At 59.0% G+C, this 230,686-nt stretch carries 186 protein-coding genes, 5 tRNA genes, 1 other RNA gene and 11 pseudogenes (1 of these 203 cut by a window edge); 78 read left to right on the top strand and 125 right to left on the bottom strand.

Translation table 11 applies throughout. The features are described 5' to 3' along the window. Together WJM78_RS12320 and WJM78_RS12325 are read right to left on the bottom strand one after the other, a co-directional pair. On the bottom strand, nt 1–21 hold the 5' end (the start) of the coding sequence (locus tag WJM78_RS12320; protein ID WP_042037288.1) for a Mu-like prophage major head subunit gpT family protein. It extends 888 nt beyond the left edge of the window; only the first 21 of its 909 coding nucleotides appear in the window; its start codon is at nt 19–21; its stop codon lies beyond the left edge, outside the window. Nucleotides 22–101: 80 nt separating this feature from the next. Then, a complete protein-coding gene (locus tag WJM78_RS12325) occupies nt 102–1,310 on the bottom strand; it encodes a phage protease (protein WP_339009579.1) in 1,209 nt (402 codons plus the stop codon). A gap of 137 nt (nt 1,311–1,447) precedes the next feature. Between WJM78_RS12325 and WJM78_RS12330 the strand changes: the two genes are divergently transcribed. Together WJM78_RS12330 and WJM78_RS12335 are read left to right on the top strand one after the other, a co-directional pair. Beyond that, nucleotides 1,448–2,242 carry a hypothetical protein gene (locus tag WJM78_RS12330; protein WP_339009580.1) on the top strand — a complete coding sequence of 265 codons (795 nt, stop codon included), beginning with the start codon at nt 1,448–1,450 and terminating at the stop codon, nt 2,240–2,242. Between the two features lie 372 nt (nt 2,243–2,614). Then, a complete protein-coding gene (locus WJM78_RS12335) occupies nt 2,615–2,803 on the top strand; it encodes an HNH endonuclease (RefSeq protein ID WP_339009581.1) in 189 nt (62 codons plus the stop codon). A gap of 280 nt (nt 2,804–3,083) precedes the next feature. On the opposite strand, the gene WJM78_RS12340 is transcribed toward WJM78_RS12335, so the two are convergent. From WJM78_RS12340 to WJM78_RS12400, 13 genes are all read right to left on the bottom strand, one after another. Beyond that, on the bottom strand, nt 3,084–3,647 hold the full coding sequence (locus tag WJM78_RS12340) for a hypothetical protein (RefSeq protein WP_339009583.1): 564 nt from the start codon (nt 3,645–3,647) through the stop codon (nt 3,084–3,086). Nucleotides 3,648–3,794: 147 nt separating this feature from the next. Continuing rightward, on the bottom strand, nt 3,795–4,247 hold the full coding sequence (locus tag WJM78_RS12345) for a phage virion morphogenesis protein (RefSeq protein WP_339009585.1): 453 nt from the start codon (nt 4,245–4,247) through the stop codon (nt 3,795–3,797). Continuing rightward, complete coding sequence (locus tag WJM78_RS12350; protein WP_339009587.1) at nt 4,247–4,450, bottom strand: hypothetical protein; 204 nt, start codon at nt 4,448–4,450, stop codon at nt 4,247–4,249. The genes WJM78_RS12345 and WJM78_RS12350 overlap by 1 nt, the downstream gene beginning before the upstream one ends. Nucleotides 4,451–4,479: 29 nt before the next feature. Then, nucleotides 4,480–5,967: a phage minor head protein gene (locus tag WJM78_RS12355; protein WP_339009589.1), complete on the bottom strand. Its 1,488-nt coding sequence runs from the start codon at nt 5,965–5,967 to the stop codon at nt 4,480–4,482. Further along, nucleotides 5,967–7,550 carry a DUF935 domain-containing protein gene (locus WJM78_RS12360; RefSeq protein ID WP_339009591.1) on the bottom strand — a complete coding sequence of 528 codons (1,584 nt, stop codon included), beginning with the start codon at nt 7,548–7,550 and terminating at the stop codon, nt 5,967–5,969. Before WJM78_RS12360 ends, WJM78_RS12355 begins: the two co-directional genes overlap by 1 nt. Continuing rightward, complete coding sequence (locus tag WJM78_RS12365; RefSeq protein ID WP_339009593.1) at nt 7,550–9,121, bottom strand: hypothetical protein; 1,572 nt, start codon at nt 9,119–9,121, stop codon at nt 7,550–7,552. The genes WJM78_RS12360 and WJM78_RS12365 overlap by 1 nt, the downstream gene beginning before the upstream one ends. Beyond that, nucleotides 9,121–9,696, bottom strand: a complete 576-nt coding sequence (locus WJM78_RS12370) for a DUF3486 family protein (protein WP_339009595.1) — start codon at nt 9,694–9,696, stop codon at nt 9,121–9,123. The genes WJM78_RS12365 and WJM78_RS12370 overlap by 1 nt, the downstream gene beginning before the upstream one ends. 12 nt (nt 9,697–9,708) lie before the next feature. Next, on the bottom strand, nt 9,709–10,005 hold the full coding sequence (locus WJM78_RS12375; protein WP_339009596.1) for an ArsR family transcriptional regulator: 297 nt from the start codon (nt 10,003–10,005) through the stop codon (nt 9,709–9,711). Beyond that, nucleotides 10,002–10,316 carry a DUF2730 family protein gene (locus WJM78_RS12380; protein ID WP_052449363.1) on the bottom strand — a complete coding sequence of 105 codons (315 nt, stop codon included), beginning with the start codon at nt 10,314–10,316 and terminating at the stop codon, nt 10,002–10,004. Before WJM78_RS12380 ends, WJM78_RS12375 begins: the two co-directional genes overlap by 4 nt. Then, nucleotides 10,297–10,524 carry a TraR/DksA C4-type zinc finger protein gene (locus WJM78_RS12385; protein ID WP_042037298.1) on the bottom strand — a complete coding sequence of 76 codons (228 nt, stop codon included), beginning with the start codon at nt 10,522–10,524 and terminating at the stop codon, nt 10,297–10,299. Before WJM78_RS12385 ends, WJM78_RS12380 begins: the two co-directional genes overlap by 20 nt. A 32-nt stretch (nt 10,525–10,556) precedes the next feature. Continuing rightward, nucleotides 10,557–10,778: a hypothetical protein gene (locus tag WJM78_RS12390; protein WP_265461186.1), complete on the bottom strand. Its 222-nt coding sequence runs from the start codon at nt 10,776–10,778 to the stop codon at nt 10,557–10,559. Continuing rightward, a complete protein-coding gene (locus WJM78_RS12395) occupies nt 10,771–11,115 on the bottom strand; it encodes a hypothetical protein (RefSeq protein WP_339009601.1) in 345 nt (114 codons plus the stop codon). The genes WJM78_RS12390 and WJM78_RS12395 overlap by 8 nt, the downstream gene beginning before the upstream one ends. Next, nucleotides 11,112–11,696 (bottom strand): glycoside hydrolase family 108 protein, encoded by a 585-nt coding sequence (locus WJM78_RS12400; RefSeq protein WP_339009602.1) that lies wholly within the window; start codon nt 11,694–11,696, stop codon nt 11,112–11,114. The genes WJM78_RS12395 and WJM78_RS12400 overlap by 4 nt, the downstream gene beginning before the upstream one ends. A 180-nt stretch (nt 11,697–11,876) precedes the next feature. Between WJM78_RS12400 and WJM78_RS12405 the strand changes: the two genes are divergently transcribed. Next, nucleotides 11,877–13,007 (top strand): type VI secretion system PAAR protein, encoded by a 1,131-nt coding sequence (locus tag WJM78_RS12405; protein ID WP_339009603.1) that lies wholly within the window; start codon nt 11,877–11,879, stop codon nt 13,005–13,007. Between the two features lie 323 nt (nt 13,008–13,330). Here WJM78_RS12405 and WJM78_RS12410 read toward each other — a convergent pair whose 3' ends face one another. Then, on the bottom strand, nt 13,331–13,753 hold the full coding sequence (locus WJM78_RS12410; protein WP_339009604.1) for a Mor transcription activator family protein: 423 nt from the start codon (nt 13,751–13,753) through the stop codon (nt 13,331–13,333). 142 nt (nt 13,754–13,895) lie between these two features. On the opposite strand from WJM78_RS12410, the gene WJM78_RS12415 reads away from it, so the two are divergent. Both WJM78_RS12415 and WJM78_RS12420 read left to right on the top strand, forming a co-directional pair. Beyond that, nucleotides 13,896–14,273 (top strand): hypothetical protein, encoded by a 378-nt coding sequence (locus tag WJM78_RS12415; protein WP_339009605.1) that lies wholly within the window; start codon nt 13,896–13,898, stop codon nt 14,271–14,273. Between the two features lie 70 nt (nt 14,274–14,343). After that, complete coding sequence (locus WJM78_RS12420) at nt 14,344–15,135, top strand: TIR domain-containing protein (RefSeq protein WP_339009606.1); 792 nt, start codon at nt 14,344–14,346, stop codon at nt 15,133–15,135. On the opposite strand, the gene WJM78_RS12425 is transcribed toward WJM78_RS12420, so the two are convergent. From WJM78_RS12425 to WJM78_RS12480, 12 genes are all read right to left on the bottom strand, one after another. After that, nucleotides 15,132–15,590 (bottom strand): regulatory protein GemA, encoded by a 459-nt coding sequence (locus WJM78_RS12425; RefSeq protein ID WP_339015852.1) that lies wholly within the window; start codon nt 15,588–15,590, stop codon nt 15,132–15,134. The genes WJM78_RS12420 and WJM78_RS12425 overlap by 4 nt on opposite strands. After that, on the bottom strand, nt 15,590–15,856 hold the full coding sequence (locus WJM78_RS12430) for a hypothetical protein (protein WP_339009607.1): 267 nt from the start codon (nt 15,854–15,856) through the stop codon (nt 15,590–15,592). The genes WJM78_RS12425 and WJM78_RS12430 overlap by 1 nt, the downstream gene beginning before the upstream one ends. Further along, nucleotides 15,843–16,079: a hypothetical protein gene (locus tag WJM78_RS12435; protein WP_339009608.1), complete on the bottom strand. Its 237-nt coding sequence runs from the start codon at nt 16,077–16,079 to the stop codon at nt 15,843–15,845. Before WJM78_RS12435 ends, WJM78_RS12430 begins: the two co-directional genes overlap by 14 nt. A gap of 165 nt (nt 16,080–16,244) precedes the next feature. After that, nucleotides 16,245–16,418, bottom strand: a complete 174-nt coding sequence (locus tag WJM78_RS12440) for a hypothetical protein (protein ID WP_339009610.1) — start codon at nt 16,416–16,418, stop codon at nt 16,245–16,247. Between the two features lie 8 nt (nt 16,419–16,426). Next, nucleotides 16,427–16,496, bottom strand: an RNA gene (locus WJM78_RS12445) — hammerhead ribozyme type II. Between the two features lie 2 nt (nt 16,497–16,498). Continuing rightward, nucleotides 16,499–16,684, bottom strand: coding sequence for a hypothetical protein (locus tag WJM78_RS12450; protein WP_339009612.1), 186 nt, complete (start codon nt 16,682–16,684; stop codon nt 16,499–16,501). A gap of 26 nt (nt 16,685–16,710) precedes the next feature. Further along, nucleotides 16,711–17,331 (bottom strand): DUF3164 family protein, encoded by a 621-nt coding sequence (locus WJM78_RS12455; protein WP_339009614.1) that lies wholly within the window; start codon nt 17,329–17,331, stop codon nt 16,711–16,713. Between the two features lie 43 nt (nt 17,332–17,374). Next, on the bottom strand, nt 17,375–17,605 hold the full coding sequence (locus WJM78_RS12460; RefSeq protein ID WP_042037308.1) for a hypothetical protein: 231 nt from the start codon (nt 17,603–17,605) through the stop codon (nt 17,375–17,377). A gap of 48 nt (nt 17,606–17,653) precedes the next feature. After that, nucleotides 17,654–18,214, bottom strand: coding sequence for a helix-turn-helix transcriptional regulator (locus tag WJM78_RS12465; protein ID WP_339009616.1), 561 nt, complete (start codon nt 18,212–18,214; stop codon nt 17,654–17,656). Then, nucleotides 18,198–18,815 carry a hypothetical protein gene (locus WJM78_RS12470; protein ID WP_339009619.1) on the bottom strand — a complete coding sequence of 206 codons (618 nt, stop codon included), beginning with the start codon at nt 18,813–18,815 and terminating at the stop codon, nt 18,198–18,200. Before WJM78_RS12470 ends, WJM78_RS12465 begins: the two co-directional genes overlap by 17 nt. Nucleotides 18,816–18,860: 45 nt before the next feature. Beyond that, on the bottom strand, nt 18,861–19,583 hold the full coding sequence (locus WJM78_RS12475) for an AAA family ATPase (RefSeq protein WP_005353404.1): 723 nt from the start codon (nt 19,581–19,583) through the stop codon (nt 18,861–18,863). A gap of 42 nt (nt 19,584–19,625) precedes the next feature. Next, a complete protein-coding gene (locus WJM78_RS12480; protein ID WP_339009621.1) occupies nt 19,626–21,839 on the bottom strand; it encodes a DNA-binding protein in 2,214 nt (737 codons plus the stop codon). A 408-nt stretch (nt 21,840–22,247) separates the two neighbouring features. Here WJM78_RS12480 and WJM78_RS12485 point away from each other — a divergent pair, with 408 nt between their 5' ends. Beyond that, on the top strand, nt 22,248–22,994 hold the full coding sequence (locus WJM78_RS12485) for a helix-turn-helix transcriptional regulator (protein WP_339009624.1): 747 nt from the start codon (nt 22,248–22,250) through the stop codon (nt 22,992–22,994). 387 nt (nt 22,995–23,381) lie between these two features. Here WJM78_RS12485 and WJM78_RS12490 read toward each other — a convergent pair whose 3' ends face one another. Beyond that, nucleotides 23,382–24,278 carry a DMT family transporter gene (locus WJM78_RS12490; RefSeq protein ID WP_339009627.1) on the bottom strand — a complete coding sequence of 299 codons (897 nt, stop codon included), beginning with the start codon at nt 24,276–24,278 and terminating at the stop codon, nt 23,382–23,384. 112 nt (nt 24,279–24,390) lie between these two features. Between WJM78_RS12490 and rsxA the strand changes: the two genes are divergently transcribed. The 8 genes from rsxA (at nt 24,391) to gloA (ending at nt 32,022) form a co-directional block, all read left to right on the top strand. Next, nucleotides 24,391–24,972: an electron transport complex subunit RsxA gene (gene rsxA / locus WJM78_RS12495; protein WP_339009630.1), complete on the top strand. Its 582-nt coding sequence runs from the start codon at nt 24,391–24,393 to the stop codon at nt 24,970–24,972. A gap of 4 nt (nt 24,973–24,976) precedes the next feature. Then, nucleotides 24,977–25,540 (top strand): electron transport complex subunit RsxB, encoded by a 564-nt coding sequence (gene rsxB / locus WJM78_RS12500; RefSeq protein WP_042036721.1) that lies wholly within the window; start codon nt 24,977–24,979, stop codon nt 25,538–25,540. Nucleotides 25,541–25,554: 14 nt separating this feature from the next. After that, nucleotides 25,555–28,263, top strand: coding sequence for an electron transport complex subunit RsxC (gene rsxC / locus WJM78_RS12505; RefSeq protein ID WP_339009633.1), 2,709 nt, complete (start codon nt 25,555–25,557; stop codon nt 28,261–28,263). Nucleotides 28,264–28,266: 3 nt separating this feature from the next. After that, the gene (rsxD, locus tag WJM78_RS12510) at nt 28,267–29,319 is read left to right on the top strand and encodes an electron transport complex subunit RsxD (protein ID WP_042036714.1); all 1,053 of its coding nucleotides are present in this window, start codon (nt 28,267–28,269) and stop codon (nt 29,317–29,319) included. 123 nt (nt 29,320–29,442) lie between these two features. Then, the gene (rsxG, locus tag WJM78_RS12515) at nt 29,443–30,075 is read left to right on the top strand and encodes an electron transport complex subunit RsxG (protein WP_212513532.1); all 633 of its coding nucleotides are present in this window, start codon (nt 29,443–29,445) and stop codon (nt 30,073–30,075) included. 16 nt (nt 30,076–30,091) lie between these two features. After that, the gene (locus tag WJM78_RS12520; RefSeq protein WP_042036711.1) at nt 30,092–30,850 is read left to right on the top strand and encodes an electron transport complex subunit E; all 759 of its coding nucleotides are present in this window, start codon (nt 30,092–30,094) and stop codon (nt 30,848–30,850) included. 14 nt (nt 30,851–30,864) lie between these two features. Beyond that, the gene (gene nth / locus WJM78_RS12525) at nt 30,865–31,506 is read left to right on the top strand and encodes an endonuclease III (RefSeq protein ID WP_108535610.1); all 642 of its coding nucleotides are present in this window, start codon (nt 30,865–30,867) and stop codon (nt 31,504–31,506) included. Nucleotides 31,507–31,608: 102 nt separating this feature from the next. Further along, nucleotides 31,609–32,022 (top strand): lactoylglutathione lyase, encoded by a 414-nt coding sequence (gloA, locus tag WJM78_RS12530; protein ID WP_339009639.1) that lies wholly within the window; start codon nt 31,609–31,611, stop codon nt 32,020–32,022. Nucleotides 32,023–32,094: 72 nt separating this feature from the next. Here gloA and WJM78_RS12535 read toward each other — a convergent pair whose 3' ends face one another. Beyond that, the gene (locus WJM78_RS12535) at nt 32,095–32,970 is read right to left on the bottom strand and encodes a flagellar protein MotY (protein WP_181364610.1); all 876 of its coding nucleotides are present in this window, start codon (nt 32,968–32,970) and stop codon (nt 32,095–32,097) included. A gap of 452 nt (nt 32,971–33,422) precedes the next feature. Here WJM78_RS12535 and rnt point away from each other — a divergent pair, with 452 nt between their 5' ends. Then, nucleotides 33,423–34,088 (top strand): ribonuclease T, encoded by a 666-nt coding sequence (gene rnt / locus WJM78_RS12540; RefSeq protein ID WP_181364611.1) that lies wholly within the window; start codon nt 33,423–33,425, stop codon nt 34,086–34,088. Between the two features lie 262 nt (nt 34,089–34,350). Further along, the gene (locus WJM78_RS12545; RefSeq protein ID WP_042036704.1) at nt 34,351–35,673 is read left to right on the top strand and encodes a Na+/H+ antiporter family protein; all 1,323 of its coding nucleotides are present in this window, start codon (nt 34,351–34,353) and stop codon (nt 35,671–35,673) included. A gap of 356 nt (nt 35,674–36,029) precedes the next feature. On the opposite strand, the gene WJM78_RS12550 is transcribed toward WJM78_RS12545, so the two are convergent. From WJM78_RS12550 to WJM78_RS12565, 4 genes are all read right to left on the bottom strand, one after another. Next, complete coding sequence (locus tag WJM78_RS12550) at nt 36,030–37,910, bottom strand: DEAD/DEAH box helicase (RefSeq protein WP_108535614.1); 1,881 nt, start codon at nt 37,908–37,910, stop codon at nt 36,030–36,032. Nucleotides 37,911–38,091: 181 nt separating this feature from the next. Further along, a complete protein-coding gene (locus WJM78_RS12555; protein WP_287147767.1) occupies nt 38,092–38,553 on the bottom strand; it encodes a hotdog fold thioesterase in 462 nt (153 codons plus the stop codon). 120 nt (nt 38,554–38,673) lie between these two features. After that, on the bottom strand, nt 38,674–39,162 hold the full coding sequence (locus WJM78_RS12560) for a hypothetical protein (RefSeq protein ID WP_339009648.1): 489 nt from the start codon (nt 39,160–39,162) through the stop codon (nt 38,674–38,676). Further along, nucleotides 39,162–42,233 carry a D-2-hydroxyglutarate dehydrogenase YdiJ gene (locus tag WJM78_RS12565; protein WP_339009650.1) on the bottom strand — a complete coding sequence of 1,024 codons (3,072 nt, stop codon included), beginning with the start codon at nt 42,231–42,233 and terminating at the stop codon, nt 39,162–39,164. Before WJM78_RS12565 ends, WJM78_RS12560 begins: the two co-directional genes overlap by 1 nt. 168 nt (nt 42,234–42,401) lie before the next feature. Here WJM78_RS12565 and WJM78_RS12570 point away from each other — a divergent pair, with 168 nt between their 5' ends. From WJM78_RS12570 to WJM78_RS12580, 3 genes are all read left to right on the top strand, one after another. Beyond that, nucleotides 42,402–43,340, top strand: coding sequence for a cation diffusion facilitator family transporter (locus WJM78_RS12570; RefSeq protein WP_042036695.1), 939 nt, complete (start codon nt 42,402–42,404; stop codon nt 43,338–43,340). Between the two features lie 285 nt (nt 43,341–43,625). Continuing rightward, nucleotides 43,626–45,161, top strand: coding sequence for a TerC family protein (locus tag WJM78_RS12575; RefSeq protein WP_108536972.1), 1,536 nt, complete (start codon nt 43,626–43,628; stop codon nt 45,159–45,161). Nucleotides 45,162–45,370: 209 nt separating this feature from the next. Next, on the top strand, nt 45,371–46,480 hold the full coding sequence (locus WJM78_RS12580; protein ID WP_339009656.1) for an alkene reductase: 1,110 nt from the start codon (nt 45,371–45,373) through the stop codon (nt 46,478–46,480). Nucleotides 46,481–46,587: 107 nt separating this feature from the next. Here the strand turns inward: WJM78_RS12580 and WJM78_RS12585 are convergent, their stop codons facing one another. Beyond that, complete coding sequence (locus WJM78_RS12585; RefSeq protein WP_339009658.1) at nt 46,588–47,607, bottom strand: adenosine deaminase; 1,020 nt, start codon at nt 47,605–47,607, stop codon at nt 46,588–46,590. A gap of 216 nt (nt 47,608–47,823) precedes the next feature. Between WJM78_RS12585 and WJM78_RS12590 the strand changes: the two genes are divergently transcribed. The 5 genes from WJM78_RS12590 to WJM78_RS12610 all read left to right on the top strand — a co-directional run bounded on the left by WJM78_RS12590 (nt 47,824) and on the right by WJM78_RS12610 (nt 53,577). Further along, nucleotides 47,824–48,573 carry an HAD-IIA family hydrolase gene (locus WJM78_RS12590; RefSeq protein ID WP_042036688.1) on the top strand — a complete coding sequence of 250 codons (750 nt, stop codon included), beginning with the start codon at nt 47,824–47,826 and terminating at the stop codon, nt 48,571–48,573. A 54-nt stretch (nt 48,574–48,627) separates the two neighbouring features. Next, nucleotides 48,628–50,202, top strand: coding sequence for a cation:proton antiporter family protein (locus WJM78_RS12595; protein ID WP_339009660.1), 1,575 nt, complete (start codon nt 48,628–48,630; stop codon nt 50,200–50,202). A gap of 126 nt (nt 50,203–50,328) precedes the next feature. Then, nucleotides 50,329–50,697 carry a cupin domain-containing protein gene (locus WJM78_RS12600; protein ID WP_339009662.1) on the top strand — a complete coding sequence of 123 codons (369 nt, stop codon included), beginning with the start codon at nt 50,329–50,331 and terminating at the stop codon, nt 50,695–50,697. A gap of 192 nt (nt 50,698–50,889) precedes the next feature. Beyond that, nucleotides 50,890–52,554, top strand: coding sequence for an asparagine synthase B (gene asnB / locus WJM78_RS12605; RefSeq protein ID WP_339009664.1), 1,665 nt, complete (start codon nt 50,890–50,892; stop codon nt 52,552–52,554). A gap of 213 nt (nt 52,555–52,767) precedes the next feature. Further along, a complete protein-coding gene (locus WJM78_RS12610) occupies nt 52,768–53,577 on the top strand; it encodes an NYN domain-containing protein (RefSeq protein WP_212513542.1) in 810 nt (269 codons plus the stop codon). 57 nt (nt 53,578–53,634) lie between these two features. Here WJM78_RS12610 and WJM78_RS12615 read toward each other — a convergent pair whose 3' ends face one another. The 7 genes from WJM78_RS12615 to WJM78_RS12645 form a co-directional block, all read right to left on the bottom strand. Then, nucleotides 53,635–53,766, bottom strand: a complete 132-nt coding sequence (locus WJM78_RS12615; protein ID WP_265342293.1) for a hypothetical protein — start codon at nt 53,764–53,766, stop codon at nt 53,635–53,637. A 38-nt stretch (nt 53,767–53,804) separates the two neighbouring features. After that, nucleotides 53,805–54,443 (bottom strand): maleylacetoacetate isomerase, encoded by a 639-nt coding sequence (gene maiA, locus WJM78_RS12620; protein ID WP_339009668.1) that lies wholly within the window; start codon nt 54,441–54,443, stop codon nt 53,805–53,807. A gap of 73 nt (nt 54,444–54,516) precedes the next feature. Then, nucleotides 54,517–55,515: a fumarylacetoacetate hydrolase family protein gene (locus WJM78_RS12625; protein ID WP_339009670.1), complete on the bottom strand. Its 999-nt coding sequence runs from the start codon at nt 55,513–55,515 to the stop codon at nt 54,517–54,519. A gap of 8 nt (nt 55,516–55,523) precedes the next feature. Further along, nucleotides 55,524–56,681: a homogentisate 1,2-dioxygenase gene (locus WJM78_RS12630; RefSeq protein WP_042036680.1), complete on the bottom strand. Its 1,158-nt coding sequence runs from the start codon at nt 56,679–56,681 to the stop codon at nt 55,524–55,526. Nucleotides 56,682–56,731: 50 nt separating this feature from the next. Beyond that, the gene (gene hppD / locus WJM78_RS12635; RefSeq protein ID WP_042036679.1) at nt 56,732–57,829 is read right to left on the bottom strand and encodes a 4-hydroxyphenylpyruvate dioxygenase; all 1,098 of its coding nucleotides are present in this window, start codon (nt 57,827–57,829) and stop codon (nt 56,732–56,734) included. A gap of 261 nt (nt 57,830–58,090) precedes the next feature. Next, nucleotides 58,091–58,759, bottom strand: a complete 669-nt coding sequence (locus WJM78_RS12640) for an HAD family hydrolase (RefSeq protein ID WP_339009672.1) — start codon at nt 58,757–58,759, stop codon at nt 58,091–58,093. Beyond that, complete coding sequence (locus tag WJM78_RS12645) at nt 58,756–59,415, bottom strand: TIGR01621 family pseudouridine synthase (RefSeq protein ID WP_212513546.1); 660 nt, start codon at nt 59,413–59,415, stop codon at nt 58,756–58,758. The genes WJM78_RS12640 and WJM78_RS12645 overlap by 4 nt, the downstream gene beginning before the upstream one ends. A gap of 217 nt (nt 59,416–59,632) precedes the next feature. On the opposite strand from WJM78_RS12645, the pseudogene WJM78_RS12650 reads away from it, so the two are divergent. After that, nucleotides 59,633–60,047, top strand: a pseudogene (locus tag WJM78_RS12650) (ABC transporter substrate-binding protein); the annotation flags it as partial. A 134-nt stretch (nt 60,048–60,181) separates the two neighbouring features. On the opposite strand, the gene WJM78_RS12655 reads toward WJM78_RS12650, so the two are convergent. The 3 genes and pseudogenes from WJM78_RS12655 to WJM78_RS12665 form a co-directional block, all read right to left on the bottom strand. Beyond that, nucleotides 60,182–61,735 carry a PAS domain-containing methyl-accepting chemotaxis protein gene (locus WJM78_RS12655; RefSeq protein ID WP_339009675.1) on the bottom strand — a complete coding sequence of 518 codons (1,554 nt, stop codon included), beginning with the start codon at nt 61,733–61,735 and terminating at the stop codon, nt 60,182–60,184. A 156-nt stretch (nt 61,736–61,891) separates the two neighbouring features. Further along, nucleotides 61,892–62,313 (bottom strand): annotated as a pseudogene (locus WJM78_RS12660) (AcvB/VirJ family lysyl-phosphatidylglycerol hydrolase); the annotation flags it as partial. 214 nt (nt 62,314–62,527) lie between these two features. Further along, complete coding sequence (locus WJM78_RS12665) at nt 62,528–63,244, bottom strand: GntR family transcriptional regulator (RefSeq protein ID WP_339009678.1); 717 nt, start codon at nt 63,242–63,244, stop codon at nt 62,528–62,530. A 247-nt stretch (nt 63,245–63,491) separates the two neighbouring features. On the opposite strand from WJM78_RS12665, the gene mngA reads away from it, so the two are divergent. The 3 genes and pseudogenes from mngA to WJM78_RS22825 form a co-directional block, all read left to right on the top strand. Continuing rightward, nucleotides 63,492–65,438, top strand: a complete 1,947-nt coding sequence (gene mngA, locus WJM78_RS12670) for a PTS 2-O-a-mannosyl-D-glycerate transporter subunit IIABC (protein ID WP_339009681.1) — start codon at nt 63,492–63,494, stop codon at nt 65,436–65,438. Nucleotides 65,439–65,525: 87 nt separating this feature from the next. Next, complete coding sequence (gene mngB / locus WJM78_RS12675) at nt 65,526–68,180, top strand: mannosylglycerate hydrolase (RefSeq protein WP_339009683.1); 2,655 nt, start codon at nt 65,526–65,528, stop codon at nt 68,178–68,180. A 78-nt stretch (nt 68,181–68,258) separates the two neighbouring features. Beyond that, nucleotides 68,259–68,363: pseudogene (locus WJM78_RS22825) on the top strand (hypothetical protein); the annotation flags it as partial. A 326-nt stretch (nt 68,364–68,689) separates the two neighbouring features. Here WJM78_RS22825 and WJM78_RS12680 read toward each other — a convergent pair. Next, nucleotides 68,690–68,777, bottom strand: a tRNA-Ser gene (locus tag WJM78_RS12680). Nucleotides 68,778–68,961: 184 nt separating this feature from the next. Here WJM78_RS12680 and WJM78_RS12685 point away from each other — a divergent pair. The 3 genes from WJM78_RS12685 (at nt 68,962) to WJM78_RS12695 (ending at nt 72,476) form a co-directional block, all read left to right on the top strand. After that, nucleotides 68,962–69,618 carry a Bax inhibitor-1/YccA family protein gene (locus WJM78_RS12685; protein ID WP_042037891.1) on the top strand — a complete coding sequence of 219 codons (657 nt, stop codon included), beginning with the start codon at nt 68,962–68,964 and terminating at the stop codon, nt 69,616–69,618. A gap of 334 nt (nt 69,619–69,952) precedes the next feature. Then, nucleotides 69,953–72,106: a YccS family putative transporter gene (gene yccS, locus WJM78_RS12690; protein WP_339009689.1), complete on the top strand. Its 2,154-nt coding sequence runs from the start codon at nt 69,953–69,955 to the stop codon at nt 72,104–72,106. Nucleotides 72,107–72,131: 25 nt separating this feature from the next. Beyond that, nucleotides 72,132–72,476 carry a TusE/DsrC/DsvC family sulfur relay protein gene (locus tag WJM78_RS12695; RefSeq protein WP_042037888.1) on the top strand — a complete coding sequence of 115 codons (345 nt, stop codon included), beginning with the start codon at nt 72,132–72,134 and terminating at the stop codon, nt 72,474–72,476. A gap of 58 nt (nt 72,477–72,534) precedes the next feature. Here the strand turns inward: WJM78_RS12695 and dedD are convergent, their stop codons facing one another. The 7 genes from dedD to WJM78_RS12730 form a co-directional block, all read right to left on the bottom strand. Next, a complete protein-coding gene (dedD, locus tag WJM78_RS12700; protein WP_042037886.1) occupies nt 72,535–73,308 on the bottom strand; it encodes a cell division protein DedD in 774 nt (257 codons plus the stop codon). Nucleotides 73,309–73,407: 99 nt separating this feature from the next. After that, on the bottom strand, nt 73,408–74,667 hold the full coding sequence (folC, locus tag WJM78_RS12705; RefSeq protein ID WP_339009694.1) for a bifunctional tetrahydrofolate synthase/dihydrofolate synthase: 1,260 nt from the start codon (nt 74,665–74,667) through the stop codon (nt 73,408–73,410). Nucleotides 74,668–74,669: 2 nt separating this feature from the next. Beyond that, a complete protein-coding gene (accD, locus tag WJM78_RS12710) occupies nt 74,670–75,533 on the bottom strand; it encodes an acetyl-CoA carboxylase, carboxyltransferase subunit beta (RefSeq protein ID WP_042037884.1) in 864 nt (287 codons plus the stop codon). A 119-nt stretch (nt 75,534–75,652) separates the two neighbouring features. Next, nucleotides 75,653–76,462: a tRNA pseudouridine(38-40) synthase TruA gene (gene truA / locus WJM78_RS12715; RefSeq protein WP_108537559.1), complete on the bottom strand. Its 810-nt coding sequence runs from the start codon at nt 76,460–76,462 to the stop codon at nt 75,653–75,655. A 167-nt stretch (nt 76,463–76,629) separates the two neighbouring features. Next, nucleotides 76,630–78,768 (bottom strand): FimV/HubP family polar landmark protein, encoded by a 2,139-nt coding sequence (locus WJM78_RS12720; protein WP_339009699.1) that lies wholly within the window; start codon nt 78,766–78,768, stop codon nt 76,630–76,632. A gap of 270 nt (nt 78,769–79,038) precedes the next feature. Further along, a complete protein-coding gene (locus WJM78_RS12725) occupies nt 79,039–80,055 on the bottom strand; it encodes an aspartate-semialdehyde dehydrogenase (protein WP_042037878.1) in 1,017 nt (338 codons plus the stop codon). Between the two features lie 205 nt (nt 80,056–80,260). Beyond that, nucleotides 80,261–81,394, bottom strand: a complete 1,134-nt coding sequence (locus WJM78_RS12730) for a 4-phosphoerythronate dehydrogenase (RefSeq protein ID WP_339009703.1) — start codon at nt 81,392–81,394, stop codon at nt 80,261–80,263. A gap of 314 nt (nt 81,395–81,708) precedes the next feature. Here WJM78_RS12730 and WJM78_RS12735 point away from each other — a divergent pair, with 314 nt between their 5' ends. Further along, nucleotides 81,709–82,431 carry a phosphatase PAP2 family protein gene (locus WJM78_RS12735; protein WP_339009704.1) on the top strand — a complete coding sequence of 241 codons (723 nt, stop codon included), beginning with the start codon at nt 81,709–81,711 and terminating at the stop codon, nt 82,429–82,431. Between the two features lie 84 nt (nt 82,432–82,515). Here the strand turns inward: WJM78_RS12735 and WJM78_RS12740 are convergent, their stop codons facing one another. Then, the gene (locus WJM78_RS12740) at nt 82,516–83,346 is read right to left on the bottom strand and encodes a MetQ/NlpA family ABC transporter substrate-binding protein (protein ID WP_108537398.1); all 831 of its coding nucleotides are present in this window, start codon (nt 83,344–83,346) and stop codon (nt 82,516–82,518) included. A 581-nt stretch (nt 83,347–83,927) separates the two neighbouring features. Here WJM78_RS12740 and WJM78_RS12745 point away from each other — a divergent pair. Both WJM78_RS12745 and WJM78_RS12750 read left to right on the top strand, forming a co-directional pair. Further along, nucleotides 83,928–85,805 (top strand): S8 family serine peptidase, encoded by a 1,878-nt coding sequence (locus WJM78_RS12745; protein WP_339009705.1) that lies wholly within the window; start codon nt 83,928–83,930, stop codon nt 85,803–85,805. Nucleotides 85,806–85,823: 18 nt separating this feature from the next. After that, nucleotides 85,824–86,285, top strand: a complete 462-nt coding sequence (locus tag WJM78_RS12750; protein ID WP_287146306.1) for a serine protease chaperone — start codon at nt 85,824–85,826, stop codon at nt 86,283–86,285. 311 nt (nt 86,286–86,596) lie between these two features. Here WJM78_RS12750 and ppsA read toward each other — a convergent pair whose 3' ends face one another. Beyond that, nucleotides 86,597–88,975, bottom strand: a complete 2,379-nt coding sequence (gene ppsA, locus WJM78_RS12755; protein WP_339009706.1) for a phosphoenolpyruvate synthase — start codon at nt 88,973–88,975, stop codon at nt 86,597–86,599. A 320-nt stretch (nt 88,976–89,295) separates the two neighbouring features. Here ppsA and ppsR point away from each other — a divergent pair, with 320 nt between their 5' ends. Next, a complete protein-coding gene (gene ppsR / locus WJM78_RS12760; RefSeq protein WP_084204672.1) occupies nt 89,296–90,108 on the top strand; it encodes a posphoenolpyruvate synthetase regulatory kinase/phosphorylase PpsR in 813 nt (270 codons plus the stop codon). Between the two features lie 115 nt (nt 90,109–90,223). Here the strand turns inward: ppsR and WJM78_RS12765 are convergent, their stop codons facing one another. Beyond that, the gene (locus WJM78_RS12765; RefSeq protein WP_108537697.1) at nt 90,224–90,511 is read right to left on the bottom strand and encodes a hypothetical protein; all 288 of its coding nucleotides are present in this window, start codon (nt 90,509–90,511) and stop codon (nt 90,224–90,226) included. 369 nt (nt 90,512–90,880) lie between these two features. On the opposite strand from WJM78_RS12765, the gene WJM78_RS12770 reads away from it, so the two are divergent. Continuing rightward, a complete protein-coding gene (locus WJM78_RS12770) occupies nt 90,881–92,257 on the top strand; it encodes an amino acid permease (RefSeq protein WP_042037864.1) in 1,377 nt (458 codons plus the stop codon). Between the two features lie 9 nt (nt 92,258–92,266). Here the strand turns inward: WJM78_RS12770 and WJM78_RS12775 are convergent, their stop codons facing one another. The 10 genes from WJM78_RS12775 to WJM78_RS12820 all read right to left on the bottom strand — a co-directional run bounded on the left by WJM78_RS12775 (nt 92,267) and on the right by WJM78_RS12820 (nt 111,199). Beyond that, nucleotides 92,267–92,389 carry a hypothetical protein gene (locus WJM78_RS12775; RefSeq protein WP_280136038.1) on the bottom strand — a complete coding sequence of 41 codons (123 nt, stop codon included), beginning with the start codon at nt 92,387–92,389 and terminating at the stop codon, nt 92,267–92,269. A 144-nt stretch (nt 92,390–92,533) separates the two neighbouring features. Next, nucleotides 92,534–93,241, bottom strand: a complete 708-nt coding sequence (locus tag WJM78_RS12780; protein WP_042037863.1) for an SIMPL domain-containing protein — start codon at nt 93,239–93,241, stop codon at nt 92,534–92,536. 56 nt (nt 93,242–93,297) lie between these two features. Next, the gene (locus tag WJM78_RS12785) at nt 93,298–93,855 is read right to left on the bottom strand and encodes a hypothetical protein (RefSeq protein ID WP_287146303.1); all 558 of its coding nucleotides are present in this window, start codon (nt 93,853–93,855) and stop codon (nt 93,298–93,300) included. Nucleotides 93,856–93,941: 86 nt separating this feature from the next. Beyond that, the gene (locus tag WJM78_RS12790; protein WP_339009711.1) at nt 93,942–101,894 is read right to left on the bottom strand and encodes a retention module-containing protein; all 7,953 of its coding nucleotides are present in this window, start codon (nt 101,892–101,894) and stop codon (nt 93,942–93,944) included. Between the two features lie 268 nt (nt 101,895–102,162). Further along, nucleotides 102,163–104,088, bottom strand: a complete 1,926-nt coding sequence (locus WJM78_RS12795; RefSeq protein ID WP_339009713.1) for an EAL domain-containing protein — start codon at nt 104,086–104,088, stop codon at nt 102,163–102,165. Between the two features lie 3 nt (nt 104,089–104,091). Further along, on the bottom strand, nt 104,092–104,841 hold the full coding sequence (locus WJM78_RS12800; RefSeq protein ID WP_042035569.1) for a transglutaminase-like cysteine peptidase: 750 nt from the start codon (nt 104,839–104,841) through the stop codon (nt 104,092–104,094). Nucleotides 104,842–104,961: 120 nt separating this feature from the next. Beyond that, nucleotides 104,962–106,281: a TolC family outer membrane protein gene (locus WJM78_RS12805; RefSeq protein ID WP_042035568.1), complete on the bottom strand. Its 1,320-nt coding sequence runs from the start codon at nt 106,279–106,281 to the stop codon at nt 104,962–104,964. 35 nt (nt 106,282–106,316) lie between these two features. Next, nucleotides 106,317–107,735, bottom strand: coding sequence for an HlyD family type I secretion periplasmic adaptor subunit (locus tag WJM78_RS12810; protein ID WP_042035567.1), 1,419 nt, complete (start codon nt 107,733–107,735; stop codon nt 106,317–106,319). Further along, nucleotides 107,728–109,872, bottom strand: coding sequence for a type I secretion system permease/ATPase (locus tag WJM78_RS12815; RefSeq protein WP_042035565.1), 2,145 nt, complete (start codon nt 109,870–109,872; stop codon nt 107,728–107,730). The genes WJM78_RS12810 and WJM78_RS12815 overlap by 8 nt, the downstream gene beginning before the upstream one ends. A gap of 391 nt (nt 109,873–110,263) precedes the next feature. Beyond that, complete coding sequence (locus tag WJM78_RS12820) at nt 110,264–111,199, bottom strand: TIGR01212 family radical SAM protein (protein WP_339009720.1); 936 nt, start codon at nt 111,197–111,199, stop codon at nt 110,264–110,266. 600 nt (nt 111,200–111,799) lie between these two features. Between WJM78_RS12820 and gltB the strand changes: the two genes are divergently transcribed. Together gltB and WJM78_RS12830 are read left to right on the top strand one after the other, a co-directional pair. Then, nucleotides 111,800–116,257: a glutamate synthase large subunit gene (gene gltB / locus WJM78_RS12825; RefSeq protein ID WP_339009722.1), complete on the top strand. Its 4,458-nt coding sequence runs from the start codon at nt 111,800–111,802 to the stop codon at nt 116,255–116,257. 12 nt (nt 116,258–116,269) lie between these two features. Beyond that, nucleotides 116,270–117,685: an FAD-dependent oxidoreductase gene (locus tag WJM78_RS12830; protein ID WP_212513824.1), complete on the top strand. Its 1,416-nt coding sequence runs from the start codon at nt 116,270–116,272 to the stop codon at nt 117,683–117,685. Between the two features lie 389 nt (nt 117,686–118,074). Here the strand turns inward: WJM78_RS12830 and WJM78_RS12835 are convergent, their stop codons facing one another. From WJM78_RS12835 to soxR, 3 genes are all read right to left on the bottom strand, one after another. Continuing rightward, entirely contained in the window at nt 118,075–118,485 is a 411-nt protein-coding gene (locus WJM78_RS12835; protein WP_042035559.1) for a nuclear transport factor 2 family protein, read from the bottom strand. 11 nt (nt 118,486–118,496) lie between these two features. Beyond that, nucleotides 118,497–119,075 (bottom strand): O-methyltransferase, encoded by a 579-nt coding sequence (locus WJM78_RS12840; RefSeq protein WP_339009723.1) that lies wholly within the window; start codon nt 119,073–119,075, stop codon nt 118,497–118,499. Nucleotides 119,076–119,154: 79 nt separating this feature from the next. Then, nucleotides 119,155–119,619, bottom strand: coding sequence for a redox-sensitive transcriptional activator SoxR (soxR, locus tag WJM78_RS12845; protein WP_042035556.1), 465 nt, complete (start codon nt 119,617–119,619; stop codon nt 119,155–119,157). A 67-nt stretch (nt 119,620–119,686) separates the two neighbouring features. On the opposite strand from soxR, the gene WJM78_RS12850 reads away from it, so the two are divergent. Further along, a complete protein-coding gene (locus WJM78_RS12850) occupies nt 119,687–120,658 on the top strand; it encodes a questin oxidase family protein (RefSeq protein WP_339009724.1) in 972 nt (323 codons plus the stop codon). Between the two features lie 253 nt (nt 120,659–120,911). On the opposite strand, the gene WJM78_RS12855 is transcribed toward WJM78_RS12850, so the two are convergent. The 3 genes from WJM78_RS12855 to WJM78_RS12865 form a co-directional block, all read right to left on the bottom strand. Next, complete coding sequence (locus WJM78_RS12855) at nt 120,912–121,556, bottom strand: DUF2913 family protein (RefSeq protein ID WP_287146245.1); 645 nt, start codon at nt 121,554–121,556, stop codon at nt 120,912–120,914. Between the two features lie 137 nt (nt 121,557–121,693). Then, the gene (locus WJM78_RS12860; RefSeq protein ID WP_275931020.1) at nt 121,694–122,989 is read right to left on the bottom strand and encodes a DEAD/DEAH box helicase; all 1,296 of its coding nucleotides are present in this window, start codon (nt 122,987–122,989) and stop codon (nt 121,694–121,696) included. Nucleotides 122,990–123,293: 304 nt separating this feature from the next. After that, nucleotides 123,294–123,944 (bottom strand): DedA family protein, encoded by a 651-nt coding sequence (locus WJM78_RS12865; RefSeq protein WP_339009729.1) that lies wholly within the window; start codon nt 123,942–123,944, stop codon nt 123,294–123,296. A gap of 560 nt (nt 123,945–124,504) precedes the next feature. Here WJM78_RS12865 and WJM78_RS12870 point away from each other — a divergent pair. Next, entirely contained in the window at nt 124,505–125,398 is an 894-nt protein-coding gene (locus WJM78_RS12870; RefSeq protein WP_339009730.1) for an NERD domain-containing protein, read from the top strand. Between the two features lie 354 nt (nt 125,399–125,752). Here the strand turns inward: WJM78_RS12870 and WJM78_RS12875 are convergent, their stop codons facing one another. The 5 genes from WJM78_RS12875 to dapB form a co-directional block, all read right to left on the bottom strand. Continuing rightward, nucleotides 125,753–126,928, bottom strand: a complete 1,176-nt coding sequence (locus WJM78_RS12875; protein WP_339009732.1) for a DUF1615 domain-containing protein — start codon at nt 126,926–126,928, stop codon at nt 125,753–125,755. A gap of 232 nt (nt 126,929–127,160) precedes the next feature. Then, entirely contained in the window at nt 127,161–128,819 is a 1,659-nt protein-coding gene (gene leuA, locus WJM78_RS12880; protein ID WP_339009734.1) for a 2-isopropylmalate synthase, read from the bottom strand. Between the two features lie 548 nt (nt 128,820–129,367). Then, nucleotides 129,368–132,592, bottom strand: coding sequence for a carbamoyl-phosphate synthase large subunit (carB, locus tag WJM78_RS12885; RefSeq protein WP_339009736.1), 3,225 nt, complete (start codon nt 132,590–132,592; stop codon nt 129,368–129,370). A gap of 16 nt (nt 132,593–132,608) precedes the next feature. Further along, nucleotides 132,609–133,760 carry a glutamine-hydrolyzing carbamoyl-phosphate synthase small subunit gene (gene carA, locus WJM78_RS12890; protein WP_339009738.1) on the bottom strand — a complete coding sequence of 384 codons (1,152 nt, stop codon included), beginning with the start codon at nt 133,758–133,760 and terminating at the stop codon, nt 132,609–132,611. Nucleotides 133,761–134,430: 670 nt separating this feature from the next. Next, nucleotides 134,431–135,243, bottom strand: coding sequence for a 4-hydroxy-tetrahydrodipicolinate reductase (gene dapB, locus WJM78_RS12895; RefSeq protein WP_108536320.1), 813 nt, complete (start codon nt 135,241–135,243; stop codon nt 134,431–134,433). A gap of 242 nt (nt 135,244–135,485) precedes the next feature. On the opposite strand from dapB, the gene WJM78_RS12900 reads away from it, so the two are divergent. The 5 genes from WJM78_RS12900 (at nt 135,486) to serA (ending at nt 141,357) form a co-directional block, all read left to right on the top strand. After that, complete coding sequence (locus tag WJM78_RS12900; protein ID WP_339009741.1) at nt 135,486–136,454, top strand: alpha/beta fold hydrolase; 969 nt, start codon at nt 135,486–135,488, stop codon at nt 136,452–136,454. Between the two features lie 417 nt (nt 136,455–136,871). After that, nucleotides 136,872–138,206 carry a Na+/H+ antiporter NhaC family protein gene (locus WJM78_RS12905; RefSeq protein WP_339009744.1) on the top strand — a complete coding sequence of 445 codons (1,335 nt, stop codon included), beginning with the start codon at nt 136,872–136,874 and terminating at the stop codon, nt 138,204–138,206. A 157-nt stretch (nt 138,207–138,363) separates the two neighbouring features. After that, complete coding sequence (locus WJM78_RS12910) at nt 138,364–138,963, top strand: 5-formyltetrahydrofolate cyclo-ligase (protein ID WP_108537064.1); 600 nt, start codon at nt 138,364–138,366, stop codon at nt 138,961–138,963. Between the two features lie 240 nt (nt 138,964–139,203). Continuing rightward, on the top strand, nt 139,204–139,857 hold the full coding sequence (rpiA, locus tag WJM78_RS12915) for a ribose-5-phosphate isomerase RpiA (protein WP_108537063.1): 654 nt from the start codon (nt 139,204–139,206) through the stop codon (nt 139,855–139,857). A 267-nt stretch (nt 139,858–140,124) separates the two neighbouring features. Next, nucleotides 140,125–141,357, top strand: coding sequence for a phosphoglycerate dehydrogenase (serA, locus tag WJM78_RS12920; RefSeq protein ID WP_042035536.1), 1,233 nt, complete (start codon nt 140,125–140,127; stop codon nt 141,355–141,357). 94 nt (nt 141,358–141,451) lie between these two features. Here serA and WJM78_RS12925 read toward each other — a convergent pair whose 3' ends face one another. Then, nucleotides 141,452–141,832: a diacylglycerol kinase gene (locus tag WJM78_RS12925; protein ID WP_108537062.1), complete on the bottom strand. Its 381-nt coding sequence runs from the start codon at nt 141,830–141,832 to the stop codon at nt 141,452–141,454. 153 nt (nt 141,833–141,985) lie between these two features. Between WJM78_RS12925 and WJM78_RS12930 the strand changes: the two genes are divergently transcribed. Next, nucleotides 141,986–143,053 (top strand): 3-deoxy-7-phosphoheptulonate synthase, encoded by a 1,068-nt coding sequence (locus WJM78_RS12930; RefSeq protein ID WP_212513813.1) that lies wholly within the window; start codon nt 141,986–141,988, stop codon nt 143,051–143,053. A gap of 125 nt (nt 143,054–143,178) precedes the next feature. Here the strand turns inward: WJM78_RS12930 and WJM78_RS12935 are convergent, their stop codons facing one another. From WJM78_RS12935 to WJM78_RS12945, 3 genes and pseudogenes are all read right to left on the bottom strand, one after another. Further along, on the bottom strand, nt 143,179–143,973 hold the full coding sequence (locus WJM78_RS12935; RefSeq protein ID WP_339015854.1) for an ATP-binding cassette domain-containing protein: 795 nt from the start codon (nt 143,971–143,973) through the stop codon (nt 143,179–143,181). Continuing rightward, on the bottom strand, nt 143,960–144,967 hold the full coding sequence (btuC, locus tag WJM78_RS12940) for a vitamin B12 ABC transporter permease BtuC (protein WP_212513812.1): 1,008 nt from the start codon (nt 144,965–144,967) through the stop codon (nt 143,960–143,962). Before btuC ends, WJM78_RS12935 begins: the two co-directional genes overlap by 14 nt. Before the next feature lie 103 nt (nt 144,968–145,070). Continuing rightward, a pseudogene (locus tag WJM78_RS12945) lies at nt 145,071–145,193 on the bottom strand (ABC transporter substrate-binding protein); the annotation flags it as partial. A gap of 144 nt (nt 145,194–145,337) precedes the next feature. On the opposite strand from WJM78_RS12945, the gene WJM78_RS12950 reads away from it, so the two are divergent. From WJM78_RS12950 to WJM78_RS12965, 4 genes and pseudogenes are all read left to right on the top strand, one after another. Then, a complete protein-coding gene (locus WJM78_RS12950) occupies nt 145,338–145,694 on the top strand; it encodes a DMT family protein (protein WP_042035532.1) in 357 nt (118 codons plus the stop codon). A 58-nt stretch (nt 145,695–145,752) separates the two neighbouring features. After that, nucleotides 145,753–146,892, top strand: a complete 1,140-nt coding sequence (tapW, locus tag WJM78_RS12955; protein ID WP_042035531.1) for a type IVa pilus ATPase TapW — start codon at nt 145,753–145,755, stop codon at nt 146,890–146,892. 265 nt (nt 146,893–147,157) lie between these two features. After that, nucleotides 147,158–148,429 carry a glucose-1-phosphate adenylyltransferase gene (gene glgC / locus WJM78_RS12960; RefSeq protein ID WP_287147776.1) on the top strand — a complete coding sequence of 424 codons (1,272 nt, stop codon included), beginning with the start codon at nt 147,158–147,160 and terminating at the stop codon, nt 148,427–148,429. A gap of 83 nt (nt 148,430–148,512) precedes the next feature. Then, a pseudogene (locus WJM78_RS12965) lies at nt 148,513–148,653 on the top strand (WbuC family cupin fold metalloprotein); the annotation flags it as partial. A gap of 42 nt (nt 148,654–148,695) precedes the next feature. Here the strand turns inward: WJM78_RS12965 and WJM78_RS12970 are convergent. Then, nucleotides 148,696–148,827, bottom strand: a pseudogene (locus WJM78_RS12970) (IS5/IS1182 family transposase); the annotation flags it as partial. A gap of 270 nt (nt 148,828–149,097) precedes the next feature. Between WJM78_RS12970 and WJM78_RS12975 the strand changes: the two are divergent. Then, nucleotides 149,098–151,074, top strand: a complete 1,977-nt coding sequence (locus WJM78_RS12975) for a methyl-accepting chemotaxis protein (protein ID WP_042035529.1) — start codon at nt 149,098–149,100, stop codon at nt 151,072–151,074. A gap of 188 nt (nt 151,075–151,262) precedes the next feature. Further along, entirely contained in the window at nt 151,263–151,499 is a 237-nt protein-coding gene (locus tag WJM78_RS12980; protein WP_042035527.1) for a hypothetical protein, read from the top strand. Nucleotides 151,500–151,586: 87 nt separating this feature from the next. Here WJM78_RS12980 and WJM78_RS12985 read toward each other — a convergent pair. Beyond that, a pseudogene (locus WJM78_RS12985) lies at nt 151,587–152,488 on the bottom strand (LysR substrate-binding domain-containing protein). Nucleotides 152,489–152,585: 97 nt separating this feature from the next. Continuing rightward, nucleotides 152,586–152,714, bottom strand: a pseudogene (locus WJM78_RS12990) (IS630 family transposase); the annotation flags it as partial. Between the two features lie 352 nt (nt 152,715–153,066). Between WJM78_RS12990 and WJM78_RS12995 the strand changes: the two are divergent. Further along, a complete protein-coding gene (locus WJM78_RS12995; RefSeq protein ID WP_339009747.1) occupies nt 153,067–154,908 on the top strand; it encodes an RICIN domain-containing protein in 1,842 nt (613 codons plus the stop codon). A gap of 116 nt (nt 154,909–155,024) precedes the next feature. Here the strand turns inward: WJM78_RS12995 and WJM78_RS13000 are convergent. The 7 genes and pseudogenes from WJM78_RS13000 to WJM78_RS13030 all read right to left on the bottom strand — a co-directional run. Then, a pseudogene (locus WJM78_RS13000) lies at nt 155,025–155,342 on the bottom strand (IS4 family transposase); the annotation flags it as partial. A 129-nt stretch (nt 155,343–155,471) separates the two neighbouring features. Continuing rightward, nucleotides 155,472–160,700, bottom strand: a complete 5,229-nt coding sequence (locus WJM78_RS13005; RefSeq protein ID WP_339009749.1) for a putative Ig domain-containing protein — start codon at nt 160,698–160,700, stop codon at nt 155,472–155,474. 116 nt (nt 160,701–160,816) lie between these two features. Next, nucleotides 160,817–161,305 (bottom strand): GNAT family N-acetyltransferase, encoded by a 489-nt coding sequence (locus tag WJM78_RS13010; RefSeq protein WP_339009750.1) that lies wholly within the window; start codon nt 161,303–161,305, stop codon nt 160,817–160,819. A gap of 35 nt (nt 161,306–161,340) precedes the next feature. Further along, a complete protein-coding gene (locus tag WJM78_RS13015; protein WP_212512385.1) occupies nt 161,341–161,892 on the bottom strand; it encodes a phage tail protein in 552 nt (183 codons plus the stop codon). A 30-nt stretch (nt 161,893–161,922) separates the two neighbouring features. After that, a complete protein-coding gene (locus WJM78_RS13020; protein WP_339009751.1) occupies nt 161,923–162,495 on the bottom strand; it encodes a phage tail protein in 573 nt (190 codons plus the stop codon). A 35-nt stretch (nt 162,496–162,530) separates the two neighbouring features. Continuing rightward, on the bottom strand, nt 162,531–163,076 hold the full coding sequence (locus tag WJM78_RS13025; RefSeq protein ID WP_339009753.1) for a phage tail protein: 546 nt from the start codon (nt 163,074–163,076) through the stop codon (nt 162,531–162,533). Nucleotides 163,077–163,547: 471 nt separating this feature from the next. Further along, nucleotides 163,548–164,882: a metal-dependent hydrolase family protein gene (locus tag WJM78_RS13030; protein WP_339009755.1), complete on the bottom strand. Its 1,335-nt coding sequence runs from the start codon at nt 164,880–164,882 to the stop codon at nt 163,548–163,550. A 365-nt stretch (nt 164,883–165,247) separates the two neighbouring features. On the opposite strand from WJM78_RS13030, the pseudogene WJM78_RS13035 reads away from it, so the two are divergent. After that, nucleotides 165,248–165,850 (top strand): annotated as a pseudogene (locus WJM78_RS13035) (IS5 family transposase); the annotation flags it as partial. A gap of 431 nt (nt 165,851–166,281) precedes the next feature. Further along, complete coding sequence (locus WJM78_RS22830; protein ID WP_422388415.1) at nt 166,282–166,470, top strand: DUF4113 domain-containing protein; 189 nt, start codon at nt 166,282–166,284, stop codon at nt 166,468–166,470. A 1-nt stretch (nt 166,471) separates the two neighbouring features. On the opposite strand, the gene dsr1 is transcribed toward WJM78_RS22830, so the two are convergent. The 17 genes from dsr1 to WJM78_RS13125 form a co-directional block, all read right to left on the bottom strand. Beyond that, nucleotides 166,472–170,311, bottom strand: a complete 3,840-nt coding sequence (dsr1, locus tag WJM78_RS13045; RefSeq protein WP_339009757.1) for an anti-phage defense-associated sirtuin Dsr1 — start codon at nt 170,309–170,311, stop codon at nt 166,472–166,474. 737 nt (nt 170,312–171,048) lie between these two features. Continuing rightward, a complete protein-coding gene (locus tag WJM78_RS13050; RefSeq protein WP_339009758.1) occupies nt 171,049–171,543 on the bottom strand; it encodes a hypothetical protein in 495 nt (164 codons plus the stop codon). Between the two features lie 445 nt (nt 171,544–171,988). Next, complete coding sequence (locus tag WJM78_RS13055; RefSeq protein WP_339009760.1) at nt 171,989–174,790, bottom strand: DUF927 domain-containing protein; 2,802 nt, start codon at nt 174,788–174,790, stop codon at nt 171,989–171,991. Further along, nucleotides 174,787–175,041, bottom strand: coding sequence for a hypothetical protein (locus tag WJM78_RS13060; protein WP_339009761.1), 255 nt, complete (start codon nt 175,039–175,041; stop codon nt 174,787–174,789). The genes WJM78_RS13055 and WJM78_RS13060 overlap by 4 nt, the downstream gene beginning before the upstream one ends. 243 nt (nt 175,042–175,284) lie before the next feature. Beyond that, nucleotides 175,285–175,542, bottom strand: coding sequence for a hypothetical protein (locus tag WJM78_RS13065; protein WP_339009762.1), 258 nt, complete (start codon nt 175,540–175,542; stop codon nt 175,285–175,287). A 375-nt stretch (nt 175,543–175,917) separates the two neighbouring features. Then, a complete protein-coding gene (locus WJM78_RS13070) occupies nt 175,918–176,931 on the bottom strand; it encodes a site-specific integrase (RefSeq protein ID WP_339009764.1) in 1,014 nt (337 codons plus the stop codon). Nucleotides 176,932–177,043: 112 nt separating this feature from the next. Beyond that, a tRNA-Leu gene (locus WJM78_RS13075) sits at nt 177,044–177,130 on the bottom strand. Between the two features lie 41 nt (nt 177,131–177,171). Further along, nucleotides 177,172–177,245: transfer RNA gene (locus WJM78_RS13080), tRNA-Cys, on the bottom strand. A 35-nt stretch (nt 177,246–177,280) separates the two neighbouring features. Then, a tRNA-Gly gene (locus tag WJM78_RS13085) sits at nt 177,281–177,356 on the bottom strand. A 182-nt stretch (nt 177,357–177,538) separates the two neighbouring features. Next, nucleotides 177,539–178,093, bottom strand: coding sequence for a CDP-diacylglycerol--glycerol-3-phosphate 3-phosphatidyltransferase (pgsA, locus tag WJM78_RS13090; protein ID WP_042036538.1), 555 nt, complete (start codon nt 178,091–178,093; stop codon nt 177,539–177,541). A 242-nt stretch (nt 178,094–178,335) separates the two neighbouring features. Then, complete coding sequence (gene uvrC, locus WJM78_RS13095) at nt 178,336–180,189, bottom strand: excinuclease ABC subunit UvrC (protein ID WP_339009767.1); 1,854 nt, start codon at nt 180,187–180,189, stop codon at nt 178,336–178,338. A gap of 129 nt (nt 180,190–180,318) precedes the next feature. Beyond that, a complete protein-coding gene (gene uvrY / locus WJM78_RS13100; RefSeq protein WP_042036535.1) occupies nt 180,319–180,963 on the bottom strand; it encodes a UvrY/SirA/GacA family response regulator transcription factor in 645 nt (214 codons plus the stop codon). A 211-nt stretch (nt 180,964–181,174) separates the two neighbouring features. Next, nucleotides 181,175–181,954 carry a 3-deoxy-manno-octulosonate cytidylyltransferase gene (gene kdsB / locus WJM78_RS13105; RefSeq protein WP_339009768.1) on the bottom strand — a complete coding sequence of 260 codons (780 nt, stop codon included), beginning with the start codon at nt 181,952–181,954 and terminating at the stop codon, nt 181,175–181,177. Next, on the bottom strand, nt 181,951–182,139 hold the full coding sequence (locus WJM78_RS13110; protein ID WP_042036532.1) for a Trm112 family protein: 189 nt from the start codon (nt 182,137–182,139) through the stop codon (nt 181,951–181,953). Before WJM78_RS13110 ends, kdsB begins: the two co-directional genes overlap by 4 nt. Nucleotides 182,140–182,306: 167 nt before the next feature. Beyond that, nucleotides 182,307–183,302 (bottom strand): tetraacyldisaccharide 4'-kinase, encoded by a 996-nt coding sequence (gene lpxK, locus WJM78_RS13115; RefSeq protein ID WP_339009769.1) that lies wholly within the window; start codon nt 183,300–183,302, stop codon nt 182,307–182,309. Beyond that, complete coding sequence (gene msbA, locus WJM78_RS13120) at nt 183,302–185,071, bottom strand: lipid A ABC transporter ATP-binding protein/permease MsbA (protein ID WP_042036529.1); 1,770 nt, start codon at nt 185,069–185,071, stop codon at nt 183,302–183,304. Before msbA ends, lpxK begins: the two co-directional genes overlap by 1 nt. 191 nt (nt 185,072–185,262) lie before the next feature. After that, nucleotides 185,263–187,530, bottom strand: a complete 2,268-nt coding sequence (locus WJM78_RS13125) for a DNA internalization-related competence protein ComEC/Rec2 (RefSeq protein ID WP_339009771.1) — start codon at nt 187,528–187,530, stop codon at nt 185,263–185,265. Between the two features lie 27 nt (nt 187,531–187,557). Between WJM78_RS13125 and WJM78_RS13130 the strand changes: the two genes are divergently transcribed. The 3 genes from WJM78_RS13130 (at nt 187,558) to WJM78_RS13140 (ending at nt 188,827) form a co-directional block, all read left to right on the top strand. Continuing rightward, nucleotides 187,558–188,076, top strand: coding sequence for a DUF2062 domain-containing protein (locus WJM78_RS13130; protein WP_042036528.1), 519 nt, complete (start codon nt 187,558–187,560; stop codon nt 188,074–188,076). Continuing rightward, the gene (locus WJM78_RS13135; RefSeq protein WP_212514149.1) at nt 188,070–188,564 is read left to right on the top strand and encodes a DUF2062 domain-containing protein; all 495 of its coding nucleotides are present in this window, start codon (nt 188,070–188,072) and stop codon (nt 188,562–188,564) included. The genes WJM78_RS13130 and WJM78_RS13135 overlap by 7 nt, the downstream gene beginning before the upstream one ends. A 62-nt stretch (nt 188,565–188,626) precedes the next feature. Then, nucleotides 188,627–188,827 (top strand): hypothetical protein, encoded by a 201-nt coding sequence (locus tag WJM78_RS13140; RefSeq protein ID WP_339009774.1) that lies wholly within the window; start codon nt 188,627–188,629, stop codon nt 188,825–188,827. Nucleotides 188,828–188,838: 11 nt separating this feature from the next. On the opposite strand, the gene WJM78_RS13145 is transcribed toward WJM78_RS13140, so the two are convergent. The 3 genes from WJM78_RS13145 to WJM78_RS13155 form a co-directional block, all read right to left on the bottom strand. Next, nucleotides 188,839–190,029 carry an amino acid aminotransferase gene (locus WJM78_RS13145; protein WP_339009775.1) on the bottom strand — a complete coding sequence of 397 codons (1,191 nt, stop codon included), beginning with the start codon at nt 190,027–190,029 and terminating at the stop codon, nt 188,839–188,841. A 145-nt stretch (nt 190,030–190,174) separates the two neighbouring features. After that, the gene (locus WJM78_RS13150; RefSeq protein WP_339009776.1) at nt 190,175–191,116 is read right to left on the bottom strand and encodes a hypothetical protein; all 942 of its coding nucleotides are present in this window, start codon (nt 191,114–191,116) and stop codon (nt 190,175–190,177) included. A 222-nt stretch (nt 191,117–191,338) separates the two neighbouring features. Then, the gene (locus tag WJM78_RS13155) at nt 191,339–192,406 is read right to left on the bottom strand and encodes a porin (protein ID WP_339009777.1); all 1,068 of its coding nucleotides are present in this window, start codon (nt 192,404–192,406) and stop codon (nt 191,339–191,341) included. A 380-nt stretch (nt 192,407–192,786) separates the two neighbouring features. On the opposite strand from WJM78_RS13155, the gene dinG reads away from it, so the two are divergent. After that, the gene (gene dinG, locus WJM78_RS13160) at nt 192,787–194,859 is read left to right on the top strand and encodes an ATP-dependent DNA helicase DinG (protein ID WP_042036516.1); all 2,073 of its coding nucleotides are present in this window, start codon (nt 192,787–192,789) and stop codon (nt 194,857–194,859) included. Nucleotides 194,860–195,038: 179 nt separating this feature from the next. Further along, nucleotides 195,039–195,698 (top strand): DUF2057 domain-containing protein, encoded by a 660-nt coding sequence (locus tag WJM78_RS13165; protein WP_042036514.1) that lies wholly within the window; start codon nt 195,039–195,041, stop codon nt 195,696–195,698. A 249-nt stretch (nt 195,699–195,947) separates the two neighbouring features. Here the strand turns inward: WJM78_RS13165 and ylqF are convergent, their stop codons facing one another. Further along, nucleotides 195,948–196,898: a ribosome biogenesis GTPase YlqF gene (gene ylqF / locus WJM78_RS13170; RefSeq protein WP_212514143.1), complete on the bottom strand. Its 951-nt coding sequence runs from the start codon at nt 196,896–196,898 to the stop codon at nt 195,948–195,950. Between the two features lie 332 nt (nt 196,899–197,230). Here ylqF and WJM78_RS13175 point away from each other — a divergent pair, with 332 nt between their 5' ends. The 12 genes and pseudogenes from WJM78_RS13175 to WJM78_RS13230 all read left to right on the top strand — a co-directional run bounded on the left by WJM78_RS13175 (nt 197,231) and on the right by WJM78_RS13230 (nt 209,588). Continuing rightward, nucleotides 197,231–198,622 carry an alkaline phosphatase gene (locus tag WJM78_RS13175; protein ID WP_339009780.1) on the top strand — a complete coding sequence of 464 codons (1,392 nt, stop codon included), beginning with the start codon at nt 197,231–197,233 and terminating at the stop codon, nt 198,620–198,622. An 11-nt stretch (nt 198,623–198,633) separates the two neighbouring features. After that, nucleotides 198,634–200,019 (top strand): alkaline phosphatase, encoded by a 1,386-nt coding sequence (locus WJM78_RS13180; RefSeq protein WP_339009781.1) that lies wholly within the window; start codon nt 198,634–198,636, stop codon nt 200,017–200,019. Nucleotides 200,020–200,077: 58 nt separating this feature from the next. Next, nucleotides 200,078–200,761: a hypothetical protein gene (locus WJM78_RS13185; protein ID WP_042036631.1), complete on the top strand. Its 684-nt coding sequence runs from the start codon at nt 200,078–200,080 to the stop codon at nt 200,759–200,761. 76 nt (nt 200,762–200,837) lie between these two features. Further along, nucleotides 200,838–201,008: pseudogene (locus WJM78_RS13190) on the top strand (ABC transporter substrate-binding protein); the annotation flags it as partial. 264 nt (nt 201,009–201,272) lie between these two features. After that, nucleotides 201,273–201,668 carry a nucleoside diphosphate kinase regulator gene (gene rnk, locus WJM78_RS13195; RefSeq protein ID WP_108536168.1) on the top strand — a complete coding sequence of 132 codons (396 nt, stop codon included), beginning with the start codon at nt 201,273–201,275 and terminating at the stop codon, nt 201,666–201,668. A 194-nt stretch (nt 201,669–201,862) separates the two neighbouring features. Next, complete coding sequence (uhpA, locus tag WJM78_RS13200; protein WP_042036506.1) at nt 201,863–202,453, top strand: transcriptional regulator UhpA; 591 nt, start codon at nt 201,863–201,865, stop codon at nt 202,451–202,453. Then, nucleotides 202,450–203,970, top strand: coding sequence for a signal transduction histidine-protein kinase/phosphatase UhpB (gene uhpB, locus WJM78_RS13205; protein ID WP_042036504.1), 1,521 nt, complete (start codon nt 202,450–202,452; stop codon nt 203,968–203,970). Before uhpA ends, uhpB begins: the two co-directional genes overlap by 4 nt. A 27-nt stretch (nt 203,971–203,997) precedes the next feature. Beyond that, nucleotides 203,998–205,332, top strand: coding sequence for an MFS transporter (locus WJM78_RS13210; protein ID WP_042036503.1), 1,335 nt, complete (start codon nt 203,998–204,000; stop codon nt 205,330–205,332). Nucleotides 205,333–205,899: 567 nt separating this feature from the next. Next, nucleotides 205,900–206,688 (top strand): transporter substrate-binding domain-containing protein, encoded by a 789-nt coding sequence (locus WJM78_RS13215; RefSeq protein ID WP_042036502.1) that lies wholly within the window; start codon nt 205,900–205,902, stop codon nt 206,686–206,688. Nucleotides 206,689–206,782: 94 nt separating this feature from the next. Beyond that, nucleotides 206,783–207,742, top strand: coding sequence for an amino acid ABC transporter permease (locus tag WJM78_RS13220; RefSeq protein ID WP_339009786.1), 960 nt, complete (start codon nt 206,783–206,785; stop codon nt 207,740–207,742). After that, the gene (locus WJM78_RS13225; protein WP_042870747.1) at nt 207,726–208,469 is read left to right on the top strand and encodes an amino acid ABC transporter ATP-binding protein; all 744 of its coding nucleotides are present in this window, start codon (nt 207,726–207,728) and stop codon (nt 208,467–208,469) included. The genes WJM78_RS13220 and WJM78_RS13225 overlap by 17 nt, the downstream gene beginning before the upstream one ends. A 279-nt stretch (nt 208,470–208,748) precedes the next feature. Then, complete coding sequence (locus WJM78_RS13230) at nt 208,749–209,588, top strand: sterol desaturase family protein (protein ID WP_339009787.1); 840 nt, start codon at nt 208,749–208,751, stop codon at nt 209,586–209,588. Nucleotides 209,589–209,663: 75 nt separating this feature from the next. Here the strand turns inward: WJM78_RS13230 and WJM78_RS13235 are convergent, their stop codons facing one another. From WJM78_RS13235 to WJM78_RS13280, 10 genes are all read right to left on the bottom strand, one after another. Beyond that, nucleotides 209,664–211,064 carry a basic amino acid/polyamine antiporter gene (locus WJM78_RS13235; RefSeq protein ID WP_339009789.1) on the bottom strand — a complete coding sequence of 467 codons (1,401 nt, stop codon included), beginning with the start codon at nt 211,062–211,064 and terminating at the stop codon, nt 209,664–209,666. A 9-nt stretch (nt 211,065–211,073) separates the two neighbouring features. Then, a complete protein-coding gene (locus WJM78_RS13240) occupies nt 211,074–211,976 on the bottom strand; it encodes a homocysteine S-methyltransferase family protein (RefSeq protein WP_339015860.1) in 903 nt (300 codons plus the stop codon). A gap of 293 nt (nt 211,977–212,269) precedes the next feature. Continuing rightward, nucleotides 212,270–212,809, bottom strand: coding sequence for a hypothetical protein (locus WJM78_RS13245; protein WP_042036498.1), 540 nt, complete (start codon nt 212,807–212,809; stop codon nt 212,270–212,272). 18 nt (nt 212,810–212,827) lie between these two features. Then, a complete protein-coding gene (locus WJM78_RS13250) occupies nt 212,828–214,147 on the bottom strand; it encodes a hemolysin family protein (protein ID WP_042036496.1) in 1,320 nt (439 codons plus the stop codon). 192 nt (nt 214,148–214,339) lie between these two features. Further along, a complete protein-coding gene (phoU, locus tag WJM78_RS13255; RefSeq protein ID WP_042036494.1) occupies nt 214,340–215,050 on the bottom strand; it encodes a phosphate signaling complex protein PhoU in 711 nt (236 codons plus the stop codon). 275 nt (nt 215,051–215,325) lie between these two features. Next, nucleotides 215,326–216,144, bottom strand: coding sequence for a phosphate ABC transporter ATP-binding protein PstB (pstB, locus tag WJM78_RS13260; protein ID WP_042036492.1), 819 nt, complete (start codon nt 216,142–216,144; stop codon nt 215,326–215,328). Between the two features lie 225 nt (nt 216,145–216,369). Next, complete coding sequence (gene pstA / locus WJM78_RS13265; protein ID WP_042036489.1) at nt 216,370–218,019, bottom strand: phosphate ABC transporter permease PstA; 1,650 nt, start codon at nt 218,017–218,019, stop codon at nt 216,370–216,372. A 32-nt stretch (nt 218,020–218,051) separates the two neighbouring features. Next, complete coding sequence (locus WJM78_RS13270; RefSeq protein WP_339009795.1) at nt 218,052–220,289, bottom strand: phosphate ABC transporter permease; 2,238 nt, start codon at nt 220,287–220,289, stop codon at nt 218,052–218,054. Between the two features lie 204 nt (nt 220,290–220,493). After that, nucleotides 220,494–221,033, bottom strand: coding sequence for a tRNA adenosine(34) deaminase TadA (tadA, locus tag WJM78_RS13275; protein WP_339009797.1), 540 nt, complete (start codon nt 221,031–221,033; stop codon nt 220,494–220,496). After that, nucleotides 221,030–221,206, bottom strand: coding sequence for a hypothetical protein (locus WJM78_RS13280; RefSeq protein WP_422388416.1), 177 nt, complete (start codon nt 221,204–221,206; stop codon nt 221,030–221,032). The genes tadA and WJM78_RS13280 overlap by 4 nt, the downstream gene beginning before the upstream one ends. A 692-nt stretch (nt 221,207–221,898) precedes the next feature. Here WJM78_RS13280 and WJM78_RS13295 point away from each other — a divergent pair. From WJM78_RS13295 to aceA, 4 genes are all read left to right on the top strand, one after another. Next, nucleotides 221,899–221,975, top strand: a tRNA-Pro gene (locus WJM78_RS13295). Nucleotides 221,976–222,234: 259 nt separating this feature from the next. Continuing rightward, nucleotides 222,235–222,369, top strand: coding sequence for a hypothetical protein (locus WJM78_RS13300; RefSeq protein ID WP_258224831.1), 135 nt, complete (start codon nt 222,235–222,237; stop codon nt 222,367–222,369). 715 nt (nt 222,370–223,084) lie between these two features. Continuing rightward, nucleotides 223,085–224,692, top strand: a complete 1,608-nt coding sequence (aceB, locus tag WJM78_RS13305; RefSeq protein WP_339009802.1) for a malate synthase A — start codon at nt 223,085–223,087, stop codon at nt 224,690–224,692. A 73-nt stretch (nt 224,693–224,765) separates the two neighbouring features. Further along, complete coding sequence (gene aceA, locus WJM78_RS13310; protein WP_042036481.1) at nt 224,766–226,079, top strand: isocitrate lyase; 1,314 nt, start codon at nt 224,766–224,768, stop codon at nt 226,077–226,079. 100 nt (nt 226,080–226,179) lie between these two features. Here aceA and hda read toward each other — a convergent pair whose 3' ends face one another. The 3 genes from hda to upp all read right to left on the bottom strand — a co-directional run bounded on the left by hda (nt 226,180) and on the right by upp (nt 228,778). Continuing rightward, nucleotides 226,180–226,881 (bottom strand): DnaA inactivator Hda, encoded by a 702-nt coding sequence (gene hda, locus WJM78_RS13315; protein ID WP_016351307.1) that lies wholly within the window; start codon nt 226,879–226,881, stop codon nt 226,180–226,182. Between the two features lie 103 nt (nt 226,882–226,984). Next, on the bottom strand, nt 226,985–228,004 hold the full coding sequence (locus tag WJM78_RS13320; protein ID WP_339009805.1) for a DUF2066 domain-containing protein: 1,020 nt from the start codon (nt 228,002–228,004) through the stop codon (nt 226,985–226,987). Nucleotides 228,005–228,151: 147 nt separating this feature from the next. Then, nucleotides 228,152–228,778 carry a uracil phosphoribosyltransferase gene (gene upp, locus WJM78_RS13325; protein WP_212514474.1) on the bottom strand — a complete coding sequence of 209 codons (627 nt, stop codon included), beginning with the start codon at nt 228,776–228,778 and terminating at the stop codon, nt 228,152–228,154. A 175-nt stretch (nt 228,779–228,953) separates the two neighbouring features. On the opposite strand from upp, the gene purM reads away from it, so the two are divergent. Next, a complete protein-coding gene (gene purM, locus WJM78_RS13330) occupies nt 228,954–229,991 on the top strand; it encodes a phosphoribosylformylglycinamidine cyclo-ligase (protein WP_042036471.1) in 1,038 nt (345 codons plus the stop codon). 8 nt (nt 229,992–229,999) lie between these two features. Next, the gene (gene purN / locus WJM78_RS13335; protein ID WP_339009809.1) at nt 230,000–230,638 is read left to right on the top strand and encodes a phosphoribosylglycinamide formyltransferase; all 639 of its coding nucleotides are present in this window, start codon (nt 230,000–230,002) and stop codon (nt 230,636–230,638) included. Nucleotides 230,639–230,686: the final 48 nt, after the last annotated feature.

Raw genomic sequence — 230,686 nt, forward strand, 5'->3', positions numbered from 1 at the left:
CGCAGGTGTAATGATGGCCATAGCGGTGTTCCTTCTCTGGATAAACAGGTTGATCTGGCGGTCGCGTTCGTTCGATTACGCCGCCGCGCGGCTAATCGCACCTACCGGCCTTTTGCCTTGGCAAACTCTTCGTAACTGATACCGAGCTGGTCGGCTGCGTATTTGTCATCTGCCGAGAGCACCGCCTCTCCCTTCTTCTCTGGCAGGGTCACTTGGGTGGTCTGGCTGGCGGCCAGCGCGGCAATCGCCGGGCGCGGATCCAGCAGAGCCTTTAGCGCTGCCACCCCCTTCTGGGCGGCATAGGCGGTCAAATACTCCTCTTCTGCGGCCACCACCTTGCCCTGGGTGCGGGCATCTTTGATCAGGGTCGCGGCATCCGTGGTTTCGACCTTGGCGCTTAAGCTCGCCACCTGAGTCACCAGGGCGTTATAGGTTTCCACCGGCACATACTTGGCCAAGTCAATCTGGCCCCCCTGTTGCCCTGGCTGCGCCTTGAGGGCAGCCAGCGATGCCTTCTCGGCAGTGAGTGCCGCCTCCAGTTCCGGCGCCTTTTTGGCAATGGCCTGCAGGGTATCGAGGGCCGCCAGCGCAGCGGTACCCTGCTCGGCGGTAAACTGACCATCGGCCCCCGGCTGGATGCCGAGTTTGCCGAGCAGCGCGATCAAGTGCTCGTTCATGGATTTCTCCTTTTGTGCAACATGGGATGAGATGGCCAACTGGTCGGATTGATTGGTCTTGGGGGTTAAGGCACTGAGAGCTGCCAGTGCCTGCATGCCCACCACACCGGGATCATTGGTGATGGCAGTCATGCGCAGCTCCAGCGGGCGCCCGAGGGCGTCATAGGGGAAAACAGCTGACAGGAAGCGGTACTCTTTGGCCGCCACCAGCGCGGCGGCGCGATCGGTCCAGCGCGGCTTGATAAAGAGCCCCGCCCCTTCACGCCATTCAATTTCGTCGGCGTTGTACCAGCCGGCCGCAGGAGCTGGCTGGCCGTTCTGGTCCGTCTTGAGGGTCTGATGGTCGTAATCGATCAGGATGTCTTGCCCAAGGGCTTTGGCACGGGCAATCAGGGCAGCAGCGATCTGCCCGTCCAGTTGCCAGTGACCACTCGCCACATCGAACGGGCGGCCATCACGAGCCTTGAACGGCCCAACCGGCAGCAGCTGGTACCAGCCATCGCCTTGGGGGGTGAGCTGCGCATCGAGCACCGCCAGCCGCTCCCCGCTGACGGGGTTGGCTTGGAGGATGGCCACGAAGGGCGCTGAGTATGGGGTCTTGGATATGTTCATGCCGCCATAGTGCGGCGGCATGAGGGGGGATGGGGTTTATGGTGGGTTAGTATACATTTCACACCCCCCTAAAGAGCATAACCTATTGATATACACCTGTTTTTATGTGAACATTTTTATCAAATACAAATTAATATTTTCTGATTCTGGTACTTATTATGAACGAAAGTGAAAAATGTCGGTTATGCAAAAGCAAATCAAAATTACAAGTATCACATGCAATTGGCAATGCCATATTCAAAAGAATATCAAGAAAGAATTCGGGAAAAGCTATTTTATTATCCAGTGATATTCATGAAGAAAATAAATATAGCAGTGATAGTTGGGCTGAACCCATGCTGTGCAGTAATTGTGAGGCACTATTAAATGAGAATTATGAAAGATATGGCCTGGATGTATTAAGGGGTAAAACTGGGGAATGTAATAAAACAGAAGTAGGCATTAGATTTTCAGGATTAAACCTGCAAAGGATGAACATGTATTTTCTCTCTATACTATGGCGCATGGCCTGTTCAGGGCACCCAAATTACTCTAATGTATATATAGAGCCATCAATGAAGGAAGTATTACGTCAAGCCCTGATAAATAACTCAGAAATTCCAACATGCCAAATAACCGTAAAATTGACTAGGCTAATAGATAAAACTCCAGATGGAGGGTTTAGCTTATCTGTTTTAAAAGATATAATTCTTGCCCCATTAATAAGAAAAAGTTCAATTCGTTTCATTTACGAAGGTTTTGTAATAGAGTTTTTTATACCTGGATTAAAACGTTCGTTAAGCTCACAAGCAGGAGTTATCAGAAAACAACAAAAATATCTATTTGTTCCATTTATTAATTTTTCCGATATCCCAGAACTTTTTGAGGTGATGCTAGTAGCATATGGTAAGCAGATTGAAGGAAAAACAACTGTCCCTATGGGAAAAACAACAAGTAAAAATTCAAGGCATTGATTAATAATGGATTTTTTGTCAAAAAATTTCCTGATAACTACGGCCTATCAAAAATTAAACGATATAAATCTTATACCCTAAATTGTTCACTTAACATCTATCCCAAACCACGCTATCAATTGACTGCCGCAGTATCGTAAGGTCAGCGGCGTAAGGCTGATCCGGTTGTGCCGGTCAGTACCCGCTCTGAGCCTATACAGGTCGACGGGACTTCAACTTGAACCGAAGTCCGTCCGGCCATCATCCAATCGCTACCGTCACAGACTTCAATATCAATCTTATTGAGGTCACGACCATGAGTAACATCGCCAAACAACGCCACCAAGCTGCCGTTCGTCAATCCTTTCACTGCTTCTATTGCAGACTGCCGATGTGGGAAGCCACACCTGCCGCACTGATGCATCAATACAGCCTCACCCCAGCCGAAGCGCGGTATTGCAGTGCACGGGGGAACATCTGCAACCACGTAGCAACGGCGGCTCAAACCAGCCCGCCAATATCGTGGCCGCCTGTAGGCACTGCAACGGCACCCGCCACCCCCCCCAAGGTGCTATCCCCTGAGCAGTATCAGAAAAAAGTACGAACGCGGGTGGGTAAAGGGGCTGGTTTCCGAAAGGGATCACCAGCAAGGTCAAAGGGAACAAAACCAATGGTGTTTAAGGCTGTTTAACCGCGCCAATGGCTCACACCTTGCTATCAGGCTGACCATACGCCCTGGCGGGTGATACGAACGCAGTATGGCGCATCACAAGCGCGCAGCCCGTACAGGTCTCCATGGGGAACCAATTTAGTGTGCGATGCCTACCACATCGCACACATTATGCTTGCTTTGCCCAAGAGATTAAGACTCTGACAGCATATAAGATATTGAGTTACTACCAGCCTCAATAATCTCAATGGTTACACCATCCATCTTTAACATTTTATCTGCGGGGTTAAATTTAAACTCGGCAGTATTAGGTGGTAGTGCATATACATGCGCTTCTGGTTTTTGATATTGTGTTACAACTGTATTGCTATTTGTTGCACCAACAGCACTGTAATTATTTACATTGAGCGTTGAAAATGAATTAGTGTTTGCCACAACACTATTCCTACCATATCTGGTGAATACATTCTCATTGGATTGAATGTTTACATCTGTAAATCTCAAGACCGCCATACCGTCAGAGTCAAATCCCATAAAGCGCAACTCTGACATGCCTTCTTGTACTTTCCCACCATAGATATCAGCTTTGCCAAATACATTTGGCAAATCGCGCGTCTTGTTTACTGCATAGATTTGACCACCAACATAAACAGTCTGAGGTTGATGAAATACTTTTGAGTAATCTTTATAGTGCTGAATCTGAGCACAACCACCCAAACTCAATACACAGACAAACAAGAATAATATTTTTTGCATTACATTTTCGCCCCGTATTAATCAGAAATTAATAATGCAATAGTAGGGCAAGAATTAAAATCAAAAGTACGGACTCACATAAGCACAGTACAGGGGGGATTCAGCTTTGTTATGGCAGCAACACTAATGATAATTAAATGTATCAAATTAATTGTGCTGGCTCGACGCATCCAAATAAAGACTCAACATTTCCAATACGTTCTGTTTGTCCTCTTCCGACAACCCCAGATAGGGGCGCTCGGGCAGATTGATCTCCTCCCGACCGAATTGGTGGGCGGCGCCATACGCCAACGGGGTACCGAAGTAGAGGGTCTGGGGATCGGCCTGATAGTCGAGGGTGTCGCGCAGGTCGTCGTTCAGACGCAGCACCTCATCGGCATGACGGGGCTTGCGGGCGCGGTACTTGTCCGAGAGCGGGGCCCAGGGCTCCCCCTCCGGGCTCTCTTGGGCATCCCAGCGCTCCCGGTGCGACAGCAGCAACCCTTCCCCTATATCTGCCAGCGGCTCACTCAGGTCACCGGTGCGCTGATAGAGGCGGGCCAACAGCTCGTGAGCATCGGATACCCCGTGGTGGCTGATGGCGATAAAGCTACCCGCCATCAGATCTCATCCTCAAAGGTGGTCATATAGTGCAAGGCTTCGTCATCCGCATTCGCCATTGCGGCCTCCCAGAGATCCCCCATCAGGTCAGCCTCCGCATCACGGGCTTGCTCACACAAGGCATCCAGCGCCTTGGCTTGCGCAAGGGTAAAGGGGCCATCCTGTGCCAGCAGGGCGCTGGCTTGTTCCAGCAAGGTCATCATCTCGCTCCTTTTTTTTGATCTCAGGGCTACTAGCGGCCGCCTTTGGTAGTGGCAGCCGTGGCGTTGGCCAGCATGGCTTCCACCCGCTTGGCCAGTTCGGGAAAGTGCTCCAGCATGGATTCCCTCGCCAGCACCCAGGCGGCAAACGCCTCGGCAGCCATCTCTTTGCCATTGGTTCCGGCATATTCGGTAATCAGCCCGATACCGGTGAGATTAGGCTCCCCGGCCCAGAAGTGAACCTGATGGCCGAGCTCATGCAACCAGGTCGAGATCCGCTGGGCCGATTCCCCCAGTTTACCGCCTACATTGGCCGACACACTCCAGTGACGACGCAAGGTTTCGCCACTGGTACCTCTTGGCAGCCATTGGCGCGGACCGCTATTTGCGTGGGCATCATTCAGCACTTCGGTGGCCGCCGCTTGTACCGCCTGCATATTCACCGTCTTTAAAGTATCGCCCCCCTTTACCTTGATAACCAGATGATCCCAGCTGGTTGCGGTAAAGCCGTTGACCCTGCTGGCCCGTCGTGAATAGTAAAAAGATCGTACCAGATACGGATCTTTGCCCAGGTAATCAGCAATCGCCGGGGCAACCTTGAGCCCAGCGGCCCCTTTCCCCAACTCGGTCTGCTTGATAAACAGGCTTTTGACCGGATGCGCCTTGAGGAACGCCGCCAACGGTTCGCGCTGGGGGGCAGGCAACTTGGCCAGCAGATCACTCAAACCCTGTGCGGTGACGCCTTTAACGCTGGAGAAGGCGCTCTCCACTATCCGCTCTGGCAGCCGTTCGGCCAACACAGGCTTGGCTGCTTCGCGCTTGGCCACCGCCTTGGTCAAGTCTGCCGGGGTCTGGGGGCGATAATCAAAGCCGGGATCGATACCTCTGGGGATCTTGTGCAACTCCCCGGTGGCCTTATCCACCCACTCATATTCACCATCGTCCGGGGCCTTGCCCACCACCAAGCCACGCCGCTTGAGATCGGCTGCCGAGAGCAGGAACTTCTTGCACTTGCAGCCATAGCCATTGCTCGGGCTGTGCGTCTCCCACCAGGGGTGATCCACCGGCAGCACCAGGTTGTTCCACTTGAGGTGCAACTCCCTTGGGTGCTCGGTGTCCCCATGACGATAGAGCGCATAGGGGCGTTTGTGCTTGATACGCTGGATCTGCTCTTCACGCCCAGCGTTATAGCTTTGGCGCAGGTTGGTCTCGAAGATAATGCGGGAACGCCAGGAGGCGGGGCCGGTATGCTCCCAACCGTGACGGGCCACAATCTCCTTGAACGCCTTCTTAAATGCCCCGATGGATTGCCCTTCACTGATCGCCTTGTCTACCGCCCCGCGCAGGTCGGCCAGCAGATCTATCTTGGTCGCTCCCGCCACCATAAAGGCCCGGTTATGGGCATCGCGCCAGATATCCGTCCAGCGCTCGCTCGGCATGTCGAGCTTCTGGCGAAAGAAGGCGATCGCCTCGGCAAAGGGCAAGGAGCCATATCTGACAGGCGAAGAGCGAACCGGCATCAGCGCCCCTCCTCCATCTCCAGCATCCCGAGCAGCTCGCTGGCGGCGATGGCTTGCGCCATCAGCGCCCCCAGTTCGTCATGGCTGAGCTCAGGTTCCAGTGCCAACAAGCCATCCCGGATCTCTTCCAGGGTAGTGGCCTGCATCACCAGCGCCTGGACAGCATCGGTCATCCCCGCCAGCAGAGGAGCAGCCTCGGCCTGCAGCCGGGCCAACTGGGCATCGTTGTTATCTCCCTGCACAGCTTTATGTGCGGCCAGTGTCGCCAGCCCCTGACGGGGCAGCCGAGCCTTGAGTTCCGCCTCCCCTGCTGCCCCCCGGTTATCCTGAATGGCCAATACCTCTTCCTGAGCGGTGGGCACCGGGATCTGCAACTTGTCATAGACCCACTGGGTCGGGATCTTCATGCCGATAGAGACCAGAGTGCGCAGCGGCCCTGCCAGTTGCTGCATATCCTCTGGCTCGGTCACATCAAACTCCAACCGGGGGCTACGGCGCGGCCCCTGATAGCTCTTGCCGTTCAGGGCATAGAGGGGATAGACCAGATCGCGGGTCAGGGTGGCGGCGAGTTGTCGGAGATCTGCATCCCGTACCTCTTGGCGCACCTCGTTATGGACATTGCCCAGGGCATTGGTCGAGCTCTTGCCATCGGCCTGTGAGGTCAAGGTGCCACCCAAGATGGCCTTGCTCATGGATCGCTCGCACCACTCCATCATCACCACGAAGGGATCCGCCTGACTACTGACGGCGTTCTGGAACTCAATCTCCATCCCGCGCGGGATAATGCCCCCGGCGTTATGACCGATGGAGAGCACCGCCTGCAGCAGGGTGGCCTTCTCTTTCTCGGTCGCCCCTTCCGGGTATTTGCCCAGCCGCACCGGCAAGCCGTAGATCTCCAGAAACTCCGCGAGATCCCGCACGCTGTAGTTCTTGAACAGAAAGGGCCAGATCAGGGTACGGACAAGGCCGGTGCGCGCCAGATATCCCGATTTGGACTTGGCCTTGTGCAGCAGCCAGCCAAATGGATTGAGGGCAACCCCTTCGTGGCTGTTATCACGCAGCCGCAGCTGGTTGCGATCGTCCGGGTGGGTCTGGAACCAGGCGGTATCGCGCCAGATGATGCCCTTGGGGAGCTGCAACCCCTCCACCAGCTCCCAGCCGCAGAACTCCTGGGCACAAAACCCCTTGAGCACCGCATCGGTGGCGTCAAAGATGGCATCGTCGAACCAGGTAAAGTCCTCTACCAGCTCGCGGATCATCTCGCTGTCGCGCTTCTCCGCCGGGGTGGCGTTGCGGGGTGGCTCTATGGTCCAGCTCACCCCCAGCAGCGCGCGGCGACGTTTGCCGAGTTCACTCTGCAGGTGGGCGTCTTTCTCCTCCATGTCTTCGGCCAGTTCGCACTGGGCGATCAGGTTGCCCTGTTCTGCCTCCTTCAATGCGGCTGCCGCCCTGCTCGGGGTGAGCCCCACCGTGGGGTGTTCACTGTAGTGACGGCGTAACTGGGCCAGTGCTGCCGAGTTCTCGGTCTGCGGCTCTTTTTCAAGTCGCAGGGGATTGCCGTTGATATCGATGATCCTGCCCATTACCAGGCCCCTCTTTCGAACGAATGATGGTGATCGCCCCTTGATTCATCGCGCTTGTTGGGCAGCGGGGTAAACTCGATGGCGCCCCCCTCCATCCAGCTGGCCCGCACCGCCATGGCCAGGGCCACTGCAAAGTCACCATGGCGCTGTTGGCCCCCTTGGCCTGTGTTCTTGCCCTTGTCGATTTTGGGGATGCCGTTGATGACCTGGATTTTCCCCAAGTCATCCTGCACGTCTGCATGGCGCGGGATTGTCAGGTTGCCATCCTCAAACTCCGCCTTGAGCTTGGGCATCCACTCTCGGTACCAGGGGTCATTGAGCATCACGCACTCGATCATCCCAGCCCCCCAGCGCAAGCGGGCGGCCTCTGCCAGATAGCCGCCGTTACCGGTGGCATCGAACGCTGCCGCCGTGAAACGGTGCAGCCCAATCAGCAGGTAGAACAGGATCTGGCGCTGACTCTCATAGGGGGCGTTGATCAGCTCCACCACAAAAGGCACCCGTTTGCGCAAGTTGGTAGCGAGGGAAAGCGGCACGAACACCGACAAATCCCCCTTACGGGCGAAGTCTTCGCCCAGCACATGGCGGCAACTGCGGTCGAGCGCTTCCAGACAGGGTTTTAGGTTCTCCTCGCACCAGATATCCACTACCGCCTTGCGGGTCTCCTCGCTTTGCAGCTCGAAGTCCTTGGGCGCGGTAAAGCGCAGGATGGGAATATCCGGCTGCATGGCCCGCTCAATCAGCACCCGCTTGATATAGGCGCCGCTGCTCTGCTTGGGCACGCAGAAATACTCCTCCAGGGCGTCTTCTTCGGTGGCCGTGTCCTTGAGCAGGCCCGCCTTCCAGGCTTCCTCTGCCTCCGAGGTCCAGGGCGTGCCCTTGACCTGGCAGATGCGGCGATAGAGCCCCTGCCGGCAGGCGTCGTCCAGGGTGATGGTGTGGATGGAGTAGCGCTTCTTGCCGGCACGGCTGTCGTTGATGAGCTGGTTAAACAGGTTATCCACGCCGTTGTGGGTGCTGATGAGGCGCACCCTGGCGCCCCACATGGTCAGCGCCAGCGCCGCTTTCAGTACCTCGGCCAGCCGGTCGTGGAAAGCGGCCTCGTCGATGGTGACATTGCCCTGCATCCCCCGCAGGTTGCTGGGATTACTGGAAAGCGCCTGAACTTTGAAGCCGGAGGCGAAATAGACCACGAAGGTGAGGATGGCTTTATCCTCATCGTCGGTGAACACCTCCTCCTGGATCTCCCCGGCGGCCTTGTTGAACGCCTTGGCCCACATGGCCACGGCGTCGATAAATTCGCGGGCCATCTCCTTGTTGCTGCCCACATAAAAGTGATGACCACCGCCAGCCGCCTTTGCGCGAGAGGCCGTGAGCGTGGCATCGGCGGCCTCTGCCCAGGTGATGCCGGTACGGCGGCTCTTCTCGGCGATCTTGAGCGGGCTCTCGTCGGCGATCCAAATCTTCTGATAAGGCAGCAGCACCTCATCCGGGCTGTATTCGGTGCCGAGCTCCATGGCCAACTGCTGGGAACGGGCGATTGCGGTCTGCGCCATCGGGCTCTCGCTCATCAGGCAATCCCCAGTATTTCACGGCGAATGGCTGCGGCAGCTTCACCGCTCAACCCCGCCAGGGTGACGATCGCCTCTGTCTTGGCGGCCACCTCTTCGGCGAAGGCCTGGCGGATCTCCTTCTCCCGCTTGTGACTCTGCATGGCGGTGGATTCGAGCCGCTGGGCCGCCAGCATGGCGTTTTTCAGCATGTCGATATCCACCGCCTCCTCCGGGTTTTGCACCTGGGCCAGCATCGCCTTGAACAGCTGGGAGCGGCCCAGCTCCAGGATGAGCTTGGTGGTCTCCCCCATCGGCTTGTCACCAAGCTGGGAAGTCAGGGCCGCTGTAGTTTCGCGCAAATCCCGCAGGTGCTGGCCCACCTGCTCCACCTGGCTGGCGTGGCGACTGAGCCCTGACCGGGAGAGTTTGAGATCGTCCGGCAACCCGGCCTCTTCGATCAGACCATTTATCTCATCCAGAATGGCGGCCTGGCTGTTGCCCTTGTCCCGTAGCATGGCATTGAGGGCATCGCGGATAGGCTCGGGTAGCAGCCACACCTTGCTGGCGCGGCCACGGGTCGGTTTCTCAGCCATGGCTAGTCCTCCTCAATCTTCAGCTCGGGGCTTCTTGATGCCCGGCACCACTGCCCGGCCCTCTGCCACGTCCTGACCCCGGCCGGTGAGGTGAGCCACCTGCACCGTGGCCAGCCGCTCAATACGCACCAGCCCCTGCTCTTCCAGCCATGCCAGCAGCGTCTTCACCCGATCCCTTGTCACCCGGCCGGTACCCAGCTGATCGAGGCAGTCATTGAGGATCGACTCGTTGGCAGCGCCACCGATATCCAGCAGGGAGCGCAAGATCACCAGGCGCTGCTGGGAATCCAATATCGCTTGAATGCTCATGGCTTCTCCTTCTGTACCGCTGCGAGTTCATTCTCCAGCAGCATGTCGGCGAGGCGGCGGGCTTGGCGCAGCTCTGGCTTGACCTCTCGCAGCTCGCCGCGCAACTCGCTTATCTCCAGCTGCAGCTTGTGCAGCTCCCGCTCGCTCGGCAGATCGATCAGCGCCTGCTCCACCCTCTGCACCCGCGCCACCAGGGCGGTGAGATCTTCCCGTTTGGCGTAGGTCTTGGAGAGCAAGATGATCACCACCAGCCCCACCAAACTGGCCAGGGCATACAAGGGCCCCCAGTTCCTAACGATGAATTCCCACACGGACTGCCTCCTTGCGCTCATACAGGGTCTGGCACTCGATACAGCGCTCGGCACCCGGTTCTGCAACAAGGCGGGATGGTGGGATCGCGTCATCACAATCGCAACAGATGCCATCCCCCTGGGGCCTTGACCTTGTTTGATGGGATTGAATAAGGCGCCCGGTTCGCTCGGCGTCGAGCTGCTGGGCGCGGTCTATGAGGTCGCTCAAGATCGTCTCCTTGCGGGCCGGTTACTTGACGCTCATTTAACAATCTGGGTCGCTTTGAGACGGCCCCAGATAGCAACCAGACCACCGACTGCGCTGGCCAGATCCACAATAGTGGTGGCCAGACTGGCTTGGGTACCGACATCGACCGGCACACCGAACAGGCCGGCAATACCTGCGCCGACGGCAATCAGGCCACCGATCACGGTGCGGCTCTTAAACGCCGATTTTGCTTGGGGTAACAGAGAATCAGCCATGTTGAGGCTCCTTATGTGGGGGTTGGTACTGACAGGGGGAAAAACGGGCACGGGCCCGCAGGCGATCCAGCTCGGTGACCGAACGCCAGCACTTCTTTATTAACAGGAGCGCAAACAGGGATTGGCGGGTGGCGTGGTGGCTGTAAAGCGGGATCGTCTCCAGGTCTGCACTGGTGGTGCTCGAAGCGGCCAGATATGCCTTGAGGTGGGCGCGGCGCCCATCCTTGAAGCAGGCGAGATAACGGGGATTCTTGAGCTCGGGAATACCAAAACAGCCAGCGGCCTGGATCCCATGCAACGCCTGGCGGCGCTTGTTGATCAAGCTGGGTTTACTCATGCCACCTCCCCGAATCGGATCGAGAGCAGATAGCTTTGCAGGCGCAGCAAGCGGTTGACCCAACCCCAAGCATTGGCCCATTGACTCGGGTCTTTGCGCACTATGCCCAGCATGTAGCTGGCGCGGATCTCCAGTAATCCAAGCAGCAGGGCGCGGTCACCATCCCGACCGGTCTTGGCGGCCAGCACCCGCAAGGTTTGCGGGCCCAATACCCCATCGGCCAGGATGCCCAATGCCTGCTGTAGTTGGCGCACCGAACGGCCAGGGCCGTGGTGGACTGCCCCATCGAACAGCGCGATGGCAATCAGCGGGCAGACGCTATCGACCCGATCACAGCGGGCAGACAGCCAGTAGTTAGCACGATAGAAGGGCCCGGCATGGGCAGGTGTGAGGGCCGAGATAAGAATATCCGGCTGGCCATCCCGATCGAGGTCGGCCATGCCGTCTTTCTTGCCGTCGGCGGCATCGGCGATACCGTATTTGGTGTGGCCGCCCCGGTCGGCCGGGTGATTGACCTCGCCCCCTTCCACATCGGGACGAAGCAACCAGGCAAGCGCGGAAGAAAAAGTATCAGGCAACATAAAGGCCCCTCGACTAACTGCGTTATCCGCAGCGTACCGAGGGGCCTCTATGGCATGGGTTTATGGTGGCTTAAAGTCAATATATGACGCACACCGCATATCACCTGTAATTTGTGCCAGTTAAATATTATTCCCCAATAAATAGAATGGCTTTCTTTAAATTTTGGTGGGGCAAGCAAAGTGGGGAAAAAAGCAGCAACAATTGGTGATATTGGCACCGACCATGATGGATATCCACCAACAAAAATCATCACAGGATCGCCAGATGTATTGATTGACGGCAAGCCCGTGGCGCGAGTTTCAGACCAACTGGAGCCTCACACCAAACCCGGCAGCTCCCCCCACCCCCGCGCCATCGCATCCGGCTCATCGACAGTCTTCATCAATGGCCTTCCAATGGCAATTACGGGAGGGAGTATTGATTGTGGAGGAGTTATTATTGGTTCCAGTACAGTCGTGGTGGGTGATATGGCACCTGCGGCCAGGCGCATGAGCAGTCCAGCACCAACCGAACAGGCGGCAACCACAACCACAAAACCCAAAATTGCCCCCGTCCTCGACGATTGGAAGCCAATACCAGGGTACCGAGGTCTTATCTATCACACTAAGCGGCAAATGGATGATTACCAGGCGGATGACCTCCAAAGCGGTGATATGTCCATGGGCGATATCATGAAACTAGGGGAGATGTATAATTTCGCCTTCACCCCCGATGCGTTTGCTTACCCTCCGTCAGTGCACTTTGGTATTCTCCGTGCAGCTGTTCAGTTTGTCTCTATTGGTGAGTACGGCCCCATCATTGGGCAGCTCATCAATCATTTTGAAGGCTCCAGCGGGACAACCTATACCGACCCACTGTTAGACAAAGCTATGAAAACGCACGTAACGACTCAAACATTTACAAATCGTATCCAAACGCTCATTGGTGAACGTTTGACAGCAGGAGATGGAGCACTCAGCCCCGATGATCGTGAGCCCATACAGGCTGGCCTCAATAACTCAGTGTCATTGCCAAAATTTGACACGTTGGCAGACTGGGTGAATGGTCTTGGCATTGCCGTGCATGATGTCTATGCAGTCAAGGTTGAACTCACAGAGCTTGAGTACAAGGGGCGTGAGTTCCGTGGGATACTAACCTATCAAGTTCAAGATCACTTTGGTCTCGATGACCTTGATGTCAATGGTGGCAAGAGGTTCGAATACCTTGCCCCCTTCCGTTCCTGGTTCCTGTTACAACGATACAACAGATACGCTTACAAACCGTTCATTACAGAGATGAACTTTACAGCTGATATAAAAGGATCGTTCTGATGCCCCTTGCTGTGATCATATGGTACCTGCTGGCATATGTACTATTGGGATATATCGCCTTGAACAGTGGTTCACATGTATCAGATTCGTATGCGGGACTGGCGTTCGCCATTCCCATGATAGGTATTCCCATAACCTTAGTGATCACCGTGTGGGGCATAGGGGTTAACATAGCAAGAAAGCGATTTGGGGTTATGCTGGGTTACATGCTGGCCTGTACTGGGTTGTATGGCCTACTGCGGATAATCGTAGCTTGATGATGCCGTTAGAAGCCGGTTCATGTTTTGATAGAGAGGCAGTGTGCTTGTGCCCACTGCCCTACCTTAACCAAAAAGCTCCCCTTGTATCCGCTTTCTAGTTAACAGCCTCTGTTCAGCGACCACAGCATAAGTCTGCGGCACCGAGAGCCCATACTTGCGAGCAAGCTGGTCGATATTGCGGCCGTTAAACTCGTCCCAGATAGCCCTATCCCGCAGTGCAGCCTTGAGATGATCCCCGGTGGGGATGTAGTAGGCACGGCCACCCATATAGTGGGCCTGTACCAACGCCAACTTGCGGGCCTGAGCCTTGGCCTGTTCTGGCACCATTCCTCCTCTTGCCAGTTCGCAGGCGAGCACATCCACCAGCTCGCTCAGGGCTTTGGGCCATTTGGCCGTCAGCTCAGAGACAGGGATCTGGTCAAGGCGATCGACCAGTTGCCCCAGCGAGGCATGATCATCGGCAAAGAGATCCTGATTCTGTTCCATGACTCCCCCGGCAAAGCAGAAAAAGCGGTGCGCCAATTAGAACACTGGCCATTTTCTGCGCACATTAATTGGTGCGCAATGAGTCCCCCCCCCCCCCCCTCAGTGTCATCGCCAACAAGATTCAAGGAAAGGTCATAGCACTATGGGCCGACGTTACTATCGACGGAAAAACCAGTCACTTATCACCGACACCGCAAGCACTATGCTGATGAGTTCCTGGTGGGGGGCTCTGCTGCTGGGCCTGATCGGATGTGGGCTTTTTTACTGGCTACTACCTGCATGGATCATCAGCAAGATCCAAGAAATCCCACAGCTCACAACCGGTTTGGATATCCGTACTATGGCCTTCCAAGCTGTTGCGCGCAGACTCCATTGGTCTGAGTTCGTTGGAATGGCATTCCTATGGTTGGGTCTCTTGATTGTCTGTCTCAAGCTGATGGCAACGGAGCTGGAACCGAGCCAACACCATCCTGGCCTGCTTGGTTTTCTGGCTCGCTTGCTGGCGCGGTGGAGTGACTAGGATTCTGCTGGCCCCAGTTTCGCCCATCAGATAAAATCCCACTTCAATCAGCGGGTTAATGGGGTAAGCGATGAAGGTATTTTTGAGTTGGTCGGGGGAACGCAGTCGATTGGTGGCCACCTTATTGGATGAGTGGCTGCGTTGCGTATTACAGGCGATCCGCCCCTGGATCTCCACCAAGGATATTGACCGGGGTTCACTCTGGTTTAGCGAAATCCAAGACCAGTTGCAGGATGTGACAACCGGCATCATCTGTCTGACCCAAGAGAACAAAGAAAAGCCCTGGATACTCTTTGAGGCAGGTGCGCTAGCCAAAGGTCTCTCCAACTCTCGGGTCTGCACCCTGCTGATCGACCTGGAGCCCCACGATATTCGAGACCCCTTGGCTCAGTTCAACCATACCAAGCCAGACCGGGACGGAATTTATTCTCTTGTTCATACGTTAAATAATCGTCTGGGAGATAACCGCCTCGATCAGGCCATCCTAAACAAGGTATTAGATACTTACTGGGTGCAGTTTGCTGAAAGATTTGAAGCTATAATCGCCGACACCCCCGTTGTTGAAAAGCCTAAATCTCGACCAGAAAAAGACATTTTGGCAGAGATTCTTGAACATACTCGTTCACTTCAAACCCGTTTAAATACGCTTGAAAATGCCAAGATTAATCGCACGTCATCTAAAAATGATATTGAAATTAAAGATGTATCTATATTGATTTATGAAATGGCGAATAACGGAATGAGCACGACCGAAATTGCAGAAGAACTTAACATGTCAATATCTAGTGTTCGTACGTACTTAAAAAAGCACAGCATTATGTCTGCTGGTTCTGCACTTCGACACAATAAATTTGTAGACTAATTATTCTTACGACTATTCCACTTTTTTAGCGCCTCCAGCACTTTGACAGCCAGAGGCGCATCCAACCATCCTACCTCGGCCACCCCTACCCCACCGTTTAAACGGGCAGTCATCCGTTGTATCCAGTGGTTTAGTGCAGTTTCCGAGCCATCCCTGACGATGCCAAGGCGGGCCATCTCGCACCAAATGGCCCTGATCTTGGCAATTTCATTGACCCTGAGATGGCGACCGGCCGCTGGACTTAACCGTTTGTTGGCCTTAGGGCGGGCAGGCTTGGGCGTAAAGCCTGCCGCCTTGAAGGCGGCCAGCACCTGTTCCAGCTCCAGCTCACTCAACAGGGCGGCGCTGCGCTTGCCGGTATGGCTGGCCAACAGATCGCGGTAACACTCGTCATCAAGTGCCAACGCACGGCGCCCCACCTGTACCAACCGGATCAATCTGCTGCGCTTGTCCATCACCTATCCCCTCCCTGTTCTGCCTTGCTGTCATGGTGCAGCGCGGCCACTCTCAGCTGTTGATAGTGTTCATTGAGACACCCCCGACACCAGCTGGAGAGCCGGGTGGCATCGCTCGCCAAACCGAAAAACTCGGTATCCCATGGCCAGAACTCGCCGCAACGGGGGCAGCGCTGCTCCAGCCCCAGTTCGGTGATACAGGCCCGACCGCTTTGCAGGCGGCGAGCCAGAATATGAGGTGCCAGCAGGGGACTATAGATGGCCATGACTGACCTCCCCCATAACAACCCTATCCCGTTGCAACTCTGCCACCAGTTGCCAGCGCATCTGGCAGGCTTCTTGGGCCAGCGCATGAAAGCCACGAGCACGCGCCTCTCTATCAAACTGCTTGAGCTGTTTGCACACAACCCGTTTATCAGGGACTGCCTGTGCAATGGCTGCCGCGCTGAAAATCTTGGTAAGCCGAATATCCATCTCTGTTTTGGTCATCGCCGAGCTCCTTTATCGAGGCGGTGAACTCCTGGGCTGCGCTTTCACGTTTTCCATATCGGATTCCTCAGTTGGCCAAAAACAGGCCGGTGCACAGACCAGCAATGAAGGCCCCATAAACGGCAGCCATCACGTTGACCAGCAACCAGAAGGCGGCTTCGTGGTTCATACCGCCCCCAACTTGGCTTGTTCCCGGCCACTCCCCCCTGCATTCAGCTCAACATTCATCGCCGCCATCAATGCATGGTTCGCCTTCATTGCATTGGCTGAGTCATGGGCGTTACCCCGCTCAACCAGCGCAAACAACTTCTTGGTCTGCACTAACATTCGACTTTTCATCTGCTTCTCCCTAGCTGCTCATCAGTACCCGGCCACCACGCCGGGCAGACAGAGCGGCAGTGCCGCCCTGTTTCGCACCCTCATTGCTCAAACTTGAGCGGCATCACGCCCTGATACTCCTCTTCATTGAGAGGAGCGGGACCCAGCCCCAACGCCCAGAGCAGGGCGGCTTTGATACCATCCTCATAGGTGTCGTCGGGGTAGCAGGTGCCCTCGGTTTCGGTGATCTGCTCACAGAGCAACAGTTGTTCTTCGGCTTTTTCCACGTTGATTTCCATCGCACATACCTCTCTTACAACTTGGCCAGATCCAGGCTCATCTGGACGTAGCGCCCCTGGCCGTCCCGCTCGTAGAGCCGCAGATATTGACTGGTGCCGGTCACCTGAATGGCGTCGGCGATCGCCTGCATGGCCTGCTCCCAGTCGGCATCCTCGATATTGAGCTGACGCAGGGAGAGCACCTGGTTGACGTCGATATGACCCGCCTTGGAGACCCTAAACGCATGGTCAACCAGTGCCCGCAGCTTGGCGTCGGCACCATCGCTCCAGCGCGCGATGCACTGGTCGATCAGCGTCTTGGCTGCCTGGATCCGTTCATCAAATTTGCGGTGCTCCCCCACCGCCCGGATCAGCTTGTAACGACCGTCGAAACTAAGCAGGGTCACGTTGCCCTTGGTGCCGCCCCACGCCACCCCGTACTGCTCGGCCGAGAGATCTACAAAGTCAGCGATCTGCTGCATGGCGTTTATCTTGAACGCCGCCAGGCGGGAGCGTTCTTCACGGGCGGCAGCGATGATGGCCATCACCACCTCGTCGCGCAGCTTGTCAGCCGAGGCAATCAGGTTTTCCGGTACCCAGTGCCCCTGGGCGTTCTGACGCATCGGGGTCGAACTGCTGGTGTGTGCTTCTTGCATGACTCTCTCCTTGATTAATCCCGTTTTATTCCGGTGCTTGTCCTTACTGGCGCCAGTGCAGCAGGCAGCCACCAAAACGCACTAGGGCAACATCGCGCACCACACCCCCCAGGTACTCCCGCCCCCACACCGCCCGTTTAGTCATCACTTCGGGTAAGGGGCCGGTCACCGCCAACAAGGGGGTATGACACACCCGGCTGGTGCTCACCTTGCACCCGTTCGCCGTCAGCCAGATCTGCAACTGCTCGGCAGTTTTTTGTAGATTTCTGTTCATCCCGCTCTCCTTGTGATGCCCATCCCTGTGCCCACAGGGCCCGCTGGTTTACTGGTTATTCTTCTCGGCCCGGTCGAGCAGCCGGTTGTACTTGATCCCCATGATCTTGAGCTCCTCCGCCAGCAGATCGGTCAGGATGCGCAAGGACGAACTGGCATTCTCTCCATCGCTTTTTGCCTGTCTACGTAACCTGGAAAGAGTGGCCTCGGCGTCATATCTGGCGCTCCTGTCCATGCCTTTGTTGTGAGGCTCAACAGAGATGCGCATCGGCCGACGCAGTTGCTGCTCCTCACCCAGTTGGCTATGGGGACAACCGCTACGGCACGCCTTCCAGAGTTTGATATCCATCGGACTGCTGCCCACGTCACGAGGACCACGCCGCTGATGGGCGAGACACTGATGCACCGGTATTTCGCCCAGAATGGGGCACATCACCTTGCTACCCATCAGGGCCCCTTCCACCAGGGTTTGTACCCTTGCCATATCGCCGGGGTATTTTTCGTTGCAGACCTGGCTGATGGTGGTGCGAGAGATCCCCAGTTTCTCTGCCACCTGGGCCAGCGAACTGGCCGCCACTTCGGCCTGCAACACCTCAAGCCACGTGCCCATGTGGTGCCTCCTTCACATCAAACTGATAAAAATGCTGCTCGTTCTGATCCCAACATCCCCCCTGTTTTGCTCGCACCATAGGGGCAAAACGTCCGGTATCACGGATCAACTGGTAGCGGTTCTGATCCCCTTTCACCTTGAAGAGCTCTATCTTGTCCACCAGCCGGACATATCCAGCCCTAATCAAAAAGGTGGTGTAAGTGCTGGCGCCACTGTCATCGACTCCAGAGGTAATCGCGAGGTCACTCAGAGTGAAAAAACGGCTGATCTTCATGGTGTTCCACATCTTTTGCTGCACCGTCTTTCGATGAATACGGCGCTTTTTCCGATGCTTTGTCTGGCGATTCCCTGAGCCAAACTGCGGCACGTTAGATGGGTCAATCACCTGATAGCGGCTCCCGCGAAACGATATCCGCCGACCAAACGGCTTTTGATACACGCAGCGCAAATGGCTACTTGCCAGCCAACGGCGCACAATCAGATAGACATTTCCCAACTTGAGCTGGCTCCCCTCTACCAGCTCAAACAAGTCGAAAGAGTCCTGCTGACACATCCAGTGCCATGCTTCTTCTGCATTGCTATTTCTGATTTTTCCAACCACTGGAATCCCTCCCGTGCTTTGTTTTTATTGGCTGTAGCCTGACGGCTAGCGACTGCGGCGCACGTCATGGAGCAGTTCGCTGGCGTCCACATCCTCCAACCGGATAATCCGGGCATCAGAGGCCATGGCCATCTTCTCGATCTTGTCGAGGGCCGAGACGATGGTGCGCACCACGCCATTGGAACGCTTGCGAATGAGATCCAGCAGGGCATCGTCGATCTCCACGTCCACCTCCAGCATTTCGCTGGCTATCAGGGACACGTCTTCCAGATCGGCGGGTTTGAATTCAATCCACTGAGAGATACGGTTAAACAGCTGCTTGCGCTGGCTGATACGGCGGGCAATCTCTTCCATGCCCACCAGGATCAGGGGTTGTTCGGTGGCATCGTAGATATCGCGCAGGGTCTCCATGATGCGGGCATTGCCGACCACGTAATCGGCCTCATCCACGAAGATGGCCAGCTCTTCGGCGCGCACGGATTCAATGATGCTATCGACCTGGGCCCGCAAGTTGTGGCGCTGGGGAATGCCGATCTCTTTGGCAATCTGCTCCAGCAGGCTGGTCACAGTGTCGGCCTTGTAGCAGCGCACATAGATGCCGTTCACTTCGTCCTGGTTGAACAGCCACTCCACGGCGGTGGTCTTGCCAAAGCCGGAGGGGCCGTGGATTAGCCCGATACCCGGCACTATGCTGGAGCGGTTGAGCAAGTTGTCGAGCAGCTGCTCGGTCTTGATCATGTTTTTGACTTCAACGATCTTGTGTTTCATCGTGGTTTTGTCCTTTGTTTTTGGGTCTTTTCGGGCTAATCACTAACCTTTTGCCTGGGTGTGGCGGATCGCCCGAACTTCATCCAGATGGCGGTTAATCCGTTTCGCCATCAGCTTGTGGCTGTAGAGGTACCGGGTCAGCCACTCCCTCTCCCGCTCTGTCAACGGGGCATCCAACTCCTTCTCTGCCAAATGGATGGCCTGTTCGTACTCGGTCTTGAGCGCTCTGGACTCTTGCCCTGCCGTTGCTTGCTGGCGGGCGGCTTTCTCTTCTCGCCTGGCCTCAATGGCGGCAAGTTCTGCCGCGCTAAACTGAGCCAGCTCACCGGGGACGGCAATGCCCGAAAGTGCGGTCAGGGCCGGGTTATCGAGGGTGAGATCACCGCGTTGGAACTGGGCGATATCCCGCGCCTGGGAGACGAAGTGGCGCACCACATCCTGATGGAGCTGGTCGATGCCAAAGGTCTTGGCCACATTGCGCATCTCGCGGCGAAAACCGGCCAGTGCCTTGGCATCGGCACGCTTGGCGGCACGGAAGGCATCCGGGCTGACACCATTGCCCAGCAGGTCGATGTTCACGGCCTCGATCCGCTCGTTCCAGTCGCCTGTGCGATACAAGATGGCGCGGCCCACATCGCTGGGGTCGAGGAACACGCTGACCCGCTGGCTCTTCCAGTTATGCTCCAGCAGTTCTGGGGCCGTGTATTTGAGCCCACCGGCTTTGATGAAGCCTTTGGAGACGGTGGCCTCGCCGATGTGGTTAAGCAGCAGATCCAGCGCCGACTCATCGCCAATGGCCCGCCGCTGATAGCGGGCATGACCATATTTCTCGTTGGGGGTCATCCCCAGGGAGCCATGCTTGCGGTTGTGGTAGCGGGCATCGAGCCAGTTATCGAGCAAGCTCTGCAGCTCACAGGCCGTCATGGCCAGCTCGAAGATCTCCTTTTCGGCATCCGGTTTGCGTTTTTCTTCCAGACGCTGGGCAAAGCTCTTGCGTGCCTCGATCACCTGCCGATCGGCCACGCAGTGGCCGATATAGGAGGGCAGCAACTCGATAAGGCCGTGGCTCATGGTGCGAAAGAAGCGCTCTATGTGCGGTTTCTCCCATCCCGAATAGGCGTTGGAGCGGCTGACGTTCATGCCGAGCAGGGTGCAGATGGACATGACCCGCTGACTCACGTAGTCAGAGCCGTTATCGGTGCGCATCACGCCGTTATCGTTGAGGGTGCCCCACGCCAGCAGCGTCTTGCGCAGCAGCAGGCAGATCCCCTCGCTCGATGAGCTCTTGGCCACCAGCAGACGCACCCGACGGGTATACACGTCGATCACGGCGATGATGCTGTGACGGCCATCTACCAACATGGCGTCGACCGGGGTGCTGTCGAACTCCCACACGTCGTTGGGCTGGGCCATCCAGGGGTACATCTCCTCGATCGCGCTGCGGTATTTGTTGTTGTAGGCATCGGGGTTGGTGGCATAGGTAAAGGCCACCTTGTTGTCACTCAGCCATTTCGCCATCCAGCGGCGCAAGGAGGATTGGCTGGGGATATGCCATCCCAGCTGATTCATCTCGTTGTATTGGCTGGCAAGTTCGTGCAGGGCTCCCCACTTGTTGGCCAGATGGGGTTTGGCGGTAACCAGTGCGGTGAGAAACTGGGCCAGATCCGGGCTCTGCTCGACGGTCGATGGCCGCTCCCGCTGGTAGTTGCCCGCCAGGGCTGCGGGGCCTTCGTCCGCCAACGCACTTTGCCAGCGGCGCAGGGTGATCAGGCTGAATGGTTTTTGCCGGTCATAAACGTTCGCAGGGAGTGACAGGCTGCGGCCACGGTAAGCCTCAATAAACGCACGCCGACCCACCTCCCCTTGTTGGCAAGCGTGATAGGGTGCCAGGAAAATATCGGCGGCCTGCAGGATCAGCAGTCTGGCATCGACCTTCTGGCGAGCACCCTCCCCCAATGTCAGCAATTTGCGGCCTGCCTCCGGTTTGACCGGTACCTCACGCGCCAACAGCTTGGCCATGGCCTTGCCACCCGCCGCATGATCGGTCACGGCTTGACCTTGTGCGGCCACAGCTTGCTCTGCCAGGTAACGGCGGGTTTCGCTCGGCAGTGAGCTGATGTGGTACTCGGCCCCTTTGCCTTTCTCGCGTTTGCGGCTTTGCCACTCTTCACGCTCGGCCTTTTTGCGCACACCATCGGGGTAAGCGGGCATGCCGGCCAACCCGGCCAACGCTTGGGCGGTGTACCAAGTGCTCATTGGTCACCTCCCAGCAGATCGATCCCAAGCGACTCGGAGAGCAAGGCCATGATGGAGCGGCTTTCCCGACGCTTGGGGCTGACACCCTTGGCTGGGGCATAGTGTTTGATGCAGCGCTGTACGGCTCTGGGATGCAGCCCTTTGGCGCGGGCCCAAGCAGCTTGGGAATATCCACGTTTTATGAGCTCAGCCCTGATCCACTCTGGTGTTTTCCCTGACATACTCACCCCGTTTCGGTATCATCAAGTGTCGCGGCGCGCGTCTTCGCCATTCATAAATGAATGATTTTATGTCGCAATGCGTCACATATGAATGATTGATCACCCCAAAAAGATTGACAAGTCTTTTTGTGCGGAATTTTTTGTCTGTTGAATCACCAGCATTAGCTACTAGCCGAGAATTCCTTGTATGTCAGAGCGTTATGAAGAAAAGCCACAAGCAGTACAAAAAGACGGTGAGGTATCTTTTCTGACGGCTGGAATGGATACTCTGAGTGACCGTCTGGATGAGCTTCGCGGGAGTCTGAGTTACAAGGCATTCGCCAAACAGGCGGGGATGAGTGAATCGGGGATGCGTAAATACTTCCCTCCGTTCAATTCACTGCCCACCATCGACAAGGCGCTGCGCATCGCGCGGGTGTTCAATGTCAATCTGGAGTGGCTGGCCACCGGTCAGGGCCCGAAACATCCTGATGGAACGGCCGAGCAGATGGTGCAATGTGAGGAGTTTGATGAGGAGTACGCGCTGATCGATGGCTACCATGTCACCGTCAGTACCGGCCATGGTGCGTTTAATGATGATCACGAGGTTAAACGCAAGCTGGCCTTTCGCCGCAAGTGGCTCACGTTTCGCAAGTTAAACCCGGATAACCTGGTGGTGGTCTTCGCCAAAGGCGACAGCATGGAGCCCACCATCCACTCTGGTGACTCTATCCTGGTCGATATCAGCAAGAATCAGATCGAAGATGGATCCATCTTCGTGTTGCGCCTTGGCGAAGAGCTCTATGCCAAGCGCCTGCAGAAAAACTTCGATGGCGGGATCACCATCATCAGCGACAACCGCGATGATTACCCCCTGCAGGTCGTTCCAGCCAACCAGCTGGAGAACCTGGCCGTGATCGGCAAGGTAGTCTGGGCAGGACACGATTTTTTTTAACTGTGGGTGCTACAGACAGTCGCTTAAACCCGGATTTAAACTACTAGCTGTAACTCAAATGGAAAAAACAGGCGGCCAGCCTGTTTTTCATTTTCAGCAGATCCCAATCGGCCGAGCGTACCAATTTTTCATTTTGCGCTTAAACGGCTTGGTTTAACCGCATCACGCTACAAGCCCCACCATTCCTGAGTTTGTCCCACCATCTCCCACTTGTTTTCACCAGCTCCCGGTTTTTCATTCTTGGTGGTGGGTTACAAAATGAACAGATTCACGGCCCCGCACGGCCAAAACCGGGCTGACCCCGGGGCGCGGCTTTGCCGTGGTGGTGGACGAAGTGCGGCAACTGGCCGCCAAAAGCGCCAGCACGTCCCGGTAGCGCGGGACAGATCAGCTGTCGGCGATAACAGGCTCGCGTACCTTGCGCCGAGCAGGCAGTTGCCCAACAGCAATGCCCAGCAGAACGGCGCCACAGGCAAGCCACTGCAGCGACGTCAGGGTTTCACCGAGCAGCAGATAAGCCAGCAACAGGGTAAACACCGGGATGAGGTTCACATAGGCCGCCGCCAGCGTCACCTTGACCTGGGTCACCGACCAGTTGTAAAGCAAGTAGGCCCCGAGCGTCACAAAGGCACCGAGGAAGACGATGACCACCATGTCCTGCCAGGCCCAGGCCGTCGGCCAGGGCTCGCGGAAAGCCAAGGGGGCAAAGAAGAGGGTACCGATAAACGCCTGCAACGCGGTCAGGGTCAGCACGCTGTAACGACTGGAGAGCTTCTTGAATACCACGGCATAGATGGCGGCGCACAGCATGGCCCCCATCTCCAGGCTATTACCGAGCAGGGCGTTGGGGGCAAACTCGTCCACTCCGCTGCTCAGCCCCAGCAGGGCGATGCCGACGATGGCGATGGCAAACCCGAGCAACTGGCGGCGACTGACCCGCTCCCTGAGCAGCAAAAAGGCAACCAGGGCCACGATGAGCGGTAACATGGCACAAACCATGCCCGCCTGCCCGGCACTGGTGTAGCGCAGGGCATTCACCTCCAGCAGGAAATAGAGGCAGGGCTCCAGTCCCCCCATCAGGGCCAGCCAGCGCCAGTCCCCCTTTTGATAGGTGAAATTGCCCAGATAGCGGTAGCAAAGCAGCCAGCAGAGCGCGGCCACACTCATGCGCATGAACAGCACCTGACCGAAGCCCCAGATCCCCAACACGTGCTTGAGGGCGATAAAGGAGCTGGACCAGAGCAGCATTGCCAGGGTCAGGGTAAAAATGGGTAAAGGGCGCACATTTCCTCCATGAAATTGGCCATTTGAATAATAACCATGCGGCCTTGCGGTTGTTTAAGGAGACCTAAAATCAGATAATACCGCCGCCTTCAAACCGGATAACCCATCTCCCATGACTGAGTACCTGCTTTTATTGGTCAGTACTGTGCTGATTAACAACTTCGTGCTGGTGAAGTTTCTCGGCCTGTGTCCCTTTATGGGCGTCTCCGGCAAGCTGGAGACCGCCGTCGGCATGGGGCTGGCGACCACCTTCGTGATGACGCTGGCCAGCGCCAGTTCCTATCTGATGGAACACTATATCCTGATCCCGCTGAACATCGCCTACCTGCGCACCCTTGCTTTCATTCTTGTGATCGCCGTCGTAGTGCAGTTCACCGAGATGGTTATCCGCAAGAGCAGCCCGACCCTCTATCGCCTGCTTGGCATCTTCCTGCCGCTCATCACCACCAACTGTGCCGTGCTGGGCGTGGCGCTGCTGAGCATCAACGAGCGTCACAACTTCCTTCAGAGCATCATCTACGGGTTTGGCGCAGCTGCAGGCTTCTCGCTGGTACTGATACTGTTTGCCGCCATGCGTGAACGCTTGGTGGCAGCTGACGTTCCCACTCCGTTTCGCGGGGTGTCGATTGCCATGATCACCGCCGGCCTGATGTCGCTGGCCTTTATGGGCTTTGCCGGCCTAATCAAGATATAGCGCTATGACTCACATACTCTTTGCCGTTCTGGTGTTGGCTTTGCTGGCCCTGGCCTTCGGCATCATTCTGGGCTTTGCCGCCGTCAAGTTTCATGTAGAAGCCGATCCTATCGTCGATCAGCTCGATGCCCTGTTGCCACAGACCCAGTGCGGCCAGTGCGGCTACCCTGGCTGCAAACCTTATGCCGAGGCGCTGGCCAATGGCGATCAGATCAACAAGTGTGTGCCCGGTGGCGATGCCGCCATGCGCAAGATAGCGGATCTGATGGGGGTAGAACCCCAACCGCTGGGCAGTGCAGAGACCGCCATCCCGGTCAAGAAAGTCGCCTTCATCCATGAAGATCAATGCATTGGCTGCACCAAGTGCATCCAGGCCTGTCCGGTCGATGCCATCGTCGGTGCCACCAAGGCGATGCACACCGTCATCACCGACGAGTGCACCGGCTGCGATCTCTGTGTCGATCCCTGCCCGACCGACTGTATCGAGATGGTCCCGGTGCCGACCACGGTCGACAACTGGAAGTGGGATCTGGCCAAGGTCGCCATTCCGGTCAAGATAGTGGAATAAACAGCGGAGTAACCATGCAGCATCTGCTCGAACGCATCAAAGCCGGCACTCTGTGGGATTTTCACGGCGGCATTCACCCTCCCGAGAACAAGCACCAATCCAGCCTGACCCCGGTGGTGGACGCGGGTCTGCCGCCCCAGCTCATCATTCCGGTGCGCCAGCATGCAGGTCCGTCTGGCGATCTGCTGGTACAGGTCGGCGACAAGGTCAAAAAAGGTCAGCCGCTGACCCGCTACGACAAGGGGCGCATCGTGCCGGTGCACGCCTCCACCTCGGGCACCATCACGGCCATCGGCCACCACACGGTAGCGCACCCCTCCGGCCTCGATGATCTCTGCATCACGCTCACCCCGGATGGGGAAGATGCCTGGGGTGAGCGGCAGGGCCGCAGCGACTACTGGAATCTGGAGCGGGGCGAGCTGCTGGAACGCATCCAGCAGGCCGGCATTGCGGGCCTCGGCGGCGCCGTGTTCCCGACCCACAGCAAGCTGGACGGTCGCGGTCAGCTGACCGAGATCCTCATCGTCAACGGGCTGGAGTGCGAACCCTATATCAGCACCGACGATCGACTGATGCAGGAGTATGCCGACGAAATCATGGACGGCATCCGGGTGCTCAAGCATCTGCTCAAGCCCAAGCTGACCCTGATCGGGGTGGAAGACAACAAACCCGCCGCCATCGGCGAGCTGACCCGTCACGCCACCGATGAGGATGTGCTGGTCAAGACGGTGCCGACCAAGTACCCCTCGGGCGGTGCCAAGCAGACCATAGAGCTGCTTACCGGCCGTCAGGTACCCAAGGGAGGCCGGGCGGTGGACATGGGCATCATGGTACTCAACGTGGCCACCGTGTTCGCCATCAAGCGCGCCATCCTCGACGGCGAGCCGCTCATCTCCCGCATCGTCACCCTCACCGGTGATGCCTTCAAGAAGCCGGGCAACGCCTGGGTACTGCTGGGCACACCAGTACGCTGGCTGTTGCAGCGTTTCGAGCTGCAACCCGAGGCGGACCAGCGGGTCATCATGGGGGGCCCCATGATGGGTTTCACCCTGCCCCACGCCATGGTCCCCGTGGTCAAGGCCACCAACTGCCTGCTCTCCCCGACCCGGGCCGAGCTGCCGCCCGCCGGTCCCGAGCAAGCCTGCATCCGTTGCAGCGCCTGTGCCGATGCCTGCCCGGCCACTTTGCTGCCCCAGGAGCTCTATTGGTACAGCCGCGCCAAAGAATACGACAAGGCAGAAGCGCTCAGTCTGTTCGACTGTATCGAGTGCGGCGCTTGCGCCTGGGTCTGCCCGAGCGAGATCCCGCTGGTGCAGTACTACAAGATTGCCAAGGATGATATTCGCGAGGCGCGTGCCGAGGCAGAAAAAGCCGAGCGTGCCAAACAGCGTTTCGAGGCCAAGCAGGCCCGGTTCGAGCGGGAAAAAGCCGCCCGCGAGGCTCGTCACGCCGAGGCGGCAGCCCAGCGCCGCCAGGCCATGACAGCCGCAGGAGGCGAAGACCCGGTCGCAGCAGCCCTGGCCCGCATCAAGGCCAAGCAGGAGACGACCGCCAGCACAGCGGCTGAGCAGCCCGACAACAGCGCCATGATGGCCGCCCGCGAGGCACGCAAGCAGGAGGCCCTCGCCCGCCGCGCCGCCAAGGCGGCCAGCGGCGATGAGCCCGCCGTCATTGCGCCCACGCCAGAGGCGCAGGATCCGAAAAAAGCGGCCATCGCTGCAGCCTTGGCCCGTGCCAAGGCCAAGAAGGCGGCTCAAACCGCCCCTGACGAGGCAACCGCTGATACATCGGCCGCTGCGGCTGCCCCTGTCACAGAGGCGACACCCAGCGCCGAGGCCGATCCCAAGAAAGCAGCCATTGCCGCCGCCATCGCTCGCGCCAAAGCCAAGAAGGCCACGCACGCTGCGGATGAAAACATCGCCGCCGCGCCCGAGTCGATTGCGACCGAACCCGAGCGGGGACTCGACCCCGCACCGGCTCCGGCCGAGATCGACCCCAAAAAGGCAGCCATTGCCGCCGCCATCGCCCGCGCCAAGGCCAAGAAGGCCGCGCACGCTGCGGATGAAAACATCGCCGCCGCGCCCGAGCCGATTGCAACCGAACCCGAGCGGGGACTCGACCCCGCACCGGCTCCGGCCGAGGTCGACCCTAAAAAGGCAGCCATTGCCGCCGCCATCGCTCGCGCCAAGGCCAAGAAGGCCGCGCATGCTGCGGAGGAAAACATCGCCGCCGCGCACGAGCCGATTGCGACCGAACCCGAGCGAGGCCTCGACCCCGCACCGGCTCCGGCCGAGGTCGACCCTAAAAAGGCAGCCATTGCCGCCGCCATCGCTCGCGCCAAGGCCAAGAAGGCCGCGCACGCTGTGGAGGAAAACATCGCCGCTGCGCCCGAGTCGATTACGACCGAACCCGAGCAGGGCCTCGACCCCGCACCGGCTCCGGCCGAGGTCGATCCCAAGAAAGCAGCCATTGCCGCCGCCATCGCCCGGGCCAAGGCCAAGAAAGCGGCGCACGCTGCGGATGAAAACGTCGCCGGGCCTGACGCAGGTGTCGTCGCGGACGCGGATACCCGCCAGGCAACAGCACAGGTACAGGTCGTTACTGACGCCGATCCCAAGAAAGCGGCCATTGCCGCCGCCGTGGCCCGCGCCAAAGCCAGAAAGCTGGCTGCCGACGCCGCGCTGCAGGCATCCCCTTCTTCATCGACCGACAAGAGCCACTGATCCATGTTCAATATCGCGAGTGCGCCGTTTGCCCATAACCGCAAACAGACCCAAACCCTGATGTTGCTGGTGATCCTGGCTTGCCTGCCCGGCCTGCTGGCCCAGATCTGGTTCTTCGGCTGGGGTTCCCTTATCCAGATCCTGCTGGCGCTGGTCACAGCGCTGGGTGCAGAGGCATTGGTGCTCAAGTTGCGCCGCCGTCCCATCAAGCCCGCCCTGATGGATGGCAGCGCGGCGCTGACCGCTGTGCTGATCGGCCTCTCCCTGCCTCCCCTGCTGCCCTGGTGGATGCTGGTGCTCGGTACCGCCTTTGCCATCATCATCGCCAAGCACCTCTACGGCGGGCTGGGTCAAAACCTGTTCAACCCGGCCATGGTGGCCTATGTGCTGCTGCTGGTCTCCTTCCCGGTACAGATGACCAGCTGGCTGCCGCCGTCGGGCATAGCCGCCTATGGGATAGGCTTCGGCGATGCGGTGTCCGTCATCTTCACCGGCTTCAGCCTGGACGGCTACAGCATGGCGCAGCTCAAGCAAGGGGTGGATGGCCTCACCATGGCCACCCCGCTCGATACCTTGAAGACCGGGCTGACCCAGGGGCTCACCGCTGGCGAGGTGATGACCCACGCAGTGTTCGAGGGCTGGGGCGGTATCGGCTGGAGCTGGGTCAACCTCGGCTACCTGTTGGGCGGCCTGTTCCTGCTGCAACAAAAAGTCATCAACTGGCGCATTCCAGGAGCTATTCTGGGCTCCTTGCTGCTGGCGGCAACCCTGGGTTATCTGATGACGCCGGATGCCACCGCCACCCCCATGTTCCATCTGTTTAGCGGCGCCACCATGCTGGGGGCCTTCTTCATCGCCACCGATCCGGTGAGCGCCAGCACCACCCCTCGTGGACGTCTGGTCTACGGCGTGCTGATCGGCGTGCTGGTCTACCTCATCCGTCGCTTTGGCGGCTACCCGGACGCCTTCGCCTTCGCCGTGCTGCTGGCCAACCTCTGTGTACCGCTGATTGACAGCCTGACGCGCCCCAAGGTCTACGGAGCCCGCCGCAAATGAGTAACATCCTGCGGATAACCCACCTCTGCGTGGCCACGCCAAACGACCACCTGACACGCCTCAGGGGAGATGGAGCACGTCGTACATGACCCTGGCGCAAACCCCACTCTCAGGAAAGATCCAATGTTAAAGAGCATGCGCAAAAATGGCGTCACCCTGGCGCTGTTTGCCCTGGCCTGCACCGCCGTGGTGGTGCTGACCAACGAGCTGACCCGTGACCGGATCGCCCATCAGCAGCAGCTGGAGAAGCTGCGCACCCTTTCGGCCCTGTTGCCGGAGGGGAGCTATGACAATGATCTGGTGGCCAGTTGCAAGCAGGTGCAGAGCAAGAGGTATCTGGGCAGCGATCAGGCCATGCCGCTCTACATCGCGACCCTGCGGGGCGAGATCACCGGCTATGCGCTGGAAACCGTGGCCCCCGACGGCTACAGTGGGGCCATTCGTCTCATCGTCGGCACAGATGCCAAGGGTAACGTCAGTGCGGTACGGGTGCTGGCCCACAATGAGACACCGGGCCTTGGTGACAAGATAGAATTGAAGAAATCGAGCTGGATCAACAGCTTTTCTGACAAGTTCCTCAACCACGACAACGAGGCAAGCTGGGCGGTGAAGAAGGATGGCGGTGAATTCGATGCCTTCACCGGCGCCACCATCACCCCCCGCGCCGTGGTCAAGGCGGTGAAGAACCTGCTGCTGTTACAACAGGAGCACCCTGAATTGCTGCGGGATGCCCCCTCCTGTGACCCCACCCCATAACACCGGAGCACAAGCCATGGAACAAGTCGATGTGATTGACGGGCTGAGCCCGGTCAGCGAGGGCAATGGCCGTCGTGAAGAACTCAAGGAGCTGATGCTGCAAGGGCTGTGGAAAAACAACCCCTCCCTGGTGCAGGTGCTGGGGCTCTGCCCCACCCTGGCGGTCTCCTCCACCTTTACCAATGCGCTGGGGCTGGGATTGGCCACCATGGCGGTGCTGGTCAGCTCCAACCTCACCATCTCCCTGGTGCGCAACCTGGTGCCCAAGGATATCCGCATTCCCGTCTATGTGATGATCATCGCCGCCCTGGTGACCAGCGTGCAACTGTTGATGAACGCCTACACCTATGGCCTCTATCAGGCGCTCGGCATCTTCATCGCCCTGATCGTCACCAACTGCGTCATCATAGGCCGGGCCGAGGCGTATGCCTCCAAGAACCCACCCCTGCTGGCTACCCTCGACGGCTTCATGATGGGGCTGGGCTTTACGCTGGTGCTGCTGGTGCTGGGGGGGCTGCGGGAGATCATCGGCATGGGCACCCTGTTCGACGGTGCCGATCTGCTGCTGGGGGATTGGGCCAAGTCCTTGCGCATCGAACTGTTCCACGCCGACGCCAGCCTGCTGCTGGCGATCCTGCCTCCCGGCGGCTTCATCGGCCTGGGCCTGATGATCGCTGGCAAAAACGCCATCAACGACTGGCTGGGCCGCAAGCAGGCTGCCGACAAGGCACACGCCGACGTGCCGGCTGCGGTCACCCGCGCAACCCAGCTCTGAGACAAGAGAGATCCATGAACAACCAGAAACGCAGGCTGATCCTGGAACGGCTGCGGGACGACAATCCCCACCCCACCACAGAGCTCAACTTTCACTCGCCGTTCGAGCTGTTGATCGCCGTGCTGTTGTCGGCCCAGGCCACTGACGTGAGCGTCAACAAGGCCACCGACAAGCTCTATCCGGTGGCCAATACCCCGGCCGCCATGCTAGCGCTAGGGGTGGACGGGGTGAAGCAGTACATCAAGACCATTGGCCTGTTCAACACCAAGGCCGAGAACGTCATCAAGACCTGTGCCATCTTGCTGGAGCGTCATGGCGGCGAGGTACCGGAAAACCGCGAAGCGCTCGAAGCCCTGCCAGGGGTCGGTCGCAAGACGGCCAACGTGGTGCTCAACACCGCCTTTGGCTGGCCTACCATCGCCGTCGATACCCACATCTTTCGGGTGTCGAATCGCACCGGCTTCGCGGTGGGCAAGAACGTGGATCAGGTGGAAGAGAAGCTGCTGAAAGTGGTGCCCGCCGAGTTCAAGCTGGACGTTCACCATTGGCTGATCCTGCACGGCCGTTACACCTGTCTGGCTCGCAAACCACGCTGTGGTTCCTGTATCATCGAGGACCTTTGCGAGTACAAAGAAAAGGTCTACCCGGAGAGCTGAACACACGGTCCTGCACACCATGCGGCCACATCAGTCGATCCGGGTTCTCCCTTCTTCTATCGAATATCAGTACAACGTAAATCCTATCTGGAGAGCCAAGTCATGAGAATCCTGCATACGATGTTACGCGTCGGCGATCTGCAACGCTCCATCGACTTCTACACCCGAGTACTGGGGATGACACTGTTGCGCAAGAGCGAGAACAGCGAATACAAGTACACGCTGGCCTTCGTCGGTTACGGCGACGAGAAGGATGAGTCCGTCATCGAACTCACCTACAACTGGGGCGTGAGCGAATATGAGCTGGGGTCGGCCTACGGCCATATTGCGCTGGAAGCAGACGACATCTATGGCACCTGCGATGCGCTGCGTGCCGCCGGCGCCAAGATCACCCGCGAGCCGGGCCCGGTCAAGGGCGGCAAAACCGTCATTGCCTTCGTGGAAGATCCGGATGGTTACAAAATTGAACTGATCGCCAAGAAAGACACAGGCACAGGCCTGGGTGACAGCCTCTAAGGCATCGCCAGGACAAGATCCCCATAAAAAAGAGCGCCACAGCGCTCTTTTTCATTGAAGGGTCACCGCCCATCAGATGGCGCCATTGCGCCCCATGTTGATCACCACACGCCGGTTCTTGGCGCGGCCACCTTCGGTTTCGTTAGAGGCGACGTGCCGCTTCTCGCCATGCCCCTCTACCGAGATCTTGCCGGGTTCGATACCCAGATCCACGAACACCTTCTTGATGGCATCGGCCCGCTTCTCGGAGAGTTTCTGGTTCGGCCAGCGACCGCCATAGCTGTCGCTGTAGGCGTCGATCACCACTACATCGATACTCTTGTCGACCTTCACATACTCACCGATCATCGCCAACCGGCGTTTGGAGGCCAGCGACAGCTCGTCGCTGTTCTTGTCATAGGTGAGCACGCTGAAGGCGATGTCATTGAAACTGTATGGCAGCAGGCTGTTCAGGCAATCCACGAACGCCTGATACTTGACCCGGAAGTTGACCGAGGAGAGCGACACCCGCACCGGTCGATTCTGGCGATACCAATCGCGATACTGGAAGGTCGGCATGCGCCCCCCCTCAAGCTCGTCCAGCATGGTCCAGGCGGTCTGCCCCTCCACCAGGCCATCGAACTGCTGGTAGAAGCGCAGCTGGCTCACTTCCCGTCCGGCGATGCCGGGTCGCCAGACTGGTGGCATGATCCCCAGACTGACCGTCTGGGTCCGGGCCTGCTGGCGCAGCCCCTTGAGTTCAAAATCCAGATTGATCCGGCGGCTGGCCCGGCTGACGAAGGCTCCCGTACCCCAGTTGGGAATGGGGTGTTCGAGGCGGCACTCCACTTGCGTGTCCGAGGTCAGGCGCCAGACGGATTGATCCAGGCCGGCACCAAACTCGGTAACGCCCGCCTGTAACTGCATACTCACGGATATGCTGACCAACCCTAACATCCAAGCGTTCAACTGCCTGCCCTCCACACGATCTCACGTTAGGTATCGGCAAGGACAAAACAAGCTTTAGGGCAAACCACTCAGTGAGGGGCAGAACGCGCCATCAACTTGAAACTGGCAAGCCAGCAGATCCCGCTCGGCGCTGTTCTGCTGTAAGGTGTCCGAGTACAGACGATGGGCTTCGTACACCTCGCGTATGGTTATCACGGGGAGTGTATGTCGTCGGTGAGGTAGCGGTTGCACCTGCGTCGCCATCGTAAAACTGCGAAGCCAGCAACGGCAGGCAGACCACCGGCAACATCTTGTGCGCCACTCCCAGCGTCTTCATCGCGCTCCCTGACGTGGTCAATGATAAGCCCGCGTGTCGATAATAGAATCAGACACCTGTCTCATGGTTGCGGATGAGGGACAAGGGCCGGCTTTTTTGCCATAATGCCGCCTCATTTCACGCCGACCGAGATACCATGACCGACGCTGTTCACACCCTCAAGGGCCGTTTTCGTGGCTTTTACCCCGTCGTCATCGATGTTGAAACCGCCGGGTTCAATGCCAGAACCGACGCCTTGCTGGAAATCGCCGCCTATACCCTCAAGATGGATGAGGATGGCTGGCTTCTGCCCGACCAGATCTTTCATTTTCACGTCGAGCCATTCGAAGGCGCCAACCTGGAGAAGGCGGCGCTGGAGTTCACCGGCATAGATCCTTTCAATCCACTACGCGGTGCCGTCAGCGAGAGAGAAGCGCTGACCGAGATTTTCAAGGGCATTCGCAAGGGGATGAAGGAGCACGACTGTGGCCGCGCCATCATAGTGGCCCACAACGCCACCTTCGATCACGGCTTCGTGATGGCCGCCGCCGAGCGCGCCGGCCTCAAGCGCAATCCGTTCCACCCGTTTGCCACTTTCGATACCGCCGCCCTCTCCGGTCTGGCACTGGGACAAACCGTACTGGCCAAAGCGTGTCAGAGCGCCCGCATCCCGTTTGACAATAAAGAGGCGCACTCCGCCCTGTATGACACAGAACGCACCACCGAGCTGTTCTGTCACATCGTCAACCGCTGGAAGAGCCTGGGTGGCTGGCCACCGGCCCATCCGGATGATGCCCCCGCCGACGACGACGCGAGCGAATAACCGGCACGAGCAATAAGCAAGAAGGCTGCCCTGGCAGCCTTCTTCTATTGGGTTGGCGAGATCAATCTGGTTTGACCAGAATAGCGAAAGCAGGGCCATACAAAGCCGTTTTTCACCCCCACGCCCACCTTGGCCCCCCGGGTCAGCCGGGAATGCTGCCAATAGGCATTTTGCCTGATTTTTTACTCGACATTTGTCACATTTTTCGCAAACTAACGGCCTTTCACATGACAGACAGCTACACAATCCATAAGGAAATCAAATGAATCCTGTTGTTATCGCGGTTGCGCTGATGCTGGTGCTCAGCCTGCTGCGGATCAATGTGGTGGTCTCCCTCTCCATCGGCGCCATCGTCGGCGGCCTGATCGGTGGACTCTCACTGCAGGAGACCCTCAGCACCTTTACCGGTGGTCTGGGTGGCGGCGCCGAAATCGCCCTCTCCTATGCCATGCTGGGGGCCTTTGCGGTCGCCATCTCCCGCTCAGGGATCACCGACCTGCTGGCCCGCAAGGTGATCAGCCAGTTGGGCAAGGATGCCAGCAGCTCTCGCATCCTCTGGGTCAAGAGCCTGCTGCTCACCTCAGTGTTGGCGGTCTCCATCTCCTCCCAGAACCTGATCCCGGTCCACATTGCCTTCATTCCTATTCTGATCCCGCCGCTGCTGCACGTCATGGCCCAGATGCAGATCGACCGCCGTCAGGTGGCCTGCGTCATCACCTTCGGCCTGACTGCGACCTATATGCTGTTGCCGGTCGGTTTTGGCGGCATCTTCCTCAATAACATCCTGGCCAAGAACCTGATCGACAACGGCGTGCCGGTCGAGCACGGCCAGCTGCCACTGGCGATGGCCATTCCGGTACTGGGCATGTTCATCGGTCTCTTGATCGCTGTCTTCATCAGCTACCGCAAGCCACGCCAGTATGACATGGGCAAGATCCTGGCCGCCGAACCCGAATCCGTCGAGCTCAACCTCAACCACATCTGGGTGGCCCTGCTGGCCATCGGCGTGGCTCTTGGGCTGCAGTTGATGACCAACAGCATAGTGCTGGGGGCGCTGGCCGGTTTTGTCATCTTCACCTGCGGAGGGGTCATCAAGTTTCGCGAGAGTCAGGACGCCTTCACCCAAGGCGTGCGCATGATGTCCCTCATCGGCTTCATCATGATTTCGGCCGCCGGCTTCGCCGCCGTGATGAAAGCGACCCACGGGGTGGAGAGCCTGGTGCAGTCCGTCTCCGCGGTGATCGGGGATCAAAAGGGCCTCGCCGCCTTCCTGATGCTGCTGGTTGGCCTCTTGATCACCATAGGGATAGGCTCCTCTTTCTCCACCGTGCCCATCATAGCCACCATCTATGTGCCGCTGTGCATCCACCTCGGCTTCTCGCCCATGGCCATCATAGCCCTGGTCGGTACGGCCGGCGCACTGGGGGATGCGGGCTCCCCCGCCTCCGACTCGACGCTCGGCCCCACCTCCGGCCTCAACGCCGACGGCCAGCACGACCACATCTGGGACAGCGTGGTACCCACCTTCATCCACTACAACATCCCGCTCATCCTCTTCGGCTGGATTGCCGCCATGGTGCTCTGAGCCACCGGACAAGATAGATGCAGACACGCAAAAGGCGACCTCAGGGTCGCCTTTTTGTTGTCCATCATGTGCGACCCGTCCTCCAACCTGGGCTTGACGCGGGTATCCTGCTGGCAGGCGCTAGCTTGGATCAGGATAACAACCATATGCTCTGGCCTGGGTGTCACAGCCGTCTGCTGGCGAGACAGAGACAGAGACAGAGACAGAGACAGAGACAGAGGCAGTATGCTGGCTCTCCCTGGCGAATACCATCCCGGCCTCTGAGCGGGGCCAGTCCAGACCCATGAACCAACCAAATGACAGGCAACAAAAAGGCCGCTCATGATGAGCGGCCTTTTTATCAAGACTATCAGGACTTAGCTGTCACGGCGCTTGTTGCCACCGAACTTGCGATCCTTGTTGAAGCCACCTTCACGGCGCTCCCCGCTCTTGTTGAACGGGCGGTCACCGCTGGGGCGACGGTCCTTGTTGAAGGGACGATCGCTACGCGGAGGACGGGGGGCGGTGTTGCTGCCAGCCGGCACTTCGGTATAGCGGGTGATCATCAGCGGACGCTGACAAACACGGGCTTTCTTGATCACTTCCAGTACATCGGCGGTCATGCCCTTGGGCAGATCGACGGTGGAGAAGTCATCGGCGATGTCGATGTTACCGATGAAACGGCTCTCGATGTTCGCTTCGTTGGCGATGGCACCCACGATCTGGCCCGGCTTGACACCGTGATGGGCACCCACGTCTACGCGGTAACGCTCCATCTCTACGTCAGGATTGTCTTTCAGCGGACGCGGCTCGAGGGACGGCATGCGACGGGCAGGACGATCGCCACGGTCGGCAAAGTCACGACCACCGTCACGGCGTTCGAAGTCACGGCCACCACGATCGTTGCTCGGGTTGAACTGCGGCTCAGGGATGGAGTCATCCAGGAGCAGCGGTTGGTCACCCTGCACCAGCTTGGCCAATGCGGCAGCCAGCTCCAGCGGATCGGCAGAATCTTCTTCGATCAGCTCATTCACCAGGTTGTGGTAGATCTCAAGCTCTTCGCCCATCATGGTTTCCCGGATGCGCTCTTTGAACTTGGTCATGCGGTGCTGGTTGATGTCCTCGGTGCTCGGCATCTTCATCGGCTCGATGGCCTGACGAGTAGCGTGCTCGATGGCGCGCAGCATGCGGCGTTCACGGGGAGCAACAAACAGGATGGCCTCACCCTTGCGACCTGCACGGCCGGTACGACCGATACGGTGTACGTAGGATTCGGTATCGTACGGAATGTCGTAGTTCACCACGTGAGTGATGCGCTCAACGTCCAGACCACGGGCGACAACGTCGGTGGCGATCAGAATGTCCAGCTGGCCTTGACGCAGCTTGTCGACGGTACGCTCACGCAGCTTCTGCGGGATGTCACCGTGCAGCGCTTCACAGGCGTGACCACGGGCGGCCAGTTTGCCAGCCAGCTCTTCGGCAGCGTTCTTGGTGCGCACGAAGACCAGTACGGCTTCGTACGGCTCGACTTCCAGCAGACGGGTCATGGCGTCCAGCTTGTGCAGACCGGTTACCTGCCAGTAGCGCTGGCGGATGGTCGGTGCAGTGGACGTCTTGGTGATGATCTTGATCTCTTTCGGCTGCTTCAGATGCTTCTGGGCAACACGACGGATCTGGTCCGGCATGGTGGCAGAGAAGAGCGCAACCTGACGAGTGCTCGGGCACTGCTCCATGATCCAGTCCACGTCGTCGATGAAGCCCATACGCAGCATTTCATCGGCTTCGTCCAGTACCAGGGCTTTCAGGCCGGAGAGGTCCAGGTTCTTGCGACGGATCAGGTCCATCACACGGCCAGGGGTACCGACGACAACCTGAGCACCACGACGCAGGGCGCGGGTCTGGGTTTCGTAAGAGGAACCACCGTAGATGGGCAGGACATGGAAGTCCGGCATGTGCTTGGCGTAACGTTGGCACGCCTCGGCAACCTGCAGCGCCAGTTCACGGGTCGGTGCCAGCACCAAAACCTGGGTATTGCGGTTACCAGCTTCCAGACGAGACAACAGAGGCAAGGCAAAAGCAGCGGTCTTCCCTGTACCGGTTTGCGCCTGCCCCAGCAGATCGTGTCCCGCCATCAGGTGGGGAATTGCTGCGGCCTGGATCGGTGACGGGCGCTCATAGCCCACGTCCTGCAGCGCTTTCAATACAGGCGCGGCCAGTCCAAGCTCACTAAAAAGGGGCAGTTGTTCGGTATCAGACATAGATTCTTCCAGATTAAGGCAGGCGGCTAAGCACCGCGGAATAGCAAAAAGGCGGCGATTATAGCGCCACTTTGTTCTGCTGTCTTGAAAAATGTGATAAGCCTCTCAAGACGTTGGCAATTATAGAGGGATCTTGCGACTATGGCTTGCTTATTTTGCACGCATGGTGCGTTATTGCAGATCACTCCTCGCTGGAGTCCTTGCCCCGCTTGTGTTTGAGCACTGCCATAGTCAATCGACTGGTACACAATAAACGCCCACGTTCGTCCCGCATTTCAATCTGCCACACCTGGGTCGTTGCCCCCAGATGCAGTGGCGAGCAACGCCCTGTCACCACCCCTTCCCGCTTGGCCCGCAGGTGGTTGGCATTCACCTCCAGTCCCACGCAGTAGCTGTCCGGTCCGACCGCCATATTGGCAGCCAGCGACCCCAACGTCTCCGCCAGCACCACGGACGCACCGCCATGGAGCATGCCAAGGGGCTGATGAGTGCGGTGATCCACCGGCATGGTGGCTGCCAGCCAGTCGGGGCCAAAGGCCGTGTAGACGATGCCCAAGTGGGCCATCAGGGTGTTGTGGGAGCTGGCATTGAGCCCCTCCAGGCTCATGGGCTTGCGCCAGATGACGCTGTTCTCTTGACTCATGACGAGCAGACTCCTTATGTGATCAACGGGTTATACACGAGCAATGTCGGCGAAAAAAGTCAGAAAAAAAGATGCCCCGATAAGGGGCATCTTGCCAAGCCAAGTCCTGATGCCGGACTCTCACCAGGGATAGGTCACGCCGGGCCATTCGGCCCAGGGCAGATCGCGCCCCGGCAGGCAGGGCTCGGGCCAATGCCACACCTTGCCAAGCCATACCCGCAGCTCGGCTTCCAGTTCAGCATCGGTGAGGGATGCCTCGGCCACCTTCCAGAAGAAGAGCTCCACCGCCACCTCCGGCAGGACCGAGGGGTAGAGATAGACCCCGCCCCAAAATTGCGGCTCCCGATCCGGGCTCCAGAGGCCATAGGCAAAGGAGCGCTTGGCCAGAAACTCGGACCGCTGCCACTCCAGATCCCCCTCGTGCTGGCTCAGACTGAACTGGGCAGAAGGCCAGACGTCATCCGGGCGAAACAGCTGATGGAGCTGCTCGCGCTCACGCAACATGGCCACAAACTCCACCACCGCCTGAGCGGAGGTGGCTGGCAACAGCAAGAAACGCGGGTGCCGAAAAGCTTGCGGCACCCGAAACCGTTTCGGCAACGTCAGCATCAGAGCAGTTCCAGCAGGGCCTGCAGCGGATGCTTGAGTTTCTCCCCCTCCATCCGCTTGACCTGGCTGCGGCACGAGTAACCGGTGGCCAGGCAGCGATCTTTGGGCAAACGCGAGAGCGGCTCTGCCCAGCTAAGCCCATAGATCCCCTTGGAATTGTCCACCTGTTTGGCGTCGTGGCCATAGGTGCCGGCCATGCCGCAGCAGCCCACAGAGACAGGCTGCAAGCTGGCCCCAAAACGCTGGAACAAGGTGCCCCAGTCGTCGTGAGTCGACGGCTTGGCGGTCTTCTCTGTGCAGTGGGCAAACAGATACCAGGGCTCGTCTGCCTGACGATCTCCTTGCTCCTTGGTCGCCGTCTTGGGCTCAGGCGCCGGCAGTGAGAGCAGCCACTCCTGAGGCAACAGTACCTGGAAATCGCCACGGGCCGAGCCAAGGGCCTTGGCGTACTCGTCGCGATAACAGAGCACCAGAGAAGGATCCACTCCCACCATGGGGATACCCAGCGCCGCTATCTTGTTGAGGAACTGGGCGCTGTTGGCCGCGGTGCGGGCAAAGGCACGCAGGAACCCCTTCACGTGCTGGGGCTTGCCGTTGGGCTTGAATGGCAGCAGATAAGGTTGCAGCCCAAGCTTGCTGGCGAGCTTCACCAAATCCCGCACCACGGGGGCGTCGTAATAACTGGTGAAGGGATCCTGCACTATGAGCACCACGTTGGCACGCTGCTCGGGGCTCATGGCCTCAAGGCCCGGCAGGTCGAAATAGCGCGCCTTGTTATCGTGCAGGGATTCGGCCAGGGTGGGCACGGAGAGCAGGGGCACATCCACCATGCCGATGCTCTTCTCGGTCGCCTTCTGGGCCCACTCTTTCTCCAGGAAGAAGTTGACCAGTTTCGGCGCCCGAGCCAGCAGTGGCGCATAGCTCTCGACGGTGCCGACGAAGTAATCCTTGGGGCCACGCAGATAGCGGCTGTGGTAGAGCTGCATGAAGCGGGCACGGAAGGTGGGCACATCCACCTTGATGGGGCACTGGCTGGTGCAGGCCTTGCACGCCAGGCACCCCTCCATCGCCTCCATCACCTCGTGGGAGAAGTCATACTGGCCGCGGGCGCGGGCCAGGGTGTTGCGAAACTTGTCGACAATGCTCTTGAAGCGCAGACCGCCGCTTTGCAGCGCCACCTCCTCGGCCAGCGGATCGAAGCCCTGCTCTGCCAGCTGACGCAGCCATTCGCGCATCAGGCCCGCCCGCCCCTTGGGGGAGTGGCGGCGATCACGGCTGATCTTGACCGAGGGGCACATGGGGGAGTCGGTCTCGAAGGTGAAGCAGAGGCCATTGCCGTTGCAATCCATGGCGCGGGTGTAGCTTTCCCGCACCGCAATCGGGATCTGGCGGTCGAACTTGCCGCGCTTGGGCCCGTCCACTGACACAAGCGGCGCCCCGCTACCATAAGGCATGCAGATCTTGCCCGGGTTGATGCGGTTGTCGGGGTCGAAGGCCCCCTTGACCCGCTGCAACTCTTCCCACAGCTCGCCAAAAAAAGCGGGGCTGTATTCTGAGCGAAAGCCCTTGCCGTGCTCCCCCCACATCAGGCCGCCATATTTGGCGGTGAGCGCCACTACCTGATCCGAGATGCGCCGCAGCAACACCTCCTGCTCCGGGTCGCACAAGTCCAATGCAGGGCGCACGTGCAGCACGCCAGCATCGACGTGACCGAACATACCGTAGTCGAGGCCATGGGCATCCAGCAGGGCGCGAAACTCCATGATGAAGTCCGCCAAGGATTCCGGCGGCACGGCTGTGTCTTCGGTGAAAGCCACCGGCTTCTTGCGCCCCTCGGCGTTGCCAAGCAGCCCTACCGACTTCTTGCGCATGGCGTAGATGGTCTCGATGCTCGGCAGGTGACTGCACACCTGATAGCCGATAATGCCCGCCTCCTCTTTCGCCAATAGCCCATCGATACGGCGGCACAGCTCGGTCACCTTGGCCTGATGCTCCTGCTCGTCGGTATCGGCAAACTCGACGATATTGAGCCCTTGCAGATCCTTGCCGGGCACGTCCTCAATGAAGGCCTTGACCGAATGCCAGATGATGTCGGCACGGGCCAGCCCCAGCACCCGGGAATCCACCGTCTCCACCGACAGGGCCTGCGCCTCTACCATAAAGGGGGCGTTGCGCAGAGCCGACGGGAAGCTGTCGTACTTGACGTTGACCAGGGTGCGGTAGCGCGGTATGAGGGTGATGTTGAGTTTGGCTTCGGTGATAAAGCCAAGCGATCCTTCCGAGCCGCACAGCACCCGGCTCACATCCAGGGTGTCGCTGTCGGGCTGATAGAGATGCTTGAGATCGTAACCGGTCAGAAAGCGGTTGAGCTTGGGGAAGGTCGCCTCTATGTCGGCGCGGCGCTCGCGGCCGATGCGATAGAGGGTGCGATAGATCTCCCCCTCGCGACTCTCAAGCGCCAGCTTGTCTTCAAGACGGGAACCATTGACCGGCTCTGTGGCCATGATGTCGCCATTCTCCAGCACGGCTTTCAAGCCCAGCACATGATCCGAGGTCTTGCCGTATACGAGCGACCCCTGCCCGGAGGCATCGGTATTGACCATGCCTCCAAGGGTGGCGCGATTGGAGGTGGAGAGATCCGGCGAGAAGAAGTAACCGTGGGGTTTGAGATAGGCGTTGAGCTGGTCTTTCACCACACCGGCCTGGGCGCGCACCCAGCCCTCTTCCAGATTAATTTCCATGATCTGGTTCATATGGCGCGAGAGATCGACGATAATGCCGCCGCCCAAGGATTGACCATTGGTGCCGGTTCCGCCGCCACGAGGGAAGAAACTCAAGGCAGCGAACATAGGCTCCCGGGCCAGCTTGAGCATCACCGCAATGTCATCCGCGCTGCGCGGATAGAGCACCGCCTGAGGTACTACCTGATAGACGCTGTTATCCGTCGCCATCGCCAACCGGCTTGCATAAGATTTTTCGATATCACCACGAAATGCTCGGAGCTCTAGCAACTCAAGAAACTGCAGGGTTGCGGGTGACAAACTGTCCTGGTAATCGAGTCTCGGGATCATGAATCCTTGTTCCCATCCTTTGCTTGATGCCGGCACGCCGGCGACAACGACTGGCCAGCCGCCTCTTTGGGGCGCACAGGCCAGTCCGCTCACATGTGAGCGGGCAGTATATCAGCTAGAAAACCGCTTGCACTTGGCTATATTCACCATTTGAAAGGAGGAATTTATATGGCTCATCACAGCTATATGCTCAGTAAGGTCATTAATAAGTTCATTACCACTGAAAAGCAGGCGTTAACCCTGTCCCTATTCTGTAGTATTTTTTTTGCCATTTTCGGTATCGGCTATGGCCTGCTGGTCGGCTCCAATGCCATCATGCTCGACGGCTTTTTTAGCTTATTCAGTATGGGTATGACGGGCCTGGGTCTGGTGACCGCCTACCTCGTTACCCGCCCCGATGATGACCGTTTCCAGTATGGCTACGCCCACTTTGAACCCATCACCAATTTCATTAACGGCACCATTATTCTACTGCTCTGTCTGGCTGCACTCTATAGCGGTATAACGACCCTGTTATCTGGTGGCCGTGAGATTAGCCTTGGTCACGCTTTGATCGCGTCAACCATCGCTACTGTCTTGTGCTCTCTGATGTATTTTATAGAAGTGGAGTTAGCAAAACAGTTCAACTCGGAACTGGTGCGAGTCGATTCCCAAGAGTGGCTGGTTGATACTATTTTAAGTACCACCCTGCTGGTGGGTTTTCTGGTGGCGATGGGATTGAGTGCTATCGGCTACGATCAATTCAACCACTATATCGACCCCGCCCTGGTCTCACTGCTGGCCGTGTGTGCCGCTATCGTTCCCATCAAAGTGCTTGGTCACAGTCTGCGGGAAGTGCTGAAGATCGCCCCCGAGGGGTATATTCCAGAGCTCATCGATCAGGAGATAGAGGCGTTGGGCCAGCGCCACGGCATCAGGTGTTACAGCCATCTGGCCAAAAGCGGCCGCCGTTTCGATCTCGAAATCAACATTCTGGTGCCGATAGGACAGGAGTGGCCTGTGGCGCGTCAGGATGCCCTGCGTCATGAGCTCTGGTCCCGCATCGGCGATGCCTTGGGGGATGCCTGGCTCTCGGTCTGCTTCACCCACGAAGAACGCTGGTTGTAAATAGCCGAACGGGAGGCGCAGCCTGGCCGCCTCCTCGCCATTATCACATCTTCATAACAGCCCCTTGCCAAACTGCCGCCAGCCGTTATTATCAGGGCTCATTCTTAACCCGAGGTTTTATTGCCCATCATGGACAATCCCCGAAGTTACCCTTCGTTTCTCCCTGTCAAAATGTATCTGTTATTGCTCCACCAGCGCCTCTGAAAACACCCACGCCTCGTGCTCCACGGCCATTTTTCGCCGTCACTGACACCCGCTCTGTCTGTTTTTTATTGAGGTCATTACATGGAATTGCTGCTGGATCCCCACATCTGGATTGGTCTGTTTACCCTGATCATTCTGGAAATCGTGCTGGGGATCGACAATCTGGTCTTCATCGCCATCCTGGTGAAAAAACTGCCCCCCGCCCAGCGGGACAAGGCGCGCATCATTGGCCTGTCGCTGGCCCTGCTGATGCGTCTGGGCCTGCTAAGCGTGATGTCATGGCTGGTGACCCTGACCACCCCCCTTCTTCAGCTCGGCGAACTGGTCTTCTCAGGTCGGGATCTCATCCTGATGGGCGGTGGCCTGTTCCTGCTGTTCAAGGCCACCACAGAGCTGCATGAGCGGCTGGAGGCCAACCCGGAGTCCGGTGGCCACAGCGGTGTTTACGCCAGTTTTGGCGTTGTGGTGGCCCAGATCCTGGTGCTGGACGCCGTCTTCTCGCTGGATTCCATCATCACGGCGGTGGGCATGGTGGAACATCTCGGCGTCATGATGGCCGCCGTGACCATCGCCATGCTGGTGATGGTCCTCGCCTCCAAGCCCCTGACCCAGTTCGTCAACGCCCACCCGACCGTGGTGGTGCTCTGCCTGAGCTTCCTGTTGATGATCGGTTTTAGCCTGGTGGCAGAAGGGTTTGGCTTCCACATTCCCAAGGGCTACCTCTACGCGGCCATCGGCTTCTCGGTGCTGATCGAGTTCTTCAACCAGCTTTCCCAGCGCAGCGCCCTGCGCCACGAGGCCAAGCAGCCCCTGCGCGAGCGCACCACGGCAGCCATCTTCAAGCTGATGGGCAGCAAGACGTATCAGAACAGGCCTGACGATGATCTGGATGCCCCTGCCGCCGCCCCGGTGAGCTTTGGCGAGGAGGAGCGCTACATGGTGACCGGTGTCTTGTCGCTGGCCGAGCGCTCCATCCGCACCATCATGACCCCCCGCTCCGACATGGCCTGGATCGACGTCAACGACTCGCCCGCGGAAATCCGTGCTGTGTTGCAACGGGAGCCCCACAGCCTGTTCCCGGTCTGTGACGGTGATCTGGACGAGGTCATAGGTGTACTCAAGGCGCGGGATCTGCTGTTTGCCCTTAACGAAGGGCAACCCTTAAGCGAACTGGCCAAGCAGAACGACCCCATCATAGTGCCGCAGAGCATCAACGTGATCCGGCTGCTGGCAGAGCTGCGTCAGGCCAAAGGGAGCCTGATCCTGGTCTCCGACGAGTTTGGCGTCATCCAGGGGCTGGTCACCACCCACGATCTGCTGGAGGCCATCGTCGGCGAACTGCCGGACGAGGACGAGACCCCGGACATGGTGCGTGATGGCGAAGGCTGGCTCATCAATGGCAGCACCAACATCCACCATGTGGAGCAGGTGCTGGAGCACGAGGGGCTGGTGAGCGAGAGCGACGAGTACGTGACCCTGGCGGGCATGCTGCTCTCTCACTTCGGCTCCTTGCCCACCCCCGGCCAGCAGCTGCAACTGCAGCAACTCTGCTTCGAGGTGGTCGAGGTGAGCGAGCGCCGGATCGAGCGGGTACGGGTCATGCTGCTGGGGGCCTGAGCCCCGGCCGCATCAACAAAGAGGGCCGCTTCGGCCCTCTTTGCTTATTCCGTCTCCTTCAGATGCCCGCGGGCAAGCCAGCGAGCGCCATTCTGGCCCTGTGCCGATGGATTGATGCCATCACGGCAATTCTTTTCTGCAATTATCCCTCTTTTTCACAACAAGCCGCAGGGATAGAGTGGCCTCACTCCCACCATGAGGCACTCACGATGAGCCACGATCACCTGTTCTGCCCGCTGCGCCTGGGCCAATTACACCTTAACAACCGTATCGTCATGCCCCCCATGACCCGCTCTCGCGCCAGCCAGCCCGGTGATGTGGCCAATGCCATGATGGCCGCCTACTACGCCCAGCGCGCCGAAGCGGGCCTCATCATCAGCGAAGGCACCCAAATCGACCCCATGGGCAAGGGCTATGCCTGGACCCCGGGGATCCACAGCGCCGAGCAAGTGGCTGGCTGGCAGCTGGTGACCGATGCCGTCCATGCCAAGGGGGGCACCATCTTCGCCCAGCTCTGGCACGTGGGCCGGATCACTCATCCCGACAACCTTGGCGGCGCCCAGCCCATCTCCTCATCGGCCATCAAGGCCGTGGGCGTCAAGGTGTTCGTCGATAACGGCAGCGATGCACCCGGCTTTGTCGACACCGTCACCCCGCGCGCCATGACCCAGAGCGATATCGACGAGGTGATCGGCCAGTTCCGTCAGGCGGCCCGCAACGCCATCCGCGCCGGTTTTGACGGCATAGAGCTGCACGCCGCCAACGGTTATCTCATCAACCAGTTTCTCGATTCCGAATCCAATGCCCGCACCGACAACTACGGCGGCTCGCTGGAAAATCGCCTGCGCTTCTTGAAAGAGGTGACAGAGGCGGTCGGGGCCGACCGGGTCGGCGTGCGCCTCGCGCCGCTCACCACCCTCAACGGCACCGTCGATGCCAACCCGCAGCAGACTTATCTGGCCGCCGCTCGCTTGCTGGGAGAACTGGATGTGACCTACCTGCACATCGCCGAGGCGGACTGGGACGATGCCCCCTTGATGCCGGAGAACTTCAAACAGGGGCTGCGGGACGCCTTCCCCAACACCCTCATCTATGCGGGCAAGTACGATGGCAAGCGGGCACGGGCAGCCCTCCAGGCCGGTTGGGCCGACATGATTGGCTTTGGTCGCCCCTTCGTCGCCAACCCGGACCTGCCGAACCGGCTGCGCCACGGCTATCCGCTGGCGTCTCACGATCCGGCCACCCTGTTCGGTGGTGGCGAGCCGGGACTGACCGACTATCCGATCTATCAAGAGGCCACCGAGCCGCAATCAACCTGAGACCGGTTAGCGGCCCATTCAGGCACCCAGCCCATCAACACACAGCAGGCCCGCCATCACTGGCGGGCCTGCTGTGTTGTGTCGCCGATGCCGCCGACTGCACAAGACTAGTAGAGGACGACCCCGTGACAGGCAGCGTAGATCCTGATCTCCCGGGTGAGCCGTGCCTTGTCCGCCAGGCTCAGCCAGCTCGCCTCGACGGCATTGAGCGACAAGCGGCAGAGCTGATTCATGCTGGCGCCAAGGTCATGGGCCAGGGCGTGGAAGTTGGCCGCCATATAACCGCCAAAGTAGGCGGGATCGTCGGAATTGATGGTGACGCAGAGCCCCTGCTCCAGCAGGGTAAGCACGTTGTGATGGGCCATGCGGTCAAACACCTTGAGCCGGGTGTTGGAGAGGGGACAAACGGTGAGCGGCAGCCGGGTATCGGCCAGATAGCGCAGCAGTGCAGGATCGTCTGCCGCACGCACCCCGTGATCGATGCGTCGCACCTGCAGTTCATGGATGGCCTGCCAGATGTAGTCGGCGGGCCCCTCTTCCCCCGCATGGGCCACCACCGGCAGTCCCAGCGCTCTGGCGCGGGCAAAGACCCGGGCAAACTTGGTGGGCGGATTGCCCTTCTCCCCCGAGTCGAGGCCGATGCCATGAATGCGGGCGAGGAAGGGCTCGGCCTCTGCCAGCGTGGCGAACGCCTCCTCCTCGCTCAGATGGCGCAGGAAGCTCATGATGAGACGCCAGCTGATGCCAAACTCCCGCTCCCCGCTCTGCAACGCCCGCTCGATGCCGCCCAGCACAGTCGCAAAGGGGATACCGCGGGCGGTGTGGGTCTGCGGGTCGAAGAAGATCTCCACATGCACCACCTTGTCGGCGACGCAGCGCTCAAGATAGGTCCAGGTGAGGTCGAAGAAGTCCTGCTCGGTGATGAGCACGCTGGCACCACGGTAGTAGAGGTCAAGAAAGGATTGCAGGCAGTCAAAGTCGTAGGCGGCGCGTACGCTGGTGACATCGGGCCAGGGCAGGACCACCCCGTTGCGTTTGGCCAGGGCAAACATCAGCTCAGGCTCGAGCGTCCCTTCGATATGCAGGTGCAACTCCAGCTTGGGCAAACCGGCAATAAAGTTATCCATGATGACGGCTCCATCAACGCACAGACCACGGGATCTGCCACTCGCAGAGCGGATCCCTCCCCTCTTCTGTTCATTGTGCACCTATCTCTGTTTGTGGGGGAGACTTGTCATCAAACAGACTTATAATGGCGTCACAAAAACAACATAACTAATTGAAGATATTAAGCGTTGGCAACCGTCATAGCCCCGCTCTTGCGCCCTATACAAGGAGTTCCCATGAAGAAAAGCGTCATCTGTGATATCGACGGTGTCATATTGCACAACAACGACCTCATTCCCGGTGCTGACCGTTTCGTCCAGCGCCTGCTGGAGCAGGGCAGCAAGCTCCTGTTCCTCACCAACTACCCGGCCCAGACCCAGAAAGATCTGCAAAACCGCTTCCGCTCCGCCGGGATCGAAGTGCCGGAGGAGTGCTTCTACACCTCCGCCATGGGCACCGCCGATTTTCTCAAACGCCAGGATGGCAAGAAGGCCTATGTGATTGGCGAGGGGGCACTGACCCACGAGCTCTACAAGGCCGGTTTCACCATCACCGACATAGACCCCGACTTCGTGGTGGTAGGGGAAACCCGCAACTACAACTGGACCATGATGCAGCTGGGTGCCAAGTTCGTGGATCAGGGGGCCCGCTTTATCGCCACCAACCCGGATACCCACGGTCCCATGATGCACCCGGCCTGCGGTGCCCTCTGCGCCCCCATCGAGCGGATGACCGGCAAGAAGCCGTTTTATGTCGGCAAACCGAGCGCCTGGATCATACGGGCGGCGCTCAACCGGATGGAGGCTCACTCCGATGACACCGTCATCATAGGCGACAACCTGCGCACCGATATTCTGGCGGGCTTCCAGGCCGGTCTCGAAACCGTGCTGGTGCTCTCCGGGGTGAGCAAGGTGGCGGATATCGACCGCATGCCATTTCGACCGAACCATATTTTCGACTCCGTGGTCGACATCGATATCGTCTAATCGCTACCCAAGAGTTAAACAGGGCGGGACGCTCCTGCCCTTGCTGGACCTGTTATGGAACCCATTCTGATCGCCGTTGCCTTTGGCTGCGGCATGGTAGTCAATCTGATTGGCTTGCCCCCCCTGCTCGGCTTTCTGGCCGCCGGTTTTATCCTCAACGGCATGGGTTATCACAATACCCCCGCCCTGAGCGAGGTGGCCGATCTCGGCGTCACCCTGCTGCTATTCACCATCGGTCTCAAGCTCAATATCAAGACCCTGATACGGCGGGATGTGTGGGGTACCACCAGTCTGCATCTGCTGCTCTCCACCCTGCTCTTCACCGTGGTCCTGCTGGTCTGCAAGGGGCTGGGGCTCCACCTCACCCTGTCGCTGGACTGGAAGCTGGCACTGCTGCTGGGCTTTGCCCTCTCCTTCTCCAGCACCGTCTTTGCGGTCAAGGTGCTGGAGGATCGCAGCGACATGAATGCCCTCTACGCCCGGCTCGCCATCGGGGTGCTGATCATGCAGGATGTGTTCGCGGTGGCCCTTCTGACGCTTTCCAGCGGCAAGTGGCCCAGCATCTGGGCGCTCTGGGTGCTGGGATTGCCACTGCTGCGCCCCCTGCTGTTCAAACTCCTGGAGCGGACCGGTCACGGCGAGTTGCAGGTACTGTTCGGGGTGTTTCTGGCGCTGGTGGTGGGGGCGGCCGGCTTTGAAGTGGTCGGGCTCAAACCGGATCTGGGGGCACTGATCATCGGGATGCTGCTCGCCTCCCATCCGGCGGCAGCGGGGCTTGCCAAAGCGCTCTTTAACCTCAAAGACCTCTTCCTCGTCTGCTTCTTCCTCACCATAGGCCTCAACGGCCTGCCGACCCACGACACCATGTTGCTGGCACTGGCGCTGGTGCTGGCCCTACCGCTGAAAAGCGCCCTCTACTATCTGGTCTTCAGCGGCGCCCACCTGCGGGTGCGTACCGCCCTGCTCTCCACCCTGGCGCTCACCAACTTCTCGGAATTTGGTCTGATCGTCGCGGCCATTGTCGCCAAGGCGGGCTGGATCTCCCACGAGTGGCTGGTGGCGGTCTCGCTGGCGCTGGCGGCGAGCTTTATGATCTCGGTGCCGCTCAACAGTCAAAGCGAGCGGATCTACCACAGACTCGGCGGCTGGCTGCGCGGGATCCAGGCCAACACCCTGCACCCGGAGGAGAGGCCCATCGAACTCGGCGATGCCGAGGTGATCATCCTTGGCATGGGGCGCATCGGCCAAGGGGCCTACTTCGAGCTGGAGAACAAATATGGCAACGTCATCCTCGGGGTCGAGAACGACAGCGAGAAGCTGCCCACCCTGCGCGCCCAGGGAATAAACGTCATTGAGGGCGACGCCACCGATACCGACTTCTGGGACAAGGTCCTGCTCTCCCATCAGGTCAACCTGGTGCTGCTGGCGATGCCCCACCACTCGGGCAATCTCTACGCCATCAAGAAGCTGCGCAGCCACGGATTCAACGGCAAGATCGCCGCCATCGTCCGCTTCGAGGATGATATTGCCTCCCTGCAGGAGCAGGGGGTGGATGCGGTGTTCAACGTCTACGACGAGGCAGGCAGCGGCTTCGCCCGCCATGTGATCCGCCGCTTGCAGCCGCTCTGACCCTTAGCGTTGCGGCGCTTGGCAAGGGGAGACGCATCGTTTAAGTTATGCTCAATCTCGTTTAATAAAACGAACAAGCGCGGGGCCGGGATGGCCCCGCTTTTATATCCTTGCCAAGGAGGCACCATGAAGACCCTCAACGACTGGATCCTGCTCGACCGCCACGAGGCGGCCCCTACCCCGCTGATGCCCGCCCCCGAGCGCATTAAAGGGGGCAACCCTGAGCAAACGGTCTGGAATCACTACTCGGATCCGAGCCAGCAGTTTCACGTGGGCTTCTGGTCCTGCGAGCCCGGCCGCTGGGCCATCCACTACACAGAGCACGAGTATTGCCAACTGCTGGAAGGGGATGTGGTGATCCACGACAGTCAGGGCGGCCAGCTTGCCCTCAAACCCGGGGATCAGTTCGTGATTCCGGCAGGCTTTGTCGGGCAGTGGGAGACTCTCACCCCCTGCCGCAAGCTCTATGTGATCTTCGAACCCGCCACTGCTTGACGTACACGTCAAGTTTCCCCTCTGCACCCGCTGCTTGATGCCCCGTCGACTTGACGTTGGCGGCATGATTTTCTGCGGTTTTCCCGCTTGCAAAAGGTTTTTGCGCTAGGCATTGTGATTGGCGAGGAATGTAAATGGAATTTCGAGCCCGTTCGTGGGGGGCTCCTATAAAAATCAAGAGGATTACCGCCAATGTGTTCTATTTTCGGCATTCTGGACATCAAATCCGATGCAGCAGCCTTGCGCAAATCGGCGCTGGAGATGTCCAAGCGATTGCGTCACCGCGGTCCTGACTGGTCCGGTGTCTACAGCTCCGACAAAGCCATTTTGGTGCACGAGCGCCTGGCCATCGTCGATCCGGGCAATGGCGCCCAGCCGCTCTACAACCCGGAGCGCACTCACGTATTGGCCGTCAACGGCGAGATCTACAACCACAAGGAGCTCGAAAAAAACCTCAAGGGCGACTTCCAGTTCCAGACCCACTCCGACTGTGAGGTGCTGCTGGCACTCTACAAGGAGAAGGGCCCCGCCTTTTTGGACGATCTCAACGGCATCTTCGCCTTTATCCTCTATGACGCCGAACAGGATGCCTACCTGATTGGTCGTGACCACATGGGGATCATTCCGCTCTATACCGGTCGCGATGAACACGGCAACTTCTATGTCGCCTCCGAGATGAAGGCGCTGGTACCGGTCTGCAAGAGCGTCGAAACCTTCCCGCCGGGACACTACCTCTGGAGCAAGGATGGCGAGCTTAAACAGTGGTACAAGCGCGACTGGATGGAGTACGGCGCAGTCGAGCACAACGTCAGCGACAAGGCCGAGCTGAAAGCAGCGCTGGAAGCCGCGGTCAAACGTCAGCTGATGTGCGACGTTCCCTATGGCGTGCTGCTCTCCGGCGGGCTGGATTCGTCCGTCATCTCCGCCATCACCAAGATCTATGCCGCCCGCCGGGTGGAAGACGATGGCAAGAGCGAGGCCTGGTGGCCGCAGCTGCACTCCTTCGCCGTGGGGCTGGAAGGCTCACCGGATCTCGCCGCCGCCCGCAAGGTGGCCGATCATCTGGGCACCATCCACCACCAGATCCACTTCACCGTGCAAGAGGGTCTGGATGCCCTGCGGGATGTCATCTATCACCTCGAGACCTATGACGTCACCACCATCCGCGCCTCCACGCCCATGTACCTGATGGCCCGTTACATCAAGGCGATGGGGATCAAGATGGTGCTCTCCGGCGAGGGCTCCGACGAGCTGTTTGGCGGTTATCTCTACTTCCACAAGGCCCCCAACGCCCGCGAGTTCCACGAGGAGAACGTGCGCAAGCTCGCCTCCCTGCATCTCTATGACTGCCTGCGCGCCAACAAGTCGATGGCCGCCTGGGGCGTGGAAGGCCGCGTGCCCTTCCTCGACAAGGAGTTCATGGACGTGGCGATGCGCTTGCAACCTGCCGACAAGATGTGTGGCAACGGCAAGATCGAGAAGCACATCCTGCGCGAAGCCTTCGAGGAGCTGCTGCCCCACGAAGTGGCATGGCGCCAGAAGGAGCAGTTCTCCGACGGCGTGGGCTATTCGTGGATTGACAGCCTGAAAGCCATGGTCGAGACCGAAGTGACGGATCAGATGTTCGAGGCGGCGGCGTTCCGCTTCCCCATCAACACCCCGCTCACCAAGGAGGCCTATTTTTATCGCGCCATCTTCGACGAGCACTTCCCGCTGGAGTCTGCCGCCCGTACCGTGCCCTATGGCAAGTCGGTCGCCTGCTCTACCCCCACTGCGCTGGAGTGGGATGCCAAGTTCAAGGAGATGGCCGACCCGTCCGGTCGCGCCGTGATGGACGTCCACCAGCAGAGCTACTGATAACCCCAGCGGACAGTTTCACTACGAGATAACCAAGCCCCTTTCGAGGGGCTTTTTGTTTTTCTACGTTCGCAATCAAAACACGTCAATAAAAAAACCAACTCTCTCTGATCGTTTACCTATTAATGTGATGGATGATGTTGCTCAGGCTGGGTAAGATGGTTAACGTGTTTATGACACATAGGCTGACATAATCAGAGAATAGGAGCTACCTTGGTATCACCACGACTGGTTGCAAAAATTGAAGCTGAAGAACCAACCCTACGTTTGGCTGTGCTCATTGACGCAGACAATGCCCAAGCAGCAGTTATTGAGGGATTGCTGGCAGAAATTGCACGGTTTGGAGAGGCCACTGTAAAACGTATATACGGTGACTTCACTGCGCCAACAAGTGCGTCGTGGAAAAAGGTGCTACAGCAATATGCTATAAAACCTATCCAACAATTCGCATATACAACAGGTAAAAATGCCACGGACAGCACTCTGATTATTGATGCAATGGATTTGCTCTATACACGAAAGTTCGATGGCTTTTGTCTGATTACGAGTGACTCTGATTTTACTGGCCTCGCAATGCGATTGCGTGAAGAGGGGCTTACTGTCCTTGGCTTTGGTGAGAAAAAGACACCAGATGCCTTCCGCAATGCCTGTCATAAATTTATATTTACTGAATTTCTTCGTCCAGGAGCCACAACCGAGATAAGTGTACCCGATAAAAAGGTCGAAAGTGGTCAGAGGTTGGCCCACGCTCCCGCGATCTCTAATACCACAGATACTAAACCACCGTTCCCTGCAAACTTCCTATTGGCCGCATTAGAGCAATCAAGTGATGATGCTGGGTGGGCACAATTAGGAACTTTTGGTAGCTACCTAACTAAACTACAGCCTGACTTTGACTCGAGGCTATATGGCTACAAGAAGTTATCAGATCTTGTCAAAGCAAAAAAAGAACTCTTCTTAACTGAAGAAAGATTGGCCCCTGGTTCGACGTTAAAGGTTCTATATCTTCGTGCAAAACAGTGAAGCATACTGGGATAATATTTCTAGATAAAAAAGCAGCTTATTAAAGCTGCTTTTCTTTCAATGACCTGGTTTGTGTTTATGAGGTTTCAGATCTGGATGTTCTTTTTTCTTTTCAGGTGTAACCCGTTGCCGCTTATCTGGTGTTCCATCTTCATTTTTTCTTTTTGGACCGGGTTTAATTCCCATCATTAACTCCTTCTAATGTTGGTTGTAATGCACAATAATGCCTACCCCTGCGCATCCGGCTGCTGCTCTGGCGCGGCCTTGATAAAGGCCTGCAGCTGCTCGCAGTTGGCGACGATACGGGCGATGGTGGGGTAGTCGTCCAGGGTCATGTCGTAGCGGCGGGCGTTGTAGACCTGGGGTACCAACATGCAGTCCGCCAGGGTCACCTCGTTGCCAACGCAGTAGACGCCAGCCGTGGTCATCAACAACTGTTCGAGGGCGGTGAAGGTCTCGTCAATCCAGTGACGATACCAGGTATCACGCTGCGCCTTGCCCAGCCCCAGCTCATGCTCCAGATAGTTGAGCACCCGCAGGTTGTCGAGCGGGTGCGTGTCGCAGGCGATCATGTTCACTATCTGACGCACCCTGGCTCGCGCCTGGGCGGCCGAGGGCATCAGGGGATAGGCGGGGTAGGTTTCGTCGAGGTACTCCATGATGGCAACCGACTGACCGAGCTGTACGTCCCCGTCGATGAGAAAGGGCACCAGCCCCTGAGGGTTGATGCGAGAATAGGCTTTCTCGCGCTGCTCGCCCTGCCGCAGGTTGACTGGGTGATGCTCGTAATCGAGCCCCTTGAGCTGCATCACGATCCGCACCCGATAACTTGCCGATGAACGCCAATATCCAAACAACTGCAACATAATCTGTCCCTGTGTTGGCAGGTGCAAGGGCACCTGCCGTTCACCAGTCGGCCTTGCGCCCACACTGGATCCTTCACGTCATCTGGTTGACATCCTGTTGCGTGACTTTTTGCAAAATGGTGCCAAACAGACTCATCCCATTGCGATCCTGCATCGCGATGGACACTGTATCACCAAAGCGCATAAAGGGTGTAGTGGCTTGACCTGACTCGATAATTTCTAACATGCGCAGTTCGGCGAGGCAGGAGGATCCGGCACTGCGGTCATAGTTGGAGACGGTCCCCGAGCCGATGATGCAGCCCGCACCGAGTGGCCGGGTTTTGGCGGCGTGGGCGATCAGCTCATAGAAGTTGAACGTCATGTCCACCCCTGCATTGGGCGCACCGAACAGGACGCCATTGAGATGGGTTTCCAGCGGCAGATGCACCTTGCCCTCCTGCCAGTCGCTGCCCAGCTCATCGGGGGTGATGGCCACCGGCGAGAAGGCGCTGGAGGGTTTGGACTGGAAGAAGCCAAAGCCCTTGGCCAGCTCGCCGGGGATGAGGTTACGCAGACTCACGTCGTTCACCAGCATCAGCAGCTTGACGTGGGCGGCTGCCGCCTGCGGGCTCGTCCCCATGGGCACGTCGTCGGTGATGATGGCCACCTCCGACTCGAAATCGATACCCCAGGCCTCCGAGCCCATGACGATAGGGCCACGGGGGGCCAGGAAGCAATCCGAGCCGCCCTGGTAGATCAGGGGGTCATGCCAGAAGCTCTCGGGCATCTCGGCGCCGCGCGCCTTGCGCACCAGCTCCACATGATTGACATAGGCGCTGCCGTCGGCCCACTGGTAAGCGCGGGGCAAGGGCGAGAGGCACTCACGCTCATCGAACGGGAAGGTATCGGCACAGGTGCCATCGTTGAGGGTCTGATAGACGGCGGCAAGGCGGGGGGCGGTTTGCGCCCACTCATCCAGCGCCCCTTGCAGGGTGGTGGCGATGGACGCCACCCGCACCGCACGGGTCAAATCCCGGCTGACGACGACCAGGGCGCCATCGCGTTTGCCATTGTTCAAGGTTGCAAGTTTCATAAAAATCCTTATTTGCCGGTGGCAGTCATGGGGTCCGGACGACGCCAGCTGCTGACGTAACGCGGGTTTTCTATCCCCTCGCACAGGCTGCCAACATTGAGCGCATCGCGGGTATCCAGCATCACGGCCACCTCGTCGGTGAATTTCTTGGCATAGGCCTGCCCCGCCGCAAACGCCTTTGGATGGGGGCCGTGGGTAAAGCCGGCAGGATGGAAGGTGACCATGCCCCGCTCGATATTGTCCCGGCTGAAGAAGTCACCGGCGTGGTAGAAGAGCACCTCGTCGTAGTCGTCATTGCTGTGATAGAAGGGCACCTTGAGGGCGCCGGGGTCGCTCTCTATGGGGCGCGGCACGAAGGTGCAGATCACAAACCGGCTCGCCACAAAGGTGGAGTGGGCCGAGGGTGGCAAGTGGTAGCGGTGGCTCATCAGCGGGCGAATGTCGCGCCAGTTGAGGCGGACCACGCACAAGTCCCCGTGCCAGCCCAGCGCATCCAGCGGATTGAAGGGCCAGGTGATGACCGACACCTTATCGTGGCGCTTGACCTGCAGTGACCAGGGATTTTCATCCTGCTGGGCTAAAAAGGCCTCATTGATGGCGGGCACATCCAGCGCCGCCGGATCGAAGATGGCATGATTGCCCACCAGCCCCTTGTCCGGCAGCTGATAGCTGTCGTTGGTCGCCTCTATCATCAGGATGAACATGGGCGAGCTGGGTTCGATGCGCCACATGGTGCCACGGGGGATCACCACATAGTCGCCATCCCGCAGGGTCAGGTGGCCGTAATCGCAGAAGAAGTCACCGCCCCCCTCGTGGATAAACAGCAGCTCGTCGCCGTCGGCGTTGCGCACCAGAAACGGCATCTTTTGTGCCAGCCGCCACATCCGATAGCGGCAGTGAGGATTGCTGAGGATATCCGGCATCACCCAGGGGGAGAGAGAATTGACCTCCTCGTCAAGGGCATTAAGGTCGAACAGCCGTGGCCGCAGCGGCCCCTCCCAGTTGCTCCAGTCGGTGGGGGCGTGCTTGTGGTGCATGTGGGTAGCGGGGCCGAAGAAACCGGCCCGCCCCAGTTCACGCTCGTAGATGGCCTGCTCAGGCAGATCGGCATGAGCCTGCCGGGAGTGGGTCCCCTCCCGATGGGGAAAGCTTATCCAGTTACGCATCGCCAAGTACCTCGCATGAATGGGGCTGGGCTCGATGAAGTCGGATCCCGTTACGCATCATTGAGTACCCCGCGGCGGATCTGATCCAGTTCAATGGATTCGAACAGTGCCTGGAAGTTGCCCTCGCCAAACCCTTCATTGCCCTTGCGCTGGATGATCTCGAAGAACACGGGGCCGATGACGGTGTCGGTGAAGATCTGCAACAGGATGCCATCTTTCGTCGGTGAGCCGTCGATCAGGATCCGCAGCGCTTTCAGCGCCTCCAGATCTTCCTGATGGCCCTCGACCCGGCTGTTGACCTTCTCGTAGTAGGTATCCGGCGTCGGCATAAAACCGGTACCACGGCCGCGCAGGGTGCGTATGGTCTGGTAGATGTCGCTGGAGGCCAGGGCTATGTGCTGGATCCCCTCCCCCTTGTACTGGCGCAGGTACTCCTCGATCTGGGACTTGTCATCGGAGGATTCGTTGATGGGGATGCGAATTTTGCCGCAGGGTGCCGTCATGGCACGAGAATGCAGGCCAGTCAGCTTGCCTTCGATGTCGAAATAGCGAATTTCCCGGAAGTTGCCGATCCGCTCATAGAAGTTGGACCAGACATCCATGTTGCCGCGCTGGACGTTGTGGGTCAGGTGATCGATCTCGTAAAGCCCTGCGTCCACCTCGGCCATGCGCGCCTGCCAATCGGGGTAGAAGACAAAATCCACGTCATAGATGGAGCCCTTGTCACCGTAGCGATCAACAAACGAGAGTGTGCTCTCGCCGATGCCGTAGATGGCAGGGATATTGAGCTCCATGGGCCCTATCTTGCCGACGAAGGGCTTGGAACCCTTGGCGATGGCGAACTGCTGGGCCTTGCCCGCATCCGCCACCCGAAATGCCATGCCACAGACGCTCGGCCCGTGCAGGTTGGCGAACTGCTCCGCCTGGGAGTGGGGCTCGGCGTTGATCACGAAGTTGATGTCACCCTGACGGTAGAGCCAGCACTGCTTGTGCTTGTGCTCTGCCACCTCGGCGAACCCCAGCGAGACAAACAACGTCTTGAGGGCGGCAATGCCTTTGGCATCCGGTGCCGTGTATTCGACGAATTCGAAACCATCGGTGCCGAGGGGATTGATGGTGTGGGAACGGGAAGAGGAAATGGTCGTCATGAGGCGCTCCTTGCTGTTGGCTGATGACTGAAAGTGGTTAAAACGGGTTAACGCAGCGACGCACGGCCAGGCCGGCCACTCCGTCAATCGATCCATTGTTAACAACTTGTTTCATTAGAAGCAGGTGCGTAGCAGAAGAGAAGAGGCGGGTTCCAGATAGTTTCCCCGACTCCATCGCCAAAAAATGTAAATAGATTGTGACATTGATGCCGCAGCCTTGCGGATCGCCTCACGGCGACCCGACGGGCTGTCAGCTTTCCCTTACAGCCGCCACTGTTTGGGCACTATGTGGGGCAAGTGAGCCCGTGCTGTTTGCAGGCGCCCCGGGGTGGGATTGATGAGCCAGGCCTGTGCGCCCTGCGCCAGTAGCGGCAGATCGTGCAGGCTGTCGCTCAAGGCCAGCGTCACAGTGAGGGCACGGATCTCGGGCAGTATCTTGTGCCGACCGTGGCAGTAAAAACGCGGTATCAGACCGCCGTAGCGGTAGTGCATCCGGGAGCCCAGAGTACGATGGGGCAACTTGCCGGGCAGTTGCTGATAGAGCTGGCCTCGTACCAGGGCACGAGGGCTGGCGGAGATCACCCAGCAGCGCTCGTGCACGTCCGCCAGCAAGGTGCGCGCCTCGCGAAACAGGCCTGGCCGGATACGGCAATAGGCCCGCACCAGCTTGCGCCAGCCAAGGGGCGAAAGCCCCAGGGTGATGGCCCACCAGATAAGCGAAATCCCCCGCCTGCGCTGGCTGGGCACAAGGTACACCAGGCCGCCCAGCGCGATCACCGGCAGCAACAACAACGGCCAGAGGCGGCGACGCAGTATGTAACGCAGCAGGCCGGCGTGGCTGTCGCCCGGGGCCAGGGTGTCGTCAAAATCCGCCAGGATCCAGCCGCTGGCAGGCACCCGGCTCTCCGGCACCGCCTGAGCACCGCTCATTCGCTCAAGCCTGCGATGGCGGCCTTGAGCTCGGGCAGGAGAAACATCTCCCCCTCATCAGGGGGGCAGATAAAATCAAACGCCTCATCTGCCAGGGTGAAACTCAAGCGCCAGGCGTGCAGGTAGCCGCGTTCGGCCACCGTGCCGCCGTAGCGCTCATCCCCCAGAATGGGCGCCCCTATGCTTTTAAGGGCAACCCGGATCTGGTGGGTCTTGCCGGTCTGGGGCTTGATGCGGTAGAGCCGCAGCCCCTCGCGCACCGGCACTGAGTCAAACCAGCTGATGGCGGGGTTGTCCAGGCTGCGCGCCAGCATCCAGCTGCCACCACGCCCTTTTTGCATATCCCCCTTGACCCAGCCCTGCTTCTTCTTGGGCTTGCGATCGGAGAGGGCCAAATACTGCTTGCTCACCTGCCGATCCGCAAACGCCATGCTGAGTGCCCGGTTCGCCGCCGTGGTGCGCGCCAGCAACACCAGCCCTGAGGTCATTTTGTCGAGCCGATGGACGGGATAGAGGACAAACCCGGTGTCGGCCTTGACCCGGCTGACCAGACCCGGATTGACCAGGCCGGACTCATCGGTCTCGTCATGCATGCCAAGGCCGGGCCCCTTGTTGATCACCATGAACTCGTTGTGCTGCGCTAGTATCCGGTACATCAAAAAACCCTTTAGAATGTGCTTCATTACAAGAATATGACCCTCTCAGGGGGTCGCCCCCCATGGAACACTCAGAACAAGACTCGCATGGATGAAGAGATGCGTGCTTTGGTTGCTCCTGATGGGCATCAGTTACGCCATTCCCCTACGGGCCAGCAGATCCCCGCCGGAACCTGTGCTGCTCCAGCTGCGCTGACCCCAATGTGTGGGCTATCACATGGTCAGGGCCAAGGGCTGCTATGCCAGAGCCGGACTGGACGCGGAGATAAGGCCGGTGGCAAGGATAAGCCTGGTGGAGGAGCGGCAAAGCGGTCGTACCGACGTTGACGTGGGCAACACAGTGCTGTTGACCTCCTCTGCCCAGGCATACCCTGACTGGCGATCGCCTGCCTCTTTCAACACTCCCCGTCCCTCTTCCTGGCCGCCGTGCCAGCGGCATTCTCACCATTGATGCCATGCGTGGCAAACGGATCATGATGTTTTCCACCCATCAGGATGCCACGTTGCGGGCAACCCGTTACCACTAAACCCCAAGCGAGCCCCATTTCACCCAGCTCCGGACCTCGGTCAATATCGAGGATCTCAGCAAGGGCCGGGCCGATATCTTCAACGCCTATCTCAGCAACGAGCCCTGTACACCGACAAGGGGAGCGAGCTGGCCCCCGCTAATGCCGGCCAAGGGTCCATCCCTTACTGAGGCTCTCACGCCACAAGGCCACCCCGCGGGGTGGCCTTGCGGCTATCTGCATCCATGGAACAGTCAGGATCAGCCAAAGGTCTGCCCCAGCGACTGGAGTTGTCTGGCCTTGGTCAGCAGGATCTCGCTCGACTCGTCCACATCCTGCATCTTGTTGCTGTTGGCATGGGAGTGCTGGGAGATAAGGTTGACGTTCTGGCTGATGTCCTCGACCACCGCCCGTTGCTGCTCCGCCGCCGCCGAGATCTGGGCCGAGAAGTCCATCACCAGCTCAATTTCGGCTAGCACCTGATGCAGGCTGCCGGAGCCCTGCCGGGTCATCTCCACGCAGGCCTGGGTCTGTTGCAGGTTGTTCTGCATCATCCCCTTCCAGCCATTCAGGGTACGCTGGATCTGGCTGATGCTGCTCTGGATCTGCTCGGTCGCCCTGTGGGTACGGGTCGACAGGGTGCGCACCTCGTCCGCCACCACCGCAAAACCCCGCCCCTGCTCGCCCGCCCTGGCCGCTTCGATGGCGGCGTTGAGCGCCAACAGGTTGGTCTGATCCGCTATGCCCTGGATCTCCCCCATCAAGACCCCGATGCGATCCGATTCACTGGCCAGCGCCACCACCGAGACAAAGGCGTGTTCCGCCTCCGTCGCCAGCTCGGTGATCTTGCGCTCCGTGTCGATGAGCTGCCGATCCGTGTGCTGGCAATGGGTCTTGGCCTGGGCGATCTGGTTGTTGGTGTCCTGGATGTTGCGGGCTATCTCCTGCGCCGTGCTCGCCATCTGCGTGATGGCCGCCGCCATCTGCTGGGTCTGGGCATCCTGCTCGGCAATGTCAGAACTGGCCTCGCTGGAGGCGCTTTTCAGGTGCACCGCCAGATCTTGCAGGGCGTGGGTGGCATCATCCACCCGCCCCAGCACGGTCCGGATGCGGGCCTGCAGCAGCTTGATGTGAAAATCGGCGATGGCACTCGGTTCCTGCCCCGAATAGATGAGTCGGGTCAGGCTGTCATACTCCTTGGCCAGCTGCTGCAGGTAGCGCGGGGTGGTGATGAGCTCGTGGCGATAGAGCAGGCCCAGCAGCACCAGCGGCAATGCCATATAGAGTGGCGCCGAGGCACCAAGCTGCACGGCCCCCAGCCAGGCCAGCGCCAGCAGCCCGGCCCCGGCGACCCCGTGGCGCAGCCATGACAGGGAGAGATGGGGCTGGCGACCCCCTTGTTCGGCAGCGCGCAGACGGGCATAGGTGCGGGCGGCAAGGTGCTTCATCTGCGGATCGGCGCGGCAGCGCACCGACTGGTAACCATTGACCTTGCCCTGCTCGAAGAGGGGGGTGACATAGGCATCCACCCAGTAGTAGCGGCCATCCTGGCAGCGGTTCTTCACCATGCCGCGCCACGGCTGGCCCTGCTTGAGCTTGCCCCACAGATCGGCAAACGCGGCCTTGGGCATGTCAGGGTGGCGCACCATGTTGTGGTGCTGGCCCACCAGTTCGGTGCGGCTGTAGCCGGCCACCCGGCAGAAATGATCGTTGGCGTAGGTGATCACACCCTGCAGATCCGTGGTGGAGACCAGCTGTGTATCGGCAGGGAAATCGACTTCCTGATCAACAAGATGGGCCTTTTGTTCACGCATGTCGCACTCCATTCTGAGTCATTACTCAACAAAGTGTCAGGAAGTGGTCAGACCCTGTAAAGGGCGGCATGAGCAGAGTGTGACAAGGGATACCTAAACAACATTTAGCAGGAAGCCTGGCCGAACGTGAGCTACCGCCCCCGTCAGGTCCGACCATCAAGGCAAGGAGAGGTGACTGGTGATGGCCTTGAACAGCACCGGATAATCATCCTCGAAATGGTGCGATCCCGGCAGGGTCACTGTGGTCAGGTTGGGCTGCTGCAGCCAGGGGCAGAGCCGCCCCGGAGAGTCGTCATCCGCTCCCTGTATACAGAGTATGGGCAGAGTGCGGATGACATTGACCTCTGGCTGGGTGGGGTAACTGCCCGCCTTGTCAGGCACAACTATATCGCTGACATGGATCTCGAAATCGGAGGCAATCGAGGGGAGAACATCACAGCCCCTATCAGGCTCTTGCGGTAGGGATCGGGCAACCGATGTAGAACGAAGGGCACGATCTCGGCACCGAAGGAGAACCCCACCAGCAGCCAGCGCTGGCGCCCCCAGCGGAGCTTGTAATCCTCCAGCACGCGCATCAGACGATGGAGGGGCTCTCCTTGTTATCGCTGACCCAGAGGTTGGCGAAACCGACTATCTGCCCGCAGCGCCGCACCAGCGCCGCCGGGCTCAGGCTGAGGTAGTCGGGTTCGACACTGCCACAGCAGCTCCTCGATAAATTCGGGCTGGCCGATGGGATCCCCCATCACGATCCTGCCATTCCCAAAAATTGGTTGACTCACCGAGTATATTTGCCTAACTGCTGCGGCGAGCCACCAGGGTGAACTTGTAGTCATCACTCTTGAAGAAGTTGCGACTGAACTCGAACACAGTGCCATCTTGCAGGAAACCGCGGGAGACCTTCTCGATAATGGGCTTGGCGGGATCAATACCGAGCGCCTCCACCACCTGCGCTGAGGGGAGCACCGGAATGATCTCCTGCTCGCTGCGATCAATCACAAGCTGCTTCACCTCTTCGATGTAGTGGTATTTCGAGCCCTGCATCACTGCGTAGCTGAGATCGGGGAAGAGGGCGAGCGGCATCCAGGTCTCCTCCAGCGTCACCGCAATCTGGCGAATAAAGCGCACCCGCTTGACGTAGTAGACCAGCGCCCCTTCCACCAGATTGAGCCGCTCGGCCAACTCGCGGTTCGCCTTGATCACCTCGAAGGCGAGAATGTCGCTGTGGGTCTCGGCCGCCGGATCGGTCACCTTCTCATAGAGGCTGGTGAGCTGATAGATGTCGTAGTTCACCTTCTCCTGCCGCACGTAGCTGCCACTACCCTGAATGCTCTCGATGACGTTGAGTTCGGTCAGCTGCTTGAGGGCCTGACGCACCGTCACCCGGCTCACCCCGAACTGCTCGCGCAGCTCGGCTTCGGTGGGCAGGGCATCGCCGGGAGCCAGCTCACCTTGCGCAATCCACTGCTGGATGGTGTCGGCTATCTGGCGATACATGGGTTTTTTCGACACGAAAGGCCACCTCGTCGGCTCTGCGCCATGATAAATAGAAGAGGCGCCATTCTACCCCAGTTGCCCGGCAGAAAAAACGGCTTGGCCTTATTTGACCTAACAAGTCACCTCGACCAAATAATACAAAAGCAATACAAATAATGGATTGTATGATACCAATCACAAAAATCAGTCGACCGGTTTGTTAGCATCGCTGTCACTTTCACCCTGACGGCTTGCTGGCAAGCCAACCTGACAGAGGATCATCATGAATCTGACCAGTCTTACCGGCCCCCATCTCATCACGTTGCAAACCCGGTTTGCCGATCGGGATGCGGCCATTCATGCCCTGGCTGAGCGGCTCGATCAGGCCGGCAAGCTGCACGACAAAGCCGCCTTTCTGGCCGCGGTCATGGCCCGCGAGGCACAGGGCCCCACCGCCCTTGGCGAAGGGCTGGCGGTGCCCCACGGCAAGTGCGATGCGGTGCGCGAAGCAGCCTTTGCCGTCGCTACCCTGAGCGAGGATCTGGGCTGGGAGGGGATCGACGGCCCCGAGCCGGTCAACCTGATCTTCATGCTGGCGATCCCGACCGATCAGGCAGGCTCCACCCATATGCAGCTGCTCACCACCCTCACCACCGCCCTGGTGGATGACGATACCCGCGAGGCGGTGCTGGCGGCCAAAAGTGCCGAGCAGCTGATGGCGCTGCTCGGTGGTGAAGGAGATAGCGGAAAACAACCGCCAAAAGAAGACAAATTAGATACAAATAAACCCACTGTGGTCTGTGTCACCGCCTGTCCGGCAGGGATCGCCCACACCTATATGGCTGCCGAGTATCTGGAAAAAGCGGGGCGCAAGCTGGGCATTCGGGTTCTGGTCGAGAAGCAGGGTGCCAACGGCATCGAGGATCGCCTGCCGCAAGCGGCGCTCGATGCTGCCGTGGCCTGTATTTTCGCCGCCGAGGTGGCCATCAAGGAGCAGGAGCGTTTCGCCGGGATCCCCCGTATCGAGACGCCGGTGGCCGAGCCCATTCGCCATGCCGAGCGGATCCTGAATGACGCGCTGGAGGCCGCCAAGGCCGGGCGCACCGCCCCGACGCCCAACACCAGCCAGAGCGATGCCCCAAGCGGCAAGAAGGTGAGCCTCAAGACCGAGCTCAAGCAAGCGCTGCTGAGCGGCATCTCCTTTGCCGTGCCGCTGATCGTGGCGGGCGGTACCGTGCTCGCCGTCACTGTGCTGCTGGCCCAGATCTTCGGTCTGCAACATCTGTTTGATACCGAGAACTCCTGGCTCTGGATGTACCGCAAGCTTGGCGGTGGCATGCTGGGTACCCTGATGGTGCCGGTGCTGGCGGCCTATACCGCCTATTCGCTGGCAGACAAACCGGCGCTCGGCCCGGGCTTTGCGGCGGGACTGGCCGCCAACATGATTGGCTCCGGTTTTCTCGGCGGGGTGGTCGGCGGCCTGATCGCCGGTTACCTGATGCGCTGGGTCAAGCAGCATGTGCGCCTCGGCCCCAACTTCAACGGCTTTCTCACCTTTTACCTCTATCCGGTGATCGGCACCCTGGTGGCAGGCAGCCTGATGCTGTTTGTCATCGGCCAACCGGTGGCCTGGCTCAACAACAGCCTCACCGAGTGGCTCAACGGCCTCTCCGGCACCAATGCGCTGGTACTGGGCGCCCTGCTCGGCTTTATGTGCTCGTTTGACCTGGGTGGCCCGGTCAACAAGGCGGCCTACGCCTTCTGCCTCGGCGCCATGGCCAACGGGGTTTACGGCCCCTACGCCATCTTCGGCGCGGTCAAGATGGTCTCGGCCTTTACCGTCACCTTCTCCACCCTGCTGGCGCCGCGACTGTTCCAGACCTTCGAGATCGAGACCGGCAAGTCGACCTGGCTGCTGGGGCTGGCGGGGATCACCGAGGGTGCCATTCCGATGGCCATTGAAGACCCGATCCGGGTGATCGGATCTTTCCTCGCGGGCTCGGTCGTCACCGGCGCCATGGTGGGGGCCATGGGGATTGGTCTCTCCACCCCGGGGGCTGGCATTTTCTCCCTGTTCCTGCTCCACGATGGCGGCCAAGGCGCCCTGATGGCTGCCGCCGTCTGGCTCGGTGCGGCGCTGGTTGGCACCCTTATCTCCACTCTGGTGCTGATCGGCTGGCGCCGTCACGCCATGCAGCGCGGCACCTATCAGGTGGTCGCCGCAGAGTAAGGCTCATCTTCACAACCGGTTTTTCAACAGACTATTTTTTCCGCACGGCAGGCAAGGGCCGCCGTGCGTCAGCAAAGGATCATTGTCATGACAGTTTCACGAGTTCACATCACGCCGCACATGCACTGGGATCGGGAGTGGTACTTCACCACCGAGGAGTCCCGCATCCTGCTGATCAACAACATGGCGGAGATCCTGGCGCGTCTTGAATCCGACCCTGACTACAAGTTCTATGTGCTCGACGGCCAGACCGCCGTGCTGGAGGATTACTTCGCCATCCAGCCCGAGAACAAGGCCCGGGTGAAGGCGCTGGTGGAAGCGGGCAAGCTCATCATCGGCCCCTGGTACACCCAGACCGACACCATGCAGGTGAGCGGCGAGTCCATCCTGCGCAACCTGCTCTACGGGATGCGCGACTGCCTTAGCCTTGGCGAGCCGATGAAGATCGGTTACCTGCCCGACTCGTTCGGCATGTCCTCCCAGCTGCCCCACATCTTCAACGGCTTCGGGATTGACCGTGCCATGTTCTGGCGCGGCTGCTCCGAGCGCCACGGTACCGACAAGACCGAGTTCCTCTGGCAGAGCAACGATGGCAGCGAGGTGACCGCCCAGGTGCTGCCGCTTGGCTACGCCATCGGCAAGTACCTGCCGGAAGATGAAGCGGGCCTGCGCAAGCGGCTCGAATCCTACTTCAAGGTGCTGGAGAAGGCCTCGGTCACCCAGGATATCCTGCTGCCCAACGGCCACGACCAGATGCCGCTGCAACAGAACATCTTCGCCATCATCGACAAGCTTCGCGAGATCTATCCCCAGCGAGAATTCCACATGAGCCGCTTCGAGCAGGTCTTCGAGCGCATCGAGGCGTGCCGCGACCAACTGGCCACCCTCAAGGGGGAGTTCAACGACGGCAAATACATGCGGGTACACCGCACTATCTCCTCCACCCGGATGGACATCAAGCTGGCCCACGCCGCCATCGAGAACAAGATCGTCAACATCCTAGAACCGCTGGCGAGCATCGCCTGGGCGCTCGGCTTTGAGTACCACCACGGGCTGCTTGAGAAGATGTGGAAAGAGATCATGAAGAACCACGCCCATGACAGCATCGGCTGCTGCTGCAGCGACAAGGTGCATCAGGAGGTGATGACCCGCTTCATTCTGGCCGACGACATGGCCGAGAACCTGATCCGCTTCTACATGCGCAAGATTGTCGACAACATGCCGGTGGCGCTGTGCGAAGACGGGGTACAGGTGGCCGACAAGCTCTGCCTGTTCAACCTGATGCCCTTCCCCCGTCAGGAGGTGATCAACACCAGCATCCGCATTCGCGCCCAATCCTTTGCCCTGCGCGATGAAGCGGGCCAGCCGGTCCCCTATTTCATCCGCGCCAAGCGGGAGATTGACCCGGGTCTGGTGGACAGACAGATCGTTCACTACGGCAACTACGACCCCTTTATGGAGTACGACATCCAGCTCTGCCATCCGCTGCCGGCCATGGGCTATTGCACCCTGCATATCGAGGGCAACCAGCCGGGACTGGAGCAACCGGTGACCACCCGCGGCGATCTGCTGGAGAACGATTTTTACCGCATAGCCCTCAATAACAACGGCACCTTGCAGATCCTGGACAAGCTGCGCGGCACCACGTTCGATCAGGTGCTCACGCTCGAAGAGGGCTCCGATGATGGCGACGAATATGACTACTCGCCATCGCGCGAGGAGTGGCTGCGCTACTCCACCGAGTTTGCGGTGACCCGCGAAGTCACCCATCAGGGATGGCAGAGCATCGCGACCCTCAAATTGCGCATGGCCTTGCCTGCCAACCTCGCCGAGCGGGCCAACCGCCAGTGCAGCGGCCACCTCGATGTCACCTGCCACATCACGCTGGCGCACCAGAGCCCGCGCATCGATATCGAGCTCGAGCTCGACAATCAGGCCGATGATCACCGGGTGCGGGTGCTGATCCCCACCCCCTTCCCGAGCGACACCGTTGTCTCCGACAACCAGTTTGGCTGCATCACCCGCCCCACCCGTGACAGCGCCATGGCCAACTGGGAGGCAGAAGGGTGGAAAGAGGCCCCCATTCCGGTCTGGCAGCTGATGAACTTCGTCGCCCTGCAAGATGGCAAGCAGGGGCTGGCGGTGCTGAGCGACGGTCTGCGCGAGTTTGAAGTGATTGGCGAGCAGTGCGACACCCTGGCACTCACCCTGCTGCGCGGAGTCGGCGTACTCGGTAAAGAGGAGCTGCTGCTGCGCCCGGGTCGCCCCTCCGGCATCAAGCTGCCCACCCCTGACTCCCAGGTGCGCGGCAAGCTTGGCTGTCGTTTCAGCCTGCTGGCGTTTGCCGGTGATCACATCAGCGCCAACGTGATGCAGGCGGCGCGCAGCTACCTCACCCCGGTGCGCTGCTACAACAAGATCCCGTTCGATGCCATGAAGCTCAACAAGGCGAGCTTCACCACCCCGCTCCACTTCAGCCTGCTCACCATGGATCCGTCCGGCCCGGTGCTGAGCGCCCTGAAAAAGGCCGAAGATGAAGAGGCGCTGGTGATCCGGGTCTACAACCCGAGCGAACAGGCGGTACTGGAGGGGGGTAAGGTGACCAGCGAGCACACCCTGAGCGACTGGCAAGCGGTGCGGATGGACGAACAGCCCCTGCCCCTTGAGCTGGCCGCTGGCGAGTTTGGCGAGCTGGCGCCGTGCCACTCCCGCAGCATGCGCTTCATAGTGAACAAAAAATAAGAAAACCTATCGCTATCGAGATATATATCAAGCAGATGAAGAGAAGAAAGGGCCCATGGGCCCTTTCCTCTCCACGTTCACCATCTCACTCCAATTTCTACTATTGGCGAAACCTATGAAGTTGATACCATAAGGGACCTGCTCCCCCTCTGTGCGACATGCCACCACATATCCAGTGGATAAACTACGAGCTGCCGTAGTGTCGCAATTTGCCCCTATGCAGGGATACCGGTGTTAGAACCAATTGCACATGTGTTAACTAGCCTCCCCTTAAAGGTGAAGCCTCCTATGACACCCAACATGGGCTTCGTCCAATCATGTTCAATAATCGATATCGACCACGGCTTGTGGTGAGAAGGTTCTGCGGTACAAAGAGGTGACTGTTGTAATCTGTCCAAAACGGTTCAGCGAGATAGCATGCCAGCCAACATTCAATGGCGCACCGAGTGGTATACAAAAATCACAGATACAAAAAAGCCCAACCGAATCAATCAGTTGGGCTATATAGATGGCGGAGGAGGTGGGATTTGAACCCACGGATGGTCGCCCATCGCCGGTTTTCAAGACCGGTGCATTCAGCCGCTCTGCCACCCCTCCGAACGGCGAGCATACTACGTCAAGCCCTTGTTCATATGCAATACATATTTGTTCTGGGATAGTGGGGGACAACAGGCTGGGATAGCGCTTGAAATCAGCGCTCGTCATCCCCACCTTCAGTGCATACAATACTATAATGAAGCGGAATCTGCCGCCTCAACCGGAAATCAAGAGGACACCCAAGATGGATACCCGTTCTATCCTTACTGGCACCCAGAGTGCCGCTCGCGATACCAACAAGGTACTGCGCAACACCTATATGCTGCTCTCCCTCACTCTTGGCTTCTCTGCCGTTGTGGCCGGGGTTGCCACCATGATGAACATGCCGCCCCTGCATTGGGCCGTGTTCCTTATCGGTGTGTACGGTCTGATGTTCCTGACCCAAAAGAACCGCGAAAACGGCATGGGGCTGGTATTCACCTTCGCCCTGACCGGCCTGCTCGGCTACAGCTTGGGCCCCATCATCAACATGTACATGAACAATGGTGGTGGTGAGATAGTGATGACGGCTCTGGGCGGCACAGCGCTGACCTTCTTTGGTCTGTCTGCCTACGCCCTGACCACCAAGCGTGACCTCTCCTTCATCGGCGGCATGCTGTTCGTCGGTTTCTGGGTGCTGCTGGTGGCCATGGTCGCCAACATCTTCCTGCAGATGAGCGCCCTGAGCCTGGCCCTGTCCGCCATGTTCATGCTGTTCTCCTCCGGTGCCATACTGCTGACCACCCAGCAGATCATCCGGGGCGGCGAGACCAACTACATCTCTGCCACCGTGACCCTGTATGTTTCCATCTACAACATCTTCCTGAGCCTGTTGAGCCTGCTTGGCGGCAACCGCAACTGATAAACAACCCCGCTTCGGCGGGGTTTTTATTGATGCCTATTTCTGTCAGAATAAGTTGTAAATCAAGGATATGAAGCGAAGCGGCCCTGATCCAAATCAGGGCCGCTTCGCGCTTGGCGGGTTAGTATCCCGTTCTCGTTTCGTTCAAGGGTTGCTCTTGTCTCATGCGGATGGATTTTTCTGGCCTGCTGCGCCGACTACTGACTGACAGTCACATCGATTTTGCTTCGCTCAAGGGTGGTGCCTAGCATGCCCATGGACTTTTCCGGTTTGTTACGCCGACTGTTGACTGACAGCCACATCGATTTTGCTTCGCTCAAGGGTGGTGCCTAGCATGCCCATGGACTTTTCCGGTTTGTTACGCCGACTGCTGACTGACAGTCACATCTATTTCGCCCTCAAGGTGTTGCTGGCCATGGTGGGGCTGCTTGCCTTCACCCTGGCAACAGGCGACATCCAGCTCACAGTGCTGCTCTCCCTCGGGGTGGTGGCCGGCGCCATTGCCGAAACCGACGACAGCCTGTGGGGCCGGGTCAAGAACCTCGGTATGACGCTGATCTGCTTCCTGTTTGCCTCCTTCTGCGTGCAGTACCTCTTCCCGACACCCTGGCTGTTTACCCTTGGGCTGGCCGGGTCGACCTTCATCTTCGTGATGGTGGGGGCCCTCGGTCAGCGGTACGCCACCATCAGCTTCGGCTCCCTGCTCATCGCCATCTACACCATGCTGGGGGCCGCCAAGGCGCCTGATCTCTTCTACCAGCCGCTGGCGCTCGGCGCGGGCGCACTCTGGTACGGTCTGGTTTCCCTCATCTGGCTCTGGCTGCTGCCCTACAAGACGTTGCACGAGCAGCTTGCCCAGAGCTACTTTGCCCTTGGTCGCTATTTACTGGAGAAATCCCGCTTCTTTCCGGCGGACGAACACGGCGCCCAGGCCATTCGCCACAATCTGGCCCAGCTCAACATCAATCTGGTCAATGCGCTGACCCTCACCAAGTCGGCACTCAACGCCCGCCTGAGCACCCGTCATCAGGCGGCGCCCGAGCTTGCCAGCCTGCTGCGCCTCTACCTGCTGGCGCTGGAGATCCACGAGCGGGCCACCTCCAGCCACTACCCCTACAGCAAGCTGGAAGCCGAACTCAAGCAAGGAATCGTCCTCGACGGATTTCAGGAGATGTTCCTGCAACTGTCGGAGGCGTGCCAGCGGCTCGGTTATGCCATCCTGGTGCACAAGCCCTACGCCCACAATAAGCGCATCCACTGGACTTTGGAGGCCCTCGGCGATCAGCTGGAGTTCACCCACCTCAAGCAGCACTATCCCAAGACACTGTTGACGCCGATGAAGTTCCTGCGCCGTAACCTGGCCAGCATCAACCAGCTGCTGGCCAGTGCCGAGGAGCTGCAAAATCCGACTCAGGCCCCACAGAGCTTGCCGCCTCTGGCGCGTCCTGTCCGCCTGCCATTGCTGGCTCAGCTCAAGCAGCATCTGACCCCGAACTCCATGGTGTTTCGCCACGCCCTGCGCCTGTCGCTCGGATTGGTGGTGGGCTACGGCATACTGCAAGCATTCAATCTGGAGAAGGGTTACTGGATCCTGCTGACGGTACTGTTCGTCTGCCAGCCGAGCTACAGTGCCACCCGTCGCCGGCTGGTGCAGCGCATGCTCGGTACCTTCGCCGGCCTGCTGGTGGGGATCCCCGTGCTCTGGCTGTTCCCTGAACTGCACGTCCAGCTGGTGGTAATGGGGCTGGCCGCCTTCCTGTTTTTCACCCAGGTGCGCAGCAACTACAGCGCCGCCGTCTGCTTCATCACCCTCTATGTGCTGATGGCATTCAACCTGCTGGATGGTATTGGTTTTGCCATCCTGGGGCCGCGCATGCTCGATACCTTCCTCGGCTGCCTGCTCTCCTATGCCCTAGTGGCCTGGCTGTGGCCGGACTGGCAGTACAAGCGGCTACCGACGCTCATTGCCAACTCCCTGTCAGCCAACGCCCGCTATCTGGCGGCCGTGCTCGCCAGCCTGCAACAGCAACGGGATGAATCCATCGACTACCGGGTGGCCCGCAAGAGCGCCCATCTGGCAGACAGCGAGCTGGCCATGGCCTGGCAGAGCATGCTGGTGGAGCCGCAAAAGCGTCGCCGCTTCCTCGATCTCTGCTTCACCCTCACTTGGCGCAACCACGCCCTGCTCTCCTACATCTCGGCGCTGGGCGCCCATCGCGACAAGCTGGAAGCCATAGGCGAGCTCGACGAGATCAGCCGCCACCTGAGCCATACCCTGGAGCGCGCCGCCGGTCACCTGGCAGGAGAGATGCCGGCGCAGATCGAGGGCCAGTGCCCTGTCATCACCCCGGACAGCAGCGAGGAGCAGCTGATGCTGACCCAGCAGCTCGCCCTCATCAGCCAGCTGGCAGACGAATTGCTTACCCTGGCCAACGAGAGCCGGTTGCTCAGCGGGGAGCAAGGCGCTACCATGCCCGCCCAATCCTGATAGCCCCCTTTGCGAGGAGCCCCTTATGTCTGAAAAACATCAGCTGGCATTCAACGGCCGCAGCATCGAAACAGATGCCAAGGGCTACCTGCTCAACAGCAGCGATTGGTGCGAGGAGCTGGCGCAGGTGCTGGCCGAGCAGGAAGGCATAGTGCTGGAGGAGCCCCACTGGGAAGTGGTGCGTTTCGTGCGCGCCTTCTATCTGGAGTTCAACACCTCCCCCGCCATTCGCGCCCTGGTCAAGGCGATGGAGAAGCAGTATGGCCCCGAGAAGGGCAATAGCCGCTATCTCTACAAGCTGTTTCCGGAAGGACCCGCCAAGCAAGCCACCAAGATAGGTGGCCTGCCAAAACCGGTGAAATGCATCTAAAAAAATACCGCGCCCATCTGTAAAATGAAGCGCGGTATTTTTTTATCTGCTTGAACCATCAGGGGTTGTAAGCAACCACTGAACCACTGAGCCCCGTCATCTGGCCGATGCGACCCTGCATGCCCTGCAGCTTGGCCTTGGAGACATCCGGTCCGATGAAGACGCGGTTGAGCTGCCCCTGCACTGGTGTTCTCGGTGAGGTGTGGGCCGAGTAGCCCGCCGCCCGCAACTTGCCCACCAGCGCGTTGACGCTGTCGACGTTCTTGAAGGCACCGAGCTGCAGGATCCAGCTGCCCTGAGCCGGGGCGGCAGCGGGTGCCGGCGTGGTCGGCTGCGCCATCTTGCTGGCGATGAGGTCATCCATCGACTTGATCTGGCCCGCCTGCGGCTTGGTCTCCACCGGTTTTTTCACTTCCACCGGCTTGGGCGGTACCGGCTTTGGCTTGGGCGGCTCGACCGGCGTCTTGACGATCAGCTCGGGCTTGGGCTTGACGACCTGCTGAGTCACCGCCTTGGTGGCGGGTGGCGGTGTCTGCGTCGCCGGGGTCTTGTTGGCCGCGAGCGTGACCGGATCCGAGACCTCCTCGACCTGCCACTGCTCGGCGGCAGCAGCCTGCTGCTGGCTGGCCAGATGTTCCGCCGGCAAGGCGCTGGCGGCAGAGACCTGCAGCGCCGGTTTGGCGGGTTCAAGCTCGGGGCGCAGCGGGATCTTGGCAAACGCCTCTTCCTTTTGCTCCAGCTTGTGGCCGTCCATCAGATCCGGCAGAAAAATGACAACCAGGGCCACCAGGATGACGGTCCCTACCAATCTGTTCTGAAACTTCGAAGCCAAGTTAATTCCTACCCATGTTGCTTAGCCGATGACGTGCAGAAGAGGGCTTGGCCCGGGAAAACAGGCCCGAAGCCGTGCCGTTCAACCCGCCAGTGCCGATCAGGACGCAGTGCCCGCCAGGATGTCGGCGACAGTGTAAAACGAACCAAACACAATGACCATATCATCAGGACTCGATGCGGCCAACGCTGCCTGATAGGCGGTGCTGACGTCATCACAGCGCAGGGCTGGCCCCTTGCCCTCTCCCAGCTCGGCAGCAAGCTGCTCGGCACTGGCGGCGCGCGGGCCGGTGAGGCTGGCCAGATACCATTCACTGATGAGGCCGTCGAGCTCGGCCAGCGACCCCGCCATGTCCTTGTCTTTCAGCATGCCGACCACGGCACGGCGCACGCCCGTGCAGGGAATTTGACGCAGCTGGCTGGCGAGGTAGGCCGCCGAATGGGGATTGTGGGCCACATCGACGATAACCAGCGGCTCACTTTGCAGCCGCTGCATCCGGCCAGCCAGCCGGGCATTGGCCAGCCCGTCACGGATGGCAGACTCCGGCAACGGCAAGCCCAGCGACTCCAGCGCAGCCAGCACAGTCACCGCGTTCATCAGCGGCAGCACCGGCTTGGGCAGATCCCGCCACTGGTTGAGGCCGTGGTAATCCCAACTGGTCTCATGCTCTTTACCAGAGAAGTCGACCCCCACCTGACGCAGACAGGCACCGAGGCGCTGCGCCTCAGTGGCGATAGTAGCAGGCGGGTTGGGCTCGCCGCTGATCGCAGGTTTGCCAGCGCGGTAAACACCGGCCTTCTCCACTGCCACCGCTTCCCGGGTATCCCCCAGCCAGTCGCAGTGATCCAGCGCGATGGAGGTGATCATGGCGACATCGGACTCCACCACATTGGTGGCATCGAGCCGACCGCCCAGCCCCACTTCCAGCAGCAGCACATCGGGCGCGGCGCGGCAGAAGAGCCACACACCCGCCAGGGTGGCGAACTCGAAGAAGGTGAGCGCTATCTCGCCACGGGCCGCCTCCACCTCGGCAAACGCCGTGCAGTGATCACCGTCAGTCAGCTCGGCGCCGTCAATGCGCACCCGCTCGGTAAAGCGCAGCAAATGAGGAGAGGAGTAGACGCCGACCTTGTAGCCCGCGGCCATCAGAATGCTGGCCGCCATGGCACAGCTGGAGCCCTTGCCGTTGGTGCCCGCCACCGTGATCACCTTGAACGGCAGTTGGGTGAGGCCCATCCGACGGGCGACTGCACCGACCCGATCCAGCCCCATGTCGATGTTGACCGGGTGGATCTGCTCCAAATAAGAAAGCCAGTCGACCAGCGACCGGCTTTGGGATTGTTGCATGTTTGAACTCATCTTCACTCTTCGATGACGTGAGTATTCAGCATTTTGGCGAGCAGGCTGGCCAAACGGTTACGCATCTCGCGGCGATCGATGATGAGATCGATGGCACCCTTCTCCAGCAAGAACTCTGAACGCTGGAAGCCTTCCGGCAATTTCTCGCGCACCGTCTGCTCGATGACACGCGGACCGGCGAAGCCTATCAACGCCTTGGGCTCGCCCACGTTGATGTCACCCAGCATGGCCAGGCTGGCGGAGACGCCCCCCATGGTGGGGTCGGTCAGCACGGAGATATAGGGCAGGCCCGCCTTGGTGAGCCTGTCCAGCGCCGCACTGGTTTTGGCCATCTGCATCAGCGAGAAGAGCGCTTCCTGCATGCGGGCACCACCAGAGGCGGAGAAGCAGACCAGACCGCGGCCTTCCTTGATGCTCTCCTCGACGGCGCGCACGAAACGGGCACCGACCACGGAGGACATGGATCCCCCGATAAAGGAGAACTCAAATGAACAGGCGACGACCGGCACCCCCTTGAGGGTCCCCTTCATCACCACCAGCGCATCTTTCTCTCCCGTCGCTTTCTGAGCGGCGGACAAACGATCCTTGTAGCGCTTGGAATCCTTGAATTTCAAGATATCCTGCGGCTCCAGCTCGGCACCGATCTCGGTGCGGCCCTGCTCATCGAGAAAACTCTCGAGACGGGCACGGGCGCTGATGCGCATATGATGATCACACTTGGGGCACACTTCGAGGTTGCGCTCCAACTCTGCCCGGTAGAGCACCTGTTCACAAGCACTGCACTTGGTCCACACCCCTTCCGGAATGTTGTGACGACGAGGTGTAGTGATCTTGCTCTTGGGAAGGATCTTCTCAAGCCAGCTCATGGAATTCCTTAATGCTTTTGTGCCTGACAAAACGCATCGAGCCTAGATTGTTCAATGACTTACTAGCTCGATGGCAATAAATGACGGATCATTAAACCACAAATTTTCGGGGCCAGTTACTAAAAACTGGTCGTACCCGGTGCCGAGTCCGGCAGCCACAGCGGGCCAAGCGGCAACCGTGGCAGCGCCAGTTCAGCCGGGTAATCCACGTCAACCAGATAGAGTCCACCCGCCTTGGCGGTGGGCCCGGCCAGGTTGCGATCCCTGGCGGCCAGCAGTTCGGCAATCCACTCCACCGGTTTGAGCCCCTGCCCCACCAGCAACAGGGAGCCGGTAATGTTACGTACCATGTGGTGCAAGAAGGCGTTGGCACGGATATCCAGCACGATATAAGGCCCCTGACGGCTGACGCACAGGTGCGTCACATTGCGCCACGGCGTCTTGGACTGGCATCCAATGGCCCGAAACGAGGTGAAATCCTGTTCCCCCAGCAGGGACTGGCCCGCCTGGTGCATCAGCTCGGCATCGATGGTCTCGTGATAATGGCTGACGCCACTGCCCAGGATCGCCGGGCGGTAGTTGTGGTTGTAGATGACATAGCGATAGCGACGAGCGGTGGCGCTGAAGCGGGCGTGGAATGTCTCGTCCACGGCCAAAACCCAGCGCACGGCGATATCCGGCGGCAGGTTGGAGTTCAGGCCCAGGGTCCAGGCGGACTCGCTGCGGATGGCGTGGGTATCGAAGTGGATCACCTGACCTGTGGCATGCACGCCGGCATCGGTACGACCGGCGCACTGGATGGAAACCGGGTGGTTGGCTATCCGGCTGAGGGCTTTCTCCAGCTCGGCCTGCACGCTGATCACTTCTCGCTGACGCTGCCAGCCGAAATACCGGCTGCCGTCATATTCAATACCTAGGGCAATTCGCATGGATAACACTTGTCTTATGGTGAAAGGAGAGCGGTAAAAGAAACGGGGCGGATTATACGCGCTCAGGGTGAAAAGTCCCAAAAACCGCATCCCTCTCGACAAAGGGCACCAATAGAGAAGGGCAGCCTGCTGGCTGCCCTTCGTTACTTGGTCACACCATTCAAAGGTTACCCCAGCCGCTTGAGCAACTTCTCGGCCTCGGTACGCTGGTGATCCGTGCCTTGCTCCGCCGCCTCTTGCAGCAGCTCACGGGCACTCTCCTTGTCATCGATCTCGAGGTAGGCACGGGCCAAATCCAGCTTGGCCCCCACGCCACCATCGTCGGCATCCACATCAAACCCGGTGGATTCCGGCAGCACTTCGGGGAAACCATCCAGCCCCACATCCAGCGAGAAGCCCTGATAAGGCTCCGGCTCTGTGGTGCTGGCATCGGCATCGGCCAGCAGCTTGTCGATCTCGACATAGCCGCTCTCCTGCGCCTGCTCCCGTGGTGTCACGTCACCCTGCTGGGATTCCACCTCGGCGAAAGCATCTTCAAAATCGGAGAGTGCCAGCTCGTTGGGATCCCACTCGAGATCCGGCTCGACCGCCTTGCCCTTGGCTGACGCCAACCCCAGCTCTGCCAGCATCTCGTCTGCGCTGGTATCGGCAGCGCTCTGCTGTGCACTGCCCTTGCCAGAGGCGGGCTCGGTAAAGGCGCTCAGGTCAAGCTCCTCGTCGCTGACCACGGGCTCGGCATCCGGCTGGCCGTCATCGTTAGCATCCAGTTCCAGATCGGCGGCAAGGTCGTCGTCCAGCTCGGCAAACAGCGCAGCCTGCAGCTCCTCTTCACTCATGATCTCATGACCGCCCTTGGGCGGGTTGAACTCGTTGGCGAGATCGAGATCCGGCCCGGCATCAAGCTCAATGGCCTCGTCATGGCCGAGATCCAACTCGGGCACCAGATCCGGGTCTCGGATGGCCATCTTGGGCGCAGGTTCCGGCTCGAAACTGGCCAGATCCGTCTCGCCATCATCGCTGAACACCAGATCGGCCGGTGCCTCTGGCTCTGCAACTGCCATATAACCATCAGGCGTGTTGAGATCCGGCCTCGGTCGCATCGGCTCCTCATCCGTGATGCCGACCGTCATCAGCTCGTCAAATTCGCCGCTCTCCTGATCCATGACCATGGAGGTGGATTCAGACAGGCTTTTCTCCTGCTCCTCCAGCTCGCGGCGGGCACGGGAACGCAGCCAGAGCGTGACCAGCGCCAGCACCAGCAGCACGGGCAGCAATATGATCATCGCAAGGTTGAGCGGTGAAGCGAGCAGGTCCATCAGCCAGTTTTGCTTGGGCTCGGGGGCCGCCAACGGCGGAACCGGTTTGGCTTTGAGCTCGGCAATCTCTTTTTGCAGCGCAGTCTGATCCAGCAGCTGGGCCTTGAGGATCTCCACCTCTTCGGTCAGGGATTGCAGGCGCAGCTTGAGCCTGTGGTTCATCTCAGTGACCTGGCCAAGCTGGGCATTGGCATCTTCCAGCGCCAGTGCCATCTCGGTGGAGGGCTTGCCGACCGGTTTACCCACATCGGCCGGCAGCGGAGCCGGTGCGCTCGCACTGGCGGCGCTGGTTGCAGCGGCCTGGCTTGGCACGGGTTCGGCCGCCTTGGCAATCTCTTTGACTTCGGTGGTCGGTTGCGGCGTGGTCACCTTGGGCACGGGGGCCGGAATGGGCGCAGCCTTGGGCGCAGTCGCCTTGGCAGGCGCGGCGGCAACCTTGGTTTCAGCCGGCTTGGCCGGTTGGGCATGTTTGTTGGCCAGGTATTTCGGGCTCAACCCTTTCCAGCTGGCGTTGTCGCTGTTGAAACGCTGGCGAGCCTGCGCATCCGTGATGACGCTGGCCTCGGCGGCGGTTGGCAGCTGAATACGGGATCCCACCAGTATGTGATTGATGTTGCCATCGGCAAAGCTGCGGGGATTCTTCTCGTAGATCGCCACCATGGTCTGGTAGACGCTCACCTTGTTGGAGGGGCGATGCCTGCTCGCCAGGCTCCAGAGGGTATCGTTGGGACGGATCGGGCCATAACTGCCGGCATTGCTGGTCGCAACCTGCCGCACTATGGGCTGGGCCCTGGCTTGGCTGGGTTGGGACGTGACACGGGGAGCGGTGACGGGTTGTGCCAACGGCTGGGCATTGACGGCAGGCCGAGCCGGTTCGTCCGGGCCCTTGATCTCAACAAAAAAAGGCTCCCGCGCCGAGTCTTCAGCCTGAGCGGTGCCCAGCAGACCCAATGCGAGTAGCGTTGCCAATGTTATGCGGGAATGTCCCATATTCGTTCCTTCGTATGACGGCCCTATCGCATTGAAAAATCTGGATAGTTACCCCAAAACAGTCGGTTCAATATAAATCAGGCTCAGGGTGCAAGCCAGCAATCCGACACATTTAGCACCCAACGTGTTTGTGAGTGTAGGAAAAAACTTAATCAGTTGATATCACGAAAAATTCTCGGGGCCATAGAGTGCGGCCCCGGTCACATCCACACCCCATGGGGGTGGCAGGTTTCACGCCAGATGGGGCTCTTTCCCCATCTGGTCAGCCGATCAGAGGTAATCGCGCACCAGCAGTTCGGCAATCTGTACGCTGTTGGTCGCAGCGCCCTTACGAACGTTATCGGCCACGATCCACATATTGATACCACTCGGGTGAGAAATATCCTGACGGACCCGGCCGACCAGCACCTCATCCTTGCCAGTGGCGTCGCGCACCGGGGTCGGATAATCCGCGTCGTCATCAAACAGGGTAACGCCCGGAGCATTGCGCAGCAGCTCCTTGACCTGATCCGCATCCAGCGGCTGGTGCAACTCGACGTGGACCGCCTCGGCGTGACCGTAGAACACAGGCACCCGTACGCAGGTGGGGTTCACCGCTATGCTGGCATCTCCCAGGATCTTCTGGGTTTCCCACACCATCTTCATCTCTTCACGGGTGTAGCCGTTGTCGGTGAAGCTGTCGATCTGCGGAATGAGGTTGAAAGCGATCTGTTGCGGGTAGAGGGTCGGCTCCACCGGACGACCGTTGAGCAGCTGCGCGGTCTGGCCGGCCAGCTCGCTCACCCCCTCCTTGCCGGAGCCGGAGACGGACTGGTAGGTCGCCACGTTGATACGGGCTATGCCTACTTCGTCGTGCAGTGGCTTGAGCGCAACCAGCATCTGGATGGTGGAGCAGTTCGGGTTAGCGATGATGTTGCGGTTACGAAAATCCGCCAATGCGTCCGGGTTCACTTCCGGGATCACCAGCGGGATGTCTGCGTCGTAACGAAAGCAGGAGGTGTTGTCGATGACGATGCAGCCGTGCTCGGCAGCAATCGGCGCCCACTTGGCAGAGACCTCGCCCCCGGCGGAGAAGAGCGCTATCTGCACCTGGCTCCAGTCAAACTCTTCCACGTCCTTGATCTCGAGGTTCTTGCCACCAAAGCGCACCGTATCACCGGCACTGCGGCTGGAGGCCAGCGGATAGAGGGTGCCTACCGGGAAGGCACGCTCCTCCAGAATTTCGATCATGGCCTGACCCACGGCGCCGCTGGCGCCCAATACCGCTACGTTGAATTGCTGACTCACTAATATTCTCTCCTGTGGAATTACCCATGGATAGCGCCGGTTAACAGCCGCTATCCATGGTGTCGCTGACGCACGCTGGCATCACAGTTGGCAGGCTGACCTGCCCGATAGGGGATTTGGCATCATGCCAAACCGGACAAGGGCGGGACCGGGTGTGGCTCCGGGTCCGCCCATTTTCTGGTGTTGAACTAGGGATTGAGTCGGCTCACTCGGCCTGAATGCCAAAGCCGAGCCGGGCCAGAGTATCGCCGGCGAACGGGCCGCAGACCTGCAACGAGGATAGCTCGCGCCGCTCCGGGTAGTGTTTGCGCTGCTCATCGAAACTGGCGGGCACCTCAATCCGGTTACGAAAACGGGCATCGTCGCGACGCACGTCATAAATAAGGTGCACCAGCTGCTTGATCAACGCCTGATCCGCGGGTTGACCCGGTGTCAGTGCGCGCACCTCGGGGACTGGCAACAAGGATTGCAGATCCTGGCGCGGCGTGCGCCCCAGCTGCTGGCACAGCGCCTGATAGAGCATCCAGGTACCGCGCGCCTTGCCCTCCAGGCTGTAGCCTGCGATGTGAGGAGTCGCTATCTCGGTATGGGGCACCAGGGCCCGCAGTGGCTCGGGCTCCCCTTCCCACACATCCATCACCAGTCGCAGGGGCTGCGGCCCCTGCTGGCGAGCGAGCAGCGCCTGGTTGTCCCACACCTCGCCACGGGAGGCATTGATCAGGATCTGTCCGGCAGGTCGCGCGGCGATCACCTGCTCATCCAGCAGGTGGAAAGTGGCATCCGGCCCCTCGCAGGTGATGGGGACGTGAAAGCTGACGATATCGGCACCCAGGGCACTCTGGTAGTCGACAAACGCCCCAGCCTCCCCCGCCTGCGCGGCGGCCCGGGCGCGCGGCGGATCGCAGCGCAGCACCCGCATGCCGAGGGCCTCGGCCTTGCCCGCCACACATTCCCCCGTGTTGCCGGCGCCGATGACGGCGAGGCTCATCTCGCGCAAGGTAAGCTCGTGGCGCTCGGCCAGCACCAGCAAGGCACTCAATACATAGTCGCCGACCGAATACTTGTTGCAGCCGGGCGCGCTGAAGAAGGGGATGTCCCGCTCGGCCAGCAGCGCCTTGTCCACATGATCCGTGCCTATGGTGGCGGTGCCAACAAACCCGAGCCGCGGGCTGGTGGCGAGGAGTTCGGCATCGACCCGGGTCACGGAGCGCACCAGCAGCACGTCGGCATCTTGCAGATCCGCCGCCTGCATATGCCGTCCTGACAGGGGAATCACCTCGCCAAATTCGGCAAATAACTCAAGGGCATGGGGCATATTTTCATCAACGACGATCTTCATCGGGCTCTCTCACTTCGCAACCGGCCACAGGCGCGCCATTCTAGCCCAAACCAACCGAATTTTCAGATGCATATTCGCCCATGCCCTTTCACCACAGTCGCACCGCCCCGCCTGCCCAAAGCGGCCAGATGCTCAGATGTTTGTTCGCCCATGCCCTTTCACCAGGGGCGCACCGCCAGGCCGGCCCGGGCCACGCTCATTTGTAACCCCATGTTACAGTCCGGCCGGTGCGACTTGACCAACAAGCCGAGGCTGGCACAATGGCGCCTCTTTTTTATCTGCCTCTGTTACACGCACCCGTTACGAGCCCTGTTATGCCAACTCATTCCTCTTCGTTGCCGCGCCGCCAGGCGCTTGGTTTCGGCGCTGCCCTGATCCTGCCGCTGCTGCTGCTGACCTGCCTGCCCTGGCAACCCTTTATGAGCAACGCCCTGCAATCGGGCTGGTTGTGGTGGCCCTACGCCCTTACCCGCATGGTGGATCTGCCCGGCCTCGCCGTCAGCATCGCCGCCCTCTTGCTGCTGACCCGACACAAGCTGGCACTGGGCCTGCCCGCCACGCTGGCCCTCGGTGGCGCCCTGTTTACCGTGCTGGCGGGCGACTGGGCCATCAAGAGCCTGGTCAAACACCTGACCCAGGAGCCGCGCCCCTATCTGCTCTGGCTGGAGAGCCAGAACCTGATCCCTGCCATCCAGCAGTTCTACGCCAGCAAGGTGGAAGTACGCAGCGAGCAGGTGCATGCGGCCAGCCTCTTGCTAGCCCTGCCCGAGTGGCTCGGCAACCACTGGCAGGCAGAGGTGAACTACGCCTTCCCCTCCGGCCACAGTATCGCCGCCATGAGCCTGGCCCAGTTCTTCGGCCTGATCTGGCTGACCCGCGCCCCCACCGGGGTCTGGTTGCTGCCACTATGGGCGCTGGGCATAGGTCTGTCGCGCATGCTGATCGGCATGCACTGGCCGCAGGATGTGCTGGCGAGCGCCCTGCTCGGCAGCCTGACCGCCCTGTTGGGCGCGCGCTGGTGGCTACGTCGCTACTGACACCTGTGACCACGCCAACAAAAACGGGCACCTTCTGGTGCCCGTTTTTGTTTATGCGATAACGTCACATACCGATAGCCATGCTCAGTTGCTGGCGCTCTGCCCCTGCCAGCCCTCGGGATACTTGTAACCCACGAAACGCTTGGCGGCATAGGCCTTGAATTCGGCGGAGTTGTAGGCCGCCGCCACGTCCTTGGCAAACGGCTGATCGGCATCGGCGCTTTTCACCACCACCCAGTTGATGAAGTTGTAGCTGCGCTCAAGGAACAACCCCTCGCTGAACGCAATGCCGCTGGAGGCAGCGAAGTTACCGTTGATGACGGAGAAATCCACATCCTCCCGCGAACGTGGCAGTTGCGCAGCTTCCAGCTGGATCAGCTTGATATTGTGCGGATTTTTCGCCACATCAAACTCGCTCGCCTTGAGCGGATTGATCCCCTCCTTGAGGGTGAGCCAGCCCAGGTCCTGCAGCATCAGCAGGGCCCGCGCCTGATTGGTCGGGTCGTTGGGGATGGCAACCGTGCTCCCCTCTTTCAGTGCCTTCAGCTCGCCCAACTTGCCAGCGTAGAGCCCCATGGGACCGGTCGGCACCTGGGTGATGGGAGCCAGTGACAGGCCCCGGTCTTTTGAAAAACTCTCCAGATAGGGTTTGTGCTGGAAGCAGTTCACATCGAGCGAGCCATCCGCCAGCGCGATATTGGGGGTCACGTAGTCAGTGAACTCCACCAGTTTGACCTTGTAACCCTTGGCCTCCAGCTGCGGCTTGATGGAGTCGGTCACCATGTCGGCAAAATCCCCGACTGTCGTGCCAATCACAATCTCCTTCTTGGCCGGCTCGGCGGCAAGAACAGAAAACGGCAGGCTGCTGGCCAGCAGTGCCAGCGCGGAGAGGGTGAAGAAGGAACGACGCTGCATATGAAACTCCCTGTCAATATGATCAAAACGGTGGCCTATGATGGCGCTTGCCACCTTGAGTAGCTTCGCTGCAACCATCTAGCCATCCAAACGGCTGATGAATGCCACCATAACAGAGCCTCTCCCCGTCGCCAAGCAACAAAACAGGGCAAGCTTAACCGAGTGGCAGCTAAGCCCGACGTTCAACCCTGTTGGCTGCCGCTGTCGGGGGGATGGCCGCCATCCGGCGTTTCGCCCGATCCTGGCTTTGATCACATCGCGGCGGGTCGCTGTCGGCATGGCAGGCTTGCCTGCCATGCCGACAGCGTGGGGATGAGCCACATCCGCTCCCTCCCAAAGCCACAGCAAGGGTTAAGACATGTTGACCGCTAAAGAAAACATCAACGGCTATCCACTGACAAAGCTCTCAAAAGAGCACATAAAGTGAATCGCTGGAACCCCCATATGGTTTGAAACGGGTTTGTGATGGGATTTTTTTGAGCCTTATCTCAGTTCAGAAATGAGCGCTTTTTGGCTCTGTTTTTCCCGTGTATAGATGCCAGCCGTACCCAGGATGGTGCGGTATAAAATGGAGTTTATTAATGAGAAAAACATCGTTAGCGTTGGCAATTTCGGCCCTGCTCTCGGCCATGCCTATCGCTTCAGTTCAGGCTAATGAGAGTTGTACCCCGCTCACCGGCAAAGAGGCCGGACTCGATATCGGTCGCAGCAGCGCAGACCGTTGTCTGCCCGGCATCAATCCCCTGCAGGACCAGCAGTGGCACCTGCTCAACAGCGGCCAGGATGCCTTCAGCAAACGCGGCGGCGTGGCAGGCAATGACCTCAACCTCTGGTGGGCACACCGCACCGAGGTATTGGGTCAGGGCATCAATGTGGCCGTGGTGGACGATGGCATCGCCATAGCGCACCCGGATCTGGCCGACAATGTGCGCCCCGGTTCCAAAAACGTGGTGACCGGCAGCAGCGATCCGACCCCGACCGATCCGGACAGTGCCCACGGCACTTCGATATCCGGCATCATAGCCGCGGTGGACAACACCATAGGTACCCTGGGGGTGGCCCCCCGCGCCCAGTTACAGGGCTTCAACCTGCTCGATGACAACAGCCAGCAGTTGCAGAAGGACTGGCTCTATGCCCTCGGCGGCAACGCCGTCACCGCAGACAACCGGGTCTTCAACCAGAGCTACGGCACGAGTCTGGTCGATCCAGAAGGGGCCAACGAGCTGGATCAGGTGCAGCTCGATCGCCTGTTCGAGCAACTGACCCTTCAGGCGCAAGGTGCGGCCTATATCAAGGCGGCTGGCAACGGCTTCAACCGGATTGCCTCCGGCAGCTATGTGCTCAACCGCACCGGCGACATGCCCAAGCTGCCATTTGAGAACAGCAACATCGATCCCTCCAACAGCAACTTCTGGAACCTGGTGGTGAGCGCCATCAACGCGGACGGGGTGCGAGCCTCCTACTCCAGCATCGGCAGCAACGTGTTCCTGAGCGCCCCCGGCGGGGAACAGGGCACGGATACACCCGCCATTGTGACCACGGATCTGCCCGGATGTGACATGGGTTACAACCGGGTAGACGATCCCAGCACCAACCGGCTGCACAACAACCCGCAACTCGATGCCAGCTGCGGCTACAACGGCGTGATGAACGGCACCTCTTCGGCCACCCCGAACACCACTGGTGCCATGGCGCTGCTGATGTCCGCCTATCCGGACCTGTCGGTGCGCGACCTGCGCGACCTGCTGGCCCGCAACGCCACCCGACTCGACGCCAATCAGGAGCCCGTGCAGATAAGCTACACGACCGCCGACGGCCAGCGCCGCCAGGTGACGGCGCTGGAAGGCTGGGAGCGCAACGCGGCTGGCCTCTGGTTCAGCCCGACCTATGGTTTCGGCCTGGTGGATGTGAACAAAGCCCTGGCCCAGGCCGCCAGCCACGATCCGCTGCCGCCACTGGTGCAGTTGCCGTGGCAGAAGGTGACGGTTGAGGATAGCGTCGCCGGCGCCATCCCGGATGTGGGCAGCAGCCCGACCCGCTCCAGCACCGTGGTCGATCAGCCATTGACGGTCGAGGCCGTGCAGGTAATGGTGAGCCTGGATCACCAGCGGCTGCCCGATCTGCTGATCGAACTGGTCTCGCCATCCGGCACCCGCAGCGTACTGCTCAACCCCAATAACAGCCTGGTGGGACAATCCCTCGACCGGCAGCGGCTGGGATATGTGCGCACCAAGGGGCTGCGTGATATGCGCATGCTCTCCCACAAGTTCTACGGCGAGCCGGCTCAGGGCAAGTGGCACCTGGAGGTGACTGACGTGGCCAATGGCACTCGCCAGGTCTCGCTGCTCAATCTCAGAACCAACACCCGCAGCACCCTGACCGAGCGCAACAACAGCCAACCGGGTCAACTGCTCGACTGGTCCCTGCGGGTACTCGGTCACGATGCAGCCCGTTCCTGATCACAGAGGAGTCTTAACATGAAACACAGCTTACTCAGCCTTACCCTGGCAAGCCTGCTGGCCTCGGTCTGCCTGTACGCAACAGCCGACGAGTCGGTGGTGATCGATGGCAAGCAGTACAACACCATAGAGGTGAATGGTCAGACCTACCTGACACTGGATAATGGCAGCAAGAAACGGGTCGCCCGCAGCCTGGATGGCAAGGTGCCACAGCAGCCCCTGCGCAGCGGCGACGTCCTGTTACAAGGGGTCGCCAGCCCTGAGCTGACCGTCAGCGGCACCCTGCTGGTGGAGGCCGATGACGATCGGGCCAAGGCGCTGGCGGGCCACCACGGCCTGCAGTTCAAACAGAGCAGCGGCGGCATCGCCCTGCTGGAGGCCAAGCCCGGTAAGGATCTGAACGCCATCGCTACCCAGCTCAGACAGCAAGGGGTCAGGGTACAGATCGAACTGGCTGGCGCACTGAAGCGGCCAAAGTGAGCCAGCCCTTGCGCTGACAGACCCGAGATATCTTGCACACACAGAGGGGGCCGCTGGCCTAATGCCAGTCAACCAAGCACTTTTATGACTTAATATTCGAAATTTTGAATAGCAGAAACGGTGCTATGGTTACGGCGTCAATTTGGCTGAAACCTCTGCCCTGACTGGCATCCAATAAAAAGAGGGAGGCATCATGCCTCCCTCACTCTTTAGCCCTAATACCTAGCAAGTTGGGACTCAAACGCTCAACTGACTTGCATTGGCCATCTGGGGCGCCATTTTTATTCTTTTCAGGCTGGCACCGACGAGGTTCAGCCAGCCTTGTGCTGCTCGGCCAGATAGAGCCAGGTATCCACCACGGTATCCGGGTTGAGGGACACAGAGTCTATGCCTTGCTCGACCAGCCAGGCGGCGAAATCCGGGTGATCGGATGGGCCCTGGCCACAGATGCCGACATACTTGCCCGCCTTGCGCGCAGCCTGGATAGCCATCGACAGTAACGCCTTGACCGCCTCGTTGCGCTCGTCAAACAGGTGAGCGATGAGGCCCGAGTCCCGGTCCAATCCAAGCGCGAGCTGGGTCATGTCGTTGGATCCGATGGAGAATCCATCCACATGCTGCAGGAACTGATCCGCCAGCAGGGCGTTGGAGGGGATCTCGCACATCATGATCACCTTCAAACCCCGCTCGCCACGGCGCAGCCCATTCTCGGCCAGGATGTCGATCACCTGCTCCACTTCACCCACGGTGCGCACGAAGGGGATCATCACCTCGACGTTGGTCAGCCCCATCACATCACGCACCCGCTTGATGGCCTCGCACTCGAGGGCAAAGCAGGGGCGGAAGCTGTCGGCTATGTAGCGGGATGCGCCACGAAAACCGATCATGGGGTTCTCCTCGTGGGGCTCGTAGCCACGCCCGCCCACCAGGTTGGCGTACTCGTTGGACTTGAAGTCCGACATCCGCACGATCACCCGCTCCGGCCAGAACGCAGCCCCCAGGGTGGCGATCCCCTCGGTCAGCTTGGCGACGTAGAACTCCCGCGGGCTGTCGTAACCGGCGATCATCTTAGCGATGGTGGCCTGCAGCTCTGGCGTCTGTTGGTCAAACTCCAGCAGCGCCTTGGGGTGCACGCCAATCATGCGGTTGATGATGAATTCGAGCCGCGCCAGGCCCACACCGGCATTGGGCAACTGGGCAAAATCAAACGCCCGGTCCGGATTACCGACGTTCATCATGATCTTGATGGGCAGACGTGGCATGTTGCCCACCTCGGTCACAGCCACATCGAAATCGAGTTCGCCATCATAGATGAAGCCGGTATCCCCTTCCGCACAGGAGACGGTAATGAGCTGACCCGGGGCAATATGATCGGTGGCGTTGCCGCAACCCACCACCGCCGGAATACCCAGCTCGCGGGCGATGATGGCGGCGTGACAGGTGCGCCCGCCCCGGTTGGTGACGATGGCTGAGGCCCGCTTCATGATGGGCTCCCAATCCGGATCCGTCATGTCGGTGACCAGTACATCGCCGGGCTGCACTTCGTCCATCTGGCGGATGGAGGAGATGACCCGCGCCGGGCCCGCGCCAATCTTGTGGCCGATGGCACGCCCTTCGATCAGCACCTTGCCCGCTTGTTTGAGTGCAAAACGTTCGAGGGTGTTAGCCTCCTGGCGGCTACGTACCGTCTCGGGACGCGCCTGCACTATGTAGAGCTGGCCATCCTGTCCATCTTTGGCCCACTCGATATCCATGGGGCGACCGTAGTGCTGCTCTATGATGAGCGCCTGTTTCGCCAGCGCCATCACCTCCTCATCCGTGATGCAGAAGCGGCTGCGCTCGGCCTCGGTCGTGTCGACTATCTTCACCTGACGGCCGTGACCGGCATCGTCCGAGTAGGTCATCTTGATAAGTTTCGAGCCGAGCGTCTTGCGCACCACGGCAGGACGCCCGCCCCTGAGGGTTGGTTTGTGCACATAAAACTCGTCCGGGTTGACGGCCCCCTGCACCACCATCTCGCCCAGCCCCTGGGCCCCTGTGATGAAGACCACATCGTTGAAACCCGATTCGGTATCCAGAGTGAACATGACGCCGGAGGCGGCCAGATCCGAGCGCACCATACGCTGCACCCCGGCCGAAAGCGCCACGCCCTTGTGGTCATACCCCTGATGCACCCGATAAGAGATAGCGCGATCGTTGAACAGTGAAGCAAACACATGCTTGACGGCAATCATGACAGCATCGATGCCGCGTACGTTGAGGAAGGTCTCCTGCTGACCGGCAAAGGAAGCGTCCGGCATATCCTCGGCGGTGGCGGAGGAGCGCACCGCGAAAGAGGCATCCACACCCGCACTCAGCTTGTCGTAGGCCGCGCAGATCGCCTGCTCCAGCGCGCTCTGGAACGGCGCTTCGATCACCCAGTCACGGATCTGCTGACCGGCCCGGTTGAGGGCGGCGATGTCGTCCACATCCAGGGTATCGAGCAGATCATGGATCTTGCCGTTAAGGCCGCTTAACTCCAGAAACTCGTTAAACGCAAAGGCCGTGGTCGCAAAGCCACCCGGCACGGATACACCGGCACCTGAAAGGTTGCTGATCATCTCGCCAAGGGATGCGTTCTTGCCGCCAACTCGTTCTACATCTTGCATTCCGAGTTGTTCGTACCAGAGTACGTACTGTTGCACTTGCATGTCTCCAGGTTGGTGGGCTCGGGTGCCATGGCACCTTCTGCGCCAAATTATGTGCGTGAGTTATATGCGTTATTGTCTGTTTCTACTGTTGCCAACGAATATGAAAACGTTTTCTATTTGTTGTCAAAAAAATCCCCGAGCAAGATTTGGGGATAGCCGAATGACACAGACATTCTACAATGCCAACACAAAAAGGTAACGACTCAGGTTTGCAAGCCACTTCACAACTTGGGCACAGTAGATAGGTTGACAATATCGGTATAGTTTCGAGAGATACTGACTGCTCGCAACCTCGCCAACCCGTATCACAGGAGCGCATCGTGCACACCGTATTCTATGTATCCGACGGCACCGCCATCACGGCCGAGGTGTTCGGCCACGCCGTATTGAGCCAGTTTCCGCTGGTGTTTGAGCAAATCACCATCCCCTTCGTGGAGACGCAGGACAAAGCCAGGCAGGTGCGGGCGCGCATCGACGAGCAATTCCGTCAGACCGGGATACGCCCCATCCTGTTTCACACCATAGTCGACCCCCTGGTACGTGAAGAGGTGCTTAAGGCCCAGGCCAGCAGCCACGACTTTCTCAACACCTTCGTCAGCCCGCTGGAGTATGAGCTGGGGGTCAAAGCCGAACCCAGGCTGCATCGCACTCACGGCATGGAGAATCGCAAGCTCTATGACGATCGCATCGAGGCGGTGAACTTCGCGCTGGCCAACGACGACGGCATTACCACCAAGGAGTATGAGGAGGCGGACATCATTCTCATCGGGGTCTCCCGCTGCGGCAAGACCCCGACCAGCCTCTATCTGGCGCTGCAATTTGGCATCCGGGCCGCCAACTACCCCTTCATCGAGCAGGACATGGGCTCGCTGGACTTGCCCAGCGCCCTCAAGGCCAACCGCCACAAGCTGTTCGGCCTCACCATAGCGCCGCAGCGGCTACATGAGATCCGCAACCAGCGCCGCGCCAACAGCCGCTACTCATCGCTGGAGCAGTGCGAGCAGGAGCTGGCGAGTGTGGAGCGGCTGTTCCGCCAGGAGGCGATCCGCTTTCTCGACACCAGCTCTCATTCGGTAGAGGAGATAAGCGCGAAAATTCTGGAGGCAACCGGCATGCGCCGTCAACTCTATTGAACCGGGCAGGGGTTAGAAGCTGAGCCCGACATGGTCCATGGATGACGGCGAGCAGGAGTAACAGGCAGACATAAAAACCGAGCCAGATGCGGCTGCACCTGGCTCGGTTTTATGATTAGCGGGAACGGGAGGCGGTGCTGTTCAACTCCTTGTTGCTCATCAGCATGGCATAGAAGTTGAGCACACCATGACGCCGGCGTACCCGCTCGGTCAACCAGACCGATGGCAACAAACCGACAGCGCCAGCGGCCAGCAGCACGGTTCGAAAGTGCAGCACCAGATAGTCATCCCCCTGCACTGCCCAGACCAACAGGCATCCCGCCGCCATGGTCAGCAACAAGGGAGAGAGCCAGACCGTCAACCAGAGCACGACGGCCAGCAGGCTACCAATAATACGTTGCATGAAACACATCCTTATTTATGGAGGAGACTTCATAAAACAGGAATCAATGAAGGAGTCAACTGAACAGGATTCGATTGTATACAACGCGAGCAACCACTCCCCTCCAGCGCGTTCAAATCATAAAAAACCTGTTTCATGCCGAAAAAACCGGCGAGCAATGAGGAAAACAGGTGCGCAGACAATCGATTATCACTATTCTGCTTCCGTTGGTAGTCGCTACAAAAAACAATAAGAAGCCAACTGTAACGAAATAAATACGGGTTTCGTCACGTTTTTAGCACAATGTTGCCGTGCAAGGTCACATGGAGTGACTCGACGGGACGGAACGAGATGACAGACGAGTGATATCAGAGACGTAAGGAAGGAAGAATGGATCTTCAACAAGACGGTGAGGAGCTGAAACGCGGCCTGAAAAACCGCCATATCCAGCTCATCGCATTGGGCGGCGCCATAGGCACCGGCCTGTTTCTCGGCATTGCCCAGACCATCAAGATGGCGGGCCCCTCAGTGCTGCTCGGCTATGCCATCGGCGGCTTTATCGCCTTCCTCATCATGCGCCAGCTCGGTGAAATGGTGGTAGAAGAGCCGGTGGCGGGCTCCTTCAGCCACTTTGCCTACAAATACTGGGGTGACTTCGCCGGTTTCGCCTCCGGCTGGAACTACTGGGTACTCTACGTGCTGGTGAGCATGGCCGAGCTGACGGCGGTCGGCATCTATGTCCAGTACTGGTGGCCCGAGATCCCGACCTGGATGTCGGCTGCCGTCTTCTTCGTGCTGATCAATGCCATCAACCTCTCCAACGTGAAGGCATTCGGCGAGATGGAGTTCTGGTTTGCCATCATCAAGGTGGTCGCCATCGTCGGCATGATTGGCTTTGGCAGCTACCTGCTCGCCAGTGGCAACGGCGGACCGGATGCCAGCATCACCAACTTGTGGGATCAAGGCGGCTTCTTCCCCAACGGCATCAGCGGTCTGGTGATGGCGATGGCGGTGATCATGTTTTCGTTCGGCGGTCTTGAGCTGGTGGGGATCACGGCTGCTGAGGCGGACGATCCCGAGAAGAGCATTCCCAAAGCCACCAATCAGGTTATCTACCGCATCCTCATTTTCTACATTGGCGCCCTGGCCGTGCTGATGTCCCTCTACCCCTGGGGCAAAGTCGTGGAAGGCGGCAGTCCCTTCGTGATGATCTTCCACGCGCTGGACAGCAACCTGGTCGCGACCGTGCTCAACATGGTGGTGCTGACTGCTGCACTGTCGGTCTACAACAGCTGCGTCTACTGCAACAGCCGCATGCTGTTTGGTCTGGCCAAGCAGGGCAACGGCCCGCGCAGCCTGCTCAAGACCAACAAGAGTGGTGTGCCCGTGGTGGCCATCTCCATCTCCGCCGCGGCCACCCTCTTGTGCGTGCTGATCAACTTCCTGATGCCGGGCAAGGCATTCGAGCTGCTGATGGCGCTGGTGGTCTCGGCACTGGTCATCAACTGGGCCATGATAAGCCTCGCGCACCTGAAGTTTCGCCAAAGCAAACAAGCCGAAGGCGTTGAGCCCAAGTTCAAGGCATTTTGGTATCCGTTTGGTAACTACCTCTGCCTCGCCTTCATGGCAGGAATCCTGGTCATCATGTACCTGACTCCGGGGATCCAGATTTCAGTGCTGCTCATCCCGGTCTGGATCGTCGTGCTGGCCATCGGCTATCAGCTCAAACAGAAGCGTCGTGCACGGGTTGCCGCCAATCTGGGTTAATCCACCTCGTTACACCATCAGATGCCGGTCACCGACCGGCATCTTGCTATCCGTCATCTGCCACTCGCTGGCGTCAGAGCGCAGGGCCAGGCACCAGCGCTCCCCACCCTTGCACCATAGACCACCAGGCATGATCGGGATCCTGCCAGTCACATCATCATCTGCGGGCCGCTATCCGGCCTGCGCACTCAATCCAGCTTGCCAGGTAAAAACGACAAGCCCGAGGGGATGAGCCTCGGGCCTGGGGTAGATCGACAAGGCCGGATGGCCAAAGCCTTATTCCAGCAGGAAGACGGCCTCCACGTTGTCCGTGATGCTTATCTGCTGCTGTTGATAGCTGTTTTCCATCATGTCGGCGGCAGGCGCAGCCATGACGGCCTCCTTGAGTGCACGGCTATAGACGGGCATGGGGGTGTTGTTGCGGTACTCGACACTGTAAACCTTGCCAAGCTTCATACCGAACGCCTTGGCCAGTGATTCCGCCTTGATCTTGGCATCTTCCACCGCACCGACCCGCGCCTGCTCCTTGATGGTCTGCGGCGACTTGAGGCCGTACTCTATCTGGGACACAGACTCCAGACCCGCCTTGAGGGCGGTATCCATCAGCTCGCTCAGCTTGTCGAGCTGGTAGAGTTTGACCGCGAGTTGACGCTGGGCACGGTAGCCCACCAGTTCCGGCTTCTTGTTCTGCGGATATTGATACTCGGGGAAGATCACCAGGTTGCCCGCCTCCACATCACTGCGCTTGATGCCCAACCCTTCCAGTTGGCCAAAGAAGGCCGCGACCTTGCCATCCACCTGCTGCTTGGCCTTGATGCCCTGCTTTTCCAGCGCGGTCACCGACACATTGAGGGTCAGCATATCTGGCTCGGCCTTCTGCTCGGCATAACCACTCACCACCAGATGCGGGGCTTGCGGTACTTCAAGTGCGAATAACGGAGCACTGACGACCAGAGCGGAAAGGGTAAGAAGGGGACGCCACATAGAAAAAAACCTCAGTCAATTAGAGTGAGGTCATTATGCCCGTGGTCGAATGGGATTCATATATCGTGCAATGACGGTATCTGATCCAGCACCTGATTGGTCATGTCGATGTTGATGCTGATCTCGTTGCCCATCAGCTCTTGATGGCCGGGTGCCATCGGCGTGACGCTGCGGGAACCGAGCACGACGTCATCATCAAAATGGAAGGAATCCCACGACAGAACGTGTCCTTGCGGCGAGGTCTCGGGGTCTGCCAGCGTGGACGTGATAAGTGGAGCACAATCTATGCTGTCGGAGTGCATGAGCAGATCCTGCAAACAGCTATCGCTCAGACTCTGCAGCGAATACTCCTGCTCCCCCTGATCGTGCCCGACCAGCACCACCATATGAGGTGGTTCTGCATCGACTGCCGGCGTGAAAGCGATGGTCGCTGTCGCGAAGTCCACATTGAGGGAACCCGCCACTTCGCCATCTTGGCTTTCAAGATCCAGTGCATCGATCCGATCACCTGCCATCGTGGCCTGATAGCCAAACTGGCCGGTGCAGGTAATGCTGCCCTGCCCATCCCAGCTATAGCGAATACCATCGATATCGATCCAATTGAATGACTGCATGGTGACCCTCTCCTGTACTGCCGCTATCTTAGCCGCCACCTCTGTCAAAAAACAGGGGCCAGGCATAGCCCGGCCCCATTACTCGATTACGGATCAACCTTGAGGTTGCCTTGATCCAGCAAGTCTTGAATGATCTGTTGATCTGTTCTTGTTCCTCCAAGGGTCAGATCCACGTTATCAAAGAAGATAGTATGGGTTGTAGACCCACTGTTCGAGCCATCCAGGTCGATCGTCAGAGTAGACTTATTGCTACCTGGGCCGGATGCAAAGTTAAAATACTGATCCAATGTTGCTGCATTTGTCTGTTCCCCACTCAGCAAATCACTCAGGTCCAGCACATCGCCATTAGCTCCCGTGGTGAAATCCTTGATGGTATCAATACCACCGGCATCACCCGACATCCACTTGAAGGTATCCTTACCTGTTCCCCCTGTCATGGTGTCACTGCCAGAGCCACCGGTCAGAATGTCGTCACCGCCGCCACCACTCAGGATATCATTGCCAGCAAGACCACTGAGGACGTTGGCACTGCCATCACCTGTCAGAGAGTCGTTGAACATGGAGCCAATCAGGTTTTCCATGTTGCTCAAACTGTCCGTTCCTGCACCACCGGTTGCCTGGTTGTTACCATTCACAATGACAGTTACTCCAGCAGTACTATCCAGGTAACTCGCTGTATCATTGCCATTGCCACCATTCAAGGTGTCATTACCCACACCACCGACAAGAATGTCATTACCCTCCCCACCGTTCAGGTTATCGTTGCCAGCACCACCAAGCAGGATATCGTTGCCAGCATTTCCATTGAGCGTGTCATTTCCCGAATTTCCAATCAGAATTTCATCAAGATAACTCCCTGTGAGCGTCGAACCACTCTGTACATCTACGAATACCTTGGCCGGATCGGTAGTAGTACTATTGATGTAATTGAATGAACCATCATAAGTACCTGGAGTTGCATTGCCCGACGTATCATCGAATACAACAGTGCCTGAACCATCTGTTATCGTGCCACCAATCGCGCCGGATACACCGGAGATTACCTGAGTAGCAGCAAGCGGTCCGGTGTCATTGGCAAGCAATACCCAGTCCGGAATAGTCGAAGGATCCTGATTGGTGATGATGAAATCATCACGCACTACAGTAGGGCCAACTGCAGGATTGACGATGATAGACAGCGTACTGGAAGCAGTGTCTCCATCGTTGTCTCTCACGCTGTAACCAAAGACCTGACTAATGCCACCCGCAGGAATCGAGGACGGTGGGGTAAATGTATACATACCGTTGTCCATATCGACTTTGAGGATACCGCCAGCAATTGCAACCGACCATTCATTGGTAGTCGAATTGAATGTGCCCGCTGAAGTCCCACCTGTGACACTGGCACTATCGGTTTGTTGATTGTAGTGATAGGTGACGCCAGCAACTGTAATAGAACCAATCCAACCATCATCTCCGCCAGTACTGGCCGTCACCCCATCATTGAGTAACTGCCCAGATAATGGCGGTGCAACAACCGTGCTGAGCAAAGTTGCCGCCAGCTGACTGAAGTCGGTCACAACCGTCGCGGAAGTATTTGCTGGGCTAGCACCACTTATACCGTTATAGGCGATCGGATCCAGAGCTGACTGGGTCGCACCAGACCCCATGCCGAGAGCAAACGAGTTGATATTGTTTGCCTTCAGGAAGTCGATCCAATCCTTTTCATTGGCGGCACTGATACCACTTCCATCACCAAAGCTGTTGGAGCCGTCGGGCACAGTTGCTGGATTACTGACGGAGCTTGCGTTGGGCGCACCATCCGACATGAAGTAGGACACATTTTGCGCCCCAACCAGCTTGTTGCTCGAAGCAAAGGCATTGATAGCATCGTTGAGAGCATCGTCGTAGTTTGTCGAGTCGGTCGTTGAAAGGCTAAGAATAATGGCCTTAGCAGCATCGACACTTACCCAGGTCCCTGTCGGGTTGGCCGCAGCGGTAGCGAACGTGATGATATTGACCATCACATTGCCATAGGCATCATACTTGTCGAGCAACTCCAGAGCCGATTTCTGCATGACTTGTATTCGAGTCATTCCTTGATAGCCAGATAGATTATCCATGCTGCCGGAAATATCGAGGATCAACATCAAATTGGTGTCTTGAACCTGTGTTGCCTGACCAGCATTGGTCACTGGATTAGCTGTCGGGACGTCGTCTTCGAAGTGGATGTTGCCACCCAGATCCGCACTCACCGTGCCGGTCGCGGTGTCGTTATCGCCATCCACCACCGTCACTGTTGCACTCAACAACACCTTGCCACTGGCCAGGCTGATGAGGCTGTTGTCGTTGCTGGTGTCCACGTCCTCCGGCAGGTGATCCAGCTCCGCCGACTGGGTCAGCGTCACGGTACCATCGCTCGCCGCGCTAATGCGGAACACCTCACCCGCGCTGGTCGCACCGACAATGTCGCTGCCCACCTTGGTCAGGGTGATGGCCAACCCGTTGCTGGTCAGCCCGCTGTTGCTGTCGGTCACGCTCAGGCTGTAACTGCCCACCGTGGTCGTGCCCGGACCGTCCGCGCCATAGCTCGGCACCGCCGCCGCCAGGAAGGCCGCCGCAAAGCTGCCGCTCGCCGTGTCACTGGCCACCCCGATGGTCTGTGCATCCTGGGTGGTCAGCACGATGCTGCCATCCGCCACCGCGTTGATGGTGACGCTAGGACCGTCATCTTCAAACCGGAACACCCCGCCAGCGCCCACATCAATAGCAGCACTGGCGCTGTCGCCATCGGCATCCGTCACGGTTTGCACCAGGGTCAGTACCCCGCTGTCCAGACTCAGCCCCACACTGTCATCCGCATTGCCGCTGTCGCCGTGCCAGACATTGTCCAGCAGGGCAAGCGTCACTTCACCTGTACCCGGGTTGATGGTCAGCGTGAAGTAATCCACCCCACCGGCACTGCCGGTGATGACGTTACCCACCTGGTTCAGCACGATGGCCTCACCCTGCCCAGCAGGGGCCTGCGGGTCCACCGCAAACAGGCCACTGGCCACGTTGCTGCCCGTGAGTGCCAGGCTATAACCAATCGTGCCCGCCCCATCGGCCCCGAAGGCCGGGGTGAACTGGGCTTGTACCTGCGCGGCACTCAGGCTGGCGCTGGCGATGCCATCACTGCCCGCACCGCCCAGCGCAGCCAGGCTTTCATCCACACTGGCACTCAGGCTCGGCGCTTCCTCCGCCAGCCCGGCACTCGGGCCGTCATCTTCAAACCGGAACACCCCGCCAGCGCCCACATCAATAGCAGCACTGGCGCTGTCGCCATCGGCATCCGTCACGGTTTGCACCAGGGTCAGTACCCCGCTGTCCAGACTCAGCCCCACACTGTCATCCGCATTGCCGCTGTCGCCGTGCCAGACGTTATCCAGCAGGGCAAGCGTCACTTCACCTGTACCCGGGTTGATGGTCAGCGTGAAGTAATCCACCCCACCGGCACTGCCGGTGATGACGTTACCCACCTGGTTCAGTACGATGGCCTCACCCTGCCCAGCAGGGGCCTGCGGGTCCACCGCAAACAGGCCACTGGCCACGTTGCTGCCCGTGAGTGCCAGGCTATAACCAATCGTGCCCGCCCCATCGGCCCCGAAGGCCGGGGTGAACTGGGCTTGTACCTGCGCGGCACTCAGGCTGGCGCTGGCGATGCCATCACTGCCCGCACCGCCCAGCGCGGCCAGGCTTTCATCCACACTGGCACTCAGGCTCGGCGCTTCTTCCGCCAGCCCGGCACTCGGGCCGTCATCTTCAAACCGGAACACCCCGCCAGCGCCCACATCAATAGCAGCACTGGCGCTGTCGCCATCGGCATCCGTCACGGTTTGCACCAGGGTCAGTACCCCGCTGTCGAGACTCAGCCCCACACTGTCATCCGCATTGCCGCTGTCGCCGTGCCAGACGTTATCCAGCAGGGCAAGCGTCACTTCACCTGTACCCGGGTTGATGGTCAGCGTGAAGTAATCCACCCCACCGGCACTGCCGGTGATGACGTTACCCACCTGGTTCAGTACGATGGCCTCACCCTGCCCAGCAGGGGCCTGCGGGTCCACCGCAAACAGGCCACTGGCCACGTTGCTGCCCGTGAGTGCCAGGCTATAACCAATCGTGCCCGCCCCATCGGCCCCGAAGGCCGGGGTGAACTGGGCCTGCACGGTGGCAGCACTCAGACTGGCGCTGGCGATGCCATCACTGCCCGCACCGCCCAGCGCAGCCAGGCTTTCATCCACACTGGCACTCAGGCTCGGCGCTTCCTCCGCCAGCCCGGCACTCGGGCCGTCATCTTCAAACCGGAACACCCCGCCAGCGCCCACATCAATAGCAGCACTGGCGCTGTCGCCATCGGCATCCGTCACGGTTTGCACCAGGGTCAGTACCCCGCTGTCCAGACTCAGCCCCACACTGTCATCCGCATTGCCGCTGTCGCCGTGCCAGACATTGTCCAGCAGGGCAAGCGTCACTTCACCTGTACCCGGGTTGATGGTCAGCGTGAAGTAATCCACCCCACCGGCACTGCCGGTGATGACGTTACCCACCTGGTTCAGCACGATGGCCTCACCCTGCCCAGCAGGGGCCTGCGGGTCCACCGCAAACAGGCCACTGGCCACGTTGCTGCCCGTGAGTGCCAGGCTATAACCAATCGTGCCCGCCCCATCGGCCCCGAAGGCCGGGGTGAACTGGGCCTGCACGGTGGCAGCACTCAGACTGGCACTGGCGACGCCATCACTGCCCGCACCGCCCAGCGCAGCCAGGCTTTCATCCACACTGGCACTCAGGCTCGGCGCTTCCTCCGCCAGCCCGGCACTCGGGCCGTCATCTTCAAACCGGAACACCCCGCCAGCGCCCACATCAATAGCAGCACTGGCGCTGTCGCCATCGGCATCCGTCACGGTTTGCACCAGGGTCAGTACCCCGCTGTCCAGACTCAGCCCCACACTGTCATCCGCATTGCCGCTGTCGCCGTGCCAGACGTTGTCCAGCAGGGCAAGCGTCACTTCACCTGTACCCGGGTTGATGGTCAGCGTGAAGTAATCCACCCCACCGGCACTGCCGGTGATGACGTTACCCACCTGGTTCAGCACGATGGCCTCACCCTGCCCAGCAGGGGCCTGCGGGTCCACCGCAAACAGGCCACGGGCCACGTTGCTGCCCGTGAGTGCCAGGCTATAACCAATCGTGCCCGCCCCATCGGCCCCGAAGGCCGGGGTGAACTGGGCTTGTACCTGCGCGGCACTCAGGCTGGCGCTGGCGATGCCATCACTGCCCGCACCGCCCAGCGCAGCCAGGCTTTCATCCACACTGGCACTCAGGCTCGGCGCTTCCTCCGCCAGCCCGGCACTCGGGCCGTCATCTTCAAACCGGAACACCCCGCCAGCGCCCACATCAATAGCAGCACTGGCGCTGTCGCCATCGGCATCCGTCACGGTTTGCACCAGGGTCAGTACCCCGCTGTCCAGACTCAGCCCCACACTGTCATCCGCATTGCCGCTGTCGCCGTGCCAGACGTTATCCAGCAGGGCAAGCGTCACTTCACCTGTACCCGGGTTGATGGTCAGCGTGAAGTAATCCACCCCACCGGCACTGCCGGTGATGACGTTACCCACCTGGTTCAGTACGATGGCCTCACCCTGCCCAGCAGGGGCCTGCGGGTCCACCGCAAACAGGCCACTGGCCACGTTGCTGCCCGTGAGTGCCAGGCTATAACCAATCGTGCCCGCCCCATCGGCCCCGAAGGCCGGGGTGAACTGGGCTTGTACCTGCGCGGCACTCAGGCTGGCGCTGGCGATGCCATCACTGCCCGCACCGCCCAGCGCGGCCAGGCTTTCATCCACACTGGCACTCAGGCTCGGCGCTTCTTCCGCCAGCCCGGCACTCGGGCCGTCATCTTCAAACCGGAACACCCCGCCAGCGCCCACATCAATAGCAGCACTGGCGCTGTCGCCATCGGCATCCGTCACGGTTTGCACCAGGGTCAGTACCCCGCTGTCGAGACTCAGCCCCACACTGTCATCCGCATTGCCGCTGTCGCCGTGCCAGACGTTATCCAGCAGGGCAAGCGTCACTTCACCTGTACCCGGGTTGATGGTCAGCGTGAAGTAATCCACCCCACCGGCACTGCCGGTGATGACGTTACCCACCTGGTTCAGTACGATGGCCTCACCCTGCCCAGCAGGGGCCTGCGGGTCCACCGCAAACAGGCCACTGGCCACGTTGCTGCCCGTGAGTGCCAGGCTATAACCAATCGTGCCCGCCCCATCGGCCCCGAAGGCCGGGGTGAACTGGGCTTGTACCTGCGCGGCACTCAGACTGGCACTGGCGACGCCATCACTGCCCGCACCGCCCAGCGCGGCCAGGCTTTCATCCACAAACACACGGCCCACACCTTCGGATCCAGAGGTGAACGTGACACTCGGTACATCATCCAGGATCACCACATCCAAACTGGCACTGACGCTATCACCATCAGTGTCTACCAGTACCACACCGAAACTCTCACCCAGAACCGTATCATTGGCAGGCTTGGTGTGATTTTCGCTATCACTCAGGGTGTAGCTGTAATTAACGCTGCCTGACCCGGTAACGGGGTTGTAATTAATGCCTGTCACGACCAGCTCATTACCCGATGGGCTGGTAATCACCTGAGGGAACACCGTAATAGCTTGCCCATTACTGATCAGTGTGACACCGCCCAGAGTCAAACTCTGTACGCCATCAGCCGCATTGAATGTGAACAGGCCACTTTGTGTGAGAGCGGTTGCATCCGGATTGCTGCCATCTGCCAAAGCCGCTTCATCTAGTGTCAGCTCACCGCCTTCCAGCTGCAGACCAGCCAACTCAACAGGCTCATCAACCGGAGTGATGGAAATAGAGAGAGTGGACTGAACCGTGATGGTGCCGTCTGTGACGATATAGTTCACTGTCGGAACCGGCCCATCGTAATTAGGTGCCGGCGTGAACAAATAGCTGCCATCAGCATTGACCAACAGGGTCCCCACCCCAGTCAGGGTTACTGGTGTGCTCAATGAAGGATTGATGATAGAGCCCCAGCTAAACCCGGTCACAGACGAAGCCTGCGGCCCATCATTGTCAATGGTATTGGCCAACAAGTTGCCAGATATAACGGTGTCTTCTGTCACAACAACACTCTCGTTCTGATCGGAGAGATCATTGGCAGGAGTAATTGTCAGTTCCAGTGTGGACTGAACCGTGTCAGTACCATCAGTATCGACATAGGTGGCAGGAGGTACAGCGCCATCATAATTGGGGGCTGGAGTGAAGGTGAAACTGCCGTCAGCGTTAATGACGAGGCTGCCGACACCATCAATTGTGACAGTGGTACCTGCAGCAACGTTGACGTTATCCCCCCAGCTGAAGAGCAGCACAGACGCCGCATCAGGGCCATCCGTATTGACTGTGTTGGTGAGAACATTACCATTCAGTACCCCATCTTCGGGCACGGTAAGCTGCTCACCTTGATCCGCCAGTTCGTTGGCCAGCAGTGGTTCTGCCAACTGCCGAGTGTCAACAACAGGCTCGGTCTGGTAAGTGGTATCAAACCCGGCTACGGCAATCGTTGCATCACCGATTCTATCGATGATGACAAAGCCGCCATTACCACTTGCGCCAGCGACCCCACCGATCCCACCGCCGCCCGCAGCAGGCGCCCCACCGGCAGCAGCTGCCTCAAAGTTTTGGGTCGGGTCTACCCCTTGCAAGATCGATTGTTGCAATGCGGCAATATCGGGAGAGGTCGCACTCCCTGCATCCGAAGCTTGTGGCTGTCCCGGTACCTGAGCATCCGGGGCGGCGGCATCTGGGGTGCCAGATGCAGGAGAATCGTCATAGGGGGCAAGTACCAGCTTGGCATCATCTGCAATATTGAGCTTGGCGCCGGGCTGGAGGATTTCCCCCCTCTGCAGAGGGCGACTGCTACCATCGACCAGCAATATTTGAACGTTGCCTTCAACAGAAGAAACCACCACGGTTTTGTCGATTACTTGGGTACGCATATCCATTGCTCCAACATGACAGATCTTGATGTCTACACCATAGATGCCTGTCCGCCTCGCTTCCGTTGCAAAAATGTACAAGATGGGGTGAAACCGGAAGCAATGCTGAGCATTAAATCGAAGGATCTTTTTTTATATTGTTGAATCATTCACTTGGGAGGGATTCAAGTAAAGCCAATCAAGGCTCATCAACTAAAAATCTTAATACTTATTTTTCATTCGCATAAAAAAAGGGTCCTTAACGGACCCCATTTTTGATGCTGATGGCTCAGGACAAAGGAAATGCAGGGTGTACGAAACCCTGATAACCATCGATATGCAACTTAGAGAGCAACTCGACCTGATGCTGATCCTCAACACGGGTTGCAATGGTAGTCACACCCGCATTGTGAGCGGCGCGGCAAACTGCGGCCAGGAAGGAGGTATCGGCCCCCGTTTCCATGACCTGACTGGTATAACCATGGTCAACCTTGACATAGGCTGGCGCCAGCTCCTCGAGATAACCCAGAGACTGGAAGTGGCGACCATAATGATCAACGCCCCACTGGAACCCATGTTCCTGCAAGGTATTCACCAAGGTGATCACATGCCCCTTGTGCTTCATGATGGCGGCCTCAGGTATCTCAAACAGCAACCTGTCCTTCAATTCGACGTGAGTCGACAGATACCCGGTCAACCAAGTCAAAAACTCATCAGAACAGAGAGAGCCAGCCGTGATATTGATGGCCAGCACCAGATCTGATTGCCGTTCAAACAGGGGCACGCAGGCATCCAGTACCGCCTGATCAAACTCACTGCCCAGCTTGAACTGCTCAATGGCTGGCAAGAATTGGCCGGCAAAGTAGTCGGTACCGTCGCGTGAAATAGAGGCAAACAACTCGGCATGCAGTCGTACCCCATTGTCGAAGCGGCAAGCTGGCTGGGCCTTAAAGCGCCACAAGTGCCGAGCAATGGCATCTTGCACCAGATCGCGCCAGGCCAGACGCCCCATCAAGCTCTGATCGGTACCGCCTTCCATCACAACGGCGCCACGGCGCTCATTGCGCGCCTTGCCCAAGGCATTGTCGGCCTTGGTCAGCAAGACCGACAGATCGTCATTACCGTCACGCCCCGCAATACCGATGACGGAGAGGGCATCTCCTTCACCCATCGGATTAACGACCAGGTCGGCAATTCGGCTGTTGATCACCTCCGCCAGGTCTTTCAACTGGGTCAGATCGTCGGTTGGACAAAGCAGCGCATATTCAGTGGCAGAAATCCGCGCCAGAGCCGCGCCATCCCACCCCTTCAACTGATCTTTCAAGGTCTGGGCGATGGACTTGACCATGTTGTCCCGCGCGGCAAAACCCTCTTCGCGGTACAAATCATCAAGCATATCGACCGCCACCAGCATGACACCGCCTTGTCCTGCTTCGGCAATCCATGCATTGACCTGACCGACAAAATAGGCACGGTTACCCAAGCCGGAGACGGCGTCCACATAGACACGCTCCCGCAATTGTACGGCCTCTTCCGCTTGCACTTTAAACTGCAGCGCCAACTTGCTGGAGAGGGTGTTGATGGCCTGTACCACCTGTTTCAACTCGTGGGTTTTGGGCTCTGGAATGGCGTGACCGAAATGGTGAAGCTCGATCTCTACCGCCTGATCGCAAATCTGCTTGAGTGGCTTGAGCAGATAATTCAGTGCCCTCATCAGTAAAATGGTGGTGATTAAAAAACCGATCAAGAACCAGCTTGCCAGTTCGCTCATACCCCGCCACAGCTCGTAATAGGCTTGTCCTGGGTGGCCCACCACTTTCAGTTTGCCCAGTTGCAGCCAGCCGGATGTCAGAATTGACTCGTTGGATACTTCGGGAAACAAACCCAAGCCGATAAACCACTGTGGTACGCCCTGAATGTTGCTGGTGTTCTCTTGCTCGATGACATCTTTGGACGCCAGCAAATCCAATCGGATCAACTGATAATAGCCGCCATCAAATATGGCCTGGATGACCGATTCAGCTCCCACCTTGTCACCGTTTTCCAAATACGGGGTCAGCGCCAACCCGAGCGAGGTTGCGGTATTGATGACGGTGGTCTCCTGCTGCTGAGCCAGATAGGTTCGGGTCGAATTGAACTGCACCCAATAGGTAGCTGCAAACAACAAACCGAACAGGATCAACATGGTTGCCAATAATTGTCTGTAGAGCGTCATAGGTTAATCATCCAAATTCACCACAGGCCGAGCCAATCGCCCGGAAGTCATGCGATTGCGTAAATCACTCCATAATCCCAAGCGTGACGACTGCCCGGCCAGTTCCCCTTGACCACGCGCCTTCATCAACCACAAGTGACTACCGTTAAAGCTGTATATCGGCACCAGATCCGTGCGTTGGCTGGCAGGACGGATCGATCCGATCAAATTATCCAAAATCACAGGTTCGGAGGAAGGGGTGTCATAGTAGGCAACAACCATATGAAACTGGTTATAATCCAACGCCTTGACATATACCATCCGCATTTTCTCATCGGGAATACCAAGCTCCAGCAGGGTGAAGTATTTTGAAATGCTGAAGTCTTCGCAATCACCACCGGCCGCCCCCAGAAACTCCAGCGGGGTAGCCCAGTAATCTTTCTTGCGCCACAACTTGATGTCATCAATGAAGCGCATCTGGTTGAAAAACTGGTTTACCTTCTCCAGTTTCTGGCGCTCTGTCAGTCCGGCATCACGATTCTGCATGACCAGCGTACGCCAGCTTGTCACCCGCTTGCCTGCCCTGGCCCCATAGGTTTCCTCGGCGCGCTGAACCAGCTTGAGGTCTTCGGGTGTCAAGGGTTGACTGGCAGAGAGGATGAGCGGAAGCAAAACCAGCAACCACCACAGTGAGTAACGCAGCCAGCGAGCGCGCAACCCCAAGGCTGACGCCCTGCTAAAACCGCTTGCCTTCCACCACACAGTCACACTCATCCCATGGGCATCCAATGACTGTCACTGCACCGATCAAGCATTAGAGCATTAGAGACAAGGGATGGTAGCAGCAAAGCGCGACCATCCCTTTTACTCGCATCAAACCTGATGCGTTGTCCATTAGCGTTTGGCTTGCCAGTCGGCCGGCTGCTGCACGTTAAACGCGTTGAGCAGGCTACCTGTGGCGTTGAGGATACGATAGTCAGCCAACAGAGCGTCATACTCGGCGGTAATGTAGGTTCGGCGCGCCTCAAACAGTTCGTTTTCGGTGTTCAACACGTCCAGCAAGGTACGCTGACCCAGGCCAAACTGTTTCTTGTACGCCTGTACAGTGTCGTAGCTGGCGTCAACATGCTCTTTCAGAGAGGTCTTTTGCCTGGCCAGCGACTCTTTCGCGTTCCAAGCCAGACGAGTGCCTTCCTCTACTTGGCGGAACGCATTCAGATGAATGTCTTTCGCCTGAGAGTAGAGCGCAGATGTTGCATTGCTCTCTGCCACATCAGAACCGCCACGGAACAGGTTGTAACGCATCCGTACCATGGCGGTCAGATCATCGTTACGCCCTTTGACTGAATCGATATCCTCATTCCAGTTCTGATCTACCTCAAATGTCACATTGGGATAGAAACCGGATCTGGCGCCTTCATGCTGATACTTGGCCGCTTCGATATCCTGCAGGGAGGAGAGCAGGGTCGGGTGCACTTCGGTGGCCGTTTTCAATGCAGCATCCAGACTGGCGGGAATAAGCGCCCCATTGGGAACGGGTTGCACCAGATCCTTTGGCATCTCGTTAACGACGCGAATGAATTCGCTCTCCGCATCGCGATAGTTGTTCTCGGCGGCAGCCTCATTGGCATAGGCTCTGGCGACACGACCATCGATCTGGGTCTGGTCCGCAGTCGAGCCCAGACCAGAGTCGGTCCGCTTACTGATATCGCTGCGGATCTGCTCATGGGTTTCCAGGTTCTGCTTGGACAACTCCAGGAGCTCCTGCTGGCGCAGCACGTTGAGGTAAACCTCGGCCACACGCAGCGCTGTGTTCTCTGCCTCGGAGATCATGGCCAGACGCTGAGCGTTGGCTTCGGCATCGGTCCGGGCCACGTTGCTGCTGACATCGAAACCGTCGAAGAGCATCTGGCGCAGACTGATCCCGGCCTCTTTGCGAGTCATGCTGTCATCCACACCAGCACCGCCCGCACGAGTGGTTGGGCTATCGGTCTTTTCATAACCCACACCACCACGCAGATCGATGGTGGGATAATAACCACCTTTGGCGCCATCATGCTGATACAGTCGCGCCTGATAAAGGTCAAAAGCTTCCTTGATTTTCGGATGGGTAGCCAGTGACTGTGCCACTGACTGTTCCAGCGTTTGGGCCAGGGTAAGGCCCGGGAACAGCACGGTGCCACTTACTAACATGGCAACAATCGTCTTCTTCATGGTATCTCCAGTCATGTTGTTTTTAGATTGTTGGCTTATCGTTCTCTCAGTGCAGACTGCCTAGCCCGTAATAGCGGCTTAAGCAAATAGTCTAGGACACTTTTTTTACCAGTAATAATATCTGCACTGGCTAACATACCGGGGATGATGGGAAGTGCATTAAGCTCATCGCCCAAGTAGCTTTTCTCGGTGCGAACTCGCACCAGGTAGAAGGAGTTGCCATCTTCATCCTGGATGGAGTCAGCACTTATCTGTTCAACCTTTCCATGTAATCCTCCATAGATAGTGAAGTCATAGGCAGTGATCTTGACCACGGCGGCCAGCCCTGGTCGCAAGAATGCGATGTCTTTCGGGGACACCTTGGCCTCGACTAGCAAGGTGTCTTCCAACGGCACGATCTCCATCAAATCCATCCCTGGTTGCACCACACCACCCAGGGTATTGATCTTGAGCTTCTTGATAGTGCCTTTGAGCGGCGCAATCACACTGGTCCTATCAACCCGGTCCTGCAGCCCGACCTGCCCCTCGGAGAGCTGGCTCAGTTTCCCCTGCCGCTCGTTGAGTTCAGTTTGTGAGTCGGCCCGAAACTTCAACGCTATGTCGTTACGCTTGGAAATGCTTTCTCTCAGCACTGAGTTGAGTTTGGGAATAATAAGCCGGTTGCTCTCCAGCTCCCCCTGCATCTCGTTGACCTGGCGTTCCAGCTTGATGAGCTCTACCTGGGGGACTATCCCTTCTTTGGCAAGGGGACGACTGATGTTCAACTCCTGCCGGGCCAGATCGACACTGCGTCCGACGGTTCTTATCTTGGCATTGAGCTCGATCAGTTCCTGCTCTTTCTGCTCGATCTGCTGACCGAGTATATAGAGCTGGTTGTTCAGGTTATTGAGTCGCTCATCCTGCACCGATTTTTCACGGGCAGCGTACTCGGCAAACACATTCTCGAATCCATCTGGAAAAGCGATCGGCTGCTTGTCGATGACCACCTGTTCACGCCAGCCCAGATTGGGGTCAGTCTTGACCACGACGCTCAGGATCTCGGCCTTTAGCCGCGCGATATCACCCTTGAGGGTCACCAGCTCTTGCTCACGCTCCCGAAAATCGGAACGGAAACGGGTGTCATCGATTCGCAGCAGCGGCTGCCCCTTCTCAACGATGTCACCCTCCTTGACGAAGATCTCCTTGACGATTCCCCCCTCCAGGTTCTGGATCACCTGCAACTGACGGGATGGGATGACTTTGCCCTGCCCGACCGTCACTTCATCCAGCTCGGCCCAGGCAGCCCAGACGATGGCGCTCATAAAGAACAGGAAGCAGGCCCACAACAATACTCTTGCCCGGGTCGGGGTACTCAGCAGAACGGCAGCAGCGCCATCATCGACAAACTCCAGATGTTCGGGTGCGGGCAGCACTGTATCGGACGGCGACTTTTTGAACAGACCAAATTTAGCCATTGGACGCCTCCTGCACTCGCACCTTGCCTTCCTTCAACTGTTGCAACACTACATCTTTGGGTCCATCTGCCACTATTTGCCCCTGCTCCACGACGATGACCCGCGATGCGACATCAAGCATGGAGGTCTTGTGAGTAATGAGGATCAGGGTGGTTTCCGGTCCCAGTCGTGCCAGCTCATGCTTGACCTGCATCTCTGACTGGTTGTCCATGTTGGAGGTGGGTTCGTCCATCACCAGAATGGGGGGATCATTGAGCAAAGCACGAGCCAGCAGGATCGCCTGACGCTGACCGCCAGAGAGCTGACGTCCCCCTTCTCCTATCTGCCTGTCCAGACCATTCGGGTCACGGTTGGTGAAGTTGGTGACCCCGGCCCGTTTGGCCGCGCGCAGAACCCGCGCATCGTCCACCAGCGGATTACCCAACATGATGTTGTCACGTACCGAGCCAAAAAACAGGGTCACATCCTGGGGGACACAACCGATATTACGCCGGATCACAGACGCGGGCAGTTGATCCAATTCGAACCCGTCGAGACGAACCGAACCATCAGTGGGTCGATAAAGCCCCATAAGAATCTTTTCAAGAGTGGTCTTGCCCGCCCCGATCCGACCTATGATGGCCACCTTCTCACCCGGCTCAATACGCAGATTGATATTGTGCAGCGTGCTTGTCTCCATCCCCGGATACTTGAACGACACATTATCAAATTCGATCCGGCCGGCGATGATAGGGTGATGGATGTACTGCTTACCCTCCTCCTGCTCACCCGGCGTCATCATGATCTTCTCCAGGATCTCCAGCGCGGATTTAGCCTGGTTGTAACGGGTGGAGAGAACCGAGAGTTGCACCATAGGGGCGATAGCGCGGCTGGAGAGCATGACGGCGGCAATCATGCCGCCCATGGTGACCAACCCTTCCGATATCTGATAGACACCGACGATTACCAAGCCCACTGTCACTACCTGCTGGATGTAGCTGGCCAGGGACGACATGGAGTTGGTGATGCGGCGCGTCTGCACGCCCCAGGTCGATATATGGGATACCGCCTGCTCCCAGCGATGCTGGAACATGCTCTCGGCGCCGAAAATCTTGACGGTCTCCAGCCCGGAAATACTCTCGATCAGGTTGGCGTTTTTCTGGGAAGCGAGCCGCGATCCCTCTTCGATGGACTGTTTGAGCGGCGCCTGGATATAGAAGCTGTAGGCCACCAGGATCAACATGGCGACGATGGGCACCACCACCATGACGCCAGCAAACATCCAGATGATAAAGAGGAAGAAGAGCGCAAAGGGCAGATCGATGAGGGTCGAGACGGTGGCGGAGGTGAAAAACTCCCGCACGGATTCAAACTCCTGCAGGTGTTTGGCAAAGGCACCGGTGGAGGCTGGTCTGGACTCCATCCGCATACCCATTACCTTGGCGAAGATCTTGGCCGACAGCAGCACGTCTGATTTCTTGCCCGCGATATCGATAAAATAGCTGCGCAACTGACGCATCACGAAATCGAAGGTAAACACCACCATGGCCCCCGCCGCCAGTACCCAGAGCGACTCGAACGCCAGGTTGGGGACTATCTTGTCATAGACGTTCATCGTGAACAGCGGGCTGGCCACCGCAAACAGGTTGATCAAAACGGAGGCGATCAGCACATCCCGATAAATGCCACGGGATTCAAACAAGGTACTCCAGAACCAGTGTCCATCACGGGTCTCCAGCACCTTGGGGGAACGATCATCAAACTTGAACTGTTTTTTGACGAAGAAGAGCCTGCCCAGATACTCATCACCCAGGTGGGCGATGCTGAGCCACTCGGCCGCATCCCCTGCTTGAGGAAAAATCACCTTGCCCTGAGTTCTTTCTTCGTTCCACTCCAGCAGTATGCAGGCACCGCCGTTGCGCATCTGCAGCACACAGGGCAACAACAGGGAGGAGATATCGGCAAGGGGCTGGATCACTTCCCGTGCAGACAGCCCCCCCCGTTCGGCGGCGCGACTGAACAGGTTCGGGGTCAGCAGGCCGGATACCAACGGCAATCCAGTGGTCAGGGCATCCCTGCTGTTGGGTACGCCATAAAAGCGGGTCAGGAAGACCAGGCTCTCCAACAACTCATCAATACGGTTAGTTTCTGCTTGCATAGCATCCTGTCACTGCATGATTAGGCCGACTGTGGTGGTCACACATCGCTGTCCGGCGAACGCGATCTCGTGGAATAAAGAACCCTGACTCCACGGCAAGAGATCAACAGCCTGATTAACGTTAAAGCACAGGTAAATGACACGGGATGGCATCGTCAGACCTGAGAAGCATTACGCCCAAAGGCGGTACGGCTTGATCGGTTCTTAATAGCGACACAAGATGGCGCCATGTCCGGTCTATCCCGCCGGTCCATTGGAAATAATACAAGATCATTGATAATGATTTCTTTTTCAAGCCTAGTCATATTATCAAGACAACTTTACTGCAACTATACTGTAAAGACTGAATTTCATCTAATAACCCTCTGTTTTTTTGACAAAACTTGATTGATCACGCAATACATCCGGCGAGGGAAAAAGGTCGCCCCAGCCTCTGCCCCTGAGCGCCGGAACGAGCCAGTTCACTAGCAATATTGGCCATGGCTGTCCAGCGATTCTCGCACCAGACAGGCGCCAACAAGGTCGGACGACGAGCCGAGGCCGAGATGCGGTGATAAACCACCTCGGGGGGCGTATGCTGGATCATGGCCACGGCTGCCTCCACATATTGCTCCAGAGTCAGCACTTCCAGTCGACCCGCCAGCCAGGCATTGCCGAGGGTACTGCCCTCAACCACATGGAGCGGATGCAGCTTTATCCCCTCCACGCCCGTCTCCACTATGCGGTGCAATGTATCCAGGCTGTCCATGGGTACTTCACCGGGCAGGCCGACGATCAGGTGGGCACATACCTTGATCCCACGCCGATGAGCTCGCTCGACCGCATCGGCATAGGCCGCGTAGCCATGGCCCCGATTGATGCGATGCAAGGTCTTGTCATTGGCACTCTGCAATCCCAGCTCCAGCCATACCTCGTAGCCACGGGCCTGATAGCTGGCCAGCAAGTCCAGCACAGCATCCGGCACGCAATCGGGCCGGGTGCCGACACACAACCCCACCATGTCGCTGACCGAGAGCGCCTCTTCATACATACGCTGTAGATATTCAACTTCGGCATAGGTGCTGGTATAAGCCTGAAAGTAGGCGAGATAGCGCTTGGCACGGGTCACTTCATCCCGGCGCGCCAGCAGTTGCTGCACCACCGAGAGCTGCTGGGCTGACTCGTCGGCAAAAGAGGAGACATTGCAGAAGGTGCAACCACCGCGGCTCAGGGTGCCATCCCGGTTGGGGCAGGTGAAGGCGCCATGAATGGAAAGTTTGTGGATCTTCTGGCCGTGGCGTTGCTTGAGATCCTGACCGAATGTATTGACGAGTTCGTGTAACTGCATGGCACCTCCGCTAAAGGAGCGTCATTGTACGAGCTTGCACAAACAGGGCGCTGAGCTGGATCAAGGGAGGTGAGGGTCAGAAAACATATAAATATTCACCATTATTTGGATAAATATTTGCAAGTGGGTAGCGATTGACGCTTTCGAAACACGTCAGCTAAAAAGCGCCCCCAGGTCACAACCGAATAGCCGCAAGCTAACCAACTGTTGAACAATGAAATTTTTCTCATAGTCCCGTTGGCGACAAATGCAAGATACAGGGTGCATAATTGTGATCGTCACCGCTCACCGATCGGATAAATTGGTAAAATTACTACAAATCCCCGTCCCCACTGAGTCAACCAACAAACCCCAAGATATCAGTATTAAATCCCGCAAAAACAAAAACAGCCAGAGCAATAGCCAATTCAAGCCCCATATACACCCGCACCCCGACATTTTGTTATGAGTTTGTAATATTGAAAACAGCCGGGATGTCCAATTGACCTTGCCGAAAAATCCCATTAGTTTGGAGATTCGCCACGTCAGGCGGACGGAACCACAAGAGCCAATCGCAATTTATGCAGTTTGCGATGCAAGGCCGAGCAAGGGAGAAATGCAATGTCACTATATGATCCAAAGCTGGAGAGGGATAACTGTGGCTTCGGCCTGTTGGCCCACATGGAAGGTGAAGCCAGCCACAAGCTTATCCGTCTCGCGATGTCAGCATTGGCTCGCATGCAGCACCGCGGTGGCATCTCCGCCGACGGCAAGACCGGCGATGGCTGCGGTCTGTTGCTACAAAAACCGGACAGCTTCTATCGCGCGATCGCCGAAGAGAGAGGATGGCACCTGGGCCGCAACTATGCCGTCGGCATGCTGTTCCTGAATCCGGACCCCCTGTTGGCCCAGCAGACCCGCGACATCATCGACGAGGAGCTGGAAAGAGAGACCTTGAGTCTGGTGGGTTGGCGCAAAGTGCCCATCGATACCAATGTGCTCGGTCCCATCGCCAAAGCCTCCCTGCCCAGCATTGAACAGGTCTTTGTCAACGCACCACCCGGCTGGGTCGACAAGGATCTCGAGCGCCGCCTCTATATAGTGCGTCGCCGCATCGAGAAGCGCATCAGCGACGACTACTTCTACGTGGTCAGCCTCTCCAACCTGGTCACAGTCTACAAAGGACTGTGCATGCCGGTGGACTTGCCGCGCTTCTATCTGGATCTCGCCGACATTCGCATGCAGGCCGCCATCTGCGTGTTCCACCAGCGTTTCTCCACCAACACCAGCCCGCGCTGGCCGTTGGCGCAGCCATTCCGCTACCTGGCCCACAACGGCGAGATCAACACCATCGCTGGCAATCGCCAGTGGGCCAAGGCGCGCAGCTACAAGTTCGCCACCCCGCTCATTCCGGATCTGCAAGAAGCCGCCCCCTTCGTCAACACCACGGGCTCCGACTCGTCCAGCCTCGACAACATGCTGGATCTGTTTCTGGCCGGTGGCATGGACCTGTTCCGCGCCATGCGCCTGCTGATCCCGCCTGCATGGCAAAAACACCCGAACATGGATGACGATCTACGCGCCTTCTATGACTTCAACTCCATGCACATGGAACCCTGGGATGGCCCGGCTGGCATCGTCATGACAGATGGCCGCTATGCCACCTGCGCGCTGGACCGCAACGGCCTGCGTCCGGCACGCTATGTCATCACCAAGGACAAGTTCATCACCCTGGCCTCCGAAGTCGGCACCTGGGATTACACCCCGGACGAGGTGCTGGAGAAGGGCCGGGTCGGCCCGGGCGAGCTGTTCGTGGTGGATACCCGCAACGGCAAGGTGTGGACCAGCTTCGAGATCGATGACGATCTCAAGAGCCGTCACACCTACAAGCATTGGATGGATAAGCATTGCAAACGGCTGGTGCCGTTCGAACAGATGGATGATGCCAGCACAGGTGCCCGCGAGCTCTCGGACGATCAGCTCAAGACCTATCAGAAGCTGTTCGGCTACTCCTACGAAGAGCTGGATCAGATCATCCGCGTACTGGGCGAGAACGGCCAGGAGGCGGTGGGTTCCATGGGGGATGACACCCCGATGGCAGTGCTCTCCTCCAGCCAGCGCACCCTGTATGACTACTTCCGCCAGATGTTCGCCCAGGTGACCAACCCGCCCATCGATCCCCTGCGGGAAAACCACGTCATGTCGCTGGCCACCTGTATCGGTCGCGAACAGAACGTCTTCAACGAGACCTTCGGCCACGCCCACAGGGTGCTGTTCCAGTCACCGATCCTGCTCTATTCCGACTTCCATCAGCTGCTGGCGCTGGAAGGGGAGCACTATCGTCATGCGGTGCTGAGCCTCAACTACCAGCCCGAAGAGGGGCTGCAAGGGGCGCTGGAGCGACTGTGCAACGACGCCGCCGACAAGGCGCGTGGCGGTACTGTTCTGCTGATCCTGTCGGATCGGGACGTCAGTGCCAATACCCTGCCCATTCCTGCCGCCATGGCGGTGGGCGCGGTACAGCGCACCCTGGTAGACCACAACCTGCGCTGCGACGCCAACATTCTGGTGGAAACCGCCAGCTGTCGCGATCCGCACCACTTCTCGGTATTGCTGGGCTTTGGCGCGACCGCCATCTACCCCTACCTCGCCTACGAGACGCTGGCCAAACAGGTCGAGGAAGGCGTACTCAAGATGAGCCTGCGCCAGGCCATGCTCAACTACCGCAACGGCATCAACAAGGGCCTCTACAAGGTGATGTCCAAGATGGGCATCAGCACGATTGCCAGCTACCGCTGCTCCCAGCTGTTTGAAGCCGTTGGCCTCTCCAGCGCAGTGGTCGCCATGTGCTTCCGGGGCGTCTCCAGCCGTATCCAGGGCGCCGATTTTGCCGACATACAGCAGGATCAGCTCAACCTGGCTCGCCTGGCCTGGTTGCAACGCAAGGCCCTCACCCAGGGCGGCCTGCTCAAGTTTGTCCACGGCGGCGAGTACCACACCTACAACCCGGACGTGGTACAAACCCTGCAAACCGCGGTGCGCTCCGGCGACTATGCCGATTACAAGGAGTATGCGCGGCTCGTGAACGAGCGCCCTGTCTCCACCCTGCGCGATCTGCTCGCTCTGAAGACGGTCGACAACCCGGTCGCGCTGGATCAAGTGGAGCCTGCGACCGAACTGTTCCCCCGCTTCGACTCCGCCGCCATGTCCATCGGCGCCCTGGGGCCTGAGGCCCACGAGGCACTGGCGGTCGCCATGAACCGGCTCGGCGGCAAGAGCAACTCGGGCGAGGGTGGCGAAGATCCCAAGCGCTTTGGCACCGAGAAAAACTCCCGCATCAAGCAGGTGGCCTCGGGGCGCTTCGGCGTCACCCCCCACTACCTGATGAACGCGGACGTGGTACAGATCAAGGTGGCCCAGGGCGCCAAACCCGGCGAAGGGGGTCAGCTGCCCGGTGACAAGGTCACGGCCCAGATCGCCAAGCTGCGTTATTCCGTGCCCGGTGTCACCCTGATCTCGCCGCCGCCGCACCATGACATCTACTCCATCGAAGACTTGGCCCAGCTCATCTTCGACATCAAGCAGATCAACCCGGACTGCCTGGTGTCGGTCAAGCTGGTCTCCGAGCCCGGCGTCGGCACCATCGCCTGCGGTGTGGCCAAAGCCTATGCCGACTTCATCACCGTCTCGGGTTATGACGGCGGCACCGGCGCCAGCCCGCTGAGTTCGGTCAAATATGCCGGTTCCCCCTGGGAGCTGGGCCTGGCCGAAACCCAGCAGGCCCTGGTGGCCAACGGCTTGCGCCACAAGGTACGGTTGCAGGTGGATGGCGGTCTCAAAACCGGTCTGGACATCATCAAGGCGGCCATCCTCGGCGCCGAGAGCTTCGGCTTCGGCACAGGCCCCATGGTGGCGCTCGGTTGCAAATACCTGCGCATCTGCCACCTGAACAACTGCGCCACCGGCGTCGCCACCCAGGATGAGAAGCTGCGCCGCGAGCACTTTACCGGCCTGCCGGAGATGGTGATGAACTACTTCCAGTTCATCGCACAAGAGACGCGCGAGCTGATGGCCCAGCTGGGTGTGACCCAGCTGACGGATCTCATCGGTCGCACCGATTTGCTGCAGGCCCTGCCAGGGCTCACCGCCCGTCAGGCCAAGCTGGATCTCTCCGGCATACTGGCGAGCCCGGTGGCACCGGCAGGTTCCAGCCTGTTCAGCCAGCAGCACAACCCCACCTTCGACAAGGGTCCGCTCAACCTCAAGATGGTGGAAGACCTGCTGGCGGCGGTCGAGCACAAGTCTGGCGGCGAATTCCGCTATGACATCCGCAACACGGATCGCTCCGTGGGCGCCCGCCTATCCGGCGAGATCGTGAAACGCCACGGCAACCAGGGCATGGCGGCCGATCCGGTACGGATTCACTTCAACGGCACCGCAGGCCAGAGCTTCGGTGTCTGGAACGCGGGTGGCCTCGAGATGATACTCACAGGTGACGCCAACGACTACGTGGGCAAGGGCATGACAGGCGGCAAGCTGGTAGTCAAACCCCACGTCGGCGTGGCGTTCAAGTCCCACGAGGCGGCCATCATAGGTAACACCTGCCTCTATGGCGCCACCGGCGGCAAGCTCTACGCGGCAGGCACGGCGGGTGAACGCTTCGCGGTGCGTAACTCCGGCGCCCTGGCGGTGGTCGAGGGGATTGGCGACAACGGCTGTGAATATATGACCGGCGGTATCGTCACCATACTCGGCGCCACCGGCGTCAACTTCGCGGCGGGCATGACCGGCGGTTTTGCCTACGTGCTGGACGAGTGCGGCAATTTCGCCAAGCGCACCAACCCCGAACTGGTGGAACTGCTGGACGTGGCAGACCTCGCCATCCACCAGGAGCACCTGCGCGGCATCATCACAGCGCACCTCAATGAGACCGGCAGCTCGCGCGCCGAGGAGATCCTGGCCCATTTCGACGCCTATGTGCCCAAGTTCAGGCTGATCAAACCCAAGTCCAGCGACGTCAAATCCCTGCTTGGCCACACCAGCCGTTCCAGTGCAGAACTCAGAATCCAGGCGCAATAAGGAGGGAACCCTATGAGCCAGAACGTATTCCAGTTTATCGATGTCCAGCGGGTTGACCCGCCCAAGAAGCCGCTCAAGATCCGCAAGATCCAGTTTGTGGAGATCTACGAGCCCTTCAACCAGGCCCAGGTCGGCATGCAGGCGGATCGCTGCCTCGACTGCGGCAACCCCTATTGCGAGTGGAAGTGCCCGGTGCATAACTACATCCCCAACTGGCTGAAACTGGCCAACGAGGGGCGCATCCTGGAGGCGGTGGAGCTTTCTCACCAGACCAACAGCCTGCCGGAAGTGTGCGGCCGGGTCTGCCCGCAAGACAGACTGTGCGAAGGGGCCTGCACCCTCAACGATCGCTTCGGCGCCGTCACCATAGGCAACATCGAGAAATACATCACCGACAAGGCGTTCGAGATGGGCTGGCGCCCGGATCTCTCCAATGTGGTGAAAACCGACAAACGGGTCGCCGTCATAGGTGCTGGCCCGGCCGGGCTCGCCTGCGCCGACGTGCTGGCGCGCAGCGGTGTCAGCGCCGTGGTGTTTGACAAGTACCCCGAGATCGGCGGCCTGCTCACCTTCGGCATCCCCTCCTTCAAGCTGGAAAAAGAGGTGATGCAGCGTCGGCGCGAGATCTTCGAGGGGATGGGGATCGAGTTTCGCCTCGAAACCGAGGTGGGCAAGGATGTCACCTTCGCCGACTTGCTCGGTGAGTTCGACGCCATCTTCCTCGGGGTCGGCACCTACAAATACATGAAGGGCGGTTTCGACAACGAGACGGCCCCAGGGGTGTATGACGCCCTGCCCTACCTCATCTCCAACGCCAACCGGCTGTTGGGCTTTGAGAAGGCGCAGGCCGATTACATCGACTTCGCCGGCAAGCAGGTGGTGGTGCTCGGCGGTGGCGATACCGCCATGGACTGCGTCCGTACCGCCATCCGCCAGGGTGCCGACAAGGTGATCTGCGCCTACCGTCGCGACGCCGAGAACATGCCCGGCTCCAAGCGGGAAGTGAAGAACGCCCAGGAGGAAGGGGTGGAATTCATGTTCAATCTGCAGCCGGTCGGCGTCGAACTCGATGCCCATGGCCGCACCTGCGGCATCAAGGTGGTGAGCACAGCGCTCAGTGCTCCCGATGCCAACGGCCGCCGCAATCCTGTGGTGATCGCGGGTTCCGAGCAGGTGCTGGCGGCCGATGCGGTGGTGATGGCGTTTGGCTTCCAGCCCAACCCGCAGCCCTGGATGGCGGAATACGACATCGAGCTCGACAGCCGGGATAGGATCAAGGCCCGTGAGCAGGCGGACTATGCCTTCCAGACCAGTAACCCCAAGGTGTTCGCCGGTGGCGATGCGGTGCGCGGCTCGGATCTGGTGGTGACCGCCATCTACGAGGGCCGCAAGGCCGCCGAAGGGATCATGGACTACTTGTCCGTTTAATCTGCCGTTTGAGCCGCGTCCAATACCCTCCCCAAGCAAACAGCCCCGCAGATGCGGGGCTGTTTTTTAGGGCGCGTATTTTTTTCATGATCCACTTCGTTATGTTGATAAACACCCAGCATGCTTGCCAAATAAAACACATTGGCGCCATGCAATTGTTTTTCCCAAACCTGAATCCGTAGCGTGCTGATTATTATCATTCACTGCAAAATCAAAGACTAATCCGGCTGACTATCGGCATGGACAACACATAACGCGGACCATTCCATTGCCAAACAATGAAATGTGGGGATATGCAGCGAAATAATGGATAACGGGAATAAATGGAAGGTAACAACACAACATACTCATTCCCCCCAGGGTGGCATGGCTCACCCTGGGGGTCGGGATCAGGCGAGTTGCGACTCCCGGGGGATCGGGGTCACCCAGGGACGACGCCAGTGGGGAGCCTCGTGGAGATCAGGCCAGAATTCGGTCTGGTGCAGGATGGCGTCCCCGCACACAGAGTGAAAGGTGATGGCACGAGCCTGTACCAGGCCATCGGTGATCAACACCTCGGTCACCACCTCCCGCCCCTGCTCCAGCAGGCGGACCACCTCAAAATCCCAGGGACCCGCCGCCGGATAGCGGCGGTTGATCTCGATGAAGTTGCAGCGCCCCGCGATCCGCTCGCCCGACTGCGGCCAGTCACAGACATAATCCTCGCACAGCCACCTGGCCGCCTTGGCAAAATCGTTGCTCTGCATGGCCTGCCAATAGGCCTCTACCACAGCTTTTGGTTCCATGGTCTTGAATTCCATGCTCACTCTCCCTACAAACGCACCACCAGCCACTCCCCCTTGCCTACCGGCACCAAGGTGCTCTGGAAGGCCGGATCGCGCTGCACCTCACTCATCCACTCGCCCATCCCGTCCCGATGGGAGATGGCGTTGTCCACCACCAGCAGGCCACGAGGGGCCAGCAGGCGCCGGATCTGCGGCCACCAGGCCCGATAGTGCTGACGATCTGAATCCAGGAAGACAAGCTGATAACCTTCCGTCGGCAGCTCGGCCAGCAGGGCCCCCGCCTCGCCCGCCAGCTGGGTGATCCAGGGGCTCAGGCCGGCACGCTGGAAGTTGGTGCAGGCCAGCGCACGCTTGCCCTCATCCAGCTCGATGGTCGTGACCCGGCCATCGAGCCTCCGTACCGCCTCGGCCAGCCAGAGGGTGGAGTAACCATTGGAGGTGCCTATCTCCAGCACGGCGTCGGCCCCTCTGGTCTGTACCAGCACCGCCAGCAATTCGCCGGTATCGCGGGTGATATTGAGCATCTTGCTGCCACGGGTCTGCTGCTGGCTGTCGTTGTATGCGCCAAACTGCTCCAGCTCCCGTTTAAGCTGTTCCAGTGCCATGTATCCTCCTTCACGGTTAAACGAGTCGGCCCTGTGCATGGCATGGTTGGGTCGACACTCATGTTCATCATGTTTCTGATCACGCGTCGGACGGCGGCGTCTCCCCCAGCAGATAGCGGGGACCGGCACCCTGTCTTGCTGCCTGATCATCCGGGTTATAAAGGGCGCAGTGCTCGAGCGACAGGCAACCGCAGCCGATGCAGGAGGTGAGCTTGCCCTTGAGCTGCTGCAGGGCCTCGATACGCTGATCGAGCAGCCCTTGCCACTGGCTGGCGATTTGCTCCCAGTCGCGGCGATCCGGTGTGCGACCATCGGGTAAACCGGCGAGGGCATCAGCAATGTCGCCAAGGCTCAACCCCATCCCCTGCGCCACCCGAATAAAGGCGATCCGGCGCAACGCATCCTGCGGATAGAGACGTTGACCCCCATCGCTGCGCACGCTGCGAAGCAGCCCCTTCTGCTCGTAAAAACGCAAGGCACTGGCGTTGACGCCGGAGCGCCTGGCTATCTGGCCTATGGCTAACCACTTGCGATCCGCATCCATCCTTGACCTCAAGTTAGCTTTAACTTGCACAATCCTCTCTCCCTCAACGAAAGGAGTCAAATGGATTATGCACTATCTTCATCGCCTGCTCGACGCCAACCGTGCTTTTGCCCTCAATGGCCGGGGTACCACCAACCACAGCCCGATGGCGCTGCATGCCCTGCACGAGATGGGAGCCAGCACCCGCCAGCTGCAACACTTCTTCGATCATTGGCAGGCAACCCATGCGCTGCCGAGCGGGGAAATAGGTCAGGGGGAGGATGAAATCAGCTTCGTCAGGCTGCGTCAGCAACTGGCAACGCGGCTTGCCACCCAAGGCTGGCAGCCCACCTTTGAAACCCTGCTGGCACGCCGGCTTTCCCCTGCGGGAGGGGCCTTTCATCCCCTTATCCGCTTCGCCTGCGCCCTTGAAAATGGCCATGTGGGTGAGCAGGCCTCGGCGCTAGCCGCCTGGCAGTGCAGCTCCCTGATACTGCCCGCCGGAGAGGCCGCGCCCAGCCGGGATGTCGCCAGCCTGCTGGCCGGGGTATCTGAACAGTGGGAGGGCGCGAGCTGGCAGGGAGAGTGGATCACAGAACGATTGCAGCAGGTGGCAGAGGCGCCACGCTGGCCGGGCACACTGCCACGCTCACTCGTCGAGTCGTCGGCGGTATTGGCCCAGCTGGCCGAGATCGCCCTGAAGCTCTATTGGCAGACCGGCAATTTCACCGTGCTGCACATGGTGACCGGCAGCCGGGCAGCCATCTTGGTCGGGCAGCAGTTGCCCGGCGAGTGGCAAGCGCCGTGGCAAACCCTGATGTGGCAGGCGGTGGCGGCCGCTTATCTCACGGTCGGGGCGCCCACGTTACGATCTCAACGCTGGCCAGACACCACTGGGCTGGATTGGGAGAGGGTGTTGCCGCGGGCACTGGCTAGCCTGGACGATCATGTGATCAAGCTGGTGCACTGCTGCTGGCGGGAACGGGAAACCTCGCCTCGTTATCTGGCGGTGGCGGCCCGCGCTGTGGGGCTGCTGGATGCGAGCAGCGGCAAGGCGTGACAAGCCCGCCCAGGGCGCAGCTGCTGGCCGGGCAACGCGGCGCAACCCTCAGGGTCAAGGACTGGGTGTGATACCGAGGTGATAAAGGCCAGGGCGCGACAGATCGCAGACCTGAGTCAGACCCACATCCGCCTGACTCTGCTGGCCCGGCCCCAGCATGGACAGTAGCCACTTGAGCCGGCGGATGGGCTAGTCACCCGTGTTGGTCAGCATCTGGCCGGGGGTTGGGAACAACCGGGGAAGGAGCTCGCCGTCAGGCTTTCGCCTCGGCCAGCAGCGCCAGCGCGGGCTGCAGGTTGGCCGGCACCAGACAATACGCCTTGTGGTGCTTGACCAGCGTGGTCTTCTTGTTGCCTTGGCTCAGCAGCAGGCCGTGGCGAAAGGCTGCCTCGGCCAGCTGGGTTTCATCACAGCGCGCATAGAGGGTCAGCGGCTTGATCAACTCCCCCTGGACCAGGTGCTCGCCATATTCGCGGCTGGAGATCACCAGGCTGGATTGGCCCTGCCCCTGCAGGCGCAGCTTGGCGCTCACCTCGCTGTCGGTAAACACTAACCAACCCGCGCTTTCCAGCTCGGCCAGCATGGTGGCCAGCTTGGTGCCGAGCTGTTGGGAGTCCGCCTGCGCACGGGCGTACTGGAAGGCGATACGCTCCAGCAAGCCCTTGAGATCGGCGCCAGCCCCCAGGGTGCGGCCCTGCTGGATCCAGCCTTTCAGATCCTCCATCACCAACCGGGAGAAGCGCTTCTCCTTGAGGGAGTCCGCCATCCAGGTGCAGAGAAAATGGCTCTCCTGAGCCGGGGTGCGCTTGCCCGCCTTCTGCTCGGCGGTACGCGCCAGCTCGGCAAGGCTCTGGGTGGCCATGTCGAGCAAGGCCTGATTGTAGTTGGGAGGTGTCATCACGAGTCCTCAGAGAGACGGGCGGGCCAGAGGCCGGGTCATCAACAGCATAAAGGCGCCAGTGGCGCCTTTATAGACAAAATCGCCCCGTCCGGCCTGCCCTGACAAGGGGAAGGCCCGGGCGGGGTTGGGCGCGCTTATTTCGGCTGGCGCGGCTTCTTCATTGCCGCCAGACGCTTGAGGCGCTGGCCCTGCAGCTTGGCTTCGGCCATGGCCTGGGCGGCGGCATTGTCATCGCGCTGGGGGCGCTTGCCGAAGCGACGACGCTCCTGCAACTGCTTGATCAGCTCGTCACGGTTGCCCACCTGGTAGCCCGGCACCATGACGCGGCGGATCTTCTGGCCGATCAGCGCCTCGATCTCGAGCAGGGTGCGCTCTTCTTCGCGGCTGACGAAGGAGATGGCCATACCGCTCTTGCCGGCGCGGCCGGTACGACCGATGCGGTGCACATAGTCTTCGGCCAGGAACGGCAGATCATAGTTGACCACGTACTGCAGATCCGGGATATCCAGACCACGGGCGGCCACTTCAGTGGCGACCAGCACCCGCACCTTGCCTTCCGTGAATTCACGCAAGGCGCGGCGACGGCTGCCCTGGGCCTTGTCGCCATGCACCACGGCGGACTTGATGCCATCCAGGTTCAGCTCGGCCACCAGCTCGTCGCAGCTTTCACGGGTACTGGCAAACACCAGCACCTGCGGCCAGTTCTGCTTGCCGATGAGCTCGGAGAGCAGCTCGCGCTTGCGCTTCTGCTCCACCGGATAGACGGTGTGGGTGACAGTGTCAGCGGTGGAGTTCTGCTTGTTGACGCTGATGATCTGCGGCTTGTCCAACATGACGTTGGCCAGCTTCTTCACCCCGTCGGAAAACGTGGCGGAGAAGAGCAGGTTTTGGCGGTCCTTGTTGACCGCTTGCAGGATCTGCTGCACATCGGCGCTAAAGCCCATGTCGAGAATGCGATCCGCTTCATCCAGCACCAGACACTCGACGCCAGAGAGGCTGAGGTTGCAGGCAGTCAGGTGCTCCAGCAAACGACCCGGGGTCGCCACTATGATGTGAGCACCCGCTTTCAGCTTCTTGGCCTGCACATCCTGCTTGCCGCCACCAACGAGCGTCAGCACGGTGACATCCAGGTACTTGGCAAAATCATTGATGTTGCCCGCCACCTGGGCCGCCAGCTCGCGGGTCGGGGTCAGGATCAGCACACGGGCGTTGGACGGTTGCAGCTCGGTCGGCTTATCCACCAGGCGCTGCAGTATCGGCAGGGCGAAGGCGGCAGTCTTGCCGGTACCCGTCTGGGCGCTGGCCAGCACATCGAGACCGCGACGTATGGTCGGGATCGCCTGGCGCTGCACAGGGGTCATCTCCTGATAACCGCAATCTGAGACAGCACGCAAAATCTCGGGGGCAAAATCGAACGATTCAAATCTCATAAATTGGGTTCCTGTGTTCCAGCTGGGCTGTGTTTGGCTTGCGGCTCGGCGTAGGCGAGGCGGAGGTTGATACCACCGGTGGCTGCGTCCGACATCAAGTCAGAAAGTGAGCCGGAAAATGGCGGGCGCGAAGTGTAACAGATAGACATCACAAATTCTGCCTCAAATGACCTGAGTTTTTATCCTCCTGCCAGGTACCTGCTTGAACGGGGCTAGGCGACCCTGGCGGTCCGCTCGGCACCGCACCTTGGCCAGGTGAACATTCACAAAAAACACGCGGGTGACCTTGGCCACCCGCAGCCGATCAGCGGATACGGTTGGTCGGGCGCTTGAACAGCCGGATGGCAATGGCCGCCATGGCGATGACGAACAGGCCAAGGGAAGTCACCAGCAGACCCTTGGTTATCAGCTCGTGATACTGCTCAAACACGGGGGCCGCCATCACGAACTTGCCCACCAGACTCAGCAGCAGGGCCCAGAGGAAGGCGCTGGCAAAGCTTGCCATCATCACCCGCGGCAGATGCAGGCGCGAAACCCCCATCAGCATGGGCGTCAGCACCCTGACAAAGGGCACGAAGCGGGAGGAGAACAGAGCCCAGAAACCGTAGTTCTGCAGCAGACGCGAGGCTCGTGGCAGACTGCCAGCGGGGATCATACGCTCCACATTGCCCATGAAGGAGGTGCCGTGCAGCGCATGGCCCTGCAAATAGGCGATCAGGCTGCCAAGCCCGGCGGCAAGGGGCAAGTAAATCAGTGTGACTTCGGGGCCAAGCACCCCCATGCCCACCAGACCACCGGCCAGCAGCACCAGACTGTCACCAGGCAGGGGCAAAAAGACGAAGCTTGATTCGAGAAAGAGGATCACCACCAGACAGGTGACGAGCAGGCCCACCGCCTGCATCTGGATCAATTGGTCAAAGTCCTGTTGCCATATGGCAAGCAGTATATCCTGCATCTGGTGACTCCCATCAACGCCAGTGAGCATCCATCCTGGGGAACCTGATGGCCCCCGCTGCGGCTGACACACCCTGTCGCCATCTCTTTTTCCTCCTTGAAAGGCTTTCGTTATACACCCGGTCAAGTGAACAAAAAATTAATGCAGCGGAGATAATCGGCTCGGCGCGACGAAAAAATCACTGGGGCTCTGGATCGAGCGCTACAGCAGCAAGTACCACATCAACGTGACCCGCACCCGGTTGCTGGCCCGCGGTATGTTCAGCCACAACACCAGCTGCTACGGCGTCGGGCTGACAATGGGTTTCTAAGCCACCCCCTTCCTGCTCCTCCCTTCGCCGATCACCCCGCCTTTTTCTGTGGCACTGGCGCAGAAAAATAGTGATGAACCACTCAGTTGGTGGAAGCGGTCACACATTCACCTCAGTCAACTCGCTAAAGTAGTTCACTTCGACACCCTATTTTCCGTATGACGCTGACCCGGTCGCCCCAGCGCTGGCCAAGGCCAATTAAAAAGCCTCCGCTGTCAGGGACTGGTTTCGGGGAGCAAGGAGAAATGAAATGGACTTTACCGCTCTAATAGCCGTTGTTTTGGCTCAACTCTGGTATCTGCTCCCGCTACTGTTGCTGGTAACCATCGCCAAAAGCCCCTGGTTCAAGGGCATGATCGGAGAGTGGCTGATCAACGTCAGCATCCGGCTCTTTCTCGACAAGCAGGAATATCAGCTGCTGAAAAATGTCACTCTGCCGCTCGAGCAGGGCACCACCCAGATCGATCACGTTATCGTCTCCCGCTTTGGGGTATTTGTGATAGAGACCAAAAACATGAAGGGGTGGATCTTCGGAGATCCAAGACACAAGCGCTGGACCCAGCAACTCTTTCGACGCCGGCACGGTTTTCAGAACCCGCTGCATCAAAACTATCTGCATGTGATGACTCTCAAATCCCTGCTGGGACTGGCAGATCACCAGCTGCACTCGATCGTCTATTTTATTGGCGACTGCACCTTCAAGACCCCCATGCCAGACAACGTCATGCGGCGTGGTCTGGTCAGCCATATAAAAAGAAAGACCACTCCCGTACTGACCCCTGCCCAAGTCTCCCACATTGTCGAAACCATCCAGCAAGAACGACTGGCCGCCAACTGGCAGATCCATAAACAGCATGTTGCACAACTAAAGGCGCGCCATACCACTCCACATAGCAAACCAATGGCAGCCAAAACTGTCCCCGTGAACTTGGCTGCATATGACCCGGTGGAGATAAGCCAGACACTCGGCGATCACACCCCCACCTGTCCAAAATGCGGCAGCCATATGGTATTGCGAACCGCTACTCGGGGTGAAAACAAGGGCAATCAGTTTTGGGGATGTAGCGGATTTCCAAAATGCAGGAGCGTTATTTTATTACACCGTCAGCCCCCTAAATCGGAGATTACTATACAGCATCATTAAACGGACCAGAGTAATTGGGAGGTGCGAATAAGTACCTCGTGAACAAAAAATTAAAATTTTATCCATTTAATATCAATTAGTTATAATGTGGCGCATTTGTGCCATATGACTTGTCCGCACATTCCTTAAGATAGTTTGAGCCCCAATCCGCGAGGTATAAGGGCCAAAGAGTGAGGGAGGCATAATGCCTCCCTCTTTTTATTGGATGCCAGTCAGGGCAAAGGTTTCAGCCCAATTGACGCTTTAACCCTGGTATCGTTCCTGTTATTCAATATTTCGAATATTTAGTCACAAAAAAGCTTAACTGACTGGCATTACGGCCAATTGCCGCCCTTGTTACTCCGATGACAGAGATCACAACCGTTTCAGGCAGGTTTGCTGGCGCCACTGCACCCGTTTGGCAAACCAGGCGGTGGTGAGGTTGCGGGTGATCTTGGGGCTCTTCAGGGAGATGCCCGGCAGCACGGCGCGGGGTTGCCGCTTACCGGCTTGCTTGTCGGCCAGGGTAAAGACCCTATGGTAGAGATCGGTCTTGGCAAATTCGGCGGTATCCCCCAGTTTCAGGCTCTGGTGAATGGCCTGTTTGCTCATATTGACCCGGCTGGCAATGGAATGAACCGCGAGTTCAGTCTTGCCCGGCAGATCTGAGTCGTAGCGAATAAGGTCACCGTCCAGCGCCAGGGTTTTACCACTTAAACGGCTGACTGCGGCCTGAAAGGCGGCGTTGCGGCTGGCATACCAGCCTGCATTGAAGTCGGCGAAGCGGTAGAGGGCATCCGGGTAGTCTGCGGGATAACCAAGCAGGTGCTTGGTACCAAACCAGATGCCGCCACGGCGGGTAAAGACTTCGTGGCGAATGGAGTCCTTGACGGGGTAAGGGTAGCCACGGGCGTTGGCCTCGGCGAAGGCGATGCTGACCTGCATGGGGCCACCGGTGCGCACCGGGTTCATGTTGCCAAACAGGGTCTTGCCCATGGGCACCTCCCCTATCATGTCCTCGAAGATCTCGCTCATCTCCCGCTCGGAGCGAAGCTTGTCAATGCGCTCGGCATAGCTCTTGCCGGTGGGGGAATGGATGCTGAGCGCAGTGCGCACCATAAACTCGGGGATCAGCAGCTTGCCGGCACGGGCGTTGATCTCCTGCCAGGCGATCTTGCCAAGGCCCGGCACCACGGGATCGGCCTGAAAGGTGGACTCCTGCTCGACCACCGCCAGCACTGAGCAGACGTTCTCGTCGGTCACGGCCAGATCCTGTTTGGCGAGGGCTGTGACTATGTCCTGCGCCCAGCCGTTACGATCCACGGTACGGGCCGGCAACAGGAGCACTATGCGCGACTGCATGCTGGCCGGGGCTCTGGGGGTCTTGGCCTTGGGCAGAGCGGCGGGTTTGGTAATGGCCGGGCCTATGATGGCGGCACTGCCAGGTTTGCGGGTATCGCCCTGACTGGCCGGTTCGCTGGCACAGCCAGCCAGCAGCAAGGCGGCCAGCAGAGGCCCGACATGATGAGGATAACGAGTGAGATGATGCATGAAAGCTTCCCGATGGATGAGGCGCCACAGGCTTGAGCAGACAAGTCCGAGCCCCAGCAGCTGGGCATTGTAGAGGATTGATTGGGGGATCTGAAGACAGGAGCCTCGCCAGCCAGATAGCACCGGCCGCTGACACAACCAAGCCCCCGCCGGTTGGACGGGGGCCTTGCCGATATATCGGACCATGACCAGAGGTAAAGACAGTGTCCCGGCAGCAGATCAGGGGGGCGGATCAAGCCGTCTGGCGCAGGGCCTCAATTTGCGCCGCGCCATTGATCACCGCCTGCAAGGAAGCGTTGACCACGTCGCGACCGATGGCGACCCCGCACATGCGCTGACCATCGACACTCAGCAGCACATAGGCAGCGGCGCGGGACTCGGTGCCGGCGCTGAGGGCATGTTCCGAGTAATCGAGCACGTCTATGTGCATCCCGGTCTGGCGCTCCCAGCCGTTGACCAGCGCAGTGATGGCCCCCTCCCCTTCACCGCACAGTTGCAGTACGCCGTTCGGGGTCTGCAACTCGAGGCGCAGACTCTCCTGACTGTCATGACCAAGCTGGAAGCGACCGATGCGATAACCGTGCACCGGCTCGAGGTAGTGCTGCTCGAACAGGGCGCGGATCTGCTCCGGGCTTATTTCGCTGCTGCTTGCCTCGGCCTGCGCCTGTACCCGGCGACTGAAGTCGATTTGCAACCAGCGCGGCAGTTGCAGGCCAAGGTCGCGCTCCAGCAGATAGGTGACGCCGCCCTTGCCGGACTGGCTGTTAATGCGGATCACCGCCTCGTAGCTGCGGCCCAAGTCTGCGGGATCGATGGGCAAATAAGCCACATCCCAATAGGCATTGGGCTTCTCTGCTGCCAGGGATTTGCGAATGGCATCCTGATGGCTGCCGGAAAACGCCGTGTAGACCAGCTCGCCCGCGTAGGGGTGGCGCGGGTGCAGGGCTATCTGGGTGCAGGCCCCCACGGTGGCGACGATGGCATCCATGTCAGAAAGATCCAGCTCGGGGTCTATGCCCTGGCTGTAGAGGTTCATGGCCATGGTGACTATGTCCATGTTGCCGGTGCGCTCGCCATTGCCGAGCAGGGTGCCCTCAATGCGATCGGCCCCCGCCAGCACCGCCAGCTCGGCGGCGGCCACCCCGCAGCCCCGATCGTTGTGGGTGTGGATGGAGATGCTCACCTCGGGACGCGCCTTGAGGTGGCGGCAGAACCACTCCACCTGATCCGCAAACACATTGGGGGTGTTCACCTCCACCGTGGCTGGCAGGTTGAGGATCATGGGACGGCCTGCGGGGCGCCACTCGTCGATGACGGCGTCACACACCTCTACCGCGAACTCCACCTCGGTGCTGCTAAAACTCTCGGGTGAATATTGAAAGCTCCACTCTGTGCCGGGGTTGCGCGCGGCATGGTCGCGCACCCAACGCGCACCCTGCACGGCGATGGCCTTGACCCCCTCGCGCCCGGTGTTGAATACGTAGTTGCGCTGGGTCGGGTTGACCGAGTTGTAGACGTGGACGATGGCGCGTTTGGCCCCCTGGAGCGAGTCGAAGGTACGGGCAATGAGATCCTCACGGGCCTGCACCAGCACCTGTATGGTGACATCGTCCGGAATGAGATTGCGCTCGATAAGCTCACGCACGAAGTCAAAATCGGGCTGGGAGGCGGCAGGAAACCCCACCTCGATATGCTTGAAGCCAACATGGACCATCAACGCCCACATTTGCAGCTTCTGGGCCACCGTCATGGGTTCGACCAGCGCCTGGTTGCCGTCACGCAAGTCCACGGCGCACCAGCGCGGCGCGCGCGTCATCACTCGGTTGGGCCATTGACGGTCCGCCAGCGCGATCACGGGGGCGGGGCGGTATTTGCGATGATCGAAGCTCATATTCAGATTCCCTTGGCTGATGTCCTTGAGGCGCGGCGCCGTTGCGGGCGAGGTGAGCAACGACGCGACTGGGCAGGCAAGCTGACGGGGTAAGGAGGGGGAAGCGGGCTTGCGCGGTAACGCTGGCCCTGACGGTTGCGTGGGTGGTAACCCCACAACCGGTTTCCTTTGGTCCCTATGGATAAAGGGGCCGGCCTCGGCTGCCGGATAAGCAACTGGCCCTGATCCTCGCACCCCGCGGTTGCGGGCGCAGACGACCTTGTTTGATGAGAAATCAGTATATAGAGGTGGGCCGGGCGAGTGATTGCAAAGATTGCAAACCAGAGCCGCCAATGCGCAATCATTATCACTTTTATGCCACCCATAGGGTGTATCTCACCCTCCGCTGACCATATCCCCTCTCCCATGCGCACCTTACCCCTATGACGGAGGCTGGTCAGAACCGCCAAAAAACAGAAACCCCGCCATCGCTGGCGGGGTTTTTCAGGGTGCGCGTGTGTTGTGCAACGAGGAGCAGGAAGATTCCCCTGCCCTTTATTGCGCAATCCTTAGCGGTTTTTCACCTTCTGGTGCAGCTCCTGCACCGAGTTGACGTTGGCGGTGGCATCCATGCTGATGGCCATGCAGGTGGCAAACGCCTCATTCATGGTGGTGGTATAAGCCACTTTGTTCTGCAAGGCGGCGCGGCGCAACTGCTTGGAGTCCTGGATCGCCACCCGCCCTTCGGCGGTGTTGACGATATAGGTGTACTCGCCATTCTTGATGCGATCCAGAATGTGCGGGCGACCCTCGTGCACCTTGTTGACCAGACGCGGGTTGATGCTCGCTTCCCCCAGCGCCACTGCGGTGCCGTGGGTGGCATCGAGCTCGTAGCCCAGCTCCAGCAGCTTGGCGGCCAAATCCACAACCTGCGCCTTGTCGCTGTGGCGTACCGACAACAGGGCACGGCCCTCTTTCGGCACGGCGTGACTGGCACCCAGCTGGGCCTTGGCATAGGCCTCGGCAAAGCTGCTGCCCACCCCCATCACTTCACCGGTAGAGCGCATCTCTGGCCCCAGCAACGGGTCAACCCCCGGGAACTTGGCGAAGGGCAGTACCACCTCTTTCACCGAGTAGTAAGGCGGGATGATCTCCTTGGTGAAGCCCTGGCTCTGCAGCGACTGACCGGCCATGACGCGGGCGGCAATCTTGGCCAGCGGGGCACCGGTCGCCTTGGAGACAAACGGCACGGTACGGGCGGCACGCGGGTTCACTTCGATGAGGTAGATGTCATCGCCCTTGACCGCGAACTGCACGTTCATCAGGCCGACCACACCGAGCTCCAGTGCCAGTTTGCGCACCTGCTCGCGGATCTCGTCCTGAATTTTCTTGGACAAGGTGTAGGGCGGCAGGGAGCAACCGGAGTCACCGGAGTGGATACCGGCCTGCTCGATATGCTCCATGATGCCGCCGATGACCACGTCCACGCCGTCACAGATGGCATCCACGTCCAGCTCGGTGGCATCGTCCAGGAAGCGGTCCAGCAGCACCGGCGATTCGTTGGAAACGCTCACCGCCTCGGCGAAGTAGCGACGCAGGTCGGTCTCGTCATAGACGATCTCCATGGCGCGGCCACCCAGTACGTAAGAGGGACGAACCACCAGCGGATAGGTGATCCGCTCGGCGGTCAGCACCGCCTGCTCCAACGCGGTGACGGTGCCGTTTTCCGGCTGCTTGAGGCCGAGGCGCTCAACCGCAGACTGGAAGCGCTCGCGGTCTTCGGCGCGGTCGATGGCATCCGGGCTGGTACCGATAATCGGCACGCCGTTGGCTTCGAGTGCTCGGGCCAGTTTCAGCGGGGTCTGGCCACCGTACTGGACGATCACGCCCTTGGGTTTCTCGATGCGCACGATTTCCAGCACATCTTCCAGGGTCACCGGCTCGAAGTAGAGGCGATCCGAGGTGTCGTAATCGGTGGAGACGGTCTCCGGGTTGCAGTTGACCATGATGGTCTCGTAACCGTCTTCGCGCAGGGCTAACGCCGCATGCACGCAGCAGTAGTCGAACTCGATACCCTGACCGATACGGTTCGGGCCGCCGCCGATGATCATGATCTTGTCACGATTGGTCGGGGCCGCCTCGCACTCCTCGTCATAGCTCGAGTACATGTAGGCGGTGTTGGTGGCGAACTCGGCCGCGCAGGTATCGACCCGCTTGTAGATTGGGAAGATGTTGTGGCGGGCACGCAGTTTGCGCACCTCGGCCTCGGCCACGCCGAGGATCTTGGCCAGACGGGCGTCGGCAAAGCCCTTGCGTTTCAGGGCACGCAGGAAGTCGGCATCGAGACCGGCCATGCCGCGCTCTTTCACCTGCTCTTCCAGCTTGATGAGATCTTCTATCTGCACCAGGAACCAGGGGTCAATCTTGGTCAGCTTGAAGATACCGTCCATGGAGAGACCGGCACGGAACGCATCGGCGATGTACCAGATCCGGTCGCAGCCAGCGTCCTGCAGCTCGTGACGGATGCGGGTCAGGGAGTCCGGAGCATTGAGGTCAACCATGGGGTCGAAGCCGGTCTTGCCGGTCTCGAGGCTGCGCAGCGCCTTGTGCAGTGACTCCTGGAAGTTACGGCCAATGGCCATCACTTCACCGACCGACTTCATCTGGGTAGTGAGGCGGTCGTTGGCACCGGCAAATTTTTCGAAGTTGAAGCGCGGCACCTTGGTGACCACGTAGTCGATGGCCGGCTCGAAGGAGGCCGGAGTGCGACCACCTGTGATGTCGTTCATCAGCTCGTCCAGGGTGTAACCGATGGCGAGCTTGGCGGCGATCTTGGCGATGGGGAAACCGGTCGCCTTGGAAGCCAGCGCAGAGGAGCGCGACACCCGCGGGTTCATCTCGATGATGACCATGCGGCCATCTTTCGGGTTGATACCGAACTGGACGTTGGAGCCACCTGTCTCGACCCCGATCTCGCGCAGTATCGCCATGGAGGCGTTGCGCATGATCTGGAACTCCTTGTCGGTCAGCGTCTGGGCTGGCGCGACCGTGATGGAGTCACCGGTGTGGATGCCCATGGGGTCGAAGTTTTCGATGGTGCAGACGATGATGCAGTTGTCGTTGCGATCCCGCACCACTTCCATCTCGTACTCTTTCCAGCCAATCAGCGACTCATCGATGAGCAGCTCTTTGGTCGGCGACAAGTCCAGACCGCGCTCGCAGATCTCGACGAACTCTTCGGTGTTGTAGGCGATGCCGCCGCCCGAGCCACCCATGGTAAAGGAGGGACGGATGATGCAGGGGAAGCCGACCATCTGCTGCACGCCCCACGCCTCTTCCATGTTGTGGGCGATACCGGCGCGCGGACACTCCAGACCAATGCTCTTCATGGCGATGTCAAAGCGACGGCGATCTTCGGCCTTGTCGATGGCATCGGCGGTGGCACCGATCATCTCGACACCGAACTCGGCCAGCACACCGTGTTTTTCCAGATCCAGCGCGCAGTTCAGTGCTGTCTGGCCGCCCATGGTGGGCAGCACGGCATCCGGGCGCTCTTTCTTGATGATCTCGCGTACCACTTCCCAGGTGATGGGCTCGATGTAGGTGGCGTCCGCCATCTCCGGATCGGTCATGATGGTGGCCGGGTTGGAGTTCACCAGAATGACGCGGTAGCCCTCCTCGCGCAGGGCTTTGCAGGCCTGGGCGCCGGAGTAGTCAAATTCGCAGGCCTGGCCGATAACAATGGGGCCGGCGCCGAGGATCAGGATGCTCTGTAGGTCGTTACGTTTTGGCATGGCTTCTCTTTTCCTCTTAAGCGCGATACTGCTTGATCAATTCAATAAAGTGGTCGAACAGACCGGCACAGTCGTGCGGGCCCGGGCTCGCTTCGGGGTGACCCTGGAAGCTGAAGGCCGGACGGTCGGTGCGGTGAATACCTTGCAGGGATCCGTCAAACAGGGATACGTGAGTGGCGCGCAGGCAGTCTGGCAGGGAGCTCTCGTCCACGGCAAAACCGTGGTTCTGGGCGGTGATCATCACTGTGTTGTCATCGAGGCTCTTGACCGGGTGGTTGGCACCGTGGTGGCCAAACTTCATCTTGACGGTCTTGGCACCGGAGGCCAGACCCAGCAGCTGGTGACCCAGGCAGATACCGAACACCGGGGTATTGGTGCCGAGGAAGGTCTTGATGGCCTCGATGGCGTAGTCGCACGGCTCGGGGTCACCGGGGCCGTTGGAGAGGAAGATGCCATCGGGATTCATCGCCAGCACCTCGGCGGCCGGGGTCTTGGCCGGCACCACTGTCAGACGGCAGCCACGATCCACCAGCATGCGCAGGATGTTACGCTTGACGCCAAAGTCATAGGCCACCACGTGGTATTTGAGTTCATCGGCCGTCGGGGTGACATGCCCCTTGCCAAGCTGCCAGCTGCCTTCGGTCCAGGCGTAGGCTTCGCTAACCGTCACTTCCTTGGCCAGATCCATCCCCTTGAGACCAGGGAAGGCGCGGGCCTGTTCGAGGGCCTTCTCTGCACCGAGCAGACCGTCATCTACCTGTTTACCGGCCAGAATGCAGCCAGCCTGGGCGCCTTTCTCGCGCAGGATACGGGTCAGTTTGCGGGTGTCGATGTCGGCGATGCCAACGATGTTGTGAGACTTGAGGTAATCGGAGAGGGATTGCTGATTGCGGAAATTGGAGGCAAGTATCGGAAGGTCCCGGATGATCAATCCCTGAGCGTGGAGTTGACTGGACTCTTCATCTTCGCTGTTGGTGCCGGTGTTGCCTATATGGGGGTAAGTGAGGGTGACTATCTGACGGGAATAAGAGGGATCGGTGAGGATTTCCTGATAGCCCGTCATCGACGTATTGAAAACCACTTCACCAACGGAACATCCCTCGGCGCCTATCGACACGCCTTTGAACACAGTTCCATCTTCCAGCACTAGCAATGCAGTGTGATTCAAGACAACCTCCAGTTATTTAGCTTTAAATTCAGCAATTTACCTGGGTGTTGCGGGTCCGGACCCTGTGTAAAACAGGGCTGAAACCCGGCAGATTTCTGGCAAATTGGGCGCATTCTACTTAAAAACGATCGCATTTCAACGTCTTTTCTCGTTTTAAATGCATCTAAATTCAATAAAAAGGCAACATTACCCATTATCTATGCACTATGTCGCTTTGCAACCCCCTCTACCAAAAGAAAAGGCAAAACCTGATACAAAAGGGAGCGCTCATGCCACTCAACTCACAAAAAACAAATCTTAATCCTTAAAAAACAATGAATTAAAATTCACAAAAAAAATTTTTATCGAGTTAAAAGAGCTTTTTATTGCCAATTCAGTGGCAATAAAAAGTGTAAAACGTTTTTCTCGTTTTGAATTTTTAGTCTTTTTCATGTCATGAAAAAAATGCGGACACATGGGGCATTGAGGCTCAATCCCATTACCCTTTGATGACATTTGGGCAATGAGCGGATGGGATGGATTGGGTAAAGAAGCAGTTTAGGCCCTTTCACATACAAAACAGGATGTAAGTGCCATTTATACAAAAACAGATGAAAAACCCCGGCGAACCGGGGTTTGGCAACACTGTCAGGAGGAACCATTGCAGTCCACCTGCCGCCACCTTGGCCACTCACTTGAGGTCGAGCACATCCTGCATGTCGTAGAGACCGGCGCTCTGCTGGCCCAGCCACTTGCCGGCCCGCACGGCCCCATTGGCGAAGGTGAGGCGGCTGGAAGCCTTGTGACTGATCTCCACCCGCTCGCCGATGTCGGCAAACATGACGGTGTGCTCCCCCACCAGATCGCCGGCGCGAATGGTGGCAAAGCCGATGGTGTTGCGATCCCGCTCACCCGTGATCCCCTCGCGGCCATAGACGGCGCACTCTTTCAAGTCACGTCCGAGGGTCTTGGCCACCACTTCCCCCATGGAGAGCGCAGTGCCGGACGGTGCATCCACCTTGTGCCTGTGGTGACCTTCGATGATCTCGATGTCGGTGTAATCCCCCATCACCTTGGCCGCCTGCTCCAGCAGCTTGAACACCAGGTTGACGCCGACCGAGTAGTTGGAGGCGAACACTATGCCGATCTGCTTGCCGGCCTCTTGCAGGGCCGCCTTGCCCGCATCGTCAAAACCGGTGGTGCCGATCACCATCTGCTTCTGATGAGCCAGTGCAAACGCCAGGTTGGCCAGGGTCACCTCGGGACGGGTGAAGTCGATGATGAGATCAAACTCATCCCGCACCTTGTCCAGGCTGTCGCTGATCACCACCCCCAGGGTGCCCAGACCATTGAGCTCACCGGCATCGAGACCGATCACGGCAGAGCCAGGTCGCTCCAGCGCTGCCCCGACCACCACGCCCTCGGCGTTGGTGATGGCTTCCAGCAGCACCTTGCCCATACGACCATTACAGCCCATCACGGCCACACGGATCGGATTGTCCATCTCCACCCTCTCATCTGTTTATTATGGAAAGAGACCGTTTTACCAGCCTGCGCCCGCTTTGAAAAGCCGTGAGACACGCTCTTTGGTTCGGGCTCGACAGTACACAGCTCAACATGGCTGATGCACAGGCTTGCCACTCCCCCCATAGACTGACGGTTTGAGGTTTGCTAGAGACGGCACCATATGATAGGTTTCCGCCGATAAAAAGCCTCAATTGACACCCATACCTAGGAAGTAAACATATGAATACGAGATTGCTGTGCGTACTGGGCCTGCTGTCGCTCGGCCTTGTCACCCTTGTGGCGGCGCTGCTGTTTGGCGGGCCGAGCCCGGCGCCGGAGATGGCCAGTATCAACGATCCCTTCAAAACCCTTGACTGGAGCGGCATGCCCTCGCCCGCCAGATACAAGGCCCGTGACGGCGCGCAGTTGGCCTACCGACACTATGCCCCCGCAGGCAAGGATGTCAGGGGTAGCGTTGTGCTGGTTCACGGCTCCTCGGCCAGCAGCCAGAGCATGCACATACTGGCGAGCGCCTTCTCGCAGGCCGGTTATGGTGCCTACACCCTCGATATCCGCGGCCATGGCGAGTCAGGCCAGAGAGGCACGATAGCCTACATAGGCCAACTGGAAGACGATCTGGAAGATTTCGCCGCAGCAGTGGCCCCGAGCAAGCCCGCCACCCTCGCAGGCTTCTCGTCCGGCGGTGGCTTTGTGCTGCGCGTCGCCGGTGGCTCACGGCAAACCCTGTTCGACAACTATCTGCTCCTCTCCCCCTATCTCGGCCCCACGGCCGCCAACTACCGACCAAACAGCGGCGGCTGGGTGAGTGTCGGCATTCCTCGCCTCATTGCCCTGAGCATCCTCAACGGTTTCCATGTTTCCGCACTCAACCATCTGACGGTGCTGAACTTTGCGCTCAATGACGAAGCGAAAGCTCTCCTGACCCCCTCCTACTCATTCAACCTCGCCGCGAACTTCCAGCCAGAGCGCGACTATCAGCAGAATTTGCGCAATGTACAGCGCCCCTGCGCCGTGATCGCGGGCACCGATGACGAAGCGTTTAAAACCGACCAACTGGAACCCGAGTTAAGAGCGCTCGGCATTCCATGGCCCGTCACCCTGGTGCCGGGTATCAGCCACATTCCTCTGACTCTCGATAGCCACGCCCTGGCTGCAGCCGTTCAAGCTGTGGGGGAAATGGCGCAGTAACAGCGCCACCCTGACCGAATATCAGCGCCGCCTTGTGGTCTGTAGATGCCAGTGCAACGCTCGCTATACTCTGCAGGCGGCGTTAAAGCCCAATCCCAAACGCACAGAGCGTCCGGATATCCAGTACCACCACATGCCCCGTCAGCCACATCCCATGTCAGTGAAAAATGCGCAGATAACCCGCCCCATGATGCCGAACAATTAACAGGATTAATTAATTTATCCGAACATACTTTTGATATTTTAATGAATGCAGAACTGATCAATAAAAACACCTATCCGTCTGGACGTCTATCTTGACCGGATGACCCCGACTCACTATTGTAAGCGCCCCATAGCGGCAGGATGCCCGCCAGGCTCACCCCCGTATCAGGGCTGGCTGCGACAGGGAGGTCATGTTCAACCACAGAGGAACACATGATCCAGACCCAACCCAGTGCCAGAGCCCTGCTGCCTCTTCTGGTCTTTCTCGCGCTCTTTATCGGTACCGGCACCTGGCTCACCCTGCAGGGGGTCGAGTTCGCCTTCTACCAGTTGCCCGCCCCCGTAGCTGCCCTGCCCGCCGTCATACTGGCGCTGATGCTGGGGAGAGAGGGGTTCAACAAGAATCTGGAGACCTTCTTCAAGGGGGTCGGTGACAGCAACATCATGGCGATGTGCCTCATCTATCTGCTGGCGGGCGCCTTTGCCACCGTGGCCAAGGCCACCGGCGGGGTGGATGCCACTGTCGCGCTGGGCCTGTCGCTGATCCCGGGCTGGTTCCTGCTGCCGGGGCTGTTCCTCATCTCTGCGTTTATTGCCACCGCCATGGGCACCTCCATGGGCACGATCGGGGCCGTGGCACCCGTGGCCCTTGGCGTTGCCCAAGCCGCCGGGATCGATCCCGTGCTGATGGCCGGCACCATTCTCTCCGGCGCCATGTTCGGCGATAACCTCTCCATCATCTCCGACACCACCATAGCGGCAACCCGCAGCCAGGGCTGCGAGATGAAGGACAAGTTTCGCGAGAATTTCAAGATTGCCGCCCCCGCCGCCATCGCAGTGATCCTGCTCTATCTGACCATGGGATCCGTGGGAGATGCCCCCGCCACGACAGCCCATGCGGATCTGTTCAAGGTGATGCCTTACCTGCTGATCCTGGTGCTGGCCCTATCCGGCATGAACGTCTTCATGGTGCTGGGCATTGGCATACTGGCCGCTGGCGCTGTGGGCATGGTCAGCGGTTATCCGCTGGGCCAGTTCAGCAAGGACATCTATCAGGGCTTTACCAGCATGCAGGAGATCTTCCTGCTCTCCATGCTGATCGGGGGTCTCGGCACCCTGATGGAACGCCAGGGCGGGCTGGCCTGGATCAGCGAGCGGATCAGTGCCCTGATTGCCCGCTTCACCCGCCAGCACGATGGCGAGCAGAACGAGAGGGCGGCCGAGCTCGGCATCGCCGGCGTAGTGGGACTGACCAACCTCTGTACTGCCAACAATACCGTGGCCATTATCGTCGCCAGCAAGGTGGCACGGGAGCTGGCGGAGCATCACGGCGTCACCCCGCGCCGCGCCGCCTCCATGCTGGATATCTTCTCCTGCGTGGTACAGGGGTTGCTCCCCTGGGGCGCCCAGGCGCTGCTGCTGGGTTCCATCTTCGCCCTCTCTCCGCTCTCGGTGGTGAGCATGAGCTTCTATCCCATGGCCCTGGCGTTGGCGGCTATAGTGGCCGTGTTCGTCAAACATCAGATGGCCAAGAGCTCTGACAAGTAATTACATCCGCTGCCGGGCGGGGGCATTGAATCCTGCCCGGCGGCCCATTTCAAATAGGGCTGGTCGCACTGTTCATCCCCCGCCAGCCTTGTTAAGGTAGCCCAGCCCGTTGCGGCAACCCATCTGCACCACACAGGTGCACACAAGAGGAGCCCCCATGCCGGATGATACCCAGCCTGAAAGACAATCCCTGCGCCAGCTCATCCGCCAGCGCAGAAAGAGCCTGAGCCAGGCCGAGCAGCAGGCCGCCGCCCAGCAGCTGGTTGCCCAGTTCAAGCAACATCCGGAGATCCTGGCCGCCAAACGCATCGCCCTCTATCTGGCCAACGACGGTGAACTCAATCCCCTGCCCGCCATCCACTGGCTGTGGGCCCAGCAAAAGGAGGTCTACCTGCCGGTGCTGCACCCCTTCACCCCGGGTCACCTGCTCTTCTTGCGCTATACCGCCACCAGCCCCATGACCCGCAATCGTTACGGCATCGCCGAGCCTGAGCTGGACATGTCCCAGGTGGTGCCTCACAGCACGCTCGATCTTATCTGCACCCCGCTGGTGGCATTCGATGCCGGGGGCAACCGGCTCGGCATGGGTGGCGGCTATTACGATCGCACCCTCGCCTGCTGGCATGAACACAGGCTGGGCCCAAAGCCGCTGGGGATCGCCCACGACTGCCAGCAGGTGGAAACGGTACCGCAGGAGGAGTGGGACGTGCCGCTGCCGCAGATCATCACCCCCAGCCGCTGCTGGCAATTTCCATGACCACCGGGCAGTCGGCCCGCCCTGACTGCCAGCCCCTGTCTGTCTTGGCTTTGGCCTGCTCCCTGTTGCGCTCGATACCGTCACTTCCGCCCATCCCTCTGGCCCACCCGGGCGACAGGGCTCAATAAACAGGCAAACGATTTACATCTTGGGGATTTTTGGACCGGAACGTGAGCGCTGTGGTCGCTCTGAGGGGGATGCTTGGATATAATGCGCCCGCTTTTTCCCAAAGGATCCATCATGACTCAAGATGAAATGAAGAAGGCGGCCGGTTGGGCTGCGCTCAAGTACGTGGTTCCCGGCACCATAGTCGGGGTAGGCACAGGCTCTACCGTCAACCACTTCATCGACGCGCTGGCGACCATGAAGGGCCAGATCCAGGGGGCCGTATCCAGCTCTGTGGCCTCCACCGAGCGCCTCAAGGGCCTTGGCATCCCGGTGTTTGACCTCAACGACATCGATGCCCTCTCCGTCTATGTGGATGGTGCCGACGAGATCAACGCCACCCGCGACATGATCAAGGGCGGTGGCGCGGCCCTGACCCGCGAGAAGATTGTCGCCGCCGTGGCCGACAAGTTCATCTGCATCATAGATAACACCAAAACCGTGGACGTGATGGGCCAGTTCCCGCTGCCAGTGGAAGTGATCCCCATGGCCCGCGAATACGTGGCCCGCGAGATCCGCAAGCTTGGCGGCAATCCGGTGTGGCGTGAGGGGGTGGTGACCGACAACGGCAACATCATACTGGACGTCAAGGGAATGGCCATCAAGGATGCCAAAGGGCTGGAAGTGCAGCTTAACGCCATCGTCGGTGTGGTCACCAACGGCCTGTTCGCCCACCGCGGTGCCGATGTGGTGCTGATCGGTACGCCTGACGGCGTGGTTACCCAGTAACGCCGACGGACGGGGGGGACGCTGTTCGGCATGCCACCCAGGGTCATGCCCCAATATCGTTCCCTGAATGGATGACGGCGCCTGATGGCGCCGTTTTCATTTATCCCTCAATGAGTTGCAAACTGTGGTTTACAACTATCGTTGAAAACTTCAAAGAATTTGACTTTCGTCACAAATATTCCCTCTCCCAACCGTTTTTGTTACTTTACGGTTTTCTTCACACACCATATCTGCACTCATTTTCTTTGCATACATAAAGGGATCGTCATGACTGCCAAGTTTTCGCTGGACAAGGATAAGATCAAGGTACTGCTGCTGGAGGGAGTCCATCCCAACACGGTGGAAACCTTTCGTGCGGCCGGTTACACCAGCGTGGAGTACCTCAAGACCTCCCTGTCGGAAGAGGATCTGATCGAACGCATTCGTGACGTGCATTTCGTGGGCCTGCGTTCCCGTACCCAGCTCACCGATAAGGTGCTGGATGCCGCTGGCAAGCTGGTCGCCATCGGCTGCTTCTGCATCGGCACCAACCAGGTCGACCTCGATGCCGCCCACCTGCGTGGTATCCCCGTCTTCAACGCCCCCTTCTCCAACACCCGCTCGGTAGCCGAACTGGTGCTGGGGGAGATACTGCTGCTGCTGCGCGGCATCCCGGAGAAAAACGCCAAGTGCCATCGCGGCGTGTGGGAAAAACTGGCCAACCGCTCGGTCGAAGCCCGTGGCAAGAAGCTTGGCATCATAGGCTACGGCCACATCGGCACCCAGCTCGGCATCATCGCCGAGAGCATAGGCCTGAAGGTCTACTACTACGACATCGAGAACAAGCTCTCCCTGGGCAACGCCATCCAGGTGCCGAGCATGGTCGAGCTGCTCAATATGTCGGATGTGATCAGCCTGCACGTACCCGAGACGGCCTCCACCAAGGATCTGATCGGTACCGAGCAGCTGCGCATGATGAAGCCGGGCGCCATCTTCATCAACGCCTCCCGCGGCACAGTGGTAGATATCAATGCGCTGGCTGACGTCATCAAAAGCGGCCACCTCGCGGGCGCCGCCATCGACGTCTTCCCGAGCGAGCCCACGTCCAACGACGAGGAGTTTCTGACTCCGCTGCGCGGCCTGGACAACGTGATCCTGACCCCGCACATCGGTGGTTCCACGCAAGAGGCCCAGGAGAACATAGGGTTGGAGGTAGCCAACAAGCTGGTGAAGTATTCCGACAACGGCTCCACCCTCTCCGCCGTCAACTTCCCGGAGGTCTCACTGCCGGGCCACAAGGGTTCCAGCCGCCTGCTGCACATTCACCGCAACCAGCCGGGCGTCATGAACCAGATCAACCAGATCTTCGCCGAAGAGGGGATCAACATCGCCGGTCAATACCTGCAGACCAGCAGCCATATCGGCTACGTGGTGATCGACGTGGAGACGGAGCACAGCGAGAGGGCGCTGGCCAAGCTCAAGGAGATCAATGGCACCATCCGCGCGCGGATCCTGCACTGATGCCCTGAGCCCCTGCGCTCGGCCAACAAAAAGCCCGTCTCGATGACGGGCTTTTTTATACTAGAAGTGCCAGGTGGTAGGTTGCTCTGGCAACCTACCACCAGCCCAGCAGATTGCGGCCTACCAGGGCACCCCACACCAGGGCGTTGAGGGCCAGGGCGATAAAGACGGCGGCGGAGCCGAGATCCTTGGCGCGGCCCGACAGCTCGTGATGCTCCGAGCCCACCCTGTCCACCACGGCCTCGATGGCGGAGTTGAGCACTTCGACAATCACCACCAGCCAGCTGATGACAATGAGCAGCAGGATCTGGTTGAGGGAATCCCCGAGCCAAAAGGCCAGTGGCATCAGCAGCAGGATCAGTATTAGCTCCTGCCGGAAGGCAGCCTCGTTGATCCAGGCTGACTTGAGCCCCTTCATGCTGTAACCGGTTGCATTGATGATGCGGGTGACCCCGCTTGCCCCTGGCTTTGCCACGCTATCTACCTTATTTGGAATCGTTTGGGGATTCACATCCTATCAGAGCCCCACAAGGTTTCAATCGGGGGGTTTTTGCTTTATTTTATCCCTTTGCATTTTCGGCACGCCGTCGAGCAACAGCCCACGCCACCCACTCGAGAATTGAGTCGTATGTCCATTCACACCGATGAATTGCGCACCCGTCGCCTGGAGTCACTGATCACTCCAAGCGAGCTCGCGCACGCCTTCCCTATCAACGACACCATTGCCCAGAATCTGCTGGATGCCCGCCGCGAAGTGGAAGCCATTCTGGCCGGTGAGGATCAGCGCCTGCTGGTCATCGTCGGCCCCTGCTCCATCCATGATCCGGCCGCCGCCCACGCGTACGCCCGCCGCCTCAACATCCTGCGCGAAGAATATAAAACCAGCCTGTGCATAGTGATGCGCACCTACTTCGAGAAGCCGCGCACCATAGTCGGCTGGAAGGGGCTCATCAATGATCCGCGCCTCGATGGCAGCTTCGACGTCAACGAAGGGCTGAAATTGGCCCGCAAGCTGCTGGTCGACATCAACGAGATCGGCATGCCCACCGCCACCGAGTTCCTCGACATGGTGACCGGCCAGTACATCAGCGATCTCATCACCTGGGGCGCCATCGGCGCGCGCACCACCGAATCCCAGGTGCATCGCGAGATGGCCTCCGCCCTCTCCTGCCCGGTCGGCTTCAAGAACGGCACAGACGGCAACACCCGGATCGCCATCGATGCGGTACGTGCCGCCCGCCACAGTCACATCTTTTATTCCCCGGACAAGGACGGCAAGATGACCATCTACCGCACCGCCGGTAACCCCTTTGGCCATGTGATCTTGCGTGGCGGCCACAGGCCCAACTACGACACCGCCAGCGTCGACGAAGCGTGTGAAGCGCTGGCCGACGTGGGCATGCCCGAGCGTCTGGTGGTCGATTTCAGCCACGGCAACAGCATGAAGGATCACCGCCGTCAGCTATTGGTGGCCCAGGACATCTGCGATCAGCTGCGCCGTGGCCGCACCGGCATCGCCGGCATCATGGCAGAGAGCTTCCTGGTGGAAGGACGTCAGGATGTGGAGAACGGCTGCGCCGCCACCTTCGGTCAGAGCATCACGGATGCCTGCCTGTCGTGGAGCGACACCGAAACCCTGCTGGCCATGCTGGCTGAAGCGGCGCAGGTGCGGTTGGATAAAACCAGACAGGGTTAAAGTAAGCTGCATCTTATCTGGATAAACAATGAGAGGGAGGGTGAGCCGCGCAAGCCGCGACCCACCCTGCATCCGTTTTGCCTGACACGCATTGGGCTTCGCTTAGCCCCATGCCAACGCGCCTCTCACAAGCTGGGCATAAACCAGACCCGACCGGCCGCCTCGACGCGGTCTGTCTTTATCTGAAACACCCGCTCCAGCAACGCCTCGTCGATAAGCTCTGCCCCCCCCTCGCTCACCACTCGCCCCTGTTGCAGACAGAGGATCCGATCCGCCCAGTCGATGGCCAGGTTGATATCGTGGATGGCGAGCACCACCAGCAAGCCCTCACGGGCCAGCGTCTTTAGCAGTCGCAACAGCGCCAGCTGATGGTGCAGATCGAGCCCAGCCAGCGGCTCGTCCAACAGCAGCACCTTGCCGGTCGGGTTGAGGCTCGGCCACAGCTGCAACAAGGTACGGGCAATCAGCACCCGCTGCTGCTCTCCTCCCGACAGTCGGCTGAAGTCACGGGCCAGCAAGCTTTCCAGCTCCAGCGCCTCGCACAACGCCTTGATCGCCTCGTTTTGTCTGGCAGGCACAACCCCCTGATCGAGCCCCAAACTCAGCACCTGAAACACCGGTATATGAAACAGCTGGGGCTGGCGCTGGGGCAACATGGCGCGCCGTTTGGCCAGCTCCGGCCAGCTCAGGTCAGTGAGCACGTCCCCTCCCAGCAGTACCGAGCCCTCGGCGGGCAGGATCCCCGCCAGCGCACCGAGCAGGGTCGACTTGCCACTGCCATTGGGACCGAGCAGCGCCACCAGCTGGCCGCCATGCCAACGTAGATCGAGGGGAGAGAGCCGCCCTGCAATGGCGAGCGCGCGCGCCTCCAGCAGCGGCGCAGCAGCACGATCAACAGAGATGGGATCAGCGGGCGACATCGGCATCTTGCCTCAATAGCAGGTAGATAAAGAGTGGCGCCCCCACCGAGGCAGTGATGACGCCGATGGGTAACTCACCTGCACTCAAGGCCGAGCGCGCTACCAGATCGGCCCCCAGCAGCAGGGCTCCGCCCCCCAGCGCCGAGGCGGGCAACAGGAAGCGCTGGTCGCTACCGCCGCACAGGCGCAGCAGATGGGGCACCACCAGCCCGACGAAGCCGATGACACCGCACAGGGATACCGCAAGACCGGTGAGCAGACAGACCGCCAACACCAGCCGCACCCGCATCCTGTCGACGTCCAGCCCCATCAGACGGGCCTGGGTCTCCCCCAGCAGCAGTTGCTGCAAGGCCTTGCCCTGCCAGCAGATCCAACCCAGGGTGAGCGGCAGCACCAGCCACCACCAGGCGATCTGCTGGCTGCCGTAGGCGAGGCTGCCCATCATCCAGAACATGTACTCGCGCAGGGAGCCATCGTCGGCAAAGTACATCAGCCAGGTCATGGCCGCATTGGTGAGGATGCCGATGGCCACCCCAAACAGCAGCAGCCGAGCATGACCGAGCCGTGCCCGGCGCGCCAGCCGAATGAGCAACATGGTCACCAGCAGCGCGCCACCGAAGGCCGCCAGCGACAGCCCCCAGCCCGGCAGATAGACGCCGAGGGATTTGGCCACCGCCATCGCCACCATGGCAGCCAATCCCGCCCCGCTCGAGACACCGAGCAGACCGGGTTCTGCCACCGGGTTGTGCAGCATCACCTGCAGCACGGCGCCGCCACAGGCAAGCGCGGCACCCGCCAGCAGGGCCAGCAAGGCGCGTGGCAACCGCAGCTCCAGCAGGATGCGCTGTTCGAGCTCCCCCATGGGTTGCCAGGGCAGCAGCACGAACTCGCCCCAGGCGAGGGAGAAGAGAAACAGCGTGAGGGTCAACAGCACCAGGCCGAACAACCAGCCCCGCTGCCAGCGTCGCTGGCGGGCGAGCAGAGAGAGATACACAGAGGATCCCCGAACGTGAACAAGGCCCGGCGCCAATGCAGGATTGACCAGCCCGGCACACAAGGATGAAAAACGCATGATAACAGCGTGTTACCACCCGAGGTCAAGGCTGGTAAGCCTTGGCCAGGGCCTGGATTTCGCCGCTGGCCACCAGTGCCTGCAGCGCCAGCACCAACGGCTGTCTGCGCGCCTGATGGGGTGAGTGCTTGCTCATCCAGGCAAACAGCAGACCAAGCACACCCCAGCTTGTCTTGCCCATCCTGTGACCTCTCGTGTTACCCCATCCTTGATGGATTAAAAAAACCTGCGGCCCCACTTATAGAAACCCGCGACTCAGAGATAAAATGCGATTGATTTTAAAGGAGATCCAATGAACCCTATCATTACCAGTATCGGTCTGCTGCTATGCAGCAACGTCTTCATGACCTTCGCCTGGTACGCCCACCTCAAGAGCATGAACCACAAACCCTGGATCATCGCCGCCCTGGTGAGCTGGGGTATCGCCCTGTTCGAATACCTGTTGCAGGTGCCCGCCAACCGCATCGGCCATACGGTCATGAGCGTGGGCCAGCTCAAGATATTGCAGGAGGTGATCACCCTCACCGTGTTCGTCCCCTTCTCTATCTTCTATCTCAAGGAAGACCTGAAATGGGACTACCTCTGGGCAGGGCTCTGCATCATGGGCGCAGTGTTTTTTGTGTTTCGCGAGAAACTGACCGGCGCCTGAGGCTGTACACTCAATCACATCCCCCATCACGACATCTCCTTGATAGACGAGGCAAAAAATGGAATTGCGAGACATGTTACAGATCCTGGCCCAACAGGACGGCTCCGACCTCTATCTGTCAACCGGCGCTCCCCCCTGCGCCAAGTTCAATGGCGGATTACGTCCCCTTCTGGAGACGCCACTCGAGCCGGGCGAGGTAGCAAACATTGCCGCCGCGATCATGGATGGCGAGCAGAAACTGCAATTCGAGAAGGAGCTGGAGATGAACCTCGCCATCTCCCTGCCCCAGATCGGCCGTTTCAGGATCAACATCTTCAAGCAGCGCAACGAAGTCTCCCTGGTGGCCCGCAACATCAAAACCGAGATCCCGCGCTTTGAAGATCTCAAGCTCCCCCCGGTACTGCTCGACACCATCATGGAGAAACGCGGCCTGGTGCTGTTTGTGGGCGGTACCGGCTCGGGCAAGTCGACATCACTTGCCGCGCTTATCGACCATCGCAACCGCAACAGCGGCGGCCACATCATCACCATCGAGGATCCGGTGGAGTTCGTTCACCGCCACCGCAAGAGCATCATCAACCAGCGGGAGGTGGGGGTAGATACCCGCAGCTTCCACGCCGCGCTCAAGAATACCCTGCGCCAGGCGCCGGACGTCATCCTCATCGGCGAAATTCGCGACCGCGAGACCATGGAGCACGCGCTGGCCTTCTCCGAAACCGGTCACCTTGCCATCTCTACCTTGCACGCCAACAACGCCAACCAGGCGCTGGACCGCATCATCAACTTCTTCCCGGAGGAGCGCCGCCCGCAGCTGCTCAACGATCTGGGCAACAACCTCAAGGCGTTTGTCTCCCAGCGGCTGGTCAAAACCACGGACGGCGGCCGCCGGGCGGCGGTGGAGATCATGCTCGGCACCCATACCATCCGCGACATGATCAAGCGCGGTGAATTTGGCGGTCTCAAGGAGGTGATGGAGAAATCCAAGGCCCTCGGCATGGTCACCTTCGACAGCGCCCTGTTCGATCTGGTGGTCGAAGGGGTGATAGAAGAGGAAGAGGCGGTGAAAAATGCCGACTCGGCCAACAACCTGCGCCTCAAGATCAAGCTGTGGAAAGATAAGGGCCAGATAGCCAGCAGCAGCGATGCAACAGGTTGGAGTCTGGAACCCACCAAGGATGAGAAAGACGATCTCTTCTAGTGCAAGTCCCCCCGTTAAACAGACACCCGCTTCGGCGGGTATCTGTTTAAAAGACGCTGTTTATTCAAAATAATCGCCCCCCTTTCAGCCCGCTGACAACCTGACATCTGGTGAACTATCGCGCAGCCTGCGACAATTTCTGCCACCTAAAATGACAAAATAGTCACTTAGTCGAAAAACCGTATGAGAAGTGTGAGTGAAAGCACTTTCAAACCAGCTCCAAAGGAGGCACTATCGAAGGGATGTATCAATAAAGGGGGATTCAATGTTGTTACAACCTGCCAATACAGCAAAATCCAGACAATTGCTGAACGAGACCATGGCTTTGGTTCTCGCAGGAGGGCGGGGCAGTCGCCTCAAGCAGTTAACGGACAACAGGGCGAAACCGGCAGTGCATTTCGGTGGCAAGTTCCGCATCATCGACTTCGTACTTTCCAATTGCATCAACTCGGGGATCCGCCGGGTCGGCGTAGTCACCCAGTACAAGTCCCACAGCCTGCTGCGCCACCTGCAATCGGGCTGGTCATTCCTGCGCTACCAGATGAACGAGTTCATCGACCTGCTGCCAGCCCAGCAACGGGTGGACGAGGTCAACTGGTATCGCGGCACCGCCGATGCCGTCTATCAGAATCTGGATATCATTCGCGATCACGGCCCCAAATATGTGGTGGTGCTGGCGGGGGATCACATCTACAAGATGGATTACGCCGCCATGCTGCTCGACCACGTCAACATGGGTGCCAAGGTGACAGTGGCCTGCATTGAGGTACCGCGTACCGAGGCGAGTGCCTTTGGCGTGATGGCGGTGGATGAGGATCGCAAGATCAACGCCTTCGTCGAGAAACCGGCCAATCCGCCGGCCATGCCGGGCAAGGCCGATACGGCGCTGGCCTCCATGGGGGTCTACGTCTTCGAGGCAGAGTATCTCTATCAGCTACTGGAAGAGGATCTGGCCAACCAGGCCTCCCACCACGATTTTGGCATGGACGTGATCCCGCGGGTGGTCAAGGAGGGCACTGCCTACGCCCATCCGTTCAGCATGTCCTGTGTCGGCTGCTGCCCGCAAAAGCGCCCCTACTGGCGCGATGTGGGGACGGTGGACTCCTTCTGGGAGGCCAACATGGATCTCGCCTCCGTGACGCCCGAGCTCGACATCTATGATCAGGAGTGGCCCATCTGGACCAGCCAGAACATGACGCCCCCCGCCAAATTCGTGCAGGACAGAAATGGCCAGCATGGCATGACCATCAACTCCATGTTCTCCGGCGGCACCATCGTCAGCGGCTCCTTCATCGTGAGCTCTGTGCTGTTCAACCATGTGCGGGTCGACTCCTTCTGTACCCTGGATCAGGCAGTGATCTTCCCCGGTGTAGAGATAGGGCCCGGCTGCCGTTTGCGCCGGGTAGTCGTTGACAAAGGCTGCAAACTGCCGGAAGGCTTGGTGGTGGGGGAAAACGCCTGCGAAGATGCCCGTCGCTTCCACCGCTCCGAGCAAGGCATAGTGCTGGTCACCAAGGAGATGTTGGCCAAGCTGTGAGCACCAGCACCTGACGCAAAAAAGGAGCCGCCGGCTCCTTTTTACATTTACTTACCGCTAGCCCCGTACCTGGCAGGCACACCGATGAGGCTGCCCACTCCCCGCGCCAGCGCATGAACCACAATCTGCACAATGAGCTTGCCGACCCCATCCAGCGGCTGGCCATCGCCATGGAACCAGCGACCTATATACGCCCCCTGCGCCACCAGGCAGCCTGGTTGCTCCAGCCATCAAGAAGACCTGCCACTGACCCAATGCTGTTCACTGAGTAGCCCCTGATCGGCTCGCAGAGTGAGGCTGAACATCCCCGTGAGCATCAGAAAGGTAAGAGAGCCACCGTGGACGAGAGACTTGTTGTATTGAAACCAGTGGGTGATGGGCTGAAGCACCTTGCCCATGCATGCTGACTTGAAGGGGATGGGGGTGCCCAGCTCACCACCACCTCAGTGAGCTCCATTCAAGCCGCATCGATGTAGGTAACAACGCCCCTGAACAACCAAAGAGGCCGGCAGCCATGTCGGCCTCTTTCTTGTCAGCACACCCCGCCTTTCATCGCATCCAAATATCGCCACGCGCTGCTGCCAGCATCCCGCACAACGCAATTGACTTATCTATCTATAATCATCATCTGGGTTGCATATGTGACCTTATTTATCAAGGAGAGAGATATGGAGAGGGCGATACACCGTTTTACACTGCACTCACTCTGGTCAGGGCTCGGGATCCGCACCCGGATCCTCTCCGGAGTGGCCATTCTGATGATCATCGCCATCAGTTGCATCACCCTGATCCTGGAGCAGATCTCCCACAATCAGGCACAGCAGCGGGTCGAACGCTACGAGCTGCCAAGCAGTGTGGACCGGATCGCCAACCAGCTGACCGCACAGCTGATCCAGCATCTGACCGAAGCGCAGGCGCTGGCCAACAACCGCTTTGTTATCGACTGGCTGACCGCCGGCATGCCAGAGCAAGAGTGGCCCGCCATAGAGCGCTACTTTCAGGATCTTCAGCAGCGCATCGGTGGCAATGTCTTTATCGCGCCACGCCAGAGCAGTACCCTGATCAACTTCAGTGGCAGTACCACAGCCCAAAAACAGTTGAGCGAGTCAGACCCGAAAGATGAGTGGTTCTACGGTTTTCTCAAACGGGGCAAACCGTACGAGTTGAACCTCGATATCTCGGATTTCGACCAGAGCGCCTCCCTCTATATCAACACAGCCGTGACCGCAGCAGGCAAGACCCTGGCGGTGGCGGGCACCTCCATTGACATGAGCGCCCTGAGCAAGCTCATCAGCGGCTACCGGATTGGCAAGAGCGGTCAGGTCTATCTGGCCGATATGGAGGGCAATATCGAGATCCACCCCGAGCAGGAGCAACAAGGCTCCGCCCACCATCAGCAATCCTTCCTCGACACCGTCAAACGGCTCATCCCCAACGCCCGGGAGCAAGTGGCGGTGGAAGCGCTGACGCTGGAGGGGCAGACCTACCTCATTGCGGTACGTTACATCCCCACCCTCAACCGGCTACTGATTGGCGAGATCAACGGTGCCGAACTGGAAGAGGGGCTGCTCGCCTCCCGCAAGCTGATCATCATGGTGTCACTGGCCATCGGCGGGCTGGCGATGCTGGCTTCGGCCTGGCTGGCTCACTCCATCAGCCGCCCCATTCGTCAGGCGGCCGATGGCATGCACCACATCACCGCCGATCGGGATCTGGTGACTCGCCTCGACTTCTCTGACAAATCCGAGCTGGGGATGATGGCTCAGAGCTTCAACCAGCTGATCCAGAGCCTGAACCAGAGCTTCTCCCGCTTCCAGCAGTCAGGCAGCGCCCTCTCGGCGCAGTCATCCCAATCCATGCAACAGGCCCAGGCGCTGGCGGGTGAAGCCTGCCAGCAGGCCCAGAGTATTCAGGAGCTGACCAATGTGGTCTCCATCATCGGCAACAACGCCGAGCAGATCGCCACCCGCTCGGAGGGAGTCAACGAGGTGACCCGGCGTATCGCCAGCCACATGATCGCCATCGAGCAGGATGTGACCCAAAGTGCCGAGCAACTCGATACCTTGCGCAACAGCATCGGCAGCTCCTCCGCCCTGCTGGAGGAGGTGGTCAAAGACAGCAACAACATCACCCAAATCATGAATCTGATCCGCGATGTGTCGAACCAGACCAACCTGCTGGCCCTCAACGCCGCCATCGAAGCGGCCCGCGCGGGGGAGATGGGCCGCGGCTTTGCCGTAGTTGCCGACGAAGTACGTCAACTGGCCGTGCGCACCCAAACTGCAACCAAGGATGTGCAGGATCTCATCTTGCGCCTGCAAGAGGGTACCCGTCAGGCCAGCAGCTCGATGGCGGACTCCCGCACCCTGAGCGAAGAGGGTTATAGCAGGATGCATCAGACCAGAGAGGTGCTGATCGATGCCACCAGCCAAATCAACCAGACCGCCCTCGAGATCAACGAGATCAGCGCGCTGGCGCAGGCCCAGAATCAACAGATGGGGCAGGCCAGAACGGCGCTGGATGAGCTCGCCATGGTGGCCGAACTCCAGCGGGAACACGCGCAGGAGAGCAATATAGCCAGTAGTGAGCTGTTTGAGCTGGCCAAGGCCATCGACGAGCAGATCCGCCAATACCGGATTGGCTAGGTCCAGTCCCTCCCCCCTCTCAGTAACCAGCACGCCACCGCAAGGTGGCGTTTTCATTTTGCGAATCATTTTGCGCGCGATCCCGAAACGGGAATGCGGCGATAATTCACAACTAATTGATAGTTAACGGGAAAAAATTTGGAACGGCCATTGCTTAGTGATATCAGACCCAACAGAGGGATATCGCCATGAAATCGACCACCACTCAAGCACCCGTAGCCCAGCCATCCGTAGCTCAAAAAGAGGCCCTGACCCCCCGAGAAGGAACCTTTCTGATGATGGTGGCCCAACTGGTGGTACTCACCAGCATCGTACTGGCGACCACCGCGGGTGGACTCTCCTGGCAGTGGACCCTGCTGCTGGCCATTGCGCCCGTGATCGGCGGCGCCCTGCTCAGCCGGGTGTGGGGCAAATTGCCTCGTTAAAGCCGTCTCGCCGCACACACCTTCCCGAACTCGCGGCCGACCCTCACGTCGGCCGTCTGTTTATCTGCTTGGCCGTACGACGTGGCGTTACAGGGTATGGCTTCCCAGCTGCTCTTTGAGAAAATCGAGCCAGACCCGCAGCCGGATGTCGCGCTGGGCATCGGAGTAAAACACCGCATTGATGGGGCGCGAGGCGCCGCTGTTGCTGCGCGCCAGCACCTCCACCAGAGCGCCGCTGGCCCGATCCGGCCCTGTCATAAAGTCCGACAGGCAGACGATCCCCTGCCCTGCCAGCGCCAGCTGACGCAAGGTTTCGCCGCTGCTGGCCCGCAGACTGGGGTGATGGCAAAGCGATCTCCCTGCTCGGCACTGAGCAGCGGCCAGTGGTTGAGGTGATCGGGATGCAAAAAGCCCAGCAGCTCGTGGCCAGCCAGCAGATCCGCCGGCTGGCGCGGGGTACCGCGCTCGCTCAGGTAAGCGGGCGATGCCAGCAACCTTAGCCGCGAGTGGCCAAGCGGCAGGGCGCGCAGGGAAGAGTCGGCCAGCTCGCCGATACAGATGGCCATGTCCACCCGCCGCTCCATCAGATTGATAAAGCCCTCCGAGCTGTGCAATTGCAGCTCGATGGCGGGGTAGCGGCGGCGAAACTCACCGATGATGGGCACCAACCGGTGCAGGATAAAGGGGGTGGCCGCATCGACCCGTAATATCCCCGCCGGCTGCGCCTTGCGCATCAGCAGGTGTCCCTCCGCCTCGCTCATCTCGGTCAGGATCTTCACCGCACGCTGATAGAACCAGCTCCCCTCTTCGGTCAGGCTGACCCGGCGGGTGGTGCGGTTGAGCAGCACGGTCGAGAGCTTCTCCTCCAGCCGCTTGATGCCACGGCTCACCACAGAATTGTCCATCCCCAGGTTCTCCGCCGCCTGGCGAAAACTGCCCGCCTCCACCACCGCCACAAACAGGGTCAGTTCATCAGAATGGGTCTTCATTGCTGTTATCCGGACAAGAGTAATGGGCCTTTATAGGTGCAGCCGCGCTGGATTAGCAAGTGAGATCTGGTGCCACATCTTCGTTTGCACAGATAAATAACGAGCGGCCTTCATGTAGCAACAGGGCGGCTATCAAACGGCGTTTATGACCGTTATCACGGGTGGAGTGGATAATTTTGTGAATACGGCGCCGTTGTGGTCGCGGCAAGGGTGAAAGTACGGGCATCAATTAAGTCCTTTTCGTGTATTTTGTTTGGCGACTAATCAGATCAACGGGACTGAGCTCCCTTCTTCCAGTGGTCTGCTATTCGGAACGACTATTTAACTACGGTCATTGAACCTATGTACAGATACATCCAGTTACAAAAAAACCACTTTTATATACGCTATATGCGCGGTGAATCACATTTCCTCCCTACCTAATAAATGTTTGATTGACACAATTTTTTGTTTACATTTAATAGCTGCGAACGAGCCCACACAGGATGGAGCTATTAATATTGAATTTAATAGTTCCATGAGATTTTCGACATGATACAAGCTCAGTAGATACAACCAATCACAATAGGTGTTTAAAAATGAAGAAAACAAAAATAGCAATTTTATTTATTACCTTGACATCATTATCAACCCCCACGCTAGCTTTAGAAACCATGAGCTCTTTTGCTACAAGAGTAAACATTGACACAGATAATGTAAACTACATCAATTTTAACAAAAAGTTAATTGAGTCACGTAAAAATAATGATCGTCACACGCCTAGCTACAACGAAATAATACAAAAGACTTTAGAGGAAGGGGAAGTATTTTTATTTGATTTCAGTGACATTAAAAAGAAAGGAGATATTGAAGTCGCGAAAGAAAAATTCAGAAAAACAATTCCAATTTCTTTTGATGAAAATGCCATCGTGGTCAGTCGACATAATGGGAAAGTCATGCTAACTCCCATAGATACAGACAAGGCCGAGCAGATTCACGATACCTTATATAAAATAGAACAATTAAGTGATTTGAGTGACATCTCTCCAGCAACTAATTTTAGCTATCAAGGTGAATTCAACCAACAAATCCCTATGATTGAGTATTACCTCAATCTCAATAACTCAAGTGTTATACAGAACTCAACCTGTGGAGTTAACTGGGATGGTAGTACCATTTCCACCTGTAAAGACAGAGATATAGATTTAATATTCTTGGTATCGCTAGCAAGCTCTGAGAAATCTGGGATGTCTAATAATGGTAAATTCGTAAGGGTTAGCATTGGTAAAGAAACTCAGGGCCGTGGGATCACGCTAAACCATGAGGCCATCAGAACAATTAAAAACAAAGAAAAATATAGTAGCACTGAGTTCATGAGTGCTCCAATTATTGAGACAGCAACCTTCACTGTTAAATCAGACAAAAATTCGCCATCTAAAGCAAGAGCCCGTATTTTCAATTCGTTCCCTGAAAATATCAATCCTGAAAGCAGTATTAGCCAGGGGAATAAAGTCACTTATAATGCAACACTAAGTGTTACGGCGAAGCAGCCTACGCTCACCACAAGTGTCACCTCAGAACAAAGTCGAAATGTTACGATCACATCAAGAGAGTATGCAGTATCAAAAAGATTACTTAATGACCCCAGCGGCAGTGATGAAGCAATTTTTTCATGGGAGAGGAAACAGTTTAATAATGCCAAGGATAACATGAGGTGGTATGGCGCTCAAAACTCTTTAAATAGAAAAGACCCTTTGATGTATGACAATATATCTCAAATGTCTTACGAGAACTTCATGCCTAGCTTTGATGTTACCTTTGTGAACGATGAAAAAGGAAAAGCTGGCACAGGAACGTTTAACATTGAAGCCGTAATTACACCCAAAGTATTCAAAGCATATGGCGATGTTATCTGTAGTACCACCCCAATTTGTAGAACAAAATTCAGAGGCGAGTCTATCCAGGCACCACAATTGAAAGCAAACATTTCATTTAAAGTGGATTGGGACAACCCTGTATTTATTGGTCAATGGCCAGTAAATCTACAGTTGGGAGGAGTATCAAGCAAATGCACTAGCATCATTGGAAACAATAACTCACCAACATTCACTTTTGAGACCTGTGATATTAACAACAATATGAAACAGGGTTTCTTTATGGATAAATTTGGACGACTACAAAGTATTTCCGCCATTGGGTACTGCTTAGAAAGAACATCAGATGATATCAGCAAGCACGGCGTATCCATGGGGCTATGTAATGACAATATGAAGCTTGAGCAGCATTGGGTATGGGATGGTGACAACCTGATTAACCAGCTTTATAAAGAGCAAGTTTTCGTAAACATTAGCAATAACGATGTTATTCTTGCAAAGGACAAACCACAAGGTAGCAACCCAATTTCTTATAGTCGTTTCCTGGAGTTATTTACCCCGATGTAAGCACCCTCACCTCAATAGCGACAATAGTTAATGAAGTTAATATTCAAGGGTGCATGATGCGCCCTTTCTTCATTGTCATAAATAATCGTTCATGCACAGGTTATTAAGAAAGCGCACTATTTAAAACGCTTTTCAAACATCCTGTTTTGTATCAATGTCATCTGCTTGGTCCAACGGACATGTTTAGCCAAATAAACGGAGACCCACGCCACCCCCTCCCTGATCTCACCCATCGCACGATGCGCAACTGCTTCTAATATCGGCAACCACCACGTAACGCTATACCTCGCCGCTTTCAGTCTGGATAGCCCTTCGTTCATCAGCGTATGAGCCCTCCGTCGCTTCATCTCTAACGACGACTGGCTTGCCCCCTTCTGCAAGGGTTTTCCGGCCGGTCACAAAGCCCTTGAGCCGTTGTGCAATTTCCACTCCTTCGGCGCAGCTAAAGCACAACACTCCGCCAAAGTCGGGGTCTGGCGGAGTGTTATTTTGTGGCTATACCTCAGGGGGATCCATTTCCTTCTGTAGGGAGCAACCCAAACATGTTGAACTGGATCCTGGATTCAGAACTGGCCATTCAGACCCAGGCGGATAGTGTCGTTACGCTCGTTCGTGCCAAGAGCTGTTTTGTACGAAACCCCCACTTGCCAGACGCGTCCGAGGTTAAAGTCCACGCCCATCTCCAAACTAGCAAAATCGCTGTCCACCGCGTCGGGCTTGAGCTGGTACAGGGTGCCTTCGTCACCCTGATCGGTGTAGCGCATCTTGTAGTCGCTACTGTTACTGAAGTTGTGGCCCCAGGCCAGGCCGACCTTGGGCGTGACCAAACCGATTTGGGTCGTCAGATCGTAGCTCGATCGCACGCCGAGGTAGGAGGTGAAGTTCTGCTGGCGCTGCTTGTCGTAGGACAAGCCGTAAATGCCGCCGCCACTTTCACGGTAGGCATCCAGGTATGTGCTGCTGGCGTTCAAGCGGCCGTAGGGCGTCAGCGACATAGGCCCCTGGCGGTATTCATTGCTGGCAGTCAGGGAGGCGAACAACTGATCGGCATCCCGCGAGCCACGGACATAGTCATCGGCGCTGCCAGTGATGTAGCGGCGCGAGTCGAAGCTGATGCGGTTGTAGCCCAGCAGGCCGTCGGCATGCACCTGCGGTGCCAAGTTCAGGCTCAGGTAGGTGGCGATGCCGATAGAATCCCCATCGCTGCGAGTGTCGTGTTTGCCGATGTCACTGCGGTCATTGCCGTAGCCGATACCGACACCAGCAATGGCGGTAGGCGACAGACGATAGTCGACACCGACGCCCAGGCTCAGGGTGGTGAAGCTGTTGTCCTGCGCACCCTGGGCATGGGTCGAGCCGACGCTGACGAAGCCGTCGCTCCAGAACGCCATGGCATCCTGTTTGCAGTTGTTCTGCCGGGAGGTAGCGACTTCGCTTTTCTCCTGCTCGGTCTGGTTAGCCGAGTTCTCCAGCTGGCTCTGGACGGCTTTGGCGATCTGGCCCAACGGTACGTCGCGGCCTTCGTTGCGCAAGCTGGCATTGAACGAATTGCGGTCGCAACTCATCTGGTGCAGCTGTTCAAGACGCCGATTGAAGTTGTCCATCTGGATGGTGGCAAAACGCTCGGCTGCGCGGGTCTGGGCGTTGAGCAGGCCGATGACCTCCGCGTCCTTGGTCGGGTCCGGGCGCTCCTGGATCATGAAGCTGACAGTGCTCACGGCACGGGCTCCGCTACCATTCTCCAGGCTGAAGCTGACGACCGCAGTGCCGACGAAGGCGGCCGAAGGCACGAAACTCATTGAGAAGCGGCCGGTCATCATCGCCCGTCCGGCCGATGCCGGTGTGACCGACCCCAGTGTAGCCTGGGTGAACGGGCCACCGGTGGCGCCCTGGGTCAAGTCGACGGTGGCCGACTGGCCCGCCGCCAGGATCTGGCTGGAGGCCGGCACGTTGATCTCCATGGCGGCGATGGTGATCGAGTAGGCCTGGGAGCAGCTGGCGCCGTTGGCATCGGTGACAGTAATGGTCAGGTTACTGGTGCCGGTGGTGCTCGGCGTGCCACTGATCAGACCGCTGGCGCTGTTCAGGCTCAGGCCCTCCGGCAGGCTGCCGTTGCTGATGCTGTAACTGTAGGGCGCGGCGCCGCTGGAGACGCTCAGGGTCGCGCTGTAGCCCGTGCCGACGGAGCCGTTGCTCAGTGAGCCAGGGCTCAAGGTAATGCTCGGTGCGCTGACGGTAATGGTCACCGTGGCCGGGCTGGAGGTGCCGCTGGCGTTGGTGGCGGTGTAGGTGAAACTGTCGGCGCCAGAGAAGCCAGCAGTCGGGCTGTAGGTGATGCTGGTGCCGCTGGCGCTGGCGGTGCCATGGCTGGCAGCGCTGGCCACGGCAACGCTGCTGGCGGCGCCGCCGCTGATGTTGAGGGTAATCGGGTTGGCGCTGCTGTTGGCCGCCACCGTGGCGCTGACGGCGTTGGCCACCGGTGCTTGGGCGCCGATGGTGAGCGTGTAGGCCTGCACACCACTGGCACTGTTGGCGTCGGTGGCGGTCACGCTCAGGTTGCTCGTGCCGCTGGCGCTTGGTGTGCCACTGATCACCCCGGTGCTGGTATTCAAGCTGAGGCCAGCCGGCAGAGCACCTGCAGTGATGGCGTAGGTGTAGGGCGCTGTGCCGCCGGAGGCGCTCAGGGTCTCGCTGTAGCTCGTGCCGACGGAGCCGTTGCCCAGCGTCGTCGGGCTCAGGCTGATACTCGGTGCGCTGACAGTAATGGTCACCGTGGCCGGGCTGGAGGTGCCGCTGGCGTTGGTGGCTGTGTAGGTGAAGCTGTCGGCGCCAGAGAAGCCTGCGGTCGGGGTGTAGGTGATGCTGGTGCCGCTGGCGCTGGCGGTGCCATGGCTGGCAGCGCTGGCCACGGCAACGCTGCTGGCGGCGCCGCCGCTGATGTTGAGGGTAATCGGATTGGCGCTGCTGTTGGCCGCCACCGTGGTGCTGACGGCGTTGGCAACCGGCGCCAGGCCGTTGATCAACAGGCTGTAGACGCGGGAACCGGTGGCGCTGTTGGCGTCGGTGGCGCTGACAGTCAAGTTGCTGGTGCCACTGGTGCTCGGCGTGCCGCTGATCACCCCGGTGCTGGTATTCAAGCTGAGGCCAGCCGGCAGAGCACCTGCAGTGATGGCGTAGGTGTAGGGCGCGGTGCCGCCGGAGGCGCTCAGGGTCTCGCTGTAGCTCGTGCCGACGGAGCCGTTACCCAGCGTCGTTGGGCTCAGGCTGATACTCGGTGCACTGACGGTAATGGTCACCGTGGCCGGGCTGGAGGTGCCGCTGGCGTTGGTGGCGGTGTAGGTGAAACTGTCGGCGCCAGAGAAGCCAGCTGTCGGGCTGTAGGTGATGCTGGTGCCGCTGGCACTGGCGGTGCCATGGCTGGCAGCGCTGGCCACGGCAACGCTGCTGGCGGCGCCGCCGGTGATGTTGAGGGTGATCGGGTTGGCGCTGCTGTTGGCCGCCACCGTGGCGCTGACGGCGTTGGCCACCGGTGCTTGGGCGCCGATGGTGAGCGTGTAGGCCTGCACACCACTGGCACTGTTGGCGTCGGTGGCGGTCACGCTCAGGTTGCTCGTGCCGCTGGCGCTTGGTGTGCCACTGATCACCCCGGTGCTGGTATTCAAGCTGAGGCCAGCCGGCAGAGCACCTGCAGTGATGGCGTAGGTGTAGGGCGCTGTGCCGCCGGAGGCGCTCAGGGTCTCGCTGTAGCTCGTGCCGACGGAGCCGTTGCCCAGCGTCGTCGGGCTCAGGCTGATACTCGGTGCACTGACGGTAATGGTCACCGTGGCCGGGCTGGAGGTGCCGCTGGCGTTGGTGGCTGTGTAGGTGAAGCCGTCGGCGCCAGAGAAGCCAGCGGTCGGGGTGTAGGTGATGCTGGTGCCGCTGGCGCTGGCGGTGCCATGGCTGGCAGCGCTGGCCACGGCGACGCTGCTGGCGGCGCCGCCGGTGATGTTGAGGGTGATCGGGTTGACGCTGCTGTTGGCTGCCACCGTGGCGCTGACGGCGTTGGCCACCGGTGCTTGGGCGCCGATGGTGAGCGTGTAGGCCTGCGAACCGCTGGCGCTGTTGGCGTCGGTAGCAGTCACGCTCAGGTTGCTCGTGCCGCTGGCGCTTGGTGTGCCACTGATCACCCCGGTGCTGGTATTCAAGCTGAGGCCAGCCGGCAGAGCACCTGCAGTGATGGCGTAGGTGTAGGGCGCGGTGCCGCCGGAGGCGCTCAGGGTCTCGCTGTAGCCCGTGCCGACGGAGCCGTTGCCCAGCGTCGTTGGGCTCAGGCTGATACTCGGTGCGCTGACGGTAATGGTCACCGTGGCCGGGCTGGAGGTGCCGCTGGCGTTGGTAGCGGTGTAGGTGAAGCTGTCGGCGCCAGAGAAGCCAGCGGTCGGGGTGTAGGTGATGCTGGTGCCGCTGGCACTGGCGGTGCCATGGCTGGCAGCGCTGGCCACGGCAACGCTGCTGGCGGCGCCGCCGCTGATGTTCAAGGTGATCGGATTGGCGCTGCTGTTGGCCGCCACCGTGGCGCTGACGGCGTTGGCCACCGGTGCTTGGCCGCCGATGGTGAGCGTGTAGGCCTGCACACCACTGGCACTGTTGGCGTCGGTGGCGGTCACGCTCAGGTTGCTCGTGCCGCTGGCGCTTGGTGTGCCACTGATCACACCTGTGCTGGTATTCAAGCTGAGGCCAGCCGGCAGAGCACCTGCAGTGATGGCGTAGGTGTAGGGCGCTGTGCCGCCGGAGGCGCTCAGGGTCTCGCTGTAGCTCGTGCCGACGGAGCCGTTGCCCAGCGTCGTCGGGCTCAGGCTGATACTCGGTGCGCTGACGGTAATGGTCACCGTGGCCGAGCTGGAGGTGCCGCTGGCGTTGGTAGCGGTGTAGGTGAAGCTGTCGGCGCCAGAGAAGCCAGCAGTCGGGGTGTAGGTGATGCTGGTGCCGCTGGCACTGGCGGTGCCATGGCTGGCAGCGCTGGCCACGGCGACGCTGCTGGCGGCACCGCCGCTGATGTTGAGGGTGATCGGGTTGGCGCTGCTGTTGGCCGCCACCGTGGTGCTGACCGGGCCTGCGATCGGGGCCGGCACGTTGTAGGTATAGCCATTGGTCAGGGTCGCGCTGCCCCCTGGCGTGGTGACCACCACGTTCACCGTGCCGGCGGCGTGGGCCGGGGTGGTGGCGGTGATGGTGGTGGCGTTGTTGACGATGTAGCCGGTGGCCGCCGTTCCGCCAAAGCTCACGGCGGTAGCGCCAGTCAGATTGGTACCGGTCAGAGTGACGGAGGTGGCGCCAGCGGTGGGGCCACTGCTCGGTGCTGCGGAAGTCAGGGTCGGAGCCGCGGAGCTGGTAACCACCAGGGTGTAGGTGGCAACACCGCCCTGATTCAGGCCGTCATTGAGGGTGATGCTGAATGTGTAGGTACCGGCGGTGGTTGGCGAGCCGTAGAGCGTGGTGGTCGAGCTGTCCGGCGACGGATCGAGGATCAGCCCCGGCGGCAGGCAGGGCGTCACACCATCGTAGTCCGGGTCGTTGGCATCGCATTCCACCCACATGTCCAGAGGCAAGGCGCCGCCGCTCGAGCTGATGGGGATGCTCATGAACTGGCCTACCGCCACGCTGGGCAAGGTACTGCCCGAAGCCGGACTGGTGATCACGGGAGCCGCGGCCATTGCCTGGTTGGCCAGGACCAACAAGACCAGCAACATAAAAAGTGAAATCAGCGGACGAGTCAGCCAGTTACCTGGCACGGTGAGCTGTGTTCTCATGAGGGCTTCCTGCCTTTTGACCGGTTTGAAGGTCGTGTCCTGCGTGAATGTTGATAATGGTCCAGCGGTTACAGCACAGCGATAGCAGGCCGTTGGACGGTGGTCATGCTCAAAGGTCAGGGGCTTTCACATGCTTCCTGAGGCACAGGACGCTGCATCTGGGTGTACAGACCAGTGTCGGCGCCGGCGCGAAAGCCCAGCCGCTCATACAGCCGGCGGGCACGGCTACCCTGTTCGACGCTCAGACTGCAGGTCTGACGCTGGGCGTCGGCCTTGGCCAGTACTGTGCGCAGCAACTCGGTGCCGATGCCCCGGCCATGCCAGTCCGGAAGCAGGGCAATATCGACTATGCGCACATCGTCGGCCGCGTACTGCACGCACAGGCGCCCGATCGGGCTGCCGGCCTGCTCAACGATCAAAAAGTCCGCGGCGGGAAAGTACTTTTCATAATGCTGGCGTTGCAGCTCGGCCTGTGAATACAGGAACGCCCGGCGCTGGGCGTCGTTCCAGCCAGGTACTGCGCTGACTTCGGCCCAGCGGCGTGAGGCGTACAGCGCCTGAAGAAATCCCAGGTCGTGGCCGTTCTGCTTGCGCAGTACGGCCACGTTGCCTGCTGGCAAAGGGAGAGGGGTGCTGTGAGTCATGAGGATTTGATCGGGTACTCGCCATCCAGGCATATACAGTAGGACAGCGTCTGGAAGGGTTGCATGGTGTTACGCAGTGCCGTCGATGTCGCGCCACTACCTGCGTTGCCCACCGTGGTGGCAGCCAGTTTCTGGCTTGTCGCAGTCGGTGCGGTGTTGTTGTACAGACGTATGTTGCGGGGTTGCGCCAGGTAGGCGGTGCTGTTGGGGGTGTCCAACGCGACCGCCGATTCGCTACCGTCCTTGGCCATCACCGAATGGGTATGGGGGGCGAAATTGCTGGGCCCCATGGTTATCCGGTCGGCTCCGAGGGCCGTGCCAACGGGCCTGTCGGACAGCCCGGGGCCGGCCCCGGCGCCCATGGCCACGCGCCCGTTGAGGTTGGGCAGCTTGAAGTTCTGGCCAGGGGAGCCGCCATACCGGTTGCCAATCACCGAATAGAGCGCAGGATTCTGCTGGACCGTTAGGATCGAGCCATCGCAATACGCCCAGTTTTGCGGGACGAAGTTGTAGGGGAACAGTCTGATTTCACCGATAAAAGCATCCATGATCGTTCATTCCAGATTGAGTAGAGAGGGTCACTGGTGTCGGGTCGGATAGAGGCCGACCAGGCAAATGATGTAGTTGACGGCCAATGACCCCATCAGGTTGCTATGGGGGGCTACGGCGCCCCAGCCCAGTGCCTGGTCGAGAAACTGCGGGTTCATCGGGACGGCCACGGATGTGCCGGTTCCTGCGCTGTACAGCCCGGTGATAAGCCCCGCACCCGGGAATTTGCCAAAGGTCATGCTGTCGGGCGGCATTCCGGCAGGGGATGGGGTCGCCGACGTGGCATCTTGGCTGCTCACCATAAAGCCATGGGTGTGGGGGGCAGTGTTTTCCGGCCTCATGGTCACGGTTTCCACGCCAAACGTCTGCGCTAGTGTCCTTGGGGTCAGCCCGGTGCCTGAGCCCTGACCCACGGGGAGCCGGCCACGGTAGTCCGGGAGGCCGAAGTTGGTGCTGCCGTTACCGCCGTACAGGGTGCCCAGCAACGAGTAGAGGGCCTGGAAGTTGCTAATTGGCAGCAGCGTACCGTCACAGAGCGCCCAATTCTCTGGCGCATAATTGCCGGCAAACATGCGGATTTCTCCGACGAAAGCTTCAGACATGTCAGTTTCCTTACTTGAGGGTCTGTAGACAGCCGTTACTGGCGTGATGGGTAGATGCCCGTCGTAGCGATGCAGAAGTAGCCGACGATGGAGGGCTGCATGTTCGGCATGGACGTGCCTGGCGTTGGGGTAACAGTCGCGCTGTTGAGGGCGATCAGAGTGCCGGTTGCCGAGGTATAGGTCGGTTTTGCCGGGACCCCCTTGGTGTTCGAGCTGACAGCGGGAATGTTGCCGCCCGCGTCATCGTTGCCCGGGGCGTTGGATACATGTGTGGCGTGGTTATGCAGGGCCACCGAGTTTTGCGGCATCGTCACGGTTTCGCTACCGCCTTTGGTGCCCAGCGCGTGCACATCCATGATCGGATCGACGGTGGAGGCTCTGTAGTTCTGCCCCAGGGCGGCCCGGCCACGCAGATCCGGCAGGCCGAACGTCGTGGCTCCGTCACCGCCATAGGTTCTGCCCAGCAGAGAAGCCAGCGCGACATTGCTATTGACTTGCATAATCTGGCCCTCGCAAGGCAGCCAGCCTTCCGGTGCCCAACCCCAGGGAAACAGACGAATTTCACCGATAAAGGGATCCATGTTCTTTTCTCCTTGAACAAAGTATTGGCGCCAAAAATCCATTGACTGCGGAAGAACAGCAAGCGCATGAGTAGACGATAAGCAAAGTTGAATTTAATTGGCAAGTGTAATTTTTGTTTTTCTAGTATTTAACGAAATTTTCGACAAGCCACGAATAGTTGATGTATTTACTCAAGATATCTATTCAGAGACATGCTCTGAATAAACGTCGAGTAAAAATGCAGAAAACACGATACTGAAACCAGCATCTATTCCATTATCCATGCTGTCACCAAAAGTAAACTCGTACGCGGTATCGTCGAATATCTGCGTTGACAGCCAGCATAATTTTTACTTTTGCATATCTCTAAATATGGGGGGATTACCGTCAGAATTAAGCGGCAGCCTGCTGCGACAGCATCAGTTGTCTCAAATTCCGGGCGGCTGTCCGCTTGCATCAGTTGTTGGGCGTCACTTCGTCAAACCTGCGAATCACTTTGGTATGGTGTTCTTGTAGATCTCTCCGTCCTTCATGATGAGGACGATATTCTTGTCTGGGTCCGCGATCAGATTGATGTCCTCGATCGGGTTGCCATCGACGAGAAGAAGATCGGCTATCGCCCCCTCTTCGACGATACCCAGCTTCCCCGGATAGGGGTTGCGCTTTCCAGACATTGACAGCAATTGGGCGTTGGTCCCGGTGGCCATCGTCAGCAACTCGGCAGGCGGGTACCAGCGTGTCAGGCTGGCCAGCAGGGCGCCCTGCTGAGTCGCGAGCGAGCTGGAGAACAGGACATCAGTGCCAAAGGCCGTCTTGATCTTGTACTTGCGGGCCAGCTTGTACACGTTGTCCACGCCGTCGTACACCTGCTGGAACTTGGCCCGCTCCTCAGAACCTGCCGCAAATGTGTTACCCAGCTCCAACGGCAGCGGCTGGGTGCTGAGCCAGATGCCGTTGCTTGCCATCAGCTGGGCGGTTGCGTCGTCCATCAGCATTGCATGCTCGATGCACTGCACGCCCGCGGCGATGGCTTGCCGGATCGACTCGGAAGTGTAGGCATGCACTGTCACGTAAGTGCCCCAGTTTTTCGCCGCCTCCACTGCGGCGCGCAACTCCGCCTCGGTAAACGTGATCGCATCCAGCGGGCTGTGCGGCGAGGCAACACCCCCACCGGCCGAGAGCTTGATTTGCGAGGCACCGCGCAACAGTTGCTCGCGCGTGCGCAGGCGCACCTCGTCAGCGCTGTCCGCGATCGCGGAATACCCCATCCGGTCAAAGCGCGAGCCGGGCTCGCCGAGTGTTCGTGGCAGATCGTGCTCACTGCGGAAGTCGCCATGGCCGCTGGTCACGCTGATCATCGGGCCAGAAGGAAAGATCCGTGGGCCAGGCAACCGACCCTCGTCGATGGCCCGCTTCAGGCCGAACGCGGGGCCGCCGACATCACGGACCGTGGTGAATCCACGCATGAGTGTCCGTTCTGCCTCGATGCCGGCGAGCAACGCGAGGTAATTCTCATCGGCCGACATCGCGACAGCCAGCGGCGGACTGGCGAGCATGCTGTGCCAGTGCATGTCGATCAGGCCTGGCATCAGCGTGCGCCCCTGGCCTTCGATCAGCATAGCGCCGGGCTCTGACGGCTGGTTCACAGCGATGCGCTCGATGTGGTTGCCGCGTACCAGCACATCGCTGGGACCGGTGATACGGCCGGATTGGCCGTCGAAGATGCGAACGTTCTGGAACAACGTTGTCGCAGGCAATAACGTTTGTGCGCTGAGCGGGGTTATAAGCATGCCCATTAGGAAAAATGCGACGAATCTAGCGATCATGAGTGCAACTCCCTTCTTCCAACGGTTTATATGGTGGATCAGTTTTCTGGACGCCCAACAGTGATGAAATGAAAGGTAGCACTAAATAGTGTTGCTAAAGTGGTTGAAAAACGATCTCCCCATTTTCTGGGCCCCACCCTTCCAGAAATACCGCATTTATTCACTTCACAATCATCTGAATGGACCTCTTAAGAGGCACTGTGTATGGCTTGAAATTACAGCGCCTGAAATTTTCACACGTTGAGAACACAACCTAATCCGATATGGAGCCTTCCATATAACTCCGAACCGCCATAGGGGCTGTCGTCTTCAACTGATGTATTTCAGTACAATATCAGCCCCGTTAACGTAAAAATCATCGCCTCATGCCAACACCCGCTCACCGCAGCAACGATATCTCCGACCATGTATGGTCCTTACTCGCACCTCATTTACTGGGCCAAAAAGGTCAATGGAGACGTGCGGATCGTGATAACTGATTTTTTATCAATGCTGTTTTCTAAGTTTTACGCACTGCTGCTCCCTGGCGAGACTTGCCATCTGATTACGGGGGCTGGAAAAACACCCTCCGTCGCTTTTGTCGCTGGCGCGACAAGGGTATCTGGGCCCGGCTTCAAGAACGTCTGAGAAAAGAACCTGATTATGAATGGCTGATGATCGACGCCAGCCATATCAAAGTCCATCCCCATGCCAGTGGTGCTCAAGGTGGTAACCAAGATATGGGGGTTACCAAAGGGAGATAAACAACAAGATCCACTTGGTAGCCGACTGACACGGGATACCAATAACATGCATCATCACATCGGGAACGACAGAGGATTGTATGCAAGCCGCGACCTTGATTGATGACCTGGAAGCTGGGTATTTATTGGCAGATAGGGGATACGTACCAATGCGTTGCTTGCGTAGCCAGAGCCAGGGGGATAGAGCCAGTCATTCCTTCGAAACGTAATCGTAAGGATCTGCGAGCAGCATGACAGAGAACTTTACAAGTCCCTGCTGTTGATAGCGTGAAAAAGCAGTGAAGTATTAGGAAATGTTAGGAATCGGTAAAAACAAAAAGGCCACTATTGCTAGTGGCCTTCGTAAGTCTTTGATTTTAATGGTGCCCGAGGCCGGAATCGAACCGGCACGACGCGAACGTCGAGGGATTTTAAATGGCACAAATGCGGTTGTTGGAAATTATAGTAGGTTGATAACCCCGTACAATCAAGCGCTTCTGGTTAGAGTGAGTAGCCTGCTTGCTCGGTAGGTCTCCACCATTTTCCACCAAATTTCCTTTCACTCATCCGTACCGAAGCGATTCACCAAAAGCTGCGGCACCCTCACTGACATGAGGCCATCCAGCCTGACACTCGATGCGCTCACTGGGCAATGTCCATACTTATGGGATTAACCAGTGTATCGCGGTTTGCGACCACGTCGCCCATCCCTGCGAAGCCCATCCCCAGCAGGTGATCGACAAGATCAATCAGGGAAGGTTTACTTTGGCGCAAGAGGGAGGAATAACGGTGAATGGATGATGAAGCGGGAGCAGCTCAGCCCCCGCTGCACCACCATGATTACGGAGCTACCGGTAGTGAGATGAATTACATCCCTCGCATTCGCAAAAGTTCGTTAATGCGAATGTATTGGATATCATATTCAATATTTGGTTTGGTTAGCACTAACGCCTGTAAACATAGCCTCAACTCGTCCAGTACCATCACGTCACCAGACACAACCAGATTAAGTAGCTGCAAAGCCTCCGCAGGAAACTGTTTACACAAACCTGACTCGTGCAGTTTATGAACAACGTAGTATGGGTACTCTATTGGTTGTAACCAGTCTTTCACCATATCCAAAGCCGCCGGGAATTCACCTCGCGTAGCAATAACCAAACGACTCAAGGTCTCTGCTATTCGCGGAGTCTTTAGCTCACAGGACTTAGGCCAGATCTTTTGCCAGAAAGGTTGTACGCGGTGCTTCCAATATTCTTCACGTTGATCGGCAGCGCCTTCAAGCGCCTGAAAGAGAGCCTGCACAGTTTCCTCCAAGCCTTCTTGTGGGAGCCCCCCAAATGCAGACCGCAACTCTTCTACAGAGTAACCCTCGACCGGACCCAATGCTGCGTATGTCAGGAAAGTGACGAATTGCTGGCGGTGCTCGCCAAGATCGGCATAGTGATTCGCACTCTCCAGAAAATACGGTTTAAAGGCCGCCAATAGAGGTTGATACAAGCGTGGCGACCAGAGAAACCCTTCCCAGATTCCTTTTGCTTCAACTAGATTTGTCCAGCTCAACAGTGGCAAAAGGTACTGTTCGGTCCAAGGACGGTCTACCCGGAAAAATGCGATCAATTGCGAGCCTAAAAGAACTCGGGCATGACGGTATCGCTCCACCTGCGCGTCACACAGTGATGTGAATATGGGCTTGAGATCCGCCGGAAGCAAATCGTTATCATTTGGATTTTGCTTAAACCAAAGATTGATTAGGGACTGCGTAACATGCCCAATGGGGTGGTTGATCGCGGTGCCTATAGGATCATAGATCTCTTCATTATTGCGGATGGTGTAAGAACCGGAGCCAGCATCGAGCGGCAGTTTCAAAACGCGACGACACAACACCAACAGAATGCTCTCATGGCAATTTAGGGATTGGGATGCTACCTCTAACCACCAAGTCAGTGCGTGCTGAAGCTCTTGCATTGTCTCATCAGGCATCGTCTCCACCAGTGACGCGGCGAAACGCCAGGATCGCAGCACCATGCCATTCTCAGCCCAAACCTGTAGCGCCTTGCGCCATCGCTCGGTCGGCCATATCTCCTTTTGAGCGAGATCGCCAAGAGCGAGTGCACTATGGAAAAAGCGGGTTCGGCATACCTCGCTCCATGTGTCTTCGTTGAATGGGCCCTGCTTGGGTTCAGAATGTCTAAGCCACTGCACGAGGTCCTGCCGTTTGCGGGGCGCAATTTCTACCTCTTGGCTGTCTTCGAAATCTGGATCGCCAGTGCCACTCATCCAGTGTGAAAACTCGTCACTTTCGTTGGTTGCCAGCTTCCATTGAGGATTGGCACTGGAAAGCTCTGCCAAATGAGACGCTGCGGCAGCTCCCAAAATAACTCCTGATGTGTTCAGTTTGGCTAGATGGAGCCACACTGAATGGGCCACCAAGCCTTGCCAACGCTCATCTTCCAAGTCATCTCGGTACATCTCGCGTGGTGGCCCTGCAATAATGGCCTCCTCCAAGCACACCTGAGCAGAACCAGCTAAATATCGGCCCTGTAAAACAAGCAATCTGCACACCTCGCGCCTAGTATCCGATGCCCATAGCCACCACGATTCGTCGACAACAAGCCAGTCCACCCACTGATCCGGCAGGATACAGTCGTCGTGGCTAGCGGCAAACAGGGCCAAGCGTTTGAAGGTGGGGTACGGCAATTCAAACCAGGTCTGAGCGATGCGAATTGCGCGTACGCTGTCAGTCGAGAGAATCATCTGCCACGCGTCACGTAACAATTCGATAAGACTCACCCAGTCGTGGAAACCTCGGTTCTGCCAGTGCGGCGAGATAGAAGGCAGATCCCAATACGAATGATCACTGCGATTGTCTGCCCCGCCTAATTCATGCGACAAGTCCAGCGCATCGCGCAACAGTTGTTGGAAGTCGTCGAGCAATTGTGGCAGTACAGATCGCCATGGCTCGTCAGCAAGATCTCTCAGGGTTGAATGCACACCACTGGCGGCCAACTCGATCTTCCAGTTCACCAATTGCTTAATTCGCGTGGGCTCGTGAGTCGTGCTCGATTCGTCATCGCTCCAGCGAAAAGGTTTCTTCAACACCACCTTGGGGGCAAGCAATTCGCGCAATTCGAGGCGCAATGTGGTCGTCAACCCCTCAAGCCTGAGACGTTTTAGCCAACGATAAAGGTCTATATCGTGCCGCGAGGCTTTCACGCGACCGCTAAGTAGAAGCCGCCACAAGGTACGCATCAGGGGACTAGGAATCGCCTTGGGGGCGTACAAACGAATATCATCCAGATCGGATGTCTTGCCATCACGTTCCAGCGAGGCAAGGCGATCCAGTTCACTCTCGATCAACCGTGACAAACGCTCGTGTAAATGTCCACCGTGCTCCGCGATCCAGATGATCAGCCTCGGGTCATTTAGATGGCGTACTAGCCAACGGGCGAGCTGAAACATCACATCATCCCACTTGCTGTCAATCACGCCTCCTGAAACCAGTAACATCGGAGGAGCACAGTCATAGGATGCAGGCCGTCGAATAAGGCTGAAGCTCAACTTAGCATCTACATTATCGTGAGGAGGCACGTCAAAGCGGGCAAGGTCGCTGTACCCGAAACCCTCTTTCCCGAAGGGCTCAAGCAACCAATCCAACGACGGAACTGGATTAAAATCGGCGAACCGTTTCGCAGGTAAACCCGATTTATCCGACAATGCCCACAGCATCCTCCCGACAAAATCATCTTGAGGCGTGCTGATCTGTGGCCTTGCTAGGGCGTGATTGACGACGATGGCTTCTTTACCCTGCACGCCATCGCGGTAAGTGTCTGCCCAGTTTTGGAGGGTTTGATAAAGTGCTGAGTGGTCATTGCTGCCAGCCGGAACGCTATAGAGGATGGGGGTGACACCTTTGGCCTCCCATTGTTTGGTTTGACGGTGCTCCTGTCCCGGCTCACAACCGCCCAGAGTCCAAAACTGCTGTGTGCTTTCACCTAACATTCGGTCGGCAGCCAGCGCATCCATCATGTAGCGCAGCACTGGGTCCTTGATGCTGTAACCCACGAAGCAGACCACATAGTTGCGGAACAAATCGCTCACGAATCGAGCCGCCCAGCGCTCAGTGAGGTAGGCCAAACCGAAGTCACCACTGGTAACCACCAGACGGTTCAGTGCAGTGTCGTCTGCCTTATCGGGTAACAAGCCATGCAGATAGACCAGTCCATTCCAACGGCTGTTCTTTGGGATAGGTAGCATGGGGGCGGTGTAAGCTTGGAACGATTGGCCCATGCGTTTGGCTGCCACATGAAAGATGCGGTCGAAGTTAGTGGTAACCAGCCGCAGGGCCCCCTCGCGGTTACACGCTAGACGCAACAATGCAGTCTGCATGTCAGTGGCCCCTTTGCGACGGAGCTTTGGCGTCAGAGCCAGTGCCAGTGCCAGTGCACGACGGACTGCTAGACGCCCCCCAGGCAAGCGGCGCTCAAGTAAATCTAATGTGGAGTCATACTGCCCGCTATTGAATGCCTCGTCCTCAATCTCAGAACGTGTCGTCCCATTTAATCGGTAGATCTCCTCTACCAATCCCTTGAACAACGGTAAACCGGCTGGGTAGGAAATTCCTGCCCCACAGAAAAACACCACTCGACCTTCCTCATGCGCTTGTAAGAGCGCATCCGGAATGTCGGGACCATGGGGGACAAATTGCATTTAATCTGTTTCCTATCCAATGCGCGCTTGCGCGTTACCATTCCTGATTACTGCTTAGGCCAGCTCTGCCCAACGAATGAGTGGAACTTTAAGGGCCTTGGGTGATACCTAGATGTCGGATGGGTATGGTACAACAAGATTCATCCGGGGGTGGATCATGAAAATCGCACCAGCATATTGTGCATCTCGAATAGAACACAAATCGCAATATTCTCTCTTTGCATGATGCACCAGCATGGCTTCATATGGACACAAAATGATAACGATCGCCGCAGGCGAACACTAATTTGAGCGGTTGATAATTGAGCAACCGAAAGGATCGCTTGTAACGGGACAAAGGTTTTTGTGTTTTTCGTGACTGAGCTGCTGGCGTGGGTACCCGCCACTCACTGCTCAATCCCTTGTCACTGTTGGGTTTGCCGCTTAACTTAATACTCATGACCACATCAAAACGATCCTACCAGGTCAGAAAAGCGATCACCTGAAAGTGATCATCACGGTGGACGATCGCTTTTTCAGGAAATTGCTTGTCAGATAAGGGGTTGACGCCGAGGAGGCATGAGAAAAACGATCCTATTTTTGCCCTGGGACAGCACTGCCAAAAGCGATCGTTTTGCCGCGTTTTTTGGGGGGCAGGCAGAGCTACAGCCTTCGTAATCACTGGGTTGTGAGAAAATACGGCCACGTTCTGTAATCAGGAGCGCTTGTAACAGATAAAGTGATCATTTTAGGGATGCTCACTCAGGGATTTTTTCCAACTCCCAACCCCATGGTTCATTTGGTGCGCCCCTAGGGTATGAGGCGAAACGCCAACCTACCTGTTTCAGAACAGTATTCAAACGGCGAAAAACCATCCTGTGATTTGAGTAATCCAAGTCGTAGAAATCTGTCAGCTCCTCACAGGTCACACCAGGGTCTGTAGCCACGATCAGAATGTGGGCATGGTGGGGGTGCCATTCCAGTGCGCTGACAAGGTGCGCCAAGTGATTAATCGGTCCCAGTTTGGCAATGGCCCGGTTTCGTTCTGCTCGTTCCAAACTACGCCGGTTATACTGCCCGGTTTTTCGTGCCCAGGTTTCCCAGAATGGAGTAATGAGCCCAACACCAGGGGCAGGCTTACAAATCTTATGTAGCAGTTTACGTTGGCGATCGGCTTGTTTTTGCTCCTGCTGACGCAGTTTTTCCTCTCTGGCAATCTCCTTGGTGAACATTTCGTCAAGCTCCGCGAACATTCGTTTATCCTCCAGTGTTAAGTTGGTCAAGAACCCTCGTCCCCATGTAAGTTGTGCATCCCACTGGTCAGGCCATCTATCGAACTGATCGGCCTACTAGGGAAAGCCCTCTTTCACTCTATATATGGAAAAAAAGGTGGTGACAGTGATGAAATGGTTACAACTTCCGCAAACCCGTGCCACAACAGGGTTTGTCTGTCACCACCCAGTAGTAAATTGTGTGGTGGCTGGTGGTGACAGACATTGGTCGTCACCACTGTCTCCACTTTGTCACCAGCATGAATCCATTAAGGTGGTGACAGCTTTATCCCTTTATTCATCAGGCTTACGGCTCTATTAGGTGGCAGTGTCACCAGTGTCACCACCGTTTTTGCGTTGTTTAATTGCGCGTGCCTAAATGCTCGAAAAGGGGCAAAACACAGTAACCACTTACTCCTGGCTGGCCCTAATCTTCATCTCCTGAGCCGCTGGCCTCATCGGCGAGCACTCGCTCCGTCAGCAGGTAAATCCATACCCGGCTACCCATGCCGGGCAATCGGGCTTGCCGCTGCAAACGCTTCCTGTCTTTGCTTGCCAGTAGATAGCCAGCATCCATGCACAGTTGCGCTGCTCGCTTGGAATTGCGTCCCTTGGTGATTTCGGCCCAGCCAGGGGACAAAACAAAGAAACTCACACCAGACGACTCCACCTTACGAAAGCCCACCATATTGGTCGGGCGGTGGCTGGCATCGAACCAGTCCGCAAAACGGCTATGCTGGTGGGCTGTGACAAACTTACGCACCTGCTCCAGTGTGGCGGCATCCTCCTTGTTGCCAAGGTGGCCACGTTCCGCCAGCCACGCTTTGAGGCAGACCCGCACCGATCTGATTGCCTCCCCCTCAGGCCAGCCCGTTACCCCCAAACGGGTTGCCAGTTCACCGGCAGCGGCCACCAGCGCAAACCGGTTTATGGCACGGCCTACCTGGTTGCCCGCTCCCTTCGGAGTCAGCTCATCGGCAAGACGTTTGATCTCCTCCATCAGGTGCTCGCGGTGCAGTTCCATATCGGCGGCCAGGGCCTCGGCATAGGCTCGGAATGCGGTGCCATGCTGGTGGTCTGCGTTGGCCTTGAGCCTATCGGCAAAGGTGCGCCCACCGTCCATGCCATGCAGCAACTCAAACGCGCCATGGTACCCGGTGTCGCTGGGGATCTGGATGGTGCGAACCTCCATCCCTGCCTGGGTGCGCTGACCAGCACTGGCGGCATGATCCTCCAATGACAGCTCGCCGGTGGACAGGAACAGCAGCCGCCACGCCTTGCGCTCCCTCAGTTCGCCGTCTTGCTTGCTGCGGCCCTTACCTTGCCCGTTCGCCAGCATGTAGGCCACCTGTCCCGCCTCGCGTCCATCCAGCTCCCCCAGCTCATCAAGGCAGAGCAGGGCGTCATTGCGACGACTGGCGATCCCCTCAATAGCGTTACCGGTTGCCCGCCATGTCTGGGCGTAACGGTCTGGGCCTCCATACACACTGGCTGCGGCCTTCATGATGGTGGTCTTACCGTCCGTGCTCTCACCCTTGAGGTGAAACCCACCTCCCTCCATACCCACCAGCGACAGTAGGGGTGCGGCAAAGGCCAGTGACAGCGCAAAACAGAGACGGGAGTTGCCCACGGCCAGCCCTGCAACCCCCTGTTGCCACTCGGCCAAGGTGCCGCGCTCGGTAAAGTCACTGGCAGCGTATCCCGCCGTTTGCAGGATCACCCCCTCGGCATCTGGCCCGATCGCCCCACTAGGCAGCACATAGGCGTGGCCATGCCAGCCGGTACGCTCCACACAGGTGATCCGCTGCTGTGGCTGACAGCTCATCAGATAGGCGTTCAGCTTGCGCTTGTGGCCCAGATCAATGAATGGCAAGCCAGCATCCAGCAGGGCGGCAAACACCTCGTCACCGTTGCGCGGTACCAGGGAGCGGACAGGCATAGCCCACTGACGAGCACGCCCGGCACTGTCCTGCCACGCAAGCAAGCGACCATAGCCCCGCCCATGTTCATCAGAGGTTTCAGCCAATACCCAGATCGGACTGGCTATGGGGATCAGTTCTTGTCGGGCATCCTCGCCACGCCCCACCAGTTCCAAAGCGCAAAGGCGATCACCGTGGATCTCGAACCCTACCGGCAGGGCTGAGCCTTCGTTTGCGTCACCATCGCAGGCAGGATGCAGCGGTACAACTTCTGCCCGGGTACCCACAGCTTCCTTCTGGACAGTCTCTTGGGTCGCGCTGGTGACCGGCGTAGTTCTGGCACTCATGATGGTCCCTTGTGTTTCAGTCAGCCCATGGGCTTGGTGGTAATCGTTCCAATCACCGGCAGCAGGTGGCAGGGCCACCAGTCCGCCTACTGCCATGGCTGCTTGTTCGGCCTTGGCCTTGCCGGGATTTCCGTTGGTACCTTCGTCATTGTCACCACAGATAAGGATCTGGGCCTTTGGATGCTGACGGCGGGCAATCTCGGCTACGGCCATTAGGTTGCCGCAATCCATGGCGCAATAAACGGTCGTCCCCGCAGCCAGATGAACCGATAGCCCGGTTGCATAGCCCTCCACCACGGCCACCAACTCACCGCCCCTAATGTAATGACATGCTCCGGTCTTCTGTCCCCCATACAAGAATCGCTTGCTACCGTCATGGCCGATTAGTTGAACGTTAACCAGTTCGCCTGCCTCATTGGTGAGTGGGATCACTAGGCTACCGGGCTGGAAGTTTTCGCCCCCCTCACGGATTAGGGTGCGATTCACTACGCACGGGCGCGAGCCCAAGCCTTTGCGCTCAAGGTAGGGGGATTGGCTCTGCTCACTGTCGCGGATGATGTCCGCAGCACGGCGAGCAGCCTTCTGACGCTTTTGCTGTTTCTGTTTTCGCTCCAGCTCAGCTTTAGCTTGTTGGTGCTGGTGGAAGAACTCACGTTCGACCGGATCAAGTCCACCAGCAGACAAGCCCACCAACGGGGCGATCAGAATGGCCGCTTGTTTGACGGTTTTCCCCATTGCCTTGACCACCAGATCCAGCCCATCACCCGCACCACATTGGTTACAAATCCAGGTACCGCGCCCCGCCTTGTCATCAAGCCGGAACCGATCACGCCCCCCACAAGCAGGACAAGGGCCATGTTTGCCACGGCTCGGGGTATCAATTCCCATCATCGCCAGCAACTCAGGCCAACGCCCACTGGCAGCGGATGCCACATCGGTAACGAAGGTTGCTGAATAGTTCATTGCACCTCCCCAACCAATACAGCCACCAGTTCATTAAAAGCCCGGTCATCTAATCCGGCCTTCATCTGTCGGGCATAAGAGCGAGTAACCACAACGGCGATACCTTGGCTCTGCGCTATGAAGGTGGCCCGCGCCTTGCGGCTGGTGAACGCACTAAGTACTCCAACTTGGGAACGTCTGCCGGTTCGGGGATTGGATAGGCCGTAGAAAGTTTCTGTCTGGCTATCGGCAGCCCATGAAAAGTAGATCATGCGCTTCTCCGATAACACACAAATTCCCTTCCATTCCTATTGCCATAAAGTAAATTTGATGTAAGGGTTGCCTTGGGTAAGTGATACACACGAAACCCAGCTGAATGTCGAATAATTTTCATATAATATGTCTTACGCAAAAAATGGGCTTACAGGTCGCCAAACTCGAAGGCCCATTGGTTGACTCTGCGTCCCCTTGGGTAATCTAGGGGACGTTTTTATTTATCATTTTCATAATGGCACTTAGCTGTTATCCCCTCTCATTTGCATCCGTTGCTCCGGCAATAGACCTGCAAGCCATGCTCCAAAAAGTGGGCGACAAACATACATCCTCTTACCTGCCATACGCACACAGCGATTCAATCCCAAAATTCGATCTCGTTTCCAAAAAAGTGTTTTCACTTGGGAATAAGTAAATTGCGGATACTCAACTGGCAATTCCTGAACAGGAACCCAATTACTAAGGTTAATTGCGTGCTGCTGAATATCTTGTTCATTCATAATTCTCACTCCATGGTTTTATAAATACCGTTAATCACACGGTAGGATGTCTGCGGTTGTTGCCAGTCATTATCCAGAAACGGAGGGAGATCGCAACTACTTGATACCAAAGGACTTATTGGCTCCAAATTTCACACTCATGGCGCTAATTTGGCCCCAAAAGGTAATTATTGGCGCTACATTTTGCACTTGTGGCGCTAATTAGGCCCACAAAATCTATTATTGGATCTCCTTGGTGCTTCCCCAAGGTGATTATTGGCGCCATATTTCACACTTATGGCGCTAATTTGGCCCACAAGGCGATTATTGGCGCTACATTTCGCACTTATAGCGCTAATTTTGTCCAACTAATGCCTTATTGGATCTGATTGGTATTTAGCCTCCAACTTCAGAAAAAACGCGGTCGATCAATTTTGTTTTATGCTCGACACACAGATGTGCATATCGCTTTGTCATATTGAGGCTCTTATGGCCCAGAGCATCCGCAATCTCTAACAGCCCTGCCCCGGCCATCGCCAAAAATGAAGCACATGAGTGCCGCAAGTCGTGAAAGCGAAAATTATCCAATCCAGCGTCTCGCTTTGCAGATTTCCAGCGGTAATCAAAATGAAGAAATGGCCCTTGCCCACTTGCGTGTGGGAACAGGTGGCCACTACCTACCTCACGGAACTTTTCCAATTCAGCGATAACGGGTGGCGTAAGCGGGAGCACTCTTCTCTCACTGTTCTTTGTTTTGGCTAGGTAAGCAGTTTTGGTCTGAAAATCGATGTCAGACCAGCGTAACTTAATCAGCTCTGAGCGACGAGCACCGGTTGTCAATGCTGTAATCACGAGCAAATACAGGCGCTCCCATTCGCTTTTTTTTACCGCCTCAAGCAACTTAGCCAACTCACTTTCTGTTAAAAATCGAATGATGGCGTTGTTCTCTGGTAGTTGGCGGATTTCACGACATGGGTTGTGCTTGATGTCGTACTCCTCATTACAAAATTGGAATACGGCTGACAGCATCATCTTTCTACGATTGCAGGTGGCAGGGGCTTTCCCCTCATAACGGAGGGAATCAAGGCAGGTTTTGATATCTCTGCGGCTGATTTTGCCCAATGGCTTGTTCCCTAAACGTTCAGTCCACCACGAAAGGCGATTAGCCATATTGGGATCTCGACCGGTATAGCGCTCAAGGTATTCAGAGACAGCTTCAGTAAGCGTGAGAGTATTGAGTGTATGATTGGTTAGGATGTGTGCGAAATCAGCATCGAGCATAAACTGCGCTGCGAATCGTTCTGCATCTTTTTTGACTTTGAAGGACTTGGTGATGCGACTACCTTGGTGGGTTACATCCACACGATAGGTAGTGCCTTTGACACCCTTACGGGTTTGAATCTTTGCCATTTTTGTTGTTACTCCGCAAATTTCCACCAAATATGGTGTTGAAATGGATGTAACAACCGCAGCATGTATGGCGCTATTTAACGCCAACCTGTTGATTATACAGGATTTTTGTTGGTGCCCGAGGCCGGAATCGAACCGGCACGCCTCGAAAAGCGAGGGATTTTAAATCCCTTGTGTCTACCGATTTCACCACTCGGGCACCGCAACCGGTATCAAGTCCGCGTGGCGGACTTGTCTATATGGAGGCACGTTCCGGAGTCGAACCGGACTAAACGGATTTGCAATCCGCTGCATAACCGCTTTGCTAACGCGCCATGCAAAAGAGAGTTGGCTCTCTATTGTCTGAATTTGGAGCGGGAAACGAGACTCGAACTCGCGACCCCGACCTTGGCAAGGTCGTGCTCTACCAACTGAGCTATTCCCGCATTGGTCTGGCTGACTGCCTGACTACGAGGACGCATTCTAGCGATGTTCCTCGCCCAGTCAACCAAAAATGTTTAATACCCTGATCGTTCGGGTGTTTTTTACCCTTTCACTGCACTTTTACCACTCATGATCGTTTCCCTGCCCCAACGATGGGGAAACGATGCTTTATGCCAGGCAGACACTAGAAGCGGGAGTGGTAGGTCAGATCGCCCCAGGCGGCCTTCATGTACTGGAACATGGACCAGAAGGTAAGCACAGTGGCCACATAAAGCAGCACGTAGGCGAGCCATACCATCCAGATGTCGTACTGCCAGATGAGGCCGGTGAGCGACACCATCTGGATCATGGTCTTCCACTTGCCAATCCAGCTGACAGCCACCGAGGAGCGTTTGCCGAGCTCGGCCATCCATTCACGCAGGGCGGAGATGATGATCTCGCGGCCAATCATGGTCATGGCGGGGATGGTGACCCAGATGGTGTTGTAGTGTTCGACAATGACCACCAGCGCCGCCGCCACCATGATCTTGTCGGCGACCGGATCGAGGAAAGCGCCGAAGGCGGTGGACTGGTTCAGCTTGCGGGCAAGGTAGCCATCAAACCAGTCGGTCGCAGCCGCCAGAATGAAGACGAGGGCCGCCGCCAGATAGGACCACTGATAGGGTACATAGAACAGGATGACGAAGACGGGGATGAGCAAGATCCGAAAAAACGTCAGCAGGTTAGGAATATTTGTCATTATTTTCAGCCACTTCTTGTATGCCGCTACATGGTAGCCCCAAGCCGATCACGGATGCAACCGGACTGGCGCCCGCCTTGGTCTATTAATCCATCAACAACCTCAGGATGCGGGCCATTATGGCATTTGCGGGCCCCCTGCGTCACGGCTCTTGTGCACCCCGAGGCGGGATTGCGGCCACGATTCAGAGCTAATTGGATGAGCTGGGTTGAATGCCGAGTACTCTGAGCCCAGCCCCCGGCTCAGAGCGAGTGCAGGGCATCATGAATGGACTGGGCCAGCTCCTGGCTGATGCCGGGTACCTTGGCCAGTTCATCCACCCCGGCCTTTTTCACCTCCTGCAGCCCGCCCAGATACTTGAGCAGTGCCTGACGACGCCTGGGCCCCACCCCCGGAATATCCTCCAGAGTACTGGTGGTGCGGGCCTTGGCTCGTCTGGCTCGGTGACCCGTGATGGCAAAACGGTGAGATTCATCGCGAATATGCTGAATAAGGTGCAAAGCGGGCATATCTGCCGGCAAGTGCAGCTCTTCGTGGCTCTCCCCCATGATCAGGGTCTCCAGCCCCGCCTTGCGAGTCACCCCCTTGGCGATGCCCACCAGCAGCGGGTATTTGCCGCCGAGGAACTCCAGCTGACGGGCCAGGATCTCCTCGGCGCGGCGCAATTGGCCGAGGCCACCGTCGATAAACAGCACGTCCGGCACCTGGTCCGGCTCCTGCAGCTTGCCAAAGCGCCGCTCCAGCACCTGCTCCATGGCGGCGTAGTCATCCCCCCCCGTGATGCCGTCGATATTGAAACGGCGGTATTCCGAAGAGAGCGGCCCCTCCCGGTTGAACACCACGCAGGACGCCACTGTGCGCTCCCCCATGGTGTGGGAGATGTCGTAACACTCCATGCGGGCAATGGGATGCTCCAGCTCCAGCAGCTCCTCCAGCTGGCTGAAGCGGGCCGTGGTGGTGCTCTTGTGGGCGAGGCGCGAACGCAGCGCCGTCTGCGCATTGATGGAGGCAAGCTTGATGAAGCGGGCCCGCTCGGCGCGGGTACGGCTCACCACCCGCACCTTGTAACCGGCGGTCTGGCTCAGGGTCTCGGCAATCACGCTCTCGTCCTCGAGAGCCACGTCCAGCAACACCTCGCTCGGGATCTGCCTGCCCCCCTGCCCCGACAGATAGAACTGCAGCAGGAAGGATTGCACCACCTCCTCGAGGGGCGTATCGCTCGGCACCTTGGGGAAATAGCTACGCGAGCCGAGCACCTTGCCCTGACGAATGAAGAGCACATGGATACAGGCCGCGCCTTGCTCAAATGCCACCCCTACCACATCCAGTTCATCGAGCACGTTGCCACTCACCGACTGCTGCTCGGTCACCCGGCGCAGCGCCTGGATCTGATCCCGGTAGCGAGCCGCATCCTCGAAGCGCAAATCGCCGCTGGCGGACTCCATCTTGCCCACCAGCTCCCCTATCACCTGCTGATTTTTGCCCGCCAGAAACAGCTTGGCCAGCTCCACCTGCTGGGCATATTCCGCCTCGCTCACCAGCCCCGCCACGCAAGGGCCAGCGCAGCGTTTGAGCTGATAGAGCAGGCAGGGACGGGTACGGTTGGCATAGACAACATCCTCACACTGGCGCACCGGGAAGATCTTCTGCATCAAATGCAGGCTTTCGCGCACGGCGCCGCCCGAGGGGTAAGGGCCGAAGTACTCCCCCCTCACCTTGCGGGCGCCGCGATGGACGCCGATGCGGGGGTGCTGGTGCCCTGTGATAATGATCCAGGGGTAGGATTTATCGTCCCGCAGCAGCACGTTGTAGCGCGGCTGGTACTGCTTGATGAGGTTGTGCTCGAGGATCAGCGCCTCTGTCTCCGTGTGGGTCACCATCACCTGGATATCAGCGATCTGGCGTACCAGGGTGTGGGTCTTGATGCTGTCGACCCGGGTGCGAAAGTAGGAGGCGAGCCGTTTTTTCAGATCCTTGGCCTTGCCCACATAGATGACGGTGCCACCGCTGTCATACATGCGGTAGACACCGCTCTGGTGAGTCACGGCACTCAGAAAGGCCTTGCTGTCAAAAAGGGGCTCGGGAGAAAGGGTCATCAGCTACTCGGCTCAACACAAAAGGGCGAAAACGATAGAGCTCAACATCAACGGGGAGAGCATACTGCGCCAGGCCAGCGACATGCAAAAAGGCGGCACCCGCCGCCTTTTTGACTCCCCTCCACCCGCTTACAGGGTGTCGGCGTCCAGCATGCCATAGCGAATGGCCAGATGGGTCAGCTCCACATCACCGTTGATGTTGAGCTTGCTGAACAGGCGGTAACGGTAGCTGTTGACCGTCTTCGGGCTCAGGTTCAGCTGCTCGGAGATGTCGGTCACCTTCTGGCCCTTGGTGATCATCATCATGATCTGCAGCTCGCGCTCGGAAAGGGACTTGAAGGGATTTTCATCCGCCGACGCAAACTGGCTGAGGGCCATCTGCTGGGCGATCTCCGGGGAGATGTAACGCTGGCCCGAGTGCACCAAGCGAATGGCGTGGATCATCTCGTCCGGGGCTGCGCCCTTGGTGAGATAACCGGCGGCACCCGCCTGCATCACCTTGGTGGGAAAGGGATTTTCTGAATGAATGGTCAGCACTATGATGCGCACATCGGGCCGGATCCGCAGTATCTTGCGGGTCGCCTCCAGGCCGCCGATGCCCGGCATGTTCATGTCCATCAGGATCACGTCTGGATGGTGCTGACGACAGAAGGTAACTGCAGCTTCCCCGCTCTGCACCTCGCCCACCACCTTAATCCCGCGGACATCTTCCAAAATGCGTCTTATCCCTGTACGCACCAACTCATGATCATCGACCAGGAATACATTTATCACCCAAACACCCCGTTTTTTATCTCGTTATATGCCAGTTAGGGTTAACACGGCGTCTTGCATCATAACCAAACTCGCTGGTTTGGCAAACCATGGGCGGGAAAAGTTTGAACGTGCTCATAAATGACGTTTGTAATCAAATAATTATGTAAGGATTCAACACAAAAAACGGCGCCCGCAGGCACCGTTCAGAGTCACATCGGTGGTGCTGGCATCAGTTCGCCAGCAGCGCACGCACCTTGTCCAGATCGGCCTGGGTATCCACCCCAACCGGCGGTGCTTGCAGCGCCTGGGCCACGTGGATTTTCTCCCCGTACCAGAGCACCCGCAGCTGCTCCAGCGCCTCAACCTGCTCCAGCACGCTCGGTGCCCAGTCCACATAGCGCTGGATAAATCCGGCGCGATAGGCGTAGATGCCGATATGACGCTGATAGTGGCCGCCAATCTGCTCGTGGCGCCCAACAGCGCGATCACTGGCAGCAAAGCGATCCCTGTCCCAGGGAATGCAAGCGCGACTGAAGTAGAGGGCGTAGCCATCCTTGTCAGTCACGACCTTGACCGCGTTGGGATTGAACGCCTCCTCCGCATCCTCGATGGGCACAGAGAGGGTAGCCATGGGTGCCGTCGCAGCGGCCAGGTTATCGGCCACCTGACGTATGATGGCTGGCGGAATGAGCGGCTCATCCCCCTGCACATTGACGATGATGGTATCGCTGGCAAAGCCGTAGTAGCGGCACACTTCTGCCAGACGCTCGGTGCCGGACTGGTGATCCTGCGAGGTCATGCACACCTCAAAGCCTGCGAGCGCGGCGCAGGAGGCCAGCGCGCTGCCTACCCGCTCGTCATCGGTGGCGACGATCACCCGATCCGCACCGGATTGCAGGGCCTTTTCCACCACGTGCTGCACCATGGGCTTGCCATGGATGTCTGCCAGCGGCTTGCCCGGCAAGCGGGTGGAGGCGTAGCGGGCAGGAATGATCACCACGAAACTCATGACGGCATCTCGTCGCTATTAAGATGACGGGCGCGATTCTCCAGCAGCACAGGGATCCCCTCCTCCAGCGGATAGGCCAGCTTGTCGAAACGGCAAACCAGCTCGTGTACGGCCTTGTTGTAGTGCAGCTTTCCCTTGCAAACCGGGCAGGCGATGATGTCGAGCAATTTGATATCCAGTGCCAAAACGAAACTCCTTCAACGATGTCGAGCAAGCGACTATCTCGAGCGTGCCAGGATGCCGGGCACGCTATGATGTCGAGCCATTAATAGTCTAAAAACGTGAGCCAACTCGCGGCTCCTTCCACTCTGTCGAACGTGCCATGATGCCGGACAAGCCAGCATGCCGCCCTTCAGTGTTCAGAGCCGGCAGCGGGCGCCCTTGCCAGATTCAATTTCTGCAACAGACTGTCGAGCAAAGAGGCTGGCAACTCGGCACTGACCGGCAGATACCACCAGTTTTCCAGCGCAAAACCCCGACACTTGACCGCGTCTTTTTCGGTCATCAGCAGCGCCCGCTCGCCGAAGCGGGCGAGCAATTCATCCCGCTCAAACGCTTGATGATCCGCATAACCGACGCTCTGCTGAAGCTCATAACCAAGACTGGTCAGAGTGGCGAAGAAACGGGGGGGATGGCCTATACCGGCCAGGGCATCCACAACGCGGGGCAAGGGCCCGCTGGCGGGCACGTCATCGCGCACCCGGCGCGGCACATCGGCCACCAGCCGCATGGGATACTCCCCTCTGGCTGGCGTACCGCCGTTGCAGAGGATGGCATCCACCCGTTTAAGCCGGGTCACGGGTTCGCGCAGCGGCCCCATGGGTAGCAGGCAGGCGTTACCAAAACGGCGTACCCCGTCCACCACCACCAGTTCGATGTCGCGTGCCAGTCCATAGTGCTGCAGGCCGTCATCTGTGATGATGATGTCCACCTCACCACCTTGTTCCAGCAGACGCACCGCATCGGCCCGCTTCGGTGCTACCACCACGGGACAGCCACAGCGACGGGCGATGAGCACGGGCTCGTCACCCGCCTGCGCCGTGCTGCTGTTGGCATCGAGCCGGTAGGGATAATAGGGCGCCTTGCCACCATAGCCGCGACTCACCACCCCGGGCCTGAACCCGCGGGCTTGCAGCTGTTCCACCAGCCAGACCACGACCGGGGTCTTGCCGTTGCCACCCACCGAGATATTGCCCACGACAATCACCGGCAGACTGGCCCGATAGGCCTTGAACCAGCCACGCCGATAGGCGACGCGACGGGCGCCGCTGATAATGGCAAACAGCAGGGCAACAGGGGCCAGCAACCAGCGCCAGCGGCTCTGGCCATACCAGAGTTGCTGCAGCATTAGCCCTTGTTACCCGCAGCAACGTTACCAAACTGGATGGCGCGCAGCTGGGCATAAGTGCCCTGGTTGGCCATCAGGACTGCATGGTTGCCACGTTCGACAATATGACCCTCGTCGATCACCAGGATCTCGTCCGCCTTCTCTATGGTGGAGAGGCGGTGAGCGATCACCAGCGAGGTGCGCGCCTTGCACAGCTCGTCGATGGCAGCCTGGATGTGACGCTCGGACTCGGTATCGAGCGCCGAGGTCGCCTCATCCAGCAGCAACACGGGGGCATCGCGCAGCAGGGCACGGGCAATGGCAATACGCTGACGCTGACCACCGGACAGTGACGCTCCATTCTCACCGACCACGGTCTCGTAACCCAGCGTCATCTTGCTGACGAACTCGTCGGCATGGGCAATACGGGCCGCCTGCTGGATCTCTTCCAGGCTGTAGCGCTCTTCCGCCGCATAGGCGATGTTACTGGCGACCGTGTCGTTGAACAGGTGCACGTGCTGGGAGACCAGAGCGTACTGTTTGCGCAGCTCGCTCAGGCGGTACTCGCGAATATTGACACCATCCAGCAGGATCTCGCCCTGCTCTACGTCGTAGAAACGGGTCAACAGGCTGGCGATGGTGCTCTTGCCGGAGCCGGAACGCCCCACCAGGGCCACGGACTTACCCGCTTCCACCTTGAAGCTGACGTTGTTCAGGGCCGGCATGTCCTTGGTCGGGTAGGTGAAGGTGACGTTGCGAAACTCGATCTCGCCACGGGCGCGATCCAGGGTACGGGTACCGGTATCCTCTTCCGGGGAGGTGTCGAGCAGACCGAACAGGCTCTGACAGGCAGTGATACCGCGCTGGAACTGGTTGTTCACGTCGGTCAGACTTTTGAGTGGCTTGAGCAGCATCATCATGGAGGTGACCATGACGGTGAAGGTACCCGCAGTCAGGGTCGCCTTGACCGAATCTATGGTGGCCACGTAGAGGAACACGGCCAGGGCAATGGAGGCCACCATCTGCACTATGGGGCTGCCGATAGCATCGGCGGCGACCATCTTCATGGTCTGCTGGCGCATGCGGTTGCTGACGCAGAAGAAGCGTTTCTCTTCGACCTGCTGGCCACCGAACATCAGCACCTCTTTGTGACCCTTGAGCATCTGCTCGGTCGAGGTGGTGATGTCACCCACAGCCTGCTGGATGTGGCGGCTGATCTTGCGAAAACGGCGGCTGATGAGGCCAATCAGAATGCCCACCAAAGGGCCCACCACCAGGAAGATCACCGACAACTGCCAGGAGTGCCAGAACATAAGACCGAGCAGACCGACCACGGTTGCCCCTTCCCGCACCAGCGAGACCAGCGTTGAACTGGCGGCAGAGGAGACCTGGCTGGCGTCATAGGTCACCTTGGCCAGCAGGTTGCCGGTGTTCTGGCGGTCGAAGAAGCTCATGGGCATGGCCATCAGGTGGCGGAACACCTGCTGTTGCAGTCGCATCACAACATGGTTGCCGACCCAGGCCATGCAATAGTTGGAGAGGAAGGTAGCGCAGCCACGCAGGGCAACGATGCCGAGCACGAAGAAAGGCATCCATTTCAATACGTTACTATCATTGCCATTGAGGCCCTGATCGATCAGTGGCTTGATGGAGTAGACGAAGGTGGTATCCACAGCGGCATAGCCCAGCATCCCTATGATGCCGCCGACCAGACCCAGCTTGCGATCCCGGACATAACCGAGCAGACGCTTGAAAATGGGCCAGCTGTCTTGTGAGGTTTCTTGTTGCATGAATAGCCGTTAATAAGGGAAATGACGGGGTATTCTAGCCAAAGCTTGGGCATCCACCAAGCACCGCCATCTCGAGAGCCAGAGTCATAACGGGAAATGACGGATTAATGGCCTCGCCAACACTTGCGCATCCACCCAACATCGCCATCTTGACAGCCAACACCCGGCCCCATACAGAGGGAGATGATGGATTATTCCCTGACCGGCTCCGGGTCAGCGGCCCCTCGCAGCTGCGGATCCGGGCGGGACATGGCAGAGGGTAACGTGGGCCAGCCCACGGGACGCCACCAGGCGCCGCCCCGACGATACCAGGGACCATGGTCGCGCTCGGCGCGAATGCCAAGTCCGTCAGCCAGAGGTTCAACCAGGATGGCGCCATCCAGCCCTGTGACCCACTGACTGGCCTGCCGATACCGGGCCACCACCTCGGGACGGGGAAAGCCCCACTGATTAATAAATCCTGCGCTATGCACCACATAGCGGGCATTCACCGCCGTGACGAAAGCCGGGGTGGACGAGGTCCGGCTGCCATGATGAGGGCTCACCAGCAGAGTACTGGCCAGCTCGCCCCGATCCAGTGCCAGCAGACGGCGTTCAGCCTCCTGCTCTATGTCTGCACTGAGCAGGATGCGCCGGTTACCGTCGCTTATCTGCAACACGCAGCCGTCATTGTTGTGGCCACGCCCCGGCTGCTCGGGCCAGAGCACGACAAAATCGAGCCCCTGCCAGCGCCACCGCTGGCCACGACGGCACAAGGTGGTGAGCTTGCCAAACTCGAACGAGGAGAGCTCATGACGCACCGGTAGCGCCCGCAATATCGCCCGGCGGTTGCCGGCGTGATCCCTGTCCTTGTGGCTGATGATGAGATAATCCAGCACCTGCACGTCGAGCCGGTTGAGCACCGGCAGGATAGCGGCATCCGCCATGTTGTAGCCACCGGGATAACGATCCCCGGTGTCATAGAGGATGCCGCGCTCCCCTCGGGTGATCAGCACAGACAAGCCCTGCCCCACATCCAGCACCCGCATTTGCCAGCGCACTGGCGTGGGCCAGGCAGCGAGCAAAAGGGCCGCGACCACAGGAATAAGTAGCGGGCGAGCCCCCGGCACATGCCAGGCGCCCCAGAGCAGGGTCAGCAGGGCGCTCACCGGCATCACCCAGCCCGGCACCGGCCACCAGAGCTGCCACTGACTGGCCAGCTGCGTGAGCACCCACAACACCCACTGCAACCCCAGATCCGCCAGCCAGAACAAGCCGTGGGCCAGCCAGCCCCAGAGTGGCGCCAGCAGGACGCCGATCAGCGCCAGCGGAATGATCCCGATGCAAAACAGCGGCAACGCCAGCAGGTTGAGCAGGAGCGCCAGCGGCGCTATCCCCTCGAACAACGCCAGTTGCAGCGGCAGCAAGCCGATCAGCAGCAAGCCTTGCAGCCGCACCAGACCGGGTTTGGCCTCCATATAACCCGCCGCCAGTAGCAGGGCTACCGCCATAAACGAGAGCCAGAAGCCGGCCGAGTAGAGGGCGAAGGGATCCCACAACACCAGCACCACAAAGGCCCACAACCAGATGCGATAAGCGGGCCACTCTCGCCGGCGCCAGCGCAGCAGGCTCCACACCAGCACCATGATGAGGGCCCGCTCCGTGGCCACCGCAAATCCCGCCAACCAGCTGTAGACAGCGGCAAACAACAGGGCGACCAGTATGGCCCCGCGTAACCCGAACAGCCGCCCCAACCACCAGCCCAGCACAGCCACCAGCGCGATGTGCTGGCCCGAGATGGCGATAATATGGGTCAGTCCGCTGCCGCGAAACAGCGTCCACTGCTCATCCGTGATACCGCTCTGCTCGCCAAAGGTGAGTGCCGACAACAGGGGAGCATGGGTAAGCCCCTGCCAACTGGCGGCGGCCTCAGCCAGCCAGCGCTCTCGCAAGCCCGGCGCGGCGGCTTGCGTCTCGATGATGCGGCGCAGGTTACCGGTGGCGGTGATCCCCTTGCCCAGCAACAGACGCCGTCCATCCATTCCCGCCTCGTTGGCCAGCCCATGGGCCGGTTTAAGAGAGACCACCAGCGTCATCCGGCTGCCCGCCGGCAGCGCGGGCAGGGCCTGGTAGGCGTTGATCCTGACCAGCGGCTCAGGGGTCAGCGCCTGGCCATCAAGGGATGCCACCCGCAGCAGCAGCCGGACAAATTTATCGCCCTCGGGCTCTGCACTTTGCAAGCGTGCGGTTATGATATGGCTCACCTGCGCCTCCAGCTGATCCAGCCAGGCGAGCCGGTACTGCAAACTGACCTGCATCCAGAGGATGCCGAGCAGCAGAAACAGCAGACGCCAGCAACGATAACAGGCGAGGGGGAGCGCGATCAGCAGCATCAGGCCCCCCCATTCCCATGAAGGTAACCATGGCCAGAGTAACGAGGAGCTTGCCCCCAGGGCAAACGACAACAAGCGCAGATCCATGGTGCAAGTATTTAGCAAGGTTTCAATATGCCCAAACGACTCATAAAACGCTGGATGCCTGATCAAGAGAGACTCAAGGAACACAAGCACTTACGGCTGTTCGGCAAGTTGCTGCTCGATGCCAACCTGTGGCATCTCAACCGGCGATCCGCCGCTGGCGCATTCGCGGTCGGCCTCTTCATGGCGTGGATCCCCCTCCCCTGCCAAATGTTGCTGGCGGCCGGTGGTGCCATCGTCTGTCGGGTCAATCTGCCCCTCTCCGTCGCCCTGGTCTGGCTCTCCAACCCCATTACCATGCCGCCCCTGTTTTACTGCGCCTACCTGACTGGTTGTCAGTTGCTGGGCCAGCCTTCCCAGCACATCAATATCGAGTTCACCCTGGCCTGGTTGGTGTCGGTATTCGAGACCCTGGCCCCGCCCTTGCTGCTGGGTTCACTGGTGCTCGCCTTGCTGAGTTCGCTGATAGGCTATGCCTTGATCCGCACCTTCTGGCGCATCAGCACGGTACGCCAATGGCAAAAGCGCAAGGAAGCGCGGACATGCTGAGCCCGTGGTTTGCCCGTTTCAAGATAGATCCGGACACGTTACGCCAACAGAAGTGGTTCGCCCTGTTTGGTGACCGCCTACTGGCACCCGCACTCTGGCAGGGGGGAACACGGGCCCTGAGTGGTGCCGTGGCAGCGGGCCTCTTTGCCTGCTGGATCCCGGTCCCCATGCATTCGCTGATCGCCGTCGCTCTGGCGTTGGCCTTCAGCCTCAACCTGCCGCTAGCCCTGCTGGCAGTCTGGTTCAACAATCCGGTGACGCTCCCTTTCATGTATTTCTATGCCTACCGCACCGGCTGCCTGGTGCTGCACAAGACGCCGGAGCCGTTTCATCTCACCTGGTCCCTGCACTGGCTGGAACACGAGGCCATGACCCTGGTACCTCCCTTCCTGCTCGGCAGCCTCTTGCTGGCGGTGCTGACCGCCGCCAGCGGCGCCGCCCTCACCCTGCTGCTGATGCAACTGGCCAAGCTGGCGCGCGCACGCTGACCGACCCCAGATCAGGAGGACCCCTCTTGTCCTGACAAGGGGTCTCCTCATGTCCCTCTCCCTTGCCCGTCATTGCCAATCGCCCCCCCCCTCATCACCGGGCGACCGGCCCGGGCAAAACCGTCACCCTGCAGGTGCTGGTGTTCTTGTTCGATGAGGCTCACCTGCTGTTCAACAATACCGATGAGGTGCGCACAGCAGGAACGAAAAAGCCCGCCAGGGATCCTGACGGGCTTTTACTGAGTGCATCCATCACCGAGTAATAACGGCTCGCTTACAGCACCTTGACGATGGCCTCGCACAGAGGATCGATGTTGGCGCGGGTAATACCGGCCACGCTGATCCGGCCGGAGCCCACGATGTAGATAGCAAACTCGCTCTTGAGGCGCTCAACCTGATCTTTGGAGAGACCGGAGAAAGAGAACATACCGTTCTGCTCGCGGATAAAGCTGAAATCCTGGCTCACGCCGAGGGCAGCCAGCTTCTCTACCAGCAGCTCGCGCATCTCGCGAATACGCACCCGCATGGCCGCCACCTCTTCCACCCACTCGGCATAAAGGACCGGGTCACTGACGATGGTGGTCACTACGGCAGCGCCGTGTGACGGTGGGTTGGAGTAGTTGGCACGGATGACAGTCTTGACCTGGGTGAAGGCCACATCGGCAATTGCCTTGGTCGCACTGACCAGGGTGAAGGCGCCGACCCGCTCGTTGTAGAGGCCGAAGTTCTTGGAAAAAGAGCTCGCCACCATCAGCTCGTTGTGGCACTCGGCGAAGATGCGCAGACCCTCGGCATCCTCTTCAATACCTCGGGCAAAGCCCTGATAGGCAAAGTCAAACAGCGGCAGCCAGCCAGCAGCAGCACTCTGCTTGGCCAGGGCGCGCCACTGCTCGGCAGTGGGGTCGATACCGGTCGGGTTGTGGCAGCAGCCGTGCAACAGCACCAGCTCACCTGGCTGCACTTCGGAAAGCGAGGCCTGCATGGCGGCAAAATCGAGCCCCTTGGTCGCGGCGTCGTAGTACTTGTACCACTTCACGGTCAAACCGGCGGCCTGGAACACGCTCACGTGGTTGGCCCAGGTGGGATCGGAGATCCAGATGGTCTTGGCCAGACCGTTGCGCACCACGAACTCAGCGGCAATGCGCAGGGCACCGGTACCACCCGGCGCCTGGGCCGTCTTGGCACGACCGCTGGCGATCAAGGCGGAGTCCTGCCCGAACAGCAGTTGCTGCACGATGCGGCCGTATTCGATATTGCCTTCAATACCGAGGTAGTTCTTGGTCTTCTCGTCGGTGAGCAGCTGCTGCTCGGCTTGCTTGACGCAGTGAAGGATAGGGGTGGCACCGGTCTCATCCTTGTAGATCCCGACCCCCAGATTGATCTTGTGGCTGCGAGAGTCAGCGCGGAAGGCTTCGGTCAGGCCCAGGATCGGATCCGCTGGGGCGGCAACAACCTTTTCAAACATGGTATTCCCTGTATTCCGTTGAGTTCGTTGGGTGGCAAAGCGGCTTGTTAAACAAAAGCGCTCATCTGGCGAGCGCTTCGTCAACTCTTTATATCATCGTGCTTCATGGGGGAAAACCGCTTTCTCACCAACATCTGCGGCAATATCAACCGACCGCATGCCACTCTGACGCCAGTGCGCACACCTCGGCGGACAAACCACCATTGGACTCAACCAAGCCGCTACAAGCTGCTAACAAAGGCTTGGGGATCCGGCTCGGTTCCCAGGGGCGACCATCACCCAACGGCTGGGCATAGGCCGACACAATGGGGGAAAAAGCAGTTGGCAACCACCAGCTGGCCGGACGGCCCAACCACTGGGCCAGCGTCAGTGTCCGATCCACCCCGGCAGGATCGAACGAGGTAAGGTGGCTCCACTGCACATTCGGCGGCAGGGCGGCCACTACCTGTTGCAAAGCAACTTGCGCCGCCATGGGCGCCCACACCAGCAAGGTGCCGGGATCAAGGGGCAGCTCGGCAAAGACTCCGACGCTGTCGGTGGTGATCACCCGCTCGATGTTTCCCTCTCCCCAGAGGATCTTGCCAAGACCCGCCAGGGTTCGCTCAGGCAGGGCCACCTCGCCGAGTGCCTGCAGCCAGGGCGCCGCATCGATCAGGGTACCGCCGCAGAAGAACAGGCTGAAGGGCTGCGGCGCACGCAAGCGCAACAGCTGATCGGCGCAGAGCCCAATGCCCTTGTCCTCGAAATCGATCTGCTCGTTTGGGCTGAACGTTGCCCCTGATTTGCGATAGAGCGCAGCCAGCACCCGTTCGTTGACCTGCTCGCCCAACTGCCAGCCCTGAGCGTGCAACCACTCCTCGGGCTCGGGGGGAGCGGTGGCGATCTCGGCCAGCATCAGCTCGCGGGTCAGATAGCGCCGTCCGGCCGGGGTCAGCTCATAGCTGTGATTGCCAAGGGCGAGCAGCAACTGGTTGTCCTTGAGCAGGCCCACCAGCGGCAGATACTGGCGAGCCCGGATCACCAGGGGGGAGTGATCCAGTAGCTGGCGGGCCAGTTCCCGCCAATGCGGGTGACTGAAGTCAATCAAGCGTCATCCTCCCCTGTTTGTCGAACGTCCTTCAACGAGTTGAATAATCTAGCGATTCACTGGCGAAGAGCCAAGGACAAAAAAGAGACAACGTGAGCTGGCGCAGCATCAATGCGAGGCAAAAATATCAGAGCAATAGAAGAGAAAAGAGGCGGGAATAGATAAAACAAAACGGCCAAGCAAGCTTGGCCGTTTATCAACTAAATCAGCACTCAGGCTAGATTAGAAGTTGTATTGCAGGGCAACAGTCCACTCGTCGTCCAGATTGTCGATACCCTGGATTTTGTACTCGGTGTACGCCTTCAGCTTGGAAGTGAAGTTGTACTGAACACCCAGCAGGAATTCATCAACCTGGTCTTTGTACTCTGCGCCAGCAGCACTGGAGTTAACCTTGACTTCTTTGAAGTTGTAGCCAGCCAGCAGGGTCCAGGCATCAACGTTGTAAGAAGCGGCCAGCTCGTAACCACGGCCCTTGTCTTTGTCACCACCAGTGGAGCTGTCATAGCTCAGGTCGCCGCGGGTGAAAGCACCGGCGAAGTAGAAACCGTTGATGGCGTAGTGTGCGCCCAGTGCCCACTCTTCCTTGTCACCGGTATGGTTGTTTGAGGTGCTTTCCAGGTCGGAATAGGCATAACCAGCGTTCAGACCCAGACCGAAGTCGAAGTCATAGCCAGCGGCAGCGGCATAACCGTAGTTACGCTTAACATCCGGACCATAAATGGCAACTTCTTTGATGCCCTGACCCATGTCAGTCACTTTGACGGCTTTGTCATCATTGGTCTGATAGGAGAGCTTGCCCTTGAAACCACCAATGGCGTTGGAGTAGATGATCTGGCCTTCTTGACGACCGTCGTAGAAGTTACCTACGCTACCCCATTCATTGAAGATATCGGTCGCTTCCAGCACGTCGTAGAACGCGGTATCGGTCTGACCGAAGATGATCTTGCCGTACTGGGTACCATCGAAGCCAACATAGATATGACGGGAGTCAAACTTGTTGTCGGAGTTTTCAGCAGAAACTTGCCACTCGGTCTTGGCGATACCGGACCAGGTGTTGTTCAGAGCAACTTTACCGGACCAGCCCAGACGGGAAGAACCAATCAGCTCACCATCAACGTCTTTGTAGCCAGAAGCGTCATTAGCATCAGCTTTGTTGTGCTCACCGTAGTAGTTAGCCTGAACACGGCCGTATATGTCAAAAGTGGTACCGTCTTTGTCATAGATCACTGCAGCGTTAGCGGCAGATGCAAACAGAGCCGGGATAGCAATAGCCAGAATTGTCTTTTTCATAGTTTCCAATGCCTACTGTAATTAAACACTAAGTTGTTGTTATTCCCTGTGTTAGCGATGTTCTTTGCATCACTATGCGATCGAGACTAGCACCGGGTTTTCCAATCCGCAATGAAAAAACTTGGAACTTCTTACGAAAAGCATGGTCATAGCGGAAAATTTGTGACCTGAATCGCACATTGTTTGCACCTTTTGGGAAAACGTTTACAGCGATAATGGCTGGCTTTAGTGGCCTATTCTGGTTAATTATCGCTCAGTGACGAGGACTCGCCTTATAAATAGAAGAAGAGGTCTGATCTGTGCGTTGCACCATGCCTCGACCCGGGTTGGCAGTTACGGGTATCCTGTCCTTCTTCACCCCCGCAACGGTCTTTTCTTTCATGCTGTCTACCCGCCTCAAAGCCGCCATTCGCAATACCTATCGTCAAATCGCCGATGGGTTACCCGGTTTTGTGCCGCGCAAAGAGCAGAATTTTCTGGTGGCGGAGATCGCCAAGACCCTGACAGGGGAATATGACAAGCAGCGTCGCATCCTGGTGGCAGAGGCAGGCACAGGCATCGGCAAATCCCTCTCCTATGCCCAGGGCGCCATCCCGGTGGCGCGCCTGACCCAGAAGAAGCTGGTGATCTCCACCGCTACCGTCGCCTTGCAAGAGCAGCTGATCCACAAGGACCTGCCCTTTTATCACCGCCACAGCGAGCTGCCGTTTCGTTTCATGCTGGTCAAGGGGCGTCAGCGCTACTGCTGCGAACATCTGCTGGAGCAGGCCGCCAATGGCGCCGAGATGGCTAACTTCGAGTTCAACTTCGAGGCGCTGAGCAAGCACAAGCCGTCAGATTCTGACAAGGAGCGTTATCAAGCGCTGTGGCAAGCCTATACGGACGGGAAATGGGATGGCGACCGGGACAACTGGCCCAAGCCCATTCCGGATCTGTGCTGGGATCGCATCGCTGCCGACCGCCACACCTGCAACAAGGCGCTGAGCCATCATCAGCACTGCCCCTTCCACCGCGCCCGCAACGACATGGATGCCGCCGATGTGCTGGTGGTGAACCATGCCCTGTTGCTCTCCGATCTCACCATGGGCGGAGGCATCATATTACCCCCCCCCGATGAGTGTCTCTATGTGCTGGACGAGGCTCATCACCTGCCCACCATAGCCCGGGATCACGGCGCCGCCTCGGCCAGCGTCAAGGGCTCTCGTCGCTGGTTGGAGAAGCTGGTACAGAGTGCCGGCAAGCTGGCCAGGACGCTAAACAAGGACAGCCTGCTCGATCCGCAATTGAAGCTGCAGGATGCGCTGGCTTCCCTGCAACCGGATCTGAAAGCACTGGAGCAGTGGCTCGGCGCCAACGACCGGCTGTTCAATGGAGAGGCACACTATCGATTCGCCGAAGGTGTGCTGCCAGACCCCCTGCCCATGCTGGCTGAAAACCTGAAAGAGGCGAGCAAGAAGGCGCTGCGGGCACTGGACAGGATGCAGGGCGCCATCGGCGAGGCGTTGAAGGATGGCGAGATCCGGCGCAAGGAGGCCGAGCCCCTGCTAGCGGAAAGCGGTTTTCACCTGCAGCGGCTGGAGAGTTTCTGTGCCCTGTGGGAGATGCTGGGACGCCATGTACCCGAGGGCAAGACACCGCTCGCCCGCTGGATGGCCAAAAGCGACGATGGCGACATCTGGTTGCACGCCTCCCCCATCGAAGTCGGGTATCTGCTGGAGGAGTGGCTCTGGTCAAGGTGTCTGGGCGCCGTGCTGGTGTCGGCCACCCTCACAGCCCTCTCTTCGTTCAGCTATTTTCGCCACCAAGTCGGGCTGAAAGAGCACGACGGCACCCGCTATCTGCGTTTGCGCTCCCCGTTTGACTACCAGAAAGCCGAACTCTATCTGCCCAGAATGGAGCATGAGCCCAGCTCCCCCGCCTTCACCCAGGAGCTCATCAGTGCCCTGCCCCGCCTGCTGGCAGGCAAGGAGGCGAGCCTGGTGCTCTTCTCCTCCTACCGGCAGATGAACGAGGTAGCGGTGGGACTGCGAGCCAAAGGGCTCTCCTTGCTGGTGCAGGGAGAGGCCTCCCGCAATGCCCTGCTCACCCTGCACAAGCAAAAGTGCGACGGCGGCCAGGCCAGCATTCTGTTCGGCACCGGCAGCTTCTCTGAGGGGCTGGACTTGCCTGGCCACTACCTCACCAACCTGGTGATCACCAAGCTACCCTTTGCGGTGCCCAACTCGCCGGTGGAAGAGGCCACCGCCGAGTGGGTCGAAAAACGGGGAGGCAATCCCTTCCTGCAGCTGACGGTGCCGGAGGCTTCCCGCAAGCTCATTCAGGCCTGCGGCCGCCTCATTCGCAAGGAGGCGGACAGGGGCCGGGTCACCATACTCGACCGGCGTCTGCTGACCAAACGCTACGGCAAGGGGCTGCTCGATGCGCTGCCACCATTCAGCCGCCGGATTGAATAAGGTCTTGCCCCCTGCGGGAGAAGATCCGGCTGGCCCACACCCCTTTTGATACCCAGAAAACGGTGGGTTGTCGGGCCAATACCTGGCGTCATAAACGCCTATTGCTGCCCTTGGGCAAACCTGTAAAAATGACCCCCTGTTTTTCAGTGGGCACTCGCCTGACTGTTCAAGGAGATGAAATGAAACTGACTGTTCTGGTGCCGGCTCTGGCTGGTCTGTTGTGGGCAGGTAGCGCCCTGGCCGATGCCCAATTGGAAGTCACCAACCCCTATGTCGTCCAGCTGATCGATGGTCAGCCCATCAATCCCAAGCTGCTCGACAAGTCCAGCACCTACCCCATCAAGGCGGGTGATCATCAGCTGGTCGTCGCTTTCGAAGGCAATTACTCCAGCCGCAGCGACATCAAGCTGGTGACCGCCGAGCCGCTGGTGATCAACTTCACCGCAGCCGACAATCAGAAACTGGTGCTGGATTACAAGAAGCCACGCAACGAAACCGAAGCAATACAGTTCGTCAAGGATCAAAAAGTGGTCCTGAAAGACAAGAGCAGCGGTCAAATCGTGGCCAGCGAGCAGTTCGTGCTGCCGAAAGTCGAAGGCTTCCAACTGACCCGTGACTACCAGCAAGAGCTGCTGGGTATGGGCAAGGCCTTCAACCAGCCGACCACGGTCGCCGTATCCAGCGCCGCCGTCATGGCCGCCGCCAGCGCGCCGGTCCAGGTTGCCCCGAACAAGGCTCAGAGCAACCCGGAAGCCCTGACCCAGCTGCAGAGCTGGTACAACAAGGCCGATACAGAAACCCGCAAAGCGTTCCAGATCTGGGTCATCCAGCAGCAGTAACGGCGCAGTGAATGCCATCGTGTGCAAGAAGGGGAGCCTGGCTCCCCTTCTTCATATTCGCCGTTGAGGCGGCGCGCACGCGCCTTGGCTGAAGCCATTGTCCTGGCCCCATAAAGCAAGAGGCGACCCCGGGGTCGCCTCTTGCTTTATGGGGCCTTACTCTTCTCTTGTCTCGACTTGGCTCGTCCGGATGGCTCGACACCACCCGGTAACGCTGCGCCAGTCGACACCGGAGTAACAGCTTGATATCTACTTTTGACGCTTTCGGGCGTACTTGCGGCGGGCACGAGCCTGACGCTCATCTTCACGCTCGGCCTTCTCCTTGGCCTTCTGCGCCGCATCCTCTTCGGCCGCCACTATCTCGGCGCTCACCATCTCTGGGGTTTCCAGTGAGATGCGCCCCAGCATGCCTGAGCGGAACTCGTTCACCAGGATCTCGGACGCCTTGTGCAGATCGGCCAAGCCGCCTTTGCGCATGAAGGCGCGCTGGCGGGCGATCAACTCCAGCAGCTCGATCTCGGTTTCCGGCAGCTCGGCTATCTGGTAGCGGGCCTTGACGCGCTCCGGATAGGCCTTGATGAAGTAATCGGCGGCAAACATGGCGATGTCGGCATAGTCAAATACCGTGTCCTTGATGGCTGCGGTGATCGCCAGCCGATAACCACAGGAGGGCGGGTTGAGCTTGGGCCACAAAAAGCCAGGGGTATCGGTCAGGACGACGTTGTTATCGAGCTTGATCCGCTGCTGGGACTTGGTCACCCCCGCCTCGTTGCCTGTCCGGGCTATGATGCGCCCCGCCAGGGTATTGATCAGGGTGGATTTGCCCACGTTGGGAATGCCCATGATCATGGCCCGCACGCCGCGCAGATCCAGATTGCGCTCCGGCAGCATCTCGTGGCACAGGGTCAGCAGCTGCTTGATCTTCTCGGGCTCCTGCTGGGTCAGCGGCAGGGCCTTGATCCCCTTCTCTTTTTCCATGTGGGCCACCCACAGCGCCGTGATCTCGGGGTCGGCGAGATCGGCCTTGTTCAGCACCTTGATAACAGGGGTATCGCCACGCAGCTCGGGCACCAGTGGGTTTTCGCTGGAGAAGGGGATGCGGGCATCGAGCATCTCTATGATGACATCGACCTGGGGCATGACCTCGGCAATCTCTTTGCGGGCCTTGTGCATGTGGCCGGGGAACCAGTTGATGGACATATCCGTTACTCTCTGTAGGGGCTGCGGGCGCTGGCTTGCTATGGAACGAGCGGCGGGCAATGGCGGACGTCAGGCGTCGCAAGGGGGCGTATTTTACCTGCTGATGCCCGGATTTGACAGGTCATTCTAGCCCCATGAACGTAAACCCCCAACGCGCGAGCGCCCCTTGCCACCAGCACAAGCCCGCGTTTCATTCGACTGGTCTTTGCAGATAACTGATTGATACAACATAACATTCAAGCCTTGTCTTCACCGGATTGTCATCGATAACCACTAAAAGTGTCATCTGATCCCTTTAGGCTTCGCTCAGGTTTTACAAGGAGCGAACCCCAATGAGAAAAATGGCAGGACTTGCATTGATGATCGGCACCGCCCTGGCCGCCGGCTGCAACTCCAACAACGACAGCGACACCCCAGAGTCCGGCGCCAAAAACGTCATCTTCTTCCTCGGTGACGGCATGGGCCTCAACACCCTGACCGCGGCCCGCATCTATGGCGTAGGAGAAGAGGGCAGTCTTACCATGGATACCCTGCCGGAGACGGCCTTCATCAAGACCTTCTCCCACGACTCCCAAGTCACCGACTCGGCCCCCTCCATGGCGGCCTACATGACCGGGGTCAAGAGCAACAACGGTGTCATCAGCATGGATGGCGATGCCACCTATGAGAGCGACTGCAGCAAGAGCGCCGGTAAGCCGGTCACCACACTGCTGGAGCTGGCCAAGGCCGATGGCCGTGGTACCGGCGTGGTGACCAGCACCCGGGTCACCCACGCCACCCCGGCCGCCACCTATGCGCACATCTGCAACCGGGATCTGGAAAATGACATCGCCGTCCAGCTGGTGCCGGGCGGCGTCGGTTACAACGGCACCCTGAAAGAGGGGCTGGATGTGGTGCTCGGTGGCGGCAGCAGCTTCTTCCTGCCCTTGGCCGACAAGGGCAAGCGGGAGGATGGCCGCAACCTTATCAGCGAGATGCAGGCCAAGGGCTACCAGTTCGCCAGCAATCTGGACGAGCTGAACAAGGCCGAGGCGGGCAAACCGCTGCTGGGGCTGTTTGGTGCAAGCCACATGAAATATGACCTGGACCGCCCCGCCAGCGAGCCGTCGCTGGCCCAGATGACCCTGGCTGCCATCAAGCAGCTCAAGGATAAAGAGAAGGGCTACTTCCTGATGGTGGAAGGGGGACGTATCGATCACGCCCTGCACGACACCAACGCCAAACGCGCCCTGCAAGATACCCTCGCCTTCGACAACGCCATCAAGGCCGCTATCGACGAGGTAAAAAAGAGCGACCCCGAGCTGAAAAACACCCTGATAGTGGTCACCGCCGACCATGACCATACCCTAGTACTCAACGGCTATGCCAAACGCACCGGCAAGACCACGGCTGACAATCCGGGCGTGCTCGGGCTGGTGAGGAACTACGAGACCGGCGAACCGAGCAAGGATAGCGATGGCATGCCCTACACCATCATCGGCTTTGGCAACGGCTACAACCGGGTGGATGGCCCGCGCAGCAACGTCGCCGCGCTGGATGACGCCACTGTCGCCGCCAACGACTATCACCAGGAGGTGGTGGTCAAGGTGGGCGAGCTAGGCAACGAGACCCATGGCGGCACCGACGTCTTCCTCGGCGCCATCGGCCAGGGAGCGGACAGCTTCCACGGCTCACTCGATAACACCGCCGTCTTTGGCAAGGTCAAGGCTGCAGCCGGGCTGTAAGGAGCATTACCATGAAAAGCACCACCCCATACCACAAAACCCTCGTCTGCACCGCCCTGCTCACCGCCCTCGGCTCCTTTGCCCAGGCCCAGGCCAGCGATGCCAAAAACGTCATCCTGTTTATCGGTGATGGCATGGGCCCCACTGTGCTCACCGCCACTCGTCTGTTCAAGGTGGGCGAAGAGGGCAACCTGGAGATGATGAAGCTGCCACGCAGCGCCCGCATCAAGACCTTCTCCAACGATGCCCAGACCACGGATTCGGCCCCCTCCATGGCGGCCTACACCACGGGCGTCAAAATGAACAACGAGGTGATCGCCATGAGCAGCGACACCAAGGCCGTCGCTCCGGCCAAGGATGCCAACGGCAACAAGGGCATCAACAACTGCACCAGCGACAACGGCTCGCCTGTGCCCAGCATACTGGAGCTGGCCAAAGCGGCGGGCAAGTCGGTCGGCGCCGTCACCACCACGGAGCTGACCCACGCCACCCCGGCTGCGACTTACGCCCATATCTGCCACCGGGATGCCGCCTATGCCATCGCTGCGCAGGCGGTGCCGGGCGGGGCTGGCTTCAACGCCGCGCTCGGGGACGGGGTGGACGTGCTGATGGGGGGCGGCGCCAATCACTGGACCCCTTACAGCGCCAGCAACAAGGGCGGCCGCGCCGATGGCCGGGATCTCACCGCCGAACTGACCGCACAGGGGTACAGCTATGTCACCACCCAGAGCGATCTGGCCAAGATCAGCAGTGGCAAGCTGCTCGGCCTGTTCAGTCCTAAATCCCACCTCGACTACGAGCTGGACCGCGTCGCCAAGGGGGCGGCCAATACCCAGCCATCCCTCTCCGAGATGACCGCCAAGGCGATCGATCTCTTGAGCCAGAACAGCCAGGGCTACTTCTTGATGGTGGAAGGGGGGCGCATAGACCACGCTCTGCACGGCACCAATGCCAAGCGTTCCCTCACGGATGCGGTAGCGCTGGATGACGCGGTCAAAACGGCGCTCGGCAAGGTGGACTTGAGCGATACCCTGATCGTGGTCACCGCCGACCACGACCACACCATGACCATCAACGGCTACTCCGCCAAGGGCAACAAAGTGCTGGATCTGGTCAAGAACGCCGACGGCTCGACCCAGAACGACGTGGATGGCAAACCCTTCACCACCCTGGTGTTCGGTAACGGTCCCAACCGCCCGGCGGTGCGTCCTACCCTCACCAGCGATGAGGTGATGAGCGACGACTACCTGCAGGAGACCGGCGTCAAGCTGGGATCCGAGACCCACGGCGGCGGCGATGTGATGCTGTTCGCAGACGGCGCCGGTAGCAGCCGTTTCAAGGGCACGCTCGACAATACCCGCGTGTTCGGCAAGTTGAAGGAGGCGCTCGGTCTGTAAGCTGCAGGGGCCCGGATGTCTGAACCCGGGCCCCGGCTCTTTCGAGCGATCAAGCATGATGATGCGATTGTTACTTCCGTTATGGCTGCTTGGCAGCGCCCTCTCCTTTCAGGCTCAGGCCGGGGAGGCCCCCGATCTGGCCGCCCGGATCAGCTATCACGACAGGGTCACCAGCAGCGATGGCATTGCCAGGGAAAACAGCTGGCAAGAGAAGTGGATGCGGGTCGGCAACCAGGTGTGGAGCCAGCGGCTCATCCCGTTGCCCTTGGCACGCGCCTATCACGCCACCCACGATGCCACCCCGGGCCACAAACACTTCACCCATCAGATGGCCGCGCGCTGGGTCAGCCGCAGTGAGGAGGGTGAGCTGCAACTGCGCTACGCCGACAGCTGGCACAACCAGCTGGTGGAGGTGCCGGTGGAAGAGTATGGCCAAGTGGCATTCAAACCCGATTGGGAGCGGATCCGCTACCTCATCAACCCGGCCCTGCTGCAAGGGATGACGCCCCTTGATGAGGCCGCCCCCGAACAGGCGCGCTGGTATGAAGGGCGCGAGGGCAAGCAGCGCACCCGTATCCTCTGGTCGAGCCGTTGGCAGTTGCCGTTGGTGGTGGAGTCGGCAAGCCTCGACGGCTATCGCAGCTACCGGATGACGGTGACCCTCAAGACCTTGCCAAAACAGCTGCCCTGGCAGCAGCTGGAGGGCTACCAGACCCTGGATCTGAGGGATTTCTTCGATTGACGCGCCACCCTGAATGGAGTGAGCAGACTGGCAGTGACGGGATGTTACACTGTGCACTCATTCCTGATCCGGCCTCCTGTGCTGCTGCCTGCTCTTTCCGGCCATTCAGGCCCATGCCCTTGTGGTCATCCCTCCTTATGTCATCCGCACCTATCAGGGCGCCCCAAGCGGCATGGCTGTAGAGGTGCAGGAGGACGCCACCCGCTGCCTCAAGGAGCCGCTGACAATCGAGCGAATGCCGCTGGCCCACAACCGCATTCAGGACGATTATCAGCCCCCCTGACAACCCTATCAGGATAATTGCCAAAGCAGTCCAGAATGGTTATGGTATCCCCATGAAAGCGTTCATGATTTTTCCAAGCCAGCTCACACCCCGTTGAGCCCCCGCCCTCGCCCCTGACAGCGAGTCGTTCGGGGGCATGCGTTCCCGATCTGTTTTTTCGTATCGACCCCTTTTGCGACCAGCTTGTCTGCCATCCTGGTCATATGACCCATTGATAAGGAATATCTTATGCAAAGACCTAATCTCGTGATTTCCAGCCTGGATCTCGATCGCATCGAACAGCTGCTCGGCAACCACCCGCAGCACCTGGCATTGCAAGAGGAGCTGGACCGCGCCGAGATGCGTGAACCGGCCGACATGCCGCCGGACGTGGTGACCATGAACAGCACAGTACGCTTCAAGATGCAGAACAGCGGCAACGACTTCTGCCTGACTCTGGTCTATCCGAAAGATGTACAGGGGGATGAGTCCAAAATCTCCGTGCTGGCACCGGTCGGCAGTGCCCTGCTGGGACTGAAGGTGGGCGACAGCATCGCCTGGCCCGGCCCCGCCGGTCGCACTATCCAGGTCGAGATCCTGGAAGTGGTCTATCAGCCGGAACGGGCTGGCGAGCTGCACCGCTAGCCGCCACGGGCACGCGTCGACCCGACCATCACGGGAGACGGCGCGTGCTCTTCCCACCCTGATCCCGATCAAGTTTTGGGGCAGAAGCGCCCACCATACTGACCACAATGCGCCCTTCCTCTTGAGCCCGAGCGAGGCGGCAGGTATCTTGTTGGCCGCGCCAGCACCCTGGCCGCAGATTTCAGGCTGACATCATGATAAAGATTGCCCTCATCGACGATCACCAGATCGTCCGTTCCGGTTTTGCCCAGTTGCTCAATCTCGAGCCAGACCTCAAGGTCGTGGCCGAATTCGGCTCGGCCGCCGACGCCCTCGCCGGGTTGCCGGGCAGTGGCGTGCAGTTGTGCGTATGCGACATCTCAATGCCGGATCAATCCGGGCTGGACCTGCTCAAGCGCCTTCCCTCCGGCCTCGCCGTGGTGATGCTGTCGGTCCACGACAGTCCGGCGCTGATCGAGCAGGCATTGCAGGCCGGTGCCAAGGGGTTTCTCTCCAAGCGCTGCAGCCCGGATGAGCTGATCGCCGCGGTGCGCACCGCCGCCCACGGTGGTTGTTATCTGACCCCGGACATCGCCCACAAGCTCGCCTGCAACAGCCAGGATCCCCTCACCAACCGGGAGCGGGAAGTGGCGCAGCTGCTGGCACGGGGGCTGGAAGTCAAAGCCATCGCCGAACAGCTCGGCCTCTCCCCCAAGACGGTGCACGTCCACCGCGCCAACCTGATGGACAAACTGAAGGTCAGCAACAACGTGGAGCTGGCCCACCGCATGCTGGACAGCTGGTGATCCCCCGCCTTGCCAGCTATGTCGCCATCTCGCTGGCGGCCGGCTTCATTTTTGCCGCCGGCTGGTTTTGCCTGTGGAGCATCAGCCTGCATCTGGCGGGATCCCCCATACTGGCGGTGCTGCTGTTTCCGTTCGGCCTGCGCCTCGGCCTCCTGCTGCAAAGCCCGATCGCCTACTGGCCGCCGCTGCTGCTGTGTGAATCCCTGCTGCTCTACTGGCTCAATCAGGAGGTGGGGCTGCCGCTGTGGCCACTGATCCAGGCGGGCAGCCTGCTCACCTTACTGCCGTTGCTCATCGCCCGCCGCCAACAGGTGCGCAACGACTGGCAACAGCTGCTGGTACTGCTGGCCACCGTCACAGTGGCTGCGCTGCTGCAATCCCTGCTCTGGCATCTGGCCGGGGAAGATGGCCTCACCGCCTTGCTACTCACCCTGACCGGCGGCCTGACCCTCACCTCCACCTGCATGTTGATCTGGCACTATCTGACCCGTGCTACCTGGGTACCGCTCGGGCCAGCGCTGGTGGATCAACCGGTGGACTGGCGCTTTCGCCATCTGGTCTGGTATCTGCTGCTGTTCGTGTTGAGCCTCTGGCTGCAGCTCGGCCTGCCGGACTCGCTGGTGCGCTTCACCCCGTTTTGCCTCGCCATTCCCATCATGGCCATGGCCTGGCGCTACGGCTGGCAGGGGGCCCTGCTCGCTACCCTGATGAACACGGTCGCCCTGATGGCGGGGCAGGCCTGGCACGAACACCCGCTGGATCTGCTGCTCTCCCTGCTGGCCCAGAGCCTGACCGGCCTGCTGCTGGGTGCCGGGATCCAGCGCCAGCGCGAACTCAATCAGGCGCTGACCCGCCAGCTCGCCCACAACCGTCAGCTCACCGAGCGGCTGCTGGAAACAGAGGAGAGCATCCGCAAGGAGGTGGCTCGCGAGCTGCACGACGACATAGGCCAGACCATCACCGCCATCCGCACCCAGGCCGGTATCGTGCGCCGCCTCGCGCCGGACAACGCCGGGGTGGGTCAGAGCAGCGCTCTCATCGAGACCCTGTCGCTCGGCATCTACGATGCAGTGCGCGGTCTGCTCGGTCGCCTGCGTCCCCGCCAGCTCGATGACATGAGTCTGGAGCAGGCGGTGCGCGGCCTGCTGCGGGAGCTGGAGCTGGAGCGCCGCGGTATCGTCACCCGGCTCGAGTGGCAGCTGGCGGATGGGGATCTCTCCGATGCCCAGCGGGTCACCCTGTTTCGGGTCTGTCAGGAGGGGCTCAACAACGTGGTAAAGCATGCCAATGCCAGCTTGGTCACCATTCGTGCCCGTACCAGCGGCGAGCTGCTGCAACTGGTGCTGGAAGACGACGGGCGCGGTCTGCCGGAAAATCGCTCGCAGCAGGGCTATGGCCTGCTCGGTATTCGCGAACGGGTACAGGCGCTCGGCGGCGGCCTGCAACTCTCCTGCCTCCACGGCACCCAGCTGACCGTACACCTGCCCAATCGCAAACGGGAAGATCCCCATGACTGACGCGCCATCCCGGGAGCAGACCGTCTTATGCTGAACTTTATGCGCAGTGCGCCGCCACTGCCGCTCATTCGTGATCAGGCCGAGATCGATGCCAGCTACCGTCACTGGCGACTGCATATTCTGCTGACCATGTACCTGGGCTACGCGGTCTTCTACTTCACCCGCAAGAGCTTTAATTTCGCGATGCCGGACATGCTGGCAGACGGCATGCTGAACAAATCCGACATCGGCATGCTGTGGACCCTGTTCTACATCACCTACGGCTGCTCCAAGTTCTTCTCCGGCATCATCAGCGACCGCGCCAACCCGCGCTACTTCATGGGGCTCGGGCTGATGGCCACCGGCGTCATCAATATACTGTTCGGGCTCTCGTCGTCCCTGGGATTGTTTGCGGCACTCTGGGTCGCCAACGCCTTCTTTCAGGGCTGGGGCTGGCCCCCCTGCTCCAAGCTGCTCACCAGCTGGTATTCCCGCAGCGAGCGGGGAGTCTGGTGGTCAGCCTGGAACACGGCCCACAACGTGGGCGGAGCCCTCATTCCGCTTATCGTCAGCACCATAGCCCTGCAGCATGGCTGGCGCTACGGCATGATAGTGCCCGGTGTCATCGCCATTGTGGCCGGGCTGTTTCTCTGCTGGCGACTGCGGGATACCCCGAGTGCCATGGGGCTACCCACTGTGGGGGTCTGGCGCAAGGATGCCATGGAGCTGGCCCAGCAGACTCAGGATGCGGGGCTCTCCCATCACCAGATCCTGCGTAAATACGTGCTCGGCAACCCCTATATCTGGCTGCTGGCGTGCTGCTACGTGCTGGTCTATGTGGTACGCACCGCCATCAATGACTGGGGCAATCTCTACATGACGGAGCAGCGCGGCTTCAACCTGATGAGCGCCAACTCGGCCATTTCGATGTTTGAGGTGGGGGGCTTTATCGGCGCTCTGGTGGCGGGCTGGGGATCGGATAAGTTGTTTAACGGCAACCGCGGGCCGATGAACCTCATCTTCGCGGTGGGGATCCTGCTGGCGGTGGGGTCGCTGTGGCTGATGCCCTTCTTCAGCTATGTGATGCAGGCAGCCTGCTTCTTCACCATCGGCTTCTTCGTGTTCGGCCCCCAGATGCTGATCGGCATGGCAGCGGCCGAGTGCTCCCATAAAAATTCGGCGGGGGCCGCCACCGGCTTCGTCGGCCTGTTCGCCTATATGGGGGCCGCGCTGTCGGGTTATCCGCTGGCCAAGGTGATGGAGATCTGGCACTGGAACGGTTTCTTCGTCGTGATCTCGGTGGCGGCCGGGGTCTCGGCCCTGTTGCTGCTCCCCTTCCTCAAGGCCCAGGCGCCGCGCACCCAGATCCTGAAACCGGAGTAAGCGCCTTGAGGCGTCAGGCCAATCGGCAGATCCGGTGCTTGCCCTTGGCCTGATAAAGGGCGCCATCGGCCGCCAGGGCGCACAGGCTCGACCACCACCATCGTCTAAGTCAGAGCACCTCCCTTTGGAACCCGATTAAATCCTCATCAAACCTTCACTTGTTGCATAAAATCTCGCTGAGAATGCCCCATAAGAATCCCCTCCTGCGGCCCGCCGGAGGGCGAGTAACGTTTGGCACCACTGAATACGGGGGGTCGGTGTAACAAAGTGTCCCGCCGGCATTTTGGACTTGAACCCGCTCCATTAGATAGATATGTTGTTTTCGTGTGATTTTATGAGTGCAGTCACGGGGAAAAAGCGCCACTAACCTATTGAGTCATCTGGCACAATCGGAAATTGGTACATTTTTCACTCAGCACGCAAGATATGGAATCTCATATGGGGCTTTTGCCTCAACCAAGACAATAATCCTGTCTTACCTGTTGCCGGATGCAGCAGTCTCTTGTGCCACGGAGTCGCACGGGAGCAGGTTCAAGGCTGAACACAACATCGACAGAGACGTCACTTATGATCAAAAAGCTCATTCTATCTACCTTGCTGTTTTGTGGACTGGCCAGTGCTGCGCCCGGTTCCACCCTGGACGCCGTGCTGGATCGCGGTGTGCTGCGGGTCGGCTTCGACGCCGGCTATCAACCCTTCGAAATGACCAACAAGCAGGGCCAGTACATCGGCTTCGATGTGGATCTTGCCAAGATGGTCGCCAAGGAGATGGGCGTGAAGGTCGAGTTCGTCAACACCGCTTGGGATGGCATCATTCCAGCGCTGCTGACCGACAAGTTCGATGTCATCATGGGCGGCATGACAGTCACCCCCCAGCGTAACCTGAGAGTCAACTTCGCCGACCCCTACATAGTCGTGGGCCAGACCATAGTCCTGCGCAAGGATAAGGCGGACGAGATCAAGTCCTTCAGCGATCTCAACGATCCCAAGTACAAGATCGCGGTCAAGCTCGGTACCACAGGCGAGCAGGCGGTCAAGCGTCTGATCCCCAAAGCCACCCTGCTGCAGTTTGAAACCCAGGACGACGCCAAGCTGGAAGTCATCAATGGCAAGGTCGATGCCTTCGTCTACGACCTGCCCTACAACGCCATCTTCGCCTCCCAGAACACCGGTGCCGTGGTGCACCTCGACAAGCCGTTCACCTTCGAACCACTGGCTTGGGCCATCCGCAAGGGCGACCAGGACACCCTCAACTGGTTCAACAACTACCTGCGCCAGATCAAGGGTGACGGCAGCTATGACCGCCTCTACAAGAAGTGGTTCGAATCCAACGCCTGGCTGAATCAGCTCAAGTAACCTCGCAAGGGGCGGCCTGCCGCCCCTTCACGCAGATCCCCACACAATAAATAACTACAACGAGGTTGCGACAGTGCACAACCCAACAAGACAGATGGAAAAACAGCCCAATCAGCTGATCTGGCACGGCGTCTTTCTGCTGATGCTGCTGGCTGCCGTATTCGGCATCTATAAAGCGGTTCAGTCCGTGGATTACACCTGGCGCTGGGAGCGCATTCCCCAATACATCGCCTATCAGGCAGAGCAGAACAACCTGGCCGAATTTGACGGCACAGTGATCGCCGGCACCACCAGCGCCGAACAGGGCAAACTGTTCCTGCAAAACGATCTCGACCCCAATCAGCGCCAGGCCATTGCCAGCACAGGGATCAAGGTCGCAGAAGGGGATACCATCTTCCGGGGCGATACCCTGGATACCGAACTCACCTGGACCGCAGGCCCCATCGCCTGGGGCGTCTGGGTCACGGTCAAGCTCTCCCTGGTGGCGGGCGTGTTCGCCATCCTGCTCGGCACCCTGGCCGGGCTGGCGCGCCTCTCCCCCAACCCGGCCCTGCGCAATCTGGCGGTCACCTATGTGGAGCTCATTCGCGGCACGCCGCTGCTGGTGCAGATCTTCATCGTCTATTTTTTCATCGGCACTGTGTTGAACCTGGACAGGTTCACCGCCGGGGTCGCCGCGCTGGCGGTCTTTACCGGCGCCTATGTGGCCGAAATCGTGCGCGCCGGTATCAGCTCCATCCACAAGGGGCAGATGGAGGCCGGTCGCAGCTTGGGGCTCACCTCGGCCCAGACCATGCGTTACGTCATCCTGCCCCAGGCATTCAAGCGGGTGCTGCCGCCGCTGGCAGGCCAGTTCATCAACCTCATCAAGGACTCTTCGCTGGTGTCTGTCATCTCCATCACGGATCTCACCAAGGCGGGGCGCGAGGTGGTCAGCTCCACCTTCAGCCCGTTCGAGGTGTGGTTCACCGTGGCCCTGCTCTATTTGGTACTGACCGGTACCCTCTCTTTCCTGGTACGTCGTCTGGAGGTGAAATATGCGCGCAGCAACTGATCCCATTATCAAGGCAACCGGTGTCGAGAAATTCTATGGCACCGAGGTGCACGCCCTGAAAAACGTCAGCACCCAGGTGGCCGAAGGGGAAGTGGTAGTCATAGTGGGGCCGAGCGGATCGGGTAAATCCACCTTCCTGCGCACCCTCAACCAGCTGGAGACCATCAACGACGGCAACATAGTAGTCGATGGCATCTCTCTGACCGAACCGGGTGACGTCAACAAACTGCGGGAAGAGGTGGGCATGGTGTTCCAGTCCTTCAACCTCTTCCCCCACCTGAACGTGCTGGACAACATCTGCCTCGCCCCGCAGAAGGTGCGCGGGCTGTCGCGCAACGACGCGCGGGACAGGGCCAAGGCCCTGCTGCTGAAGGTGGGGTTGTCAAACAAGGCTGAGAGCTATCCGTCCCAGCTCTCAGGCGGCCAGCAACAACGGGTGGCCATCGCCCGGGCGCTCGCCATGCAGCCGCGCATCATGCTGTTTGATGAGCCCACCAGTGCCCTCGATCCCGAGATGGTGGGCGAGGTGTTGGACGTGATGAAGGGGCTGGCCCGCGAGGGCATGACCATGGTGGTGGTGACCCACGAGATGGGTTTCGCCCGCGAGGTGGCGGATAGGGTGCTCTTCATGGAAAACGGTGAGCTGCTGGTGGATGAGAAGCCGACCGACTTCTTTGACAATCCCCCCTCCCCGCGCCTGCGCCAGTTCCTGAGTCAGGTGCTCTGACGCTGACAGCCGAAAAAAGCAGGAGAGGGAGTCCAGGGCTCCCTCTGTTTTTCCATCCCGGACTTGGCCTGCCATCATAATGGCGCAGGATCCCGCAGCAACACTGTGCCAGGGACCTCGCCCCTGCCAGGTCCCTCACCCATCTTTTTATCACTTTAAAACAGATACTTACCATCATGCTTGCCATGAGTCAGCCAGCCGATGGCAGTGCAATATGCTAATGAAATATTAAATCCATTCGGTATGCTGGAACACAACTGGTCAAACCGGATGCCCACCATGGATGTGCAACTGCTGCTGCTCTACCTCTCCCCGGTCTTTCTGGCATTTATCGGCTGGGAGATGTGCTATCTACGCAAGCACGGGACGGCCTTTCCCACCGCCACCTACCAGTGGCGAGACCTGTTCGCCAACGCCACCCTGGCGCTGATGCATCAGGGGGGCGATGCGCTGGCGGCCATCGCCATCGTTTATCTGTATGACACCCTCTGGGGCTGGCGGCTGTTCGATATCGAGCTCAATATCTGGAGCCTGTTGCTGCTCTTCTTGCTGCAGGATCTCTGTTACTGGCTGTTCCACTTTGCCAGCCACCACGTGCGCTGGCTGTGGGCCTCCCACGTGGTGCATCACAGCTCGGAGCGACTCAACCTCTCCACCGCCTTTCGCCAGAGCCTGATGTATCCCATCTCAGGCATGTGGCTGTTCTGGATCCCCATGATCCTCATCGGCTTCCCGCCCCAGGCCGTGGTGGCGACCGTGCTGCTCAGCCTGGGTTTTCAGTTCTTCGTCCACACCCAGGTGGTGGGCAAGCTCGGCTGGCTTGAGTGGGTCTTCAATACGCCCTCCCACCACAGGGTGCACCACGCCAGCAACGCCAAATACATAGACAGCAACTTCGCCGGCGTGCTCATCATCTGGGATCGGCTGTTTGGTACCTTAGTGGAAGAGGACCCCGCCGAGCCGTGTCGCTTTGGCATCACCAAGCCCATCCACAGCTTCAACCCCCTCACCCTCACCTTCCACGAGTGGCGCGACATGCTGCGCGAGGCCCGTGGCCTCCCCTGGCAGCAGAAACTGAGCGTGCTGTTTGGCAAGCCGGCTGGCCCCGGCAGCGTCTGAATCAGAACCTTGAGGCAGAGTAAAAATGAGAGCGCCACCAGGGCGCTCTCATTCATTGCCAGTCACAGACCCAGGTCAGACATGGGCAAATGACCAGAGTGCAGGCAGGAGGCTCACCAGGGTTATCCCGGCCAACAGTCGCTCGCGGCCACTGAGTCGTTCAGCGCCAGCCTGCTGACGGCGGCTATAGAGAAAGAGCAGCAGGCCCGGCCCGTAGAGCAGCAAGGAGAGCAGCAGGTATTCCACCCCGGCGGCATAGAGCAGCCAGAAACCGTAACCGCTCGACACCAGCGCCACCACCCGCATCAGACCATTGCCCTCACCACTCAAGGAAAGTTTGAGCAGAAACAGGCCGATCAGCAGATAGGGCACCAGGATCATGGAGGTGGAGATGAGCAGCAGGCTGGTATATCCCTTGCCAAGCAACCACACCAACAGCAGGCAGCCCTGCACCGTCAGACTGGTGAGCCACAGCGACGCTATGGGGGTGCCGTTGCGGTTCTGGCGCCGGAAGATGGCCGGAAAGGCGCCGTGGCGCGCCGCACTGAACGGCACCTCGGCCGAGAACAGGGTCCAACTCACATAGGAGGCGAGCACAGAGACAATAAGGCCGACACTTATCAGCAGCTTGCCCCAGGATCCCGTCATCTGGGCCATCAGCCCCGCCATGGAGGGGTTGGGCAGGGCCGCGAGCTCGGGTCTGCTCAATATCCCCAGCGCCAGTACCGAGATGAGCACATAGAGCAGCAGTGCCAACACGACCCCCAGCACGGTGGCCGTGCCCACATCCCGCCGGTTCCTGGCACGGGCCGACAAAACGGCCGCCCCTTCGATGCCGGTAAAGACCCAGAGGGTGATGAGCATGGTGTTGCGCACCTGCTCGGAGACAGGTACCGCCAGGGTGCTGCCCCCCTGATCCGCTGCGAAGGTCACAGGGTCGAAGTAATAGCAGGCGAACAGGATGAACAGCAGCAGCGGCAGGCTCTTGGCCAGGGTCGCCACCAGATTGAACAGGGCCGCCTGCTGCACGCCACGGGCCACCAGCAGATGCACGGCCCAGAGGATGCAGGATTCGCCAATAAAGGAGGCCAGGGTGTTGCCCTCGCCGAACCAGACACTGCCTGGGGTATCGACGAAGCTACCAAGGGCCGCGAAAGCGATCACCAGATAACCCACCACGCCTATGGTGGCGCACAGCCAGTAACCCCAGGCGGAGAAGAAACCCACCAGATCGCCAAAACCGGCCCGGGCATAGCTGTAGATGCCGCCATCAAGATCGGGTCTGAGCCGCGACAGGTAGAGAAAACTCGCGGCCAGCGCCACTATGCCCACCCCGGTCACGCCCCAGCCGATCAGCACGGCGCGGGCACCGGCCACCTCGGCCATGTTCTGGGGCAAGCTGAAGATACCCGCCCCCACCATGGAGCTGAACACCAGCGCGGTGAGGGACCAGAGGCCTATTTTACTCTCTTTCATATGCTCTCCCTAGCGCAGCCGGCTGGCCAGTGCCTGAATATGCTCGGGGCCAATGCCGCAGCAACCGCCGATGAGAGTGGCCCCCACCCCGCGCCAGCGCTCGGCCCAGCCAAGGTAATCCAGCGGCCCCAGATCGGCGCGGATCTCGTCCAGCCCGTCGTTGGCAGTCGCCTCTTTTGGCTGGGGCGGAAACGCATTAGCGTAGGCGCCGAGGCGAATATCCCCTCGGCCCAGCGCCTGCAAGCTGGCGCCTGCCACCGTCAGCGCCGCCTCAATCACCTCGGGCTGACAACAGTTGAACAAGATGGCATCCACCCCGACTGCGGCCAGCGCGGTGACGGCATCGGCCACCCGCTCGCCGGAGCGCAGGGTCGGCTCGCTCCCCGGCGCTTCGTCCTCCAGCGTGAAGGAGACCCAAAATGGTTTGCCATCTGCAGGCAGCAGCGCCTTGAGGGCCAGTGGTTCGGCAATCAGGCTCATGGTCTCGGCCAGCCAGATATTCACATGGGGCGAGAGCGCCCGGATAAGCGGCGTCGCCAGCTCGCTCACCCTGTCCACCTCGAACAGATCGGCGCGGTAAGAGCCAAACAGCGGCGGCAAGGATCCCGCTACCTGCACGACGCCGCCTTGCTCATTGGCAACCTCGCGGGCCAACTGACCAGCCAGCGCCGCCAGCGCTTCCCCCTCGGCGGCAAATCGCTCGGCACCGATATGAAACGGCACCAGCGCATAACTGTTGGTGGTGATGACCCGGGCACCGCTGGCCACATAGGCCTGATGCACCTCGCGCACCGTCTGCGGCGCCTCCATCAACGCCAGTGCCGACCACTCGGGCTGGCGAAATGGCGCCCCCCGCCGTGCCAGCTCACGCCCCATGCCACCGTCCAGTACCCACAATGCCTGTGTTTCCATCTGTCCTGTCTCTTTGTTGTTGTGTTTGTCTGCATGTTGCATCTGCTGCTGTTCTCCTGACTGGCGTGGCGGTTCCTCGCCTTGTCCCTTCAGGATGAACGGCTAAATCAGCCATAAAAACATATAGATGTTTAGATGGCCAAATAAAGATAAAACAAAGCCGAGCCGACGGCAATCGGTATCACCGGAAATCCGCAGACAACAGAGACGGAAAAACAGCGCAGGAGGTAGCAAGCAGAAAAACGTGAGGCCACCCAGGGGTGGCCTCACTGCAACAGTGATGAACAGGTGGCTTAACGCCCTGCCAGCACGCGTTTTATCTGCTTGGTCCAGTCGGAAACCAGGCCCTGCTGGGGCAGTCCCTTCCAGATCTGCTCCCACTGAGCCGGGCTCAGAGGACGACCCAGCCGACGCTGCACCCCGGCATAGAGATAGTCGTGGGCCGTGGTGGCAGCATGGGCGGAAGTGAGGAACTTGGAGACAGGATCGGTCAGCCGCACATCCCGCATGCCGAGCAGCGGATAGTCGTTGTGCACCGCCGCCAGCATGGTTTCGCGCATGGCCGATTCGATGTAACCACGGGCAAACAGGGCGGTCACCGACTCCAGCGATCCCTGATCCGGGCCATGATACTCCTCATCGAATACCGGGCTCGGCTCTGCCACGGCACTTTGCACCACGGCATCGGGATCCGGCTGCGGCACCACCACCGCCTTGGGGGCTGCAGGCTTGGCAACGGCAGTGGCCTTGCGGGGCGCGCTCTGGCTGCAAGCGCCCAGCGCAAGGGCGAGCGCCACACAGGCTAGCGCACGGGAATGAGACTGCATCTTCATGACTCCTTGATAGCTCCTTTACGATTCCTGAGCAGGTTTCTCGGTCAACACGGGTTCCACCCGGGTGACCAGCAGTTGGTCAATCTTGTAACTGTCGATGTCGACGACTTCGAACTTGTAGCCCGCGTATTTCACCGAGTCGGTGCGTTTGGGGATCTTGCGCAGCATGAACATGATGAAACCGGCGATGGTCTCGTAGTTCTGACTATCCGGAAACGCCTCTATGTCGAAGGCACGCATCACGTCGGAGATGGGGGTCACCCCGTCCACCAGCCAGGAGTTTTCGTCCCGCTGTACAATCTGCTCTTCCACCACGTGGGTAGCCCACTCGCCCATGACGGTACTCATGAGGTCATTCATGGTGACGATTCCTACCACCAGGGCGTACTCGTTCATCACCACGGCGAAATCGCCCCTGTGGTTCTTGAAGTACTCCATCGCCTCGTAGAGGTTGAGGGTGTCGGGAATGATGATGACGTTCTGCACCAATGAGCCGCTGTTGAGATCGATGCTCTGGCCGCTGATGACACGGATCAGCAGCTCTTTCGCATCGACGAAGCCCTTGATGCTGTCGAGGTTGTGATCGCACACCAGAAACTTGTTGTGCGGATGTTCTGCGATCTTGGCCTTGATGCTCTCCTCACCCTCTTGCAGGGTGAAGTAAATCAGGCTCTCGCGGGCCGTCATGGCGGAGGTCACACCAAGGGACTGCAACTCGAATACGTTCTCGATGAGCTGATGCTCTTCACGCTGGATGACACCGGCCTCAGCGCCCGCATCCATCACCGCATAGATGTCGTCAGAGGTGATCTCGTCGTTGCGAATCATGGAGACCCGCAGCAGACGGAACAACCCATTCGCCATGCCATTGAAGAACCACACCAGCGGCATCAGCAGCGTCACGCACAGCAGCATGGGGCGTACCACCACCACGGCGACCCGCTCCGGCATGGTCATGGCCAGACGTTTGGGCATCAAGTCGGCGAGCAGGATGAACATGCCGGTGACGAACACGAAAGAAGCGGTGGAACTTATCTGGCTGAGCCAGGGGCCCTGGTAGAAGCCGGAGATGAGCACCTTGATGGCAGGATTGAGGGCAGACTCACCCAGGATACCGCCCAGGATGGCGACAGTATTGAGGCCAATTTGCACCACGGTAAAGAAATTACCCGGCTGGGCCTGCAGCGCCAGCACCTTGGCGGCATGGCGGTTTCCCTCATCGGCCATCACCTGCAACTTGATCTTGCGGGAGGCGGCAAGGGATATCTCGGAAAGAGAGAAGAACACGCTGCTGGCAACCAGCAACATCAGAAGAAATATACTATCGGCAAAACTCATGATTAACCTATTGCTACACCCGTCTTAGCACAAGACGGAAAACTGGGCCTGGGAGACCAGACCGTGAGCCCATCCGAGACTCACACAGGGGGCACATTCTAGCAGAAAAGCGCCTGTTGGGTGGCGATATCTTACTCTGGCGCTCAGTGCAACAAAAAAGGCGCCCAAAGCGCCTTTTTATTCATTTTACGGTCAGTGCTTGCCAAGTAGCTCATTGAGCTCGTCCGCCTTGGTATGGCGCACATCCTTGCCCTTGACGTAATAGACGATGTATTCGCAGATGTGCTGACAGCGATCGCCGACCCGCTCGATGGCCCGCGCCGCCCACAGCACGTTCAGTACCTGGGGTATGGTGCGCGGATCTTCCATCATGTAGGTCATCAGCTCGCGAATGATGGACTCGTACTCCCGATCCACCTTGTCATCTTCTTTGTAAACGGCGATGGCCGCCTCCAGATCCATGCGGGCAAAGGCGTCGAGCACGTCATGCAGCATCTTGATGGTGCGCCGCCCCATGTTCTCGAGCGATACCAAAGGCGGCTGTGGCTTATTGGCGTTGTCGGTCAGCATGCGGGCAATCTTGTCCGCCACGTCGCCGATGCGCTCCAGATCCGTGATGGTCTTGATGATGGCCATCACCAGGCGCAGGTCGGACGCAGTGGGCTGACGTTTGGCGATGATGCGGGTGCACTCCTCGTCGATCGCCACTTCCATGGCGTTGACCTTGTGGTCGTTGGCCACTATCTTGCGCGCCGCATCCAGATCCTGATCGTGGATGGCCGCGATGGCGTCGGTCAGTTGCTGCTCCACCAGACCGCCCATCACCAGCACCTGATTGCGCACGCTCTCTAGCTCGGCATTGAACTGACCGGAGATGTGTTTATTGAGGTTCATATTATCCATACAAATAATCCTTGATGCTCCGATTATGCCTTAGCCGTTGAACTGACCGGTAATCTGTTTATTGATGCTCATCTTGTTCATACCCATGATCCTTGTTGCACCAACCATGCCTCAGCCGTTGAACTGACCGGTAATCTGTTTATTGATGCTCATCTTGTTCATACCCATGATCCTTGTTGCACCAACCATGCCTCAGCCGTTGAACTGACCGGTAATCTGTTTATTGATGCTCATCTTGTTCATATCAATAAGATCCTTGTTGCACCCACCATGCCTTAGCCGTAACGACCTGTGATGTAATCTTCGGTCTTTTTCTTGGCCGGAGTGGTGAAGATGGTGTTGGTGTTCGAGTACTCGATGAGCTCGCCCATGTACATGAAGGCAGTCTGATCCGACACCCGCGCCGCCTGCTGCATGTTATGGGTGACGATAACCACGGTGAACTGGCTCTTGAGCTCGTTGATCAGCTCCTCGATGGTGAGGGTCGAAATCGGATCCAGCGCAGAGGTGGGTTCATCCAGCAGCAGCACTTCCGGTTCGATGGCGATGGCCCGGGCGATCACCAGACGCTGCTGCTGACCGCCGGAAAGACCGAAGGCATTGTCGTGCAGACGATCCTTCACCTCGTCCCACAGCGCCGCACCGCGCAGGGAGCGCTCGGCCGCCTCATCCAGGGTGCGTCTGTCGTTGATGCCCTGCAGGCGCAGGCCGTAGATCACGTTCTCGTAGATGGACTTGGGGAAAGGGTTCGGACGCTGGAACACCATGCCCACCTGACGACGCAGGGCAGAAACATCCACTCCCTTGTCGTAGATGTTGTGGCCATGCAGCTGGATCTCCCCCTCGATGCGGCAGATCTCCACCAGATCGTTCATCCGGTTGATACAGCGCAGCAGGGTCGATTTACCACAACCGGACGGACCGATAAACGCGGTCACCTGCCCTTTCGGGATCTTCATGTTGACGTTGAACAGCGCCTGTTTGTTGCCGTAGTACAGGTTAAGATCCTTCACCTCCAGCGCGGTCTGCTCCGGGCTCAGGTTGAGCAGATCCAGCGCAGTGTGCTGGGTGGACGTGGTCGTTACGTTGATCATCTGTTACCTCAAATCAGTCGGTGGCGGCGGGCATCTTGATGCGCCAGCGGCCGGAACACTTGACTGGCAAGGGGGGAAACCCGTCCCTTGCCTCACATCAGTCTGGGGTGGCTGGATTCATGTTCCAGCCACCGGGATTTCTCACGCAGTGGTTACGAATGGCTGTGATGTCGGTCAGGTTCATGCTGTTCATCCATTGTCTCAACATCCGTCCGGGCAGCCACATCAATGTTCCAAAGAGCGGAATTTTTCACGCAAGTGGTTACGAATACCGATGGCGGTCAGGTTTAGGCCAACGATCACCGTCACCAGCAGGAAGGCGGTGGCATAGACCAACGGGCGCGCCGCCTCGACGTTGGGACTCTGAAACCCGACATCATAGATGTGGAAGCCCAGGTGCATGAACTTGCGCTCCACGTGCAGGAACGGGAAGTTGCCATCCATCGGCAGGGTCGGCGCCAGTTTCACCACCCCCACCAGCATCAGCGGCGCCACTTCACCGGCAGCACGGGCAATCGCCAGAATAAGGCCGGTCATGATGGCCGGACTCGCCATCGGCAGCACGATGCGCCACAGGGTCTCGGCCTGGGTGGCTCCCAGTGCCAGCGAGCCCTGACGTATGGTGCCCGGGATCCGCGACAGCCCCTCTTCGGTGGAGACAATCACCACCGGCAGAGTCAGGATAGCCAAAGTCAGCGCCGCCCAGATAACACCGGGTGAGCCAAAGGTCGGGCTCGGCAGCGCTTCCGGGTAGAACAGCCGATCCAGCGAGCCGCCCAGGGTATAGACGAAGAGGCCCAGACCGAACACGCCGTAGACGATGGAGGGCACACCCGCCAGGTTGATCACGGCGATGCGGATGATCTTGGTCAGGCTGTTCTTGCCCGCGTACTCGTGCAGGTAGACAGCCGCCACCACGCCGAGCGGCGTGACTATGATCGCCATCAGGAACACCATGAACACGGTGCCGAAGATGGCCGGGAATACGCCGCCCTCGGTGTTGGCCTCGCGGGGATCGTCGGAGACGAACTTACCGATCTGGTGGAACCAGTGACCCACCTTGGCCAGCAGGCTCATGTCGTTGGGCCACACCACATCCAGTACCTTGGACATGGGCATGGTCACCAACTCACCCCGCATATCCTTGACAGTAATGGCGTCACGGTCGGCCTGACTGCGCAGGGAGAAGAGCTCTTTTTCCAGCAGCTGATAACGGTCGTTGAGCGCCTGGCGCTCACTGGCCAGTTCGGCTTTGAGCTGATCGGTCAGCTTGTCATCCAGCTCGGCCCTGCGCTCTTTCAGGCGCAGCCGCTCCAGCTGATAGTTGATCCTGCCAATATCCCCTTTTTGCAGATCGTTCGCCTGTGCGGAGAGCGCATTGGCGCGAGCCAGCACTCGCTTCAGAGCAGGGTGCAGATCCGTGGTCAGCTCGTTGCCATCCTCCTTCACCCCCACGATGTAGCCGTAGAAGTTGCCGTTGGTGGTACGCTCCACCATCGCCAGCTCGGCAGGCCGGGTCCGGGACTTGATGTCGGTCTCCAGCACCCAGCGGAAATCGAGGTCGACGAACTCGCGGTTGCCAGTCTTGACCAGATAACGAGTGATCTGCTCACGCTCCTCCCCTTCCAGCGGGATACCTGCGGCACGCAGCCGCTCCACCGGCACCAGCTCGCGATCATTGATCTCACCGATCAACACGCTTTTGTTGCCGTTGGCATCCTCAAGTTGCCACTCATAGATAGGGTGAGGCCAGAAGTAGACCAGACCACGCCAGCCGATGAGCAGCAACAGACCCAGTACCGCCACCAGACTCAGGCTGACGGCACCGCCGGTCATCCAGATCCAGGGGGCCCCTGATTTAAACCACTTACCCATTGTCGATTCCTTGTCCATTACAGAGTTGCCCCTTACATCGAGCTGTATTTTTCACGCAACCGCTGACGGACAAACTCGGCCAGGGTGTTGAACATAAAGGTGAACACAAACAGGACGAAGGCCGCGAGGAACAGCACCCGATAGTGGGAGCTGCCTACTTCCGATTCCGGCATCTCCACCGCGATGTTAGCGGCAAGGGTGCGCAGCCCCTGGAACATGGAGAAGTCCATGATGGGGGTATTGCCGGTGGCCATCAGCACTATCATGGTCTCGCCCACGGCGCGGCCAAGACCCATCATCACCGCCGAGAAAATGCCCGGACTGGCGGTGAGGATCACCACCCGGCTCAGGGTCTGCCAGGGAGTCGCCCCCAGCGCCAGCGAGCCCTGAGTGAGATGCTTGGGCACGGAGAACACGGCGTCCTCTGCGATAGAGAAGATAGTAGGGATGACAGCAAAGCCCATGGCGATACCGACTACCAGGGAGTTGCGCTGATCAAACTTGATGCCCATCTCGTGAGTCAGCCAGATGCGCGAATCGCCGTGCATGAAAGCGTTCTCGATGAGCGGACTCACCGCAAAGGCGCCCCAGCCGATCAGCAGCAACACGGGGATCAGCAGGATGGCGTGCCACCCCTCCGGCAACCAGGATTTGCAGCGCTCCGGCAGATAGTTCCACACCAGCGCGGTCAGCAGCATCCCCATCGGCAGCAGGATGAACAGCAGCACTACCCCGGGCAGCGTCCCTTCGATGATGGGCGCCAGCCACAGACCCGCCAGGAAGCCCAGGATAACGGTCGGCAGCGCCGCCATGATCTCGACCGTCGGCTTGACGTATTTGCGCAGCCCGGCCGACATGAAGTAGGCGGTGTAGATGGCGCCAGCGACCCCGAGCGGCACCGCAAACATCATGGCGTAGAAGGCGGCTTTCAGGGTGCCAAACACCAGCGGCACCAGGCTCAGCTTGGCTTCGAAGTCGTTGCTGGCGGAGGTGGATTGCCACACATACTGGGGCTCGGGATAGCCTTCGTACCACACCTCTTGCCACAGAGCAGACCAGGTCACCTCGGGATGCTCATTCTCCACCGTGAACAACTTGAAGCCACCCTCCTGCTGCATCAGCAGCACGTTGTGGCGTGGCGAGATGGCCAGGGCCGACAAGGGGCCGCCCTCGACCTTCTCGCTCAGCAGCTTGGTCTCGCCGGTGGCGTGGAAGAAGCTGACGGTGCCATCACTGCCAGCACTGATGAAGCCCTTGCGAAAGTGCTCCGGGGTGAGCAGATCCACAGGGCCATCGCCCTTGAAGTCACGAATTTGGGTGAACTGGCGCTTGCCATCCTTGGCCACTTCAAACCACTGGGAGATGACACCGTTGTCGTTGCCCACCAGCAGGGAGGAGGCACCGGAGAGCAGCTCAACCCGGGTCACGTTGGCATTGGGGGCATTGATCTCCATGACGTTGCGCAGGGAGATGTCATTGAGGTTGTGGATGTCGTAGACAGAGAGGCGGTTGCCGTCACGCACGAACAGGATGCGCAGATTGGGGGTCAGCAACAGCTGATCCACATGACGCGGCAGGGAGGGAATGCTGTAGTTCTGGACGCTCCACTCCACCTCGCCGGAGAGGAAATTTTCCTCGCCGGTCATCACCGTCATCACGCCGCGACCATCCTCGGTCACAGCGGCGGTGGCCATCTTCTCCTTGGTCGCCGCGAACACCATCAGCTGCAACGCTTTTCCTTGCGGATCAATCACCACTGGTGTTTCACCGAAGGGATACTGCAGGCTGGGTTCTATGACCCGCACATCGTTGGGATAGGAGACCTTGAAGTAGGGCTGCATCACCAGCGCCGTGCCATCGGCAAAACCGTAAGCGATGAGCTTCTGACCCGGCGCGGGTGACGCGACCGTAGTGATGTCGCCGGCAACCTGGGCCTGACCCAGGGCCTGCCCCACCTTGACCTTGCCATCCCCCTGGACGGCGAAGAAGTTGACCAGCCCCTTGTCGCTGAAGCGATAGCCAATCTCGTTCTGCTCCTCTACCCCAAGCCAGGCCGTCTTGCCCTCAACGGGCAGCGTAAACGACGCGGTCGGCTCCATCGTGGCACCATTGAAAATGGGTTTCACCACATAGAGCAGGTAGAAGAAAATGAGCAACAGGGCCACCAGCACCAGGGCACCACCTGCGGTGACCCCGTACTTGGCCAACTTATCCTTGATACGGCGCTTTCTACTGCCCGCCATACCCAAGTTTATCGATTCCGATGACATGCAAGACCTCAATGTGCGCTAGCTTGGCGGCATTATATGGCGGTTGCATGACAGTTTTGTTACATCAAGGCCCTCTGCGAATAGGCTATTTTGAGGGGCATTCAGGCGGGACGTTGTCGGCAAGAAACAGTGCCAACCATCTGTTTTATATGGGGATATATGAAGGCATCAAGCACGGGGCAAGGCCGCTCCCCCCCGTTGGCCTCAGACGGCAGGGCCGCCGCTTTGTTGCAGCGCCTGTCTGGCCGCCTTTTTCTCGGCGCGGCGACGCTTGAAGAAGGCTGACAGCTGGGCCGAGCAGGCTTCCGCCAGCACACCGCCGGTCAGCGTCACCCTGTGGTTATGGCGCGGGTCCTGCAATATTTCGAACACGGACCCCGCGGCTCCGGTCTTGAGATCTCGCGCCCCGAATACCACTCGCTTGACCCGACTGTGGATCAGGGCGCCGGCGCACATGCAGCAGGGCTCCAGCGTCACATAGAGGGTGGTGTCGAGCAGACGGTAGTTCGCCAGCCGAACACCTGCGGCGCGAATTGCCATGATTTCCGCATGGGCGCAGGCATCATGAGTGCTGATGGAGCGATTCCACCCCTCACCGACCACCTCATCCCCCAGCACCAGCACGGCACCAACCGGGATCTCGCCTATCCCTTCAGCCCTGGCGGCCAGCGCCATGGCGTAATGCATCCAGCGCTCGTCTTGTTGCGCTTGCTCAAAGGAGTCAGCGTTCTCTGATGGCGTCACGCCCTTACCCCTTTGTCGTTATATTGCCTGTGCGCCTTGAACATTGACGCCGTGCCGACCGGGATCTCACCTGTTTCCCCCTCAGCCCTGGCGGCCAGCGCCATGGCGTAATGCATCCAGCGCTCGTCCTGTTGCGCTTGCTCAAAGGAGTCAGCGTTCTCTGATGGCGTCACGCCCTTACCCCTTTGTCGTTATATTGCCTGTGTGCCTTGAACCTTGACGCCGTGCCGACCGGGATCTCACCTGTTTCCCCCTCAGCCCTGGCGGCCAGCCCCATGGCGTAATGCATCCAGCGCTCGTCTTGTTGCGCTTGCTCAAAGGAGTCAGCCTTCTCTGATGGCGTCACACCCTTACCTCTTTGTCGTTATATTGCCTGTGTGCCTTGAACCTTGACGCCGTGCCGACCGGGATCTCACCTGTTTCCCCCTCAGCCCTGGCGGCCAGCCCCATGGCGTAATGCATCCAGCGCTCGTCTTGTTCGCTATACCCCAAGCACGGTGCGACTTCTGATAGTTCCACGCCCTTGTCCTCTCTCGACAGCATGTTCATGACGGTTTGCCCTGCCTCCCGGCCTGACTGATGGCGCTCATCCGTCTCTTCTCTTTATGCGGATGTGGTTCTCCGGGACAGGTCCCTGCCCGGCGGGTGATGACAACGTGCGTGATCACCCGGCGAGGCTGCTCGCCTGGCAGTGGCTGCGCGCACAACAACACGGGGCGGCGATTATGCCAAATCTCACCTGCGGCCCCAAGCTACATCTTGGTTGCACAATAAAGAAGCAGTCGGCATCTCCCTGATAAAAAAGGAGTTGCACCAACCAATCCATATCATTAGACTCCCTTTCGTCAGCTCGAACTGACCTCGTCGGTGTGTAGCGCAGCCAGGTAGCGCATCTGCATGGGGTGTAGAGGGTCGGAGGTTCGAATCCTCTCACACCGACCATTTTCCCCGAAAATAGCCCAGTCACACGACTGGGCTATTTTTTTGCCTCGTTGCCAGCGCCCCATCTTTATTGTCCTGCAAAACACCCTGCCCAAAGAGCCATCACTTATCAGCGGCACGCTTTTTATTCAGAACCACTTGAAACCCACTCAAAGTATCGCTAGGATACGCCACTTTTCCGCCGGCAGTGGATACAGGGAGGTGGAAACCCGGGTGATGGAGTCACCAACCGGCTTGCAATCCAACAAGGCAAGCACCCATGACGCAAACCGTTGACACACAACCCGACCAGACCCCTCTACCACCACCGAACGCCGAGCTAGGCGATAACGAATACGGCACTATCGTACGCCTCGACGTGGTCGATCTGGCGGCACCGGACGACGATTACTGATCACGCCCTTAAAGGGATCCCCGGCACGCAATGGGATTGTGTGGCCACTGAGCCGTGAATTTCGCCACCCTTGCATCCTCCCGAGGGGCCAGAAAGAGCGGCTGATACAAATAACAATAAAATGCTATATATCTGAACATTACCAGTTGTATTCACTATTCATCACCCTCCCCTCCCCCCGCGTGTTGCCAGGCCAAGCTGATACAAACCTACGTTATTGCTCGTCACTTTGCCCTCGCTGATGGGGTAAATCCCATTCGCCTCCCATTCGCGACTCAAGTTTTAAACAAACGTTCACTAGCCAATGCTGGCAGGAGCTGGATATTCACTGGGATCACAGATCCAATTTCATACAACCGTTTTTTGAAAGCTTGGAGTTAGGTCGGGATTTGTTTTTGCATTTGTAATTTTATTACGTAATAAATTACATATCGAGCCTCATTCTCTCCACTGGATCACACCACCATCAGGGGTCGGAAAACAAGCGCATAACCATCTGCATAGAGTTTTTGCGCTAATCATATAAAGCCATTAAAAACATAATCTTAACTACAACCCAAAAACGGATGTTTTAAAAAACAGGTTGACGAACAGAGCAATATTTCGCACCTTATAAATCGTGTCACCCCGTCGTTACGGGACGTTTGAAAGAACAGGGATCGACTTTGGTCGTAGTTAGTAAGTTCAAAATGTAATTTTCAAAGGAGTGAACCTTATGTCGGCACCGGCTCAGACCCACTGCAGCGCCCGCCTTCGCATCCAGGGCGAGATGCTGCCCGAATACGCGCAAATTCTGACGCCGGACGCGGTGGCTCTGGTCGCCGAACTGGTAGAACGTTTTGCTCCCCAAAGAGGGGAATTGCTGAAACAACGTGTGGCACGCCAGGCCCGCATTGATGGCGGCGAGCTGCCGGACTTCCTGCCAGAAACTGCCCACATCCGTGCCGGTGACTGGACCGTTCGCGGTATTCCCGCCGACCTGCAAGACAGACGGGTGGAGATCACGGGCCCGGTCGAGCGCAAGATGGTGATCAATGCCCTCAATGCCAACGTTAAAGTGTTCATGGCGGACTTCGAGGATTCGCTGGCCCCCGCCTGGAACAAGGTGATCGAGGGGCAAATCAACCTGCGCGATGCGGTCAACGGCACCGTTTCTTACACCAGCCCGGAAGGAAAGGCCTATACCCTGAACCCTAATCCGGCCGTGCTTATCTGCCGGGTTCGTGGCCTGCACCTGCCGGAAAAACATGTCACCTTTGATGGCACTCCCATCCCGGGCGGCCTGTTCGACTTTGCCCTCTACTTCCTGCACAACTATCAGGCGCTGCTGGCCAAAGGGTCGGGCCCCTACTTCTATGTGCCCAAGCTGCAAAGCCATCTGGAAGGGCGCTGGTGGAGCGAAGTGTTCGCCTGGACCGAAGACAAGTTCGGTCTGCCCCGCGGCACCATCAAGGCCACCGTACTGATTGAAACCCTGCCCGCCGTATTCGAGATGGATGAGCTGCTCTATCAGATGCAGGATCACATAGTCGCGCTCAACTGTGGCCGCTGGGACTACATCTTCAGCTATATCAAGACGCTCAAGAACCACCCGGATCGAGTACTGCCGGACAGGCAGGTGGTAACCATGGACAAACCCTTCCTCTGCGCCTACTCGCGCCTGCTGATCAAGACCTGTCACAAGCGCGGCGCGCTGGCCATGGGCGGCATGGCCGCCTTCATCCCGGCCAAAGATGCGGCCGTCAACGAGCAGGTGTTTGCCAAGGTCAAAGCCGACAAGGAGCGCGAAGCCAACAACGGCCATGATGGTACCTGGGTCGCCCACCCCGGCCTCGCCGACACTGCCATGGCGGTGTTCAATGCCACCATTGCGGCTGGCGCCAAGAACCAGATCGGCGTGCTGCGCGAGCAAGATGCACCCATCACAGCTGCCGACCTGCTGGCCCCCTGCGAGGGTGAGCGCACCGAGGCGGGCATGCGCACCAACATCCGGGTCGCCCTGCAATACCTGGAGGCCTGGATCAACGGTAACGGCTGCGTGCCCATCTATGGCCTGATGGAAGATGCGGCCACCGCCGAGATCTCCCGCACCTCCATCTGGCAGTGGATCCGCCACGGCAAGAGCCTGTCGAATGGTCAAGTGGTGACCAAGGATCTGTTTCGCCAGATGCTGGTCGAGGAGCAGCAGGTGGTCAAACGCGAACTGGGCGATGCCCGCTGGCAGGCAGGGCGTTTTGCCGAAGCGAGCGAGCTGATGGAGCAGATCACCTGCGCCGACACCCTGATCGATTTTCTGACGCTGCCCGGTTACGAGCGACTCTGAATCACGGGCCCCCAGCGGGGCTCGCCAATAACAAGTCAATGGACACGTGAAATCAATGAAAGAGGGAACTGATATGGCACTGACCCGTGAGCAACAGATCCAGGCTATCGAGAAAGACTGGGCACAAAACCCCCGCTGGAAAGGGATCAAACGCGGCTACAGCGCCGAAGACGTGGTGAACCTGCGCGGCAGCTTGCAGCCTGCGCACACTCTGGCTCAGCGCGGCGCCGACAAATTGTGGGAACTGATCCACGGCAGCGCCAAGAAAGGCTACGTCAACTGCCTCGGTGCCCTGACCGGCGGCCAGGCGGTGCAGCAGGCCAAGGCGGGCATAGAAGCCATCTACCTCTCCGGCTGGCAAGTGGCGGCGGACAACAACTTGTCCTCCACCATGTATCCGGATCAGTCCCTCTACCCGGCTAACTCTGTCCCGTCCGTGGTGGAACGCATCAACAACTCGTTTGCCCGTGCCGATCAGATCCAGTGGGCCAACAAGGTGGGTCCGCAGGATGCCGGTTTCATCGACTACTTCCTGCCGATCGTGGCGGATGCGGAAGCCGGTTTCGGTGGCGTGCTGAACGCCTTCGAACTGATGAAGGGAATGATTGAAGCGGGCGCCGCCGGTGTGCACTTCGAAGATCAGCTGGCCTCGGTGAAGAAGTGCGGCCACATGGGTGGCAAAGTACTGGTCCCCACCCAGGAAGCGGTGCAGAAGCTGGTTGCAGCACGCCTCGCAGCCGACGTCTGTGGCACCACGACGCTGGTGATCGCCCGTACCGACGCCAACGCGGCGGACTTGCTGACCACGGATGCAGACCCTTACGATGCCGGCTTCCTGACCGGTGAGCGCACCGCAGAAGGCTTCTACAAGGTGCAGGCGGGTATCGAACAGGCCATCTCCCGTGGCCTGGCCTATGCCCCCTACGCCGACATGGTGTGGTGTGAAACCGCCAAGCCGGATCTGGACGAGGCGCGCAAGTTTGCCGAAGCCATCAAGGCGCAGTACCCGGACACCATACTGGCCTACAACTGCTCCCCCAGTTTCAACTGGAAGAAGAACCTGGACGATGCCACCATCGCCCGCTTCCAGCAGGAACTGTCCGACATGGGTTACAAGTACCAGTTCATCACGCTCGCCGGCATTCATAACATGTGGTTCCACATGTACGAACTGGCCTACCAGTACGCACGTGGCGAGGGGATGAAGCACTACGTCGAAATGGTACAGGAGCCGGAATTTGCCGCCGCCAGCCGTGGTTACACCTTCGTGGCGCACCAGCAGGAAGTGGGCACGGGTTACTTTGACAAGGTGACCACCGTTATTCAGGGGGGCCAATCCTCGGTCACCGCACTGACCGGCTCCACCGAAGAAGATCAGTTCCACTGATAAGCAAAGCTTCCTTGAGATAGCAAAACCCCGGCCAGGTGCCGGGGTTTCTTTTTGTCTGTTGTATCAGCGCCGCTGCGGCTCAGGCCCACCCAATGGCTCAGAGTTCGAGGATCTCTTTGACAAAGGGGATGGTGAGCTTGCGCTTGGCGCGAAATGAGGCGTTATCGAGCTGATTGAGGGTGGTAAGCAGGGTGCGCATGTCGCGGGAGAGTCGGTTGAGCAGAAAGCGGCCCACGTCGATGGGCAATTTGAAGCCCCGCAGCTCGGCACGCAGCTGCAGGGCACTGAGCTTGCCTTCATCATCCAGCTCGTCGAGGTGGAAGCTCACCCCCCAGTCGAGGCGGGAAGCGAGATCCGGCAGTTGCAGCCCCAGCTTGCGCGGTGCACTGCAACCCGTGACCACCAGCGTCCCCTCCCCTTTCTCCTGCCAGCGATTGTAGAAATCGAACAAGGCCCGCTCCCACAGCGCATTGCCGGCAATGGCTTCGAGACTGTCGAGACAGACCAGTGGCAGGCTTTCGAGGGCGTCGAGCATGCTGGGATCGAGCTGTTCGAACTGATCGAGGGAGAGATAGGCCGCCGCCGCATCGCGGGCGTTGACCTCGGCGCAAGTGGCGTGCAGCAGGTGGGAGCGTCCCGACCCCTTGGCACCCCAAAAATAGAGGAAAGGCGATCCCTGACCGATGGCCGCATTCTTGAGGGCGGTGATCAGGTGCGCATTGTTGCCGGGATAAAAACTGACGAAGGTTTCATCATCCGGTAATTGTACGGCTAAAGACAGTTGGGCCGGTTGCTTCACTCGTTGGGCTTTGACTGTGACATTTGTGGCTGAGTGTATCATCGCAAAGGCAGATAGAGAACCGCCCGGACTTGGCCGGGCGGTTGAGACAAAGCAGAAATGATCAGGGCTGCGACCATTGGTAGCGCAAACCGCTGTCATTATCGTCAATTTGGCGCAACCTGCTCTCCAGTTGCAGGCCACGGATGAGCTCAGCCTTATCCCCCTGCAACGCGAGGTGGAAGGTGACCTTGTCCCCCTCCAGCTGGCCGATCTCCACCTTGGTGACACTGGCCATGCCCTGCAGCATCTTCTGCACCGTGATCATGCCGTCTATGCCGGACAAGCCTTCCACCACCAGAGTTTGGCTGGAGGCGACACCCGAGATGCGCGTACCATAGTTTTGCACCAGCCAGGCCGCCAGCCCATCGGCAAACCCCTGTGCCACCTCGGCCTGGGTGCCGCTGCCACTACCGCGGGTCAGCTCGGCCTGCTCGCCACCGGCTTTGGGTCCATAGAGGCCCCAGTCTATGTTCCACGCTTCCCCTTCCGGGGTCAGCTTGCCCAGCACCACCATCTCGGCGCCATAACGCTGGCTCGCCTTGAGGATGGGGTCGGCGAAGCGGCCCCAGACATCGGTGGCATTGACCGCCATGTTGTCATCGAGATCCATCAAGGGAATGCTGACAGGCAAGCCCATGGCCTGGCTCTGGGCACGCAGCGCGGCGGCCCAGCCATCGCTGGACTGATCCGGCAGGAGGCGGCGTTCTCCCTCATTGATCACCAGCCAGATGGCCACTTGAGGCCGCGCTGGTCCAAGCAGGGCAAACTTGCTCTGGGAGATCAGGGCGTTGACCTTGGCGACGTCAAAGTCGGCCTTGAGAAACTTGACCGGTCCCACGTCCTGATAACCGTAGTGCTGCACATAGTCGCCTGGAGCGGCCAGCGCCTTGACCACGGCCGGCTGGGTGAGGATATCCCGCTTGCCGGTCACCTTGACGAGTACCTCCCCCAGTGCCTGGGACTGGGCCGCCACCATGTCGCCGCTGGTGGGCGCCTTGCCCTGATAGAGATCGGTCACCTGAGCGGCCGAGACCATGAATGACAAGCCGCAGCAGAGGGCGGTCACAACACGTTTTAACATGAGAAAAGTCTCGAAATGGGAGATGGTGCTTATGGTAGCGGCAAGGTGCGCATTGCAGCAAGCTGGAGGGGGATAAACAGCAGAGCCGGCAAGGCGCCGGCTCCATTCTCACCCCTCACACAGAGAAGGTGGTCACGTCATCAGGCATTACTTGGTGCCGAAGATCTTGTCGCCGGCATCGCCCAGACCCGGGACAATATAGCCTTTCTCGTTCAGGCCCTGATCGACGGAGGCGCAGTAGAGCTCGACATCGGGGTGCACAGCTTCCAGCGCCTTGATCCCTTCCGGCGCGGCAACCAACACCAGCACCTTGATGGACTGGCAGCCTTTCTTCTTCAGCAGGTCGATGGTGGCGATCATGGAGCCGCCGGTGGCCAACATGGGATCGATGACCAGTGCCAGACGCTCTTCGATGTTGCTGACGATCTTCTCGAAATAGGGAACCGGTTGCAGGGTCTCTTCATCGCGGTAGATACCCACCACGCTGACGCGGGCGCTCGGCATGTGCTCCAGCACGCCATCCATCATGCCAAGACCGGCACGCAGGATAGGCACGACGGTGACCTTCTTGCCCTTGATCTGGTCAACTTCCACTGGCCCGTTCCAGCCATCGATGGTAACCTTCTCGGTTTCGAAGTCAGAGGTCGCTTCGTAGGTCAACAAACTGCCCACTTCTTTGGCCAGTTCACGGAAACGCTTGGTGCTGATATCGCCTTCACGCATCAGACCGATCTTGTGTTTGACCAGGGGGTGTTTGACTTCAACGACTTTCATTATTATCTCCTCTAACTGCCGCAAAAAAATCGCGGAATCATACAACAAAAGCCGACTCTTGTAGAGCTTTTCCACGTAAAAACGCGCAAACGATTTCCTTTCTGCTTTTACCCGGCCACTGTTAGAATACGCCCCGAATTTTACCCTCCACTTCTTTATATGACGGGGAATACGCGTGACTGACAAAACCTCACTGAGCTACAAGGATGCTGGCGTAGATATCGATGCTGGCAATGCACTGGTTGAACGTATCAAGGGCGTGTCAAAGCGCACTCGTCGTCCTGAAGTCCTTGGTGGTCTTGGCGGCTTTGGGGCCCTGTGTCAAATCCCTGCGGGCTACAAGGAGCCGGTACTGGTCTCCGGCACCGATGGTGTGGGCACCAAGCTGCGTCTCGCCATCGATCTGAAAAAGCACGACACCGTCGGTATCGACCTGGTGGCCATGTGCGTCAATGACCTGATAGTGCAAGGCGCCGAGCCGCTGTTCTTCCTCGACTACTATGCCACCGGCAAGCTGGACGTGGACACCGCGGCCGCCGTGGTCACCGGCATAGGTGCTGGCTGCGAGCAATCCGGCTGCGCCCTGGTGGGCGGTGAAACCGCCGAGATGCCGGGCATGTATGAAGGGGAAGACTACGACATCGCCGGTTTCTGCGTCGGCGTGGTGGAGAAGAGCGAGATCATCGACGGCAGCAAGGTCGGTGACGGCGATGCCCTGATCGCCCTGGCTGCCAGCGGCCCCCACTCCAACGGTTTCTCGCTGGTGCGCAAGATCCTGGAAGTGTCCAAGGCAGACGTTCATCAGCCACTCGGTGACACCACCCTGGCCAACGCCCTGCTGGAACCAACCCGCATCTATGTGAAGCCCGTGCTCAAGCTCATCAAGGAGTGCGAGATCCATGCCCTGTCCCACATCACGGGCGGCGGCTTCTGGGAGAACATCCCCCGCGTGCTGCCCGCCAATACCCAGGCGGTGATCGACGAGCAGAGCTGGCAGTGGCCGGCGGTGTTCGGCTGGTTGCAGCAAGCTGGCAACGTCACCCGTCACGAGATGTACCGAACCTTCAATTGCGGCGTCGGCATGATCATCGCCCTGCCTGCGGATCAGCTCGAAAAGGCGCTGACCCTGCTCAAGGCGGAAGGCGAGAATGCATGGCACATCGGCCATATCGCCAAGGCGGCCGATGGTGAAGAACAAGTCGTCATAAAATGACCTCCCCAATGAAACGGATCCTGGTGCTGGTCTCCGGCGGCGGCAGCAACCTGCAGGCTATTCTCGACAATTGCGCCAGCGGCAAGATTGCCGGCGAAGTGGTCGGCGTCATCAGCAACAAGGCCGATGCCTACGGCTTGGTGCGTGCGCAAACGGCCGGGGTAGCGACCGCCACTCTGGCCCAGCAGCAGTTTGCCAGCCGGGCGGAGTATGACGTCGCCCTGCAGGCGCTGATGGATGACTATCAGCCGGATCTGGTGGTACTGGCAGGCTTTATGCGGATCCTGAGTGCCGATCTGGTGCGTCACTTTGCAGGGCGGATGATCAACATCCACCCGTCACTACTGCCCAAGTATCAGGGCTTGCACACTCACCAGCGCGCCATCGACGCCGGAGATAGCGAGCACGGTGCCAGCGTCCACTTCGTCACCGAAGAGTTGGATGGTGGCCCGGTGATCCTGCAGGCTCGCGTCCCGATCTTCGAAGGTGACGATGTCGAGGAAGTGGCGGCCAGGGTGCAGGTCCAGGAGCACAGCATCTACCCGCTGGTGGTGCAGTGGTTCTGCGAGGGAAGGCTGAGAATGCAAGGCGATACCGTCCTGCTGGACGGTATCGTACTTGGCCCCGCAGGTCATGCCTGCGAGTAACCGCCAAGCACAGCATGCAACATGTGACAAGGGAGGCTTAGGCCTCCC

This window comes from Aeromonas popoffii, from assembly GCF_037818705.1.
GTDB classification, from domain to species: domain Bacteria; phylum Pseudomonadota; class Gammaproteobacteria; order Enterobacterales; family Aeromonadaceae; genus Aeromonas; species Aeromonas popoffii.

Excerpts from the sequence above, each read along its gene's own strand:
- WJM78_RS12325 (WP_339009579.1), bottom strand. The coding sequence starts at position 1,310 with ATGCCGCCGCACTATGGCGGCATGAACATATCCAAGACCCCATACTCA.
- WJM78_RS12330 (WP_339009580.1), top strand. The coding sequence starts at position 1,448 with ATGAACGAAAGTGAAAAATGTCGGTTATGCAAAAGCAAATCAAAATTA.
- WJM78_RS12340 (WP_339009583.1), bottom strand. The coding sequence starts at position 3,647 with ATGCAAAAAATATTATTCTTGTTTGTCTGTGTATTGAGTTTGGGTGGT.
- WJM78_RS12345 (WP_339009585.1), bottom strand. The coding sequence starts at position 4,247 with ATGGCGGGTAGCTTTATCGCCATCAGCCACCACGGGGTATCCGATGCT.
- WJM78_RS12350 (WP_339009587.1), bottom strand. The coding sequence starts at position 4,450 with ATGATGACCTTGCTGGAACAAGCCAGCGCCCTGCTGGCACAGGATGGC.
- WJM78_RS12355 (WP_339009589.1), bottom strand. The coding sequence starts at position 5,967 with ATGCCGGTTCGCTCTTCGCCTGTCAGATATGGCTCCTTGCCCTTTGCC.
- WJM78_RS12360 (WP_339009591.1), bottom strand. The coding sequence starts at position 7,550 with ATGGGCAGGATCATCGATATCAACGGCAATCCCCTGCGACTTGAAAAA.
- WJM78_RS12365 (WP_339009593.1), bottom strand. The coding sequence starts at position 9,121 with ATGAGCGAGAGCCCGATGGCGCAGACCGCAATCGCCCGTTCCCAGCAG.
- WJM78_RS12370 (WP_339009595.1), bottom strand. The coding sequence starts at position 9,696 with ATGGCTGAGAAACCGACCCGTGGCCGCGCCAGCAAGGTGTGGCTGCTA.
- WJM78_RS12375 (WP_339009596.1), bottom strand. The coding sequence starts at position 10,005 with ATGAGCATTCAAGCGATATTGGATTCCCAGCAGCGCCTGGTGATCTTG.
- WJM78_RS12390 (WP_265461186.1), bottom strand. The coding sequence starts at position 10,778 with ATGGCTGATTCTCTGTTACCCCAAGCAAAATCGGCGTTTAAGAGCCGC.
- WJM78_RS12395 (WP_339009601.1), bottom strand. The coding sequence starts at position 11,115 with ATGAGTAAACCCAGCTTGATCAACAAGCGCCGCCAGGCGTTGCATGGG.
- WJM78_RS12400 (WP_339009602.1), bottom strand. The coding sequence starts at position 11,696 with ATGTTGCCTGATACTTTTTCTTCCGCGCTTGCCTGGTTGCTTCGTCCC.
- WJM78_RS12410 (WP_339009604.1), bottom strand. The coding sequence starts at position 13,753 with ATGGAACAGAATCAGGATCTCTTTGCCGATGATCATGCCTCGCTGGGG.
- WJM78_RS12415 (WP_339009605.1), top strand. The coding sequence starts at position 13,896 with ATGGGCCGACGTTACTATCGACGGAAAAACCAGTCACTTATCACCGAC.
- WJM78_RS12420 (WP_339009606.1), top strand. The coding sequence starts at position 14,344 with ATGAAGGTATTTTTGAGTTGGTCGGGGGAACGCAGTCGATTGGTGGCC.
- WJM78_RS12425 (WP_339015852.1), bottom strand. The coding sequence starts at position 15,590 with ATGGACAAGCGCAGCAGATTGATCCGGTTGGTACAGGTGGGGCGCCGT.
- WJM78_RS12430 (WP_339009607.1), bottom strand. The coding sequence starts at position 15,856 with ATGGCCATCTATAGTCCCCTGCTGGCACCTCATATTCTGGCTCGCCGC.
- WJM78_RS12435 (WP_339009608.1), bottom strand. The coding sequence starts at position 16,079 with ATGACCAAAACAGAGATGGATATTCGGCTTACCAAGATTTTCAGCGCG.
- WJM78_RS12440 (WP_339009610.1), bottom strand. The coding sequence starts at position 16,418 with ATGAAAAGTCGAATGTTAGTGCAGACCAAGAAGTTGTTTGCGCTGGTT.
- WJM78_RS12455 (WP_339009614.1), bottom strand. The coding sequence starts at position 17,331 with ATGCAAGAAGCACACACCAGCAGTTCGACCCCGATGCGTCAGAACGCC.
- WJM78_RS12460 (WP_042037308.1), bottom strand. The coding sequence starts at position 17,605 with ATGAACAGAAATCTACAAAAAACTGCCGAGCAGTTGCAGATCTGGCTG.
- WJM78_RS12465 (WP_339009616.1), bottom strand. The coding sequence starts at position 18,214 with ATGGGCACGTGGCTTGAGGTGTTGCAGGCCGAAGTGGCGGCCAGTTCG.
- WJM78_RS12475 (WP_005353404.1), bottom strand. The coding sequence starts at position 19,583 with ATGAAACACAAGATCGTTGAAGTCAAAAACATGATCAAGACCGAGCAG.
- WJM78_RS12480 (WP_339009621.1), bottom strand. The coding sequence starts at position 21,839 with ATGAGCACTTGGTACACCGCCCAAGCGTTGGCCGGGTTGGCCGGCATG.
- WJM78_RS12485 (WP_339009624.1), top strand. The coding sequence starts at position 22,248 with ATGTCAGAGCGTTATGAAGAAAAGCCACAAGCAGTACAAAAAGACGGT.
- rsxA (WP_339009630.1), top strand. The coding sequence starts at position 24,391 with ATGACTGAGTACCTGCTTTTATTGGTCAGTACTGTGCTGATTAACAAC.
- rsxB (WP_042036721.1), top strand. The coding sequence starts at position 24,977 with ATGACTCACATACTCTTTGCCGTTCTGGTGTTGGCTTTGCTGGCCCTG.
- rsxC (WP_339009633.1), top strand. The coding sequence starts at position 25,555 with ATGCAGCATCTGCTCGAACGCATCAAAGCCGGCACTCTGTGGGATTTT.
- rsxD (WP_042036714.1), top strand. The coding sequence starts at position 28,267 with ATGTTCAATATCGCGAGTGCGCCGTTTGCCCATAACCGCAAACAGACC.
- rsxG (WP_212513532.1), top strand. The coding sequence starts at position 29,443 with ATGTTAAAGAGCATGCGCAAAAATGGCGTCACCCTGGCGCTGTTTGCC.
- WJM78_RS12520 (WP_042036711.1), top strand. The coding sequence starts at position 30,092 with ATGGAACAAGTCGATGTGATTGACGGGCTGAGCCCGGTCAGCGAGGGC.
- nth (WP_108535610.1), top strand. The coding sequence starts at position 30,865 with ATGAACAACCAGAAACGCAGGCTGATCCTGGAACGGCTGCGGGACGAC.
- gloA (WP_339009639.1), top strand. The coding sequence starts at position 31,609 with ATGAGAATCCTGCATACGATGTTACGCGTCGGCGATCTGCAACGCTCC.
- rnt (WP_181364611.1), top strand. The coding sequence starts at position 33,423 with ATGACCGACGCTGTTCACACCCTCAAGGGCCGTTTTCGTGGCTTTTAC.
- WJM78_RS12545 (WP_042036704.1), top strand. The coding sequence starts at position 34,351 with ATGAATCCTGTTGTTATCGCGGTTGCGCTGATGCTGGTGCTCAGCCTG.
- WJM78_RS12550 (WP_108535614.1), bottom strand. The coding sequence starts at position 37,910 with ATGTCTGATACCGAACAACTGCCCCTTTTTAGTGAGCTTGGACTGGCC.
- WJM78_RS12555 (WP_287147767.1), bottom strand. The coding sequence starts at position 38,553 with ATGAGTCAAGAGAACAGCGTCATCTGGCGCAAGCCCATGAGCCTGGAG.
- WJM78_RS12560 (WP_339009648.1), bottom strand. The coding sequence starts at position 39,162 with ATGCTGACGTTGCCGAAACGGTTTCGGGTGCCGCAAGCTTTTCGGCAC.
- WJM78_RS12565 (WP_339009650.1), bottom strand. The coding sequence starts at position 42,233 with ATGATCCCGAGACTCGATTACCAGGACAGTTTGTCACCCGCAACCCTG.
- WJM78_RS12570 (WP_042036695.1), top strand. The coding sequence starts at position 42,402 with ATGGCTCATCACAGCTATATGCTCAGTAAGGTCATTAATAAGTTCATT.
- WJM78_RS12575 (WP_108536972.1), top strand. The coding sequence starts at position 43,626 with ATGGAATTGCTGCTGGATCCCCACATCTGGATTGGTCTGTTTACCCTG.
- WJM78_RS12580 (WP_339009656.1), top strand. The coding sequence starts at position 45,371 with ATGAGCCACGATCACCTGTTCTGCCCGCTGCGCCTGGGCCAATTACAC.
- WJM78_RS12585 (WP_339009658.1), bottom strand. The coding sequence starts at position 47,607 with ATGGATAACTTTATTGCCGGTTTGCCCAAGCTGGAGTTGCACCTGCAT.
- WJM78_RS12590 (WP_042036688.1), top strand. The coding sequence starts at position 47,824 with ATGAAGAAAAGCGTCATCTGTGATATCGACGGTGTCATATTGCACAAC.
- WJM78_RS12595 (WP_339009660.1), top strand. The coding sequence starts at position 48,628 with ATGGAACCCATTCTGATCGCCGTTGCCTTTGGCTGCGGCATGGTAGTC.
- WJM78_RS12600 (WP_339009662.1), top strand. The coding sequence starts at position 50,329 with ATGAAGACCCTCAACGACTGGATCCTGCTCGACCGCCACGAGGCGGCC.
- asnB (WP_339009664.1), top strand. The coding sequence starts at position 50,890 with ATGTGTTCTATTTTCGGCATTCTGGACATCAAATCCGATGCAGCAGCC.
- WJM78_RS12615 (WP_265342293.1), bottom strand. The coding sequence starts at position 53,766 with ATGATGGGAATTAAACCCGGTCCAAAAAGAAAAAATGAAGATGGAACA.
- maiA (WP_339009668.1), bottom strand. The coding sequence starts at position 54,443 with ATGTTGCAGTTGTTTGGATATTGGCGTTCATCGGCAAGTTATCGGGTG.
- WJM78_RS12625 (WP_339009670.1), bottom strand. The coding sequence starts at position 55,515 with ATGAAACTTGCAACCTTGAACAATGGCAAACGCGATGGCGCCCTGGTC.
- WJM78_RS12630 (WP_042036680.1), bottom strand. The coding sequence starts at position 56,681 with ATGCGTAACTGGATAAGCTTTCCCCATCGGGAGGGGACCCACTCCCGG.
- hppD (WP_042036679.1), bottom strand. The coding sequence starts at position 57,829 with ATGACGACCATTTCCTCTTCCCGTTCCCACACCATCAATCCCCTCGGC.
- WJM78_RS12640 (WP_339009672.1), bottom strand. The coding sequence starts at position 58,759 with ATGAGCGGTGCTCAGGCGGTGCCGGAGAGCCGGGTGCCTGCCAGCGGC.
- WJM78_RS12645 (WP_212513546.1), bottom strand. The coding sequence starts at position 59,415 with ATGTACCGGATACTAGCGCAGCACAACGAGTTCATGGTGATCAACAAG.
- WJM78_RS12655 (WP_339009675.1), bottom strand. The coding sequence starts at position 61,735 with ATGCGTGAACAAAAGGCCCATCTTGTTGATCAGGAAGTCGATTTCCCT.
- mngA (WP_339009681.1), top strand. The coding sequence starts at position 63,492 with ATGAATCTGACCAGTCTTACCGGCCCCCATCTCATCACGTTGCAAACC.
- mngB (WP_339009683.1), top strand. The coding sequence starts at position 65,526 with ATGACAGTTTCACGAGTTCACATCACGCCGCACATGCACTGGGATCGG.
- WJM78_RS12685 (WP_042037891.1), top strand. The coding sequence starts at position 68,962 with ATGGATACCCGTTCTATCCTTACTGGCACCCAGAGTGCCGCTCGCGAT.
- yccS (WP_339009689.1), top strand. The coding sequence starts at position 69,953 with ATGCCCATGGACTTTTCCGGTTTGTTACGCCGACTGCTGACTGACAGT.
- WJM78_RS12695 (WP_042037888.1), top strand. The coding sequence starts at position 72,132 with ATGTCTGAAAAACATCAGCTGGCATTCAACGGCCGCAGCATCGAAACA.
- folC (WP_339009694.1), bottom strand. The coding sequence starts at position 74,667 with ATGAGTTCAAACATGCAACAATCCCAAAGCCGGTCGCTGGTCGACTGG.
- accD (WP_042037884.1), bottom strand. The coding sequence starts at position 75,533 with ATGAGCTGGCTTGAGAAGATCCTTCCCAAGAGCAAGATCACTACACCT.
- truA (WP_108537559.1), bottom strand. The coding sequence starts at position 76,462 with ATGCGAATTGCCCTAGGTATTGAATATGACGGCAGCCGGTATTTCGGC.
- WJM78_RS12720 (WP_339009699.1), bottom strand. The coding sequence starts at position 78,768 with ATGGGACATTCCCGCATAACATTGGCAACGCTACTCGCATTGGGTCTG.
- WJM78_RS12730 (WP_339009703.1), bottom strand. The coding sequence starts at position 81,394 with ATGAAGATCGTCGTTGATGAAAATATGCCCCATGCCCTTGAGTTATTT.
- WJM78_RS12735 (WP_339009704.1), top strand. The coding sequence starts at position 81,709 with ATGCCAACTCATTCCTCTTCGTTGCCGCGCCGCCAGGCGCTTGGTTTC.
- WJM78_RS12740 (WP_108537398.1), bottom strand. The coding sequence starts at position 83,346 with ATGCAGCGTCGTTCCTTCTTCACCCTCTCCGCGCTGGCACTGCTGGCC.
- WJM78_RS12745 (WP_339009705.1), top strand. The coding sequence starts at position 83,928 with ATGAGAAAAACATCGTTAGCGTTGGCAATTTCGGCCCTGCTCTCGGCC.
- WJM78_RS12750 (WP_287146306.1), top strand. The coding sequence starts at position 85,824 with ATGAAACACAGCTTACTCAGCCTTACCCTGGCAAGCCTGCTGGCCTCG.
- ppsA (WP_339009706.1), bottom strand. The coding sequence starts at position 88,975 with ATGCAAGTGCAACAGTACGTACTCTGGTACGAACAACTCGGAATGCAA.
- WJM78_RS12765 (WP_108537697.1), bottom strand. The coding sequence starts at position 90,511 with ATGCAACGTATTATTGGTAGCCTGCTGGCCGTCGTGCTCTGGTTGACG.
- WJM78_RS12770 (WP_042037864.1), top strand. The coding sequence starts at position 90,881 with ATGGATCTTCAACAAGACGGTGAGGAGCTGAAACGCGGCCTGAAAAAC.
- WJM78_RS12775 (WP_280136038.1), bottom strand. The coding sequence starts at position 92,389 with ATGCCTGGTGGTCTATGGTGCAAGGGTGGGGAGCGCTGGTGCCTGGCC.
- WJM78_RS12780 (WP_042037863.1), bottom strand. The coding sequence starts at position 93,241 with ATGTGGCGTCCCCTTCTTACCCTTTCCGCTCTGGTCGTCAGTGCTCCG.
- WJM78_RS12785 (WP_287146303.1), bottom strand. The coding sequence starts at position 93,855 with ATGCAGTCATTCAATTGGATCGATATCGATGGTATTCGCTATAGCTGG.
- WJM78_RS12790 (WP_339009711.1), bottom strand. The coding sequence starts at position 101,894 with ATGCGTACCCAAGTAATCGACAAAACCGTGGTGGTTTCTTCTGTTGAA.
- WJM78_RS12795 (WP_339009713.1), bottom strand. The coding sequence starts at position 104,088 with ATGACGCTCTACAGACAATTATTGGCAACCATGTTGATCCTGTTCGGT.
- WJM78_RS12800 (WP_042035569.1), bottom strand. The coding sequence starts at position 104,841 with ATGAGTGTGACTGTGTGGTGGAAGGCAAGCGGTTTTAGCAGGGCGTCA.
- WJM78_RS12805 (WP_042035568.1), bottom strand. The coding sequence starts at position 106,281 with ATGAAGAAGACGATTGTTGCCATGTTAGTAAGTGGCACCGTGCTGTTC.
- WJM78_RS12810 (WP_042035567.1), bottom strand. The coding sequence starts at position 107,735 with ATGGCTAAATTTGGTCTGTTCAAAAAGTCGCCGTCCGATACAGTGCTG.
- WJM78_RS12815 (WP_042035565.1), bottom strand. The coding sequence starts at position 109,872 with ATGCAAGCAGAAACTAACCGTATTGATGAGTTGTTGGAGAGCCTGGTC.
- WJM78_RS12820 (WP_339009720.1), bottom strand. The coding sequence starts at position 111,199 with ATGCAGTTACACGAACTCGTCAATACATTCGGTCAGGATCTCAAGCAA.
- gltB (WP_339009722.1), top strand. The coding sequence starts at position 111,800 with ATGTCACTATATGATCCAAAGCTGGAGAGGGATAACTGTGGCTTCGGC.
- WJM78_RS12830 (WP_212513824.1), top strand. The coding sequence starts at position 116,270 with ATGAGCCAGAACGTATTCCAGTTTATCGATGTCCAGCGGGTTGACCCG.
- WJM78_RS12835 (WP_042035559.1), bottom strand. The coding sequence starts at position 118,485 with ATGGAATTCAAGACCATGGAACCAAAAGCTGTGGTAGAGGCCTATTGG.
- WJM78_RS12840 (WP_339009723.1), bottom strand. The coding sequence starts at position 119,075 with ATGGCACTGGAACAGCTTAAACGGGAGCTGGAGCAGTTTGGCGCATAC.
- soxR (WP_042035556.1), bottom strand. The coding sequence starts at position 119,619 with ATGGATGCGGATCGCAAGTGGTTAGCCATAGGCCAGATAGCCAGGCGC.
- WJM78_RS12850 (WP_339009724.1), top strand. The coding sequence starts at position 119,687 with ATGCACTATCTTCATCGCCTGCTCGACGCCAACCGTGCTTTTGCCCTC.
- WJM78_RS12855 (WP_287146245.1), bottom strand. The coding sequence starts at position 121,556 with ATGACACCTCCCAACTACAATCAGGCCTTGCTCGACATGGCCACCCAG.
- WJM78_RS12860 (WP_275931020.1), bottom strand. The coding sequence starts at position 122,989 with ATGAGATTTGAATCGTTCGATTTTGCCCCCGAGATTTTGCGTGCTGTC.
- WJM78_RS12865 (WP_339009729.1), bottom strand. The coding sequence starts at position 123,944 with ATGCAGGATATACTGCTTGCCATATGGCAACAGGACTTTGACCAATTG.
- WJM78_RS12870 (WP_339009730.1), top strand. The coding sequence starts at position 124,505 with ATGGACTTTACCGCTCTAATAGCCGTTGTTTTGGCTCAACTCTGGTAT.
- WJM78_RS12875 (WP_339009732.1), bottom strand. The coding sequence starts at position 126,928 with ATGCATCATCTCACTCGTTATCCTCATCATGTCGGGCCTCTGCTGGCC.
- leuA (WP_339009734.1), bottom strand. The coding sequence starts at position 128,819 with ATGAGCTTCGATCATCGCAAATACCGCCCCGCCCCCGTGATCGCGCTG.
- carB (WP_339009736.1), bottom strand. The coding sequence starts at position 132,592 with ATGCCAAAACGTAACGACCTACAGAGCATCCTGATCCTCGGCGCCGGC.
- dapB (WP_108536320.1), bottom strand. The coding sequence starts at position 135,243 with ATGGACAATCCGATCCGTGTGGCCGTGATGGGCTGTAATGGTCGTATG.
- WJM78_RS12900 (WP_339009741.1), top strand. The coding sequence starts at position 135,486 with ATGAATACGAGATTGCTGTGCGTACTGGGCCTGCTGTCGCTCGGCCTT.
- WJM78_RS12905 (WP_339009744.1), top strand. The coding sequence starts at position 136,872 with ATGATCCAGACCCAACCCAGTGCCAGAGCCCTGCTGCCTCTTCTGGTC.
- WJM78_RS12910 (WP_108537064.1), top strand. The coding sequence starts at position 138,364 with ATGCCGGATGATACCCAGCCTGAAAGACAATCCCTGCGCCAGCTCATC.
- rpiA (WP_108537063.1), top strand. The coding sequence starts at position 139,204 with ATGACTCAAGATGAAATGAAGAAGGCGGCCGGTTGGGCTGCGCTCAAG.
- serA (WP_042035536.1), top strand. The coding sequence starts at position 140,125 with ATGACTGCCAAGTTTTCGCTGGACAAGGATAAGATCAAGGTACTGCTG.
- WJM78_RS12930 (WP_212513813.1), top strand. The coding sequence starts at position 141,986 with ATGTCCATTCACACCGATGAATTGCGCACCCGTCGCCTGGAGTCACTG.
- WJM78_RS12935 (WP_339015854.1), bottom strand. The coding sequence starts at position 143,973 with ATGTCGCCCGCTGATCCCATCTCTGTTGATCGTGCTGCTGCGCCGCTG.
- WJM78_RS12950 (WP_042035532.1), top strand. The coding sequence starts at position 145,338 with ATGAACCCTATCATTACCAGTATCGGTCTGCTGCTATGCAGCAACGTC.
- tapW (WP_042035531.1), top strand. The coding sequence starts at position 145,753 with ATGGAATTGCGAGACATGTTACAGATCCTGGCCCAACAGGACGGCTCC.
- glgC (WP_287147776.1), top strand. The coding sequence starts at position 147,158 with ATGTTGTTACAACCTGCCAATACAGCAAAATCCAGACAATTGCTGAAC.
- WJM78_RS12975 (WP_042035529.1), top strand. The coding sequence starts at position 149,098 with ATGGAGAGGGCGATACACCGTTTTACACTGCACTCACTCTGGTCAGGG.
- WJM78_RS12980 (WP_042035527.1), top strand. The coding sequence starts at position 151,263 with ATGAAATCGACCACCACTCAAGCACCCGTAGCCCAGCCATCCGTAGCT.
- WJM78_RS12995 (WP_339009747.1), top strand. The coding sequence starts at position 153,067 with ATGAAGAAAACAAAAATAGCAATTTTATTTATTACCTTGACATCATTA.
- WJM78_RS13005 (WP_339009749.1), bottom strand. The coding sequence starts at position 160,700 with ATGAGAACACAGCTCACCGTGCCAGGTAACTGGCTGACTCGTCCGCTG.
- WJM78_RS13015 (WP_212512385.1), bottom strand. The coding sequence starts at position 161,892 with ATGGATGCTTTTATCGGTGAAATCAGACTGTTCCCCTACAACTTCGTC.
- WJM78_RS13020 (WP_339009751.1), bottom strand. The coding sequence starts at position 162,495 with ATGTCTGAAGCTTTCGTCGGAGAAATCCGCATGTTTGCCGGCAATTAT.
- WJM78_RS13025 (WP_339009753.1), bottom strand. The coding sequence starts at position 163,076 with ATGGATCCCTTTATCGGTGAAATTCGTCTGTTTCCCTGGGGTTGGGCA.
- WJM78_RS13030 (WP_339009755.1), bottom strand. The coding sequence starts at position 164,882 with ATGATCGCTAGATTCGTCGCATTTTTCCTAATGGGCATGCTTATAACC.
- dsr1 (WP_339009757.1), bottom strand. The coding sequence starts at position 170,311 with ATGCAATTTGTCCCCCATGGTCCCGACATTCCGGATGCGCTCTTACAA.
- WJM78_RS13050 (WP_339009758.1), bottom strand. The coding sequence starts at position 171,543 with ATGTTCGCGGAGCTTGACGAAATGTTCACCAAGGAGATTGCCAGAGAG.
- WJM78_RS13055 (WP_339009760.1), bottom strand. The coding sequence starts at position 174,790 with ATGAACTATTCAGCAACCTTCGTTACCGATGTGGCATCCGCTGCCAGT.
- WJM78_RS13060 (WP_339009761.1), bottom strand. The coding sequence starts at position 175,041 with ATGATCTACTTTTCATGGGCTGCCGATAGCCAGACAGAAACTTTCTAC.
- WJM78_RS13065 (WP_339009762.1), bottom strand. The coding sequence starts at position 175,542 with ATGAATGAACAAGATATTCAGCAGCACGCAATTAACCTTAGTAATTGG.
- WJM78_RS13070 (WP_339009764.1), bottom strand. The coding sequence starts at position 176,931 with ATGGCAAAGATTCAAACCCGTAAGGGTGTCAAAGGCACTACCTATCGT.
- pgsA (WP_042036538.1), bottom strand. The coding sequence starts at position 178,093 with ATGACAAATATTCCTAACCTGCTGACGTTTTTTCGGATCTTGCTCATC.
- uvrC (WP_339009767.1), bottom strand. The coding sequence starts at position 180,189 with ATGACCCTTTCTCCCGAGCCCCTTTTTGACAGCAAGGCCTTTCTGAGT.
- kdsB (WP_339009768.1), bottom strand. The coding sequence starts at position 181,954 with ATGAGTTTCGTGGTGATCATTCCTGCCCGCTACGCCTCCACCCGCTTG.
- lpxK (WP_339009769.1), bottom strand. The coding sequence starts at position 183,302 with ATGCTGCAGCAACTCTGGTATGGCCAGAGCCGCTGGCGCTGGTTGCTG.
- msbA (WP_042036529.1), bottom strand. The coding sequence starts at position 185,071 with ATGCAACAAGAAACCTCACAAGACAGCTGGCCCATTTTCAAGCGTCTG.
- WJM78_RS13125 (WP_339009771.1), bottom strand. The coding sequence starts at position 187,530 with ATGGATCTGCGCTTGTTGTCGTTTGCCCTGGGGGCAAGCTCCTCGTTA.
- WJM78_RS13130 (WP_042036528.1), top strand. The coding sequence starts at position 187,558 with ATGCCCAAACGACTCATAAAACGCTGGATGCCTGATCAAGAGAGACTC.
- WJM78_RS13135 (WP_212514149.1), top strand. The coding sequence starts at position 188,070 with ATGCTGAGCCCGTGGTTTGCCCGTTTCAAGATAGATCCGGACACGTTA.
- WJM78_RS13145 (WP_339009775.1), bottom strand. The coding sequence starts at position 190,029 with ATGTTTGAAAAGGTTGTTGCCGCCCCAGCGGATCCGATCCTGGGCCTG.
- WJM78_RS13155 (WP_339009777.1), bottom strand. The coding sequence starts at position 192,406 with ATGAAAAAGACAATTCTGGCTATTGCTATCCCGGCTCTGTTTGCATCT.
- dinG (WP_042036516.1), top strand. The coding sequence starts at position 192,787 with ATGCTGTCTACCCGCCTCAAAGCCGCCATTCGCAATACCTATCGTCAA.
- WJM78_RS13165 (WP_042036514.1), top strand. The coding sequence starts at position 195,039 with ATGAAACTGACTGTTCTGGTGCCGGCTCTGGCTGGTCTGTTGTGGGCA.
- ylqF (WP_212514143.1), bottom strand. The coding sequence starts at position 196,898 with ATGTCCATCAACTGGTTCCCCGGCCACATGCACAAGGCCCGCAAAGAG.
- WJM78_RS13175 (WP_339009780.1), top strand. The coding sequence starts at position 197,231 with ATGAGAAAAATGGCAGGACTTGCATTGATGATCGGCACCGCCCTGGCC.
- WJM78_RS13180 (WP_339009781.1), top strand. The coding sequence starts at position 198,634 with ATGAAAAGCACCACCCCATACCACAAAACCCTCGTCTGCACCGCCCTG.
- WJM78_RS13185 (WP_042036631.1), top strand. The coding sequence starts at position 200,078 with ATGATGCGATTGTTACTTCCGTTATGGCTGCTTGGCAGCGCCCTCTCC.
- rnk (WP_108536168.1), top strand. The coding sequence starts at position 201,273 with ATGCAAAGACCTAATCTCGTGATTTCCAGCCTGGATCTCGATCGCATC.
- uhpA (WP_042036506.1), top strand. The coding sequence starts at position 201,863 with ATGATAAAGATTGCCCTCATCGACGATCACCAGATCGTCCGTTCCGGT.
- WJM78_RS13210 (WP_042036503.1), top strand. The coding sequence starts at position 203,998 with ATGCTGAACTTTATGCGCAGTGCGCCGCCACTGCCGCTCATTCGTGAT.
- WJM78_RS13215 (WP_042036502.1), top strand. The coding sequence starts at position 205,900 with ATGATCAAAAAGCTCATTCTATCTACCTTGCTGTTTTGTGGACTGGCC.
- WJM78_RS13220 (WP_339009786.1), top strand. The coding sequence starts at position 206,783 with ATGGAAAAACAGCCCAATCAGCTGATCTGGCACGGCGTCTTTCTGCTG.
- WJM78_RS13225 (WP_042870747.1), top strand. The coding sequence starts at position 207,726 with ATGCGCGCAGCAACTGATCCCATTATCAAGGCAACCGGTGTCGAGAAA.
- WJM78_RS13230 (WP_339009787.1), top strand. The coding sequence starts at position 208,749 with ATGGATGTGCAACTGCTGCTGCTCTACCTCTCCCCGGTCTTTCTGGCA.
- WJM78_RS13235 (WP_339009789.1), bottom strand. The coding sequence starts at position 211,064 with ATGAAAGAGAGTAAAATAGGCCTCTGGTCCCTCACCGCGCTGGTGTTC.
- WJM78_RS13240 (WP_339015860.1), bottom strand. The coding sequence starts at position 211,976 with ATGGAAACACAGGCATTGTGGGTACTGGACGGTGGCATGGGGCGTGAG.
- WJM78_RS13245 (WP_042036498.1), bottom strand. The coding sequence starts at position 212,809 with ATGAAGATGCAGTCTCATTCCCGTGCGCTAGCCTGTGTGGCGCTCGCC.
- WJM78_RS13250 (WP_042036496.1), bottom strand. The coding sequence starts at position 214,147 with ATGAGTTTTGCCGATAGTATATTTCTTCTGATGTTGCTGGTTGCCAGC.
- phoU (WP_042036494.1), bottom strand. The coding sequence starts at position 215,050 with ATGGATAATATGAACCTCAATAAACACATCTCCGGTCAGTTCAATGCC.
- pstB (WP_042036492.1), bottom strand. The coding sequence starts at position 216,144 with ATGATCAACGTAACGACCACGTCCACCCAGCACACTGCGCTGGATCTG.
- pstA (WP_042036489.1), bottom strand. The coding sequence starts at position 218,019 with ATGGGTAAGTGGTTTAAATCAGGGGCCCCCTGGATCTGGATGACCGGC.
- WJM78_RS13270 (WP_339009795.1), bottom strand. The coding sequence starts at position 220,289 with ATGTCATCGGAATCGATAAACTTGGGTATGGCGGGCAGTAGAAAGCGC.
- WJM78_RS13300 (WP_258224831.1), top strand. The coding sequence starts at position 222,235 with ATGACGCAAACCGTTGACACACAACCCGACCAGACCCCTCTACCACCA.
- aceB (WP_339009802.1), top strand. The coding sequence starts at position 223,085 with ATGTCGGCACCGGCTCAGACCCACTGCAGCGCCCGCCTTCGCATCCAG.
- aceA (WP_042036481.1), top strand. The coding sequence starts at position 224,766 with ATGGCACTGACCCGTGAGCAACAGATCCAGGCTATCGAGAAAGACTGG.
- WJM78_RS13320 (WP_339009805.1), bottom strand. The coding sequence starts at position 228,004 with ATGTTAAAACGTGTTGTGACCGCCCTCTGCTGCGGCTTGTCATTCATG.
- upp (WP_212514474.1), bottom strand. The coding sequence starts at position 228,778 with ATGAAAGTCGTTGAAGTCAAACACCCCCTGGTCAAACACAAGATCGGT.
- purN (WP_339009809.1), top strand. The coding sequence starts at position 230,000 with ATGAAACGGATCCTGGTGCTGGTCTCCGGCGGCGGCAGCAACCTGCAG.